The 230,686-nt window shown below is 60.4% G+C and carries 193 protein-coding genes and 7 tRNA genes (2 of these 200 running past the window's edge); 65 read left to right on the forward strand and 135 right to left on the reverse strand.

Annotation, left to right across the window (positions count from 1 at the left end; translation table 11 throughout):
* The 4 genes from alaS to aspS form a co-directional block, all read right to left on the reverse strand.
* Positions 1-2,481, reverse strand: the 5' portion of a protein-coding gene (gene alaS, locus CAQU_RS06805) for an alanine--tRNA ligase (protein WP_075726358.1). The gene continues 186 nt to the left of window position 1, outside the view; the window shows 2,481 of its 2,667 coding nt (coding positions 1-2,481); its start codon is at positions 2,479-2,481; its stop codon lies beyond the left edge, outside the window.
* Positions 2,482-2,682: 201 nt separating this feature from the next.
* A complete protein-coding gene (locus CAQU_RS06810) occupies positions 2,683-4,047 on the reverse strand; it encodes a replication-associated recombination protein A (protein ID WP_075728503.1) in 1,365 nt (454 codons plus the stop codon).
* A 126-nt stretch (positions 4,048-4,173) separates the two neighbouring features.
* On the reverse strand, positions 4,174-5,430 hold the full coding sequence (locus CAQU_RS06815) for an aminoglycoside phosphotransferase family protein (RefSeq protein ID WP_075726360.1): 1,257 nt from the start codon (positions 5,428-5,430) through the stop codon (positions 4,174-4,176).
* 377 nt (positions 5,431-5,807) lie between these two features.
* On the reverse strand, positions 5,808-7,607 hold the full coding sequence (aspS, locus tag CAQU_RS06820; RefSeq protein ID WP_075726362.1) for an aspartate--tRNA ligase: 1,800 nt from the start codon (positions 7,605-7,607) through the stop codon (positions 5,808-5,810).
* Positions 7,608-7,951: 344 nt separating this feature from the next.
* Between aspS and ypfJ the strand changes: the two genes are divergently transcribed.
* The gene (gene ypfJ / locus CAQU_RS06825) at positions 7,952-8,836 is read left to right on the forward strand and encodes a KPN_02809 family neutral zinc metallopeptidase (protein ID WP_075728505.1); all 885 of its coding nucleotides are present in this window, start codon (positions 7,952-7,954) and stop codon (positions 8,834-8,836) included.
* A 107-nt stretch (positions 8,837-8,943) separates the two neighbouring features.
* Here the strand turns inward: ypfJ and CAQU_RS06830 are convergent, their stop codons facing one another.
* Positions 8,944-9,885 carry a hypothetical protein gene (locus CAQU_RS06830; RefSeq protein ID WP_075726364.1) on the reverse strand — a complete coding sequence of 314 codons (942 nt, stop codon included), beginning with the start codon at positions 9,883-9,885 and terminating at the stop codon, positions 8,944-8,946.
* Positions 9,882-12,626: an SNF2-related protein gene (locus CAQU_RS06835; protein ID WP_075726366.1), complete on the reverse strand. Its 2,745-nt coding sequence runs from the start codon at positions 12,624-12,626 to the stop codon at positions 9,882-9,884. Before CAQU_RS06835 ends, CAQU_RS06830 begins: the two co-directional genes overlap by 4 nt.
* Before the next feature lie 268 nt (positions 12,627-12,894).
* On the opposite strand from CAQU_RS06835, the gene CAQU_RS06840 reads away from it, so the two are divergent.
* The gene (locus CAQU_RS06840; RefSeq protein WP_075726368.1) at positions 12,895-13,479 is read left to right on the forward strand and encodes a TetR/AcrR family transcriptional regulator; all 585 of its coding nucleotides are present in this window, start codon (positions 12,895-12,897) and stop codon (positions 13,477-13,479) included.
* A gap of 94 nt (positions 13,480-13,573) precedes the next feature.
* Here the strand turns inward: CAQU_RS06840 and CAQU_RS06845 are convergent, their stop codons facing one another.
* The 3 genes from CAQU_RS06845 to CAQU_RS06855 form a co-directional block, all read right to left on the reverse strand.
* Complete coding sequence (locus CAQU_RS06845; RefSeq protein ID WP_075726370.1) at positions 13,574-14,206, reverse strand: hypothetical protein; 633 nt, start codon at positions 14,204-14,206, stop codon at positions 13,574-13,576.
* Positions 14,207-14,237: 31 nt separating this feature from the next.
* Positions 14,238-15,524 carry a histidine--tRNA ligase gene (gene hisS, locus CAQU_RS06850; RefSeq protein WP_075728507.1) on the reverse strand — a complete coding sequence of 429 codons (1,287 nt, stop codon included), beginning with the start codon at positions 15,522-15,524 and terminating at the stop codon, positions 14,238-14,240.
* A gap of 186 nt (positions 15,525-15,710) precedes the next feature.
* Positions 15,711-16,361: an MBL fold metallo-hydrolase gene (locus CAQU_RS06855; RefSeq protein ID WP_075726372.1), complete on the reverse strand. Its 651-nt coding sequence runs from the start codon at positions 16,359-16,361 to the stop codon at positions 15,711-15,713.
* 309 nt (positions 16,362-16,670) lie between these two features.
* Here CAQU_RS06855 and CAQU_RS06860 point away from each other — a divergent pair, with 309 nt between their 5' ends.
* The gene (locus CAQU_RS06860) at positions 16,671-17,513 is read left to right on the forward strand and encodes a peptidylprolyl isomerase (protein ID WP_075726374.1); all 843 of its coding nucleotides are present in this window, start codon (positions 16,671-16,673) and stop codon (positions 17,511-17,513) included.
* Positions 17,514-18,111: 598 nt separating this feature from the next.
* A complete protein-coding gene (locus tag CAQU_RS06865) occupies positions 18,112-18,507 on the forward strand; it encodes a hypothetical protein (protein WP_157108938.1) in 396 nt (131 codons plus the stop codon).
* Positions 18,508-18,721: 214 nt separating this feature from the next.
* On the opposite strand, the gene CAQU_RS06870 is transcribed toward CAQU_RS06865, so the two are convergent.
* From CAQU_RS06870 to CAQU_RS06980, 23 genes are all read right to left on the reverse strand, one after another.
* Complete coding sequence (locus tag CAQU_RS06870) at positions 18,722-20,956, reverse strand: RelA/SpoT family protein (protein ID WP_157108939.1); 2,235 nt, start codon at positions 20,954-20,956, stop codon at positions 18,722-18,724.
* A 213-nt stretch (positions 20,957-21,169) separates the two neighbouring features.
* The gene (locus CAQU_RS06875; RefSeq protein WP_075726380.1) at positions 21,170-21,760 is read right to left on the reverse strand and encodes an adenine phosphoribosyltransferase; all 591 of its coding nucleotides are present in this window, start codon (positions 21,758-21,760) and stop codon (positions 21,170-21,172) included.
* On the reverse strand, positions 21,757-23,352 hold the full coding sequence (locus CAQU_RS06880; RefSeq protein ID WP_075726382.1) for an ABC transporter substrate-binding protein: 1,596 nt from the start codon (positions 23,350-23,352) through the stop codon (positions 21,757-21,759). The genes CAQU_RS06875 and CAQU_RS06880 overlap by 4 nt, the downstream gene beginning before the upstream one ends.
* A 376-nt stretch (positions 23,353-23,728) precedes the next feature.
* The gene (secF, locus tag CAQU_RS06885; protein ID WP_075726384.1) at positions 23,729-24,853 is read right to left on the reverse strand and encodes a protein translocase subunit SecF; all 1,125 of its coding nucleotides are present in this window, start codon (positions 24,851-24,853) and stop codon (positions 23,729-23,731) included.
* A 2-nt stretch (positions 24,854-24,855) separates the two neighbouring features.
* A complete protein-coding gene (gene secD / locus CAQU_RS06890; RefSeq protein WP_075726386.1) occupies positions 24,856-26,724 on the reverse strand; it encodes a protein translocase subunit SecD in 1,869 nt (622 codons plus the stop codon).
* Positions 26,725-27,244: 520 nt separating this feature from the next.
* Positions 27,245-27,553, reverse strand: a complete 309-nt coding sequence (yajC, locus tag CAQU_RS06895; RefSeq protein WP_075726388.1) for a preprotein translocase subunit YajC — start codon at positions 27,551-27,553, stop codon at positions 27,245-27,247.
* Between the two features lie 72 nt (positions 27,554-27,625).
* A complete protein-coding gene (gene ruvB / locus CAQU_RS06900; protein WP_075726390.1) occupies positions 27,626-28,708 on the reverse strand; it encodes a Holliday junction branch migration DNA helicase RuvB in 1,083 nt (360 codons plus the stop codon).
* A gap of 119 nt (positions 28,709-28,827) precedes the next feature.
* Positions 28,828-29,430 (reverse strand): Holliday junction branch migration protein RuvA, encoded by a 603-nt coding sequence (gene ruvA, locus CAQU_RS06905; protein WP_075726392.1) that lies wholly within the window; start codon positions 29,428-29,430, stop codon positions 28,828-28,830.
* Positions 29,427-30,068, reverse strand: a complete 642-nt coding sequence (gene ruvC, locus CAQU_RS06910) for a crossover junction endodeoxyribonuclease RuvC (RefSeq protein WP_157108940.1) — start codon at positions 30,066-30,068, stop codon at positions 29,427-29,429. Before ruvC ends, ruvA begins: the two co-directional genes overlap by 4 nt.
* A 213-nt stretch (positions 30,069-30,281) precedes the next feature.
* The gene (locus CAQU_RS06915) at positions 30,282-31,034 is read right to left on the reverse strand and encodes a YebC/PmpR family DNA-binding transcriptional regulator (RefSeq protein ID WP_075726394.1); all 753 of its coding nucleotides are present in this window, start codon (positions 31,032-31,034) and stop codon (positions 30,282-30,284) included.
* 259 nt (positions 31,035-31,293) lie between these two features.
* Positions 31,294-31,923 carry a pyridoxal 5'-phosphate synthase glutaminase subunit PdxT gene (pdxT, locus tag CAQU_RS06920; protein ID WP_281247941.1) on the reverse strand — a complete coding sequence of 210 codons (630 nt, stop codon included), beginning with the start codon at positions 31,921-31,923 and terminating at the stop codon, positions 31,294-31,296.
* Between the two features lie 140 nt (positions 31,924-32,063).
* On the reverse strand, positions 32,064-32,954 hold the full coding sequence (locus CAQU_RS06925; RefSeq protein WP_075726398.1) for an acyl-CoA thioesterase: 891 nt from the start codon (positions 32,952-32,954) through the stop codon (positions 32,064-32,066).
* Positions 32,955-33,151: 197 nt separating this feature from the next.
* Positions 33,152-34,120 (reverse strand): pyridoxal 5'-phosphate synthase lyase subunit PdxS, encoded by a 969-nt coding sequence (gene pdxS, locus CAQU_RS06930; protein WP_084562874.1) that lies wholly within the window; start codon positions 34,118-34,120, stop codon positions 33,152-33,154.
* A gap of 110 nt (positions 34,121-34,230) precedes the next feature.
* Entirely contained in the window at positions 34,231-34,713 is a 483-nt protein-coding gene (locus tag CAQU_RS06935; protein ID WP_075726400.1) for a hypothetical protein, read from the reverse strand.
* Positions 34,710-35,882 carry a glycosyltransferase family 4 protein gene (locus tag CAQU_RS06940; protein WP_075726402.1) on the reverse strand — a complete coding sequence of 391 codons (1,173 nt, stop codon included), beginning with the start codon at positions 35,880-35,882 and terminating at the stop codon, positions 34,710-34,712. The genes CAQU_RS06935 and CAQU_RS06940 overlap by 4 nt, the downstream gene beginning before the upstream one ends.
* A 3-nt stretch (positions 35,883-35,885) precedes the next feature.
* Positions 35,886-36,854, reverse strand: a complete 969-nt coding sequence (locus CAQU_RS06945; RefSeq protein WP_075726404.1) for a phosphatidylinositol mannoside acyltransferase — start codon at positions 36,852-36,854, stop codon at positions 35,886-35,888.
* Entirely contained in the window at positions 36,854-37,504 is a 651-nt protein-coding gene (gene pgsA, locus CAQU_RS06950) for a phosphatidylinositol phosphate synthase (RefSeq protein ID WP_075726406.1), read from the reverse strand. Before pgsA (CAQU_RS06950) ends, CAQU_RS06945 begins: the two co-directional genes overlap by 1 nt.
* Positions 37,497-38,081 (reverse strand): HIT family protein, encoded by a 585-nt coding sequence (locus tag CAQU_RS06955; RefSeq protein WP_075726408.1) that lies wholly within the window; start codon positions 38,079-38,081, stop codon positions 37,497-37,499. Before CAQU_RS06955 ends, pgsA (CAQU_RS06950) begins: the two co-directional genes overlap by 8 nt.
* 237 nt (positions 38,082-38,318) lie before the next feature.
* On the reverse strand, positions 38,319-40,298 hold the full coding sequence (thrS, locus tag CAQU_RS06960; RefSeq protein WP_084563205.1) for a threonine--tRNA ligase: 1,980 nt from the start codon (positions 40,296-40,298) through the stop codon (positions 38,319-38,321).
* 297 nt (positions 40,299-40,595) lie between these two features.
* Positions 40,596-41,855 (reverse strand): Dyp-type peroxidase, encoded by a 1,260-nt coding sequence (locus CAQU_RS06965; RefSeq protein ID WP_075726412.1) that lies wholly within the window; start codon positions 41,853-41,855, stop codon positions 40,596-40,598.
* A 209-nt stretch (positions 41,856-42,064) separates the two neighbouring features.
* Positions 42,065-42,706, reverse strand: coding sequence for a copper chaperone PCu(A)C (locus tag CAQU_RS06970; protein WP_075726414.1), 642 nt, complete (start codon positions 42,704-42,706; stop codon positions 42,065-42,067).
* 5 nt (positions 42,707-42,711) lie between these two features.
* Positions 42,712-43,290 (reverse strand): copper resistance CopC family protein, encoded by a 579-nt coding sequence (locus CAQU_RS06975; RefSeq protein WP_075726416.1) that lies wholly within the window; start codon positions 43,288-43,290, stop codon positions 42,712-42,714.
* A 429-nt stretch (positions 43,291-43,719) separates the two neighbouring features.
* Positions 43,720-43,794 (reverse strand) — tRNA-Val (locus CAQU_RS06980).
* A 751-nt stretch (positions 43,795-44,545) separates the two neighbouring features.
* On the opposite strand from CAQU_RS06980, the gene CAQU_RS06985 reads away from it, so the two are divergent.
* The 8 genes from CAQU_RS06985 to msrB all read left to right on the forward strand — a co-directional run bounded on the left by CAQU_RS06985 (position 44,546) and on the right by msrB (position 47,067).
* A tRNA-Gly gene (locus CAQU_RS06985) sits at positions 44,546-44,621 on the forward strand.
* 31 nt (positions 44,622-44,652) lie between these two features.
* Positions 44,653-44,723 (forward strand) — tRNA-Cys (locus tag CAQU_RS06990).
* Between the two features lie 12 nt (positions 44,724-44,735).
* Positions 44,736-44,810: transfer RNA gene (locus CAQU_RS06995), tRNA-Val, on the forward strand.
* Positions 44,811-44,846: 36 nt separating this feature from the next.
* Positions 44,847-44,922: transfer RNA gene (locus CAQU_RS07000), tRNA-Gly, on the forward strand.
* A 23-nt stretch (positions 44,923-44,945) separates the two neighbouring features.
* Positions 44,946-45,020, forward strand: a tRNA-Val gene (locus tag CAQU_RS07005).
* 36 nt (positions 45,021-45,056) lie between these two features.
* A tRNA-Gly gene (locus CAQU_RS07010) sits at positions 45,057-45,129 on the forward strand.
* A gap of 106 nt (positions 45,130-45,235) precedes the next feature.
* Complete coding sequence (locus CAQU_RS07015) at positions 45,236-46,501, forward strand: glycosyltransferase family 87 protein (RefSeq protein ID WP_245797223.1); 1,266 nt, start codon at positions 45,236-45,238, stop codon at positions 46,499-46,501.
* Positions 46,502-46,632: 131 nt separating this feature from the next.
* The gene (msrB, locus tag CAQU_RS07020; protein WP_075726418.1) at positions 46,633-47,067 is read left to right on the forward strand and encodes a peptide-methionine (R)-S-oxide reductase MsrB; all 435 of its coding nucleotides are present in this window, start codon (positions 46,633-46,635) and stop codon (positions 47,065-47,067) included.
* A gap of 71 nt (positions 47,068-47,138) precedes the next feature.
* On the opposite strand, the gene hemQ is transcribed toward msrB, so the two are convergent.
* Positions 47,139-47,885, reverse strand: a complete 747-nt coding sequence (gene hemQ / locus CAQU_RS07025; protein WP_075726420.1) for a hydrogen peroxide-dependent heme synthase — start codon at positions 47,883-47,885, stop codon at positions 47,139-47,141.
* Between the two features lie 304 nt (positions 47,886-48,189).
* On the opposite strand from hemQ, the gene CAQU_RS07030 reads away from it, so the two are divergent.
* The gene (locus CAQU_RS07030) at positions 48,190-48,813 is read left to right on the forward strand and encodes a DUF3000 domain-containing protein (RefSeq protein ID WP_245797224.1); all 624 of its coding nucleotides are present in this window, start codon (positions 48,190-48,192) and stop codon (positions 48,811-48,813) included.
* 56 nt (positions 48,814-48,869) lie between these two features.
* Entirely contained in the window at positions 48,870-50,090 is a 1,221-nt protein-coding gene (locus CAQU_RS07035; RefSeq protein WP_075726422.1) for a ribonuclease D, read from the forward strand.
* A gap of 63 nt (positions 50,091-50,153) precedes the next feature.
* Here the strand turns inward: CAQU_RS07035 and dxs are convergent, their stop codons facing one another.
* From dxs to dut, 4 genes are all read right to left on the reverse strand, one after another.
* Positions 50,154-52,106: a 1-deoxy-D-xylulose-5-phosphate synthase gene (gene dxs, locus CAQU_RS07040; protein ID WP_075726424.1), complete on the reverse strand. Its 1,953-nt coding sequence runs from the start codon at positions 52,104-52,106 to the stop codon at positions 50,154-50,156.
* A gap of 295 nt (positions 52,107-52,401) precedes the next feature.
* Positions 52,402-53,655, reverse strand: coding sequence for a class I SAM-dependent RNA methyltransferase (locus CAQU_RS07045; RefSeq protein WP_075726426.1), 1,254 nt, complete (start codon positions 53,653-53,655; stop codon positions 52,402-52,404).
* Positions 53,652-54,509, reverse strand: a complete 858-nt coding sequence (locus tag CAQU_RS07050) for a DUF3710 domain-containing protein (RefSeq protein ID WP_075726428.1) — start codon at positions 54,507-54,509, stop codon at positions 53,652-53,654. The genes CAQU_RS07045 and CAQU_RS07050 overlap by 4 nt, the downstream gene beginning before the upstream one ends.
* A gap of 92 nt (positions 54,510-54,601) precedes the next feature.
* Positions 54,602-55,096, reverse strand: coding sequence for a dUTP diphosphatase (dut, locus tag CAQU_RS07055; protein ID WP_075726430.1), 495 nt, complete (start codon positions 55,094-55,096; stop codon positions 54,602-54,604).
* A gap of 74 nt (positions 55,097-55,170) precedes the next feature.
* Between dut and CAQU_RS07060 the strand changes: the two genes are divergently transcribed.
* Positions 55,171-55,689 (forward strand): DUF3093 domain-containing protein, encoded by a 519-nt coding sequence (locus CAQU_RS07060; RefSeq protein ID WP_075728515.1) that lies wholly within the window; start codon positions 55,171-55,173, stop codon positions 55,687-55,689.
* A gap of 116 nt (positions 55,690-55,805) precedes the next feature.
* On the opposite strand, the gene CAQU_RS07065 is transcribed toward CAQU_RS07060, so the two are convergent.
* Positions 55,806-56,099, reverse strand: a complete 294-nt coding sequence (locus tag CAQU_RS07065) for a DUF4193 domain-containing protein (RefSeq protein ID WP_075726432.1) — start codon at positions 56,097-56,099, stop codon at positions 55,806-55,808.
* Positions 56,100-56,292: 193 nt separating this feature from the next.
* The gene (locus tag CAQU_RS07070) at positions 56,293-57,357 is read right to left on the reverse strand and encodes an inositol monophosphatase family protein (protein WP_157108941.1); all 1,065 of its coding nucleotides are present in this window, start codon (positions 57,355-57,357) and stop codon (positions 56,293-56,295) included.
* A 100-nt stretch (positions 57,358-57,457) separates the two neighbouring features.
* Between CAQU_RS07070 and ppgK the strand changes: the two genes are divergently transcribed.
* Both ppgK and CAQU_RS07080 read left to right on the forward strand, forming a co-directional pair.
* Positions 57,458-58,207 carry a polyphosphate--glucose phosphotransferase gene (ppgK, locus tag CAQU_RS07075; protein ID WP_075728519.1) on the forward strand — a complete coding sequence of 250 codons (750 nt, stop codon included), beginning with the start codon at positions 57,458-57,460 and terminating at the stop codon, positions 58,205-58,207.
* 538 nt (positions 58,208-58,745) lie between these two features.
* Positions 58,746-60,425 carry an RNA polymerase sigma factor gene (locus CAQU_RS07080; RefSeq protein WP_075726434.1) on the forward strand — a complete coding sequence of 560 codons (1,680 nt, stop codon included), beginning with the start codon at positions 58,746-58,748 and terminating at the stop codon, positions 60,423-60,425.
* Positions 60,426-60,498: 73 nt separating this feature from the next.
* On the opposite strand, the gene CAQU_RS07085 is transcribed toward CAQU_RS07080, so the two are convergent.
* From CAQU_RS07085 to CAQU_RS07100, 4 genes are all read right to left on the reverse strand, one after another.
* Positions 60,499-61,821, reverse strand: coding sequence for a DUF418 domain-containing protein (locus tag CAQU_RS07085; protein ID WP_075726436.1), 1,323 nt, complete (start codon positions 61,819-61,821; stop codon positions 60,499-60,501).
* A gap of 109 nt (positions 61,822-61,930) precedes the next feature.
* Positions 61,931-62,422, reverse strand: coding sequence for a hypothetical protein (locus CAQU_RS07090; protein WP_075726438.1), 492 nt, complete (start codon positions 62,420-62,422; stop codon positions 61,931-61,933).
* Positions 62,423-62,631: 209 nt separating this feature from the next.
* A complete protein-coding gene (locus CAQU_RS07095; RefSeq protein ID WP_075726440.1) occupies positions 62,632-64,344 on the reverse strand; it encodes a DEAD/DEAH box helicase in 1,713 nt (570 codons plus the stop codon).
* The gene (locus tag CAQU_RS07100) at positions 64,344-64,580 is read right to left on the reverse strand and encodes a DUF3039 domain-containing protein (RefSeq protein ID WP_211276110.1); all 237 of its coding nucleotides are present in this window, start codon (positions 64,578-64,580) and stop codon (positions 64,344-64,346) included. The genes CAQU_RS07095 and CAQU_RS07100 overlap by 1 nt, the downstream gene beginning before the upstream one ends.
* A gap of 240 nt (positions 64,581-64,820) precedes the next feature.
* On the opposite strand from CAQU_RS07100, the gene CAQU_RS07105 reads away from it, so the two are divergent.
* From CAQU_RS07105 to CAQU_RS07125, 5 genes are all read left to right on the forward strand, one after another.
* On the forward strand, positions 64,821-65,342 hold the full coding sequence (locus CAQU_RS07105; RefSeq protein ID WP_075726444.1) for a DUF3099 domain-containing protein: 522 nt from the start codon (positions 64,821-64,823) through the stop codon (positions 65,340-65,342).
* 176 nt (positions 65,343-65,518) lie between these two features.
* Positions 65,519-67,045, forward strand: a complete 1,527-nt coding sequence (locus CAQU_RS07110) for a DUF7782 domain-containing protein (RefSeq protein WP_084562882.1) — start codon at positions 65,519-65,521, stop codon at positions 67,043-67,045.
* A 117-nt stretch (positions 67,046-67,162) separates the two neighbouring features.
* Positions 67,163-67,597 carry a D-aminoacyl-tRNA deacylase gene (gene dtd, locus CAQU_RS07115; protein WP_075726448.1) on the forward strand — a complete coding sequence of 145 codons (435 nt, stop codon included), beginning with the start codon at positions 67,163-67,165 and terminating at the stop codon, positions 67,595-67,597.
* A gap of 242 nt (positions 67,598-67,839) precedes the next feature.
* A complete protein-coding gene (locus tag CAQU_RS07120) occupies positions 67,840-68,826 on the forward strand; it encodes a sigma-70 family RNA polymerase sigma factor (protein WP_075726450.1) in 987 nt (328 codons plus the stop codon).
* A 360-nt stretch (positions 68,827-69,186) separates the two neighbouring features.
* The gene (locus tag CAQU_RS07125; RefSeq protein ID WP_075726452.1) at positions 69,187-69,867 is read left to right on the forward strand and encodes a metal-dependent transcriptional regulator; all 681 of its coding nucleotides are present in this window, start codon (positions 69,187-69,189) and stop codon (positions 69,865-69,867) included.
* A 77-nt stretch (positions 69,868-69,944) separates the two neighbouring features.
* Here the strand turns inward: CAQU_RS07125 and CAQU_RS07130 are convergent, their stop codons facing one another.
* On the reverse strand, positions 69,945-71,066 hold the full coding sequence (locus CAQU_RS07130; RefSeq protein ID WP_075726454.1) for a DUF4192 domain-containing protein: 1,122 nt from the start codon (positions 71,064-71,066) through the stop codon (positions 69,945-69,947).
* 117 nt (positions 71,067-71,183) lie between these two features.
* Between CAQU_RS07130 and CAQU_RS12645 the strand changes: the two genes are divergently transcribed.
* The 3 genes from CAQU_RS12645 (at position 71,184) to CAQU_RS07140 (ending at position 75,020) form a co-directional block, all read left to right on the forward strand.
* Positions 71,184-71,369, forward strand: coding sequence for a hypothetical protein (locus CAQU_RS12645; RefSeq protein WP_157108942.1), 186 nt, complete (start codon positions 71,184-71,186; stop codon positions 71,367-71,369).
* A gap of 21 nt (positions 71,370-71,390) precedes the next feature.
* Entirely contained in the window at positions 71,391-72,359 is a 969-nt protein-coding gene (locus CAQU_RS07135) for a PAC2 family protein (RefSeq protein WP_075726456.1), read from the forward strand.
* A gap of 99 nt (positions 72,360-72,458) precedes the next feature.
* On the forward strand, positions 72,459-75,020 hold the full coding sequence (locus tag CAQU_RS07140; protein WP_075726458.1) for a DEAD/DEAH box helicase: 2,562 nt from the start codon (positions 72,459-72,461) through the stop codon (positions 75,018-75,020).
* A gap of 93 nt (positions 75,021-75,113) precedes the next feature.
* Here the strand turns inward: CAQU_RS07140 and CAQU_RS07145 are convergent, their stop codons facing one another.
* Positions 75,114-76,346 carry a PTS transporter subunit EIIC gene (locus CAQU_RS07145; RefSeq protein ID WP_075726460.1) on the reverse strand — a complete coding sequence of 411 codons (1,233 nt, stop codon included), beginning with the start codon at positions 76,344-76,346 and terminating at the stop codon, positions 75,114-75,116.
* Positions 76,347-76,637: 291 nt separating this feature from the next.
* Between CAQU_RS07145 and CAQU_RS12650 the strand changes: the two genes are divergently transcribed.
* From CAQU_RS12650 to CAQU_RS07155, 3 genes are all read left to right on the forward strand, one after another.
* Positions 76,638-76,793 carry a hypothetical protein gene (locus CAQU_RS12650; RefSeq protein ID WP_157108943.1) on the forward strand — a complete coding sequence of 52 codons (156 nt, stop codon included), beginning with the start codon at positions 76,638-76,640 and terminating at the stop codon, positions 76,791-76,793.
* A gap of 209 nt (positions 76,794-77,002) precedes the next feature.
* Positions 77,003-77,242: a PTS sugar transporter subunit IIB gene (locus CAQU_RS07150; protein ID WP_075726462.1), complete on the forward strand. Its 240-nt coding sequence runs from the start codon at positions 77,003-77,005 to the stop codon at positions 77,240-77,242.
* A 16-nt stretch (positions 77,243-77,258) separates the two neighbouring features.
* Complete coding sequence (locus CAQU_RS07155; RefSeq protein ID WP_245797331.1) at positions 77,259-77,702, forward strand: PTS sugar transporter subunit IIA; 444 nt, start codon at positions 77,259-77,261, stop codon at positions 77,700-77,702.
* A 281-nt stretch (positions 77,703-77,983) separates the two neighbouring features.
* Here CAQU_RS07155 and ahpD read toward each other — a convergent pair whose 3' ends face one another.
* Both ahpD and CAQU_RS07165 read right to left on the reverse strand, forming a co-directional pair.
* The gene (gene ahpD / locus CAQU_RS07160) at positions 77,984-78,508 is read right to left on the reverse strand and encodes an alkylhydroperoxidase, AhpD family (protein WP_075726466.1); all 525 of its coding nucleotides are present in this window, start codon (positions 78,506-78,508) and stop codon (positions 77,984-77,986) included.
* A 4-nt stretch (positions 78,509-78,512) separates the two neighbouring features.
* A complete protein-coding gene (locus CAQU_RS07165) occupies positions 78,513-79,109 on the reverse strand; it encodes a peroxiredoxin (RefSeq protein ID WP_075726468.1) in 597 nt (198 codons plus the stop codon).
* A gap of 367 nt (positions 79,110-79,476) precedes the next feature.
* On the opposite strand from CAQU_RS07165, the gene CAQU_RS07170 reads away from it, so the two are divergent.
* On the forward strand, positions 79,477-80,406 hold the full coding sequence (locus tag CAQU_RS07170) for a hydrogen peroxide-inducible genes activator (RefSeq protein ID WP_075726470.1): 930 nt from the start codon (positions 79,477-79,479) through the stop codon (positions 80,404-80,406).
* Positions 80,407-80,602: 196 nt separating this feature from the next.
* On the opposite strand, the gene CAQU_RS07175 is transcribed toward CAQU_RS07170, so the two are convergent.
* Positions 80,603-81,598: a hypothetical protein gene (locus CAQU_RS07175; protein WP_075726472.1), complete on the reverse strand. Its 996-nt coding sequence runs from the start codon at positions 81,596-81,598 to the stop codon at positions 80,603-80,605.
* Positions 81,599-81,869: 271 nt separating this feature from the next.
* Between CAQU_RS07175 and hrpA the strand changes: the two genes are divergently transcribed.
* Positions 81,870-85,895: an ATP-dependent RNA helicase HrpA gene (gene hrpA / locus CAQU_RS07180; RefSeq protein WP_084562884.1), complete on the forward strand. Its 4,026-nt coding sequence runs from the start codon at positions 81,870-81,872 to the stop codon at positions 85,893-85,895.
* 49 nt (positions 85,896-85,944) lie between these two features.
* Here the strand turns inward: hrpA and nrdR are convergent, their stop codons facing one another.
* Positions 85,945-86,406 carry a transcriptional regulator NrdR gene (nrdR, locus tag CAQU_RS07185; protein ID WP_075726474.1) on the reverse strand — a complete coding sequence of 154 codons (462 nt, stop codon included), beginning with the start codon at positions 86,404-86,406 and terminating at the stop codon, positions 85,945-85,947.
* Between the two features lie 246 nt (positions 86,407-86,652).
* On the reverse strand, positions 86,653-86,946 hold the full coding sequence (locus CAQU_RS07190; RefSeq protein WP_075726476.1) for a hypothetical protein: 294 nt from the start codon (positions 86,944-86,946) through the stop codon (positions 86,653-86,655).
* Between the two features lie 512 nt (positions 86,947-87,458).
* Here CAQU_RS07190 and lexA point away from each other — a divergent pair.
* The gene (gene lexA / locus CAQU_RS07195; RefSeq protein ID WP_084562886.1) at positions 87,459-88,139 is read left to right on the forward strand and encodes a transcriptional repressor LexA; all 681 of its coding nucleotides are present in this window, start codon (positions 87,459-87,461) and stop codon (positions 88,137-88,139) included.
* Positions 88,140-88,551: 412 nt separating this feature from the next.
* Positions 88,552-89,340 (forward strand): DeoR/GlpR family DNA-binding transcription regulator, encoded by a 789-nt coding sequence (locus CAQU_RS07200; RefSeq protein WP_075726480.1) that lies wholly within the window; start codon positions 88,552-88,554, stop codon positions 89,338-89,340.
* A gap of 121 nt (positions 89,341-89,461) precedes the next feature.
* Here CAQU_RS07200 and ptsP read toward each other — a convergent pair whose 3' ends face one another.
* The gene (gene ptsP / locus CAQU_RS07205; protein ID WP_075726482.1) at positions 89,462-91,153 is read right to left on the reverse strand and encodes a phosphoenolpyruvate--protein phosphotransferase; all 1,692 of its coding nucleotides are present in this window, start codon (positions 91,151-91,153) and stop codon (positions 89,462-89,464) included.
* Between the two features lie 230 nt (positions 91,154-91,383).
* Here ptsP and CAQU_RS07210 point away from each other — a divergent pair, with 230 nt between their 5' ends.
* The 4 genes from CAQU_RS07210 to CAQU_RS07225 all read left to right on the forward strand — a co-directional run bounded on the left by CAQU_RS07210 (position 91,384) and on the right by CAQU_RS07225 (position 95,984).
* On the forward strand, positions 91,384-92,163 hold the full coding sequence (locus CAQU_RS07210) for a DeoR/GlpR family DNA-binding transcription regulator (protein ID WP_084562888.1): 780 nt from the start codon (positions 91,384-91,386) through the stop codon (positions 92,161-92,163).
* On the forward strand, positions 92,160-93,125 hold the full coding sequence (locus CAQU_RS07215) for a 1-phosphofructokinase family hexose kinase (RefSeq protein WP_075726484.1): 966 nt from the start codon (positions 92,160-92,162) through the stop codon (positions 93,123-93,125). Before CAQU_RS07210 ends, CAQU_RS07215 begins: the two co-directional genes overlap by 4 nt.
* Before the next feature lie 114 nt (positions 93,126-93,239).
* Complete coding sequence (locus tag CAQU_RS07220) at positions 93,240-95,273, forward strand: PTS fructose transporter subunit IIABC (protein WP_075726486.1); 2,034 nt, start codon at positions 93,240-93,242, stop codon at positions 95,271-95,273.
* Between the two features lie 441 nt (positions 95,274-95,714).
* A complete protein-coding gene (locus tag CAQU_RS07225) occupies positions 95,715-95,984 on the forward strand; it encodes an HPr family phosphocarrier protein (protein WP_075726488.1) in 270 nt (89 codons plus the stop codon).
* Between the two features lie 77 nt (positions 95,985-96,061).
* Here CAQU_RS07225 and CAQU_RS07230 read toward each other — a convergent pair whose 3' ends face one another.
* Positions 96,062-97,345: a uracil-xanthine permease family protein gene (locus CAQU_RS07230; RefSeq protein WP_075726490.1), complete on the reverse strand. Its 1,284-nt coding sequence runs from the start codon at positions 97,343-97,345 to the stop codon at positions 96,062-96,064.
* Positions 97,346-97,451: 106 nt separating this feature from the next.
* Positions 97,452-98,996: a GTPase HflX gene (gene hflX / locus CAQU_RS07235; RefSeq protein ID WP_075726491.1), complete on the reverse strand. Its 1,545-nt coding sequence runs from the start codon at positions 98,994-98,996 to the stop codon at positions 97,452-97,454.
* Between the two features lie 136 nt (positions 98,997-99,132).
* On the opposite strand from hflX, the gene CAQU_RS07240 reads away from it, so the two are divergent.
* Both CAQU_RS07240 and CAQU_RS07245 read left to right on the forward strand, forming a co-directional pair.
* On the forward strand, positions 99,133-99,894 hold the full coding sequence (locus CAQU_RS07240; protein ID WP_075726493.1) for a hypothetical protein: 762 nt from the start codon (positions 99,133-99,135) through the stop codon (positions 99,892-99,894).
* Positions 99,895-99,979: 85 nt separating this feature from the next.
* Positions 99,980-100,561 (forward strand): hypothetical protein, encoded by a 582-nt coding sequence (locus tag CAQU_RS07245; RefSeq protein ID WP_075726495.1) that lies wholly within the window; start codon positions 99,980-99,982, stop codon positions 100,559-100,561.
* 381 nt (positions 100,562-100,942) lie between these two features.
* Here the strand turns inward: CAQU_RS07245 and dapF are convergent, their stop codons facing one another.
* Entirely contained in the window at positions 100,943-101,830 is an 888-nt protein-coding gene (dapF, locus tag CAQU_RS07250) for a diaminopimelate epimerase (RefSeq protein WP_075726497.1), read from the reverse strand.
* 55 nt (positions 101,831-101,885) lie between these two features.
* Positions 101,886-102,845, reverse strand: coding sequence for a tRNA (adenosine(37)-N6)-dimethylallyltransferase MiaA (miaA, locus tag CAQU_RS07255; RefSeq protein WP_425429705.1), 960 nt, complete (start codon positions 102,843-102,845; stop codon positions 101,886-101,888).
* A 380-nt stretch (positions 102,846-103,225) separates the two neighbouring features.
* Between miaA and CAQU_RS07260 the strand changes: the two genes are divergently transcribed.
* On the forward strand, positions 103,226-104,539 hold the full coding sequence (locus CAQU_RS07260) for a DUF349 domain-containing protein (protein ID WP_075726499.1): 1,314 nt from the start codon (positions 103,226-103,228) through the stop codon (positions 104,537-104,539).
* Positions 104,540-104,761: 222 nt separating this feature from the next.
* Here the strand turns inward: CAQU_RS07260 and CAQU_RS07265 are convergent, their stop codons facing one another.
* On the reverse strand, positions 104,762-105,469 hold the full coding sequence (locus CAQU_RS07265) for an Rv2732c family membrane protein (protein WP_075726501.1): 708 nt from the start codon (positions 105,467-105,469) through the stop codon (positions 104,762-104,764).
* Positions 105,470-105,641: 172 nt separating this feature from the next.
* Positions 105,642-107,156: a tRNA (N6-isopentenyl adenosine(37)-C2)-methylthiotransferase MiaB gene (gene miaB / locus CAQU_RS07270; RefSeq protein WP_281247942.1), complete on the reverse strand. Its 1,515-nt coding sequence runs from the start codon at positions 107,154-107,156 to the stop codon at positions 105,642-105,644.
* Positions 107,157-107,317: 161 nt separating this feature from the next.
* Here miaB and gluA point away from each other — a divergent pair, with 161 nt between their 5' ends.
* The 4 genes from gluA (at position 107,318) to CAQU_RS07290 (ending at position 110,699) form a co-directional block, all read left to right on the forward strand.
* Entirely contained in the window at positions 107,318-108,046 is a 729-nt protein-coding gene (gluA, locus tag CAQU_RS07275) for a glutamate ABC transporter ATP-binding protein GluA (protein ID WP_084563209.1), read from the forward strand.
* 101 nt (positions 108,047-108,147) lie between these two features.
* Positions 108,148-109,041: a glutamate ABC transporter substrate-binding protein gene (locus CAQU_RS07280; RefSeq protein ID WP_075726507.1), complete on the forward strand. Its 894-nt coding sequence runs from the start codon at positions 108,148-108,150 to the stop codon at positions 109,039-109,041.
* Positions 109,042-109,077: 36 nt separating this feature from the next.
* Positions 109,078-109,761, forward strand: a complete 684-nt coding sequence (locus CAQU_RS07285) for an amino acid ABC transporter permease (RefSeq protein WP_075726509.1) — start codon at positions 109,078-109,080, stop codon at positions 109,759-109,761.
* Positions 109,761-110,699, forward strand: a complete 939-nt coding sequence (locus tag CAQU_RS07290) for an amino acid ABC transporter permease (RefSeq protein ID WP_075726511.1) — start codon at positions 109,761-109,763, stop codon at positions 110,697-110,699. Before CAQU_RS07285 ends, CAQU_RS07290 begins: the two co-directional genes overlap by 1 nt.
* 98 nt (positions 110,700-110,797) lie before the next feature.
* On the opposite strand, the gene recX is transcribed toward CAQU_RS07290, so the two are convergent.
* The 3 genes from recX to CAQU_RS07305 all read right to left on the reverse strand — a co-directional run bounded on the left by recX (position 110,798) and on the right by CAQU_RS07305 (position 113,253).
* A complete protein-coding gene (gene recX / locus CAQU_RS07295) occupies positions 110,798-111,424 on the reverse strand; it encodes a recombination regulator RecX (protein WP_075726513.1) in 627 nt (208 codons plus the stop codon).
* A gap of 82 nt (positions 111,425-111,506) precedes the next feature.
* Positions 111,507-112,616 carry a recombinase RecA gene (gene recA, locus CAQU_RS07300; protein ID WP_075726515.1) on the reverse strand — a complete coding sequence of 370 codons (1,110 nt, stop codon included), beginning with the start codon at positions 112,614-112,616 and terminating at the stop codon, positions 111,507-111,509.
* A gap of 430 nt (positions 112,617-113,046) precedes the next feature.
* Entirely contained in the window at positions 113,047-113,253 is a 207-nt protein-coding gene (locus tag CAQU_RS07305) for a DUF3046 domain-containing protein (RefSeq protein WP_075726517.1), read from the reverse strand.
* 108 nt (positions 113,254-113,361) lie between these two features.
* Between CAQU_RS07305 and CAQU_RS07310 the strand changes: the two genes are divergently transcribed.
* Genes CAQU_RS07310 through CAQU_RS07320 form a run of 3 tightly spaced genes read left to right on the forward strand, consistent with a single transcriptional unit; the run spans position 113,362 to position 115,254 of the window.
* Positions 113,362-113,934 (forward strand): biotin transporter BioY, encoded by a 573-nt coding sequence (locus CAQU_RS07310; RefSeq protein WP_075726519.1) that lies wholly within the window; start codon positions 113,362-113,364, stop codon positions 113,932-113,934.
* Positions 113,927-114,619, forward strand: a complete 693-nt coding sequence (locus CAQU_RS07315; protein ID WP_075726521.1) for an energy-coupling factor ABC transporter ATP-binding protein — start codon at positions 113,927-113,929, stop codon at positions 114,617-114,619. The genes CAQU_RS07310 and CAQU_RS07315 overlap by 8 nt, the downstream gene beginning before the upstream one ends.
* 2 nt (positions 114,620-114,621) lie before the next feature.
* Positions 114,622-115,254: an energy-coupling factor transporter transmembrane component T family protein gene (locus tag CAQU_RS07320; protein ID WP_245797226.1), complete on the forward strand. Its 633-nt coding sequence runs from the start codon at positions 114,622-114,624 to the stop codon at positions 115,252-115,254.
* 106 nt (positions 115,255-115,360) lie between these two features.
* Here CAQU_RS07320 and CAQU_RS07325 read toward each other — a convergent pair whose 3' ends face one another.
* The 4 genes from CAQU_RS07325 to pgsA (CAQU_RS07340) all read right to left on the reverse strand — a co-directional run bounded on the left by CAQU_RS07325 (position 115,361) and on the right by pgsA (CAQU_RS07340) (position 118,031).
* Entirely contained in the window at positions 115,361-116,191 is an 831-nt protein-coding gene (locus CAQU_RS07325) for a PspA/IM30 family protein (protein WP_075726523.1), read from the reverse strand.
* Positions 116,192-116,502: 311 nt separating this feature from the next.
* Positions 116,503-116,817 (reverse strand): helix-turn-helix domain-containing protein, encoded by a 315-nt coding sequence (locus CAQU_RS07330; RefSeq protein WP_075726525.1) that lies wholly within the window; start codon positions 116,815-116,817, stop codon positions 116,503-116,505.
* Positions 116,818-116,861: 44 nt separating this feature from the next.
* Complete coding sequence (locus CAQU_RS07335; protein ID WP_245797227.1) at positions 116,862-117,413, reverse strand: CinA family protein; 552 nt, start codon at positions 117,411-117,413, stop codon at positions 116,862-116,864.
* 39 nt (positions 117,414-117,452) lie between these two features.
* The gene (gene pgsA, locus CAQU_RS07340) at positions 117,453-118,031 is read right to left on the reverse strand and encodes a CDP-diacylglycerol--glycerol-3-phosphate 3-phosphatidyltransferase (protein WP_075726529.1); all 579 of its coding nucleotides are present in this window, start codon (positions 118,029-118,031) and stop codon (positions 117,453-117,455) included.
* 34 nt (positions 118,032-118,065) lie between these two features.
* Between pgsA (CAQU_RS07340) and CAQU_RS07345 the strand changes: the two genes are divergently transcribed.
* Positions 118,066-118,374: a YciI family protein gene (locus CAQU_RS07345; RefSeq protein ID WP_075726531.1), complete on the forward strand. Its 309-nt coding sequence runs from the start codon at positions 118,066-118,068 to the stop codon at positions 118,372-118,374.
* Positions 118,375-118,470: 96 nt separating this feature from the next.
* Here the strand turns inward: CAQU_RS07345 and CAQU_RS07350 are convergent, their stop codons facing one another.
* The 10 genes from CAQU_RS07350 to CAQU_RS07400 all read right to left on the reverse strand — a co-directional run bounded on the left by CAQU_RS07350 (position 118,471) and on the right by CAQU_RS07400 (position 132,955).
* The gene (locus CAQU_RS07350) at positions 118,471-119,511 is read right to left on the reverse strand and encodes a TerC family protein (RefSeq protein WP_075726533.1); all 1,041 of its coding nucleotides are present in this window, start codon (positions 119,509-119,511) and stop codon (positions 118,471-118,473) included.
* A gap of 369 nt (positions 119,512-119,880) precedes the next feature.
* On the reverse strand, positions 119,881-122,925 hold the full coding sequence (locus CAQU_RS12425) for a DNA translocase FtsK (protein WP_425429690.1): 3,045 nt from the start codon (positions 122,923-122,925) through the stop codon (positions 119,881-119,883).
* Between the two features lie 311 nt (positions 122,926-123,236).
* The gene (locus CAQU_RS07360) at positions 123,237-123,863 is read right to left on the reverse strand and encodes a TIGR03085 family metal-binding protein (protein WP_245797228.1); all 627 of its coding nucleotides are present in this window, start codon (positions 123,861-123,863) and stop codon (positions 123,237-123,239) included.
* A gap of 161 nt (positions 123,864-124,024) precedes the next feature.
* Positions 124,025-126,097 (reverse strand): ribonuclease J, encoded by a 2,073-nt coding sequence (locus CAQU_RS07365; RefSeq protein ID WP_075726535.1) that lies wholly within the window; start codon positions 126,095-126,097, stop codon positions 124,025-124,027.
* On the reverse strand, positions 126,094-127,011 hold the full coding sequence (dapA, locus tag CAQU_RS07370; RefSeq protein ID WP_075726537.1) for a 4-hydroxy-tetrahydrodipicolinate synthase: 918 nt from the start codon (positions 127,009-127,011) through the stop codon (positions 126,094-126,096). Before dapA ends, CAQU_RS07365 begins: the two co-directional genes overlap by 4 nt.
* Positions 127,012-127,163: 152 nt before the next feature.
* Positions 127,164-127,916 carry an FAD-dependent thymidylate synthase gene (gene thyX / locus CAQU_RS07375; RefSeq protein ID WP_075726539.1) on the reverse strand — a complete coding sequence of 251 codons (753 nt, stop codon included), beginning with the start codon at positions 127,914-127,916 and terminating at the stop codon, positions 127,164-127,166.
* 2 nt (positions 127,917-127,918) lie between these two features.
* Positions 127,919-128,668, reverse strand: coding sequence for a 4-hydroxy-tetrahydrodipicolinate reductase (gene dapB, locus CAQU_RS07380; RefSeq protein ID WP_075728531.1), 750 nt, complete (start codon positions 128,666-128,668; stop codon positions 127,919-127,921).
* Positions 128,669-128,956: 288 nt separating this feature from the next.
* Complete coding sequence (locus CAQU_RS07385; RefSeq protein WP_075726541.1) at positions 128,957-131,221, reverse strand: polyribonucleotide nucleotidyltransferase; 2,265 nt, start codon at positions 131,219-131,221, stop codon at positions 128,957-128,959.
* Positions 131,222-131,516: 295 nt separating this feature from the next.
* On the reverse strand, positions 131,517-131,786 hold the full coding sequence (gene rpsO / locus CAQU_RS07395) for a 30S ribosomal protein S15 (protein ID WP_075726544.1): 270 nt from the start codon (positions 131,784-131,786) through the stop codon (positions 131,517-131,519).
* A 167-nt stretch (positions 131,787-131,953) separates the two neighbouring features.
* Positions 131,954-132,955, reverse strand: a complete 1,002-nt coding sequence (locus tag CAQU_RS07400; RefSeq protein ID WP_084562894.1) for a bifunctional riboflavin kinase/FAD synthetase — start codon at positions 132,953-132,955, stop codon at positions 131,954-131,956.
* Between CAQU_RS07400 and truB the strand changes: the two genes are divergently transcribed.
* Entirely contained in the window at positions 132,954-133,940 is a 987-nt protein-coding gene (gene truB / locus CAQU_RS07405) for a tRNA pseudouridine(55) synthase TruB (protein ID WP_075726546.1), read from the forward strand. The genes CAQU_RS07400 and truB overlap by 2 nt on opposite strands.
* Positions 133,941-133,988: 48 nt before the next feature.
* On the opposite strand, the gene CAQU_RS07410 is transcribed toward truB, so the two are convergent.
* Together CAQU_RS07410 and CAQU_RS07415 are read right to left on the reverse strand one after the other, a co-directional pair.
* Complete coding sequence (locus CAQU_RS07410; RefSeq protein WP_075726548.1) at positions 133,989-134,645, reverse strand: 4'-phosphopantetheinyl transferase family protein; 657 nt, start codon at positions 134,643-134,645, stop codon at positions 133,989-133,991.
* On the reverse strand, positions 134,645-135,448 hold the full coding sequence (locus tag CAQU_RS07415) for a metallophosphoesterase family protein (RefSeq protein ID WP_075726551.1): 804 nt from the start codon (positions 135,446-135,448) through the stop codon (positions 134,645-134,647). Before CAQU_RS07415 ends, CAQU_RS07410 begins: the two co-directional genes overlap by 1 nt.
* Before the next feature lie 152 nt (positions 135,449-135,600).
* Here CAQU_RS07415 and CAQU_RS07420 point away from each other — a divergent pair, with 152 nt between their 5' ends.
* Entirely contained in the window at positions 135,601-136,869 is a 1,269-nt protein-coding gene (locus CAQU_RS07420) for an MFS transporter (RefSeq protein ID WP_084562896.1), read from the forward strand.
* A 21-nt stretch (positions 136,870-136,890) separates the two neighbouring features.
* On the opposite strand, the gene CAQU_RS07425 is transcribed toward CAQU_RS07420, so the two are convergent.
* From CAQU_RS07425 to rimP, 7 genes are all read right to left on the reverse strand, one after another.
* Entirely contained in the window at positions 136,891-138,216 is a 1,326-nt protein-coding gene (locus CAQU_RS07425; RefSeq protein WP_075726552.1) for an MATE family efflux transporter, read from the reverse strand.
* Between the two features lie 115 nt (positions 138,217-138,331).
* Positions 138,332-139,267, reverse strand: coding sequence for a DHH family phosphoesterase (locus CAQU_RS07430; protein ID WP_075726554.1), 936 nt, complete (start codon positions 139,265-139,267; stop codon positions 138,332-138,334).
* A 4-nt stretch (positions 139,268-139,271) separates the two neighbouring features.
* On the reverse strand, positions 139,272-139,703 hold the full coding sequence (gene rbfA / locus CAQU_RS07435) for a 30S ribosome-binding factor RbfA (protein WP_075726557.1): 432 nt from the start codon (positions 139,701-139,703) through the stop codon (positions 139,272-139,274).
* 321 nt (positions 139,704-140,024) lie between these two features.
* The gene (infB, locus tag CAQU_RS07440) at positions 140,025-142,859 is read right to left on the reverse strand and encodes a translation initiation factor IF-2 (protein ID WP_075726559.1); all 2,835 of its coding nucleotides are present in this window, start codon (positions 142,857-142,859) and stop codon (positions 140,025-140,027) included.
* Between the two features lie 142 nt (positions 142,860-143,001).
* Positions 143,002-143,319 carry a YlxR family protein gene (locus CAQU_RS07445; RefSeq protein WP_075726562.1) on the reverse strand — a complete coding sequence of 106 codons (318 nt, stop codon included), beginning with the start codon at positions 143,317-143,319 and terminating at the stop codon, positions 143,002-143,004.
* 458 nt (positions 143,320-143,777) lie between these two features.
* Positions 143,778-144,770 carry a transcription termination factor NusA gene (gene nusA / locus CAQU_RS07450; protein WP_075726563.1) on the reverse strand — a complete coding sequence of 331 codons (993 nt, stop codon included), beginning with the start codon at positions 144,768-144,770 and terminating at the stop codon, positions 143,778-143,780.
* Positions 144,771-145,325 carry a ribosome maturation factor RimP gene (gene rimP / locus CAQU_RS07455; RefSeq protein ID WP_075726566.1) on the reverse strand — a complete coding sequence of 185 codons (555 nt, stop codon included), beginning with the start codon at positions 145,323-145,325 and terminating at the stop codon, positions 144,771-144,773.
* Between the two features lie 164 nt (positions 145,326-145,489).
* Here rimP and CAQU_RS07460 point away from each other — a divergent pair, with 164 nt between their 5' ends.
* Positions 145,490-146,509 (forward strand): hypothetical protein, encoded by a 1,020-nt coding sequence (locus CAQU_RS07460; protein WP_157108944.1) that lies wholly within the window; start codon positions 145,490-145,492, stop codon positions 146,507-146,509.
* Positions 146,510-146,644: 135 nt separating this feature from the next.
* Here the strand turns inward: CAQU_RS07460 and nagB are convergent, their stop codons facing one another.
* The 8 genes from nagB to CAQU_RS07500 form a co-directional block, all read right to left on the reverse strand.
* Entirely contained in the window at positions 146,645-147,433 is a 789-nt protein-coding gene (gene nagB, locus CAQU_RS07465; protein WP_075726569.1) for a glucosamine-6-phosphate deaminase, read from the reverse strand.
* A 45-nt stretch (positions 147,434-147,478) separates the two neighbouring features.
* Positions 147,479-148,177, reverse strand: a complete 699-nt coding sequence (locus tag CAQU_RS07470) for an N-acetylmannosamine-6-phosphate 2-epimerase (protein ID WP_075726571.1) — start codon at positions 148,175-148,177, stop codon at positions 147,479-147,481.
* Positions 148,178-148,444: 267 nt separating this feature from the next.
* A complete protein-coding gene (locus CAQU_RS07475; RefSeq protein WP_075726573.1) occupies positions 148,445-149,410 on the reverse strand; it encodes an ROK family protein in 966 nt (321 codons plus the stop codon).
* A gap of 125 nt (positions 149,411-149,535) precedes the next feature.
* Complete coding sequence (locus CAQU_RS07480) at positions 149,536-150,471, reverse strand: dihydrodipicolinate synthase family protein (protein ID WP_075726575.1); 936 nt, start codon at positions 150,469-150,471, stop codon at positions 149,536-149,538.
* Between the two features lie 417 nt (positions 150,472-150,888).
* Complete coding sequence (locus tag CAQU_RS07485; RefSeq protein ID WP_084562898.1) at positions 150,889-151,980, reverse strand: oligopeptide/dipeptide ABC transporter ATP-binding protein; 1,092 nt, start codon at positions 151,978-151,980, stop codon at positions 150,889-150,891.
* A 3-nt stretch (positions 151,981-151,983) separates the two neighbouring features.
* Complete coding sequence (locus CAQU_RS07490; RefSeq protein ID WP_075726577.1) at positions 151,984-153,939, reverse strand: dipeptide/oligopeptide/nickel ABC transporter permease/ATP-binding protein; 1,956 nt, start codon at positions 153,937-153,939, stop codon at positions 151,984-151,986.
* Complete coding sequence (locus CAQU_RS07495; RefSeq protein ID WP_075726579.1) at positions 153,939-154,895, reverse strand: ABC transporter permease; 957 nt, start codon at positions 154,893-154,895, stop codon at positions 153,939-153,941. Before CAQU_RS07495 ends, CAQU_RS07490 begins: the two co-directional genes overlap by 1 nt.
* A 7-nt stretch (positions 154,896-154,902) precedes the next feature.
* Positions 154,903-156,528 (reverse strand): ABC transporter substrate-binding protein, encoded by a 1,626-nt coding sequence (locus tag CAQU_RS07500; RefSeq protein WP_075726582.1) that lies wholly within the window; start codon positions 156,526-156,528, stop codon positions 154,903-154,905.
* Between the two features lie 358 nt (positions 156,529-156,886).
* Here CAQU_RS07500 and CAQU_RS07505 point away from each other — a divergent pair, with 358 nt between their 5' ends.
* Positions 156,887-157,609, forward strand: a complete 723-nt coding sequence (locus tag CAQU_RS07505) for a FadR/GntR family transcriptional regulator (RefSeq protein WP_075726583.1) — start codon at positions 156,887-156,889, stop codon at positions 157,607-157,609.
* Positions 157,610-157,661: 52 nt separating this feature from the next.
* Here the strand turns inward: CAQU_RS07505 and CAQU_RS07510 are convergent, their stop codons facing one another.
* The 5 genes from CAQU_RS07510 to CAQU_RS07530 all read right to left on the reverse strand — a co-directional run bounded on the left by CAQU_RS07510 (position 157,662) and on the right by CAQU_RS07530 (position 167,462).
* Entirely contained in the window at positions 157,662-158,606 is a 945-nt protein-coding gene (locus CAQU_RS07510; RefSeq protein WP_211276111.1) for a DUF4862 family protein, read from the reverse strand.
* A 125-nt stretch (positions 158,607-158,731) separates the two neighbouring features.
* Positions 158,732-160,216, reverse strand: a complete 1,485-nt coding sequence (locus tag CAQU_RS07515; protein WP_245797229.1) for an MFS transporter — start codon at positions 160,214-160,216, stop codon at positions 158,732-158,734.
* 49 nt (positions 160,217-160,265) lie between these two features.
* A complete protein-coding gene (locus CAQU_RS07520) occupies positions 160,266-162,662 on the reverse strand; it encodes an exo-alpha-sialidase (protein WP_084562900.1) in 2,397 nt (798 codons plus the stop codon).
* 14 nt (positions 162,663-162,676) lie between these two features.
* On the reverse strand, positions 162,677-164,992 hold the full coding sequence (locus CAQU_RS07525) for a sialidase family protein (protein WP_075726587.1): 2,316 nt from the start codon (positions 164,990-164,992) through the stop codon (positions 162,677-162,679).
* A gap of 715 nt (positions 164,993-165,707) precedes the next feature.
* Positions 165,708-167,462: a proline--tRNA ligase gene (locus CAQU_RS07530; protein WP_075726589.1), complete on the reverse strand. Its 1,755-nt coding sequence runs from the start codon at positions 167,460-167,462 to the stop codon at positions 165,708-165,710.
* Between the two features lie 78 nt (positions 167,463-167,540).
* Here CAQU_RS07530 and yaaA point away from each other — a divergent pair, with 78 nt between their 5' ends.
* Positions 167,541-168,305, forward strand: coding sequence for a peroxide stress protein YaaA (gene yaaA / locus CAQU_RS07535; RefSeq protein WP_075726591.1), 765 nt, complete (start codon positions 167,541-167,543; stop codon positions 168,303-168,305).
* Positions 168,306-168,390: 85 nt separating this feature from the next.
* Here the strand turns inward: yaaA and CAQU_RS07540 are convergent, their stop codons facing one another.
* Both CAQU_RS07540 and cobA read right to left on the reverse strand, forming a co-directional pair.
* Complete coding sequence (locus tag CAQU_RS07540) at positions 168,391-169,854, reverse strand: MFS transporter (RefSeq protein ID WP_075726593.1); 1,464 nt, start codon at positions 169,852-169,854, stop codon at positions 168,391-168,393.
* Complete coding sequence (cobA, locus tag CAQU_RS07545; RefSeq protein WP_075726595.1) at positions 169,851-170,624, reverse strand: uroporphyrinogen-III C-methyltransferase; 774 nt, start codon at positions 170,622-170,624, stop codon at positions 169,851-169,853. The genes CAQU_RS07540 and cobA overlap by 4 nt, the downstream gene beginning before the upstream one ends.
* Before the next feature lie 859 nt (positions 170,625-171,483).
* On the opposite strand from cobA, the gene CAQU_RS07550 reads away from it, so the two are divergent.
* Complete coding sequence (locus CAQU_RS07550) at positions 171,484-172,476, forward strand: FtsX-like permease family protein (RefSeq protein ID WP_075726597.1); 993 nt, start codon at positions 171,484-171,486, stop codon at positions 172,474-172,476.
* The gene (locus tag CAQU_RS07555; protein ID WP_075726599.1) at positions 172,473-173,228 is read left to right on the forward strand and encodes an ABC transporter ATP-binding protein; all 756 of its coding nucleotides are present in this window, start codon (positions 172,473-172,475) and stop codon (positions 173,226-173,228) included. The genes CAQU_RS07550 and CAQU_RS07555 overlap by 4 nt, the downstream gene beginning before the upstream one ends.
* Positions 173,229-173,339: 111 nt before the next feature.
* Here the strand turns inward: CAQU_RS07555 and CAQU_RS07560 are convergent, their stop codons facing one another.
* The 6 genes from CAQU_RS07560 to mqo all read right to left on the reverse strand — a co-directional run bounded on the left by CAQU_RS07560 (position 173,340) and on the right by mqo (position 180,011).
* A complete protein-coding gene (locus tag CAQU_RS07560; protein ID WP_075728543.1) occupies positions 173,340-174,800 on the reverse strand; it encodes a cobyrinic acid a,c-diamide synthase CobB in 1,461 nt (486 codons plus the stop codon).
* Positions 174,797-175,417: a cob(I)yrinic acid a,c-diamide adenosyltransferase gene (cobO, locus tag CAQU_RS07565; RefSeq protein ID WP_075726601.1), complete on the reverse strand. Its 621-nt coding sequence runs from the start codon at positions 175,415-175,417 to the stop codon at positions 174,797-174,799. The genes CAQU_RS07560 and cobO overlap by 4 nt, the downstream gene beginning before the upstream one ends.
* A gap of 112 nt (positions 175,418-175,529) precedes the next feature.
* Positions 175,530-176,405 (reverse strand): DedA family protein, encoded by an 876-nt coding sequence (locus CAQU_RS07570; protein ID WP_084562902.1) that lies wholly within the window; start codon positions 176,403-176,405, stop codon positions 175,530-175,532.
* A gap of 73 nt (positions 176,406-176,478) precedes the next feature.
* Positions 176,479-177,243 (reverse strand): vWA domain-containing protein, encoded by a 765-nt coding sequence (locus CAQU_RS07575; RefSeq protein WP_075728547.1) that lies wholly within the window; start codon positions 177,241-177,243, stop codon positions 176,479-176,481.
* Position 177,244: 1 nt separating this feature from the next.
* Positions 177,245-178,321: a magnesium chelatase ATPase subunit I gene (locus CAQU_RS07580; RefSeq protein ID WP_075726603.1), complete on the reverse strand. Its 1,077-nt coding sequence runs from the start codon at positions 178,319-178,321 to the stop codon at positions 177,245-177,247.
* Between the two features lie 178 nt (positions 178,322-178,499).
* Complete coding sequence (mqo, locus tag CAQU_RS07585; RefSeq protein ID WP_075726605.1) at positions 178,500-180,011, reverse strand: malate dehydrogenase (quinone); 1,512 nt, start codon at positions 180,009-180,011, stop codon at positions 178,500-178,502.
* Positions 180,012-180,625: 614 nt separating this feature from the next.
* On the opposite strand from mqo, the gene CAQU_RS07590 reads away from it, so the two are divergent.
* The 3 genes from CAQU_RS07590 to CAQU_RS07600 all read left to right on the forward strand — a co-directional run bounded on the left by CAQU_RS07590 (position 180,626) and on the right by CAQU_RS07600 (position 184,832).
* Positions 180,626-181,750, forward strand: coding sequence for an alpha/beta hydrolase (locus tag CAQU_RS07590; protein ID WP_084562908.1), 1,125 nt, complete (start codon positions 180,626-180,628; stop codon positions 181,748-181,750).
* A 173-nt stretch (positions 181,751-181,923) separates the two neighbouring features.
* Positions 181,924-183,309 (forward strand): mycothione reductase, encoded by a 1,386-nt coding sequence (gene mtr, locus CAQU_RS07595; RefSeq protein ID WP_075726607.1) that lies wholly within the window; start codon positions 181,924-181,926, stop codon positions 183,307-183,309.
* 191 nt (positions 183,310-183,500) lie between these two features.
* Positions 183,501-184,832 carry an MFS transporter gene (locus CAQU_RS07600; RefSeq protein WP_075726609.1) on the forward strand — a complete coding sequence of 444 codons (1,332 nt, stop codon included), beginning with the start codon at positions 183,501-183,503 and terminating at the stop codon, positions 184,830-184,832.
* Positions 184,833-184,853: 21 nt separating this feature from the next.
* On the opposite strand, the gene CAQU_RS07605 is transcribed toward CAQU_RS07600, so the two are convergent.
* The 7 genes from CAQU_RS07605 to dxr all read right to left on the reverse strand — a co-directional run bounded on the left by CAQU_RS07605 (position 184,854) and on the right by dxr (position 194,281).
* Entirely contained in the window at positions 184,854-185,681 is an 828-nt protein-coding gene (locus tag CAQU_RS07605; protein WP_075726611.1) for an HAD hydrolase family protein, read from the reverse strand.
* Positions 185,678-187,177, reverse strand: a complete 1,500-nt coding sequence (locus tag CAQU_RS07610; RefSeq protein WP_075726613.1) for a cobyric acid synthase — start codon at positions 187,175-187,177, stop codon at positions 185,678-185,680. Before CAQU_RS07610 ends, CAQU_RS07605 begins: the two co-directional genes overlap by 4 nt.
* A 106-nt stretch (positions 187,178-187,283) precedes the next feature.
* A complete protein-coding gene (map, locus tag CAQU_RS07615) occupies positions 187,284-188,153 on the reverse strand; it encodes a type I methionyl aminopeptidase (RefSeq protein ID WP_075726615.1) in 870 nt (289 codons plus the stop codon).
* A 65-nt stretch (positions 188,154-188,218) separates the two neighbouring features.
* Positions 188,219-190,045 (reverse strand): penicillin-binding transpeptidase domain-containing protein, encoded by a 1,827-nt coding sequence (locus CAQU_RS07620; protein ID WP_075726617.1) that lies wholly within the window; start codon positions 190,043-190,045, stop codon positions 188,219-188,221.
* A 205-nt stretch (positions 190,046-190,250) separates the two neighbouring features.
* Positions 190,251-191,384, reverse strand: a complete 1,134-nt coding sequence (gene ispG, locus CAQU_RS07625) for a flavodoxin-dependent (E)-4-hydroxy-3-methylbut-2-enyl-diphosphate synthase (RefSeq protein WP_075728551.1) — start codon at positions 191,382-191,384, stop codon at positions 190,251-190,253.
* A 274-nt stretch (positions 191,385-191,658) separates the two neighbouring features.
* Complete coding sequence (locus CAQU_RS07630) at positions 191,659-192,867, reverse strand: M50 family metallopeptidase (protein WP_075728553.1); 1,209 nt, start codon at positions 192,865-192,867, stop codon at positions 191,659-191,661.
* Between the two features lie 202 nt (positions 192,868-193,069).
* Positions 193,070-194,281, reverse strand: a complete 1,212-nt coding sequence (dxr, locus tag CAQU_RS07635; protein ID WP_075726618.1) for a 1-deoxy-D-xylulose-5-phosphate reductoisomerase — start codon at positions 194,279-194,281, stop codon at positions 193,070-193,072.
* A 244-nt stretch (positions 194,282-194,525) separates the two neighbouring features.
* Here dxr and CAQU_RS07640 point away from each other — a divergent pair, with 244 nt between their 5' ends.
* On the forward strand, positions 194,526-194,948 hold the full coding sequence (locus CAQU_RS07640) for a DUF2631 domain-containing protein (protein ID WP_425429706.1): 423 nt from the start codon (positions 194,526-194,528) through the stop codon (positions 194,946-194,948).
* Between the two features lie 162 nt (positions 194,949-195,110).
* Here the strand turns inward: CAQU_RS07640 and rlmN are convergent, their stop codons facing one another.
* Positions 195,111-196,220 carry a dual-specificity RNA methyltransferase RlmN gene (gene rlmN / locus CAQU_RS07645; protein ID WP_075726622.1) on the reverse strand — a complete coding sequence of 370 codons (1,110 nt, stop codon included), beginning with the start codon at positions 196,218-196,220 and terminating at the stop codon, positions 195,111-195,113.
* A gap of 151 nt (positions 196,221-196,371) precedes the next feature.
* On the opposite strand from rlmN, the gene CAQU_RS07650 reads away from it, so the two are divergent.
* On the forward strand, positions 196,372-196,785 hold the full coding sequence (locus CAQU_RS07650) for a LapA family protein (RefSeq protein ID WP_075726624.1): 414 nt from the start codon (positions 196,372-196,374) through the stop codon (positions 196,783-196,785).
* Positions 196,786-196,871: 86 nt separating this feature from the next.
* Here the strand turns inward: CAQU_RS07650 and CAQU_RS07655 are convergent, their stop codons facing one another.
* The 5 genes from CAQU_RS07655 to rpsB all read right to left on the reverse strand — a co-directional run bounded on the left by CAQU_RS07655 (position 196,872) and on the right by rpsB (position 201,402).
* On the reverse strand, positions 196,872-197,753 hold the full coding sequence (locus tag CAQU_RS07655) for a phosphatidate cytidylyltransferase (RefSeq protein ID WP_075726626.1): 882 nt from the start codon (positions 197,751-197,753) through the stop codon (positions 196,872-196,874).
* Between the two features lie 187 nt (positions 197,754-197,940).
* Positions 197,941-198,498, reverse strand: coding sequence for a ribosome recycling factor (frr, locus tag CAQU_RS07660; protein WP_075726628.1), 558 nt, complete (start codon positions 198,496-198,498; stop codon positions 197,941-197,943).
* Positions 198,499-198,556: 58 nt separating this feature from the next.
* The gene (gene pyrH / locus CAQU_RS07665) at positions 198,557-199,243 is read right to left on the reverse strand and encodes a UMP kinase (protein ID WP_245797334.1); all 687 of its coding nucleotides are present in this window, start codon (positions 199,241-199,243) and stop codon (positions 198,557-198,559) included.
* 274 nt (positions 199,244-199,517) lie between these two features.
* Positions 199,518-200,348, reverse strand: coding sequence for a translation elongation factor Ts (gene tsf / locus CAQU_RS07670; RefSeq protein ID WP_075726632.1), 831 nt, complete (start codon positions 200,346-200,348; stop codon positions 199,518-199,520).
* 238 nt (positions 200,349-200,586) lie between these two features.
* Complete coding sequence (rpsB, locus tag CAQU_RS07675) at positions 200,587-201,402, reverse strand: 30S ribosomal protein S2 (protein WP_075726634.1); 816 nt, start codon at positions 201,400-201,402, stop codon at positions 200,587-200,589.
* A gap of 766 nt (positions 201,403-202,168) precedes the next feature.
* On the opposite strand from rpsB, the gene CAQU_RS07680 reads away from it, so the two are divergent.
* Positions 202,169-202,543, forward strand: coding sequence for a M23 family metallopeptidase (locus CAQU_RS07680; RefSeq protein ID WP_075726636.1), 375 nt, complete (start codon positions 202,169-202,171; stop codon positions 202,541-202,543).
* Between the two features lie 13 nt (positions 202,544-202,556).
* On the opposite strand, the gene CAQU_RS07685 is transcribed toward CAQU_RS07680, so the two are convergent.
* The 6 genes from CAQU_RS07685 to lepB form a co-directional block, all read right to left on the reverse strand.
* Complete coding sequence (locus tag CAQU_RS07685) at positions 202,557-203,522, reverse strand: tyrosine recombinase XerC (protein WP_075726638.1); 966 nt, start codon at positions 203,520-203,522, stop codon at positions 202,557-202,559.
* Positions 203,523-204,031: 509 nt separating this feature from the next.
* Complete coding sequence (gene dprA, locus CAQU_RS07690) at positions 204,032-205,027, reverse strand: DNA-processing protein DprA (protein ID WP_157108945.1); 996 nt, start codon at positions 205,025-205,027, stop codon at positions 204,032-204,034.
* Positions 205,024-205,677, reverse strand: a complete 654-nt coding sequence (locus tag CAQU_RS07695) for a YraN family protein (protein ID WP_075726648.1) — start codon at positions 205,675-205,677, stop codon at positions 205,024-205,026. The genes dprA and CAQU_RS07695 overlap by 4 nt, the downstream gene beginning before the upstream one ends.
* Positions 205,678-206,061: 384 nt before the next feature.
* The gene (locus CAQU_RS07700; RefSeq protein ID WP_075726649.1) at positions 206,062-206,367 is read right to left on the reverse strand and encodes a DUF2469 domain-containing protein; all 306 of its coding nucleotides are present in this window, start codon (positions 206,365-206,367) and stop codon (positions 206,062-206,064) included.
* 37 nt (positions 206,368-206,404) lie between these two features.
* A complete protein-coding gene (locus CAQU_RS07705) occupies positions 206,405-207,070 on the reverse strand; it encodes a ribonuclease HII (protein WP_075726651.1) in 666 nt (221 codons plus the stop codon).
* Positions 207,071-207,232: 162 nt separating this feature from the next.
* The gene (lepB, locus tag CAQU_RS07710; RefSeq protein WP_425429691.1) at positions 207,233-208,024 is read right to left on the reverse strand and encodes a signal peptidase I; all 792 of its coding nucleotides are present in this window, start codon (positions 208,022-208,024) and stop codon (positions 207,233-207,235) included.
* 573 nt (positions 208,025-208,597) lie between these two features.
* Between lepB and CAQU_RS07715 the strand changes: the two genes are divergently transcribed.
* The 5 genes from CAQU_RS07715 to CAQU_RS07735 all read left to right on the forward strand — a co-directional run bounded on the left by CAQU_RS07715 (position 208,598) and on the right by CAQU_RS07735 (position 217,212).
* Positions 208,598-209,581, forward strand: a complete 984-nt coding sequence (locus CAQU_RS07715; RefSeq protein ID WP_075726653.1) for an ABC transporter permease — start codon at positions 208,598-208,600, stop codon at positions 209,579-209,581.
* Between the two features lie 39 nt (positions 209,582-209,620).
* On the forward strand, positions 209,621-210,625 hold the full coding sequence (locus tag CAQU_RS07720) for an ABC transporter permease (RefSeq protein WP_075728557.1): 1,005 nt from the start codon (positions 209,621-209,623) through the stop codon (positions 210,623-210,625).
* Positions 210,622-212,667, forward strand: a complete 2,046-nt coding sequence (locus CAQU_RS07725; protein WP_075726655.1) for a dipeptide ABC transporter ATP-binding protein — start codon at positions 210,622-210,624, stop codon at positions 212,665-212,667. Before CAQU_RS07720 ends, CAQU_RS07725 begins: the two co-directional genes overlap by 4 nt.
* Before the next feature lie 618 nt (positions 212,668-213,285).
* Complete coding sequence (locus tag CAQU_RS07730; RefSeq protein WP_075726656.1) at positions 213,286-214,995, forward strand: ABC transporter family substrate-binding protein; 1,710 nt, start codon at positions 213,286-213,288, stop codon at positions 214,993-214,995.
* Between the two features lie 528 nt (positions 214,996-215,523).
* Positions 215,524-217,212, forward strand: a complete 1,689-nt coding sequence (locus tag CAQU_RS07735; protein WP_075726658.1) for an ABC transporter family substrate-binding protein — start codon at positions 215,524-215,526, stop codon at positions 217,210-217,212.
* A 180-nt stretch (positions 217,213-217,392) separates the two neighbouring features.
* Here the strand turns inward: CAQU_RS07735 and rplS are convergent, their stop codons facing one another.
* The 12 genes from rplS to ffh form a co-directional block, all read right to left on the reverse strand.
* Entirely contained in the window at positions 217,393-217,734 is a 342-nt protein-coding gene (rplS, locus tag CAQU_RS07740) for a 50S ribosomal protein L19 (RefSeq protein WP_075726660.1), read from the reverse strand.
* 262 nt (positions 217,735-217,996) lie between these two features.
* On the reverse strand, positions 217,997-220,366 hold the full coding sequence (locus CAQU_RS07745; protein ID WP_075726662.1) for a Tex family protein: 2,370 nt from the start codon (positions 220,364-220,366) through the stop codon (positions 217,997-217,999).
* A gap of 112 nt (positions 220,367-220,478) precedes the next feature.
* The gene (locus tag CAQU_RS07750) at positions 220,479-220,856 is read right to left on the reverse strand and encodes a hypothetical protein (protein WP_075726664.1); all 378 of its coding nucleotides are present in this window, start codon (positions 220,854-220,856) and stop codon (positions 220,479-220,481) included.
* A gap of 103 nt (positions 220,857-220,959) precedes the next feature.
* Positions 220,960-222,036 (reverse strand): tRNA (guanosine(37)-N1)-methyltransferase TrmD, encoded by a 1,077-nt coding sequence (trmD, locus tag CAQU_RS07755; RefSeq protein ID WP_084562916.1) that lies wholly within the window; start codon positions 222,034-222,036, stop codon positions 220,960-220,962.
* 31 nt (positions 222,037-222,067) lie between these two features.
* A complete protein-coding gene (gene rimM, locus CAQU_RS07760; RefSeq protein WP_075726666.1) occupies positions 222,068-222,583 on the reverse strand; it encodes a ribosome maturation factor RimM in 516 nt (171 codons plus the stop codon).
* 134 nt (positions 222,584-222,717) lie between these two features.
* Entirely contained in the window at positions 222,718-223,338 is a 621-nt protein-coding gene (locus tag CAQU_RS07765; protein WP_075726668.1) for an MBL fold metallo-hydrolase, read from the reverse strand.
* A 6-nt stretch (positions 223,339-223,344) separates the two neighbouring features.
* A complete protein-coding gene (locus tag CAQU_RS07770) occupies positions 223,345-224,442 on the reverse strand; it encodes an S-(hydroxymethyl)mycothiol dehydrogenase (RefSeq protein WP_075726670.1) in 1,098 nt (365 codons plus the stop codon).
* A gap of 125 nt (positions 224,443-224,567) precedes the next feature.
* A complete protein-coding gene (locus tag CAQU_RS07775; RefSeq protein ID WP_075726672.1) occupies positions 224,568-224,975 on the reverse strand; it encodes a cupin domain-containing protein in 408 nt (135 codons plus the stop codon).
* A 24-nt stretch (positions 224,976-224,999) separates the two neighbouring features.
* The gene (locus CAQU_RS07780; RefSeq protein ID WP_075726674.1) at positions 225,000-225,785 is read right to left on the reverse strand and encodes a class I SAM-dependent methyltransferase; all 786 of its coding nucleotides are present in this window, start codon (positions 225,783-225,785) and stop codon (positions 225,000-225,002) included.
* Positions 225,786-225,966: 181 nt separating this feature from the next.
* Positions 225,967-226,476, reverse strand: a complete 510-nt coding sequence (gene rpsP, locus CAQU_RS07785; RefSeq protein WP_075726676.1) for a 30S ribosomal protein S16 — start codon at positions 226,474-226,476, stop codon at positions 225,967-225,969.
* Between the two features lie 187 nt (positions 226,477-226,663).
* Positions 226,664-230,149: a hypothetical protein gene (locus tag CAQU_RS07790; protein WP_075726678.1), complete on the reverse strand. Its 3,486-nt coding sequence runs from the start codon at positions 230,147-230,149 to the stop codon at positions 226,664-226,666.
* Positions 230,150-230,475: 326 nt separating this feature from the next.
* A protein-coding gene (ffh, locus tag CAQU_RS07795; RefSeq protein WP_075726680.1) for a signal recognition particle protein crosses the window boundary here: on the reverse strand, positions 230,476-230,686 show its end. It continues 1,439 nt past the right edge of the window; the window shows 211 of its 1,650 coding nt (coding positions 1,440-1,650); its start codon lies off the right edge, out of view; its stop codon occupies positions 230,476-230,478.

The raw sequence follows: 230,686 nt of genomic DNA on the forward strand, positions 1-230,686 counted from the left end.
GAACGGTACCTTGTTGCCGGCGGGGGCAGCCAGCACAATGACGGCGGCCTTATCGGCCATCCGGTTTTTCAGATCGGTCGCAACAGTACGCAGGTCGCCTGCTTGGGTGCCTTCCGGCAAGGTGGTAGCCAGCAGGCTGAACTTTCCGGCGTCGCGGGCTTGCTCCACCAGTTGCCCAGTCTTGGCGGCCAGCTGCTGGCGGTTGAGGTTCGCGATTTCCTTTTCGGCCGCCTTGAGCTTTTCGGTCAGCTGCGCGATGCGGTCCGGAAGCTCCTCGGTGGGGGTCTTCAGCGAGGACGCAAGACCAGCGGCCAGGGCGCGTTCCTTGGCGAGGTAGTTAAAGGAATCCAGGCCGGAGAACGCCTCAATTCGGCGCACGCCCGATGCCACGGAGGACTCGCCCAGCACGGCCACGGGGCCGATCTGGGAGGAGTGCGCCACGTGGGAGCCACCGCACAGTTCCATGCTGAATGGGCCACCGATTTCAACGACGCGAACGATGTCGCCGTAGTTTTCGCCGAACAGCGCCATCGCGCCCATCGCCTTTGCCTCTTCGAGGCTGGTTTCGATGGTGTTGACCTGGTAGTCGGCGTCAACGGCCTGGTTGGTGATGGCCTGGATCTGTTCCATCTGCTCCGGGGTGAGCGCCTCGGCGTAGTTGAAGTCGAAGCGCAGGTATCCGGGCTTGTTCATGGAACCTGCCTGCACGGCGGTGGGGCCAAGCACCTCACGCAGGGCGGCGTGGATGAGGTGGGTTCCGGAGTGGGCCTGGCGGGCGGCGTGGCGCCACGCGGGGTCGACTTCAGCGGTGACGGCGTTTCCGATTTCGATGTGGCCGTTTTCGACCACACCTTTGTGGATCCACAGCTTCTTGCCGATTTTCTGGACATCGTTGATGCGGATGAGGCCGTCGCCAGTGCGGATGACACCGCGGTCGCCGAGCTGTCCGCCGGCTTCCGCATACAGTGCGGTTTCGTCAAGGATGACCTCAACGGGGGTGCCTTCGGTTGCTTCGTTGAGTTTGGTGCCGTTGGAAACCAGTCCGAGAACCTTGGCTTCGTTGCTCAGGGTGTCAAAGCCGACGAAGCGGGTGGGGTTGTTGTCAACCCACTCGCGGTACAGGCTGAGGTCGGTGTGTCCGTGCTTCTTCGCGCGGGAGTCGGCCTTAGCGCGGGCGACCTGTTCGGCCATGAGGGATTCGAATCCTTCACGGTCGACGTTGAGTCCTGCTTCGGCGGCCATTTCCAGGGTGAGGTCGATCGGGAAGCCGTAGGTGTCGTGCAGGGTGAAGGCTTTGTCGCCACCGACAACACCTTTACCCTCGTTTTTGGCTTCTGCGGCGACCTGTTCGAATAGTTTGGTGCCGGACTCCAGGGTGCGCAGGAAGGCTTTTTCTTCGTTCACGGCGACCTGGAGGATGCGCTCACGGCTACCCGCGATTTCCGGGTAGGACGGGGTCATGGTGTCCATGATGGTGGTGATGAACTGTTCCATGGTCGCTCCGGTGGCGCCCAGCAGGCGTGCGGAGCGGATGATGCGGCGCAGCAGGCGGCGCAGGATGTAGCCACGGCCCTCGTTGCCGGGTACGACACCGTCAAGGATGAGCATCATGGCGGTGCGGGAGTGGTCGGCGATGACGCGGAAGCGAATGTCGTCTTCGTGCTTGGCGCCGTAGGTGGAGCCGGTGAGTTTTTCGGCTTCGTCGATCACTGGGCGCAGCAGGTCGGTTTCGTAGACGTTGTCGACGTTTTGCAGGATGCAGGCGACTCGTTCGACGCCGAGGCCGGTGTCGATGTTTTTCTTCGGCAGGGGGCCGAGGATTTCGAAGTTGTCTTTGCCGATACCAGCGCCGCGTTCGTTTTGCATGAAGACCAGGTTCCAGATCTCCATGTAGCGGTTGTCGTCGGCGATGGGGCCGCCTTCTTTGCCGTATTCCGGACCGCGGTCGTAGTAGATTTCGGAGCAGGGGCCACAGGGGCCGGGGATGCCCATGGACCAGTAGTTATCGGCCATGCCGAGTCGTTGGATGCGGTCGGCGGGCAGGCCGATTTTCTTTTCCCAGATTTCGGCAGCTTCGTCATCGTCGAGATAGACGGTGACCCATAGGCGATCCGGATCCAGACCGAAACCGCCTTCTTCGAGGCTGCCGGTCAGCAATCCCCACGCGTGGGTGATGGCGCCTTCTTTGAAGTATTGCCCGAAGGAGAAGTTGCCTGCCATCTGGAAGAAGGTGTTGTGGCGGGTGGTGATGCCGACTTCTTCGATGTCGAGGGTACGGACGCACTTTTGGATGCTGGTGGCGGTGCCGTTGGGAAACGGCGGGGTTTGTTGGCCGAGGAAGTACGGCTTGAACGGCACCATTCCCGCATTGACGAACAGTAGGTTCGGGTCGTCGAGGATAAGGGAAGCACTGGGCACCTCTTGGTGGCCAGCATTCACGAAGTGCGCGATGAAACGCTCTCGAATTTCGTGTGTTTGCACGACGAAGTCAACCTCACTTGGTTTTGTGATCTGTGTTTATCAATTCGGGACAACAGTTTCCTGTGTGCCACCGCAGTCGGTTGTGGCCGGGGATGCAGGTGGCGGTATTCCTCCGCGCCACTTTAGTCGACGGCGGGGATTTTAGTCTCTTTGGCACCGTATTTTTTGGGTTGGGGTTGTTTGGCGGTGGTGGGTTGGGGCTTAATTTTTTGCGCGGATGAGGCGGCGCAGTCTGCCGAGCCAGTCTCCGCGGCCTTTTTCTTGGCCGTGTTCGCTGGGTTGGTAGTAGACGGCATCGTCTAGCCCTTCGGGGATGTAGCGTTGGGCGAGTACTCCGCGCGGGTCGTCGTGGGGGTAGCGGTAGCCGACTGCGTGGCCGAGTTTTTCGGCTCCTGAGTAGTGCCCGTCGCGCAAGTGTGGGGGCACGGGTGGGGTGTGTCCGTGGCGGACGTCTGCCATTGCGGCATCGATGGCTGCGATGACGGCGTTGGATTTTGGTGCGAGTGCGATGTGGATGGTTGCTTGCGCTAGCGCTAGGCGTGCTTCTGGTAGCCCGATGAGGGCTACTGCTTCAGCGGCGGCCACCGCGGTCTGTAGCGCGGTGGGGTCGGCCATTCCGACGTCTTCGGATGCGTGGATGACGAGGCGACGGGCGATGAAGCGGGGATCTTCGCCGGCTTCGAGCATGCGGGCCAGGTAGTGCAGGGCGGCATCGACGTCGGAACCGCGCATTGATTTGATAAACGCGCTGGTGACGTCGTAGTGCTGGTCGCCGTCGCGATCGTAGCGGACGGTGGCTTTATCGATGCGGGTGGTGATGTCCTCGCAGGTGATTTCGGTTCCGGGGGCGAGTCCCTCTGCAATGGCATCGAGGTAGGTGAGTGCGCGGCGGGCATCGCCGCCAGCTAGTCGGATGAGAAGGTCTTGGGCTTGTGTGCCCATGGTGATGGCGCCGTTGAGCCCGCGTTCTTCGGTGAGGGCGCGGGTGATTACGGTGCGGATGTCTTCGTCGCCAAGGGAGCGCAGGGTGATGATGAGGCTGCGGGAGAGCAGGGGGGCGACGACGGAAAACGAGGGGTTTTCAGTAGTGGCGGCGACGAGGAGGACGTCTCGGTTTTCTACTGCGGCCAGCAGTGCGTCTTGTTGGGTTTTGGAAAACCGGTGCACCTCGTCGATGAATAGGACGGTGGATTCGTTGCGGTGTCTGGCGGTGCGGGCTTGTGCGATGACTTCACGTACTTCTTTCACACCGCTTGATAGGGCCGATAGGGCCACGAAATGGTCGCCGGTGGCTGAGGAGATCAGGGAGGCGAGGGTGGTTTTTCCGGTGCCGGGTGGCCCGTAGAGGATGACTGAGGCGGCACCGTTGCCTTCGACGAGGCGGCGCAGTGGTGTGCCAGGCCCGAGGATGTGTTCTTGGCCTACGACTTCGTCGAGGGTGCGGGGACGCATGCGGGTAGCCAGTGGCGCGTGTGATCCCGGGTGGAAGTAGTCTTGCGCCAGTGCCGTGGTGTCTTCTGTGGCTGGGTGGCGGCCGGGCAGATCGAATAGTCCGTCGCTGTTGATAGCTGCACTCCGTTCGGGCGTGGTGTTGCGTCTGCTTCCAGTATGGTCGCTTGAATGCTGCAACCCCAATGGAACACTGATTTGAGTGTTGCATTGGGGTTGTGGCCAGTCACATTCGTTTGTGTTTTAGGGCTCGACGACGGCGAGGGCTTCCAGTCGTTCGCAGACGGTGTGGGCGAATTGTTCGATGTCGGCGAATCGTTCGTCCCCACCGCGGGCTGCCATTCTTTGCATCGCTTGGAAGGTTTCAAGCAGGTCGCGGCGCGCTACTCCCCCATTGCGCAGTACGGATCCTAGGGAGCCGCCGGCGAGGATGTCGTAGTCGTCGTCGTGGATGTCGCAGCGGAAAGCTTCGTGTTCAGCCGAGGGGGTGTGGTCGGCTTCGACGTGGTCGGCGGCGAGTTGGGTGGCGAGCTGATTCATCGAGCCGTAGTAGATATAGGTCAGGCTCGACAGTGCCCATCCGATCATGGCGGTCAGGATGCGGGCACGCAGGCGTTCGCCGTTGCTGACGTTGGGCCAAATCCCATCGACTTCGTGCACCCAGGCAGCCACGAAAGCGTCTGCTTCTTCGTCGCTGATGGGGTGGGCGAGCGGGAACTGGGGAAAACCGGCGATGACGCAGGCAACATCGAATGTGGCGTCGCGGAATCCTGCCCACTCGTAGTCCAGGAAGCTCACGCCGTTGGCGTAGAGGACGTTGTCGGGTGAAAGGTCGAAGGGGCTAAAGGCGCGATGTTGGCCCCTTAAGAGTCGCCGCTTGGCGTCTGCTGCGAAGTCCGACACCGTGGCGGGCAGTTCAACTCCGGACTTGTGGAGTAGTTCGATGCCGGTGTCAATGGCGACCAGTAGTGCTTCGTCCCTGGACGCGTGGACTTCGGAGGTTTCCGGGTGCTTGGTCAGCATCCGCTTGAGCAGCACATCGAAACCTTCTTCACGTTCCGCGGTGCCGGCGTGCATGCGCCCGATGGCGTGCCCGAGGGTGCGCAGAATCTGCAGCCGGGCGGGGGCGTCCGCGTAGGACAGCAGATCCTCGAGGGTGTCTCCTTCCCCAGCGTCCGAGATGACCAGCAGCCGGTGTTCAATGTCGTAGCCAAGCAGTACCGGGCCGGGGCGGACGTCTTCCGGCAAGGAGTTGGTGAATTGGTAGGCGACGACTTCCCGAATGAAGTAGGCATCTTCGTATTCGTCGACGCTGGCTGGGGAGTATTTCAGCACGACGGAACGTTGCTGGAGGAAAGGCTGGGCCGCGACGCGGGCGCGGATGACTTTCGAGGATCCGGAACCTTGGAGTTCAACGGGGTCGCTGAGGACCTGCTCACCCCCGAAGCGCTCGGAGAGCATCCGCTCTCCGAGGCTGATGATGTCTTGGGTTGAAAGCACTTGGGTACTCCTGGTGTGGGGTCGTGTGCGGCGGTGTGGGGATGTGAGATGAACAATGTTGCCCGTCGTGGCAACGCTGCGGACGCCGGCACTAGGTGTATGCGGACTTGCAGTGGCCACTGTCGGCCAGTTGGGCAAAGCCGCCGGTGCGAGTTGTTCGCTTTTGATGTGATTGTTGGCCCACGAGGCGAAAGGTTTGCCGAATCATTTTTGCTTCCCGGCTTGTTTGTGGGGAAGGTTTTGCACGGCGGGGGTTAATGCGTGTGGGCGCTAATGTGCCTAAAGTGCACGAAACTATTACAAGTGTGCCATGAAAAAGCCCCGGGTTGTGCTCGGCACGCCCCGGGGCTTTGGAAAACAATCACCTGAAGTGCTGATTATTTCTTGTCAGCCTCAACCGGCTTCTTCTTCGGCTTGGCGTCGATGCCGGATTCCTTGCGCTGTTCCGGGGTGATCTCAGCCGGCGCGTCGGTCAGCGGGTCAACACCGCCACCGGACTTAGGGAAGGCGATGACGTCGCGAATGGAGTCAAAGCCGCCCAGCAGGCTGACGATGCGGTCCCAGCCGAAGGCAATGCCGCCGTGCGGCGGTGCGCCGAAGGCGAAAGCGTCCAGCAGGAAGCCGAACTTCTCCTGGGCTTCCTCTTCGCCGATGCCCATGACGTTGAAGACACGTTCTTGGACGTCGCGGCGGTGGATACGGATGGAGCCACCACCGATTTCGTTGCCGTTGCACACGATGTCATAGGCGTAGGCCAATGCCTCGCCGGGGTTCTCGTCGAAGGTGTCGAGGCATTCCGGCTTCGGGGAGGTGAAGGCGTGGTGCACTGCGGTCCACTTGGAGTGGCCCAGGGCAACGTCACCGGAGGCGGTGGCGTCGGCGGAGGGCTCAAACATCGGGGCGTCAACAACCCAGGTGAAAGCCCAATCGCCGTCCTTGATCAGGTCGAGCTTGCGGGCAATTTCGCCGCGGGCAGCGCCGAGCAAGGCGCGGGAGGATTTGGTGTCGCCGGCGGCGAAGAAGATGCAGTCGCCCGGCTGTGCGCCGACGTGAGCGGCGATGCCGGCGCGTTCCGCGTCGGTGATGTTCTTCGCGACCGGGCCGGCCAGCTCGCCGTCTTCCCCGACCAGGATGTACGCCAGCCCCTTGGCGCCACGCTGCTTAGCCCATTCCTGCCACGCGTCCAGCTGGCGGCGGGGCTGGCTGGCGCCGCCTTCCATCACCACGGCGCCGACGTATTCGTTTTGGAACACACGGAACGTGGTGTCCTTGAAGAACTCGGTACATTCGACAATCTTGATATCGAAGCGCAGATCCGGCTTGTCGGAGCCGTACAGGCGCATCGCATCGGCGTAGGTCATGCGCGGGATCGGGGTGGGAATGTCGTAGCCGATGAGCTTCCACAGCTCGGTGACGATTTCTTCGGCCAGCGCAATGACGTCGTCCTGATCGACGAAGCTCATCTCGATGTCCAGCTGGGTGAACTCCGGCTGGCGGTCAGCGCGGAAATCCTCATCGCGGTAGCAGCGCGCGATCTGGTAGTAGCGCTCCATGCCGGCCACCATCAGCAGCTGCTTGAACAGCTGTGGAGACTGCGGCAGCGCGTAGAACGTGCCCGGCTTCAGACGTGCGGGAACCAGGAAGTCGCGGGCACCCTCGGGGGTCGAACGGGTCAGCGTCGGGGTCTCAATTTCGGTGAACTCGTGAGCGTCGAGAACCTTACGGGCGGCCTTGTTGGCTGCGGAACGCAAACGCAACGCCTCCCCCTGGGCGGGACGACGCAGGTCGAGGTAGCGGTACTTCAGGCGAGCTTCCTCACCAACTTCACCAGAGTGGCCGTCTTCGATCTGGAAAGGCAGCGGGGCGGACTCGTTGAGAACCTCCAACTCGCTGACGTTGACCTCAACGTCACCAGAGGGCAGGTTCGGGTTTTCAGAACCTTCCGGACGAAGTTCCACCACGCCGGTCACCTGCACGCAGAACTCGCTGCGCAGGTGGTGGGCGCGCTCAGCGACGTCGGAATTGCGGAAAACCACCTGGGCGATGCCGGAGCGGTCGCGCAGATCGATGAAGATCACGCCACCGTGGTCGCGGCGGCGGGAAACCCAACCGGTCAACGTCACAGTTTGGCCAGCGGTTTCTTTCCTCAAGTCACCCGCAAGATGAGTGCGCAGCACGTAAATCGTGTCCTTTCACGCCTAAATCGAAAACTCTAAATCCAACCGCAATGGTGCGGCTGTACACCCGGTGAGGACAACTCTGCCATGCTGCCGCTTCGACGCTGTCGCAGCGGCACAGTGCCACGAGCTGCCCTTCGTGGGTCAGACAATAGGACAAGTGTACCCGCAGGCACCTTCCTCGCAGCGACTGGGGCGCAAAGTTCTTTAATCCCCCAGCCGTTTGTCTCCTGCTGCACTACCGGAGCACGCCGACTGGGGCACAGGTGCACGCGCCAAAGCCATGGGGGTCAGGTGGGGCGTTGTTATTCCTGGCTGTAGCACTGATGTGGCATGATCACACCATGACTTTTCGCGACGACGTAAAACTAAACAGCAACCGGGCCCGGCGTTCCAGCGGTGGCGGCGGACGCGTTGCCGTGGGCGGTGGTATCGGCACCTTGTTGATGGTGGGGTTGTTCCTGCTTTTGGGCGGCAATCCCGGCGATTTGGGGGGATTGCTGGGTGAAGACCAGCAACAGTTACCTGCCGGCCAGGGGCAAAGCCAGTCGCAGTCTTTGGAGCACTGCCAGACCGGCAAGGACGCCAATGAGCATGTCGATTGTCGCTTGTCGGCAACCGCGGAAAGTATTGACGCGGTGTGGTCGAAAGTGTTGCCGCAGCAGGCGGGCATTAAGTACACCGAGCCGGGGTTGGTGATTTTTAGCTCCGCCACCCAGACGGCTTGTGGTGCTGCCAGCTCGCAGACCGGCCCGTTTTACTGTCCGATGGATCAGACCGCTTATTTCGACACGTCGTTTTTCGACATGCTGAATTCTTTGGGAGCCAAGAATGCCCCCTTCGCGCAAGAGTATGTGGTGGCCCACGAATTTGGTCACCACATCCAGCAGCTGGAGGGCACCTTGGGAATGAGCAATTACAACGAGCCTGGTCAGGATTCCAATGCGGTGCGCATTGAATTGCAGGCGGACTGCTATGCCGGAGTGTGGGCCCACTATGCCAGCGAGGGCAAGTTCTTGGAGCCGTTGACCGATGCGCAGGTGCGCGACGCGGTGCAGGCTGCCCGCGCTGTCGGTGACGACAACATTCAATCGCGTCAGGGCGGGCGGGTGCGCCCCGACATGTTTACCCATGGTTCTTCCGAGCAGCGCCAGAAGGCGTTTTTGGCGGGTTATTCCTCCGGCCAGATGAGCGCCTGCGACACCCTGGAGCGCGGCGTCTACCGCTAAAGCCCCCTCCTAGCCAGTCGGCACAGCCCCCTTTCCCCCTTCTTTGCCCTTTTTGCTGCGAGCAGCGTGGGTAGAGATGGGGGTTTTGTATGTGATCTGGCCTTTTTTTAAAACAGGGCTTGCGTCATGGTGGCGCGCCGTTGGGCCTCGTCGCGATGGCAGCACCAATCGCAGTTGTCGGCGCCGGTGGTGTACCAGTGGCAGCAGCTGGTGCGGTAGTAGGCCAGTTTGGCACCCGGTGGGGTGGGGTTGTGCGCGGGTTGTCGGGTGTCGGTGTGGACGGTGTGGTCACTGGTGAGGGTTTCGAACCAGCCGGCGCGGAGGTATTGGGGGTGTGCGTGTTGGAGGCCTTGGGCGGTTGTGAGGGCTGTGTGGGGGTCGAGGAGATTTTTACGGACCAAGTTGCGTAAAAGCCCGCCCGCGGCGGTGAACGTGTTGGCGTTGAGGTTGGGTTGTCCCACGCCGGTGGCGGTGTGGAAGGCTGCGCGTAGTCGGCTGGTGGCGTTGATGAGGTTGTGGCCCAGCTCAATGGCGTTGTCGGCGGTGGTGGCGCGACCGATGGTGATGGGGCTGGTCGGTGGGCTGCTGGGCTGTGGGTGGGTGGCAAGTGCGGTGGTGGTGTCGTGGATCCGGCTTGTCACAATTTCGGGGTTGGGGGCTTCGTCGCGGAAGGGGCCGAGAAGCGCGCTAGTGGCGCCGGAGGTGATCAGCAGGTGGGTGGGGGTGGTTTTCAAGTTTCCCCCCATCACCCAGGTGCCGACGATGAGTCCGACGATGCGGTGGGCTGCGCGTTGGTATGCCAGGGATCCTGCGTGGCGGAGGCTAGTGCTGTAGGTGGTGGCGAATTGCTGTGCGATGGCGTGGGCGCCGGCGGGGGTTTCAGCGAGGCCGAGGGGAACAGCGATGGGGTTTTTCCTCCCGAGCGCTGGGATCAGGGCGTGCGGGTCGGCGTAGGTGGCGATTGCTTCGTGTGGGGGCGCGTCGTTTGGGGTGAGGTTTTTGTATTGGAAGGACGCGGCGCGCAGGGTGGCGAGGATGGTGGTGGTCATTGGGTGGGCTCGTCGCTATCGGATAGGGCTTGGATGCCTTGGGGTGCGGGGGTGTCGGTGGTCTGTGTTGGGGCGGTGGGGTCGAATCCGAGGCGTTGGCGTTCGGCGGCGATGATGGTGGCTGCGAGTTGGGCTTCGGTGATGTCGACGGCGTCGGGAACACTGGCGGTGATGTCGCTGTGGCGGGCGTAGGCGTCGAAGGCTTGGCGTTTGGGGGCGAGAATGTCGAGCATGCGTTCGTCGACGGTGTCGGCGCCGATGAGGCGGTGGACGTGGACTTTGCGGGTTTGTCCCATGCGGAAGGCGCGGGCTATTGCTTGGTCTTCGATGCTGGGTTTGATTTGGGGTTCGGCGAGGATGACGACGCTGGCGGCTTGGATGTTTAACCCGGTGCCGCCGGCGGTGATTTGGGCGATGAGGACGCTGCCGGCAGCGGCGGTGGATAGTTGGTCGACGTAGTTTTGGCGGGTGGCGGCGGGGACTTGCCCGGTGATGGTGCCGATGACCCGGTCGCCGAGGTGGTGTTCGAGGGCGTCGATGACGTCGAGGAAGTAGGTGAAGATGATGACTTTGCGGTCGGCGTTTTCGGCGTCGTTGACGATGTCGAGGATGCGTTCGATTTTGGCGGGGGTGGTGTGTTGGTTGAGGAATGCTGCCCGTCGCATGGTCATCCATCCGCCGTTTTCGACGGCGGTGGCGTAGATGGCGTGGTCGTCGTCGTTGAGTTCGATAATGTCGTCTTCTTCGAGTTTTTCAGGGAGTTCGTCGAGGACATCTGTTTGGTTGCGGCGCAGGTATGCGGGGGCGATGTGGCGGGCGAAGTCGCCGGCGTTGAGGCTGCCCATGCCTTTGGTGATCAGCTCGGGTTGGACGTAGTTGATGAGGGTGACGAATTCGCTGACCCGGTTTTCCAGTGGCGTGCCGGTGAGCAGCATGGCGTAGGGGGCGTTGGCGATGAGGGTGCTGGCGGCTTTGCTGCGCCCGGAGCGGGGGTTTTTGATCATGTGGGCCTCGTCGACGATGACGGTGTCGGCGTCGGTGAGGTTGAGGGTTTTGGCGCCTTCGTAGGTGACGACGAGGAATCCGCCGTCGTTTTTCCAGGAGTTGAGGGCGGTGTGTTTGTTCTCGCCGTGGCCCATGTGGGCGGGCAGGGTGCTGAATTTTTTCAGTTCGCGCATCCAGTTCAAAACGACGGAGGCTGGGCAGATGACGAGGATGTGTTGTGCTTCGGGGTCGGTGGCGGCGAGGTGGGCGGCCCAGGCGATGGCTTGGATGGTTTTGCCGAGGCCCATTTCGTCGCCGAGGACGGTTTTCTTGCGGATGGTGGCGAATTTGGCGCCGAAGGATTGGTAGCCGCGGAGGAAGGTGCCTTCGGTGAGGTGTTCGGTGTTGAGGGTGAGGTTGCGGATTGCTGCGATGGTGTCGGCGTCGGTGAAGCCGGTGTTGTCGGCGTCGATGCGTAGCAGGTCTGCCAAAAGTGCTTGGTAGCGGGCGGGTTGTTGGAGGTAGTCTTCCCACACGTCGGCGCCGGGGTCGACGATGGTGGCGGTGCCGAATAGGTCGGGGCTGACGCTGAGCCAGCGGATGTCGTCGCGGAGTTGTTCGATGGTGGTGTTCTGGTTGGCGAGGGCGAGCCAGTTGTCCGCGTGGGTGGCGTGGGCCAGTGGGTTTGTGGGGAGTGCTTGGCCGAGGGCGCTGAGCCGGTCGATGCGGGCGCGGGCTTGTTCGTCGTCGAGGGCGATTTGGCCGTAGATGTTGAGGATGCGGACGAGCGCGATGGCGGTGTCGGTGGGGTCGGTGCCGATGCGGGTGGAGTGGGTGCTTCTGGCTTCGTTGCTTAAGGCTTGGGCGGCGGCTTTGAGGCGACGTGCGGTGGCTTCACCGATGCCGTTGATGGCGGTCAGGGTGCTGTGTGGGGTGCTAATGACGTCGGCGACGGTGGTGATGCCGGCGGTGTCGAGTCCGGTGGTGCGCAGCCGCTGGTTGGTGGCGGCTTTGAGTGCCTCGACGGGCATTTGTTCGAGGAGCACGGTGACGCGTTGTTCGGTCAGGGTGCGCAGGGTTGTTTCGGCTTGGTTGCGCAGGTTGAGGGTGCTGTGGGGGTCGCGTTTCCAGGCGGTGACGGCGTCGCGGGCGAGGGCGAGTTCGGCGGCTGCGATGGGTTGGATGATGGCGTCGGGGTTTCCGATGCTGTCGCGGATGAGTTGTTGGGTTTGGGTGACGAACTCTGGGGGGATCGCGGGGTTGGTGGTGTCGAGGTGGACGCCGGTGGTGTCTTGGAGGTTAACGGCTGCGGTGAACAGGGCGCGGGCGTTGAGGTAGCGGTCGTAGGTGCCGGTGATGCGCAGCGCAATGAGGTCGTCGTGGAGGCGTTGGGCTTCGGCTTCGGCGGCGGGGTCGGTGCCGTTGAGTAGGCGGGTGAGAAAGCGTGGTGCGGCGGCTTGGGCGCGTTGTCGGCGTTGGGGTAGTCCGTTGACGGCGTGGGCGAAGTCGCTGATGGCTTGGCGGTTTTCGGTGTCGGCGGCTAAGAGCATGCCGGCGTAGAGGTCGCGGGGCCAGGTGATGTCGGCGGGATCGATGAGGGTGATGGTGTCGTCGCTGGTGGGGATGGTGGCGTGCATCCCGAGGTGGGGTGGGGTGTGGGTGTGGGTGACGGCGGCGAGCATGCGGGCGGCGGTGGAGACCTCCGGCATGAAAAAGTCTGCCTGGTCGAGGATGTTGAGCACGACGTTGCGATCCATAGTGTGCAATTGTGCCAGTAGGGGTTATGGGGCCGGTGGTGGGTGGGCGTTTGTGGCTGTGGTGGGCGGGGTTTGGGAGTAATGTGTATGGCGTTTGCGCGATGTGTGCGTGCTGTTGGTGGCGGGTGTGCTGCTGCCGGTGGTGGTGTGTGTCGCGGCGCGGTGGTGGGGTGTTGGTGGGCTTGTTGTGGGGTTTGGGTTCTTGCCCCACCACCCACTAAAGTGGAAATGAATCTATCATTTTGTTTGGACGAAGGATTGATCCAAGGTGCGCTCTGATGCCTTAGCGCGTCGTGAACGAATCATCACGGCCGCCTGCGAGTTGTTTTCTACCCATGCCAACAATGTCAGTTTGGATACTGTTGCTGAAAAGGCTGGGGTGGGCATCGCGACCCTGTATCGCAATTTTCCGGATCGGACGTCTCTTTTGGTGGCGTGCGGGGGCCGGTTTTTCGCGGAGGCGCAGCAGCTGCAGGAAGACGTGATGAAGTACTTCCACACCAATCCGGAGCACTGGTGGTACACCTATGTTGATGGGTTGGTGAATATGGGGGTGTCGATTCTGGTGTCTTCCTTTGCCCCGGATGATTTGTCGACGTTGCCGGAGGAGGTGGCGTCGTTGCGGGCGGATACGGAAAAGCGCGGCGAGCAGATCATTGATTTGGCGAAGCAGGCTGGTTTGGTGCATCCGGATGTGCACCACAACACTTTTATTGTGGGCTTGATTACGGTGACCCGCCCGCCGGTTCCGGGCATTGTGGCGCTGGAGCCGAATATCACCCATAACTTGGTGGACGTGTTTTTGTCCGGGTTGAAGCATGGCAGCATGCGGGGTTTGCGCTACCCGGATTAGGGGTGTTGTAGCCTGACTAAAAGAACAAGGCCGTCTGTTCCTCTCGTGCGAGAAGGACAGACGGCCTTGTGCGTGTCTGGTTGGTGGCCGGCGGCTACCACATGAGAACGGAGTTTCCTTCGTCGTCAACGCAGGTCAGCACGATGTTTCCTTGTTCGGTGCAGTTGAAGGTGCGGCCGGCTGCGCGAACGGGTTTGGGCTGGCTGAAATGCACGTTGTCCTCGGGGCTTTCGTCCTTGAGGGCGGCTTGGGAGACTTCGTTGCCGGCGTCGCAGCCCAGCGTGGGTGAGGCGCCGATGTAGTGGATGCCGTAGAAGCCACCGGTGGCGCAGATTTCGACGTTTGTGCCGAGGATGTCGACCTGGGTGCCGACGTCGAGGCGTTCGTGGGGTAGTTTCGCGGCGGTGGCGGGGTCGTAGTCATCGCCGCCCCAGTATTTGCCTTCGTTGGAGGTCTGCGGGCTGAGGCTGGCGGTGATTTCTGGGGCCGGCGCGGCGGGTGCGAGCGGTGCTGCTTCCGCTTGGCTAGTCGGGGTTTGTGCGCTGGTGGTGGGTTCTGGGGTGTCGGCGGCGGTGGTTGATGGGGTGGCGGAGCGTGAGACCGTGGGGCTCATGCCGGCGGTGACGCTGGTGTCGGCGGGTGGTTGTTCTGCGCTGCCGCAGGCCGCGAGGGCGCACGCGCTGACGGCGGTGACTAGGGCTGCTAGCCGGCGGGTTCGGTGTGCCATCCTCATCACTTCCTGGGGTTAGTTCCTGGGGTTAGTTGTTGTCGGCGAGGGCGCGCTTGATGAAGGCGGGCGCGTCGGCGCGGGCGATGTCGTGTTGTTCGCGGGTGGCGAGGTTTTTCACGACGACCGTGCCGTTGGCGAGTTCGCTGTCACCGAGGACGAGTGCGAGGCGCGCCCCGGAGCGGTCGGCGCCCTTCATGGCGCCTTTTAGACCGCGGTCGCCGAAGGACATGTCGGCGCTCATGCCTGCCGCGCGGAGTTCGTGGATGAGTAGGCTCATCGCGGATTTCGCCTCAGCGCCCATGGGCACGCCGAACACGTCGACGCGGGGGCGACCTTCGATGTCGATGCCTTCGGCCTGCATGGCCAGCAGGACGCGGTCGATTCCGAGCCCGAATCCGATACCGGACAGTTCCTGTCCGCCGAGTTGTGCCATCAGGCCGTCGTAGCGTCCGCCGCCACCGATGCCGGATTGGGCGCCGAGGCCGTCGTGGACGAATTCGAAGCAGGTCTTGGTGTAGTAGTCCAGTCCGCGGACCAGACGCGGGTTGATGACGTAGTCGACCCCCATGTCGTCGAGCAGGCCGGTGACGGTGTCGAAGTGTGCGCGGCATTCGTCGCTGAGGTGGTCGAGCATCAAAGGCGCATCGGCGGTCATCTTTTTGACTTCTTCGCGCTTGTCATCGAGCACGCGCAGCGGGTTGATTTCGGCGCGTTTGCGGGTTTCCTCATCCAGCGGCAGTTTGAACAGGAATTCTTGCAGCTTGGCGCGGTATTCGGGCCGGCAGGTGCTATCGCCCAGGCTGGTCAGCTCCAGGCGGTAGCCGCTGAGCCCGGCTTTGCGGTAGCAGGCATCGGCCAGGGCGATGACTTCCGCGTCAAGCGCCGGATCGTCCACGCCGATGGCTTCCACGCCGACCTGTTGCAGCTGGCGGTAGCGGCCGGCTTGGGGGCGCTCGTAGCGGAAGAAGGGGCCGGCGTAGACCAGTTTGACGGGCAGCTGGCCCCGATCCAGGTTGTGCTCGATGACGGCGCGCATCACCCCGGCGGTGCCTTCCGGGCGCAGGGTGACGCTGCGGCCGCCACGATCGGCGAAGGTGTACATCTCCTTGCTGACCACGTCCGTGGATTCGCCGACGCCGCGGGCGAACAGGCCGGTTTCCTCAAACACGGGAAGCTCGATGTGCTGGAAACCGAAGGTGCGCGCGGTTTCGGTGAACATGTCGCGCACGTGCTGGAAGGTCGCGGAGGTCGGCGGGACGTAGTCCGGCACGCCCTTCGGTGCGGCAAACGGGGAAATCTTGGCTTGGTCGGTCATGGTTAGCAAGTGTAACGCGCGGGGCATGCCGGTGTTCTCCCCCACCCCGCACTCTCAGGTTAAAAGCCGCAACCGGGGCGGACCCACGGGCGGCGCACCCCCATTGCGCGGCCCCGTGGAATGCCCCCGACGTGGATACCCGCCTGTTAGGTGGTGGAGTTGAGCTGCGCGGGAATATGCCTTGGGTTAGCCGATGGCGTCGAGGTTGTTCAGGAAGGGGTTGCTGCGGCGTTCCGCCCGCATGGAGGTATGCGGGCCGTGCCCCGGCAACAGGGTGAGACTGTCATCGAGGTTGAGCACCTCCGTGCGCAGGGACTGGCGCATCTTAGCCGGATCACTTCCGGGCAGGTCGGTGCGCCCAATCGATCCCTTAAACACCACATCGCCGGCAAAAACCACCTCATCGCCGACCAGCAGCACGCTGCCCGGGGAATGGCCCGGGCAGTGCCGGATAGCGAAGGACAATCCCAACAGATCGATGGTGTCGCCGTGGGTAAGGGATTCGCACTGCGTTAGGGGTTCCATGGTGGCGGCCTCATACAGCAGGGCGGTATCCCCGCTGACCCCACCGCCTGGCTGGGAGACCATGAACAGATCGTCATCGTGGATGAAAATTGGCGCCCCATGGGCCTTGGCTAGCTGTCCGGCATCGCGGGTGTGGTCGATGTGGCCGTGGGTGAGCACGATCTTTTCCAGCTTCGCGCCCTTTTCGTTTAAGACCTGCTCCACCCAGGCGGCGGCCCCCTTGCCGGGGTCCACGACCACCGCACGGTTTTCGTGGGTCAACACATAACAATTGGTCTGAAAAGGTCCCTGGGGTGAAAACACTAGCTCCATAAGCGGCAATCCTAGGACAAACGGCTAAGATGTTGGCTTAATGTGTCGCGCGGGCCTACCCCCGCCGGGTTTGCGACTGCCGGTTTACACCGTCGCAGTCACCGACGACGGAATAATTCGCGCGACCCGTGACCTTCAAGGCCGACGCTTGCGACTGCGCACCTGCCGCCGAACCGGCGGACTGGAGTCCTTCGCAACCCCACGCCCCCATCAAAGATTCGCCACCGCACCCCGCCAGGGCTGCCCCCCCCCGGGCAGCCTGCACGGTCAAGCAGGTGCGCGAAGAGAACTACGAAAAAGCGAAAGACTGTGTCGAATAACAGCCAGCGCCTCGACGAGGCAATGAAGAAGCTCGATAGTGAACTCAAGCGCCGCGATCGCGCAGAAAAAGCCAAGCCGCTGTCCGTAGCCTTGGCCGCTTTGGCCGTCATCGTGGTCATCGCCGGCGGAATCTGGTTTGCCGCCACCCGCGGCGGCGACGATGCTTCCACGGAAGCCGCCGCCAGCAGCACGGAGAACACCCCCACCTACACCCCGCTGAAGACCAGCCTGGATACCCCCCTGCCGGAAACTGTCAGCTGTGAGTACCCCGACTCTGGCCAGGCGGCCCGCCCCGTCAGCAAGCCGAAGACGGAAAACGTCCCCACCACCGGCGACGTCACCGTCACGCTGAACACCAACGACGGCCCGATCCCGATGAAGCTGGACCGCTCCGTATCTCCGTGTACGGTCAACGCCATTGAGCACCTGGCCAAGGAAAAGTACTACGACAACACCCAGTGCCACCGCATCACCACCTCCGGCATCCACGTGCTGCAGTGCGGCGATCCCAGCGCACAGGGCACCGGCGGCCCGGGCTTCAGCTTCAAGGATGAATTCCCGGTCAACGACCCGAAGCAGAACAACGGCCAGCCGATCGAATACCCGCGTGGCTCCATCGCCATGGCGAACTCCGGCCCGGACACCAACGGCTCCCAGTTCTTCCTGAACTACGCCGAGTCCCCCCTGCCGGCCTCCTACACCTACTTCGGTCAGGTCACCGATGAAGGCCTGAAGACCCTGGACACCATCGCCTCCCGCGGTGCCGCAGAGGGTGCATCCGACGGCAAGCCCGCCCAGGACGTCATCATCGCCACCGCCACCGTCTCCTAAGACCACTAAAACAGCGGACACACAAGCCGCTATCCCCCACGGCCCCATCGATCCCACACGCGGGAAACGATGGGGCCTTCGGCGTTCTCATCCCCTCCCCTGGCCCACAACCCCAAAAAACCACCCCGATATTCAATAAGAATTCGAAAAACACTTTCCCCACACCTGCCCCACCAGCACCAAATGAGATACACACTTTCGCTTCCAAAAAAGCTGCAAGTCACAGCGCTGGCCCCCACACGCAGCCGCCATCATTGCCCCATACAGCCCCCAACAAACCCCCAATTTCAGTGATGTCCATCACTAAATAACAACGGTGGAAGCCCAGTTTTCACCACCCCAATACTTCTTTGCTAACTCTTAGTTTTCTTTAAGCTATTGCGCCCCGCGCACCCATCAACAACATCTCCCCAGGTCACCCGGCACAGCACAACGGCAGTAACCTCAGGCGCACAGCCAACGATAAGAAAACTGGAAGGCACAACCGCTTCCACACACAGCGCACTGTGCGCACTGACACACCTTGCGTTTACGCAAAAAGAGGTTAGTCTTGAACGCACTGACCTTGATCAAACATCGTGAAAAGGATTTCACCCTTATGAAGCTGACCGCTCGCAAGTCCCTCATCGCAGCCCTGACCGCTGCATCCCTGACCGCCGGTGTCGTCACCGCCGCTCCCGCCATGGCCGACGAGTCCGGCTCCTTCGACTCCTTCTCCTCTTCCTCCAGCAAGACTGACAAGGAGCCGGAAACCGAGATCAAGAAGGTTCCGAAGAGGGACGAAAACGGCAAGATCATCATCGGTGAAAACGGCGAGCCTGAGTACGAGTACAAGGAAGTTCCGGTCGACTCCGACAAGAACAAGGCCGAGAACCTCACCGAGAAGCTCAAGGACTGGGTCACCCTCCTGGCTACCATCGCTTCCCTGTTCGGTGCGATCATCTCCATCACCAAGTCTGCCGACAACCTGGCTAAGGCTTTCGGCCCCAAGTAAGCCCTAGCGCTTCACCCGGGCCGACGACGACGCGGACACTATTGTCCGCGCCTCGTCCCTGAACCACCGCCACCCCACATCGGGTGCCGGTGGTTTTTTCATGCCCACCCCAACACACTGCCCCGCCAACAGCAAAAAGCCTGCCAGATGAGTGCACCCAACACTCACCGGCAGGCTATGCCTTCCCCCAGGGTCACCTCAGGTGGGACCTCGTCTAGTTCGGATTTACGCGGTAGACGTCAAAAACACCTTCAATGTTGCGCAGCTGCGTCATCAAAGCTCCCAACTGCTTAGTATCGGAAACCTGGAACGTAAACTGCGATACGGCCACCCGATCATCGGCCGACTGCGAACTCATCGCCGTTACTGCGACCTTCTGTTCGTTCATCACTCGAGTCAGCTCAAACAACAGGCCCTGCCGATCCAGCGCCTCCAACTGGAGGGTCGCACTGAACACCTTTCCGGCGCCCTCCCGCGCCCAGGACACATCAATGAGCCGCTCCGGCTCCTGCTTCAACCGGGCACTATTGGTGCAATCGCTTCGGTGCACACTTACCCCACCGCCGCGAGTGACGAAACCAAAGATCTCGTCGCCCGGCACCGGCTGGCAACACCGCGCCATCTTCGCCAACACATCCGGGCTGCCCTCCACGAGCACACCCACCGCGCTGGGATCGGGTCGCGCATTAGAGGCACTCACCAACTCTTCTAGCGGGGTACGCGACGCCAACGTCTCCTGATCGTCGGTATCCCCAAACATCGTCTCCAGGCGGTGGGCAACATTACCCGCCGTCACCGACCCCTCACCGATAGCGGTGTACAAGGCATCGACGTCCTGGTAGTTCAGCTCAGCAGCAACCTGCTTCATCGACTGGGCAGTAAACAAACGGTGCAGCGGCAAGCCACCGCGCTGCACTTCCTGCGCCAGCGCATCGCGGCCCAGCTCCAGCGACTCCTCGCGGCGCTCCTTCGCGAACCACTGGCGAATCTTCGCCTTCGCCCGCGGAGACACCACAAACTTTTGCCAATCGCGGCTCGGCCCCGCATTAGTGTCCTTGGAGGTGAAAATCTCCACCCGGTCACCGGACTTCAGCTTGGACTCCAACGCCACCAGCTTGCCGTTAACCTTCGCACCAATACAGCGGTGCCCGACCTCCGTGTGGACGGCATAAGCAAAATCCACCGGAGTCGACCCGGTCGGCAAATTCACCACATCACCCTTCGGGGTGAAAGCAAAAATCTGCTGACTGGTCAGGTCATAGCGCAAAGAATCCAAAAACTCGTTCGGATCCGCGGCCTCTTTTTGCCAATCCAACAGCTGACGCATCCACGCCATCTGATCGACCTCAGCCTTATCCCCCGAATGCGAGCCCTTGGTCTCCTTATAGCGCCAGTGGGCGGCAATACCGAACTCGGCATTGTAGTGCATCTCGTGGGTGCGGACCTGCACCTCAAGTGGCTTGCCACCAGGGCCCATCACGGTGGTGTGCAGGGACTGATACACCCCGAACCGCGGCGCAGAAATATAGTCCTTAAACCGCCCCGGCATCGCCGGATACAAAGAGTGCACCGCACCGATGGCCGCATAACAATCGTTGACATTGTCGACGAGCACGCGAATGCCGACCAGGTCGAAGATCTCCTCAAAATCCCGGCCGCGCACAATCATCTTCTGATAAATCGACCAATAGTGCTTCGGGCGCCCCATCACCTCCGCCTGGATGTGATTGTCCTTCATCGTCTGCGACACACTGCCGAGAATCTCCTGCAGATAACGGTCACGCGAGGGAGCACGATCCGCAACCAACCGCACGATCTCGTCGTACTTCTTCGGATACAAGATCGCAAAGGAAAGATCCTCAAGCTCCCACTTGATGGTCGCCATACCCAGCCGGTGCGCCAGCGGGGCGATCACTTCCAGCGTTTGCCGGGCCTTCTTAGCCTGCTTCTCCGGGGGCAGAAACCGCATCGTGCGCATATTGTGCAAACGGTCAGCCACCTTAATGACCAACACGCGCGGATCCTGACTCATCGCCACAATCATCTTGCGAATCGTCTCAGCCTCCGCCGCCGCCCCCAACGCGACCTTATCCAGCTTGGTGACGCCGTCAACCAAACGCGCGACCTCAGCCCCGAAGTCCTGCGTCAAATCATCCAGCGAATAATCAGTGTCCTCCACCGTGTCGTGCAACAACGCCGCCACCAGCGTGGTGGTGTCCATGCCGATCTCTGCCGCAATAGTCGCCACCGCCAAAGGGTGAGTGATGTAAGGATCCCCCGACTTACGAAACACCCCCTCGTGCAGTTTTTCCGCAGTGTGATACGCCTTCTGCAGAATCTCCACATCCGCTTTGGGATGAATCTTTTTATGGATGCTCACCAAGGGATCCAACACGGGATCCACCTTGACGCGCGAACCCGTCAAACTTCGTGCCAATCGAGCAGACATGCTCAACACTGTTGCCTGGTTACGATCTTGGGTGCGTTTGCTATTCACGCTGTACTCCTGGGGCTGATGTGGGCACGTAGTGAAAACTCATGAGTCTTAAAACACCAACTTTACCTGCGTGCACAACAACGTCATGCACCCGGTATGCGCCAAAGAAAAAACCCCGCTCACAGCCTCACAAGAGCATTGAGAGTAACTATGGCGGGGCGGGCGTTAAGTGGCCGCGGGAAAATCGACCGTGACAGAGTCAACACCGTGGGCGACAACCACCAGCGGCACATCGGACAACTTCTCCCGGCCCCCGAGGCTTTCCACCTCCAGCACCACAGCATGCCCGCTGACAATGCCACCACAGGACTCAATGAGCTTGCGGGCGGCCACCAAGGTGCCACCAGTAGCCAACACATCATCGATCAGCACAATCTTGGTGCCCTCAATATCGATCGCGTCCTGCGGAATCTCCAGGGCGGCGGTGCCATACTCCAGCTGGTAGGTTTGCGTCACCACCGGCGGCGGCAACTTGCCAGCCTTACGGATCGCCAGCACCCCGACACCTAAGCGGTAAGCCACCGCGGAGCCCAACAGGAAACCCCGGGCATCCAAACCGCCAATCATCTCGGCGCCCATCGCCTTGGCGGCCTCGGCGAGCTCATCAATGATCAGCGTGTACGCCTCAGCATCAGCCAACACCGGGGTCAGATCCTCGAAAAGAATCCCTGGGGCAGGAAAATCAGGCACCAACCGCACATGGGTTCGCAGCGCCTCACGGGCGTCAAAAGGCTGTGTCTCAGACGACGATGTCATTGCTTGTTCTCCTGCCAGCGATCCATATTCCAGCCCAAACCAGCCGGATTGGTGTTGGGTACCACGTTACCGACGCTGCGGTCGATAACAAACGTGCGGGGCTGCGCGCACAGCGGAATCGTCGGAACTTCCTCCCACAGCTTCGTCTCCGCTGCCCGCAAACCCTCCACATCGGTGGTATCCACATCAGCATCCGGGTATTGCAGCGACGGATCCATACCAACCAACACCGCATCAAGCGCACCCGGCAGCACCTGGGTAGTACCCCACGCACCTTCCACCTGACGATGCACTTGCGACAAATCGCCACCCACCTCGTGGGCGTCAATAATCTCAATGCCGGCCGGCTCACAGGACACCCGCATTGCCTCCACCATGGCGGCCTTGCGGGGATCCGGACCCATATAACCAATGTGAATCTGCTGACCAGACAGAGTCTGCGCCAAAGCGATATCCACCCCCATGTGAGCATCGGAAATATCAGTCATCTGCGCGTTCAAAGGATCGCCATAAGACAACAAACGCGTTGCAAGCGGCGGAGTCTCCACCCCAGCCAACTGCGTGGAAGCCTGCGCCACAGCCGGCTGATCAATACACGCCGCCAACGCCTGGCGCGCCTGATCCGAACCAAGCACACCATCGTTGCTCAGCACCAACTGCTCAATCAAAATGCCAGCCTCATGGGAGACATCAAACCGGTTGAGAGGGTCATCACGGTTAACCCAATCAACCGTGGGTACCCCCACCAAATCCGCGATCTCCATGCTCTTAGTGGCATTCTTCGCAGCCAGATCCGTGTGCTTCGGCCACACCACCACCTCGGCAATCTCCGCCGGATCACCCGACCAGGATTCGTTGCGGTTCAAGACCACGCCGCCATCTTCCCGCACGGCAGAAATCTTGTACGGCCCGTAAGCAACCTGGAGGGCAGGATTAAAAGCCTTCAAATCAAAGCCCGTATTCCACGCCTCCGCGACCGCCTGCAAGCTTTCCTCATCAGCCTGCTCCAACGCCTGCGTAAACTGCTCAGGGCTCACACCGGCAGCCTGCACAATCGCATGGCTCGGCAACACGGTGCCAGCAGAAAACAACTGACGCCACCGGTTCCCCAAGCCCTCCTTGAACACCACAGAGAAATCCTTCGCCCCAGGCGCACACTCCACAGAGGCCACCTGCTCAGCCAAAGGAATATGAGAAGCAAAAATATCTTGACGCTGCCCCGCCGTCACAGTGAGCTGAAAATCCTGACACGTTACCGGCACCCCGTCGCTATAGGTGGCCTTGTCACTGATGTGATAGTTGATCCGCTTCTGGGGACCAGGTACGGCCTGCGCATCCACAAAATCGGTGTTCGGAATCAACTGTCCCTTAGGACCCGCCACAAACGCGGGTGGGTACACGCGCGAGACCACATAATCAGCATGGTCACTGACACCGGTCACCGAACCCGCGTTACTGGTCAACAGATCACTGCCGACCGCATAACCAAAATGATCCGGCGGCGGCTCAGGAGCGGGCACCTCCGGTTCACTACAGCCTGCAAGTACCAGACCTGTGGCCGCAACAGTGGCCAGTACATGACGAAACTTCAAGGTTTCTTGCCTTCTTTGTTCACACCCGCGCAACGCACGAGACAGAGAGAACCACGTGCCCGAAGACGGCGGGAACCCCCAACTCAAACTCGCTCACTTCCCTCACCCCGGCAGCAACCCAGCAGCAACGACATACATCGTCACGCGGCAACCAACCGACGCCCAGAAAGGCAAGCTTTTACTATCCACCCATTATAGGGCTAGCGCCCCCGGAACCGAATTACGATTACCCCGCCACACAGGCTCGTGACATTCATCCCAACCGGCATACACCGCAGTGCGAAAACGCCATACAAAAACCGCCCACACCCAAAGGTGTGAGCGGCTTCGGTGAAAACCAGCACTCAGTGCCCGTTAACGCATCAGGACAACAACATTATTGCCCCGGACGCCACGTAGTACCAGTGGTATGCGCGGACTGCGGCTGATCAACGTGCACAGTACGACGAGCAGGGCCGGCCTGAGAATCCACGGCCACAGCCGCATCCGATTCGGCAACAGCCTCCTCAGCGGCGCCCTCACGCTCGCGCATAACCTTCTCGGTGTGCTCGCGAACCTTCTTACTGCGGTTTTTCAGCGACACCAGAATCGGGGTAGCCAAGAACACGGAGGAGAACGTGCCCTCAATAACACCGATCATCTGCACCAGCGCCAAATCCTTCAAGGTGCCAACACCCATCAGCCACACAGCAACAACCATCAGCGAAGCAATCGGCAGCGCCGAAATCACGGTCGTCGCGATAGAACGCATCACCGTCTGGTTCACCGCCAGGTTCGCCTGCTCCGCATAGGTGCGGTTCGTAAACTCCCAGCCGGCAGTATTTTCCTTGACCTTGTCGAACACCACCACGGTGTCATACAGGGAGAACGCCAGCACAGTCAGCAAACCAATAACGGTTGCGGGGGTGACCTCAAAACCGATGAAGGCGTAAATACCAGCCACCACGATGCCGTCAACCGCCAGGCCAGCAATAGCAGCGATCGCCATGTCGCGTTCGAAACGCAACGTGATGTAGCCGAAGATCAACACCAGGAAGATACCCAGCGACATCAGCATGCGGTTGGTAATGGTCGAACCCCAAGACTCAGACACCGTGGAATCACCGATGCTATCCGGGGTGGGCTTACCGTTGGATCCCTCCGGCTGGAACTTCTCAAACAAAGCCTCACGGGCCTTGTCAATCTGATCCTGGTCCAGGCGCTGGGAGTTGATCTCCATCAAGCGCGAATCACCCGAACCAACCACCTGAGTCAACGACGGCTCAACACCAGTCGCCTGCTCGAACACCTGAGACACCTGAGCGGGCTCGAGGTTACCGGCCGGCATGTTCATCTTGGTGCCGCCCTCAAAATCAATACCGAGGGAGAATCCCTTCAGCGCGATACCAAGAATGCAGGCAACCAAAATAGCGGCCGTGATGGAGTACCAAGTACGGCGACGGCCGACAAAATCAATGCCACCCTCACCGGTCAGCACTCGACGTGCAAGATTAGAAGCCATTTCTACTTCTCCTCCTTGTCGGTGGAAGCGACCTCGTGGTCGTGGTCGCCGGCCAAGTACTCGCCGCGCTCGCGACGCTCCTCAGCCACGCGCATGACCTTGCCCAAACCATTCAAACCAGGCTTAGCAAAGACCGGCTTACGGGAAGCAAGGATCACCAGCGGAGCGGTCACCAAGAAGGTGATCACCAGGTCGAAGATGGTGGTCAGGCCCAGCGTGAACGCGAAGCCCTTCACATCACCAACCGCCAGCACATACAGCACAACTGCTGCAATAAGGCTGACCATGTTACCGGAGATAATGGTGTGCTTCGCACGATCCCACGCGCGCGGAACGGCAGAACGGAACGTCCTACCCTCACGCACTTCATCCTTAATGCGCTCGTAGAACACCACAAAGGAGTCGGCGGTGGTACCAATACCAATGATCAAACCAGCGACACCGGCCAGATCCAGGGAGTAACCAATCCAGCGGCCCAACAGCACCAAGGCACCGTAAATCAAAGAGCCAGACATGAACAGCGAAGCCACAGCCAAAATGCCGAACACGCGGTAGTACACCAGCGCGAACAAGCTCACCAGGATCAAACCGATAACGCCTGCAATCAAACCAGCCTTCAGCGAGGCAAAGCCCAAAGTAGCCGGAATGGTGGTGGCGGTACCGCCACGCTCGCCGTTTTCACCAGCAAAGCTCAAAGGCAACGCACCATAGCGCAGGTTGTTGGCAAGCTCAGTTGCCTCCTGCTGAGTGAACTGGCCAGTAATCGAGGTGCCAGAACCAGTCGGCGTCGGCGACTGAATCACCGGAGCCGAAATCACCTCAGAGTCCAGGGTGATCGCAACCTGCTTGTGCAGGTACTCGCTAGTCACCTGGTACCAAGTGGCACCGCCCTCATCACCATTACCGGACTTGAAGGAGAAGTTGATCTCCATCTGACCGGTCTGGGGGTTAAGACCACCCGAGATCGGACGATTGGTATCAATCTCGTTACCCGTCAGACGCTTACCGGTGACCGGATCAGTCTGACCAACCAGCAGGGGAACCGGGTCGAGAATGTACTTGCCAGCGCCGGTAGCGTCACATGCCACCAACGGCTTGGCCGGATCATCGGTACCAGCGATCGGATCCGGGCCGTCACCACACTGCAGCAACGAAGCGGCAGCAAGCTGGACGGTAGGATCTTCAGACTGACGATCCTTGCGGAGAATCTCAGTAATATTCTGACGACGCTCCTGCGCCTCAATGGAGTTATCCGGCTCCGCAGGAGCCTGCGCAGTCACGGTCGGAGCAGCAACTGCGGGCTTTTCGTCTTTCTTCTGCTCATCCTTCGCGCCTTCCTCACCGGCAGGAGTTGCCTCCACGCCAGCAACAGAAGTCGCCAAATCCTTCAGGGCAGCGTTAGCAACCTCAGGGGTGATAATGCCCGCGCCAACCCAACGGTTAGCCATCTCATCGGCGGTCGACACCAACTTACTGGGGTCCGGAGCACCAGGCTCAGCGACCGGGCGGAACAACAGCTGAGAGGTACGACCCAGCGCACGGGCCTGAGAAGTATCCTCACCAGGAACCGTAATCACCAAGGTGTCGCCATCAGTTTTCACCTCAGCTCCGGACACGCCCATACCGTTAACACGGTTTTCCAGAATCTCGCGGGCCTTCGCCAACTGATCCTGGGTCGGCTTTTCACCCTGGGGAACCAGGGTCACACGGGTACCACCCTGCAGGTCAATACCCAACTTGGGGGAAGCGGAGTGATTGCCCGTAAAGAACACGAGCGAATACACCACCGCCAAAATCAGCACGAACAGCGCGAGCGCACGCTGCGGCCACTTGGCCGCACCCACTCGGGCGCGTGATGGTTTGGATGCCACTGAAAACTTTTCTCCTCACTTGACCGCCGCGAACCACGCAAAACATGGCCACACACAGTCGACGGCTACAGCCACTCAACACCACACGGTGGAACAGACAACAGCGCATCGGCGACGGGTCGACGCAAAACACTTGGCAGCCACCCCACACAGCGCACAGCTTCGTCATCACGAAATATCCCAAGCAACACCGGGTCTAACGAAAAGACCACGGCAAAGCAGCGGCACAGAAAATGGTGTACGTACACCCATCATCTAATGCTGCCCGCTCAAACAATCGCACAGCGACTAAAACCTGAGAACCCCATGAGAACCAAAGGGCCTACGCAGCGTAAGTGGCGTTATACCAAAGCTTCATCGTAGAACACTTTGCCCATAATCTCCGCACCCGCCCCCACAAAGTGTGGCGTACCTAATGAAACCTGCCCCCTTTTCACCAACCCCAGCACCCCACAACAAAAAAGGCCCGCACCCACAGCGCGGACCTATAAAAGCCACAACATTAGCTACACGACATGAATTACGCCTCATGTTCCGGAGCTGACGCCCCAGCATCTCCCCCAGGCACAACCGGGGCCGGCTGACGGCTCACGATCGCCGCCCGATCCCAATTCGTCGACACGCCTTCGGAAATCTCCAGGGTGACAACACCATCGGCAAGGGCAACCACAACACCGTGCAATCCCGCAGCAGTCACCACTCGGTCCCCCACCCCCAGGGAAGCCTGCAGTTGCTGCATCTCATTCAAACGAGCCTTCTGGCGACGCACCTGAAGAATCGTCGGAACCAAAAAGATCACCAGCAACAAAATCAACAAAGACAAGTTCATGGCGAACAGTATGCCACGACACAAAAAGACCCGAATAGTTCACACTATTCGGGCCCACCACAGCAGCACTACCTACACAGCATGCTGACCAGGAGCATCAGGCGGCGGCGTCAAGCCCAAATGCTGCCACGCCAACGCCGTAGCAACACGACCGCGCCCCGTGCGCGCCACCATGCCAGCACGCACCAAATACGGCTCACACACCTCTTCAACCGTCGAAGGCTCCTCCCCCACAGCAATGGCCAACGTCGACACACCCACCGGGCCACCCCCATGCCCATGAATCAACGCCGACAGCACAGCACGGTCCAAACGATCCAAACCCATCTCGTCGACATCGAAAACCACGAGAGCCGCCTGCGCAGCCGCCAAAGTCACATGCCCATCGCCATGGACTTCCGCATAGTCACGCACACGCCGCAACAAGCGGTTGGCAATACGAGGAGTGCCCCGAGAACGCGAAGCAATCTCCGCCGCCGCATCATCATCAATGCCTACACCCAAAATCCGCGCCGCACGCACCACCACCCGGGTCAAATCAGCCGTGTCATAAAACTCCATCTGGGCTGTAAAACCAAAACGATCCCGCAACGGTCCAGTCAACATACCGGAACGAGTCGTCGCGCCCACCAAAGTAAACGGCGCAATCTCGAGAGGGATCGACGTCGCGCCAGGCCCCTTGCCCACGATCACGTCAATGCGGAAATCCTCCATCGCCATGTACAGCATTTCCTCTGCCGGACGAGCAATACGGTGAATCTCATCAATGAAGAGCACATCACCCTCCATCAAGTTCGACAACATCGCCGCCAAATCACCCGCACGCTCCAGCGCCGGACCACTAGTCATCCGCAAGCTCGAACCCATTTCCTGGGCAATAATCATCGCCATCGTGGTCTTGCCCAAACCGGGAGGACCAGACAACAACACATGATCAGGCGTCACATTGCGCTTACGAGCACCGCTCAACACCAAATCAAGCTGATTACGCACCTTCGGCTGGCCGATGAACTCATCTAGCGACTTCGGGCGAAGATTGACCTCCATGTCCCGATCAGCGACTTGCTGCGTTGCATCAACACTGCTTTCGGGACCACGGCCGCCTGCAGGAATTCCCTCAGGCAGCCGAAACTCGGTCTTTTCCATATCGCTCACGAGCGCTCCTTACACACAATCCAACGGCCAACAGCCGCGGAAAAACACTGCCCCCATCATCCCATCCTCCACCCCACAAAAGAGCGCACGACGGGACACGATGTGGATAAACTTCGCCGCTACTTCTTTTTCCCCAAATCAGCCAAAGCCAAACGCAAAGCCGTCGAGGTGGTCGCATCAGGCTGGGCCGACAGCACCCGGGCCACCGCCGCTTCGGCCTGCACCGCAGTAAAGCCCAAACCAACCAAGGCCTCAGCTACCTGCTCGGCAACAGCGCCATTAATCAAATCCACGCCCTGCACGGGCGCCTCCGGGGCACCATAATCCGCGACCTTGTCTTTGAGATCCACAATCATGCGCTCAGCCATGCGCTTGCCGACGCCCGGAATCTTCTGCAAAGTCTTAGCATCCCCACCGGAAATCGCGCGACAAATATCTTGCGGGCTAAACACGCTCAACGCGGCCATCGCCAAACGCGGCCCCAAACCGCTGACGGTTTGCAGCTGCGAAAAAATATCGCGGCTATCAGCGTTATCGAATCCATAAAGGGTCATCGCGTCTTCGCGCACAACCATGGTGGTCAACAGCAAGGCTTCCTCGCCGCGGGTCAGCGTTCCCAAGGTCGCAGGCGTGGCCTGCACTAGGTACCCCACCCCCGCGCACTCAATGACCGCACTGGTCAAATTAATGGCAATCACTGTGCCTCGTACGCTTGCGATCACTTGGAACTCCTTCTATTTGATTGACTAATCTGCGGAACCTGGGCTGTCCGAGAACGGCGCTGTTGGTTAAATCCAGACAACTGCTTTGACTGTGGATGCCGTGCGGCCTGCTCCCCCATCATCGTCGCTGCTTGTTGCTGGCGCACCAGCAGCGGGGCACGCCAACAGTGACACACAGCCAAAGCCAAAGCGTCTGCAGCATCCGCCGGCTGCGGTGGCTGACTCAAACCAAGAATGCGGGTAATCATCGTGGTCATCTGCTTCTTATCGGCACGACCATTACCCGAAATGGCCTTCTTCACCTCACTCGGGGTGTACATGTGTACCGGCAAGTTCCGCTCAGCGGCGGCCAACACCAACACGCCAACAGCGTGCGCAGTATGCATCACCGTGGACACGTTTCCACGCTCAAAGATGCGCTCGATGGCGACCACGTCGGGCTGGTATTCATCCATCCACTCGTTGACCGCACGAGACAAACGAAGCAAACGCTCAGACAATTCGGCTGCAGCGGGGGTTCTCACCACTCCCACAGCCACCGGATACACCGCACGCCCGGTGCCTGCTTGCACGACGGACAAACCACAACGAGTCAATCCAGGGTCAATTCCCATGACCCGTAGACCTTGCAGGTTCACCAGCTGCACCTCAAAGAAAAATCAAAACTTCCGCAGGCTCACGACGGCGTCGTAAACAACAGCAACTACTGTAACACCTGTAGAACACATAAGCGATAAGACTACACCCTGCATGAAAGGAAAACCCGCCCCAGGCTGGAAAAACCATCCTGGGACGGGGAAACGATTCACCGAGTCTCGGTGGATACGTTCGAAAAGGATTCAGCGCACCAACTAGGCGTCGAGGGCAGCAACAACCTCGTCGGACAGATCCATGTTGGTGTAGACGTTCTGCACATCGTCAGAGTCTTCCAAGGCGTCAATCAGCTTGATGATCTTCTTGGCTCCATCGACGTCGAGCGGCACCTCCACAGAGGCACGGAAATCAGAATCAGCTTCGTCGACCTCAATGTCGGCCTCAACGAGGGCTTCCTTCACGGCCACCATGTCACCAGCGGCGCACAGAACCTCGTACTTTTCGCCGAGGTCGTTGACCTCTTCTGCACCAGCGTCAAGCACAGCCATGAGGACATCGTCCTCAGTGAGCTCGCCCTTGTTCACGGTGACAACACCCTTGCGGGTGAACAGGTAGGACACAGCACCAGACTCCGCGAGGCTGCCCCCATTTTTGGTCATGGCGGTGCGCACCTCGGTGGCAGCGCGGTTGCGGTTATCGGTCAAACACTCAACCAGCATGGCCACACCGTTGGGACCGTAGCCTTCGTACATGATGGTTTGCCAGTCAGCGCCACCGGCTTCTTCACCGGAACCACGCTTACGCGCACGCTCAATGTTGTCGTTGGGAACACTGGCCTTTTTGGCCTTGCGAATCATGTCGTCCAACGTCGGGTTTGCTGAGGGGTCACCGCCACCGGTACGAGCAGCAACCTCGATGTTCTTAATCAGCTTGGCGAACTCTTTGCCACGCTTAGCGTCGTTCGCAGCCTTCTTGTGCTTCGTAGTGGCCCATTTTGAGTGTCCGGACACTTTGCCTCCCAGCGTGCGCGAAAACACGTCCAGAAACCGCTGGTTTCGCAATCCCTGTATGAAACCCACCGCGCATGCGATGGGTTGTTTTCGCTGTGTTGAAAATCTACGTCGGTGAAATTTTTCACGTGATGTTTCGTCGCCGCGAGACCTCTCAGGCCTCGCATTCGACACGTCTGTCCACTATAGCGGGCAGACCTTAGGCCAGTGCATTTCGCCCCGGCTAAACCCAAAGAAAAACAGTCGCAGTGTTTGGCACCTAGACCGGGGTAACCGTGCCATTGGCGTGAGCGCTCAAACCCACAGCCTGAGCGTCACGCACAAACATTTCATGGATCCGCTTCTCGCCGGTGCATTCGGGGTGGAATGCGGTAGCAAGAGCATTTCCTTGCTTGACGGCTACGATCATGCCCTGCGCCGGGCCAGTCGGGACGGTGGCGAGGATTCGCACGTCCTGACCGGCTTTTTCAACCCACGGGGCGCGAATAAAGATCGCCTCCATGGGACCGTCAATCCCATCGACATCGAGATCCACTTCGAAAGAATCCACCTGACGCCCAAACGCATTACGGCGCACAGTCATATCAATGGCCGAGAACTTTTTAGCATCCGGGCGGGTGTCCAGAATGTCGGTGGCCAGCAGGATCATGCCCGCGCAGGTACCAAAGACAGGCAAGCCCTGGTCAAGGGCTTTTCGCAGGGGTTCATACACCTCGTTGAGCTCCAACAGCTTCGACATGGTGGTCGATTCACCGCCGGGAAGAATCATCGCGTTGATTCCTTCGAGGTGCTCTGGTCGTCGGACGCGCCGGTGCTCTACTCCCAGCTCGTCGAGGATTTGTTCGTGTTCCTCAATGCCACCCTGCATTGCGAGTACGCCTACGAGCACAGATGTCTCCTTGGTTGAATAAAAGTTTTAAGAAAACTCACGTGGCGCGTGAGGGAATCTTTTGATTTGACGAAACCACAATACTCCCCCGCCTGTGTGAGACACGCACCCGGTTCGCGGTGCGAGCGAGGGTGCGAAGACTAGCGGCTGGGGGTATGCGCGCCGGCGTCTTTGGTGAAGGGAAGGGATTGCACCCCGGGTTTCAGGTTGCGGGTCAAGCCTTCCTGGGTGACCACCGCAACGAGGTTTCCGGCCCGGTCAAAAATTCGACCGTGGGTGAGGGCACGCCCGTTGGCGGCAGAAGGAGAAACCTGGTCGTACAGGAGCCACTCGTCGGCGCGGAAAGGGCGCAGGAACCACATAGCGTGGTCGAGGCTGGCCTCCTGCACCGTTACTCCTTCATGGGGCACCATCGCGGAGTGCAGCAGAGTCATGTCCGACATGTAGGCGAGGGTGCACACATGAAAAGTGTCATCGTCAGGCAAGGCCGCTTTGGAACGGAACCACACCACCTGCTGACTGGGCGTGTAGGGGTTGTGTTCGAATTTGTCGTTGGGAACCACTCGGATATCCCAGTCGCTCCACTCCTCAAGCAGGATTTGGGTGTTGTGGCGCATGCTGGAGTAGTCCATGACGATGTCCTCGGGGTTAGGCACATCGCGCATGCGGTCGGAGTGTTCGATCCCCTCATCCCCTGTGCGGTGGAAGCTTGCCTGCATGATGAAGATGGCTCGGCCGTCTTGGACGGCCTTGACCTGGCGGGAGCAAAAGCTCTTGCCGTCGCGTACCCGGTCAACCATGAACACGGTGGGCTCGGTGGAGCGGCCAGGGGCGACGAAGTATCCGTGGAGCGAGTGAACTTTGTAGGCGGGGTCGACGGTGCGGGTTGCCGCGACCAGGGTTTGGGCGGCGACTTGTCCACCGAAGGTGCGTTGGAGCAGCGATTTCACCACGGGACCGCGGAAGATGTCTCGGTCGATTTGCTCAACGTCGAGTACTTCAAAAATGGTGTTCTTCTGGGGTTTTTCCATTGGTTCGGGGCCTGACTTGAAGTGGTGATGGATAGTGGTGTGTGGGGTTCTGGTTGTAGATTAGTCGCCTTGGTATTGCGGGGTGAACGTTTGCCCCCCTTGCTTGCTTGGTGGACGTTGGAAACGACTTCAGCCCGCTGCCCCCTGTGGCGGGGGCAGCGGGCTGAAAGAATAAGCAGCTTTGCTACTGGGTGTTTTTACCAGCCGCGTTCTGCGAGGCGGTGCGGCTGCGGGATCTCGTCGACGTTGATACCGACCATGGCTTCGCCGAGTCCGGAGGAAACCTTGGCGATCACTTCGGGGTCGAAAGCGTTGTTGGCTGCCAGCACGATGGCCTTGGCGCGCTTGACGGGGTCGCCGGACTTGAAGATGCCGGAGCCGACGAACACACCTTCGGCGCCGAGCTGCACCATCATGGCTGCGTCGGCGGGGGTAGCGATGCCGCCTGCGGTGAACAGCGGGACGGGGAGCTTGCCCTCGTGCGCGACGTAGGCGACGAGCTCGTAGGGGGCACCGAGTTCCTTGGCTGCGACGTAAAGCTCGTCTTCAGCCATGGAGCGCAGGCGGTTGATTTCGCCACGGATGGTGCGCATGTGGGTGACAGCGTTGGAGACATCACCGGTGCCGGCCTCGCCCTTGGAGCGGATCATGGCTGCGCCCTCATTGATGCGGCGCAGGGCTTCGCCCAGGTTGGTGGCGCCACACACGAAGGGGACGGTGAATTCGCGCTTGTCGATGTGGTTGGCGTAGTCGGCCGGGGTCAGCACCTCGGACTCGTCGACGAAGTCGACGCCGAGGGATTGCAGGACCTGGGCCTCGACGAAGTGGCCGATGCGGGCTTTTGCCATCACCGGGATGGAGACAGCTTCCTTGATGCCGAGGATCATCTCGGGATCGGACATGCGGCTAACGCCACCCTCTGCGCGGATATCTGCGGGGACGCGTTCGAGCGCCATGACGGCGCAGGCGCCTGCATCTTCGGCGATGCGGGCTTGCTCCGGGGTGACGACGTCCATGATGACGCCGTTTTTGATTTGGTTGGCGAAGGTGCGCTTGACGCGGACGGTGCCTTTGGCGACGGTGGTTTCGTCGGTCTTGGAGGTCTCGGTCGGGTTAGCCACGGTGTGGGTGTACTCCTCGGTGTAGCGATTGTGAACTTCAACCATGATAGACCAATCTGTTCAGATGGTTGTTTTTCAGGGGTAAAACCCGCGCTAGTCCCCCACGTCTTCCCGTCGATTCGCTAGCTGTTGAGGGTGTGTAAACCTCGAATTTCTTAGCACTGTTCGCTTGAGCTGGCGTGGAGTTGTTCAAAGAATTCGGGCACTTCCGCGGTGCCTCCGAGGAGGAAGAAGCGGACGGCGGGCCGCAGTCTAACGGCGCGCGTGTCTCGCACGGCCTCGTTATAGAAGCGGACCGCGAGTTCGACGCGGGTGTTTGCCGCTACCAGGTGCGGGTTGGTGTCATTAGCGTTTCGACGGCAGGTGGCACTCAATTCCCTTTCGGCGAGCCCCCGATTCAACACACTCGTCTTTGTCAAGTCAATGGACTGTACTTCTCGCGCAAGTTCGGCGTGGTCGGGTTCGAGAGCTTCGATGAGTTGAGCGCGCTGATTCAGTGCTGCTTCCAGGGCTGCGAGGCGGGCATCGGTGCGAATGTTGAGTCGGTTGAGGCGCTGGGCCGTCAGTATCGCCCAGGTGCCGAGCATCACCAGTGCGGCAACGAGGACGACGAGCAGGATCAGGGGCACGGTTGTCATCGTTTCTTTCCCGCCCTGTGGCCAGTGGTTGACTGGGGGCTGCGCTGCCCGGCTAGTGCGCGATAGCCGGGCAGTCCGGTATAGGTCACGGGCTGGGTGCCGGCGACGGTGTCGTACACCTCGAAGATTTCTTCGGCGACGTGCGACCAGTCATACCTTTTGGCGCGCCTTCTGCCGGTATCAGCCAGTGCGGTCCGCGCGGTGGAATCTTCGATGAGTTCGATGAGCGCGCGGGCTAGCTCAAGGTGATCTCCGGTGCGGAAGAGTTTCGCCGCGGGATGTGGGCTGTGCCCATCGGCCACGTCAACAAAGGCTTCAAGATCGCTGGCTACGACGGCGCAGCCGGCAGCCATGGCTTCGATGAGGACGATGCCGAAGCTTTCGCCGCCCAGGTTGGGGGCGATGTAGATGGCGGAGGATCCGAGGATGCGGGCCTTTTCTTCATCGCTGACTTTGCCCACGAAGTGCACCCCGTCGATGGCGCGCGGGCTGCCTGCGCCGATGACGGTGAGGGTGGCATCGGGGTGATTGCGGCGCACAATCTCGAAGGCGGGCAGCAGCACGGAAAGCCCTTTGCGTTTTTCGTCGATTCTGCCGAGGAAAACGAGTGTTTTTCCGCGCTGGTTGCCGGTATCTGCACGGTTGAATGCTTTGGTGTCGACCCCGTTGGGGATGAGGACGGGGTCGGTTCCGAGTTGTTCAACCTGCCAGCGGCGCGCCATTTCAGACACGGCGATTCCGCCGTGCACTTTTTCCAGCAGCGGCTTTAAGGCGGGTTGTGCGACCTTAAGCAGGACTGACTTGCTACTGGAGGCGTGGTAGGTGGCCACGATGGGCCCTTCGCACAGCGCGAGGGTCGCCATGGAATAAGAGGGGGAATTGGGTTCGTGGACGTGGACGACGTCGAAGTGGGATTCGGTGACGAAGCTTTTGATGCGGTGCCGGACCTGGGGGCCGAAGCTGAGTCGGGCGATGGATCCGTTGTAGGGAATGGGGATACTGGGGCCACCTTTGATGACGAAGTCATCGATGGGGGTTGCCTCGGAACAGGGGCCGAGCACCTTCACGTCGTGGCCGTGGGCGAGGTAGTACCGGGCGAGGTCCAGGATGTGCGCTTGCACCCCGCCGGGCTCATCAAAAGAGTAGGGGCAGACCATGCCGATGCGCATGCGCTACTCCCCTGTCCCCGTCGCGTCGTTGGTGGCGCGGTATCGGCGGTGTGGGTCGAGGTCTGCGTCGAAGACGGGTTGAAGCATGTGCCAGTCAACGGGGTGGGCGGTGATGGTTTCGCTGAGGGCATCAGCGATGGCTTGGGTGGTGTTTTCGATTGTGGTGGTGGTCAGGGCGGGGTGGATGGTCATCCCCCAGCCGCGTGTGCCGTTGTGGGCTTGCCAGCCGTGGGTGAAGTAGCAGTCTGCGATGAGGATGGGGGCACCGGTTGTTTGGGATAGGCGGGCGGCGCCGGTTGGTAGGTGGGCGGGCTGCCCGAGGAGGTCGACGATGATCCCGCGGTGGCTTAAGTCTCGTTCGCCGAGGAGGCACACGATTTTTCCGTCGCGGAGTCGCTGTTCCAGGGTGGGCATGGGAGAACCGCTGTCGCTGGTGTGGGGTAGGACTTCGAAGCCGAGTTTGGTGCGGTAATCGACGAAGGCTTCGTAGAGGGCGTAGGGTTTGAGTTTTTCGGCGACGGTGGTGAAGGTTCCGGCGTGGTGGACCAGCCATACTCCGGCCATGTCCCAGTTTCCGGAGTGGCTGAGGACGATGATTGCTCCTCGTCCGTTGTCGAGTGCTTGGTCGAGGTGTTCGACGCCCTGGATGCTGGCGTCGAGTTCGGCCAGTAGTTGGGGGTCCGAGGCCATGCTGGGCAGGCGGAAGGCTTCTACCCAGTAGCGGGCGTAGGAGCGCATTGCTTGGCGGACGAGTGCGGGGCTGACGGGGGCGGGGTGTAGTGCGCGTTGGAGGTTTTTGGCTAGTTGCTCTGTTCCCCGCTGGCCCCGCCATGCAAGGTCGGCGCCTAGTTCCCCGATTCGGTAGGCCAGCTCTTGGGGTAGTGCGCGAAAGAGTTTCCAGCCGAGGATGTAGCCGGCCGCGGCGAAGTCTTTGTGCTTCAGGCAGGTCACGAGCCTTGCGAGATCACGCATTAGGCCCGGTACTCCTTGGCCCCCTTGGGTGCGGCAATGGGGCGCATAGCTCCTGGTGAGTTCGCGGCTTGCCCGAAGCGTTGGTAGATGGTGAAGATGCTGCCGAGGGCGAGGACCCAGATGGCCACGTCGATGGCGTAGGGGACGCCGAGGCCGGTGAGGCCGATGCCGACGAGTCCGAGCACGAGCCTTTCGGCCCTTTCGATGAGTCCACCGCCCATGGTGAGGCCGCCGGCCTCGCCGCGGGCTTTGACGTAAGAAATGACTTGTGAGCTGACCAGCACGACAAGGGCTGCCACGATGGTGGCGCGGGGTGGCTGGTAGGTGTAGACCATCCACCACACAATGGCGCCGAACAGGGCGCCGTCTGCGATGCGGTCGCAGGATGCGTCGAGGGTTGCCCCATAGGCGGTGCCGCCGCCTCGCATGCGGGCCATGGTGCCGTCGAGGAGGTCGAAGGCGGCGAAGATGCCCATCAGGATGGCGGCTGCTACCACATGCCCGGTGGGGATGAGCACGACTGCGGCGGCCACGGCGATGGCGGTGCCGGTGACGGTGACTTGGTTGGGGGTGATGCCGGCTTTGACGAGGCGGGAGGCGATGGGGTCGACGACGATGGAGATGGGGCCGCGTCCGGTGGAACTAAACACTGCTGACTCCTGGTCCGTCGGTCTGTTGCCATGCCTGGGCCAGCAGGGTGCGGGTTTGTCCCAGCATTTGGGGCAGGACTTTTACGCCGTCGATGACGGTGATGAAGCTGGAGTCGCCGGCCCAACGGGGTACGACGTGCATGTGGAGGTGTTCGCGCACCGAGCCTCCCGAGGATTGGCCGAGGTTGAAGCCGACGTTGATGCCTTGGGGGTTCGATACCGCTTTGAGGGCGCGGATGGCGTGTTGTCCGAAGGCGAAAAGTTCTGCGGATTCTTCCGGGGTGAGATCTTCGAGTTGGGCGACTTCGCGGTAGGGCACCACGAGCATGTGGCCACTGTTGTAGGGGTAGAGGTTCATCAGGCAGTACACCAGTTCGCCGCGGGCGACGATGAGGCCTTCTTCATCGCTGAGTTTTGGTACCTCGACGAAGGGGTTGGCGCGTTTCTTACCGGTGGTGGACGGTCCGCTGGTGATGTAGTGCATGCGGTAGGGCGTCCACAGGCGTTCCAGTCGGTCTTCGACGCCTGCGCCTTGGTAGCTGATGCTGCCAGGCGAGTTGTCTTCCTGGTTCGTCACGGCTTTTCACACCTTTCCTACCCCACCGTGTGGCGGGTTTTTCCTGACCGCTTGAGGCCGATTGTTGATCTGTTCTAACCTACCGCACGCGCGGGGCCTAGGCACGCAGGTTTGGGTGGTGCGCATCGCCACTGGCGGTGGTGGGCGGATTCAAGCAAAAACCCCGCAGCGCACACCACCGGTTGATGGGTTGGTGTGTCGGTGCGGGGTTGTGTAGCGCTGCGCCGTGGTGCGGGTTTAGCCGCGCAGGTTGGCTTCGGTGGGCTGTTCGTTGCGGCGGGCGGTGATCCAGGCGCTGATCAGTTCCACGGCTTCATCGACGGGGACGCCGTTGACTTGGGTGCCGTCGAGGAAGCGGAAGGACACGGCCTCGGCTTCGACGTCGCGGGCGCCGGCCAGCAACATGAAGGGCACCTTCGCGGTGGTGTGGTTGCGGATCTTTTTCTGCATGCGGTCGTCGCTGGTGTCGACGGTGGCGCGGATGCCCTTGTCGCGCAGTCGGGCGGTGATTTCTTCCAGGTGGGGGGAGAATGCTTCCGCGACGGGGATGCCGACGACCTGCTGGGGTGCCAGCCAGGCGGGGAATGCGCCGGCGTAGTGCTCGAGCAGCACGCCGAAGAAACGCTCGATGGAGCCGAACAGGGCGCGGTGAATCATGATCGGGCGCTTCTTGGAGCCGTCGGAGTCGGTGTATTCCAGGTTGAAGCGTTCCGGCAGGTTGAAGTCCAGCTGCACGGTCGACATTTGCCAGGTGCGGCCGATGGCGTCGCGGGCCTGCACGGAGATCTTCGGGCCGTAGAAGGCTGCGCCGCCCGGATCCGGCACGAGGTCCAACCCGGAGGTGTCTGCCACGCGCTGGAGGATGGCGGTGGATTTCTCCCAGATTTCGTCGGAGCCGACGAATTTACCTTCGTCCTTGGTGGACAGCTCGAGGTAGAAGTCGTCGAGGCCGTAGTCCCGCAACAGGGAGATGATGAAGTCCAGCACGCTGGTCAGCTCTGCTTCGAGCTGGTCTTCGGTGCAGTAGATGTGGGCGTCGTCCTGGGTGAAGCCGCGGGCACGGGTCAGGCCGTGGATCACGCCGGATTTTTCGTAGCGGTAGACGGTGCCGAATTCGAACAGGCGCAGCGGGAGCTCACGGTAGGAACGGCCGCGTGATGCGAAGATGAGGTTGTGCATCGGGCAGTTCATCGGCTTGGCGTAGTAGTCCTGCGGCTGCTTGGTGCAGTTGCCGTTTTCGTCGTACTCGCCGTCGAGCTGCATCGGGGGGAACATGCCGTCGGCGTAGAAGTCGAGGTGTCCGGATTTGCTGAACAGGTCCCCCTTGGTGAGGTGGGGGGTGTTGACGAAGCTGTAGCCGGAGGCGATGTGGCGGCGGCGGGAGTGTTCTTCCATTTCCAGGCGGATGATGCCGCCATTGGGGTGGAAGACGGGGAAACCGGAGCCGATTTCGTCGGGGAAGCTGAACAGGTCGAGTTCGGTGCCAAGGCGGCGGTGGTCGCGCTTTTCGGCTTCTTCCAGCATGTGCTGGTATTCCTCGAGGGCCTCGGTGGATTCCCAGGCGGTGCCGTAAATGCGCTGCAGGCCGGCGTTGGACTGGTCGCCGCGCCAGTAGGCTGCGGAGGATCGCGTCAGGGCGAAGGCCGGGATGTATTTGGTGGTGGGCACGTGGGGGCCGCGGCACAGGTCGTACCACTCGACATCCCCGGTGCGGGGGTTGAGATTGTAGTAGCCGGTGAGTTCGCCGGAGCCGACTTCGGTGGCTTCGTCGGAGTTGGGGTCGACGTTGCCCTTGTCTTCGATCAGTTCCAGCTTGTAGGGCTCATTGGCCAGGGCTTCGCGGGCTTCGGCCTGGTCGGCGTAGACGCGGCGTTCGAATTTTTGGCCCTGTTTGATGATCTTCTTCATGCGCTTTTCGATGCGCTTGAGGTCTTCTGGGGTGAAGGGCTCGGCGGCGTCGAAGTCGTAGTAGAAGCCGTTTTCGATGGCGGGGCCGATGCCGAGTTTGGTGCCGGGGAATTCGGCTTGGACGGCTTGTGCCAACACGTGCGTGCAGGAGTGGCGGATAACCGAGCGGCCTTCTTCGGTGTTGGCGGGCACCGGGGTGAATTCGGCGGTGGTGTCCGGCACGAAGGAGAGGTCTTTGAGCTGGCCGTCTGCGTCTTTGACGCAGACGATGGCTTCGGGGCCCTTGTTGGGCAGTTCTAGTTCGCGCATTGCTGCTCCTACCGGGGTGCCGGCGGGAACGTTGAAGGGCGCGAACTCGCGCTCTGGCTGATCAGAGATACACACGGGCTGGGGTGCTCCTTACTTGAGCTTCGGGGAGGGAAACGACATACCTGGCCGCCCCCTGGAAAAAAGACGTCGTGTTGGCACAGGCTAGCCCGCTGGGTGCGGGCGGTTTTTGTGCGATTGTCGATAATACTCTGTGCAGCCTAAAAGGGCAGATTCCGCCCGCCCGGGTGACCACCGGCAGCGCTGGTGCTGTTGCTTGGCGCGGTCAGGGTGTGGGGTTTAGTTCTCCAGCAGGCTTTGTCCCCAGTAGGTGTCTTGGTGGGGTTGCTCGCCGACGCCGCCGGGGATGAGGAAGACGGCGGATCCAATGTGGGTGATCCACTGGTTGATGCGGTCTGCTTCGTCGAGGCGCTGTTGGATGGGGGTGAATTGTTCTTCGGGGTTGCGCTGGAAACAGATGAAGACGAGTCCGGCGTTGCTGGTTGATTCGCTGCCGGGCACGGGGGGTTGGTCGTAGTTGTAGGCGCGGCGCAGGATGCGTTGGCCGGGTTTGTCGGCGGGGTTGGTGGACCTGGCCATGTGGCTCATGGGGTCGATGACGGGCAGGCCGTATTCGTCGGTGGCTTCGTAGTCGGGGGCTTGGAATTCTTCTTGACCGGTTAGGGGTGCTCCGGTGTCGAGTTTTCGACCGAAGGCGGTTTCCCGGGAGGCGCGGTCGAGGATTTCCCAGGTATCGAGGTTCATGGCGATGCGGCGCACGACCATGCAGCTGCCGCCGTTGAGCCAGGTGTCGGGAGAGTCAATCCACACGACCTGGTCGAGGTCACGTTCTTCGCGAGGGTTGACGGTGCCGTCTTTGAGCCCGAAGAGGTTGCGGGGGGTTTCTTCCGGGTTGTGTCCGGGCGGGGTGAGAAAGCCTTGCTGCATCCAGCGGGTGCTGACGTAGTCGATGCCGGAGCGGATCATGTGCCGGGTGGCGTGCGCGAGCGTCAAGGCGTCGTCGCAGCACAGTTGCAGGACGATGTCGGCTTCGCCGTAGGCGTCGTCGAGCTGGTCGCGGCTGAACTCGGGGATGGGGTGCAGCCACTGCGGGCGCTGTTGTTGCCGGCCGATGATGTCGAAGAGGCGCGGGCCGAATCCGCAGGTGATGGTGAGGTTTGCGGGGCTGGTGACCATTTCAGGCTCGAGGTCGCCCAAGGGTGCTTGCCCCTGGGTCAGCCGGCTGGCGTCCTGGGTCCATAGTCGCATCAAGCGGGCTACGCCTTGCCGGTCGATGCCTGCCCGCACGGTGAAGGCGACGAGGTTCATGTGGGCTTGCGCGGGCGTTGCGATTCCGGCCTGGTGCGGGCCACTAAAGGCGATGGTGTGGGTTCCGTGCCGTGGCTGTTCGGCCTGTGCTGTGGCGGTGGCATTATCGGGTTGGGCGCAGGCTGCGGTGGCCGCTCCTGCCGCGCCGAGGGAAAGGCCGGTGAGGAAGGTTCGTCGGCTCACCCCGGCGGTGCTGGGACGCGGTTTTTTGTCGGCTGGTACAAAGCCCATGGGGATCGAACCTTTTGACCTTTCTTGCGAAAAGTTGGGGTGAGGGGTGGGTTATCTGGCGTGATGCCAAGCTTGTAGCGGGAGCGCTTGGGGTGTGTGGACCTTCAAGGGCCACTGTTAGGTTAAAACACTGCGGGGCGGGTCGTGGATATCCGCTTGCGTAGAAGGGAACACCGACCCGCCCCGATCAGGGTGCCACTGGGATGGGCTTAGTGGTTTTTGTGGTCGTGATCAGCCTTGGGGGCTTCGGACATGCCGGAGTGGCCTTCTACGCCACCGTGGGAGCCGTAGTCCTCCTGGCCGGCGGCGATGGTGCGCACCGGAACGTCCTTGATGGTTTCGGTGGTGCCGTCCTCGAATTTGAGGGTCAGGGTCACTGCGTCGCCAGCCTCGATCGGCTGGGAGTAGCCCATGATCATGAAGTGATCAGCACCCGGCTTCAGGGTGTAGGTGCCGTTTGCCGGCACGGTGACACCGTCAGTCTTTTCCTGCATCTGGCCGTCGACGACCTCGTGGATTTCGTAGGAGGCCTCCCCCAGGGAGGTGGTGAATCCAACGATGTGCTTCGGGGTGTCGGTGGTGTTGACCAGTTCACCGAAGATGGCCGTCATGGACTTGTCGGCCGGCTTGGCCTTGACGAAGCCATCCTTGAAGGTCACTGCGGCATCGGTTGCCTCAGTGGCGGCGGAGGAGGTTGCGGCAGCCGTGGAGGTGACGCTGGGGGCTGCAACGCCGGTGGCGGTGTCAACCTTCTTGTCAGAGTCGGTCTCGGAGTTGGAGCAGCCAGCCAGTGCCAGAGCGGCAACGGAGACAGCAATCACGCCGCGGCGTGCGGAAAAACGGGAAGTCAAGGTGTTTAGCCCTTTCGATTCTTGGTCAACGACAGCGCAGCTGTGGCCACAAGAGCACACGCAACCGCCACCCCAGCCCACAGCCAGGTTGACTTGTTCGAGTCAGCTGCCTGCGGGGCAGCTTCAGTTTCAGCTGCCGTGGGGGACGTGGTGGGGGTTGCGGGAGCTGAACTTGCCCCAGCAGCCGCCTGTTCACTCGGTTGCGGAGCAACCGTGAAGGTGGTCTTGCCACGGGTGGCGTGCCCGTCGGAAGACGTAATTTGGAAGCCCACGACGTAGGAACCCGGCCCAGGGTTGATGTCCTCGGGAACATTCAACGTGACGTTTTGCTTGTCGAGCTCTGGTTGCCCGCTATACAAAACGGTGCCGGAATCAGCGTCGCTGACAGCCAGCGTGTTGAAGTTTCCTTGCGGAATGCCGGAGAACTCAAGCGTGATGGAATGCGGGAACTGGGAAACCGTTTCGCCATTTGCGGGATTTCCGCCGACGACGACGTCGTGGGCGTAGACCTGCGGGGCCAGTGCGCACACCAAACCAACTGCACAAACAGGGGTGACGATGGCGCGGGCGAGGCGGTGGTTCATGGAGAAAACGTTCCCTTTCGGGTGTCCTTAGTCAATGGGGTCGTGTCACACTCTAGCCCCGAAGATCTCCAAGTGGATGTTTTCGAAGGCTTTTGCCAGCCAACAGTGAAGCAATCCACCAGGTGGCGTCGAAGCCGCTTCGGCTTGGCTCGGGAAGATGGTGACAACGCATGACTAGTCGGCTCGAAGTGGTTTGTGGTTCCCCACGAATTTTTCCAGCCCGCAAAACTACCCCCGCCAGCGAAAATCCGACACGCTTTTGCGCGCAATAGCTTGCCCTTTTGGCACCCACCCCACACCCCCGCCGTGGCCTGTTGGGACCTACAGGATAAAAAGTGTGTCTGCACAGATCCGGTCGACCGCTTGATGCAAAGTGGCGACATGGCAAAAGGTGGGGCTCGCAGTTTCTTGCGAACCCCACCTTCGTTGTGGTGGTCCTAGCTGGGATCGAACCAGCGACCTTTCCGGTGTGAACGGAACGCTCTTCCACTGAGCCATAGGACCTTAGGTGTTATGCACTTTTCCGCTCCGCTTGCGCGCTGCGGCTCGTCAAAACGTTAGCATTATCCAACGTGTCGTGACCAATTCGCAGGTCACCCATAGTGTGAAGGGTCAACTTCCCGCATATTCCCGCCACCGGACCGACACCAGCTCGCCACCAGATTGGGTCGGGCTACCCGCAGCCGATCCAATATCACCACCTGCCCACACCTGGAGACTCCTTTCGCACCCTGCGGCCACCACCCCATCTGACACAAGCAGCCGGCCAGCATGGGACATCGGCCATCCCCGACATCACCGTCGCGACCGTCGCGCCGCGAGGGTGGGTGAAGGCCAAGGAGCACAATCAACAAGCACCCCATCCCACTGCACCTTCCCTCACCCACCCCTGTTAGCGGCTCGAATGATGCTGGCATCTCCCCAACAACGCCGTTCACTGTGACTTTGGGAAGGTTGGACCCTGCCAGACCCCGTCGCACCTTCACCGGCATACTCGCCACCAGCCGCACCCATGAATCAACAGCAGACATGGCACAGGCGGAAGGACAGATGGAAAGCCTGTGACTACTACCGACCCAGCACCCCCCTAGCTCATCGGCAGGTGCACTCTGGATGCGGCCACAACATTTTCAAATCCCAACGATGTCATTGCACCCCTAGTGACCTGCACATTAGGGCATAAATTTGTGTTCACGCAATGGTTCGGGCTAATGTTCTTAGCGCACCACGCCGGGCAGTTGTTCGGGATGTGTATGCGGATGTAGCGCAGTTGGTAGCGCATCACCTTGCCAAGGTGAGGGTCGCGAGTTCGAGTCTCGTCATCCGCTCCAGGTTGAAATACCTTTGGCGAGTAGTCGCCACGGTGGAATGGCCGAGTGGTGAGGCAACGGTCTGCAAAACCGTGCACACGGGTTCGATTCCCGTTTCCACCTCGCAGTTTGCAAGCGCGTTTAGCTCAGCGGGAGAGCGCTTCCCTGACACGGAAGAGGTCACTGGTTCAATCCCAGTATCGCGCACCAGAGTTTGGCACCAAGCTCTTAAAACACCCGGTCCATGCGGATGTAGCGCAGTTGGTAGCGCATCACCTTGCCAAGGTGAGGGTCGCGAGTTCGAGTCTCGTCATCCGCTCCAAGAACCTTAGGGTTCTTTGCCCCGCGCGTTTAGCTCAGCGGGAGAGCGCTTCCCTGACACGGAAGAGGTCACTGGTTCGATCCCAGTATCGCGCACCAGAGTTTGGCACCAAGCTCTTTAAACACCCGGTCCATGCGGATGTAGCGCAGTTGGTAGCGCATCACCTTGCCAAGGTGAGGGTCGCGAGTTCGAGTCTCGTCATCCGCTCAGCTTCCCCCAGATTCTTTCCAACAACGGAATCTGGGGGATTTTTTATGTGCTTATCCGGTGGTGGCAGAGCGGTTTTCTGCCCCCGGTTGGTTATGGTTAGCGGGTGACTAGTCGACGAGAATTTATCACCTCCTTGTGGAACGCGCCGGCCCGGCCGAAAGACGCTGATCCCCTACGGGCGCACAGCGCCCGTTTCGCTTCCATCGGCAACGTGGTGGCGTGGCCCTTGGCGCTCATCCTGGTGATACATCGGGTGGCGGTGTTGGCGATGAATGGTTCCATCACTGACGACTTCTCGACGGTGTACTACGCCCTGCGACGCTTCATCGAGGGGGTGCCGGTCTACAACGAAAACTACGCCTATGTTGACCCGCACTACCTCTACTCCCCTGGCGCGACGCTATTTCTCAGCCCTTTGGGATACCTGACTGATTTCGATGCGGCCCGCACGGCTTTCGTCATCGTTAATGCTGCGGCGATCATTGTTGCGCTAGGAATCTTGACCCGCCTGTTTGGCTGGAAGCTGTCTTCTCCCGTGTGGCCGGTCAGTATTGCGCTGGCCTTCCTCACCGAGGCGGTGCGCAACACCTTGGTATTTTCCAACATCAATGGGTTGTTGCTACTGGCCCTGGTGGGCTTTTTGTGGCTGATGATGCACAACAAGCTCATTGCCGCCGGGGTGGTGCTAGGGTTTGCCGGGCTGGTGAAGCCCATCTTTTTGCCGCTTTTGTTCCTGCCGTTTGTCAAAATGCAATGGCGCACCGTGGCGACCGGCGTGGCCGTGCCTATCGTGATGAACATTGTTGCCTGGCCGCTGGTTCCCGGCGCCGGTGACTACGTCACCCGGCTGATGCCTTATCTCAAGCAGACCCGCGACTACGCCAATAGTTCCCTGTCCGGGCAGGCCGTCTTCTACCAAATGCCTGGCTGGCAAGAAAAGTTCTGGCAGGTATTTTTCGCAGCCGTTGTCGCCGCCGGGGTCATTTTCTTGCTGCGTTACCGCAACACCGACCCGCTGCTGTGGATGGCCACCACCTCCGGATTGTTGCTGTGTGGGGTGTTCTTCCTGTCCTCTTTGGGGCAGATGTACTACTCCATGCTGCTGTTCCCGCTGCTGTTTACCGTGCTGCGTGCCCGCAGCGTGATGCACACCCCCGTGGCTTGGGTCGCGGCCTACCTGTTCCTCACCCCCGAACACTGGGTGATCAACGACTATGAGCGTGTCTCCGTGTTGGCGGATTACGCCAAGCCCACCTTTGGCTGGGCACTGCTGCTGGTGGTTATCTCGACCACCGCGGTCACGTGGTGGTTGAGCGACCGTCGCCCACCTGCCGCAACACAACCGGCCCCGCTAGCGCCAGCACACTAGTCCTCCCCCGCTTCCACCCCACACCTGCTTGCCCGGACAGGCTGTGGGGTGGAAGCTTTTTCTTTACTTTTCTTGGTGTTCCCACGCCGGGGTTTCGCCCCTTCAAGCCGCCCGCATTACAGTGGACGGTTATGAAAACTCCTGACAATGCCGACAGCATCAACTACCGCGATCTGAGCGAGGAGCAATGGCGCGCCATGCTCAACCCGGAGGAATATGCCGTTTTGCGTCAGGCCGGCACCGAGGCCCCCGGCACCGGCGAATATGTCAATACCACCACCACGGGCGTGTACCGCTGCCGCGCTTGTGATGCGGAGCTGTTCCGCTCCCAGGAGAAGTTTCAGGCCCACTGTGGCTGGCCCGCATTCTTTTCTCCTCTTGCCGCCGACTCCGTCATCACCCGCGAAGACCGCTCCCTCAGCCGGGTGCGCACCGAGGTGCTGTGTGCAAACTGCCACTCCCACCTAGGCCACGTCTTCGAGGGCGAAGGCTACGACACCCCCACGGACCTGCGCTACTGCATCAACTCCATCTGCCTCACCCTCGAACCCACCACTGATAACTAGGCCAAACCAGCAAAACCCACCGTCGTGCGATAGCTCGCCACGGTGGGTTCTGGTGTGTTCGATGCCGCTTTTTAGGGCAGGATCTCGATGATGTCCTTAATATCTTCGACCCTGCGGCCGGAATAGAACGGGATTTCCTCGCGCACATGCAGCCGAGCTTCGGTGTAGCGCATGGTGTGCATCAAATCGACGTTGCGGTGCAGCTCCGGGGCCTCAAATGCCAGGATCCACTCGTAATCGCCCAAAGCAAAGGCGGGCACAGTGTTGGCGCGCACATCCGGGTAGTTTCGACCGGACATGCCATGCTCGGCGAGGATGCGGCGGCGATCCTTTTCATCCATCAAGTACCAGTCATAGGAACGGACGAAAGGATAGACCGTAATCCAGGCCCCCGGATCCTCACCCATGATGAACGAGGGCAGGTGAGACTTGTTGAACTCGGCGGGCCGGTGCAATGCGGTGGCGACCCACACTTCCTCAGATGCCTGCGCCAGCACCGTGGTGCGCCGGAACTCGTTGAAGGCGGCCTGAATGTCCGCGATCTCCTCCGCATGCCACCAAATCATGTAATCGGCGCCCTCCCGAATACCAGAGCAGTCGTAGATACCGCGCACGGTGACCACGCCCCGGGACTCGAGGTTGCGGAAAAACTCCTGGGCATTAGCGATGATCTCGGCCCGCTCCGAACCGAGCGCGCCCGGAATAATGCGGAACACAGCCCACTGGGTATAGCGCTGCACCTTATTCAACGCAGCGTAGTCGGGACGCTGCGCGTGGGCGCGCCCCTGGGACTGTTCGGAACCGTGGGAGTGGGTCATAAGGACACCTTTCAACAGGGTGGGTGACTGCAAAATCGACGAGCGCAACAACCCGAACACCACGCATCCAACCGCGCGGCACAACAATAATTGCGCCCGTATCTAACCACCATATGATACGCACTTCATCCTTTCGATGGATACCGGCACCCCAAACATATGGTCACTGTCACATACATGCCGGCTGGCCTCCCCCGTACTCCCCCACCCGCCACACCTCAAGACCCCAACACCGCACACTGGCGCAACACGCCCACGGCGCGCCTCCACCGTCGTTTGCATCACGAAATGTAGCTTTGACGACGTGACTAAATCCGATGCCACCTCAGGCCCCGCCACCGCTGCTGCCGCGACCACCAAGGACGCCACCCCGCAGCTGTTCAAGGAGGCGGTTGAATCGATGTACATCTCCGACCTCCGGTCGGACATGTCCCTGGGCACCATCCGGCCCCCACAAAAACTCGCCACCCACTCCCACGCCATCGGCCTGGAAGTCACCCGCGAGATCCCCGAGGACAACATCCCCACCGACGCCAGCGGTGACGCCTTCGGGCGCCTGATCGTGCTCTACGAGCCCGCCGGCGAAGAAGCCTGGGACGGCGACATGCGGCTAGTCGCCTATATCCAAGCAGACATGGACGACGCCGTCGCCGGCGACCCCCTGCTGCCCGACGTGGCCTGGGACTGGCTCCAAGAAGGCCTCGGCACCACCGGCGCCGACTTCACCAACCTCGGCGGAACCGTCACCTCCACCGCCTCCGTCCGATTCGGCGACATCGGCGGCCCACCACGGGCCTTCCAACTCGAACTCCGCGCATCCTGGACCGCAAACGGCAACGACCTTGCCGCCCACGTGCGCGCCTTCGCCGACGTCCTCGCACACGTCGCCGGACTACCACCCGAAGGCGTCACCAGCCTCCACGGCTAACACCACAAACCCCACAGGCGCCAACAAGTACTCCAGCCAAGGTAGGCTGTCTACACGTGACAACAACCCACGTTAGCCGACCCCAAGGTGGCACACCGCCCGTCTACGCCACCGCCACCCAATTTAGGCAAGCAGCCCAACTGCTCGCCGCCGGAAAAGGCCCCATCGCCCTCGACGCCGAACGCGCCTCCAGCTTCCGCTACGGCGAACGAGCCTTCCTCATCCAAGCCCACCGCGCAGGCACCGGCACCATCCTCATCGCCCCCGAAGCCGACCGCGCCGCCTGCTCCGCAGCACTCGCCCCAGTGCTCAACGGCCACACCTGGGTCCTCCACTCCGCACACAACGACCTGCCCTGCCTCAAAATGCTCGGGCTGGAACCCGGCGACCTCATCGACACCGAAATCGCCGCCCTCATGCTCCACGAACCCCGCACCGGACTAGGAGCACTCGTCGAAGCCAACCTCAACATCGTGCTGGAAAAAGCCCACAGCAACGAAGACTGGTCCCGCACCCCGCTGCCCCGCGACTGGTTGGACTACGCCGCCCTCGACGTCGAATACCTCCTGCCGCTAGCCGAAATCTTCTGCACCGACCTCAAAGAAGAAGGCAAACTCGAATACTTCCAGCAGGAATGCGCCTTCATCGTCGCCGAAGCCGCACACGCCCCCACTGAAGAAAAAGCCTGGAACCAGCTCAAAGGCGCCCACGCGCTGACCACCGCCACCTCCCAACGCGTCGCCGCAGCCCTGGACGCCTTCCGCCACAGCGAAGGCGCAGCCACCGACACCAGCGTGCAAAAAATCCTGCCCAACAAAGCCCTCATCGCCGCAGCCCTTCGCCCCCCGAGCTCCATCCGACAACTACGGCAACTCCCCCTCGGGCGGCGCATCCCCGGCACCTACCTGCCACGCCTGCTCGACACCATCGCCGCGGCCAAAGCCGCAACAGGACGACCCCCACGCGTCGAAAAAAACCACCGCGCACACGACACCCACCACGCCCTGTCCTCCAACCGCTGGCGCGACGACGACACCCTCATCGACACCTGGGATAAGGTTCGAGACACCGTCGAAACCATCGCCGAGGAAATGACCATCGACCGGCGCTGCCTCCCCAACAACGCCACCCTCAAGGCCGTCACCATGACAATCGTGGACGCCCCCGCAGACACCGCCAACATGGAAAACCTCATCCGAGACAGCCTGCAGCAACAGCAGGCCCGCCCCTGGCAAATCGACGCACTCGCCGAACCACTAGCAGCACTAGCCAAATAAAACACCAAAGGTCGTTGCCCTCCTACCAAAAGGTGGGGGCAACGACCTTGTGCGTAAACGGCTCTATTTCTCTTGCGCCAGCTGATCTTCGGCGTCGAGCCACTCATCAACCCAGTGGGTGACCTGATCAACGACGCCATCAACATCCATGCCCAAATCCGCCAGCAAAGCATCACGGCTAGCGTGCTCCAGGAACTGCTGCGGAACCGCAATACGGCGCACCGGAACATCGATCTCAGCGGCAGACAACGCCTCAGCGATCAGCGAACCCACGCCACCGTGAATCATGCCGTCCTCGACCGTCACCACCATGTCATGGTCGGCAGCCAAAGCCACCACCGAGGGCGCCACCGGGATCACCCAACGCGGATCGATAACCGTGACATTGATCCCCACCGCATTGAGCTCAGCAGCCGCAGCCAAACAGGTATGAGCCATCGCGCCAACGGAAACAATCAACACATCGACCGGACGCCCCTCGTCGTCATCTACCTCGGCGGTAGCCGCCACATGCACCTCGCCATAAGCAAGCACATCAACGCCGTCGTCAAAGGTTTCGATCGCCTCAATGGGGGCCGGCAAGTTACCCTTCGGGAAACGCACCACCGTCGGGCCATCATCAACCGCAACAGCCTCGTCGAGTAGCTCACTGAGCAACACCCCATCACGGGGAGCAGCCACCCGCACTCCGGGGACGATGCCACACATGGACATATCCCACACACCATTGTGGCTAGCCCCATCAGAGCCGGTAATGCCAGCACGGTCAAGGACGAACGTCACCGGCAGCTTCATCAGCGCCACATCCATCAACAACTGATCGAAAGCGCGGTTCAGGAAGGTCGAATAGATAGCGACCACGGGGTGCATCCCGCCCAGCGCGAGTCCCGCCGCTGAAGCGGCAGCATGCTGCTCGGCGATACCCACGTCGAAAAAGCGCTCCGGGAACTTCTCCCCGAACTTTGCCAACCCGGTAGGCCCAGCCATTGCGGCGGTGATCGCAACGATGTCTTCACGCTCTTCACCGAGCTCCACCAGGCGCTGAGCAAAAGCTTTCGTCCAGCCCGGCTTCGACTCCGCCACCGGAACACCGGTCGCCGGATTAATCACCCCGGTCGAGTGCATCAAGTCGGCAACATTGTTTTCCGCCGGGGCATAACCACGCCCCTTCTCAGTGACCACGTGCACGATGATCGGACCGTCATAGTCGCGGGCATAACGCAAAGCATGCTCGAGCTGGTTAAAACGGTGCCCATCCACCGGGCCGACGTACTTCATCCCCAGCTCGGGGAACATGGTGCTCGGCAGCACCGTGTGCTTCACGCCCTCCTTGAAGGCGTGCATCGCCTCAAAAGTTCGTTTGCCGACCCATCCCATAGAGTTCAGGGTGGTTTTGCCCTTCTCCATCACCTTGTCGTAGAAGGGCTGCATCCGCAGATCCGCAAGGTTATCGGCCAAACCGCCGATTGTCGGTGAGTAGGAACGACCATTGTCGTTGACCACGATGACAACGTTGCGATCCTTATCTGCCGCAATATTGTTCAACGCCTCCCAGCACATTCCGCCAGTCAGCGCACCATCTCCCACCACTGCGACTACACAGCGGTCGGATTGGCCACCAATGCGAAACGCCTTAGACAGACCGTCTGCATAGGACAGGGATGCTGAAGCGTGGGAAGATTCCGTCCAATCGTGATCCGATTCGGCCGGGCTGGTGTAACCGGACAATCCCCCACGTTGACGCAAAGTATCGAACTGGTCGCGACGCCCGGTCAAAATCTTGTGGACATACGACTGGTGGGAGGTATCAAAAATGATCGGATCGTTCGGAGAATCGAACACCCGGTGAAGCGCCAATGTCAGTTCCACCACGCCAAGATTGGGACCCAAGTGGCCGCCGGTGGCAGAAACCTTCTCGACGAGGAAGTTGCGGATTTCCTGAGCCAGAAGATCCATCTGGTCGTCGTCGAGCGCCGTGAGATCAGCAGGCGATGTCAATGATTCAAGGATGCTCATGGGCGAACGCTAAAAATCCTTCTCGTCAAAATCCCGTTACTTTTCTCAAGGGCTTGCGCCTGGCTTTTTAGGGGCTGCTAAAAAGCCATACCCTTCACACGTGCGAACACGCTCAACATCCAAGGGCGCTACGAGCAACTCGGGGTTTTAGTCACTCGAACGTGGCACACCAGACGACGGCAACAGCGCAGGGCTATATGGTTTCCGTCGTCCAGCGACCACAGCTGAACTCGATACCCCACAGCGTAGCTAGTGGATGCATTCGCGCTCAGGCTTGGGTGGTTATCCGACTAGTCTACGTCGCAGGAACCAACAGTGCGAAAGTCTCACTATGGTGCGTTGCCGGGAACGCATCGAAGACGACAAGTTCAGCGAGACGATATCCACCGTCAGCCCAGGTCGCAATATCCCGGGCGAAGGTCGCGGGGTCACAACCAACATGTATGACCGCGCCCGGTTTCCGCTCACAGACACCACGGATGACCGACTCGCCCGCCCCTTGGCGAGGCGGATCGCACACCACGATATCGGGGTGCGGCAGATTCGGGATGACCTTCGCACAGTCGCCACCGTGGAAAACCACGGCGTCGCTATCGCCGCGTCCCGGTTCGGAATCAACCACATGGGCGACAAGCGCAAACTGGGCCTGCTGGGCTGCCCGCACAATGGTGTGGGCAAAGACGCCAACCCCACCAAACAAATCCCACGCAATCAATTCGCGGGCAGACGACTGCTCGCTGTCGTCTGCGCCCAGAACCACGCGAACCCAATCAGCAATCACGGCGTCATAGGCCTGCGGGGCTTGACTGTGGGCTTGCCAGAACCCTTCCACGGGAACCGTGAAAGTGTGGCCGGCAACGTCCTGGTTCAACAGGCGAGGCCCCGCCACCGCGGTAGTCACCGTGCGGGCCCGACGCCCTCGAGAGGGGGCGCGAACTTCCACGATGCCTACGGCTCCCGCTGAGTCGATTCCCGCCACCACTTCGCTGCCGGGGGTGTAAGGCCCACAGTTGTGAATCTGCGCCCACAACGTGGGCTCGACCTGACTGCAGGTATGCCCGGCAACCACTTCGCGGGACTGCGCCCTGCGCTGTCCCGCGTGCCCTTGAGCATCGACACCGAGGCGCACGCGGGTGCGCCATCCGGTTGTCGGCTCCAAGGATCGCAATTGTGGGGTGATACCGAGTTCTGTGGTGTCGATTTGGCCGATTCGCCTAAGGCAGTCTTGCAGCACCTCGACTTTAAGTTGACCTGCCACATCCGGGGCGATGTGATGGTAATCGCAGCAGCCAGCCCCCTGAGAGGCAGCAGCACACGCGCCAGCAACCCGCTGCGCGGAAGGCTCAACAACCTCTATCAGGCGCGCGCGAGCGAAGTTTTTCTTCACCTGAGTCAGACGGGCGCGCACCTTTTCGCCGGGGATCACCCCGGAGATGAAAACCACCCGGTTGTCGAGGGTGGCAATAAATTCGCCACCGGCGGCGGGGCGCAGAACGTCGAGGACGACGACGTCGCCCACCGCCGGGGATGCGGCTAGGTCATCACTCACTTGTCGTCGGCCTTCATCTGGTCGAGCGCGCTCGCCTGGGCGGTGTCGGGTTGCGGCTCAGCTGCAGCTTCTTGTGCGGCAGCTGCCTCAGCCTGACGCTGCGCTTCCATCTCCGCGACCTGAGGCGCCCACTGATCTTTGTTTTCCATGGCGTTGCGCACCTGGTTGGCCAGCGCCTCGGGAAGTTCGATCGGCAAAGAGTTGCCGGGCGGGAAGGGCTCGTCGCCACGCTTGACGAAGGTGCGGGCAATGACTTCACGGCCAAGCAGCGCCATGTCGTCGGCACGGTCGGCGGGGCCTGCCAAGGTCATGCGCAGCAGCCAACGGGGGCCGTCCACACCGATCATGCGGATCACGGCTTCCCCGGCGCGCCCGACGACTTCGCGGCCCCAGGGGCCGCGTTCGACGGTGACGTCGAGTCCGTCGGCGCGCATGCCTTCTGCGATGTCGCGGCAGGCTTCACGCCATTGGCCGGCGGTGCGGGGGGCGGCGAAGGCGACGGGGGTGATGCGGCCGTGTTCGGTGACGATGTGGAGCAGGCGGGGGCCTTCGGGGCCCATTTCGACCTGGACTTCGGAGCGCAGTGGCAGGGGGATTTGCATGGATCCTAGGTCGAGGATGCCGGCGGAGAAGTCGGAGAAGTCGAATTCGTCGAGGGAGACGGAGTTGGCGTCGAAGGGGCCTTTTTCGCCTTCGACTGCGTCGTGGAGGGGGTCCGGGGTGTCGAAGTCTGCGTTGAGCCCGGTGACGGTGTTGTCTTCGTCGGGGAGGTCGGTGGGGGTGTCGTGTTCGGTGGTGGGGGTGTGGTTGGGGTCTTCGTCGTCTTTTTTCTTAGCGAAGGGCCATAGAGCCATGGGGGTTCGTTCCTTTTGTTGGTTTTTGTCTGTGCGCCCGAGTTTACGTGGTGCTGTGGTGGTGTTGGGGTGGGGGTTGGGTGGTGTGGCGTTTAGTGGGGGTGGTTGTCGGTGATGCCGGTGGAGCCGTAGCCGCCGGTTCCGCGGTCGGTGGTGTCGAGTTCTTCGACTTCGGTGAAGTCGACGAGTTCGACTTTTTGGATGAGTAGTTGGGCGATGCGGTCGCCGCGGGTGATGTGGATGGGTTCTGCGGTGTCGTGGTTGATGAGGCAGACTTTGATTTCGCCTCGGTAGTCGGCGTCGATGGTGCCGGGGGTGTTGACGACGCTGAGGCCGTGTTTGAGGGCTAGTCCGCTGCGGGGGTGGATGAGGCCTACGTATCCGAGGGGCATGGCTAGGGCGATGCCGGTGGGGATGAGTTGTCGTTGTCCGGGTTGGAGGGTGGCGTCGGTTGTGGCGTAGAGGTCGACGCCGGCGTCGCCTCGGTGGGCGCGGCGTGGGAGGGGGAGGTTTTTGTCGAGTCGTTTGATGAGGAACTGTGGGGTGCTCTGTGGGGTGCTGGTGTGGGTGGGGTGTTGTTGGGTCATGGTGTAAAGCCTAGCTAGGGGTGGGTGGCTTGGTTTCGCGGGGTGGTTTGGTGGTTGGGCTAGACTCTTTGTCTGTGTCCGCTGCTGATTTGAGTTCTTCGCCCTCTGTTCCCCGTGTGATTTATCAGGAACGCCAATGGGTTCCCTGGTCTTGGTGGATTTTTGGTGCGTTTATTGTTGCTTTGACGACTGCGCAGTTGGCCCATAATCGTTCGGTTGTGTGGTTGGTTGTGCCGGCTGTGGTGTTGTCGGCTGTGGCTGTGTGGTCGTTGTTGTCGTTGTCGTCGACCCGGGTGGTGGTGGAGGTTGATGCTGATGGTTGTCGGTGGTTGAAGACGGGTGGGGCGGAGCTTCCGTGTGATGTGGTGTCGCGGACGTTGGCTGTTCCGGCGACGGCTAAGCGTAATGCGATGGGGCATCAGTTGGATCCGGCGGCGTTTGTGGTTTCTCATGGGTGGGTTAATGAGATGGCGATGTTTGTTTTGGATGATCCGGAGGATCCGACGCCGTATTGGTTGATTGGTTCGAGGGATCCGCAGGCGTTGATTGCGGCGTTTGTGGGGCCGGATGAGGCTGGGTCTTCGGCTGGGTAGTTGGTGTTGGGTTGTGTGGCCTGCCCCCGTTTTTTGGGGGTGGGCTTTTTTGGTGGGTTGGGTGTGGGCATGAAAAAAAGGGCACCGGTGGGGTGCCCTGGGGATGTGGGTTGGGGTTAGGCGCAGTCCATGCAGATGATGGTGCCGTCGTCTTCGGTGTGGTCGATGCGGTTGCGTCGTTGGACGATGAAGCAGGAGCCGCAGGTGAATTCGTCGGCGCGTCGGGGGACGACGGTGACGTTGATGTCTTCGCCGGACAGGTCGAGGGTTGGCAAGTCGTAGGATTCGACGACTTCGCCGTCGTCGTCCACGTCGAGGCTGGCGTTCTCGGCGGCTTTGAGGCCTTCGAGGGAGTCGGTCTCTAGGTCGTCGTCGACGCGGCGACGTGGTGCATCGTAGTCAGTTGCCATGGTGGTTTCCCGTCTTGGTTGGCGTGTTGGTCCGGGGGGCATCGGGTGAGTGCTGGATGCCTGGGCCGCAGCGAGGTTTTTCGCTGCCGTGTAAGCGGTTTACGGGGGCATATTAAGCCACAATCTGGCTGTTGTCACCTCCATGACACGCCGTTGAGAAAAGGGGCTGGTCACGGGGCGTAAAAGGGGGACCTTAGTTGGGGTTTTGGTGGGTGTGGTCGGTGGTGTCGGGTAGTGGGTTCCATGCGCCGTGGGTGTGGAGGAGTTGGGCGAAGTCTGTGGCGGTGGTGGGGGTGGCGGCGAAGACGGGGATGCCGTCGCTGGCGCGGGTTTTAAAGGTGGGGATGATGACGTGTGCGCCGGATTCGGCGGCGATGAGGGCGCCGGCGGCGAAGTCCCAGGGGTTGAGGGCGTGTTCGAAGTAGAGGTCGACTTGGCCGGCGGCGACTTGGCAGAGGTCGAGGGCTGCGCTGCCCATGCGGCGGATGTCGCGGATGGTGCCGAGGAGTTGGGTGATGAGTGCGCCTTGTTGTTGGCGGCGGTGGCTGTTGTAGGAGAATCCGGTGGCTAGCAGGCTGGTGGGGAGGTTGTCGGGTTGGTTGCAGTGCAGTGGGTAGCGTTCGCCGGCTGCGTCGGTGAGGGTGGCGCCGCCGCCGATGGTGGCTTCGTAGAGTTCTTCGGTGGCGGTGTTGATGACGGCGCCGGCGATGATGTGTCCGTTCCAGGCACAGGCGACGGAGATGGCGGACATGGGGATGTTGTAGAGGAAGTTGACGGTGCCGTCGATGGGGTCGATGATCCATTGGAAGGCGCTAGTGCCGGTGATGTTGCTGCCTTCTTCGCCGAGGATGGAGTCGTCGGGGCGGTGTTGTGTGAGGTAGGTGACGGCGAAGTTTTCGACTGCCATGTCGCAGGCAGTGACGGGGTCGCAGGCGGCTGATTTGGTGTGGTCGACGGTGTGGGCTGTGGCGTCGCTGTTGAGGGTTTGGTCGATGGTGGCCAGGCCGCCGATCGCGATGGCGCGGGCGTGGGCGGCGAGTTCTTCAAGGTCGATGCCGTGGGTTTGGAGGGTGTGGCGTAGTTCGGCGGGGTCGTGGCCGATAGTGGGCGGTGGGGTGGGGTTGGTGGTGTCGTTGCTGTGGGGGGTTCGGCGGTTGTGGGGGTTGTGGTGGTAGTCGTAGGTGCGGATGCCGGGCTGGGCGAGCCAGGCGGTGGGGTCGGTGGCAGTGAAGGCGATGGGTTGGGGGTTGTGGTTCATGGTTTCTATGGTGACGCAGTGTCGCCGGTTGGCGCTACAGGGGTGGTGGTGCCCCCTGTGCGTGGCGGGATGGGTGGGTGCAGGCAGTAATGTACAAGTCATGAGCAATCTTGGATTTGGCATTGATATTGGCGGTTCGGGCATTAAGGGCGCCGTGGTTGATTTGGATAGCGGCGATTTTGTGTCCGAGCGGATCAAGATTTTGACTCCGAAGCCTGCGACTCCCCAGGCGGTTGCTGCGGTGGTTGCTGAGATTGTGTCGCAGGCGCAGTGGGAGGGCCCGGTGGGGATTACGGTGCCGTCTGTGGTTATTGATCAGATTGCGTTGACGGCCGCCAATATTGATTCCAGTTGGGTGGGGGTTGATTGCGCGGAGTTGTTTGGCCGGGTGCTTGGCCGTGAGGTCTATGTGCTCAACGATGCGGATGCGGCGGGTATCGCGGAGGTTGCTTATGGGGATGAGCAGGCGCGTAGTGGTGCCACGATTTTGTTGACCTTTGGCACGGGTATTGGTTCGGCGTTGATGGTTAATGGTGTGTTGTACCCGAATTCTGAATTGGGGCACATGATCATTGACGGCCAGGAGGCGGAGGCGTTTGCTTCGTCGGCGGCCAAGGATCGGGAGGAGCTGCGGTATAAGGAGTGGGCCAAGCGGGTCGATAAGGTGCTGCACGAGTTGGAGCGGCTGTTGAATCCGCAGGCTTTTATTGTTGGCGGTGGCATTTCCCGGAAGGCGGAGAAGTGGGTTCCGCGGTTGACGGTGAAGGCCCCGGTGTATCCGGCGCGTTTGCGCAATCGGGCGGGCATTGTGGGAGCAGCGTGGGCCGCTGCCCATGGGGTGCGTCCTTAAGGGACCCAGCCGGCTTGGTACGCCTTGGCCGCGAGTGCTTTCTGGTTTGCTGCTGCGACGGTTTTGGGTTGCTGTATCTGGCGCGTCGATGACACGTGCAAAAGTTTTGCGCTATGCTGGTGCGTTGACCGTGGACAACAGTTGACCGTTAGCAGTGATTCACCCATCTTGATTCACCTTGCATGCACGACGCTTCGCCTTTTGGCCTGACAGTGTCGATTTTTGTGGGTTTTGAAATCGCGCCACGCCCAACTTGTCACCGCTGCACGCAGCCAGTCCCGACCACCTTTGCGTTCGCATCTTTTGTGGGTGCGTTCGTTGCACTGTGAAGTCCCCGACCTTTTCGGTGGGCTTTGTGCTTTTTTGGTGCGCGGTTGACTGTTTGAGCGCCCGCGATCACATCACGGTCGGTTCACTTTCCTCCCGCTAGGGGGTGGGCGACCTGACGATTTTTACCGATCCGTGCGCATTCGATTCGACACTTTTGTCCCCTGCGATGCACATTTGCGACTTTTGATAGACCAGCGAAAGGGTTTACGTGGCAGCCACTGAAGGTTCTGACACCGCACAGACCGCGAGCGAGACCGCTACTCCTGCGGCCAAGAAAACCGCCGCCAAGAAGGTAGCGAAGAAAGCTGCCCGCAAGGCGGCTCCTCGCGCAGCCCGTACAGCCACCACCGCCGAGGCCGCTGAGGCGACCCCTGCGAAGAAGGTAGCGAAGAAGACGGCCCGCAAGGCAGCTCCGAAGGCTGCTGATGCCGGGGCAGTCGACGCGACCACCGCCGAGGTTGATGGCGCAGCCCCGAAGAAGGCTGCAAAGAAAACCGCGAAAAAGACCGCCAAGAAAACGGTGAAGAAGGCCGCCCGCAAGGCCGCTCCGAAGGCCACGGCGGTCGCCGAGGACGTCACCGAGGACGACGCACCCGTCGCCAAGGCTGCGAAGAAAACCGCCAAAAAGGCTGCGAAGAAAGCGGCTAAGAAGACTGCGAAGAAGGCAGCTAAAAAGACCGCCAAGAAGGCCTCCACTAAGGCTGCGGTTGCCGAAGACACCTCCCCCGTCGAGGAAGACACGGTCGTTGACACCGAGGACGAGCTCGTTGCCGACGACGATTTCGCAGATGATGATGAGGACGACGACTTCATCGACCTGCCCGCCGACGACGACAGCGAAGACGCCGACGAGGACGAGGACGACGACGAAGAAGACGAAGGCGCCAACGTCTGGGACGAGGACGAATCCGCTGCACTGCGCCAGGCACGCAAAGACGCCGAGCTGACCGCCTCGGCCGACTCCGTCCGCGCCTACCTGAAACAAATCGGCAAAGTCGCCCTGCTCAACGCCGAGCAGGAAGTCTCCCTCGCCAAGCGCATCGAGGCCGGCCTCTACGCCGACTACGTCATGGAGCAAATGGAAGAAGCCGTCGCCGCCGGCGACAAGGACGCCAAGCTCACCCCCGCCCGCAAACGCGATCTGCGCCTGATTTCCCGCGACGGCCGCAAAGCCAAAAACCACCTCCTGGAAGCCAACCTCCGCCTCGTGGTGTCGCTAGCCAAGCGCTACACCGGCCGCGGCATGGCCTTCTTGGACCTCATCCAAGAAGGCAACCTTGGCCTGATCCGCGCCGTCGAAAAATTCGACTACACCAAGGGCTACAAGTTCTCCACCTACGCCACCTGGTGGATCCGCCAAGCCATCACCCGCGCCATGGCCGACCAAGCCCGCACCATCCGCATCCCGGTGCACATGGTCGAAGTCATCAACAAGCTCGGCCGCATCCAACGCGAGCTGCTGCAAGACCTCGGCCGCGAGCCCACCCCCGCGGAACTGGCCAAAGAGATGGACATCTCCGAGGACAAAGTCCTCGAAATTCAGCAGTACGCCCGCGAACCGATCTCCCTGGACCAAACCATCGGCGATGAAGGCGACAGCCAACTCGGCGACTTCATCGAAGACTCCGAAGCAGTCGTCGCCGTCGACGCCGTCTCCTTCACCCTGCTGCAAGACCAACTCAAAGACGTCCTGCACACCCTCTCCGAGCGCGAAGCAGGCGTGGTCAAACTCCGCTTCGGTCTCACCGACGGAATGCCGCGCACTTTAGACGAAATCGGCCAGGTCTACGGCGTCACCCGCGAACGCATCCGCCAGATCGAATCCAAAACCATGTCGAAGCTGCGCCACCCCTCCCGCTCCCAGGTGCTGCGCGACTACCTCGACTAAACCAAACCCTCAAGCTAAAAGCGCTTGGGGCCACACACCACGTGTGGCCCCAAGCGCTTTTATCGTCCCGCGGCTACTTCTCCCCCACCCGCCACATCCCAGCGTCCCCCACACCGCCAACAGCAGGCCCACCAGCCGGCGCAAACCCAACGCCCGCACGCAGCCGATAATCAGACGCCAACCCCCGCTTGCCGTAGGCCAACCGCCGGTGCAAAGCCTCAAATGGGCCAGGCTTACCCGCCTTCTCCAACGCATACGCGCCCACCAAGGTCAGCAACCACACGCACACCCCCACCACAGACATTTCGAAAGCACCATCACCATCGGCCAGATGCAACCCATAGTGCGCCACCAGGAAGCTAAATAGGAAAGACTGCGCCACATAGCCACTCATCGACCGCTTACCTAAAGCCGCCAGCATCACCACCACACCAGGTACCGGCGACACCTCACCGTCCGGCTGGCGTTCCAGCCGGGCCTGCACCGGAATCATCGCCAGCGCAATCATCGCGACAATGGCCGGACCGGTAAACAACCCAACAATCTGGTTCAGTCCGAAAGCAATCAAGGGATTCAGCGGGATCCACCCCAGCGAAGATGCCGCCATCACAGACCCCATCGCCACCATCACCGCCAACCCCGCGCCGGCAAGCACAACCAGCAAGCGTCGGTGCTGCTGCGGGTGGGCAAGTACACCCCGGCGCGCCATCAACAGCCCGACGATCATCAACGGGAAAAGCATCAATAGCTCAACGATAAAAGTGAGCGGTGTCAGCGCCACAATCAATAGTCCGCCTTTGACCTGGTCCAGGTAGGTTTCCGGAGTGGAAAACAGCTGTCCGGCGCCGGGAGTGTTGGTGGCCGTGGCATCGGGTTGAAGCAGTAGTAGTTGGAGCACCCCGATAACAAGGTAGATGGCGAACATGCCGGAGGCGATGGCGATGAGGATTTTGGTGCTCAGGCGGCACAGCGCTGCCAGCAGCATGCCTGCTAGCCCGTAGAACAGCATGATGTCGCCCCAGAAGATCAACACGCAGTGGATGAGCCCGAAGATGGCTAGCAGTCCGTAACGCCACAGCAGTACTTTCAGCGCCGCTGCGTGGCTGTAGTGGCGCCTGTCGAGGGATTGCAGCAGCATGCCCACTCCGAAGCCGAGCATCGTGGAGAACATGGCGACACCGCGCACATGAACGAAGATTGCGCCGAGGAAGATGGCGATGATATCGAGTGTGCTGCCGTCCACCACGCCGCCGTAGAGTTCGCCGGGAACCTTGTTCGGGGTGGTCCAGAAGGTGGTGACGTTGGCGACGGCGATGCCTAAAAGGGTCAGTCCCCGGGCCACATCTGGGGTGATCAGGCGGGTGGCGGACGGTGGTGTGCTGTTGCCAGGTGTCATGGATGCAGTCCTTTTAGGTGGTACGCAAAACCCCTGTCCGCGAGCGAAAGCTCGTCGTGCGAACAGGGGCGTGAGTCTTCATCAGGCGCGTGGCCTGTTGCTTGCGGGCTTATCCGAAGCGGTTTTGTGCGTGCTGCTCGACGCAGCTTTGGTAGGCCTGCATCTCCGGGGAGCCCTGCTCGGCTGCCGGGGGCTGACCGCAGGCTTCGACGGCGTCGCTGGCGATCCACAGGCCGAAGGCGTAGAAGGCGGTGAAGGCGAGGCCGGCCAGCAGGCCCAGGATGGACAGCACCAGGCCGCCGATTGCCATGCCCTTGCGCTGGAAGGGGCCGACGATGGTCTTGGCCTTCTTAAGTCCCTTGATGCCGAGGATCAGGCCGATGATGCCGAGGATCACGGCGATGACGGCGGTCACTCCGAGAACCAGGGAGGCAATACCCAAAACGAGGGCCCACACGGCGACGGTGTTTTTCTGCGGCTCGCCGAAGGGCTCGGTGCCGTAACCGGTGCCGGGGTAGCCGGCTGCCGGGTAGGCGGTGCCGTAAGAGTTGTCGGCGGGCTGTGCGTTTTCCGCGGGGTCGTTGGTGTAGGGATTAGTCATAAGTTTTTTCTGCTCCTGTGGCGCCGGTTGTAAAGCGCGAACATTCGTCGATGTTTCGGGTCACTAACTCTAGCGTGTCGGGCGCAAGCGTGCCCCACGGGTGGGGTGTGCGCCTTGAGATTAGGCTAGCCGTTGAATCACCATACCGTTATTTTCGTTTCGGCGCAGTGACTATTGATTCCGATAGGTGCCTCGGGGGTGCGGGGGTGTTACCAGCGGCGCAGGTAGTTGATTCTTTCGCGCAGTTGGTCCGCGGTGCATAGCGCGGTTGGGGGGCCACCGCAGGCGTTGCGGGCTTCGGTGTGGATGGCGCCATGGGGCCGTCCGGTTCGAGAGGATGTGATGGAAACTAGGGCGTTGAGCTCTTTGCGCAGGGCGGGGATTTCATCGCTGGCTACTCGCTCGGCGGCTGCTTTGTTGCCTGCGGAGTTCCGCGCGTTTTCTTCTACCTCTTTGCGCTTTTTGTCTTCTTGGGCGCGTGCTTCGACTTGTTCTGCTTGGCGTTGTTTGAGCAGTTGGCGCATTTGTTCCGCATCCAGTAGCCCCGGCAGTCCTAGGTAGTCGGCTTCTTCTTCGCTGCCGGCTAGGGTGGCGGTGCCGTAGGTGGATCCGTCGTAGATGAGCGAATCGAGTTCTGCGTCCGCGCCGATGGATTCGTACGGTTTGAGCAGGGCGTCCGGTTCGCTCTTTTTCTTGTTGGCTTCCGTAAGTAGTTCGTCGTCCCAGCCTTCTTTGACCCGGTCGGGTTTGCCCAGCACGTGGTCGCGTTGGGTTTCCATGCGGGAGGCTAGGTCGAGCAGGACGGGCACGCTGGGGAGGAAGACGCTGGCGGTTTCGCCGGGCATGCGGGATCGCACGAAGCGGCCAATGGCCTGGGCGAAAAATAGTGGGGTTGATGCGGAGGTGGCGTAAACGCCGACGGCGAGTCGTGGCACGTCCACGCCTTCGGAGACCATGCGCACCGCCACCATCCATTCGTCGGTGTTGCCGTCGAATTCCTTGATGCGGTCGGAGGCGCCTTCTTCGTCGGAAAGAATCACCGACACCGGGGTGGATGAGAGGGATTCTAGGATGCGGGCATAGGCGCGGGCGGTGGTTTTGTCGGTAGCGATGACCAGGCCGCCGGCGTCTGGCATGTTTTGGCGCAGCTGCATCAGGCGTGTGTGCGCTGCTTGGAGGACTGCCGGGATCCAGTCGCCGCGGGGGTCGAGGGCGGTTTTCCAGGCGCGGGCGGTTTGTTCGGCGTTGAGCGGCTCGCCGAGTCGGGCGGCGAATTCTTCGCCGGCGCTGTCGCGCCACCGGGCCTCCCCGGAGTACGCCAGAAACACCACGGGGCGGACCACACCGTCGGCGAGGGCGTCGGAGTAGCCGTAGGTGTGGTCGGCTTTGGACTTCAAGTAGCCCTCGCCGTCGTCTTCGTAGCGGACGAAGGGGATCGCCGAGTCATCGGAGCGGAAGGGGGTACCGGTGAGCGCCAGGCGGCGTTCCGCGTCGCAGTACGCCGTGCGCATACCGTCGCCCCAGCTTTTCGCGTCGCCACCGTGGTGGATCTCGTCCATGATGACGAGGGTGCGTTTGGCGGTGGACAGTTGGTAGTGCTTGTAGGGGTGCATCGCCACCTGTGCATAGGTGACGACGACGCCCTGGAATTCCGGGTTGATGACTCCCGCGTTGGAAAAGTGCGGGTCGAGGCTGATCCCCACCCGGGCAGCAGACGCCGCCCACTGCACCTTGAGGTGTTCAGTGGGGACGACGACGATGATGCGGTCGACGGTGCGGTTGCCGAGCAGCTCGGTTGCCACACGCAGCGCAAAGGTGGTTTTACCGGCGCCCGGGGTTGCTACCGCGAGGAAGTCTTTGGGCTTTTCAGCGAGGTATTTGGTCAGCGCTTTGCGCTGCCACGCGCGAAGGTTGCCGGCCACTATTTCCGCAGGCTCCGGTACACGCGCTCACAGTCGGGGCAGACGGGGGATCCGGGACGGGCCTGCTTGGTGACGGGGAAGGTTTCTCCGCACAGCGCGACGACTACGCGACCGTTGACTGCCGAGTCAATGATCTGGTCTTTCTTCACGTAGTGGAAGAACTTCGGGGTGTCGTCAGTCGTTGAGGTCTCGTCGCGGACATCTGGGCGTTCGATGGTCGTTGTTGAGGTACTCACTCGACCTATCATGCCCCAAACTTCGCGCGCGGTGGGATTTGCGCTCTACTGCGGGGTAATCCTGGCCGGTAAACCACCTACTGTCTTTAGGGCATCAACCGGTTGGCAACCAGCGGTGTGGGGTGGGTTCGTGTGGGTGGGGCTTACCCCGCCGTAGTGGGATCTGCCCGCACTTCGGCCTATGGTGGTGTGGTACGCGAAAGATATCGGCAAGGTGCTGGAAGGATGTGGTGACGGGTCGTGTTCGGTTTCCGACGAAACGTTGAGCTCATTACTGACGCGCGCCAGTCTGCGGTGGAAAACTACGAGTACCGCAAGAAGGTCTACAACATCTTGCAGGGGTTGCGTGTGCCGGTGTTGTTGGCCGCCTCGGCGACCTATTTGTGGGCCCACAACGTCATCATTGCGGGCATTTTGATGGTTATTTGTGTTCCCCTGCCGTGGGTGGCGGTGGTTATTGGTAACGGGGTGGGTGAACCGCATGATGCCCGGGTCAAGCAGGTGTATAAGCCGCAGGCAACACGCGACGCGGCGCGCTTGGCGGCGATGCAACTGGACGCGGCTTCCGCGACCGGGCAGTTATCGTCCGGTTCGGATAGCCATGCGCAGGTCGAGGTTTATGACGGCACTCCCTTTGACCCGCGAGAGCCCTTCCATGGGGTGGTCATCGATCACGATGACGTGTCTGAGCCTCCGTCTTCGCAGCAGCAGCCCGCGGACAAGCCTGCTGAGTACAAGCGCTCGGGCGGGATTTTCACCTAAAGCTTTTAGCCCGCAAGCTCATGTCCTTTTAGAAGTTGCACGTCGAGTACCGGTGCACGTTTGTCGGGAGTGTGGGGCGCCGGTGGGTGGTGTGGCCTGTGGGTGAGGCATGATGGTTACCTGCCACGGTTGACATCGCGGCAGGTAACCCCGAAATGTTTTTGCGAGGATTTTTCATGCACCCCACTTTTGTGTCTTTGGCCCCGCGTCTTGTTAGCGCATTGCGCCGGAATAATTTTTCTCTAGACGGACTGGAGATCACGTTGGGCGACGCTGGGGTGGCTGCCATGGATCGTCACGATCCGACGGGGGTGTGCTGGGCTGCTTCGGGCGCGGATATGGCTGCCACGGTTGCTCGCGCGTTTATTGCTCACCAGCCGCAGCAGCGGGTGTTTTTTGAGGACCTTTTCGGCACGGATGTTGTCGATGCTTTGCTGTCCATCCACGCATTGGTAGCCGATCCTCGCACTCCGGAGGTTTTCCACGTTGCTTTCGATGCGCGACCGCGCGAAATCGCCGGAAACGACATCATCGTGTTCTCCGACGTCGACGGGTCCATGGCCCACCCGGTAGGTCCTGCGGTGGAGCGGGTGCTGGGGGTAGGCTCCGCGTCGCTCAGTTTGCTTGCTTCTACCCCACTGACGCCAACCGCTCGGGTGTTGGATCTGGGAACCGGCTGCGGAGTGCAAGCTCTCGCCCAAGCCACCTGCGCGCGCAGTGTCACCGCCACGGATGTGCTGGATCGGGCCGTGTTTTTCGCTCAAGCAACTATCGCCGGTGCCGGCTTGGACGACGTCATCGAATGCCGTCAAGGCAGCTGGTTTGAGCCGGTCGCAGGTCAGCAGTTCGACCGCATCGTGGCTAATCCCCCCTTCGTTGTTGGACTACCGGAGGTGGGACACGTGTACCGCGACAGTGGCATGAATCTCGATGGGGCGACGGAGTACGTGGTGAAAAACTGCCCCGATTTTCTCGCCCCATCCGGCACCGCCCACTTGTTGGGTGCGTGGATCCACACCGCAGACCAACCGTGGCAGCAAAGAGTCTCCCAGTGGATTCCCACCCATGGGGTGTTGGCACTGTTCCTCCAGCGAGACGTCGCTGATCCTTCGCTGTACGTCGACACCTGGTTGCGCGACGAAGGGTTGGATCTCCGCGACCCGGATACGGCTGCACGCGCCCAAGGTTGGTTGGATCATTTCTCCCGCCACCACGTCGAAGGGGTGGGTTTTGGCTTCATCGCGCTGAAAAAGATCAGCGATGAGCTTCCCTCTGTGGTCCGTTATGAAGATTTCACCGCGCAGTACGGCGCACACCTCGGTGAGGAAGTGGAAGCCTTTTTTGGCCGCCTCGAGTGGCTTTTGCGCCAGGACGAAGACAGTCTGTTGGATGCTCGATTCGCGCTTCACCCCGAGGTTGCGGTGGAAGATATTTCGACAGTTGACCGGGAGCAAGGGATGGGTTTCCGGCGGGCAACGCTACGCATCAGCCGCATGGATGGTCCGCGCTATCAGCATGAAATTGATGAGGACGTACTAGCACTACTTGCTGGTTTGAACCCGCAGGGGCTGAGTTTGCGAGACATCATCGGGTTGCTATCCGCCACCCGGGGTGTGGACGAGGAAGAACTTGCCCCGCAGGTGGCCTCCATCGCGCGAGATCTCATCGACCACGGGTTCATGATCCCCGCCGAATTGCTCTGACACCAGCCACGCTTTGCCCACGGGAAAGCGGCCCCCACGGGCCTTTTTCTGGGCGCCTTGCCAGCGGTTAAGCTTAAGGCTTGGTTAACGTTCGCCTCGATGCAAGGAGCCCCACCGTTGAAAGCTGTTTTGACCCGCGTGAAAAAGGCCTCGGTTGAAGTTGATGGCACCATCGTGGGCAGCATTGACGCCCCGGAGACCTGCGGAATTCTTGCGCTCGTCGGGGTTGAGCGTTCCGATGCCGATGATGCGTGGCAAACGATGGTGCGCAAAATCGCTAGCCTGCGGATCCTCCCAGACGAAAAGTCTGCGTCGGACGTCAATGCGCCCATCTTGGTGGTCAGTCAATTCACCTTGGCCGGCAAAACCGCCAAGGGGCGTCGCCCGTCCTGGTCCGAGGCAGCCAGTGGCAGTGAGGCAGAACCCGTCATCAATAAAATTGTCGAAGGTCTACGGGCAGAGGGTTTGCACGTGGAGACCGGACAGTTCGGCGCCATGATGGAGGTTTCCTCCATCAACTCCGGCCCATTCACCGTCCTCGTCGAGTGCTGAGTTGGACTGAGCGCACACCACACAATCCACACCCAGCACACTGCCCATTCCACCGGTCCGAGCCAGCGGAACAGCACCGTTAGGACCCCTCGGGTGTAGGGGAAGAAAAGCGACAAACCTTGACTTTCGGTTATCGGGGGTAATTTTCGCTTTCGTTTCGGACATCCGGGGAACTTATCCCCCACACCACGCGTTGGTGAGGGTAAGACAGGCGATGTTCTATGAGGCCTAGGAGGCACAGTATGACCGCACCGTCCGTAAACGACACCGATCACGAGGAAGTCGACCGCGGCAGCCGCCGAGGGCATACCAACGACAATCCTTCCGCCGATCTGGTTCGCGTTTACCTCAACGGTATTGGCAAGACGGCTCTGCTGTCCGCCGAAGACGAGGTTGAGCTCGCCCAAACCATCGAGATTGGTTTGTACGCCCAGCACCTGTTGGAAACTTCCAGCAATCTCACCCGCGCCAAAAAGCGCGACCTGAAGATCCTGGTTCGTCAGGGACAACACGCCCGCACTCACCTGCTTGAAGCGAACCTTCGCCTGGTGGTGTCGCTGGCCAAGCGTTACACCGGTCGCGGCATGCCGCTGTTGGATCTCATCCAGGAAGGCAACCTGGGCCTGATCCGCGCCATGGAGAAATTCGATTACACCAAGGGCTTCAAGTTCTCCACCTACGCCACCTGGTGGATCCGTCAAGCCATCACCCGCGGCATGGCCGACCAATCTCGTACCATTCGCCTCCCCGTCCACCTGGTCGAGCAGGTCAATAAGCTTTCCCGCATCAAGCGAGAGATGTATCAGACCCTGGGTCGCGAAGCGACCAATCAGGAACTCGCCGAAGAATCCGGAATTCCGGAAGACAAGATCGAAATGCTGCTGCGCCAGTCCCGCGATCCGGTGAGCCTGGATATGCCGGTCGGCGCCGATGAGGAAGCCCCGCTGGGTGACTTCATTGAGGACTCTGACGCCACCGACGCAGAGGCTGCGGTCGTTGCTTCCTTGCGGCACTCTGACATTCGCGACGTTATCGATTCCCTGGAACAGCGGGAGCAGGACGTCATTCGGATGCGCTACGGTCTCGATGATGGGGTGCCGCGCACCCTGGATCAGATTGGGCGCCGCTACGGATTGTCTCGCGAGCGCGTCCGCCAGATCGAGCGGGAAGTGATGAGCAAACTCCGCGATGGCGACCGTGCGGACCGCTTGCGCGAGTACGCCGAATAGAAGCTTGAGCCCCTCGCATCGGAATAACACCTTCCGATGCGAGGGGTTAACTGTTAGTTCACCTGCACCGAAAAGCTTTTGATACAAGAATTTATAGTTGCGACCATAACTAATAGTCCCCCACAACAGGTTTTTTTAGTACAGTGTTCTCATACCACTGAACCGTGGTGTCGTTGTCGAAAAGACCACAATCCGAGCAATGCAATGGTGAGTTGACCACCAGAATTTCGCTTTCGGAAGCTCGCACTTTTCACTCCACCACGGAACACGCAGTTTCAGCCTTCCACCATGAGGGCATGTTGAGCGGGTTTTCAGCATAGTTTTTAAAGAATTTTCGACTCAAGAAGGGCCAACAACACCGTGAAGGATCTGGTCGATACCACCGAGATGTACCTCCGCACGATTTACGAGCTGGAGGAAGAGGGTGTTACTCCCCTGCGTGCTCGCATCGCAGAGCGTCTCGAGCAGTCCGGCCCGACCGTGAGCCAGACCGTCGCACGCATGGAGCGCGATGGCTTGGTCGTTGTTGCGTCGGACCGCAGCCTGCAGATGACCGCCGAAGGCCGAGCCCTGGCAACCGCGGTGATGCGTAAACACCGCCTGGCTGAACGGCTTCTTACCGACATCATCGGCCTCGACATCCACAAGGTGCACTCCGAGGCGTGTCGCTGGGAACACGTGATGAGTGACGAAGTGGAGCGTCGCCTCGTTGAGGTTCTCGACGTCTATGACCGCTCCCCCTTCGGAAACCCCATTCCGGGCCTGAAGGAAATCGGTGTCGCCAATGCACCCGAGGCTCACTTCGGCACCCGACTCATCGACCTGCCCTCCGGTGAGCAGTTCACCGTCCGCATTGTGCAGCTCAATGAAATCCTGCAGGTGGACGCTGAGCAGTACCGCGAACTGACTAGCGCCGGCATCGGTATCGGTTCCGTCGTCGACGTGGTCTGTTCCCAAGGCCAGGTCAAGATGACCCACGATGGCAAGGTCGTGGAATTGGCGGACGATTTGTCCCACGCCATCCGAGTCGACGTGGTCTAAAACTTTTCCACACAACAAGCAAGGTCTTCCCCCACGTGTGGGGGAAGACCTTGTTGCCGTTTAGCGGTGGCCTGCGGCTAGTCCTCTAACGGCGGCTCGCAATAAAACGCCACAATGTCCTTGGAAGCTTGTGCGCAGGCATCTAGCAGTTCTTCAAATAGTCCCCGCTGCGCGCACTCCAGCGCCAAAGCCGCCAAACGGTGATGGGGGTCTTCTTCGCGGGCCACATTCAACGCCGGCATCATCGTCGACCGACATGGTGATGCGCACATGTACAGCGCAGCTAGGCTCAAGGCGTTGATTCGGGCTTGCCCAGAAAAGACCTGGGCACCGGCGAGCGCTAGACGCTGCCCCGGCGCAGACAAATGCTGCGTAACCGTGACCAGGCAAGCATCCCGAAACGTGGGATGCGAGGTCGCCTGGGCGAAAAGCTCCAGCAGCTCTCGATCCTCCCGGATCTCGGCCACGTCAAGGTCTTTTTCCACGATGCTTTCCAACGCCGCACGATAGCGGTGCACGAACTCCACCAAGTCATTTTCGGTGCTTGGGTGCCGCTCAAGATGTGCCATGGTTTCTCTCGTAAAATCACGCGCCGCATCCATGAGGGAATCGATGGTGTCCTGCCCGAGCTTACTGGGGCAGGGTTGGAACATCTCGTAGGCTTCTTCCCGGCTAATCGCCGGCAAAAACCCGCTATCGAGCAAAGGCTTCATGCTTGGGGAAGCCAGAATGCTGCTAATCCTCCCAGAGTCCCACCCCGGAACAGTTTCAGACAGATCCACCTCGTCTTCGCTGCGGTGCACCCTGCAGTAACGCTGTTGGCTGAGAATGTCTTGGGTCAGCCAACAACCAAGCACTTTGATGCGGTGAGTGTGCAGTCTGTCCGCGATGTGTTCCACGGCCTGGGCATATTGTTGCGGCATTTTGCGGGGGTGTTTGGGAACCTCGGCATGTTCATCGACGATGAGCAGCAAGACAAAATCAGCCGTGATGTAATCGAGGAGTTCTTCGAGTTGATCACGAGTGGTGACGTCTTCAGCGACATCAAGGTCGACCCGAAGGATCGGCCCCATCGTAAACCGGTGCTCCCCGATCCTTTCCAGGGTTAACAGCACGAGAGACTCTTTGGGATAGAACCCGAGAATTCCAGGTACGGCAGCAAAAAGCTCACCTGGGTTAGTGGTGGTGTGTGTTCTCATGGCTGCCACTGTGCCCGCTGGTGTCGCACGTACCTGAGCTGGTTGCCGGGCGGTTGTGGAAAACCCGCATGATCGTCGCGCGGGGTTGTGGGAAGCTTTGGACACAGATCAGGCCGCGTGTTTGGTTCAGCCTTTTCGGGTATCGTGGGTTGGCTACTGAGGTTTTATCTGCCCATTGCGCCGTATGGACTGTTTTCTTTCGAGGTGGTGTTGGGTTTTGTGGGCGAGCGGTGGAAATTTTTTGCCCGCCTCAACCGTTATTCCTTCACCGGGCCGTTGAAAGTAGGCCATGATGGATTTTGACTTTAATGGAGGTTTTCAACCATGAGTGATTCTTCGCGGCGTATGTACGAGTTAGCTTTTCCCCGTCCCGCGGTCGACGATCAAGGCGAGGGGCCGGTATTAGTGGTGGCTTTGCAAGGGTATGCCGATGCCGGTAATTCCATCCGCATTAGCAATAGCCATTTGCTGCAGGCTTTAGAAAACGCGACGATTGCTTCCTTCACAATGGACGAGCTGATCGATTATCGCGCCCGCCGTCCAGCGACCACGTTAAAAGATAACCAAGTGGTGGATGTGGAGTCTCTAGAGTTGACTTTGCGCGTGGTGAAAGACCTCTCTAATAGGCCTTTTTTGCTACTTAGTGGCGTAGAGCCAGATTTTCGCTGGGATGCTTTTACCGATGCGGTGAGCGGCTTCGTCGACAATTACGGGGTGTCCTCCGTGCTATTTTTGTACGGCGCGGCGATGAATGTGCCGCACACGCGACCATTGGTGGTTTCGGCGCACGGCAATGCCCCGGAGTTGTGGGCCAATGCGATTTCTTTGGATGCGCAAATGACTATTCCGGGTTCGGCTCAGCTGACACTGGAGCACGCTTTGATGCAGCAGGGCACCCCGGTGTGTGGCTTTACCGCCCATGTCCCCCACTATTTGGGTGCTGGGGATTACCCGGCGGCCGCTTTGGGTTTGCTGACTGCGGTGAGCGAATCGGGAGATTTGGATCTGCCGCTGAAGGTGTTGCAGCAGGACGCTTCGCGCGCCCAGGAGCAGATTAATCGTGAGCTCGGAGATCATGTGGAGCTCACTCCGATTATTTCCCAGCTTGAGCAGGCCTTCGATGATGAGGTGTCGCGCCGGAAGAATCAGGCAGAAATCGCTCGGGCCGAGGAAAACATTCCCACTGCCGATGAGTTGGGAGACTTGGCGGAGTCGTTTTTGGCGTCCGTTGACATTGACGATGTTTCGTTTCCTCCTCCGCCGGAGGATTCGGATGAGGATACCCGTGAGTAACGTGGCCGCTTTGTAGTGGTGGTTGTGAGGTGACCCCGGTGAGGTTTTGCTGTTTGGCGACTTCCCCGGGGTTGCCGTTTTCCCGCTAGTGTAGGTCGGGTGACGTTAACGAGCCTGATCCCTGATTTGCAAGAAGTTCCTTCCTCCTTGGTTGAGGAGGCAATCTTCGATTCTTTCGTGTCTTATACCCAGCAGTCTGGGTTGTCGCTTTATCCGGCCCAGGAGGAGGCGGCGATGGCATTGATGGGGGGCGATAACGTTATTTTGGCAACGCCGACGGGGTCGGGTAAGTCGATGGTGGCGTTGGCCGCCCATTTCTATGCGTTGGCCAAGGGGCAGCGTTCTTTTTATACGGCCCCGATTAAGGCTTTGGTAAGCGAGAAGTTTTTCAGCCTGTGTGAGGTTTTTGGCCCGGAGAACGTGGGCATGATGACTGGTGATGCCACGGTGAATGGGCAGGCGCCGATTGTGTGTGCGACGGCGGAGATCGTGGCGAATATTGCGCTGCGTCAGGGCGCGGATGCTGATATCGATCAGGTAGTGATGGATGAGTTCCACTATTATTCGGATCCGCAGCGCGGGTGGGCTTGGCAGGTCCCGTTGTTGGAGTTGTCGGGCGCCCAGTTTTTGTTGATGTCGGCGACTTTGGGTGACACGGAAGCGCTGAGCGCTGACTTGTCGGAACGAACGGGCCGTCCGACGACGTTGGTGGCGGGTGCGCAGCGCCCGGTGCCGTTGGAGTTTTCCTACGTGTACACCCCGGTGCACGAGACGGTGGAGGAGCTTCTTGCAGCGGATAAGGCTCCGATTTATGTGGTGCACTTTTCGCAAAGGGAGGCCAGCGAGCGCGCTCAGGCTTTGACGAGCGTGCAGATGGTGTCTAAGGAAGAGAAGGAAAAGATTGCGACGGAAATCGGCGATTTCCGTTTTTCGACGACTTTTGGCAAGGATTTGTCGAAGTTATTGCGGCGGGGTATCGGGGTGCACCATGCGGGCATGTTGCCGAAGTATCGGCGTTTGGTGGAGCGTTTGGCGCAGACCGGTTTGTTGAAGGTGATTTGTGGCACCGATACCTTAGGGGTGGGGATTAATGTGCCGATTCGTACCGTGTTGATGACGGGTTTGGCGAAGTTTGATGGAACCAAGGAACGTATTGTTTCTTCCCGCGAGTTTCATCAGATTGCGGGGCGTGCGGGCCGCGCTGGTTTCGATACGGTCGGCTATGTCGTCATTGAGGCTCCGGAGCACGAGATTGAGAACGTGCGTTTGCGTAAGCGTGCGGGCGGGGATGAGAAGAAGCTGAAGAAGTTGAAGAAGAAGTCTGCGCCTGCGGGTAGGGTGTCGTGGACTGATTCGACCTATGAGCGTTTGACGGTGGCGGAGCCGGAGCAGTTGGTCAGCCAGTTTCGGGTGTCGAATTCGATGGTGTTGAATTTGTTGGCGCGTGGTGGTGACACTGGGCAGGTTTTCGGCAATTTGTTGCGGGGCAGCCACAATACGAGGGCGAAGCAGAATCAGGATATTCGCACCACGATTGAGTTGGTGCGGGGTTTGTTGTCTTCTGGTGTGGCGCAGCGGGTGGAGCATCCTGGCCAGGATCCTGCGGTGACGTATGAGCTGTGTGAGGATATTCAGCGTGATTTTGCGTTGAATCAGCCTTTGGCGCCGTTGGCTGTGGCGATGTTGGAGGTGCTGGATCCGGACTCTGAGACGTACGCCCTTGATGTGGTCAGTGTGTTTGAGGCGGTGTTGGATGATCCGCGTCCGGTGTTGGTGGCGCAGGAGAAGGCGGCGCGTGGGGAAGAGTTGGCTGCGTTGAAGGCTGAGGGGGTGGAGTACACGGAGCGGATGGCGTTGTTGGAGGAGGTGACGTATCCGCAGCCTTTGGCGGAGCTGATTGAGCAGTCGTATCAGACGTATTGTGAGGGGCATCCGTGGGCGCGGGAGTTTTCGCCGTCGCCGAAGTCTGTGGTTCGCGACATGGTGGAGCACGGGATGACGTTCTCCGACATGGTGGCGACTTATAAGATTTCGCGGGCTGAGGGGGTGTTGCTGCGCTATTTGACGGATGCGTGGCGCACGCTGTCGCATTCTGTTCCTGCGGAGCGAATGAGTCAGGAACTTGATGACATCATCGTGTGGTTGGGCGAGTTGATTCGCCAGGTCGATTCCTCTTTGGTGGATGAGTGGGCGTTGATGGCGGATCCTGATGCGCCGATTTCCAAGCAGCAGTTGGAGCAGGAGCGCGGTTTTGGGGTGACGGATCCGCAGTCGTTGTCGGCGAATAAGCGGGCGTTGACGATCATGGTGCGTAACTACATGTTCCGCTTGGTGGAGTTGTTTGCCTTCGAGAAGGAAGCCGAGTTGGAGTCCGTGTTGGATTATCTGTCTGATTCGGCGGAGGGCATTCCGGATTTCGGTGCTGCTTTGGATGATTATTTTGAGGAGTATGCGGATCTGGATGTGTCTCCTGCGGCGAGGGGGCCGGAGTATTTCCGTCTGGATACTGGCGCCCCGTCGAGCAGGGTGTGGCAGGTGCGCCAAATCATTAAGGATCCGGCCGACGATAAGGCTTTTGCTTTTGTGGCTGAGGTGGATTTGGATGCCTCTGATGCTGCGGGCGAGGTTCGTTTGGGCAGTTTGCGCATCGATTACGCCTAAGGTGGCAATACCGCTGTGAGTTGGCGGTACTGATGGGAAAAGCCCACTGACTGCTGGTCAGTGGGCTTTTGGTGGTTTGTGGCCGGGTTGTGGTTAGGCCTTGGTGAGTTCTTCCATCATCTTCTGGTCTTCTTCCGGGTTGCGGCCGGGGGTCTTCAGATCGAGTTTGGTGATCATGAAGTAGAAGACGAAGTAGTAGATGACGAAGTATGCGGCGCCGACCACGAGGAGCAGGAGGGGCTTGGTTGCGATGCCGAAGTTGAGTAGGTAGTCAAGGGCACCTGCGGAGAACAGGAAGCCGTCGTGGATTCCGAGGGCGTTGCAGACAGCCAGGGAGGTGCCGGTGAGGATGGCGTGGACGACGTAGAGCGGCCATGCGACGAACATGAAGGCGAATTCGATGGGTTCGGTGATGCCGGTGAGGAAGGCGGTCAGGGCCAGGGAGACCATGCCGCCACCGACGTATTTGCGCATTTCGGGGCGGGCGGCGCGGGTAATGGCCAGGGCAGCGGCCGGCAGGCCGAACATCATGATGGGGAAGAATCCGGTCATGAAGGTACCGGCGGTGGGGTCTTGGGCGAGGAAGCGGCTGATGTCGCCGGTGACGGTTTCGCCGTTTTCGCCGGTGAATTCACCGAGCATGAACCACGGGGTGAAGTTGAGCAGGTGGTGCAGGCCGACGGGGATGAGTAGTCGGTTGATGACGCCGAAGAGGAAGCCACCGGCCTCGGAGTAGCGCACCATCCATTCGGACAGGGCGTTGAGGGCGGAGTTGAAGGCCGGGTAGATGACGAGCATCGGGATGGAGACCAGCACCATGGTGAAGCCGGTGATGATGGGCACGAAGCGGCGTCCGTTGAAGAAGCCGAGCCAATCGGGAAGGCGAGTGCGGTGGTAGCGCTGCCAGAGCATGGCTGCGATGAGACCGGCTACCAGGCCGGCGAGGACGCCGTAGTTGATGGTTTTTTCGCTGTCTTCGCCGAGGACGAAGGGGCTCATGCCTTTGAAGATGTTGGACAGCACCACGTATCCGACAACACCGGCCAGGGCGGTGGAACCGTCTGCTTTTTTAGCCCATCCGATGGCCACGCCGACGGCGAACAGCAGGGGCAAGTTTTCAAACAGGGCGCCGCCTGCGGAGGAGAAGATGGTCGATACCCATGCCATGAAGGTGTTGGAGTCGGCCCAGCGGCCGAGCATGTCGTCTTGGCCGAGGCGGAGAAGCAGGCCGGCGACGGGCAGGGAGGCGATGGGAAGCATCAGGGAGCGGCCGAGCCGCTGGGAGTAGATCAGCACGCGGTTGCGTGAGGTGTCTTGAGCAGACATTGTGGCTCCTTCGACGATCAAGCATGTGGTTTTCTGTGCTGCGATCGTGGCGCCGAAGAAAACGCTGATGCTTGGTGGTGGTGGTTTTTCACGATGGTGGTTGCCGCTGTGGGCCTCTGGGTGTCCGCGAAGCGTCAGTTTCGTCCATGTTGTTTTTAAAAGGCGGCCGCATATTTTTTCTGCTGGGTTCCACCCTTTAAGAGGTAGCTGGATATAACCATTGATTGTGAAACTAGCCTTAACGTAGCACGGTGCCGTTATCCCCGAAACCGTTTTCGGAAAAATGGTCGGATGTTTACTCCCCCATTTGGGGGCAAAGCGCAGATTTCCATCACCGCCATGCGCCTTATTGGAAGATTTTTCACCGGTGTTTTCGGGCGCCTTCCTGCGATTATCTTTGTTTTGCCCGAAAACTCACCTATCGGCAATGAACACCAGTCGACATAAAAGCGCCCGCGCCCGCACATCACCTACTATGCTGCTGGTTAGAACCAGGGTCGTCTTTCGCACCGACTACTCCCCTTGTTGTGTCATAGCCTCGACGGGGATTATCGGAAAAGTTTTATACAGACCCCCGGTTAAACTCTCATCACTTTCCCTCCCCTAGGTCATCTAGCGATAGACCACCTTTTGGGTCGCGAGCAAAGGAGCACCCCATGGCCAACTTCAATCCCGAAAACCTACTTGCCGCACTCGGTGGCGCCGAGAACATCGACGAGATCGAAGGCTGCATCACCCGTTTGCGGACCGTGGTCAATGACTCATCGAAGGTCGACGAGCCGGCGTTGATGGCCGAAGGCGCTAAGGGTGTCATGATTTCCGGGGATGTCGTCCAGGTGATTGTTGGCCCGCAGGCCGAGATGATCGCTGACGACATCAACGACCTGATGGACTAGCACCATGGTCGCCGTGATGAGTCCCTGCGCGGGACAATTGACCGCTCTTTCCGAGGTGAATGACCCGGTCTTTAACAGCTACACGGTCGGCGATGGCATCGCCGTAACCCCCGCCAACGCCGGCGAGGTCACCGTGTGCGCACCGTGCTCCGGGAAAGCGATCCGAGTCATGCCGCACGCTTTCGTGATTTTGACGGAGGAAAAGACCGGCATCCTGGTGCACGTTGGTATCGATACCGTCCAGCTCAAGGGCGAGGGCTTCGATGTTCTCGTGGAGCAAGGGTGCCACGTGGACATGGGGCAGGCGATGGTGCGCTATACCCCCCAAGAGGTAGCGGATAAGGGGCTCGATCCGGTAGTTCTCATCGTCGCGATGGATTCCGCCCGAGGGGATGCTCAACTCACGAAGCTCAGCCCCGGCGATAAGGTCGAAACCGGCGCACCACTGTTCCACCTTTAACCCCCCACCCGACACACCAAAAAACACCACAGCACCTCTGGCCCCTTACCGGGCGGAAAGCTAGAGGCGCTGTGGTGTTTTCTCAGTGGTGGTTTTCTCAGTGGCGTTTTTTAGGTTCCGCTCCACCCCGCAAGATGTTGGGCTACTAGAACGCTTGATGGGCTTGGCCCCCTTTTTTTGGCGGGGCTTGAAAAACCCCGCCCAACAGGACAGGTGTTTCTCTGTCTTGCCGGCGGGGTGATGCAGTAGGCCGGGGTTTTCTTTCCGGCGCTGCGAAGTTTTTAGCGTGCGGCCTCGATGGCCACAGCCTGGGCGACGCCCTGCATGGTGGCGGCAATCTTGACTGCCTCGAAGACCTGCTCCTTGGTCAGGCCCTCGCCACGAACGGTGTTGTCGTGGGCGGAGGTGCAAGCCTCACAGCCGTTGATGGTGGACACAGCCAGGGACCACAGCTCGAAGTCCGCGCGGTCAACACCGGAGTTAGCGATGATGTTCATGCGCAGACCCATCTTGACCTGTGCGTAGTCGCCACCGAGGAATTCCTTGGCGCGGTAAGCAACGTTGTTCATAGCCATGATGGTGGCGGCGCCGAGGGCTGCCTCGAAAGCCTCGTCGGACAGGTGGCCCTTAGCCTCGTCAGCGATCTCGGAGAAGACTGCCTCGTTGCGGGTAGCGGCGGCGGTGGCAAGGAAGGTGCCCCACAGCTGCTGCTCGTTGAGCTCGGTGCCACGGGCGAGGGTGCCCAGGTTCAGCTTGAGGTCCTTGGCGTACTCCGGCAGGGAGCCCTTCAGGTTATCGATCGACATATTTTTACTTCAGACCTTCCTGGAGCTGCTCCATCTTGTTGATGTTCTTGGTGGGGTCGTTCTTCTGCCAGTTGCAGGCGCAGACCTCTTCAGACTGCAGAGCGTCGAGAACGCGCAGCACCTCGTCGACGTTACGGCCGACGGCATCCGGGGTGACGGACACGAACTGGATGATGCCGTCGGGATCGATGATGAAGGTTGCGCGGTCGGCGACACCCTCAGCGTTTTCCACGCCGAGAGCCTTGATCAGGTCGTGCTTGATGTCGGAGAACATCGGGAACGGAACGGTCTTCAGCTCCGGGTGGGTTGCACGCCAGTTGAAGTGGGAGAACTCGTTGTCGATGGAGCCACCCAGGATCTGGGTGTCGCGATCCTGGAATTCCTCATCGAGCTTGCCGAAGGCAGCGATCTCGGTGGGGCAGACGAAGGTGAAGTCCTTCGGGTAGAAGAACACGACCTTCCACTTGCCCGGGTAGGAATCGCTGGACACGGTCTCGAAGTAATCCTCGGGGGAGGAAGCGTCGACGCTGTGCAGGTCGCCACCCTTGAGGGCGGTCAGGCTGAACTCGGGGAACTTGTCGCCAATGGTCAAAAGAGCCACGGGGTCTCCTAAAAAATGTTGCGGGTATGTTGTCCGCGTCACCCCTTGTCGGAATGTACGCGGTCTGGTTCAGTCTGCCCTCGATCTCGTGACCGAGGTGGATGAAGCAGGTAATTGTGATGAAACTCGCAGGTAATCAATATCTGGTGTTGAGCAACACTTTTCGCATGGCATCAACATTCCACGCTGCAGTGCGCCCACCCCGCCTAATGTGGCGGATTTCGGCGCTAGCAGGGGCATTGCCCGGGCGTGATGGAATTAATGCGAGAAATGCAGTCGATATCACTGCGGTTCGCAGACAAGTATGCCGGGCAGAACAACCTTTGTCAAAAGGTGTTAGCTTGCACTGTCGTGTAGAGTTATAAGCATGAGCAATAAAGCGTATCGTCCGACGCTCGCACAACTGCGATCGTTCGTCACCATCGCCGAGGTCCGACACTTCGGCAGCGCAGCCAATAAGCTGGGCATTTCCCAGCCTTCGCTGTCCCAGGCCTTGGTGAGCCTCGAATCCGGTTTGAACGTTCAACTTATTGAACGCTCCACCCGGCGCGTCATCGTGACCCCCGCAGGACGAGAGCTTCTCCCCTACGCCACCGCCACCTTGGAGGCCGCGGATCGCTTCCTGGCGCAGGCGCACGGCGTGGGCGGCGGCCTGGTGGGTCCGGTCACGTTGGGCATCATTCCCACCATCGCCCCGTATCTGCTTCCCTCCTTTTTCGACATCGTCTCCGACGAGTTGCCGGGGGTGCATTTGCGCATCATCGAGGAGCAGACCGCCAATCTGTTGACCGGTCTGCGTGAGGGCAGCATCGATGTGGCGATTTTGGCACTGCCGATCGACAACAGTGGCCTGGAGACCACTCACCTGTACGCAGAAGACTTCGCCGTCGTGTGCCCAATCAACCACCCCTTGGCGGGCCGAACTGATTTGTCGGTCTCCGATTTGGAGGGCGAGAAGCTGCTGCTGCTCGACGATGGTCACTGTTTGCGTGACCAGGTGGTGGAGTTGTGCCGTTCCGCTGATTTGCAGGCGCGCAATTCGGTCTCCGATACCCGCCTGGCTAGTTTGGCGACGGTGATGCAGTGTGTGGCCGGCGGGATGGGCGTGACCCTGATTCCGTCCAGCGCTGTAGAGGCGGAGGCTAAAAGGCCGGGTTTGGCGATCGCCCGGTTCTCGTCTTCGGTCACCGCGTCCCGCACGGTGGGGTTGTGCTACCGGCGTTCCTCCGGCCGCGCCGATGAGTTCGAGCGCATCGGCAACATTGCCCGCCGCGCCTTCGACAACAGCATCAAATAGCTTTCACGCCGTTCTCGCTTAAGTGCAGGTACACCTCGGTAGACACCACGGTGTAAAGGTCTGAAAAGGTCTGTAAAGGTCTTGGTGGGGGTGCCCCCTGGTGGGGTTTGATGGATATAAAAATGCCCGGGGCTATCTTCACGGTAGCCCCGGGCATGTGCGTCTGTTTCGCAGCGCCTGTGGGTGGCTGCAGCTCCTAGTCGATGAGTTGTTTCGGCAGGGTGGCGTATTCGTGGCCGGTGATACGGCGGGCGGCGTGCATGGAGGCCACCGAGCCTGCGATGCTGCCGACGAAGGCGGTGACCTGGAATGCTTGTCCGCTGAATTGGGCGAGCAGCTGGGTGAAGAAGGTCAGTCCGAGCAGGCCACCGTAATTCTGCTTGCCCAGCTTGATGGAGCGACCCAGCGCATCAATCAGGCTGATGTCTTCCAGCAGGGGCAGCACGGGCCACAGCGCGAAAAACGGCGACAGCAGGAAGATCACGAGCGCCATGAGCACGATGAATGCGAATAGCCCAAGGAAGATTTGAATCAGCGGCCAGGGGTTATCGAGCTCCCCGTAGCCGGACAGGTGACTCATGAACTCTTCCCGGAAGGCTTGCTTGCCCAATAGGTTGAGGGCGCCGATACCGATGAGGAAAACGGGAAGCGAGTACAGAAATACCGCCAAGGCGCTATTGAGCCATCCTCGCGCAGGGATGAGATCTTTGATTTCGGCGCGTACCCCGCTGGTCATTTTCAGGCTGACATTGAACACCATGGGGGTCACAATCGCCGAGATGATCAGGCCAACAAGGATCAGACCACCCAGGGCGAGCAGCATGCTGCCGAACTCCCCGCTACCGGGGTCGGCGTCAGTTCCGCTGTCGAAGATGCTGGCGAAGGCGTAGATCAGGGCGAACACCAGCAAACCTCCCAGCGCGAGGCTGGCGAAGAATCCCGCAATTGCCACCACTACCCAGGGCATGGGGTTGCGCACCAGCTGGGTCATGCCCATGGTGAGGCTTTCTTTGATGCTCATCCGCCCGTCGCCGCGCAGCACGGTCAGCGAGGCCTCCCATTGTCCGGGCAGGGCACCATTGGCTGCCCCCGGAGTGGCGCCGGAGGCTTGCCCATAGGGGGTTTGTGGCTGCTGGGGGTAGCCGTCGTCGCCATCCCCTGGGGTTGAGGGATATTGGGGTGGCTGTGTCATAGCGTCGTCCTCTTTCTCGGTCGATGGAGCTGGTGCAAGCTCACTGTCAGCAACGGATCTCTTCCCAGCCCACCCGCCCCACCCGGGATAGCTGCACCCGGGACAAACGCCCCAGATGCACACCCAGCTGTGGCGCCTGTGGGCGCCGGGCAGATGGCGCTGAATGTGACATTCGTTGCTTCTAGTTGTTCTTAGGCTATCGTGGGTAAGCACTTTTTGCAGGGACTGCCTACAAACTGCGTGCCGCCACCCAGTAATATGGCGCCTTGATATGGCTAGCGAACACACGTCCACCAACACCTCCCGTACCCCTGTACCCCAGCGCACCTCCCGTGGCGCAGGTGGACGATCCGGCGCACGTTCCGGGCAGCGCCCCCGCCAAACATCTGCCCCGTTGAGCCCCGAGGTCGCCAGCAAGAAAAAAGAACTCTACAACCTGCTAGATTCGGTCTCCCTGGCCGGGGCGCACCGCTTCCGCCGCCGCCTCAAAAAAGCTGCCAGCCTGCACGCACTGTCGGCCATTGCGGCCGACATGGACGCCGAAAGCAATATCTTGAATCGGCGCCGGGATGCCCTTCCGGAGATCACCTACCCCCAGCAACTACCGGTGTCGACCTTCCACGATGAGATCGTGGAAGCCATCTCCAACCACCAGGTGGTAATCATCGCCGGCGAAACCGGCTCCGGTAAAACCACCCAGATTCCCAAAATGTGCCTCGAGCTCGGGCGCGGCATCCGCGGCCGCATCGGGCACACCCAGCCCCGCCGACTCGCCGCCCGCACGGTGGCCGAACGCATCGCCGAAGAACTCGGCCAAAACATCGGCGAATCCGTCGGCTACGCCATCCGCTTCGACGACCACGTCAGCGCCACCACCGCCGTCAAACTCATGACCGACGGCATTTTGCTCGCCGAAATGCAGCGCGACCGCTACCTGAATGCCTACGACACCATCATCATCGACGAGGCCCACGAACGCAGCCTCAACATCGACTTCCTCCTGGGCTACCTCAAGCAGCTGCTGCCGAAACGTCCCGATCTCAAAGTCATCATCACCTCCGCAACCATCGACCCGGAACGCTTCGCCGAACACTTCGCAGACGCCACTGGCCAACCCGCGCCCATTATCTCCGTGTCGGGGCGCACCTACCCGGTAGAAATCCGCTACCGGCCCCTCCAACAAGAAACAGACAACGGAATCATCGACATCGACCCGCTTGACGGAGTATGCGACGCCATCGCCGAACTCATGCGGGTCGGCGACGGCGACATTCTCTGCTTCTTCCCCGGCGAACGCGACATCCGCGACGCCATGGAAGCCATCGAAGCGCGCAAATTCCGCGGCGTAGAAATCACCCCCCTATTCGGTCGGCTCTCCAACGCCGAACAACACCGAGTGTTCAGCCCCCACTCCGGCCGCCGCATCGTACTGGCCACCAACATCGCCGAAACCTCCCTCACCGTCCCCGGCATCCGCTACGTCGTCGACACCGGCACCGCCAGAATCTCCCGCTACTCCTCCCGCACCAAAGTCCAACGCCTCCCCGTCGAAGCGATTTCCCAAGCCAGCGCCAACCAACGCTCCGGACGCTGTGGCCGCGTCGCCGAAGGCGTCGCCATCCGCCTCTACTCCGAGCAAGACTTCCTCAGCAGGCCAGAATTCACCGACCCAGAAATCCTGCGCACCAACCTCGCCAGCGTCATCCTGCAAATGGCCGCCCTCAAACTCGGCGACATCGAAGACTTCCCCTTCGTCCAAGCACCCGACCACAAAGCCATCCGCGACGGTCTACTCCTGCTCCACGAACTCGGGGCGCTAGCCGAAGGCGAAGACCACGGCGCACCCCGACTCACCGACATCGGACGCCAACTATCCCGCATCCCCGTCGACCCCCGCCTGGCCCGCATGCTCGTCGAAGCACACCACAGCGGATGCGTCGCCGACGTCCTCGTCATCGTCGCCGCCCTATCCATCCAAGACGTGCGCGAACGGCCCATGGACATGACCGCCCAAGCCGATCAAGCCCACGCCCGCTTCAACGACAAAACCTCCGACTTCGCCAGCTACCTGAAACTGTGGGACTACCTCACCCACACCCAACAAGAACTCAGCGGCAACAAATTCCGCACCCGCATGAAAAAAGAGTTCCTCCACTACCTCCGCATCCGCGAATGGCGCGACCTGGTCCGCCAACTCACCGGCGTCATCGACGACCTCGGCTGGAGCTACGGCGCCTACGAACCAGAACACCACAACATGGACCTGGTCCACCAAGCACTGCTATCCGGCCTACTCAGCCACATCGGCGTTCGGGCAGGTGACAGTCGCGAATACGCCGGCGCCCGCGGCACCCGCTTCGTGATCTTCCCCGGCAGCGGACTAAGCAAAAAACCACCCCAGGTCGTCATGGCCGGACAACTCGTCGAAACCTCCCGCCTGTTCGCCCGCGACGTCGCAGCCATCGCCCCCGAATGGGCCGAACAGCTCGGCAAAGACCTCCTGCGCCACCAATACTCCGAACCCCACTGGTCGACCAAACGCGCAGCCGCCATGGTCTACCAAAAATCCACCCTCTACGGCGTCACCCTCGTCGCCGACCGACTCACCAGCCTGCACACCGTAGACCCCGAGGCCGCCCGCAGCCTGTTCATCCGCCACGCCCTGATCGACGGCGACTGGAACACCCACCACAGCTTCTTCCACGACAACGCCAAAAAGCTCGAGGAAGCAGCAGAACTCGAAAACAAGGCCCGCCGACGCGACATCGTCGTCGACGACGACACCCTCTACGACTTCTACGACAGCAAACTTCCCCCCTCGATCACCACCGGCCAGCGCTTCGACCGCTGGTGGAAGAAGAAGCAACGCACCCAGCCAACACTGCTCGACTTCAACCCGGACAACCTCATCCGCGACGACGCCGAAGGAGTCGAGGAAGACGCATTCCCCGACAAATGGGAAAGCGACGACATCATCTTCGACGTCGACTACAACTTCCTACCCGGATCCCCCGATGACGGCGTGACAATCCGCATCCCCGTACCACTGCTCGGAAGCGTCGACGCCCAAACCTTCGAATGGCTCGTCCCAGGCCTACGCGAAGAACTCATCACCGAACTCATCCGCACCCTCCCCAAGGCGCTGCGGCGCACCGTCGTACCCGCCCCCGCCTACGCTGCCCGCGTCCTGCCCATGCTCGTCGCCTACCACGGCAGCGTCACCAAACAACTCGCAGAAGCCCTCCACCGCATCGGCGGGCGCGGAATCGCCGCCACCGACTTCAACCCCGACCAACTACCCGACCACCTGCGCCCCTCCTACGCAGCCATCGACAAACGCGGCAAAATCATCGACCGCGACCGCAACCTAAAAGCCCTCAAAGAACGCAACGCCAAACACATTTCCTCCTCCGTCAAGAAAGTCGGCGCAGCCGCATATCACGACGAAGCCCCGGAATGGACCGCCCAAACTCTCGGCACCATCCCCGAAGAAATCACCAGCACCGTCGACGGCCAAGCCGTCACCACCTACCCGGCACTCGTCGCCACCCCAGGCGGCGTAGCAGTGGAAGCAAAACCCACCAAAGCAGCGGCCGATGCCAGCCACCTCACCGCCACGATCACGCTGCTTCTGCGTTCCATCACGGTCAACACCCAACGCATGGTCAATGGCCTCCCCTTGACACAACGGGTTGCGGTGGAAAACTACCCCCACGGTGGCGCCCAGGGACTCGTCGACGATGCACGCGTCGCCGCGATTCGCGACAGCCTCATCGCGCATGGCGGACCAGTCCGCTCCCCGGAAGAATTCGCCACCCTACAGCAAGCAGTCAGCAAAGATGTCCCCTCCAGGGTTCGCCAAATGGTCGTCGCACTAGCCCCCGCGCTGGTCACCTACGCGCACGTCGCCGACGAACTTTCAGCCTGGAGCGGGCCCGCCATCGACGACATGACCAAACAACTGTCCGTGCTGCTCCCCCCGCACGCGCTCTCACTTCACGGAGCAGCGCGCCTCCGGCATCTCCCCCGCTATCTCGAAGCGATGAAGATTCGTCTCGAAGACATGGATCGCGATCCCGACCGCGACGAAGATCTGTCCATGACCATCGAAAATGTGCAACAGCTCCTAGAACAAAAACTGGCACAGCTCGGACCGGGCGCTGAAAAAACAGCAGCAGTCAAAGACATCATCTTCATGATCGAAGAATTGCGCGTGAGCCTGTTTGCACAACGACTCGGCACCGCAGGAACCGTCAGCGCCCGCCGCATCGAAAAAGCAATCGCAAAATTGGGATAACAGACAAAAACAAGGTGCCCGCCGACAAATCGGCCGGGCACCTTGATTCTTACTTCAGCGAAGACTTCGCATGCCGTCGCATCATGCGAATTTCCTTTTCGAAGTCTTCTGCACTATCAAAACTGCGGTAGACAGACGCAAATCGCAGATAAGCCACCTCATCAAGCTCCCGCAGCGGATCCAAAATAGCCAAACCGATATCGTTGGCGTTGACCTGCGAGGTGCCCTTCAAACGCACAGTTTCCTCCACCTCTTGAGCAAGCCGTTTCAAAGCGTCATCGCTGACGTTTCGCCCCTGGCACGCCCGCCGCACACCCAAAATAACCTTGTCGCGCGAAAAAGGTTCCGTCACGCCATTTCGTTTCACCACCAACAACATCGCCTTTTCCACCGTGGTGAATCGACCGCCACATTCGGGGCACTCCCGGCGTCGCCGAATAGCAGACCCACTGTCCACCACACGGGAGTCGATCACACTGGAGCTGTGATTGGCACAAAAAGGGCAATACATGAGGATCAATCCTTGTTCAGGTCGAGCAAGCTCTACTGGTGGGCGATGCGCCTCTAAACCTTAGTCGCTTCACTTGTTGTCCCTAAAGGGAGCAGGCACACACAAAAAATGCCCGCAAAAACCAGCTACGCCGTGGCTTTCTGAGACCTTCCACTCGTGCGGTAAAAGTGCACGGAGATAGGCCACACAAAGCCACGACGCGGTGCATCTCTGCGGGATGTATATGACAGCGCCCAGCCAGAACCCTTACTTGGCAATACTGGTCAGGGAAGTCTCATGCCCCATAGGCATCATTTGTGGGGAATCGTCGGGCGCCGGCCCCAGGATGAGGAAAGCAAGCCCCATCACCATTCCGAAGGTTCCGCCGAGCAAGATGCTCGAGAATCGACGAGAATCTGCGCCGTTATCCCGCGCTGGCTCGCGGTAGTGCACAGTCACGGTGCGAACACCAGATGAAACCCTGGCGGAAGGCAACCGACCCGGTTCGAACACAGCAGTGCTAGTGGAGGGCATAGCGTTGTTGATGGTGCGAGCAGTCATGATGGCAGTCCTTTTCTTCCGGCAAACACGCCAGAGGGTATGTCTGTTTCGGGGTGTCGTTTTTAGTGATGTGAAGCTTAAACCCGGGCTCGAAGCCTTGCAGATAAATTTAGCACCTGTGTTCGAGTTCCGCTTACATGTTCGATTTTTACCATAGCTCATCCGTTCGAACAAGTCTGAACAAAAACGACCATTCCACTAGCCACTCCCCCGCACAATCAGCTATGCTTACTGCAATAACGCGAAGCATTCGCGGTCGCCACATACAGCCATGTTCGAACGATTAGTAAAAACTCGCATCTTTTCGAACACGTTCGAACCCTAAGGTTCTTTTCGGCCCACCATTTTTGGATGCCACGCCCGATCGAGCCGAATTGCTTCCAGGGATATGCCCCTTAGAACAACCCCCCGGTTTTTCGGCACGCCCTCCAGATGCCACCCGAAACCTTAGCTATGATGGCTCACGACACCCTTAGTACGAATATTCGAATATTCAAGCAACCTGGACTCAGATGAATAACAAAACCCCCGACAAGTCCTCCCTGTCCGATCGCCAACGGCGCATCCTTGAGGTCATCCACGATGCCGTACTGCTGCGCGGATATCCGCCCAGCATTCGCGAGATCGGCGACGCGACAGGCCTGCAATCCACTTCTTCCGTCGCCTATCAGCTACGCGAGTTGGAAAAGAAGGGCTTCCTCAAGCGCGACGCCAATAAGCCAAGGGCCGTTAACGTGAAGAACCTTCCGGCGGAGAAGCAAAAGCCGGGACGTAAAACGGTTAAGGCGCCGGAGGTTTCCGAGGGGGAGGCTGCCAGCCAGCCTGCCTACATTCCGGTGGTTGGTCGTATTGCTGCAGGCAATCCGATTCTTGCCGAACAGCATGTGGAGGAATACTTCCCCATGCCCGTCGAGATTGTTGGCGATGGTGAGCTTTACATGCTGCAGGTCGTCGGCGAATCAATGCAGGATGCCGGCATCCTTGACGGTGACTGGGTGATCGTCAAGTCGCAAAAGGTTGCCCAACAGGGCGATTTTGTGGCGGCGATGATCGACGGAGAGGCTACCGTCAAGGAGTTCCACAAAGATTCGACTGGGGTGTGGCTACTCCCCCACAACACGCAATTCGATCCGATTCCGGCCAACGAGGCCGAGATCCTGGGGCGCGTTGTATCTGTGATGCGCAAGCTTTAGGGTGGCGTTTAGCATTCTTCTACCCCTTCCGACCTGGGTTTCGGAAGGGGTTTTTCGTGTGGCATCTCTTGGGAGCGCCATGTGGTTTTTAAAGACCGCACCAAACAAAAAATACACCCCCACATAGGGGTAGTTCTGCTGGTCTAGCTTATTTGAATCATCGCGGACGAAAGACACAGAATCAGAAACAATACAAGGGTTTATCAGCAGTTATAGGTGGACATCCCTCCTGTTTCATTCCGTATCTGTTGGATTATGTGGCGATAATCCCAGTCAGATCACACCCGACTGGCCCCAAAAAATCGGGCATTCATGACAAACTAGAGAGTGGATTCGGGCACATGCACAGATTCTCAGGTGCACCGATGTTTTGATTTTTTGTCCTCATGTTTATTTCACCGCTAGGAGCACCATGTACGCAGAGGAACGCCGTCGCCAGATCGCTTCCCTGACCGCTGTTGAAGGGCGCGTCAATGTCACGGAGCTCGCCGCCCGGTTTAATGTCACGGCTGAAACGATTCGTCGCGATTTGGCGATTTTGGATCAAGAGGGCACGGTGCACCGAGTGCATGGCGGTGCAGTAGCGAGCCAGAATTTCCAGACGACTGAGTTCACTGTGGATGCTCGTAGTAAGTCGGCATCGACAGCGAAAAATGCGATCGCCCACGCCGCGCTACGTTATTTGCCGCAGGCCCATGGCGGCCTGTTCCTTGATGCGGGCACCACGTTGTCGACTTTTGCAGACTTGTTATCTCAAAATTCTCAGGCCCGCCATTGGTCGATTGTGACCAACTGCCTTCCCATCGCATTGAACTTGGCTTCTGCTGGCCTCGATGAGGTCCAGTTGCTGGGTGGCAGTGTTCGTGCCATTACTCAAGCCGTGGTTGGTGATACCGCTTTGCGCACGCTGGCGTTGATGCGGGCTGATGTGGCTTTTATTGGCACCAATGCCTTGACTCTGGATCACGGCCTGTCTACTGCGGATTCGCAGGAAGCCGCAGTGAAGCGGGCAATGATTATCAACGCCCGTAAAGTTGTCGTGTTGTGCGATGCGTCCAAGATGGGCTGCGATTACTTGGTGAGCTTTGCCACGTTGGACGATATCGATGTTGTGATCACTGACAAGGGTGCCCCGTCGACGTTCGTTGATGCGTTGCGTGAGCGGGGCATTGAGGTTGTGATCGCTGAGCCTGGCGAGTAGTTTTCATCGCCTTCGGCGGGGTGTTGCTTTCGCGGTATGAGAGCAACACCCCTTTGTTATGGCGATAGCGGTGTGGCCCCTCGAAACTTATCGAGGGGCCACACCGCTATTTTGTCGGGGGTTAGCCCTTGATGACTGCGCGCACAGCTTCGCGTGCGGCGATAGCACCCTCGGCGTCCAGGGCTGCCTCAGCGGCCTTCTGGCAGGTCTCCAGGGTGACGTCTGCCAGCTGTGCACCTACGCCGGCAATGGCGGTGGAGGCGGCGGACAGGGAGTTCACACCCAGGCCGGTGAGAACGCAAGCCAACAGCGGGTCAGCGGCGGCTTCGCCACACACGCCGACGGCGGTGTCAAAGCGCTTGCCTTCGTCGCAGGTGTGCTTGATCAGTCGCAGCACGGCGGGCTGCCACGGGTCGGTCAGGTAAGCCAGCTGCGGGGACATGCGGTCGGCTGCCATGGTGTACTGGGTGAGATCGTTGGTACCGATGGAGACGAACTCCAGGTACGGCATGATCTTGTCTGCCATCAGTGCGGCAGCGGGAACCTCGATCATCGCACCCGGGGTCAGGCCACGCTCCTTGCACAGTTCAGAGAACCAGCGTGCTTCGCGGGTGGTGGCAACCATGGGGGCCATCACCCAGGTGGGAGCATTGTCGTCGCGACCGAGTTCCTGGGCAGCCTGTGCGATAGCGTCAAGCTGTCGGGTCAGCAGCGGCTCGTTGGCGCGTGCAACGCGCAGACCGCGCACGCCCAAAGCGGGGTTCATCTCGTCAGCCATGGTGGCGAAGGCGACGGGCTTGTCGGATCCGGCATCCAGGGAGCGAACGACAACCTTGGACTCGGGGAAACGCTCCAGCACCTTCTTGTATACGTTTGCCTGCTCATCGACCGAGGGTTCGGTGGTGGCGGACAGGAAGCACATTTCGGTGCGGAACAGACCGATGCCTTCCGCCTGGGTGGCGGCTGCAACGCGGGCGGCATTGCCGTCTTGCACGTTCGCGAGGAGTTGGACGCGGTGGCCGTCCTTGGTTTGTGCGGGGCCACGCCACTGGGCGACGCGCTCTGCGAACTCCTTGTATTCGGCAACCATGGCCTCAGCCTGGGCGGGGTCTGCGCCGGTGGTGATGGTTCCCAGGGAGCCATCGACGAGAACCTTTTCGCCGGCGGAGATGTTCTTCAGCTTCTCCCCAACCGCAACGATGCAAGGCACGTTGAGTTGACGGGCGATGATCGCGGTGTGCGAAGTCGGGCCACCAAGTTCAGTGACCAGGGCAACGAAGAGGCTGGTGTCTAGGGCAGCGGTATCTGCCGGGGAAAGATCGTCTGCGAACAGGACGACCGGACCGTCCACCTGGGGCAAGCCTGGTTCTTCTTCGCCACGCAGCTCTGCGATGGTGCGGTCGCGAATATCGCGCAGGTCAGTGACGCGCTCGGCCATCACACCACCCGCAGCCTCAAACATGGAGATGAATTTGGTGGTCGCGGCGACTACCGCGTAGTCAGCGGGGTGGCCGGAGGTGATGTTCTTCTTGACAGCCTTGCGCCATCCGCGGTCGCGGACCATGCCGGCTGTTGCCGACAGAACTTCCTTGGCAGCACCTTCGGCCTTGCTGGAGCGCTCGTCGAGACGAGCGGCAACAGCATCGGCGGCTGCAAGGAAGCGGTTGTGTTCTTCTTCGCGCTGATCCTCGGCAACAACTGGGCCTGCGGAGGGGAGCTCAGGGCGGGGGCGGATCCAAACAGCGTCGGCAAAGGCAATGCCGGGCACAACTGCAGTGCCCTTGATGACGGTATCGGAGGTCACATCGTTCATGGGTGCGTTCCTGTCCTCACTTTGTGGGTTTCTTCCAACATACCACCTTTCAGACAGGGCCGATCGGCAACAACCGGACACTAAATGTTGGATTTCCCACAGGTTTTTGTGGGATTTCGCTACATTTTTCACACATTCTGTGCTTAAATGTGGCTAAACCCTCTCATGCGACCGGGTTTAGCCACATGGCAAACATGTGGCGCTAGCACACCACAGACATGGAGGTGACAATGCTCACAGTAAGGGAGCGGCGGTCCACAATCGCTGATCACATTCAAAAGGTCGGCCACGGCAGCGTGGCCCACCTCGCTGAGCGATACCAAGTAACCCCCGAAACAATCCGCAGAGACCTAAGCTACCTGGAAAAACAGGGCCTAGTCTCCCGGGTTCACGGCGGCGCAGTTTCCCACACCGCCAACGCGGAACAGGAAACCTCCTACTGGCACAACGAGCACTCACACTCCGACGAGAAACTCGCCATCGCCCAAGCAGCTGTCACTCTGCTCCCCGCAGACAATGCATCAATCCTTATCGATGCAGGAACCACCACCGCAGCTTTCGCCGAAGCACTTCTCGCCGCGCACAACTCCCAACGCTGGACTGTGGTCACCAACTCCCTGCCCGCCGGCGCCACCCTTGCCAGCGGCGGCATGTCGGGAGTCAACCTCATCGGCGGCACCATCAAGGCCTACACCCAAGCCGTCGTCGGGGAACAAGCCTCCGAGGCAATCAGCAACCTACGGGCCGACTACTGCTTCATCGGCACCAACGGCATTTCCTCCGGGCACGGACTATCCACCCCAGACCCCGCCGAAGCCAGCGTTAAACGCGCCATGGTGCGTAACTCCAACACCTGCGTTCTTTTGTGCGATTCCTCCAAATTCGACGAGGACTACCTCGTTACTTTCGCCCAACTCGACGACATTGATGTCATCGTCACCGACGCGGGCTTAAGCGAGGAACACATCCAACTTTTGCAGGCCCACAACATCAAGGTCCTCATTCCATGATCCTGACACTGACCCCCAATCCCTCCACCGACCAAACACTGGTGCTCAGCGAAGCCCTCCGCCCCGGAACGGTGCAACGGCTCGCCCAAACCACCGGCACCGCCGGCGGTAAAGGCATCAACGTCTCCCACGCCTGCGCCCTGGCCGGCGTGGACACCCTCGCTGTGTTCCCGTCCTCCGGCACCGACCCCTTCCTGCAGCTCGTCGCCGACGACAAGATCCCCTATCAGGCGGTGTTCTTCGACGGGCGCGTTCGCACCAACATCACCATCACCGAACCCGACGGGACCACCAGCAAGCTCAACGGCCCCGGCCCCCACCTGGATGCCGCCACCGTCGCCAAGCTCGAAGGACTCATCGTCGGGGCTGCCACGGCAGCCGAATGGGTCGTCATGGCTGGTTCCCTTCCTCCCGGAACCCCCGTTGACTGGTATGCCCAACTGACCGCCGAACTTCGCAGCCATCTCCCCCACGTGCACATCGCCGTGGATACCTCCGATACCCCGTTGATGGCACTCGCAACAGCACTCGGTGGCGACAACTGCCCCGACTTGATGAAGCCCAACGCCATCGAGCTTGGACAAATCGCCGGCGTTGACGGCGAACAGCTCGAAGCAGACGCCATGGAAGGCAACTTCCAACCCGTCGTCGACGCGGCACAAAATCTTGTCGCCCGGGGCGTGAAAGAGGTCCTCGTCACCCTCGGGCCGGCCGGCGCAGTACTGGTCACCGCCAACGGTGCCTGGCACGCCCAACCGCCAAAAATCACCGTGGTCTCCACCGTCGGTGCCGGCGACTCTTCACTAGCCGGCTACGTCCTCGCCCGCCGCCGCGGCGCCGACGAGTCCGAAGCCATCGCACAAGCCGTCGCCTATGGGTCCGCGGCCGCCAGCATGCCCGGCACCACGATCCCAGCCCCCAGCGACGTTCATGCACATGACGTCCGCGTCACCCGACTGTGACAGCACTCTACTTTTCAATAAACACCTGTACAGCGGCCAGCGCCAGCGCCCATTCCCACTAGAGGAACCCTTCCCGCCGGCCAACGGCCACCACCACACCTGAGGAGTGTCCCCGTGACACAGATCATCACCACAGACCTCGTTGCACTCGACGTCGATTTCGGTGCGCGACCCCAAGAAGTCATCCCACACCTCGCGGACCTCGTCGCCGCCAGCGGACGCGCGACCGACGCGCAACTTCTCGCCACCGACGCTTTAGCCCGCGAAGCCAAATCCGACACCGGCGTCCCCGGTGGCGTAGCAATCCCCCACTGCCGCAGCGAAGCAGTCACCAAACCCACCCTGGCTTTCGCACGCCTGGCACAGCCCGCCGCTTTCGGCGGCCCCGACGGCGACGCCGACATCATCTTCCTCATCGCGGCACCTGCCGGCGGCGGCAAAGCCCACCTGAAAATCCTCTCGAAACTCGCCCGGGCTCTCGTACGAAAGACCTTCGTCCAATCCCTGCGCGAAGCAACCACCGCCGAGGAGATTGTCGCCCTGGTCACCGACGTGGTCCATCCCCCCGCGAAGGACGCCACCACCGCCACCCCGGCTGCCAGCACCCCGGCAGGCGCCGGCGTCACCAAGATCGTCGCCATTACCGCCTGCCCCACCGGCATCGCACACACCTACATGGCCGCTGACTCTCTCACCCAAACCGCAGCCGAGATGGACGCGGTGGAACTCGTCGTAGAAACCCAAGGTTCCTCCGCAGTCACCCCCGTCGACCCGGCCATCATCGCAGCAGCGGACGCCGTTATCTTCGCAACCGACGTCGGAGTCAAAGACAAGGCCCGCTTCGCCGGTAAACCCGTCATCGAATCAGGCGTTAAACGCGCCATCAACGAGCCGGCAGTGATGATCAAGGAAGCCATCGCGGCCGCAACCGACCCCAACGCCACCAAAGTCTCCGCCGCGACCACGGAAGCCTCCTCCAGCGAAGACGCATCCAGCGCAGCTGGTTCCTCCCTCGGCTGGGGCAAACGCATCCAGCAAGCCGTCATGACCGGCGTGTCCTACATGATCCCCTTCGTCGCAGCCGGCGGCTTGCTGCTCGCATTGGGCTTCCTGTTCGGCGGATACGACATGGCCAACGGGTGGCAAACCATCGCCACCGAATACTCCCTGTCGAACCTGCCCACCCACGACGTCATGGTCGACGGTTCACTGATGACCTTCGACCACTCCGGCTTAAGCCTCTACATCGGCGCAGTCCTGTTCGCCATCGGCCAAGCCGCCATGGGCTTCATCGTGGCCGCCCTATCCGGCTACATCGCCTACGCCCTGGCCGGCCGCCCAGGCATCGCCCCCGGCTTCGTCGGCGGCGCCATCTCCGTCACCCTCGGCGCCGGCTTCATCGGCGGCCTGGTCACCGGCATCTTGGCCGGCGTCATCGCACTGTGGATCGGTTCCCGCAAAGTTCCCCGCATCGTCGGTTCCCTCATGCCCGTCGTCATCATCCCGCTGCTGACCTCACTGCTAGTCGGCGCACTGATGTTCCTCCTCCTGGGACGCCCCCTGGCCAACATCATGACCGGCCTGGGTGACTGGCTGAACTCCATGTCCGGATCCTCCGCAGTGCTCTTGGGCATCATCCTCGGCCTGATGATGTGCTTCGACCTGGGTGGCCCCGTCAACAAAGCCGCCTACCTGTTCGCCACCGCCGGCCTGTCCACCGGTGACGAAGCCAGCATGAAGATCATGGCCGCAGTGATGGCCGCCGGCATGGTGCCCCCCATCGCCCTGTCCGTCGCCACCTTCGTCCGCAAAAACCTCTTCACCCCCGCAGAGCAAGAAAACGGCAAATCCGCATGGCTGCTCGGGCTGTCCTTCATCTCCGAAGGCGCCATCCCCTTCGCCGCCGCCGATCCTTTCCGCGTCATTCCCGCCATGATGGCCGGCGGTGCCGTAACCGGCGCACTGTCCATGGCCCTCGGCGTCGGCTCCCGCGCACCCCACGGTGGCCTATTCGTCCTATTCGCCATCAGCCCCTGGTGGGGATTCATCGTTGCCATCGCCGCCGGCACACTCGTCTCGGCAGCAGCCGTGATCATCTTGAAGCAGCTCGGCAACAAAAAAGCAGCCACCCCCACCCCGGCAACATAAACGCCACACCTGCCCAGCCGGGCCAGGGTCCTAACGCCCTGGCCCGGCGCACAAAGCGAAAAAGCTTGCGTCTTTTCGGACACACTCGGGCACAAAAACCAAGGGTCAAAACCGCCCGGACCACCGGCACCAGGTGAAGAAAAACTGCCCGCAGCAAAGCGTAAAAGACGTCGTCATAGACTACTTTTCCAGGAAAGTCCCTGTTGAAAAGAAACACAAATACCGTCCAGATCCCCTGTCCGGACGGTCATACGATCCTTGCCCGCATGTTTGAACGTGGCAGCAAAACCACAATCGGACTAGGCTGGATCACACACCGTGCTTGAAGCGCGACGATGTCACATTCTGGTCGCTACAAGCAACGATTACACACGGTGCGCCCTGCGACATTTACACAACAACTGCACCGCACCACCTAAACATTTCAGAAAGGTTTGCCACATGGCTTCCAAGACCGTTACCGTCGGCTCCTCCGTCGGCCTGCACGCACGCCCCGCCTCCATCATCGCCGAGGCTGCCAGCGAGTACGACGAGGACATCTTCCTCGCACTCGTCGGTGAAGAAGACGATGAGGATCCCACCGAGGCTGCCTCCTCCCTGATGATCATGGCCCTCGGCGCAGAGCAGGGCGACCAGGTCGTCGTCACCTCCGACAACGCTGAAGCTGTTGAGAAGATCGCCGCTCTGATCGAGCAGGACCTCGACGCCTAAGACGCACACGAACCAAAAAGCAGCCTCGCACCATCGGTGCGAGGCTGCTTTAATCTATCGGGCCAAAACCACGACGCCTAGTAGCGAGCGCCCTGCCCCTCCCCCAAACGCTCATACAACAGCTTCAGCAGCGGGTAGACCACGATAATACCGGCGGAACCCCAAGCAATACCTTCCAACTCGACCCCAAAAACCGTCAGAGTCAGGTTGCCGATACCAGCAATCAAAGCAACTGCGGCTGCTGTGAGGTTGACCGGATTGTTGAAGTTGACGTTATTGTCCTGCCAAATGCGCACACCCAGCATGCCAATCAAGCCATAAAGAACCAGGGTGGCCCCGCCCAGCACTCCCACCGGGATGGTGAAGATCAACGCGCCGAATTTCGGAATGAAAGCCAAAGCCACAGCCGTCAGGGCAGCAACCCAATATGCGGCCGTGGAATACACCTTGGTCGCCGCCATCACACCGATGTTCTCGGCATAGGTGGTGGTACCGGAACCACCGAAACCACCGGCAAGCGTCGTCGCCAAACCATCAGCGATCAAAGCATCACCAGCCAAATCGTCCATGTCCCGACCAGTCATAGCGGACACCGCCTTAACGTGGCCAACATTCTCCGCGATCAGCACAATCACCACCGGCAAAGTCACCAGAATCGCCGAGATTTCAAAATGAGGCGAATGGAAGGTCGGCAAACCCACCCACGGGGCAGCATCAATGGTGTCGGCAGTACCCTCCGGCAGCGCGCCAATCAGCGCGGCAAAAGCCCAACCGACCACCACACCAATCAGGATGCCCAAACGCGCAACCATCCCGCGCCCAGCGACAGTGGCCAAAAGAATCGTCGCCAACGTCACCACCGCAACCAGCGGCTGCTCCGCAAAATTACTGGCGGCAACCGGAGCCAGGTTCAAACCAATGAGCGCCACAATCGCACCGGTGACCGCCGGAGGCATCACAGCATCCAAGACGCGTTTACCAGCAACCTTGACGACGACACCAATTCCAATCAACACCAAGCCAGCGACAATGATGCCGCCGAGTTGCGTCGCGATACCGTCGCCTTGGGTGGCCATCAGCGGCGCGATGAACGCAAAAGAGCTTCCCAAGTAGGAAGGCAACCGATTGCGGGTGATGAGCAGGAACAGCATGGTTCCGATACCACTGAACAGCAGCGTGGTGTTGACTGGGAATCCAGTCAGTGTCGGCACCAGCAGCGTCGCGCCGAACATGGCGATCACATGCTGCATGCCAATTCCGATGGTGCGCGACCATCCGAGACGTTCCTCAGGCGCGACAACCGCGCCAGGCTTAATCGTTTTGCCGTCGCCGTGGACGGTCCAACCCCAGGATTTTTTCACGAGGACTGATTATTCCTGCCACTAGAGCCGATAATCAAACCCTCAAACCCAAATACGGGCCCGCCCAGTCGCGAAAAGACTGTGCGGACCCGTGGTGGAAAAACTCTTAGTGTTCAGGCTCGACGGTAAATTCCTGAAGTTCCTGGGCGACGCTTCTCGGCAGGCGAACCTCCATCAGAGTGCCGTCTTCCTGGTAGGTCTCGTTGATGACGGTGCCCTGCTCGTGCAGGCGAGCCACGAGATCGCCACGGGTAAACGGAACCAGAAGGTGCACGTGGGCGTCGAGAGAGTTGAGGAACAACTCGACGCGGGCCTCCAACTCAGGAATGCCCTCCTTTGTATGCGCCGAGACGAAGACGACATCGTCAAGGGCGTGGCGCAACTCAGCCAGCACCAGCGGATCGGCCGCATCAATCTTGTTCACGACGATGATTTCTGGGGGTGCGGGAACATCCATTTCGCGCACGATTTCGGCGATCACTTCGCGGACCGCATCAATCTGCTTCAGCGGGAAAGCATCGGACCCGTCCACCACGTGCAGCACCAAGTCAGCGTCAACTACTTCTTCCAAGGTAGAGCGGAAGGATTCCACCAGGCTGGTCGGCAAGTGCCGGACGAAACCGACGGTGTCGGTGAACACCACCGCACGCCCATCGGCCAATTCCGCCCGACGCGTGGTGGGGTCCAGCGTTGCGAACAGGGCGTTTTCCACGAGGACGCCGGCACCGGTCATCGCGTTGATGAGGGAGGATTTTCCGGCGTTGGTGTAGCCGGCGATGGCGATTTGGGCGATGGTGGAGCTGCGGCGTTTGGAACGTTTGATATCGCGGGCTGTTTTCATGCCGGCGAGTTCTTTGCGCAGGCGTGCCATGTCTTGGCGCAGTCGGCGGCGGTCGGCTTCGATTTTGGTTTCACCAGGGCCGCGGAGGCCGACGCCGCCGTTAGAGCCGGCGCGGCCGCCGGCCTGGCGGGAAAGTGCTCCACCCCAGCCGCGCACGCGTGTGATGAGGTATTCCATTTGGGCGAGCGCCACCTGGGCTTTGCCTTCTTTGGATTTTGCGTGTTGGGCGAAGATGTCAAGAATCAGCATGGTGCGGTCGATGACTTTGACATCGAGTGCTTTTTCGAGGGCGATCATCTGGCCGGGGGACAGTTCGCCGTCGCAGACTACGGTGTCGGAGCCTGTTGATTGCACGATTTCTTTGAGTTCTTTGACTTTGCCGGAGCCAATGTAGGTTCCGGCGTCGGGTTTATCGCGCTTTTGGTACAGCATTTCCGTCACTTCGGAGCCTGCGGTTTCGGCCAAAGCTTTGAGTTCGGCCATGTTGGCGTCGATTTCGGCAAGTGTGCCGGTCGTCCAGACTCCGACGAGCACGACTTTTTCGAGGCGAAGTTTTCGGTACTCGACGTCGTAACCGTCGGTTTGTTCGGTGTCGTGAATGTTGGCGCCACGGGTTAGCCGTCGCAGGCTGGAACGAGCCTCGAGGTCGAGGTCACCGGTGGTGGGTTCGTCGAGAAGGCTGTCGAGGCTTGCCGTGTCGTTGTCGGCGCGTTGGGTGCTCGCCGTATCTACGTTGTCGGCGAGGGCTTGTGCGAGTAGGTCTTCTAGGTGGCCGTGTTCGCTTTTTGCATTGTGATTATCTGCACTCATTAGGGGCTATTGTTCCATGTCAGCGCCTGTTGGTGCCAATGGTTGGGGTTTTGTGGGGGTTTTGTGGTGTTGTGTGGCCTGGTTTGGGCGTTGCCTGGTGAGGATTGGGCTGTGTGTTTGCGTTTAAGATGGGTGCATGACTAACGGACTGGCGAGTATTGGCATGAACTTCGACACGTGGCAGAAGGCCGTGGAGGCTGCGATTGCTTCGGGGCGGTTGCAGGTTACCGGTGAGGTGCGGGGTGGCCAGCTGGTGCAGTTTTCTGATCCTTCTGGCGCCCAGATGAACATTTTGGCGGTAGAGCCTTTTGCTACGTATGTGGGTTTTGAGTCCACGACTGCGGCGAATGCTCATGTGACGATGGTCAATGATGTGTTGGCTTTGGCGGACTTGGTGACGGATAACGGCACACCTATTTCGACAGTGGCTTGTAATTTGGCGCAGGGTCCGTTGTTGGTGGATGAGCCGACTTTGCAGTGGGAGCAGTTGGCGTTGAGTGCTGTGGGGGTGAGTGTGTCAGTGTTTGATTCGGCGGATGATTTCCGTGCTGCTGGGGGCCAGGCTATTGGTTTGGTGGTCAGTCATGGTGCTGCGACGGTGGCTGCGGGTTCTGGGGCGCAGGTTCCTGATGCCTCTGCTGAGATTGCGGTGGAGGTGTTGAGTGCAAGTTATCGTTTTAATACTTTGACTGATCAGCGTTTTATTCACGCTGAGGTGGTGGCACCGTTCCCGATGGATGTGTGTTTGCCGGATGCGCCTGAGTTGCCGGCAGCGGGCGCGATTATTGCGGGCAAGGTGATGTTGGTGGGGAGCATTAAGCCGCCTGCCGGCTGTGGCGATGGGGGTTGTGGTTCTGATGGGTGTGGTTGTGGTTCTGGGGGTTGTGGCACTCATTAGTGCTTAGGATTGTCGGTAGTGGCCGTGGGTGTGCGGTTGTTTTTAAGGCCGCGCACTTGTTGTTGACAGCGCAGAGGAGGGCGTGATGATGCAGGCGCCTCGTGGTCGGGATCAGTGGTTGTTGTTCTTTGCCGTGTCGATCCTGTTTATTGCGCTTTCGGCGGGGTTGCGGATGTATGCGTTGCCGCTTTTTGCGTTGTTGGCGGCGGGGGTGGTGTGGTGGCTGTTGCGGGGGCCAACTCCGGAGCAGACGCAGTCGATGGAGCGTTCGTTGTATCTGGCATCGACGGAGCTGCAGGAGGTGGTGGGGGCCTATGAGAGTTTTTGTGATTCTCCGGCCCCGGAGATGTTGGCGGATCGCACGTTGTATCGGCCGGCCTTGATGGATCCTGGGGTGGATTCGGAGCCGATTCAGCGGTTCTTTTTTGAGTATCAGGCTGCGCGACGCTTTTTGCATCGTTTGCCGGCTCGGATGTCGTCGTGTTCGAGTTTGGATCAGCTTGAACACTTGTTGACGATTACGGATGAGCGGACTGCGTCATTGCAGGTAGCATGGCGTGAGGCCTATATTGCGGCGGCTCGCCTTGGTACGGATTACCGGGTTGACCCCCATCGTGGCCGGGAGCTTCCGGGTGGGGATGATCCTGGGGATGAGGACGCGGGGTAGTTTTTAGTGGCGGGAGTTTGAGGGGGTTCTCCTATGACAATTGCATGTTCTGGGGCGGCTTTTGAGCGACATCGGTGATGATTATCGACAGGTAGGGAGTTTTACCACGCGGTGCTCTTCACTGCCACAGCACCAGCTTCATCCATCCGCGCGATGAACGCAATCGTCACATGCTTGGGCAGCACATCGCCAAGATCTTCTTAGGTACCAGGTTCCTATTGGCTTCGCGAGTACGTCTGTACTGCCGGTGGCATAACCCCTTCGATCATTGATCGATTGGGGCTAAGAGCCATGCCGGAACCCAGCGACGAGCCCGGATCGAGCCACACTCGACACTAGGTTGACAGGCGCGTTTACTGAACTGCCAATAACGCTCATGGGTTAGTGGTTGAGGGTTTCTAGTTCGACGGAGCCGGTGGCGACGATAACGGAGGGCCCGGTGAGGGTGCTGGTGCCGTTGTCGATGGTGACGGTGACGGTGCCTCCGGGGACGTGCACGGTGACAGTTCCGGTGGTTTCTCCGGCGTGGGCGAGGGCTGCGGTGGCGGCTGCGACGGTGCCGGTTCCGCAGGAGCGGGTTTCGCCGGCGCCGCGTTCGTGGACGCGCATGTGGGTGCTGTGGTTGCCGTTGGCGTCGGTGTCCAGCGGGGTGAGGACTTCGATGTTGACGCCTTCGGGGAAGAATTCTGGGTCGAAGGTGAATTCTTTTTCGATGGGAAGATCCGCGAGGGTTTTGGGGGTGAGGTTTTCTTCGACGCAGGCGAGGTGGGGGTTGCCCATGTCGACGCCGAGGCCTGAGAAGGTGTGGTTGGTGACGGTGCAGCTGGTGGTGCCGAGGATGTGGGGGTTGCCCATGCCGACGGTGACTGTGGCGTGTTGTGCGGTGCAGTCGCTGACGGTCACGGGGCGGGCGCCGGCGCGAGTTCCTACAACGAAAGTGTCGGTGGTGACTAGCCCGCGGGAGCGTACCCAGTGGGCGAAGACGCGGACGCCGTTGCCGCACATTTCTGCGATGCTGCCGTCCGCGTTGCGGTAGTCCATGAACCAGTCCGCGCCGGATACGCCGTCGGGGAGGCTGTCGATGACGTGGGCGTCGAGGAGTGCTTGGGCGGTGGCGACGCGTAGGACGCCGTCGCCACCGATGCCGGCGCGTCGGTCGCAGAGGGCGCGGACGGTGTTTTCGGTGAGGTCGAGGTGTACTGCCGCGTCGGGCAGGATCACGAAGTCGTTTTCGGTGCCATGTCCGATGGCGAAAGGAACTGCAGTCATGCGGTCATTATCGCATGGGTGGTGTGGGCGGGTGGCGCTGGTGTTGGTGTGGGGTTTAGCTGGTGGGATTGATGCCGAGGGCAGTCAGCGCTTGGGGGGTGGTGGGGTTGGAGGCGTCGAGCCAGAGGGTGCGGGGGTCGCGTTTGAACCAGGAGCGTTGCCGTCTGACGTAGCGGCGGGTGCCGAAGATGGTGGCTTCGATGGCTTCGTCGAGGGTGAGTTCGCCGGCTAGATGTTGCAGGGCTTGGAGGTAGCCGATGGCGCGGCCGGCGGTGGAGTTTTCCACGAGTCCTGCGGTGACCAGGTGGCGGGTTTCTTCAATCAGCCCGGTGTCGAACATGGTGCGGGTGCGGGTGTCGATGCGCGGGTTGAGCCATTCCGGGGTGGTGGCCAGTCCGAGGATCACGGTATTCCAGCGGGCGGGTTGGTTGATGGGGGGTTGGCTGGCGGCGAAGGGTTTGCCGGTTAGTTCGATGACTTCGAGTGCCCGGACGGTGCGCCGCGGGTCGGCTTCTTCGATGATGGAGGCGGCGTGGGGGTCTTTGTCGCGGAGCAGGGCGCGGAGTGCGGGCAGGCCGTGGTCGGCGAGCATGGTTTCGTAGCGGGCCCGCACGGTGTGGTCGGTGGGTGGGAATTGCCAGTCGTCGACGAGGGATTGCACGTAGAGCATGGAGCCGCCAACGATGATGGGAGTTTTGTGGCGGCGGCGGATGTCGTCGACGGTGGCGACGGCCTGTTGTTGGTAGCGGGCGACCGAGGCGGTTTCTGTCACCTCGAGGACGTCGAAGAGGTGGTGGGGGATGCCGCGGCGCTGGTGGTGGGGCACTTTGGCGGTTCCGATGTCCATGCCCCGGTAGAGCTGCATGGAGTCGACGTTGACGATTTCGCCGTTGAGGTGTTCGGCCAGATCGAGGGAGAGGTCGGATTTTCCGCTGGCGGTAGGACCGACGATGGCGATGGGTCGCGGCAGGCCGTCGAGGTTGGTTGGTGAGTGCGCCCAGGTGGTTGTGGGGATTGTGGTGTCCACCGTGGTGTGGCTCCCTTTTGTCGTGGTGTGCTGTGATGCTGCGCCGTGGCTGTGCTGTGTTGGCGTTTAGCTTATCCGGTGTGGTGGCTGGGTTGGTGGCGGGTTTGGGGTGGAGTGTCGGGGTTGTGTGCGTCGGTGGTGTTGTGAGCGAGTGCACTCCATGATGGTGCGGTTCAGGCTAAACTGGTCGTGTTATCTTCGCACCGGTGTTTCCCGGCCTGATCGTCCCTGCGTAGGGCGGTGTGTGGTGGGGGTTGCCGGTGGCGAAGAGTTCATGCGTTGCCCTGCGTTGTTGCTGATTTGTGATGGCGTGGGGGTTTCGGCTGTCGCTGCGCGCGGCGCGATTTTCACTGGAAGGCACTTTTGCGATGACCTCTCACCCCACCCCTAAGCCCGGTCCCCGTCCTGGCCCCCGCCCGGGCGCCCAGGCGAAGCCGGTTGCCACTCCTGCCCCTGTCGTGGGTGCCCGGCCGGAGAAGTTTGGCCGCGTGGACGATGACGGCCAGGTGTTTTTGTTCGTCGATGGTGGCGAACGCAAGATTGGCGAGTGGAAGGCCGGTACTCCTGCGCAGGGTCTGGAGCACTATGCGACCCGCTATGCGGATTTGATGACCGAGGTGAATTTGCTGGCTACCCGCCTGCTGTCGCACCCGGCGGAGGCGCAGCAGTTGCGTGCGACCGCTGAAGGGTTGTTGCAGACCTTGCCGGAGGCCGCGGTCATTGGTGATGTGGCGGCGTTGGAGACGAAGCTGAACAAGATCATCGATGCCTCTGGTGATGCTGAGGCCGCCGCGAAGGCCGCTAAGGCGCAGCGCCGTGAGCAGGCCATTGCCCGTAAAGAGGCGTTGGCTGCTGAGGCGGAGGATTTGGCGGCGAATTCCACCGAGTGGAAGAAGGCTGGCGATCGTTTCCGGGAGATCCTGGAGGAGTGGAAGACGATTCGCGGAATTGAGCGCGCCACCGATGATGCTTTGTGGAAGCGGTATTCCAAGGCGCGTGATTCCTTCAATCACCGGCGCGGATCCCACTTCGCGGAGTTGGATCGCACTCGCTCGGCTGCCCGCAAGATCAAGGAGGATCTGGTCGCGCAGGCGCAGCAGTTGCAGGATTCCACGGATTGGGCAACGACTGCGAAGGCGTTTAAGCAGTTGATGGATCAGTGGCGGGCGGCCGGCCGTGCGCCGCGCGATATCGATCAGAAGCTGTGGGAGGCTTTCAAGACCGCCCAGGATCATTTCTTTGCGGCCCGTAATAAGGTCACAGAGGAAAAGGACAAGGAGTTCGCTGCGAACGCCGACGCCAAGCAGGCTCTGATTGACGAGTACGATTCCAAGATCGATCCGGAGTCTGACATTGAGCACGCCCGCCAGGTGCTCCGCGAGTTGCAGGAGAAGTGGGAGGCGATTGGTTTTGTTCCGCGCGCCCGGGTGCGCGAATTTGAGGACAAGATCGGCGCGCTGGAAAAGCGCGTTGCGGAGGCTGCGGACGCGCAGTGGCGGCGGACGGATCCCGCAGCCCAGGCCCGTGCCGCCCAGTTCGTGGAGAAGGTGCAAGAGCTCACCGCCCAGGCCGATGCTGCGGAGGCTCAGGGGAAGTCCGCTAAGGCCGCCCAGCTGCGGGAGCAGGCCCAGCAGTGGCAGGAGTGGGCCGATGCTGCCGCCGCCGCGGTGGACAACCTCTAAACACTTCTTAGGCGTGCCGCCAGTCGCACACCATTGCGGCGGCTGGTGCTGGTAGACACACACTGCTGTGGCGCCTACGCAGTTGATTGCGTAGGCGCCACAGCAGTGTTTTTTTCATGTTTTCTTCGGTGCGCTTCTCCCCCACCCGGGGTTTCAGGGCAGGCCCACCTTTGGACAGAGCAAGCAGCACTGACCCGGTTGAGTGCCGGTGTGGTGCAGGGCCTAGTTTTTGTCGCCGCGGGCGCGGCGCCTGGCGGCGGCCCGGGCGCGCCGGTCATCAACGATGGCTGCTGCCTGCTGGTGGCGTTGTTTTTCTTCCGCCAGGATTTCGTTTTGGAGGTTGGCGACCGGGTCCGGGGCCTTGCCGCTGCTGCGCAGCTCCGCGATGGAGCGCTGCAGTTTGCTGCGACGGAACACCAAGGTGGACAGGGTGACCGCGACGAGGGTCACCGATAGTGCGCCGAGCACCAGCCCGAAGGAGGGGCCCACCCCGGGTTCTGTCGGCGGGCGAGATTGGCGCATCCAAATCGCAAACAGGGAGTAAAACATCGCGCACCCGGAGCTAAACCAGGCGGCCAAAGCGATGCCCATGTTGCGGGTGATGATCGTCGCCATGGTCAGCATGAACGGCCCGATGATGGCCAGCCACACATAGATGCGTTCCGGCACGGTGGTCACAAAGGCGCGGGCAGTGTCGGAGAAAAACAACACGTCCAAGCCGATCACCTTGCCGGAGTGCGGCAGGAACAGGGACACGAACACCCCCATCATGCCGATCACCAGCGGCAGGACAGCGTTGCCCAAATCGATGGTGCGGGCGGCTGCGCGTTCCGCAGCTTTCACATCGCCATCGTGGGCGGCAAGGTGCTTGGCGACTGGATGGTGCGTGGTGGCGGGCTCGACGGGCGACGAGTTCGGCTTTTCGGTCATTGCTTCATCCTAACCCTTCAGGCCAGGCCGGCTGCGCAGGTGGTGGCGATTCACATCAAACCCACACCCACGCACACAATGTCGACGTCCCCGCCCAGCGCAACGCACCCCAGCTGGGTGAGGATGTAGTCCTTAGCTAGCTGGGGTGCGCGGAAAGAAGCTGCGGTGGGTTTTATCCGCAGCTGCCACATCCGGTGGCAGCCGTGGTGGTGGGGGCAGCCCCGATGGTCGGCATGCCCAACCCAACCCCGATGGGGGCGGTGGTGGGCACCTGGCCGGCAGCGTGCATATCGCCGGCGGTGGTGCGCCGGTGGGTGCGCACCGGCTCATCGGCGATGAGGTAGTGGGCGGCAGCGCCGGTGACGACGGTGGTGACCACGTCACCGGGGCGGATCTCCCCCTCGACCGCGCCTTCCGGTTTGAAGTGCACCAAACGCCCATCCCGGGCGCGTCCGGTCATGCGGTGGGTCTGGTTGTTTTTACGGCCACCACCGGCCTGGACCAACAGTTCCACCTCGGAGCCGATGAGCTTCTCGTTTTCCTCGAAAGAAATCCGCTCCTGCAACGCCATGAGACGCTCGAAGCGCTCCTGCACCACCGCCTTGGGGATCTGCTCCTCATACTCGGCGGCCGGGGTGCCCGGGCGGGGCGAATACTGGAAGGTGTAGGCGGAGGTAAAACGAGCCTTTTCCACCACGGACAGGGTGTCCTGGAAATCCTCCTCGGTCTCCCCGGGGAAACCCACGATGATGTCGGTGGTGATTGCCGCGTGCGGCAGCTTGGCGCGCACTTCCTCCAAAATGCTCAAAAACTTCTTGCTGCGGTAGCTGCGGCGCATCTCCTTGAGCACCTTGTCCGAACCGGACTGCAACGGCATGTGCAGCTGGGGGCAAATGTTCGGGGTTTCCGCCATCGCATCAATGACGTCACTGGTGAACTCAGCCGGGTGCGGGCTGGTAAAACGCACGCGCTCCAAACCCTCGATCGAACCGCAGGCCCGCAGCAGCTTGGAAAAAGCCGTGCGGTCGCGGGGCTGCTCCGGGTCGGCAAAGTTCACGCCATAGGCGTTGACGTTTTGCCCCAACAAGGTGACCTCAGAAACTCCCTGATCCACCAGGGCTTTCACCTCGGCCAAAATATCGCCCGGGCGGCGATCCACTTCCTTACCACGCAAGCTCGGCACAATGCAGAACGTGCAGGTATTGTTACAGCCGACGGAAATGCTCACCCACCCGGCGTAAGAAGATTCCCGCTTGGCGGGCAACACGGAGGGGAACTGCTCCAGCGCATCCACGATCTCCACCTGGGCGGCATCGTTGTGGGCGGCCCGATCCAGCAACGCCGGCAAAGAACCGATGTTGTGGGTACCAAAGACCACATCCACCCACGGGGCCTTCTTCACCACCGTGTCGCGGTCTTTCTGCGCCAAACAGCCGCCGACAGCGATCTGCATCCCCGGGTGGGCGTCCTTGACGGCACGCAACTGACCCAAGGTTCCATACAGGCGATTGTCGGCGTTCTCACGCACCGCGCAGGTATTGAACACCACCAGATCAGGGGTGGCGTCGGGATCGGCAGCCCGATAGCCGGCACTCTCGAGCAAACCCGATAGGCGCTCGGAGTCGTGCACGTTCATCTGGCAGCCGAAAGTTCGGACCTCGTATGTTTTCGTCGCGGTGGTAGACACGGGCGGTAAGTGTAGAACAACAGTGCCACACGGTGCCATTCCACCACCCAGCCCACCACCACAGCGGCCAGCTAACGCCACCACACCCCCATCACCCCAGCTTGCAGCTATGACACAGGTTACATTAAGTTGTGGGAATGACCGATGAGACCACCACGCCCATGATCCAGATGCGCGACGTCAACAAATACTTTGACGACTACCACGCGCTACGCGACATCAACCTCGACATCCCCAAAGGCCAAGTCGTTGTCGTGCTCGGCCCCTCCGGCTCCGGCAAATCCACCCTGTGCCGCACCATCAACCGGCTCGAAACCATCGACTCCGGCAACATCCACATCGACGGCGAGCTGCTCCCCGAAGAAGGCAAAGACCTCGCCAAGCTGCGCGCAGAAGTCGGCATGTGCTTCCAGTCCTTTAACCTGTTTCCCCACCTGACGATCCGGGACAACGTCACCCTGGCCCCCATCAAGGTGCGCAAACTCAGCAAGGCCGACGCCACCAAAAAAGCCATGGAGCTGCTCGACCGCGTCGGCATCGCCAACCAGGCAGACAAATACCCCGCCCAACTGTCCGGCGGGCAGCAACAGCGCGTCGCCATCGCCCGCGCACTAGCCATGGACCCCAAAGTGATGCTCTTCGACGAGCCGACCTCCGCACTAGATCCCGAAATGGTCAACGAGGTCCTCGACGTGATGACCGACCTGGCCGACGAAGGCATGACCATGGTCGTCGTCACCCACGAGATGGGCTTCGCCCGCAAAGCCGCCCACCGCATCCTGTTCATGGCCGAAGGCAGCGTCATCGAAGACACCGACCCCAACACCTTCTTCGACCACCCCGAATCCGACCGCGCCAAAGACTTCCTCGGCAAAATCCTCGGACACTAGGCCCGGCACCCACCCCGCACCTAGTCCCCCACCCCCCCTTTTCCCTCGCACGGCACCCGGCCCATCGCCCACCCCGCGCGAAACACCACAAGGAGCACCCCATGAAGCCTGCTGCTAAAACACTGGGCGGCGTCCGCGCCGCCGTGGTAGCACTGGCCACCGCGGTCGTCGCCACCACCCTCACCGCCTGCGGATCCACCGAACCCCGCAGCCTCGTCGAATCCATCGACGAAGGACACGTCATCATCGGCACCAAATACGACCAACCCGGTCTCGGACTGAGGGAACCGGACAAAACCATGACCGGCCTCGACGTCGACGTCGCCACCTACGTCGTCAACTACATCGCCGACCAACGGGGCACCGCGCACCCCAAAATCACCTGGCGCGAAACCCCCTCCGCGCAGCGCGAAACCCTGATCAAAAACGGTGAGGTCGACATGATCACCGCCACCTACTCCATCAACGCCGGCCGCGCCAAAACAGTCGACTTCGGCGGCCCCTACCTGCTGACCCACCAGGCCCTGCTCGTCCGCGAAGACGACGACCGCATCACCAGCCTCAAAGACCTCAACAACGGGCTCAAACTCTGCTCCGTCACCGGCAGCTCCCCAGCACAAAAAGTCAAAAAATCGCTGCCCGGCGTACAGCTGCAGGAATACGACTCCTACTCCTCCTGCGTCGAAGCACTCCACCAGAAAAAAGTGGACGCCATGACCACTGACGCCACCATCCTCTACGGCTTCTCCGCCCAATACCCCGGCGAATTTCGGGTGGTGAAGATGACCAAGGACGATGGCCAGCCTTTCACCAACGAGTACTACGGCATCGGACACGCCAAAGGCACCGTCGACAGCAACGACGCCATCAACGAGGCCCTCACCGAAATGTACGCCGACGGCTCCTTCGAGAAATTCCTCAAAAACAACCTCGGCGACAACACCCAAGACGTGCAGCCGGGCATCCCCGGCGACCTCAGCTTCCTCGACCAATAACCCACACGAACACACAACTCCTAAGGAGCGTGAACCATGGACCAACTCTGGTCTGATTTAAGCGGCAGCCTGCTGTCCGCTTTCTGGATCACCATCAAACTCACGGTGTTCTCCGCTGTGGGCTCCATGATCCTCGGCACCGTGCTCACCGCAATGCGTGTCTCCCCCGTCTCCATCATGCGCACCCTGGCGACCTTCTACATCAACACCGTGCGCAACACCCCGCTGACCCTGATCGTTTTGTTCTGCTCGATCGGCCTGTACCAAAACCTCGGCCTTTCCCTCGCACCGGAAAACGACCACTTCATCAAGAACAACAACTTCTGGCTCGCCGTCCTCGGCTTCGTGCTCTACACCAGCGCCTTCGTGGCCGAATCCTTGCGATCCGGCATCAACACCGTGCACTTTGGCCAAGCCGAAGCCGCCCGCTCGCTGGGGCTGAGCTTCCCGCAGATCTTCGGCAACATCATCTTCCCCCAAGCGCTCCGCGCCGCCGTCGTGCCTTTGGGAAACACGTTGATCGCATTAACCAAAAACACCACCATCGCCTCCACCATCGGCGTGGCTGAAGCATCCCTGCTGATGAAGTCCACCATCGAAAACCACGCTGACCACCTGTTCCTCGTCTTCGGCATTTTCGCCCTGGGATTCATCATCCTGACCCTGCCCATGGGCCTGGCCGTCAGCCGAGCCTCGACCCGATTGGCGGTGAAGAAATAATGTCCGTCCGCGCGACAGTTCTCTACGACGCCCCCGGCCCCAACGGCCGTCGCCTCAACCGCATTCTCACCTACATCACCATCGCAGTAGCCATCCTGACGGTGGTGTGGGTCGGGCGAGTGCTGCACGCCAACGGCCAGCTCGAGGCCGACAAGTGGCAACCATTCACCTACGGCACCACCTGGACCACCTACATCCTCCCCGGCCTGTGGGGCACCCTAAAGGCCGCAGTCTTTTCCGTGATCCTGGCACTATTGACCGGCACCGCCCTCGGTTTGGGGCGGCTATCGCCCAATAAGGCCCTCCGTATCGTCTGCGGCATCATCGTGGAATTCTTCCGGGCCATTCCCGTGCTGATCCTGATGATCTTCGCGTACCAGCTCTTCGCCAAGTACGCCCTATTCCCCTCCACCCAGCTGGCTTTCGCGGCAGTGGTCTTCGGTTTGACGATGTACAACGGCTCCGTGATCGCAGAGATTCTGCGCTCCGGCATCCGGGGTTTGCCCCGCGGCCAAGTAGAGGCCGCCATGGCGCTGGGATTGAGCCACCGCCAAACCACCTTCTCCATCCTTTTGCCCCAGGCCGTCGCGGCCATGCTTCCAGCGCTGATCGCACAGATGGTCATCGCGCTGAAGGACTCGGCACTCGGCTACCAAATCGGCTACATCGAAGTGGTTCGCTCCGGCATTCAGTCCGCGTCCTACTACCGCAACTTCCTTGCCGCGCTGGTGGTTGTTGCGATCATCATGATCATCATCAACTACACCTTGACGCTGCTGGCGGAACGCATCGAAAAGCAACTGCGTGCCGGCCGCGCCCGCCGCAATATTTTCGGCAAGGTCCCCGAGCACAAGGACCAGGGTGTGGAAACCAAAGACCGCGCCACGGTTGACTGGCACGATCCAAACCACAAGGATCTACGCAACCAGGCCGAATAAGTTCTTTCAGGCTCTCTTAAAATGCACTGCGACGCCCCGCCAAACAAAGGCGGGGCGTCGCAGTACTCTTGTGCGCTAGATTCCTTTAGAACGTGGTGCTAACTGTGCTCGTAGTTTCCCGGGGTGGCGCCGAGTTCCTCAATACGCTGATCCAAACAGGTGCGCGCAACCGACAGGGCCAGGGACTGGCTGTAGCCGCGCCGCGCCAGCACACCGACGATGCGCCGAAGATACTTGGTGTACTCCTGATAATCTTCCGGCGGCTTTTTCACGCCGGCTGCCTTCTTTTGGGCCAGCCTGGTGGCCACCGCGGACTCGTCCTCATCATCGATGAGCGACAATGCCTGTTCCGCCGCATCGGCGGGCACTTTTTTCTCCCGCAGCTCCTGCCTGAGCACCGCCCGCGACTTACCTTTGGCCATATGGCGCTGACGCACCCACTGCCGTGCGAATTCCTCATCATCGAGCAACCCCACCCGCCGTAAATCAGCGATCACTTCATCGACCAAGGCGGCAGGAAAATCAAGATCGCGAAGCCGATCACTAAGCTCCCCCACGGAGCGCGGACGATGGTCAAGAATTTTCAAGGCACGCGAACGAACCTTTGCTTTTTCTTCCTCCCACTGCGCATCGAAAAAAGTCGACTGCTCTTGCTGGGCGAAGTTTTCAATCGCCTCTTTAAGGGCTGCAATCCTTTGTTGTTGTGGCTCCACTGCCGTCGCCACCTCCCTGTTGTGTGCGGTATACCCTCAGCCAAATGCCCCACCACGACATCATGATGGGGCATTGCGGCTCAGGCACTTTGCTCTACTCGTCGTCCTCATCGTCGAAGTCGACGTTGGGCACAACATCAATCGGATCGTCCGAGAGCTCATCTCCTGCGTGAGCAAATTCGCCCACGCCGAGCTTTTCGAAGATCTTGCGCTCGATTTCGTCAGCGATTTCCGGGTTCGCCTTCAAATGCAGACGCGCCTTTTCCTTACCCTGACCAAGCTGGTCGCCCTCGTAGGTAAACCAGGCACCGGACTTCTTCACAAACCCGTTTTCCACACCGAGGTCAATGATGGAGGACTCCCGGGAAATGCCCTCACCGTAGATAATGTCGAATTCGGCGATCTTGAACGGCGGGGACACCTTGTTCTTCACGACTTTTAGCTTGGTGCGGTTACCGATGGCATCCGCACCATCCTTCAAAGTCTGAATGCGTCGCACATCGCAGCGAACAGAAGCATAGAACTTCAGCGCCTTACCACCAGTGGTGGTTTCCGGGGAACCGAACATCACGCCGATCTTCTCGCGGAGCTGGTTGATGAAGATTGCGGTGGTACCCGAGTTCGACAGAGCGCCGGTCATCTTACGCAGCGCCTGGCTCATCAGGCGGGCCTGCAAACCAACGTGGCTATCGCCCATCTCGCCTTCGATTTCGGCTTTGGGGGTCAATGCAGCCACCGAGTCAATGACGATGATGTCAATCGCACCGGAACGCACCAGCATGTCAGCAATTTCTAGCGCCTGCTCACCAGTATCTGGCTGCGAGACCAGCAGATCATCGGTGTTGACCCCCAGCTTGCGGGCGTATTCAGGATCCAGCGCGTGCTCGGCATCGATGAACGCGGCAATTCCGCCAGCCTTTTGGGCTTGTGCCACCGCGTGCAGTGCAACGGTGGTCTTACCCGAAGACTCCGGGCCATAGATCTCGACCACACGACCGCGGGGAAAACCACCAATGCCCAACGCAATATCGATAGCGGTGTTACCCGAAGAAATAGCCTTGATCGGCGGACGGGAATCATCACCCAGGCGCATCACAGCGCCCTTGCCGTAATCCTTTTCGATCTTTTCAAGTGCTGTCGCTAGCGCCTTTTGACGATCATCGCCAGCAGCCTGGGCAGTCTTGGTGGCTTTCTTAGCAGCCATAGTGTTTTTCAAACCCTTCGTTAAAGATTGTGGTGTGTTTTTCGCTTTCCCCACCGGGGACTGCGACGGGTTACACGGTAGTCAACGGCCCGCCAATGCCCGAAACTATACACGCTCATGTGTTCGATTAACAAGCGAACACGCGGTTAAGGTTAAGCCGATTGAACTGCATGGATAGTTTTAACAGTGCAAAGTGTTCGAACACCTTTATCGCCTTGTTCGAACACGTCCAGCAGGTGGTGAAACATTGCTCTCCACCATAGTCAGCACCCAGGCCCATAACGCGCTGCACGCGCTATATCCACAGCAAAACACCGAGCGATTGAGTCCTCAGCTGCACAGTTCCACACCGTCACGGGCTACGCCTTGCCGAAAACTAAGCTAAGCCCTTACCTGCCATCCTGGAATACCGGTCGCTACAACGCGACTTTTACTCGTCTGGACCCAGCCACCGCTCTTTTGGAACATCGAAATCCTTGCACAACTCGATCCAGATCTCCCGCGGATCAACCCCCTTGTCTAAAAGGTTGGCCGGAGTATCGCCTAAGGAAGCAAGCACGTGGCTAGTGACGATGAAGCCGCCGTGCGCGCCACCAAATTCTGCGGCGATGAGATCGTGAAATTTCTGCAAGCGCATGCTGGCATTATATTAGCCCGCCATGACTACCCCCATTTGTCCAAGCACCCCACCCCTGAACGCCGTTCATTTTCGCGTTCTAGCAGGCCTACATGCCAGAATGAGGACATGAACAAATCCACCCAACGCACCATCGCAACGGTCGCTGTTTTCGCCGCGCTCATCATCGCCTCAGGTCTGGTATCCATCCCCTCCCCCGTCGGCGGTGTCCCCATCGTCCTCCAAAACGCTTTTTGCGTTCTCGCCGGGCTCATCCTCGGCCCCAAGCGAGGCTTCTACGCCGTACTGGCCTTTTTCACCCTCGGCCTCATCGGCATTCCCGTTCTCCCCGGTGGCCGGAGCATCCTCGCCGCCCTACCCGGCCCCAGCGGTGGCTACCTGATCGGATACCTCGTATCCCCGCTGATTGCCGGCGCCGTGTCAGCCCCGTTCCTCGCCCGTCGCTCCAAAGGCGCACTAGCAGCCGGCGCAGCCATCGCCTCCATCGCAGCGATTTTGGCCCAATACGTCTTCGGCGTCATCGGTCTTGTCTGGCGAGTTGGCCAAACCCTCGGCGCAGCCATCACCGCACAGGCAGCCTTCCTGCCCGGCATGGCCATCAAGGTGGTGCTGCTCACCCTAGTCACCGTCGCAGTCCTGCGCGCCCTCCCGGACACCCGCACCGCCGCCGCCCGTGGTTAACGTCAGCTTCAACGGCGTCAACTACCAACCCCCCAACGTTGACCACCCACTCCTTGAGGACATCACCACCACCATCACCGAGAAAAGGGTGGCAATTATCGGCGCAAACGGGGGAGGAAAATCCACCTTCGCCCGCATGATCAACGGGCTCTACTCCCCCACCAGCGGGCTCGTCACCGTCAACGGATTAGACGCCACCACAGACGGCAAAAAAGTGCGCCAAAAAGTCGGCTTCGTCTTCTCCGACGCCGACAATCAAATCATCATGCCGACAGTGCTTGAAGACGTCGAGTTTTCCCTCCGCAAGAAAATCAAAAACAAAGCCGAGAGAAAAGCCCGCGCCCTAGAAGAACTCCACCGCTTCGGCCTGGAGACACGTGCCGAACAATCACCCCACACCTTATCGGGCGGACAAAAACAACTCCTCGCCCTGACCTCCGTGTGCGTCATGCGCCCCGAACTGGTCATCGCCGACGAACCCACCACCCTGCTCGACCTCAAAAACCGACTCATCCTCAAAGACGTCTTCGAAACACTCGAACAATCCATGTACGTCGTCACCCACGATCTCGACTTCATCAAAGATTTCGAACGAGCCCTCCTCATCGATCAGGGGCGCATCATCGCCGACGACACCGTCGCCTCGGTCACCGACTTCTACATCCGAAAAATGACCGGAGCATAGCGATGATCCGACACACCCTGGTCGACAACGCCATGCTCGGCACCTACATACCAGGCAGCAGCCCACTGCACCGCATGCCACCAGGGGCAAAAATGCTAGGGCTCATCGCCTTCATCATCGCAACCACCCTCATAGCGAAAACCCCACCAGTAGCCCTCGGCTGCTGCGTTATAGCCCTAGCAGGGTACGCAATGGCGAAAATCCCCGCCCGCACCGCCATTGCCCAACTACTCCCACCCCTGCCAGTTCTGGCCGTACTGTCCCTCGTCACCGGCATCTTCGACTCCTGGGCCAAAGCAATCGCCATCTTCTTCAGCGTTTACGCCTCCATTATCGCGGCGACCCTAGTCACCCTCACCACCACCATCGCCAACATGCTCGACGCACTCGAACGAGCACTAAGCCCCCTGTCAAAACTCGGATTACCCGTCGAAGCCATCACCCTGGTTCTCGTCCTGACCATCCGCATGATCCCCGTCCAGCTCCAGGCAATCGCAGAAGCAATCGACGCAGCCAAAGCACGCGGCGCAGGCCTATCACTAACCGCCGTCATCGTCCCCGTCATCATCCGCAGCATTCGGTGCTCCGCCATGCTCGGCGACGCACTCACCGCCCGCGGAATCGGCGACGACTAGCCCAAAGCGCAAGCCCCTGTGCCCACCACAACGGTGGACACAGGGGCTTTGACGCACTCACACAGCGCACGCGCCACAAGGCACGGCACTGGGATGAAACAGGTGCTTAGTTCTCGCCACGCAGTTCGCGCATACGCTGTGCAACCGCATCCTGATTAGCCGCCGGAGTATCAGTGTTGCCCGTCGGCAAGCTCGACTGCTTCGGCGCAGCATTGAGCTCACCAGACATCTCAGCACGAATCTGCTCCAAACGAGAGTGGCCAGCCATCTGGATACCAGCCTGCTGCACCTCAGCCATGCGGCCCTGAACGGAGTTCTCAGCCAACTCAGCCTGGCCCAAGGCGTTAGCGTAACGGCGCTCAATCTTGTCACGCACCTGGTCCAGGTTCGGCGAAGAACCAGCAGCCACAGCATTCATCGAGGTGATGGACTCAGCCACCTTCTCCTGCATCTTGGCCTGCTCAAGCTGGCTGAGAAGCTTAGTCTTCTCCGCGACCTTCTGCTGCAACGCCATCGAGTTACGCTCCACCGCCTTCTTCGCGGCAGTTGCCTGCTGCAAAGCCTGATCGTGCAGCTGCTTGGTGTCCTCCACGGACTGCTCCGCAGTCACCAGCTGAGCAGCGAAAGCCTCGGCAGCGTTTTCGTACTCCACAGCCTTCGTCTCGTCACCCGCAGCGCGAGCCTTATCGGCCAGCTGCAAAGCCTGACGAACCTCGCCCTGGAGCTTCTCAATCTCCCCAAGACGACGATTCAGCTGCATCTCCAACTGACGCTGATTGCCGATCACAGCAGCAGCCTGCTGGGACAGAGCCTGGTGCTGGCGCTGAGCCTCATCGATGGCCTGCTGGATCTGAATCTTCGGATCCGCGTTCTCTTCGATCTTCGAATCGAACAGAGCCATGAGGTACTTCCATGCCTTGCTAAAAGGGTTAGCCATGATGGGTGCTGAAATCCTTCCGGATAGATAATTGAGAAAACTCAAAGACACTGGGCCAATAAGACAAAACACGCCACAACAAACAGCGATGACCCAACGGCCACCAACCACGTGTGGTTTCTACCGCCCAGCGATAAAAGTTGCCTAAACCAGTGTAGTAGCAAATCAACAGGCCGTGCAGAAAAAGCCAAAGGAATCGCTCACACTAGGCAAAAGAAAACCGCCAGCCACACACTAGGGGCCGGCGGAAATCTTCAACTCGCATCTGCACCACAGACGCGAGGACGCATCACACAGCGAAAATACGCGGGCTACACCGCTGCAAGAGTCGGCTCAGAAGCAGCAACAGCCATCGTTCCCGCAGCCTCAATCACAACGTCAGCAACACTGACGCCAAGAGCATGACACACCGAAGCTAAAAGCTCGGAAGACACCTCTTTACGCCCCCGCTCCAATTCGGACAAATAACCGGGGGACACACGGGAAATTTCTGCAAGTTCACGCAAAGTGATGTTGCGCTCTGAGCGAAACGCGCGCAAAGCAGCACCGAGTGCCTCGCGCAGCAGCGGCTCGGTGACCGGACGAGTAACGACCGGTGAATCTAGGAGGGCAGAGTATTTAACCATCACACTCACAAACGATAGGGGGCCGCCTTTTGTTCCCGACGAGCCTACCCGACGGCCTGGAGCAACCGCGAATAAGCCACGATCACTGACTGCAACCGGATCTCAGCCCGGCTGCCACTAAGACCCACTGTATCCTCTGAACCGATTTTTATCTGGGAAAACGAACCACCCACAGACCCCAAAACCTCCACTATCTCCCCCATCGAAGCCGGCTTTGCCACGCAGCCCCGCGGCCCGGAAACAGCAACAAACACCTCCCCCACAGGATGCCCATCCTGCGGCTCAGGCCCCGCCACCCCAGTCAAAGACACCCCAAAAGTCGACCCAAAAGCCTCACGCACACCACCAGCCATCGCCTCCGCCGTAGAGGCGGCAACCGGCCCCTCAGTCGCCAAAACATCCGCCGGAACCCCCGCCACAGACGCCTTAGACTCCGTCGCATACGTCACGAAACCCCCTTTCAAAACCCGACTAGCCCCCGGAATATCTGCCAACGTTGCCGATGCCAACCCAGCAGTCAAAGACTCACAAAAAGCAACCGTCTCCGAACGCTCGCCGAGCACATCAACCACTCGAGCCGCCAGCAATCGAGCCACCCCCGCAAGATCTACTCCCTCAACCGACACCATCAGCGTCTACCGCACACGAGGCTTAGCTGCACGCGGCGAACCCTTGAACGAATCCACCAAATACTGCACGCCAGTAATCACCGTGACCAGCACAGCCGCGTACATCACCAACATGACAACCCAATGCCACGACGCTGCGTGCGGCATCAACAACAAAGCAACAGCCAAAGCCTGCAAGGTGGTCTTAATCTTTCCGCCCTTGGAAGCCGGAACCACCGTTCCCTTGCGCAGCAACACCATTCGCCACAACGTAATGCCCAATTCCCGCACCACAATGACGACCGTGATCCACCACGGAAGAAGTCCCGTCAGATTCAGCGTCACCAACGCCGAAATCATCAACGCCTTGTCAGCAATGGGATCCGCGATCTTGCCGAAATTCGTCACAATCCCCCGGGAACGAGCAATATCGCCATCAAGCTTGTCGGTAATCATCAACAGCACAAAGACGATCAGCGCCCACCAGCGCCACCCATTGTTCTGCCCACCCGCACTCAACACGAGCCAAACAAACAGCGGAATGACAAGAATACGAATACTCGTCAAGACGTTTGGCAAGTTGAGATTGGATGTTCGAGAACTCATAGCTCCAAATCCTACCTGGGTTTACACTTGGAACATGGCTTATGTATCCGTGTTGTACACCTATGACCCAACCAACGAACTTATCGGCAGCAGCCGCCCCGACCACCGTGCCTTCATCGGCACTTTGCACGAACGAGGACTCATCCTCGGCTCAGGCCCATTCACCGGCCCCCAGGGCGGAGCATTGATCGTGCTCAGCCTTCCGGAAGGTCAAGGAATTACCGAAGCCACCGCGCTGATGGACAAAGATCCTTTCTACGTCAACGGCGCAATCGACGGCCGTGAATTCCAGGAGTGGAACCCCGTGATCAATTCGTTCGGCTACGTTCCACCCGCCAGCTAACAGCAATCCTCAACGCTAAGAGCCTTCGCCAAGACTTATGTCTCAGCGAAGGCTCTCAGCGTTTAACTAGCTGATTTATCGAAGCGCTCAGCCAACCTACCCCTGGTAGGAATCCTCGGGGCGGGGCATCGGACGGACCGCACCCATATTCTCGTCGCGCTTCGTCTTCACCAAGGAAGCCACCGTCGTCACAGCCAACACCCCAACAATCACCAAGAGGCTCATCGCGGTCGACACCTCCGGGACATGAACATGTTCACCGGAGTTGATAAACGGCAAGGTGTTTTCGTGCAGAGCATGAAGCAGCAGTTTGACACCAATGAACGCCAAAATGACGCCCAAACCATAGGAAAGGAACACCAAACGGTCCAGGAGACCATCAAGCAAGAAGTACATCTGCCGCAAGCCCATCAGCGCGAAAGCGTTCGCGGTGAACACGATGTAAGGCTCCTTGGTCAGGCCGAAAATCGCGGGAATGGAGTCAAAGGCGAACATCAAGTCAATGAAGCCAATGGACACCAAAACGATCATCAACGGGGTCACCACCCGGCGGCCGTTTTCCTTAGTAAACAGCCGGTCGCTGTCGAAGTCTTTAGACACCGGGATGACCCGGTTGACCATTTTGACGACCGCCATATCCGTCACTGGTTTTTCTTCTTCATCCTTGATCTCGTCAATAACGAGCTTGATCGCCGTGTACAGCAGGAAGACACCGAAGATGTAGAAAACCCAGCTCGCTGCAGAGATAGCGGCAGCACCGATACCAATGAAGATGCCGCGGAAGATCAACGCCAAAGCAATGCCGATGAGCAGCACCTTTTGCTGATACGCGCGAGGCACCTTGAAGGAGCCAATGATCAGCGCGAAGATAAACAGATTGTCGACCGACAGGGAAAGCTCAGTGATGTAGCCGGCAAAGAACTCAATGGCGTGGTCGTGGTTGCCATCAGGACCACCCCACGTCAACCACAGGAATCCGCCGAAGATGCACGCCAAGACGACGTAAAAAATCATCCACCCCGCAGCTTCCTTCATCGTTGGCTCGTGCGGGGAGCGAACGTGGGATACAAAATCAAAAATGATGAAACCGAGCAAAACCACTGCGGTAATGACCCAGGTCAATGCATTAACTTCCATGGATAAACCACAAACCTTCCGGTGGTGAGGACGTCAAAAGATCACAAAGAACACCAACCGGAGGTCTCCCCCAACCGCACCTGCGGCAAAAGCCTCATGCGCGGCCGACTAACCGGGGCACCTGCACAACCGAAAAGGTCTGCGGTGCAACCGTGTTGACGATTAGCCGAAAACGTGGGTGGGGTACTCCCCTCCATGGTTGCCAGACTACCTTACATGGCGAAGTACTTTTTCTTCCTATGCGCCCCACAACAGTTGGGATAAATTGAGGTAGGCCACGACGGTGTACAGCAAACAAGGCTATGGGCAAAAGAACAAGCGCCGCCCTTCCACACTTGTGGGGGCGACGCTTGTCTGCTTTGCAGCTACTTAGAACACATTGTTTGTCGGGTTGGCGTCCACGATATTGGCATCTGAACCGCCCTGGCCCATGTCCTCAAGGTCTTCGACGTGCTTGCCTTCCTTGATGAGCCACAAAACGCTGTCGAGGTCTTCTGGCTTGACCAGCACCTGACGGGCCTTGGTGCCTTCAGATGGGCCAACGACGCCGCGAGACTCCATCAAGTCCATCAGGCGGCCGGCCTTTGCGAAGCCCACGCGCAGCTTGCGCTGCAGCATGGAGACACTGCCAAGTTGTCCCACCACGACCTGTTCCACGGCCAGCAGGAGGTCTTCCATGTCGTCGCCGATGTCGTCGTCGATGTCCTTCTTCAAGGCTTCGGACTGATCTTCAGTCACGCCCTCAATGTAGGACACCTCGGACTGGGCCTTCGCCGCCTCGACCACGGCCTGCACTTCCTCGTCGGAAACATAGGCGCCTTGAATACGCATCGGGGATGCGCCCTGAGGAATGAACAAGCCGTCGCCCATGCCGATGAGTTTTTCCGCACCAACCTGGTCCAGGATGACGCGGGAGTCGGTGGCGGAACTGGTTGCGAACGCCAAGCGTGAAGGAACGTTGGTCTTGATCAGACCAGTGACCACGTCAACCGATGGGCGCTGCGTTGCCAACACCAGGTGGATGCCGGCTGCGCGGGCCTTTTGGGTGATGCGAACGATGCAGTCCTCAATTTCTTTCGGAGCAGTCATCATCAAGTCAGCCAGCTCGTCGACCACACACACGATGAACGGGTATGGCTCGTAGACACGCTGGGATCCGGGCGGTGCGGTGATTTCCCCGGAGCGCACCTTGGCGTTGAAGTCCATGATGTGACGCACCCGCGAGCGCGACATGTCCTGGTAACGCTGCTCCATTTCCTCCACCAGCCAGGCCAGGGCAGCCGCGGCTTTCTTCGGCTGGGTGATGATGGGGGTGATCAGGTGCGGGATGCCCTCGTAAGGGGTCAGTTCCACCATCTTCGGGTCGACCAAGATCAGGCGAACTTCTTCCGGGGTGGCACGCGTCAGCAAAGACACCAGCAGGGAGTTGACGAAGGCTGACTTACCGGAACCAGTGGCACCAGCGACCAGCAAGTGCGGCATCTTTTGAATCGAGTGCGAGATAAAAGCGCCTTCGATGTCCTTACCCAAACCGATCTTCATGGGGTCTGGGTCAGCCAGCGTTGCTGGAGCGTTGAGCACGTCTGCCAGGTGCACCATTTCACGATCCGTATTGGGCACCTCAATACCTACGGCGGATTTACCGGGAATTGGGGCGAGCATACGCACGTTCGCGGTGGCCACCGCGTAAGCCAGGTTGGACTGCAGGCCGGTGATTTTTGAAACCTTCACACCGGGCCCGAGTTCCACCTCGTATCGAGTAACCGTCGGGCCACGGGTATATCCGGTCACAGCAGCATCAACGTTGAATTCCCTGAAGACATCCATGATCGCTTCGATCATGCGGTCATTGGTTTCGCTGTGGTTTTTAGCGGGTGCTCCGGGAACGAGAAGGTCGGTAGAGGGAAGCTCGTAGGATTCTTCTTCCCGGTCGTCTACCAGTTCCGCATCGACAACCGGTCCTTGTTCCTGAACAGGTGCCGGTGCCACCGGCTGCGCGGGCGCGACCGGCGCCGGGCGCGGGGCCGGCGCAGGTGCGGGTTCCTGCGGTGCGGGGCGCTGGGGGGCCTGTGCCTTTGCTTTGTGATGTTGGGCTGCAGTTTCCGTCAGGCTTGCCGTGGCCGTGGAGATGGGGTCAGCGTTCTGGGCAGCTGCGCGCGCCGCGGCGATAGCTTCGGCCGCGGTCATTCCGGCCTGCGCCGCTGCCTGCGCAGTGTTGGCTCCTTCTGCTGCGGCGGCAGTGCCGGCAGCTGCGGCTGCACCAGCCGCCGCCCCAGCAGCAGTGCCCGCGACGCGGGCTGCCCGGCCGGGTGTGTGGCTGCGCGGCTGCGGCTGAGCTTCATCATCGACAGCGCCGATGACTGCGGTGTCATCCCACCCGGTGCTGGTGCGCACCGCCGGCTTGGGCGCGGTGGGAATAACGGTTGTGGCGGTGTCGTCGGCCTCGTTGAGCGGGTACGCCTCGGTGGGCGTGCGCGGCCGACGCGGGGGCTGGGCTGGGGTGTCCTCGGCTTCAGCGCGGAAGGACAAACCCTCATGTTCTACCGGGTAGCGCCCATCGTCGAGTTCGGAATCACGACGCGGCGTACGGCGGCGGCTCTGGCGTGCGGGACGAGACGGTTCGGCGAAGCGCACCTCGGAAGCATCGAAGGAATCGTGTTCCTCCTCGCCATACTCCTCGAGTTCATCATCGACGTCTGAATAGCGATCGTCGTCGAACTCATCGTCGTCGATGTATTCTCCTTGACCCCGATCAGAGGTGAGCATTTCCCTGAGCTGGTCAACGAATTGGCGAACTGTGATGTCGGTGATCTTCAAGGCACCGTAGATGATGACCAAAATGAGGATCGGAATCGCAAGGTACGGGGTGAAACCCGTCGCCAGCGGGCCACCAGCAGCCAATCCCAAGGCACCCCCGGCATCCATACGCTCCGGCCAGGTGCCCGGGCGTCCAGCAAAAATGTGCACCAAGCCCAGGGTGGGGATGCTGATCAAGGCCAGTCCCAACCCAACACGGGTGCGCTCAACCGCGCGCGGGGCGTAGCCCAACATCAACGACACGGCAATACCTGCCAGCAAAATTGGCAGCACATACGCGCCGGCGCCGATTGCTCGGCGCACACCATCAGCAAACATCTGCCCCACTGGGCCACCGACGTCAAACCAGACAGAGCCCACCAAAATGACAGCTAGCCCCAGCAGGGTGAGACCGAAACCATCAGCATGGCCATCAACAAAACGCTCCCGATCCTCAGGGTCGCGATCGTCGACTGAACCCGCAACGCCACGTGTGTTCTCGAGGTCGTCGCTGTCCGCATGTGCGCGGTCGCGGCGTAGCACGCCGGCTGCGCTGCGGGTCGCACCGCCGACGGCATGTGCAGTCATGCTTAAGGCTTTGGAAATTCCAGATCCCACCGCACGAAACGCGCTGCCGGTCCTCTCATGTGAGGTTTCGGCAGCGCGACGTGAAGAACTGGTTGCGACGACGACGGGCGCTTGGGAGCGGCCGCTACGTCGCGCAGGCCCAGTTTTGTTTTTCGCCGTGGAAGCCTTGTGCTTTGTGCTGGTACTTGGCATGGCGCCAATCCTAACGCCCAAACCACATCAGTCACAGACGGCACACGCGATATCCGCCGAAAAAAATGTGGTCAAGTCCTATGGCTAGACCTTTGCCCTTTGCGGATAGGCAACATGAGCAACCCACCGACAGAGAAAACACCCTAGTTTTAGATGGAAGATCGGCGAATAACGCCGTACTCATCACTGACCTTTACGGTGGCCACATCCCGCCCATAAGCCCACAGCACGATCTCCCCCACCGGGCCAGCAACATGGGCGACGTTCGCCCCGTTTGTGCTCACACCTGCCTTATCAGCTGCGACCACTCGGGACAGCCCATCAGGAACCACCACCACGGGAGCCTGGGATGTCGACAACAGCCGCGGAATGATCATTTTGGCGGCAGCCCACAGTTGACGTTGTTGGGCCACAGTTAATGGCAGGGGTTGAGCTTTCATACCTGGCTGCGCACGTCGCACATCTTCGTGGTGCACAAAGTGCTCCACGGTATTCAGTGCCTTATCGAGGACTTGAAAAAGCCCAGACGGACCTGCTGCCCAGCGATCGACCACCGCATCGTAATCTTGGGCTGCCAGGCGGGCACTGACTTTGTCCAGATGACCAGACAGTAAAGGAACAAACATCCCTACCGCCGCATCCGGGCGAGTTTCACGTAGCACTAGATGCACAGCGAGATCCCTGGTGGTCCACCCTTCGCACAACGTTTGCGCATCCGGCCCCAAATCGTGAAGAAGCCGGGCGAGTGAAGCACGCTGATCAGATGCAAAAGTCATGCCTTTAACCCTACCCATCACCGCGAGATGCAGCCTGGAAGTGCTCACAAACTGTTGCTTTCGTGTCGCCCCAACTTTTTGGCGCAGCCACCAACGCGAAAGGCCCGCCCAACAACCTTATTCGTTGTGGGCGGGCCAAAACTCGCTAGGAGCCAGATCGCTTACAGGGACTGACGGGCGGAGTTAATATCCTCGTCGGTCACGGTCACTTCACCAGTCATCGGAACAATGGTGGGCACAACCATGGGCTTACGGCGCCACTTCTGCTCCACGTAACGGGCCACAGTGCGACGCAGCTTCTGCGCCATACGGTAGACCTCGTTTTCGCCTTCGGCTGCAAGATCCATCATGGTGTTGTACACCAGCTCGCGAACCTCGGGCATCATTGCCTTCGCGTCCTCGGAGAAGCCACGAGCCTGAACGGCAGGCACTTCCAGCACACGGCCGGTGCGGTTATCGATGACGGCGGTGACCGAAATCAGGCCGCCTTCACCCATGGAAGTACGGTCAGCAAGAACCTCAGCGTCGATGTCACCCATGGTGACACCGTCGACGTAGAGGTTACCGACGCTGATCTGGCCAACTACCTGTGCGCGACCGTTATCGAGGTCGACGACAACACCGTTTTGTGCCAGCACGACGCGGTCGCGCTCAACACCGGTGGAGATCGCCAGTTCCTTATTGGCGCGCAGGTGGCGCCATTCGCCGTGCACCGGCATGGCGTTGCGGGGACGAGCGGCGTTGTAGAGGAACAGCAGCTCGCCGGCATAGCCGTGGCCAGAGGTGTGCACCTTAGCATCGCGCCCGGTGACGACAGTGGCACCAATCTGGGCCAGCATGTTAATGACGCCAAAGACCGCTTCCTCATTGCCGGGAACCAGCGAGGAGGACAAAATGATCAGGTCGCCGTCGCGAACCGTAATCTGGCGGTGCTCGCGGCGGGCCATGCGCGACAGTGCTGCCATGGGCTCGCCCTGGGTGCCGGTGGTGACCAGCAGCACCTTGTGGGGAGCCAGCTTCGCAGCCTCGTCCATGGAAATAATGGTGCCGCGGGGCGCCTTGAGGTAGCCCATCTTCTCCGCGATTTCCATGTTGCGGATCATGGAGCGACCATTGAATGCGACCTTACGGCCGGCAGCAACGGCGGCATCCACCGCGGACTGGACACGGTAAACGTTCGATGCGAACGACGCCAGGATCACACGCTGCTTAGCGTTAGTCACCAGACGCTTCAAGGTGGGGCCGATCTCCGATTCGGAACCGGAAACACCCGGGGTTGTGGCATTGGTGGAGTCACACAAGAACAGGTCGATGCCCTCGTCGCCGAAGCGGGACAGCGCCGGAAGATCCGTGGGGCGACCATCGGTCGGGGTCTGATCCAGCTTGATGTCGCCGGTGTGTACCACCAGGCCAGCACCGGTCTTGATAGCAATGCCCAAGCAGTCCGGAATGGAGTGGTTGACGGCAAAGAATCGGATATCGAACGGGCCACGCTTTTCATGGCTCTGCTCGTTGACCTCAATCAGCTTCGGACGCTGACGGTGCTCCTGGCACTTCGCGGCGATCAAGGCGCAAGTAAAGCGGGAAGCAATGATCGGAATATCCGGACGCAGCTTCAGCAGCCACGGGATAGCACCGATGTGATCCTCGTGACCGTGGGTCACCACCAGGGCTTCCACCTTGTCGAGGCGATCTTCGATGTAGGAGAAATCCGGCAGGATCAGGTCAACACCCGGCTCACCGGAGGAGGGGAACAGGACGCCACAGTCAACCAGCAGCATCTTGTTGTGGTACTCGAACACGGTCATGTTGCGACCGATTTCGGAAATGCCACCCAGGGCGACAATGCGCAAGCCATCGCGGGGAGCCTTCGGCGGCTCCGGGAGGCGCTGCGTCAGATCCGCACCCTGCATGGACTTGATGCGACGGCCACGGCCCCGGCCGTGGTTGTCCTTGTTGTTTCCGGACTTGCCGGAGTTGTTGTTTCCACCGCTGTTGGAGGAACCGTTTCCGCCACGACCGCGGCCACGACCGCGATTGCGGTTGCCGGAGTTGTCGCTGTTGCGGGAAGAGTTGGACCCACCGCGGCCGCGATTTTGCGTGCCGCGGGAATCGTTCCCAGAATCTTCACGCTGACCGGACTCAGCGACAGGCTGGGGAGCCTGAAACTCGACCGGCTGCGGTGCGCCCGCTTCGCGGGTTGATTTACGGGAACGTGAACGGGGTTCTGTCATAGGTTAAGGACTCCAGCCTTTTCTAAATCGTTTTTCAGCGCTTGGCTTTGCGCTTCGTCAGCCGCGATCTGCGGCAGACGTGGCTGCCCCACGTTAATGCCCTGGAGGGCAAGACCGGCCTTAGCCATGCTTACTCCGCCGAGGCGCGCCTGTGCGGCAAACAAGGGGGCCAATTGAGCGTTAATTTCTCGAGCTCGTTGAAGATCTCCGGCCTGGCAGGCATCCACGAGGCTGCGCAGCTGCGCGGGAGCCACGTGTCCGACCACGGAGATCACACCTTTGGCTCCCACGGCCAACCACGGCACGTTGAGCGGGTCGTCTCCGGAGTACCAGTTCAATCCGGTTTCCTGAATCAACACAGCTGCCTCACCAAGGTCGCCTCGAGCGTCCTTGACGGCAGTGATGTTTTCGTGCTTCGCGAGACGGCGGAGGGTTTCCGCAGCCACGGGAACGCCGGTACGGCCAGGAATGTCATACACGCACACTTCAAGATCGGTCGCGTCAGCAACCTCCATGTAGTGCCGGTAAATACCTTCCTGGGGCGGCTTCGAGTAGTAGGGGCACACAACGAGCAAACCATCAGCGCCTGCATCCGCGGATGCTTTAGCAAGCTCAACAGCTGCCCGAGTGTCGTATGAGCCCGCGCCGGCGATGATGGCGGCACGATCCCCCACCTCGTCCTTCACGGCCTCGAGGAGTGCAACCTTTTCCGCGGTCGACGTAGTCGGCGACTCACCGGTGGTGCCAGCCAACAACACGCTATCAACGCCGTTGTCGACCAAATGCTTCGCCAGCCGACGGCCGGCGACAACATCTAACGCGCCGGTGGAATCGAACGGCGTGACCATGGCGACCGAGACGGTGCCAAAAGTCAGACCGGTACGGTCCTGGGTGCGGGAAGGTGTCTCACTCATGCTTAGAAACACTACCTGTTCAACCCGCTAGGTGTGGAAACGACCTCCCGAATAGCCCGAAAACTACCTCCACCCCACCCCACAGATTGACCCCACGATTAACCCCCATGGTGAAAGCTTGTCACCATGGGGGCACGAGGTTGGTCTAAAACTTAAAAATCCAACACATAAGGGCTAGATGCCATTTCGCTGCCGTCGGATAGTCGAGCGATATCGAAATCTCCGAACACCGCAGGGGCTTGTTTTTGCAGCAGCTTCAAACACTCCACCGCGACGGTGCGGATCTCCACGTCGGCATGCTCGGTGGCGCGCATGCCGATAAAGTGCCTCCAAGCCCTAAAATTGCCGGTCACAACGATGCGGGACTCGGTCGCGTTGGGCAAAATGGCGCGTGCAGCTTGCCGCGCTTGCTTGCGTCGAAGCAGTGCATTCGGCTCATCCTCGCCCTTGGCCTCCAACGCATCCAACAATTCTTGGTAGGCGAAACGTGTGTCATCGACCGCCTGTTGAAACAGCCGCAGCAAGGTCTCGTCCTCCCGAATCGCCGGAGGAATCACCACCTGGGTGTCATCGTTGTGCACAAAACGCTGCGACAGCTGCGAGAAACTGAAGTGGCGATGCCTGACGAGTTCCTGGGTTGCGGCGCGAGAAATGCCCGTCAAATAGATGGTGGCGCTCGCATGTTCGAGGAGAGCCAGATGGCCGACTTCCATGATGTGATGGATGTACGCGGCGTTTTCAGCCGTTCGAGGGTTGGGCTTGTGGAACGTTTCGTAGCACGCCCGACCAGAAAACTCGATCAAAGCCTGTCCCCCCGTGGCATCGGTCTCGAAGGACACCGACGCCGGCGGGTGGAATTCCGTCGCCGCGATCAGCTGGGCGCACAGATCAACGTGATGGGACACGATTACAGATCCAGGTAGTTTTCCAGCCCCACGGTCAAACCGGGGTGCTGGGCGATATTGCGCACACCCACCAACACACCCGGGACGAAGCTGGTGCGATCGTAGGAGTCCTGGCAGATCGTCAGGGACTGGCCCTGTGCACCGAAAATCACCTTTTCGTGGGCGACCATGCCGGTCATGCGAACCGCGTGCACCGGAATGCCATCCACATCGGCGCCACGAGAACCGGGAAGGGACTGCTCGGTCGCATCGGGCTGCTCACCCATGCCAGCTTCCTGGCGTGCCTTGGCGATTCCACGCGCGGTGTGAATTGCGGTACCGGAAGGCGCGTCCAACTTGTTGGGGTGGTGCAGCTCGATGACTTCCGCAGAATCAAAGAAACGGGCGGCCTGCTCGGCGAAGACCATGGTCAACACCGCCGAGATCGCGAAATTGGGGGCGATCAACGCGCCCACGGGTGCGTTGTCTGCGCACCACTTTTCAACCTGAGCCAAACGCTCATCGTCGAAGCCCGTGGTTCCGACAACACAGTGGATGCCGTTGTTCAGGCAGAACTTCAGGTTGTCCATCACGGAAGACGGCTGGGTGAAGTCCACAATGACTTCAGCGCCCGCCTCAACGAGCTTGTCCAAGCTATCGTCGCGGTCGATGGCTGCCACCAGTTCCAGGTCATCGGCAGCGTTGACGCCCTCACACACTGCGGTGCCAACGCGACCATTTGCACCCAATACGCCTACTTTGATGTTTCCCATGTTTTCGCTTCCGTTTTTGTGCTTCGAATTTGTACTTAAGGTGCCGGTCTTGGCCACGAAGCAGGCCATGTCCAGCAGCACCACCACTGCGAACCGGGTGGAGCTCTCCCTAAACCCTAGCGCTTGTGCCCACCGACGCGGTGGAGACTGTCCGTACTGCGACGGCGATCGCTTCCGTACTCACTTCGCACAAAAGCCACCCTCGTCAAGGACGGGGTGGCTTTCGCGCTGGCGTTTGTTACACCGAAGATGGTGCTTCATCCGCGCTGGTGTCGAACAAAACTACTGTTAGTTTTCTTCGACGGGGACCAGGGAAATCTTGCCGCGGTTATCGATCTCCGCGATCTCCACGTGCAGCTTGTCACCAACGTTGACGACGTCTTCAACCTTGGCGATGCGCTTGCCGTTGCCGAGCTTGGAGATGTGCACCAGACCATCACGGCCGGGCAGCAGGGAGACGAACGCGCCGAAAGCGGTGGTCTTCACGACGGTACCCAGGTAGCTTTCGCCCACCTGCGGCATCTGCGGATTCGCGATGGCATTGATGCGCTCGATGGCTTCCTTGACGGCAACACCGTTGGTGGACGCCACAGAAACGACACCATCATCAGCGATGGAAATCTTCGCGCCGGTCTCATCCTGAATGGAGTTGATGTTCTTGCCCTTCGGGCCGATGACCTCACCGATCTTGGACACCGGGATGGTGACGGTGGTGATCTTCGGGGCGAAGGGGCTTTGCTCCTGCGGCTCGCAGTTCTCAGCCATGTAATCCAGGATGTGGTGGCGGGCGGCACGAGCCTGCTTCAGTGCTGCGGCGAGCACGTCGGAAGGAATACCGTCCAGCTTGGTGTCGAGCTGGAGTGCGGTGACGATGTCGCGGGTACCGGCAACCTTGAAGTCCATGTCGCCGAAGGCATCCTCGGCGCCGAGGATATCGGTCAGGCACACGTAGCGGGTTTCGCCATCAACGTCCTGGGACACTAGGCCCATTGCAATACCTGCGACCGGTGCCTTCAGCGGCACACCGGCATCGTAAAGGGACAGGGTGGAGGCACACACCGAACCCATGGAGGTGGAACCGTTGGAGCCGAGAGCTTCGGACACCTGACGGATGGTGTAGGGGAACTCTTCCTTGGAGGGAAGGACCGGCACCAAAGCACGCTCTGCCAGGGCACCGTGACCAATTTCGCGACGCTTCGGGGAGCCAACACGGCCGGTCTCACCGGTGGAGTACGGCGGGAAGTTGTAGTGGTGGATGTAGCGCTTGTGATCGACCGGGGACAGCGAATCGATCTGCTGCTCCATGTCGGGCATATCCAGGGTGGTCACGCCCAGGATCTGGGTCTCGCCACGCTCGAACAGTGCGGAGCCGTGGGCGCGAGGCAGCAGGTGGACGGCAACATCCAGGCGACGGATCTCGTCGACCTTACGGCCGTCGATGCGGAAACCATCGGTGACGATTCGCTGACGAACCACAGCCTTGGACACGGCGTTGTAGGCGGCACGAATCTGCGGCAATGCTTCTTCGTCGTCGTGGTACTCGGCGCCCTCTTCGGTCAGCAGAGCCTCAATCTCAGCCTGGTGAGCAGCGATAGCTTCGTCGCGCTCCTGCTTGTCAGCGATGGTCATCAGCTTGCCGATCTTCTCGGCAGCTTCCTCTTCCACTGCCTGGAAGATTTCCTCGGAGTAAGCGGGGAAGGTCGGGAACTGCTGAGTCTCCTTGCCGGCTTCCTGCTTCAGCAGGTTCTGGGCCTTGCACAGCGCAGCGATGACGGGCTTGGCAGCCTCCAAGCCTTCGGCCACGATTTCCTCGGTGGGGGCAGGCGCGCCATCGGCGACGCGGTCAACCACGGTGTCGGTAGCACCGGCTTCAACCATCATGATGGCGACGTCTTCGGACTTCTTACGGCCCTTGGTGGTCTCAACCAGGCGACCGGCGACCACGATCTCGAACAGTGCATCCTTGTGCTGGGCGTGCGTCGGGAACGCAACCCACTGGCCCTTGGGGTGAGCTTCATCGACGACCAGTGCCATGCGCACGCCACCGACAGCACCGGAAACCGGCAGGCCGGACAGCTGTGTTGCAGCGGAGGCCGCGTTGATGGCGACCACGTCGTAGTAGTCCTCGGGGTTCATGGACATGACGGTGATGACGACCTGCACCTCGTTGCGCAGACCCTTCACGAAGGTCGGACGCAAGGGGCGGTCGATCAGGCGGCAGGCCAGAATTGCCTCCGTGGAGGGGCGGCCCTCACGACGGAAGAAAGAGCCGGGGATGCGGCCGGCAGCGTACATGCGCTCTTCCACATCAACGGTCAGCGGGAAGAAGTCAAAGCCTTCGCGCGGCTTGCTGGATGCGGTCGTCGTTGCCAGCATCATGGTTTCTTCATCGAGTGCCGCGGTGACAGAACCGTCGGCCTGCTTGGCCAGGAGACCAGTCTCGAAAGTGATGGTCCGCTTGCCGAAATCACCGTTATCGATGACGGCGGTGGCCAGAGTGGTCTCGAAGTCCTCGTCGTACTCGACAGCTACGGTGTGTTTAACGTCGCTCATTCGCGCGTTTCTCCTTTAAGTTTTTTCTTGCTGCGCTTGACGATCATCGGTGTCGTCGGGGCGCCTTCAGCGCGCAGCATGCTTGCCCACACTACCAGCAAAAAGCCCCACCTAGCGCAGCACCAACGTTCATCGCACCCAAATATCCCCCACCAGCCCCACATTATCGCCCTGACCACGACAGACAAGTTTTTCGTGGCACTGCCCACAACCTCAGATTTTAGGCACAAAAACACCCCACTGCACACCAAGCAGTGGGGTGAAAGGTTCGTCTCAAAAAGCGACTAAGTGGCTCTTAGCGACGCAGGCCCAGGCGAGCGATGAGGTTACGGTAACGCTCAACGTCGTTCTCGGCGAGGTACTTCAGCAGACCCTTGCGGCGACCAACCAGCAGCAGCAGGCCACGACGGGAGTGGTGGTCGTGCTTGTGGAACTTCAGGTGCTCGGTGAGCTCGCGAATACGAGTGGTCAGCAGTGCAACCTGGGCCTCCGGGGAACCGGTGTCGGTCTCGTGGAGACCGTACTCGGCGAGGATTTGCTTCTTCTGCTCAGTAGAAAGAGCCATGTGAGTTCTCCTTAAAAGAACGTATTTCAGTCCACATGATGTTGATTGTCCGCCCGCCACCCGCTACGGCGTCCGGACGAAGTGCGCACTGCTGTGGACCGCAGTGACAACCGCTCAATAGTGCCAGAAGATGTGCGGTTGAGTCAACACACGAGCCCAAGGGTGGACTACACCCCGAGGATTTCCCGCGTGCGGGCCACATCGCGCTCCATCGCGTCCAACAAATCTTGCACCCCGTTGAACTTCTCCATACCGCGGAGGCGCTCAACAAACTCCACGGTTACAGCGCGGTCATACAGATCGGCTTCCCGATCCAACACGAACGCCTCAACACTGCGTCGCTCGTCTCCGAACGTCGGGTTGGTACCCACCGAAATCGCCGTGGGGTATCGCACCCCGGGCACCATGTCCCCTGTTGGGGGTTCATCGTCAATGGTGAACCAGCCGCAGTAGACCCCGTCGGCAGGAATCGCCACGTTATCGGGGAAATAGAGGTTGGCAGTGGGGTAGCCCAACTCCCGCCCGCCGCGGCCTGCACCCCGCGCGACATGGGAGTGCACGCTAAAAGGCCGACCCAAAACGTGAGCTGCCGCAGCAACATCTCCCTCTTTGAGGTATTGCCGGGTGACCGAGGAGGATAACACCGTGCCATCCTCGGCAAGCAGCTCCACCACATCAACATCGAACCCCAGCTGTTGGCCGAGCTCGCGCAAGGTATCGGTGGTTCCGGCTGCTTTGTGCCCGAAGGTGAAGTTCTCCCCCACCGCAACCGCTTTAGCGTGCAGAGCATCGTGCAGCACAACGCGAGCAAACTCGGCCGGACTCATCGCTGCAAATTCACGGTCGAAGGTCAGCGCCAAAATGTGGTCAACGCCCAAGGCCTCTGCCCGGTCCGCCCGATCTGCGAAGGTACTGATCATTGGCGGCACCTTGTCGGGACGCACCACGGAAAGCGGATGTGGCTCGAAAGTGACCATGACGACTGGCAGGTCGAGCGCCTGCGCGCGCTCGATGGCGGTTGTGATTAACCGCTGGTGTCCCCGGTGGATGCCGTCGAACATGCCGATGGTGACAACGCTCGCTGTCAGCTCGGGGGCGTTGTCTTGGATGTCTTGCAGTGTGCGCCAAATCTCCACTGCGCTTACTTTACCGCCTAGGCTGTAGATCATGTCTTTTACCCCAGTTGGTTCTGATCCTTTGTCTTCGTCCGGTTTGGTGGTTGTCGATAAGCCTGCCGGCATGACCTCCCATGACGTGGTAGCTCGCGTGCGCCGTGCTTTTTCAACTCGCAAAGTTGGGCATGCCGGCACGTTGGATCCAATGGCTACTGGGGTTTTGGTCGTCGGCGTCGAACGCGGCACTCGTTTTCTTGCCCACGTCGTTGCTGAGGAAAAGACCTATGAGACAGTGATTCGCTTGGGCGCTTCCACGGTGACTGATGATGCGGAAGGCGCTCGTCTTAGCGTCACTGACGCCGCTTTTGTTAGCGACGACATGATTGCCGCTGAGGTGGCCAAGCTCACCGGAAGGATCATGCAGCGCCCGAGTAGCGTCAGCGCCATCAAGATCAATGGCCGGCGGGCACATGAACTCGTTCGCGCGGGCGAAAACGTTGAGATCCCAGCCCGTGAGGTCACCGTGTTCGATTTCGACGTGTTGGACATTTCCCGCTCATCGGTGCCGGTCAATGAGATTGCCTGCCCGCCTGACGCTGAAAATGTAGAAGACGGAGCCAACGCTGATGAGATCATTGGTGTGGTTGATGTGACTGCACGAGTGCGATGTTCTTCGGGCACCTACATCCGGTCTCTTGCCCGCGATATGGGTGAGGCATTAGGTGTGGGAGGCCACTTGATTGCATTGCGACGCACGGCGGTAGGTCCGTTTTCGTTGGATCACGCGGTGACAGTTGCGCAGTTGGCGGAGGATCCGCGCTTGAGTTTGCCGTTGGATGATGCGTTGACGACGTGTTTTCCGACCTTGAAGGTATCAGCGGATGAGGGTGCTGCGCTGGCGATGGGTAAATGGCTTGAGCCGCGGGGTTTGAAGGGGGTGCACGCGGCGGTGACGCCGGATGGGCATGCGGTGGCTTTGGTCAAAGAGTCCGGAAAGCGCCTAAAAACAACGTTTGTGGCTCGTCCGTCAACGCTTTAGTGCCGACCAAAAGTGCAAGCCTCCACCTGTGCGGTGGGGGCTTGGTTTCTAGGTAATCGCGGTGGCGGCGATGATGTAGCCGTCGCGAATGGCCCACTTGCCGGTGATGAAAGGCACGGGGGTGGGGCGCACGAGAAGGTAGGAGATGAAGGTTCCGTCGGGGCGGAGATCTACTTCGGCTTGTTCGAAGCCGAGCCACCTGTGTGTGAGGGGGAACCAGGCTTTGTATGTGGCTTCCTTAGCGCAAAACAGCAGCTTATCTGCACAGGGGATTCCCCGTTCGGCGAATTCTTCGAGTTGAGCCATTTCGCTGTCTCGAGCAATCGATGAGATCACGCCACGTGGGAGTGGTTGCGCCGGTTCCGCGTCGAGTCCCATGCTGCGCACGAGCAGTCGCGGTGCGACGACTGCGGCTCTGAAACCGTCGGTGTGGGTCAGGGATCCAGACACACTTGATGGCCACAGGGGCATGCCTCTTTCGCCTCTCAAAATCGGGGCGCCGTTATCGCGTCCGAGTTCCTTGAGGGCTTGGTGTGCACACCAGCGGGCATCGCCGAATTCCGATTTGCGAATGTCGACGGCATGAGCGACGAGTGCTTGTTCGAGGGGGTGCAGGTTGAGGAAGTGGGTGAGGTCGAGAGGCCCAGGTTGGCGGTGGATAAAGCACCAGCGGGCACTGTTGGGAAACAGGGAGGCGTCGAGCATTATGCGGTAGCCTCCTGCCCCAGGATTGCGACGGGCCAAGCTATATCTTTGGCGTTTTCCCATTCGCGGGGATACCCGAGGGAAACTTCCCGGTGCGGGATGCCGTCGATAGTCATGTCGCCGCGGATGTGGAGGTGTCCGTAGACGACCTGTTGGGCGTTGTAGCGGGTGGGCCAGTCGCGGGTATGTCGGGTTCCACACCACAGGGACAGCTCACGGAACCGCATCCTAAGCACGGGCTCAATGGCAAGTGGCCAGTGGTTGACCAGGATGGTGGGGCCTTGCACTTTGGACAGTCGTTTGATGCTGTATGCGAGGCGATCCCAGCACCAGGCGCGAATGTCGACGAAGGGGGCAATGGCGAATTGGTCCGTCATCACGACTTGTTGGTCGTGAGCGGCTTGGACGGCTTGTTCGACGGTGAATCCGGGGCGCCGGAAGGAATAGTCATACAAGGTGAACAGCGGCACGATGGTGACGCCGTCGAAGACGGGATATGGGTCTTCGGGGGTGAGGATTCCAAGGTTACGGCATCCGCGGACGAGTTCGTCGTATTTTGCACGCCCGGTGTAGCGGTCGGAACTGCGGCAGAAAAGCTCGTGGTTTCCTGGTACCCAGATGACTTTCGCGAAACGGTCGTTGAGGTTTTCGAGAACTTCGAGGACTTTTTCGGTGCGCTCGGCAACATCCCCGGCGACGATGAGCCAGTCTCCGGGGTCGTGGGGCGTGATCGAGTCGATCAGGCCCTCGTTTTTTGCTACCGCCGCGTGGAGGTCCGCGACGGCCCACAGTGTGCGAGCCATAGGTGACATTATGCCTGATTCTGGTGGGTTCTGGTCCTTGCCACACCTGGGGTCGTGCGCTTGTTGGGTGGGGCTTTGGGTGGTGGTTTAGACTGTGTCGTCTTCGGGTGCTGCCTGGAGGTATTTTTTGGTTTTTGTTTGTGAGGTATGTGGTGGCGGATTTCGTTTCGGCTTCAGGCTCTTATCGGGTGTGGCCTGCGAATGCGGGTTTGTTTATTGCTTCTGGCGGGTTGTCGATGTTTGGCAATGCGATTGCCAATGTGGTGTGGGTGTGGCTGGTGCTTGATCGCACCGGGGATCCAGCGGCTGCCGGGGTGGTGGCGATGTTTATTTCGATTCCGGCGATTGTGTTTAGTTTTTTCGGTGGCCGTTTGATTGATTCGGTGGGGCGGAAGCCGATGAGTGTGGTTTCCGATGTGATTTCGGCGTCGAGTGTGGCGTTGTTGATTGTGGTTGATTCGCTCACCGACCTGACGGTGGGGTGGTTTATCGTGCTGGGGATTATCGGGGCTGTGGGTGATGTTCCGGGTATGGCTGCGCGGCAGGCGTTAACGGGTGATGTCGCGCGGTGCAGTGGGTGGAGTGTGGATCGTTTGGCTGGGCTGTCGCAGTCGGTTGCGGGGATGTCGTTTTTGGTTGGCCCGGCGTTGGGTGGGGTGTTGTTGTCGATGCTGCCGACGACAAGCGTGTTGTGGATTACGGTGGCGTGTTCGGCGGCTGCGGCGGTGGTGACTTTTGTGCTGCGCATCTCCCCTGCTGCGGTGCAGGTGGATGAGGAACAACCGCAGAGCGTGCGCGGTGTGGTTGCGCGGGCGCGGTCTGAGGTGACTGCGTGGCGGGCGATTGTGGCGCATCCGCAGGTCACGATGTTGGCGGTGTTGTCGTTTGCGGGGGCGTTGTTGGTGATGCCGTATTTGATTGTGTTGACGCCTGCGCATTTTCATCGGGTGGATAATCCGTCGATGTATGGGGTGACGATGAGTTCTTATGCGGTGGGCATGATGGCTGGTGGGGTGTTTGTGGCGAAGGTGGGTACTGCGCGGAGGCGCCGGATGTGGATGATTGCGTTGGTTTTTGAAACTGTGTGTTTTGCGCTGATGGCGTGGCTTGCTGGTGGTTGGGTGTTAGCTTTTGCGTTCGCCTTGGCTGGTGTGTCTGGAGGTATTTTGAATCCGCTGCAGACGGTGATGATCACTGAGAAGGTGGACGATAGGGTGCGTGGGCGCGCGTTTTCGTTGTTCCAGATGATTAATTTGGTGGGCCAGCCGGTGGGGTTGGCGGTGGTGACGATGGCGGTGAATTACGCCAGCATCTATACGGTGGCGGTGTGGTTGTGTCTGGCCTGGGTTCCGGTGGCGGTGTATTCGTTTTGGAGTGCGCGCCGACATGTGGAGGTGTTGGCGCCGTCGGCGGTGGCGTGATTGCCTGCCGTATGAAGGGGGTTAGACGCTGGTGCCTTCGCGCATCCAGTTCCCGGAGCGGAAGCGCCAGAGGCAGGCGATGAGTCGGATGAGCATCATGGCCATCAGTCCGCACCACACGCCGATGAGCCCGCTGTCGGTGATGAGGGCGAGCCAGACTCCGGGGAGGAATCCGAGGATGACGCTGGCGATGGTGGCGGTGCGGAGGAAGGCGACGTCGCTGGCGCCGAGGAGGACTCCGTCGAGCGCGAAGACGACGCCACCAACAATCACCATGGCGACCAGTAGTGGCCACACGGTACTCATGATGCCGAGCACGGAGGTGTCGTCGGTAAAGATGCGGGGGATTACGTGGTAGCCGGCGGCGAGGATGGCCGCCATGGCCAGGGAGAACAGGGAGGAGTAGCGGGTGATTTTCCAGCCGGTGGCTTTGGCGGCCGCTGCCGAGGCGCCGCCGAGGGCCGCGCCGGTGAGGGCTTGTGCGGCGATGGCGAGGGAGTCGAGGGTGAGGGTGAGGAAGTTCCACAACTGGAGGAGCACTTGGTGGGCGCCGAGGCTGGCGGCGCCGAAACGTCCGGCGACTGCTGCGGCGGAGAGGAAAGCTACTTGGAAAGACAGGGAGCGCAGGATGAGGTCGCGGCCGAGGATGAGTTGTTGGCCCATGACTTTCAGGCGGGGTTGCCAGCTGCCGGTGTGTCGACGGGCGAGGTAGGTGATGAAGCAGGTGGCGGTGATGGCAACACCGATGAGGTTGGCCCAGGCGGATCCGACGACCCCGAGGTGGGACACCAGGATGGGCACGAGGATAGCGGAGGGGATGACCCCGGCGAGGGTGAAGTAGAGCGGCAGCCGGGTGTTTTGGATGCCGCGCAGCCATCCGTTGCCGGCCATGACGCACAGCATGAGCGGGATGCCGAGGCTGGCGATTCGCAGCCAGTGGGTTGCGACTGCTGCGACGTCTGTGTCGTCGGCGAGCCAGAGGGTGAAGGTGGGGGCGCCGATGGCGATGATGGCGGCAAGGGTGATGCCGACGGCGATGGCGACGAAGGTGGCTTGAACGCCTTCGGCAATGGCACCTTGGGTGTCGCCGGAGCCGTATTTGCGGGCGGAGCGTGCTGTGGTGCCGTAGGACAGGAAGGTTAGTTGGGTGGTGACCACCGACTGGATGGTGGTGCCGGCCGCGAGCCCAGCTAAGGCTTGTGCCCCGAGCCTGCCGACCACGGCGGTATCGAGCAGCAGGTACAGCGGGGTTGCTGCCAGCACGCCCAGTGCGGGTAGTGCCAACGCCAGAATGTCTTTGGCGGTGGGGTTGAGGGCTTCGGTGGTGCTCGGCTCGGAGTTCGTCATAGCAAGGGGAAAGTCTAGCTGCTGGGGAACTGGCGCTGAAAAGCACAACCCCCGCGTGGTCGAGGGTGCTTCGTCTTCGACCACGCGGGGGCGTGAGTGCCCGTGAGTGGGTTAGCTAGTCGTCGAGGTGTTGAGCGAGGAATTCGCGCAGGTCGGCCATGGTCCAGCCGTGCACGGTGAAACCGGCGGCGTTGCGGTGCCCGCCGCCCCCGCCGGCTGCGGCTATGCGGCTGACGTCGAGGTGCTGGGAGCGTAGGGACACCGCGGCGGTGTCCTGGTCGAGTCTTTTGAGCACGGCGATGAGGTCCGCGTCGTCGATGCCGCGGGTGAAGTCGACGATGCGTTCGAGAGTGGGGATGTCCATATCGCACGCTTCGATAGTGACGACCCGCTTCTGCCCCATCTGGTGGATGCTCAGCCCGGCGAGTGCGGCACCGATGCGTTGGAGGTTTTCTGCACTGATCGCGTCGATGAGGGTGTGTACCAGTGCGCCTTCATCGGCACCGTGTTTGACCAGGTCTGCGGCGATGTCGCGGGCTGCCGGCCGCCCGTAGCGGAATTGGGCGGTGTCGGTGAGCAGACCGCCCATCATGGCGTTGGCTGCTGGGGCAGTGATCTCGGTATTGGTCTCCTGGTACCACTGCCAGATCAGCGAGCAGGTGGATTCGATCTCTGGGCAGACCACGTTGACTTGTGCTTCGCAGGCGTTAGAGGCGTGGTGGTCGATGATGAGGGTGCGGTCGGCGTGGGCGCGGATGTGATCTTCGAACAGGCCGGTGCGCGCCAGTGATCCGCAGTCCACGACGACAATCAGGTCGACGTCGGGCAGGGTGTCGGTGCAGTGGAACTGCTTCCCCAGCGGCAGGGTGCGCAGCGGTGCCGGCATCTCGTCGTATTGGCCGACGTAACCTGCCGCGTCGATGCCGTGGGCGGCGAGCAGCATGATGGTGGCGCTGGCGGAGCCAATAGCGTCGCCGTCGGGCCTGATGTGGGTCACCACTGCTGCGGTGCGTTTGCCTGCCAGAAACCCGGTCGCCTGTTCGAAGAGCATGGTGTTACTCGGAGTCCTTGTAGGGGTTGGGGTCGCCGGCCGGTTGTGCTGCTGCTGCCAGGCGGGCGAGTTCTTCGTCGCGGGCGCGGGCTTTGGCGAGCAGTTCCTCCATGTGGGTGGCGGATTCCGGCATGGTGTCGTGGGTGAAAGCCAGGGTTGGGGTGTAGCGCACGCCGAGCTGATCGCCGACGATCTTGCGCAGCTGTCCGCGGGCGCGTTTCAGGGCTTCCGCACCGGCTTCGATGTCGGGTTCTTCGTTGAGGGTGCGGCCGCGCACCGTGTAGAAGATGGTCGCGTCGTGTAGGTCGCCGGTGACTTTGCAGTCGGTGATGGTGACGAACTCGAGGCGGGGGTCTTTGATTTCGCGTTCGATGGCGGTGGCCACGATCGTTTGGATGCGTTTCGCCAATCGGGCGGCGCGTGCGTGGTCAACCATGAGGATTCTCCTTCGCGAACAAGTTTGTAGTGCGTTGCTGCCACTGTACGTGGCGGATGAGTTTGTGTGCTGCCCACCTGCCCTATAAAGCGGCCAGTGCCTCACACCGGCTTACTGCGACACAGTGGTTGGGGTGCGTGTGGTCTTTGGGCGCCTGGCGGGTGCTGGTGGGGTGGGTGGGCTGTGTGTGCAGTGCCCATGATAGTTGGTGGGCACAGACGAACCCGCCCCCGAGACGTTTTCCTGTAATCCACCTGGGTGGGGGAAGTCGTCTTGGGGGCGGAGGGTGCCGGTGGCTACCGGCGGTGGTTGCCGGCGGTGTTAGTCGCGCGGAACCTCAACCATTTCGTAGGCCTCGATGATGTCGCCGACCTGGATGTCCGGGTAGGACAGAACCATACCGCATTCGTAGCCTGCGGAGACCTCGGTGGCATCGTCCTTTTCGCGGCGCAGCGAGTCGATGTTGGCTTTTTCGACCACCACGTTGCCGTCGCGCACCAGGCGGACGGAAGCGTTGCGGCGAACCTTGCCGGATTCGACCATGCAACCTGCGATGAGGCCGACTGCGGAAGCCTTGAACAGGGCGCGGATTTCGGCGCGGCCGATTTCCTTTTCCTCGTAGATGGGCTTGAGCATGCCCTTGAGGGCTGCTTCCATGTCCTCGATGACGCGGTAGATGACGCTGTAGTAGCGGATCTCCACACCTTCGGCGTTGGCTTCCTCGGTGGCTTTGCCTTCGGCGCGAACGTTGAAGCCAATGATGACTGCGTCGGACGCGGCGGCCAGGGACACGTTGGTTTGGGTGACGGCACCAACACCACGGTCGATGATGTTGAGCTGCACCTCGTCGTCGACCTCGATCTTCATCAGGGCCTCTTCCAAGGCCTCGACGGAGCCGGCGTTGTCGCCCTTGAGGATCAGGTTCAGGGTGGAAGTTTCCTTCAGCACCGAATCCAGGTCTTCCAGGGAGACACGCTTGCGGGTCTTGGCCTGCAGCGCGTTGCGCTTGCGGGCGTTGCGACGATCGGCGATCTGGCGGGCAACACGGTCGTCTTCGACAACCAGCAGGTTGTCGCCGGCGCCGGGCACGGAGTTCAGGCCCTGCACCTGGACGGGGCGGGACGGGCCTGCCTCGTCGACGTCGTTGCCGTATTCGTCAACCATGCGGCGCACGCGGCCGTAGGCGTCACCGGCGACAATGGAGTCGCCGACGCGCAGGGTACCGCGCTGGACGATGACGGTGGCCACGGGGCCGCGGCCACGGTCGAGGTGGGCCTCAATGGCGACACCTTGGGCGTCCATGTCGGGGTTGGCGCGCAGATCCAGAGAGGCGTCAGCGGTCAGCAGGACTGCTTCCAGCAGGCCGTCGATGTTGATGCCCTGCTTCGCGGAGATGTCCACGAACATGGTTTCGCCGCCGTACTCTTCCGGAATCAGACCGTATTCGGTCAGCTGACCACGGATCTTGTCCGGGGAGGCGCCTTCCTTATCGATCTTGTTCACGGCGACGACGATCGGGACGTCGGCTGCGGTGGCGTGGTTGATGGCCTCAACGGTCTGGGGCATCACGCCGTCGTCAGCGGCGACGACCAGGATGGCGATGTCGGTGGACTTGGCGCCACGGGCACGCATCGCGGTAAACGCTTCGTGACCCGGGGTATCCAGGAAGGTGACCAGGCGTTCGCCGTCTTCGAAGTCGACGGGAACCTGGTAGGCACCGATGCCCTGGGTGATGCCGCCGGCCTCGCCGGAGCCGACGTTGGACTTACGGATGGTGTCCAGCAGTCGGGTCTTACCGTGGTCGACGTGACCCATGACGGTGACCACCGGGGGACGCTTGGCGAGATCTTCTTCGTCGCCTTCGTCCTCACCGAACTGCAGGTCGAAGCTCTCCAGCAGCTCACGGTCTTCGTCCTCGGGGGAGACGACCTGAACCTTGAAGTTCATCTCTTCACCGAGCAGCATCAAGGTCTCATCGGACACGGATGCGGTTGCGGTGACCATTTCACCCAGGTTGAACAGGGCCTGGACCAGTGCGGAGGAATCGGCACCGATCTTGTCAGCGAAGTCAGACAGGGAAGCGCCGCGGGCTAGACGCAGGGTCTTGCCACCGCCGTCGGGCAGACGAACGCCGCCGATGACGTTGGGGGCTTGCAGTGCCTCGTACTCGTTCCGCTTTTGACGCTTCGACTTACGTCCGCGACGCGGTGCGCCACCGGGACGACCGAATGCGCCTGCTGCGCCGCCGCGACGTCCACCGCCACCGCGGGGGCCACCGCCACCGCGGCCGAAACCGCCACCGGGGCCGGAGTTGCCTCCACGGCCGCCGGAGCGTCCACCAGCAGCAGACTTCGAGGGCATTGCACCCGGGCTCGGGTGGTTCGGCATCATCGCCGGGCTCGGACGACGTCCGCCGCCCTGGCTGGCACTGCCGGCCGGTTGCGGGCGTGCGCCACCCTGGCCGGGCTTGCCGCCACCCTGCGGGCGGGGGCCACCGGGGCGCGGGGCGTTGTTGCCGCCGCGTCCGCCACCCTGGCCGGGCTTGCCGCCGCCTTCAGCGCCCGGGCGGGGGCGGGAAGCGGGACGGGGAGCCGGGCGGGTGCCGGTGCTGAAGGGGTTGTTAGCGACGCGAGGGGTGCGACCGCCGGGCTTCGGGCCGGGCTTTGCCATGGGGCGCGGTGCCACCGGCTTGCTATCGGCCTCGGCGGGCTTCTTTTCAGCCTTGGGCTCAGCTGCAGGCTTTGCGGCTGCGGCAGGAGTCGGTGCCGCGGGTTTCGCGGCAGGCTTAGCGGGCGCGGACTGCTGTGCAGCCTTCGGCTTGTCAGCCTCTGCAGCCTTTTCGGGCTCCGCCTTGGCGGCCTTAGCTTCAGGCTTCGCGGCCGGCTTCGGGCCGGGGGTAGCGGCCTTCTTTTCGGTGGTGGCTGCCGGCTTAGCAGCAGCCTTCTTGGCGGGAGCCTTCTGTTCCTTCGCCTCATCAGCAGGCTTATCTGCCTGCATCTTGGCGTAGTGGGCTTCCATCTTCTTGACCACGGGGGATTCCACCGTGGAAGACGCCGTCTTGACGAACTCTCCCTGAGCCTTCAGCTCAGCGAGTAGTTCTTTGCTGGTAATCCCAAGCTTCTTTGCGAGCTCATGGACACGTAGCTTTCCGGGCACTTTTCTCCTAGTTCCTAGAAGTCACCAGACCCGGAAAGGCCTGCGTGACTCCTATTGTCGTGTGATGACGTTCATCGCTGATGTTTCATCGTGTGCTCATCAGTGTTTTAAGTCTTTCCTTGAATCAAGGTCGGCACTCTCGTCATTTCTGACTATCGACGAGTTGCTCAATGTACTGACGTACACGACCTGCATCCGCTGGCGCGGACACCTTCAATGCACGCTCAAACGCGCGGCGTTTCAGCGCTCCCTTAACCGCCTCGACGGTCGGCTCGATCCAACAACCACGCCCCGGCAAGCGGCGGCGCGGATCAGGGACGAGCTGTCCGGATTCGGTGTCGACGACCACCCGCAGCAATTGGCTGGCGGGATAGCGCCGACGACGAGCAATACAGGTACGAATGGGTTCACCTGGGGCAGATGCCGCTGGGGCACTGGTTTCCGGGTGGCGAACCGACATTCATCTCCTTCACACACGTGATGCGCTTGTTGTCTCGAAGCAGGTGACAGGTGGCCGGTGAAAGCCTTCGCATCACAAGATGCGGGGTATTCACTGCCCTCTAGTCACGGCCGCTAGCTTTCGTGCAATCACGGCCAACGGCATGGTGGGAATACAAAGTAGCTGACACCAGGCCAGAAAAGGCCTTTGGTCCTCGCCGCGTGGATCGCAGAAAAACTGCGCTTGCGCACGTTGCGATCGCGCACAAACGTCTGCTGTGCACGAGCCAACGTCCAACTCTACGCTTTATGTGGGAAAAAAGATAGTTACACCACTGTTGCTTTCCTGCTCGCTTTAAGCCAGTCGAGCTAGGAGCACCGCACCATTTGGCCTAGCCCACAAACGCCACTACCCCACTTCCGGGCACACAGCGTGCGAATGGAAGCGGGGTAGGTTGAAGAAAAAATTGCTTAGGCTTTTTACTCGGCGTCGGAGTGGATGTCGATCTTCCAGCCGGTCAGGCGGGCTGCCAGGCGGGCGTTTTGGCCCTCGCGACCTATCGCCAGGGACAGCTGGTAGTCGGGAACCACCACGCGGGCTTGTTGCTTTTCGGCATCCAGTACCTCGACGCTGACCACCTTGGAGGGGGCCAGGGCGTTTCCGACGAACACGCCGGGATCCTCATCGAAGTCGATGATGTCGATTTTCTCGCCACCCAGCTCGTTCATGATGTTGGTGACGCGCTGACCGCGCGGCCCGATGCAGGCGCCCTTGGCGTTGAGGCCTTTGATGGTGGCGCGCACCGCAACCTTGGAACGGTGCCCGGCTTCGCGGGCGATGGAAACGATTTCGACCGCGCCTTGGGCAACCTCGGGAACTTCGAGCTCGAACAGGTGGCGCACCAGTTCGGGGTGGGTGCGCGAGAGGTTGATCTGGATGCTGCGCGGGGCACGGTTGACACCAACGACGTAGCACTTGACGCGCTGGCCGTGCACTAGTCGTTCGCCGGGGATCTGTTCTGCGGGCAGCAGGATGCCGTCGCGTCCGTCTGCTTCGGTGCCCAGGTGGACTACGGCGATGCCGCGCTCGTTGGCGTGTACGTCGCGCTGCACGACACCGGACATGACGGTGCCTTCGAACTCGGTGTACTCGTCGTAGGCTTTTTCCGCGTCTTTTTCGCGCAGGCGGGCGATGATCGCATCGCGCACAGCCTTGGAGCTGAAGCGGGTGAAGTTGATGGGGGTGTCGTCGTATTCGGAGACCACGTTGCCATCTTCGTCACGCTCAATGGCGATGACGGTGGCGGTGCCCATATCAGTGTCGATATCGATGCGGGCCTCTTCAGCAGCCTGGTCTTCCTTGGCTTCGCGGTATGCCTCCAGGAGTGCTTTAGCAATGGTCTCCAGGAGATCCCGGTCGGACATTCCAGTTTCGGAGGAAATCCGGCGCAGGGCCTCTACATCGATGTTCACTTATTGGTCCTTCCGCTGCGCTACGCAGTCGTCAAACGTCATACCCGCATAGGTGAGTTCCTCTGCGGGCGGTTGGCTGAATTCAATTTCTACCACTGCTTGAGCTACAGAGGAAAACTCGACAACCTCAATGCTGAGGGTTTTACCTTCGCGCAGGATGAGGGCAACGGCGGTGTTGTCCGGGTTCATCGGCCCAATGCGCCCGGACAACTCCCCTGCTTGCTCGCGGGTGATTTTGACCAGTCTTCCCTGGTTGCGGCGCCAGTGGCGGGGCGCGGTCAGGGGGTGGGACACGCCCGGGGTGGTGACTTCCAGGGTGTATCCTGCGCCGAAATTGAGTTCGCCGGAGGCTTCCGCGGCGTCGAAGGCTTGACCAATCTCACTGGAGACAACCTCTAGGGCATCCAGGTCGGGGTGCGCATCGGAGTCGACGGCGATGACCACCGCCGATTTGGCGCCGGCGCGGTGCGCGGTGATTTTTTCGACGTCGAGCCCGTGAGAGGATGCGATGGGTTCAACGTAGGTGTGAAGCTGTTCTGGGGTGGGAAATGCCATAGTGTTTGCCCATGTTACTTGGCTTGGTCGTGCTTGAACACTCGGCAATCACTGTGGCGGGTGTGCTGCCATAGCTTTTTGGTTTGGTGGCTGTGGCAGGGCTTGGTCTGTCGCGGTCTGTCGCGGGTGTGGTGTGTTCACGCTGTGCCGTAGACTTCCTGTCTGTGATGACGTCGTTAACCAGTAGCAGTTCTTTAAGCCCCAGTAAGCAATCCCTCCGGGGTGCTTCGCGTTGTGCCCGGAGTGGCGTGGTGGTGCTGGCGGCATCTGCTGTTGTGTTGTCGGCGTGTGACATTGCGCCGGAGCGCGCCCCGGATCCCACTTTGGCGATTCTGGGAACGTATGCGCTGGCTGATGCGGAGGCGTTGCAGGCCAAACGCCCGGATTTAGCAGCGATTGCGCAGCGTCAGGCCGATGCTTTCTTTGGCGAGGCCGAGCGTTTGTGCGGTACGGATTCCTCCGGCACCGTTATTGCTTCTTGTGCTCCGGTGCGCCCCAGCCAGGAGGAGATTTCTCAGTTGGGGAAGAACATCTCGGGTGAGCCTGAGGCGATCATGGCGAATGCGGCCACACGCATCGTGGATAATTCTGCTGCCTTGGAGAAGTCTTCGATGCCGCTGGTGGTGCGCCTGTATGCCGAGGATGTGATGCTCGGCGGGCAGCAGCCGGTGTTGGATTCTTCCTTTGAGCTTTCTGACCAGGCTGATGTGTTGTCCGCGAAGGATGCGCTGTCGTATGTGTATTCCGTGTTGTATGGGTTGACGGTGGCGGAGGCCTATGCGGAGCCGGGGTTGAAGGAGCAGATTGCGGCTTCGATTGGTGAGCACCGTGAGGTGGCGGCCGATATGACTGAGGTGTTGCAGAAGGCTCCGGGGTTGTCGGCGGTGGATATTCCGGTGGAGGCTGCAGGCTATGAGTTCACGGAGTTTCCGACCCCGGTGGATTCTGGTACGGCGTTGTCTGCCACGGAGCTGGCACACACGAACGAGGTTTTGATGTGGTTTACGCAGGCTGCTGAGGCTGATTCGCCGGCGTGGCGTCGTTATGCGCTGCAGCAGTCGGGCCGGGCGACGTTGGCGTCGGTGCCTTATGTTGATGCCCGTGGCACCCGCCCTTGGGAGGCGTCGTTTGTGCAGTACGAGATTCCGGCAGCCACAGCTGCTGCAGAGCCTGCCGCCGAGTAAGAGGTGTTGTTCACCGGTGTGCTTCAACGCACCCCGGTCAGTTCAAAGCGCCGCAGCCCCTATCGTTGTGTTGGGGGTTGCGGCGCTTTGCCGTGTGCGACGGCGTGGGTGACTTGTGGGTTGTGGTTTATGGAGTCAGGCTTTTTGGATCTGCTGCCATTCGGGCTTGTTGTCGTAGGCGTAGCGGTAGTAGCGGGCCAGTTTGAGTTTGGAGGCCGCGGCTTCGTCGACGATGACGGTGGCGTGGGGGTGCAGCTGCAGGATGCTGGCGGGGCATACGGCGGCTACTGGGCCTTCGACGGTGTCGGCGATGGCTTGGGCTTTGCCTTCCCCGGTGGCGAGCAGCAGCAGGTGGCGGGCTTCGCTGATGGTGCCCAGCCCCTGGGTCAACACGTGGATGGGCACGTCTTCGGGGGAGCCGAAAAAGCGCGCGTTGTCCTTGATGGTTTGGGGGTGCAGGGTCTTCAAGCGGGTGCGCGACACCAGGGAGGAGCCGGGCTCGTTGAATCCGATGTGGCCGTCGGTGCCGATGCCCAGCAGCTGCAGGTCAATTCCACCGGCTTCTTTGATCGCGTCGTCGTAGGCGCGACCAGCCTCAGAGGGGTTTTCGCTCATACCGTTGGGGGAATGCACCCGGTTGTCATCGATGTCGATGTGGGAGGTCAGTTCGCGTCGGATGGTGCGGTAGTAGGACTGCTCGTGATCGCGGTCGAGCCCCACGTATTCATCCAACAGGAAGGCCTGGTGGTTTTTGAAGGACAACTCCCCCGCCTCGTAGCGGCGGATGAGTTCCTTGTAGGTGGCGACCGGGGTGGACCCGGTGGCTAGCCCAAGGGTGCAGGTATCGCGCGTGATGTAGGTGGCGAAAAGGTCGGCAGCGGTGCGCGCGACAGCCTCGGCGTCGGGGCAGATAATGACTTCCACGAAAAACTCTCCTTGACGTGTAGTTGTCGGTGTCGAATGGTGGTGCTATTTCGCGGCTTCGACTGCGGTGGCGAACTGCTTGGTGACGAAGGATACGTCGGTGATTGCGGTTCCGATGATGCAGGTGTCGGCGCCGAGGCGCATGGCTTCCGCGGCCAGTTCCGGGGTGTGGTAGCGGCCTTCTGCCGATAGCAGGGGTTGGGCACCGATGGCTTTGCGGATCTCGATGACCAATTCCAGGTCGGGCCCTGGGGTCTTGGGGCGGTCCTCGGTGTAGCCAGCCAGGGTGGTGGAGATGATGTCTGCCCCATCGCGGTGAGCGGCCACGGCTTCCTCCAGGGTGGCGATGTCGGCCATGATCAGCTTGCCTTCCTCGTGGACGGCGGTCACCATGTCGGCGAAACTGGAGCCGTCGGGCCGGGGGCGCAACGTGGCGTCGACGGCAACCACGTCGGCGCCGGCCTGGGCAACAGCGCGGGCGGAAGCAACGGTGGGCGTGATGTAGACGCCGGTGTCGCCTTCCTTGGTCAAACCGATGACGGGAACCTTCACCGCTTGGGCAACGGCCTTGATGTCGTCGAGACCGCCGTAGCCGCCGCAGCGGATGGCGCTCGCGCCGCCGGCTTCGGCTGCGGCTGCCAGGTGGGCGATGGTGTTGGTGTCGCGCAAGGGGTGCCCGTCGGGTGCCTGGGCGGACACAATCAGTGTGCCCTGGACTTGGGAACGGAACTGAGCGAGGTTCATGGTGGGATTCTCTTTTCGTTTAAGGGGCCGTCGGTGCGCACTGCCCCGATGGCAGGTGGTGGGGTGCCGTGCGGGATCGCACCGGCCCGCGCGCGAGCTGGTCGCGCAGACAAAAGCTGTTATGCACTTGTGGGCGATGACGGGATTTTTTGGGCGTTTTCCTCACCGCCACCGCGAAACATCAGATGTTTACTACTGTAGTCCTTTTTGCCCGGGCTGCGACGCAGAAACCTTTCCACCCGCATTCACCGCCGCGCGCCAACATGACTATCCGTTGTCGCGCACTGCCTGGGCAGCCAGCACCGCAGCACCCACCAGCGGGGCATCGGTGCGCAAATTGGCCACCACGAGGGGAATATCGGCCAATGCCGGCAGCAAGTTTTCGGATAAGCCTCGCCGCAAAGGTTCCTCAATGACAGTCCCCAGGGTGCCTACTCCCCCACCCAGGATGACCGCGTCGGCATCAAGGGCTGCAAGCAGACCCGCAAGCCCCCGGCCCACGCAGTACATGCGCTCGGTAATCACCTCGACCGCGAGCCGGTCGCCTGCGTGATAGCGCTCCATCACCGCCGGCAACGCCAACGCCTCAGGCGAAAGCCCCTGGGCGCGACAATACGCGACCGAAAGCTTCGGCCCGGCACCAACCTCTTCCAAGGTGGAGTACCGGCCTTGAGGATCCGGGCAGGGCGCGTAGGCAATTTCACCGCGACTGTGGTGCGGGGAATCCTGCAGGAGACCATCACGAATGATGGCTCCGCCGATGCCAGTACCAATGCTGACAAACAACACCTCGGTGAAATTGCGACCAGCACCGAAAGTCGCCTCCCCCAGGCCCATCACTCGCACATCGTTCTGGATGGCTACTGGCAGCCCGGTCGCTTCCCTGATGGTGGCCGACAAATCAGTGCCCGCCCAGCCAGGCATGGTGGGTCCTGCGTAAACAATGCGGCCGGCCTTTGGGTCAACCACACCTGGTGCGCCGATACCAATAGCGATCGGGTCCAAGCCTTTGGCCCGGGCCGATGCGATCGCATCCTTTACCGCGACAAGCACTTCAGACAAGACGATGTCTGCCCCTTCTTTGGCGCGGGTCGGCCGGGTTTGGCGAAAAAGAATCGAGGTGGGTTCCACGGCAGCAACCACGCCGGAGGCGATCTTGGTGCCTCCAATATCAACAGCGATAAAGCAAGCTGATTCCCTAAAGTGGTCGAACAAGCCTGAGCGTTTGGTCATTGCCAGATCTCCTCAAAAATCGCAAAGGTGGGGAAAGCAAAAGGACGAGTTTCGCCAACACATATTCCAATGGTTGTGATTGACACTGAGCGAAACTCGTCTCTTCACGGAGTAGGACTCACAAATCAGCGATCAATCTTTGCTTCATCAACGATCGCGTGAATTTGTGCCAGCTCATCGTTGTTCAACGGGGTGTGCGGCGGGGCCATACGGCCATCGGCGAAGACACCGAGGTGCACCAGGGCAGCCTTGAAAGCGCCCAAACCGGCCGAGGATCCACCCATACGGGCGCCGTCACCGACGAAGACGATGCGGAAAAGCTTGTTGAGGCGTTCCTGCTCTGCACGAGCTGCGAGGAAATCACCAGCGGCAGCAGCTCGCGCCAAGCGGACGTAACCTGCCGGGTCAACGTTGCCCAAACCGGGGACGACGCCATCGGCGCCGAAGAAGTAGTTCAGATCAACAGTGGTTTCCGAACCGGTCAAAACCTTGAAATCGGTCAGGCCGCGCGCGTTGCGGGCCTCAATCAACGAACGGGCAGCGCCGTCGATACCACTGGAATCCTTCACGCCACTGATCACGCCCTCCTCAGCCAGCTGCAATAGCAGCCCTTCAGACAGGGTGACATGCACACTCACCGGAATCTGGTAGGCGTACAGCGGAAGCTGCGGAGCCATGTCATGAATCATGCGGAAGTGGGTCAGGATCTCATTGGGGTGAGTGCGCACATAAAACGGTGCGGTTGCCACCAAACCGGACGCCCCCAACTCGACGGCATCGGCAACGTGCTCAGCAACGCGCGGGGTGGTGGTGTCGATGACACCAGCGATCACCGGGACGCGGCCGCGAGCAGCCTTGACCACAGTGTCGATCACCACGCGACGCTGCGCGCGAGTAAGGAAAACAACTTCAGCGGAGGAGCCGAGAACAAATAGCCCGTCGACGCCAGCCTCAATCATGCGCTCTGCCTGCTTAGCAAGCGTCGCCTCATCCACGGTGTAGTCGGCGGTGAAGGGCGTGAGAACGGGGGGAATAACGCCGGTAAATGCGGGAGCAGCCATTTCTAGCAGCGTCCTTTCTTTTTTAAACCACTTGCCCCTTCGGCCACCCTCAAAGACAAACGGGCCAAACTGGGGAAATGGTAAATGATGGAAATCGCACTTGGTGCGAACTGAACTGTCCAACATTCAAGCCACAAAGAACTCGAATTCAACAGAGTTGGAAACATCAGACATCTGATGTTTCTTTATGATTTGAGAATACAAGAAACCGGCCCCACCCCCACAGGCCCAGGGGCCCAAAAAGCACATCACCCGACCGATAGCGCAAAGCCGTGAAGAAAACTGGCTGGCAGTGGCGAAAAAACTTTAATTATGTTTTGTGTCACATCCGCCGCGGCGTTGTGACCAAACATTCAATGTTTATTAATTTTCGCTTACCGCACACCAATAGTCCACACGGCTATGCACTCTGAGCTATTACCCCAAATGTGCTTCTTCCACATCGACCGGCGCCCGCGCCGCCAAAGCACGAACCTCCGTATCGGTCATGTTGGGAGCCAAGGGGTGGTGGCACGCCACCAAGTGGGCGTGAGTACCATCGGGCACACTCGCCAAATCCGGCATCGACTGTGCACAATCGTCCGAGGCAGACCAGCAGCGAGTACGGAAAGGACAACCGCTGGGAGGATTCACCGCACTGGGCACACGTCCCTGCAGCGGAATCGGATCCGCGTCACGAATCAGCGATGGAGCCGCGGAGAACAATGCGCGGGTGTACGGATTCCGTCCGCCCTCAGGCAGCGTGGAGGCTGGAGTGCGTTCCAGGATGCGACCGAGATACATCGTGGCAATGTTGTCCGAAATACGCTTCACGGTGGAGATATCGTGGGAGATAAACACCATCGTCAGATCCATTTCCTCCTTCAATTCCAGCAGGAGGTTGAGAATCTGGGCGCGCACCGACACATCCAGCGCGGACGTTGGTTCATCCGCGATCAAAATGTCAGGACGCACCGCCAAAGCACGGGCAATAGCCACACGCTGGCGCTGACCACCAGACAACTGCGCCGGCAAAGCGCTGGCGGTACTGCGGGGCAGACCCACCTTTTCCAGCAGATCCAGGGCGCGTTCTTGACGCTCCTTGGAGCTACCGACCTTGTGCACATCCAAAGGGTCACGCACGATGTCGAGCACCGGCATGCGACGGTTCAACGCGGTGGAAGGATCCTGGAAAATCATCGACACGCGCGAGCCCAAGAAATTGCGCTTCTTTCGGCCGCGCAACTTGGTCACGTCGACACCGTCGATAAAGACGGAACCATTGGTGGCGTCTTGCAGACCGACGAGCACCTTGCCGAGGGTGGACTTACCGCAACCAGATTCGCCCACCACACCAAGGGTCTCGCCCTTAGCGATGGATAGGTTCACATCCCGGTTGGCGAATAGTTGCGAGGCGGCAAAGCCTTTGCCCTGCACCTTGTGGATGACGTCCATGTGTTCCACACGGACGAGTTCTTCGCCGCGGGCGACCTGTGCGGTTTCGTTGATGATGTTTTTTGCACTGCTCATCGCTTACACCTGCTTTGCTTCCGCGACCTGCGTCGCAGGCTCCGGGTAGTGGCACGCAACCTGGTGGTTGTCCGCTCCAGTGATGGCGGGGAACTCTGCCGCGCACTTCGTGGTGGCCAGGGGGCAGCGGCCAGCGAAACGACAGCCAGCCGGGAACTCCGACGGCGGGGGAACCGTGCCAGGGATCTGGCTCAGCACATCAGCGTGGTGCTCCACCGACAGCACGGAAGCCAACAGGCCACGGCTGTAGTGGTGGCGCGGGTTGCCAATCACTTCTGCGGTATCGCCGGTTTCGCAAATGCGACCGCCGTACAGCACAGCCACCCGGTCGGCGGTATCCGCCACCAAAGCCAGGTCGTGGGACACCAGAATCAGCGCGAAGCCGAGCTTCTTTTGCAGATCAACCAGCAGCTCAATCACCTGTGCCTGAACCGTCACGTCCAGGGCGGTGGTCGGCTCGTCGGCGATGATCAGCGAGGGGTCACGGCTCAGCGCCATAGCGATCACGACACGCTGACGCTGACCACCGGACAACTCGTGCGGGTAGGAGTTCAAAATGCGCTCCGGAGGCAAGCCCACCAGCTGCATGAGCTCTTCTTTTCCGCGGGTGCCACCACGCTTGATCAACTGGTCAAGCTGAGCACTAATCTTCATCGAGGGGTTCAGTGCGCCCAAGGCATCCTGGTAAATCATCGCGATCTCGCGACCCAAAATATTTTGGCGCTGCTTCAACGTCAGGTCTGTGATGTCTCGACCGTTGAACACGACCTTGCCCGTGACCTTCGCGGTGGAAGCCTGCAGACCCATGATCGTCAAGGTGGTCAAAGACTTACCGGAACCCGATTCGCCGACCAGGCCGAAGATCTCGCCGCGGCGAACGGAGAAGCTCACGTCGTGAACCACATTGGTATCGCCGTAGCGTGCGGGGAAACCGATGGAAAGATTTTGTACATCGATCACGGTGTCCGAATCGGGAACAACGCGGGCGTTGGCGGCGATGCGCTTGCCGGCCAGATCCACGCCGGGAACCTCAAAGGTGGTTCCTTCCGGCTTTTCGGTCAGCTCACGTACCTTGGTGTCGGCCACCGATGCGCTGCCGGCCTTCGAAGCGCCGGCCGAAGCCCACGCGTCGGAAATACCCTCAGCGACAATGTTCAGGGCCAGCACCGTAGCCAGGATCAGCATGCCAGGCCAGAAGGTAGCCCACCAGGCACCGGCGGCAACCAGTTCCTTACCGTCGTTAATGACAGAACCCCAGGATGGGTTCGGGGGCTGAATGCCCGCGCCCAGGAAGGACAGCGATGCCTCGAAAACGATGGCATCTGCCACCATGACGGTGGCGAACACCAGCACCGGGGCGGCAATGTTGCGGGCGACGTGCTTAATAAGAATGTGGGGTTTGGTGGCGCCGAGAACCCGTTCAGCGGCCACATAGTCTTCCGAGTATTGCGCCATCACGTTGGCACGAACCACACGCGCAACGGAAGGGGTGTACAGGAAGGCGATGGTAACGACGATGACGCCAATCGAGTTACCGAAGACGGTCACCAAGACGGCTGCCAGCGCAATACCGGGGAACGCCATAATGACGTCCAAGGTGCGCATGACGAACTCGTCGACGTATTTGTGGCTGGTGCCGGCGATGGAGCCCAGAATGGATCCTGCAATCAGCGCCAGGCCAGTAGCACCGAAACCAATGATCAGCGACCAGCGGGTGCCGACAAGGAGTCGGGAGAAAACGTCTCGGCCGAGGGAGTCGCCGCCCATGAGCATTTCGGAGTTCGGCGGGTTACCGGGGGCGCCGACAAACTCGAGGGGGCCGAAGGGCGCCAGTTGGCGACCGAAGAATCCAACGAACACAACGATGGCCACGAAGGTGAACGCAATGATGGTGGGAACGTTGGGACGTTTGAAGCTGACCTTTTTGCTAGACAGCCTATTGGCAAGGTTCTTTCGCATTAGTGACCACTCCTCATGCGGGGGTTCACGACCGCGTACAGGATGTCAACGATGAGGTTGACGACCATGAACACGAGGGCGATGGTGAGCACGGCGCCTTGCACCAGGTTGGTGTCGCCGGTGGTGACGGCACGCAGGATCACAGATCCCATGCCGGGGATGGTGAAGATGGCTTCGACCACCACGGTGCCACCGATGAGCATGCCGATACGCAGGCCCAGCACGGTCAGGGGGTTAATGAGCGCATTGCGCATCACATTTTTTGCGACAACCACCGGGTAGGGCACGCCCGACCCGACCGCAGTGCGCACATAATCGCGGTCGAGTTCTTCCACCACGGAGGTACGCACGATACGGGTCAGGGAGGCGGCGACCACCACCGCGACCGACACGGCCGGCATGATGATGGACTTTGCCCATGCCTCGGGGTTGACGCTCAGTGGCACGAAGCCACCGGAGGGCAGCCAGCCCAGTCCGACGGAGAACTGCTGGATCATGAGGATCGCAAGCCAGAAAGTCGGAAGGCTGACGCCCAGAAGGCTCACCAGGCGGATGACTTGATCCACCCAGCGATCCCGGTAGAGGGCAGCGATGGTGCCGAGGATCACGGACGTGATAACTGCAATAAGCAGACCCACACCGGCAATTTGTGCGGTGATGGGCAACGCGCCCTTAATAACCTCGCCAACATCCTTTTGCGGCGGCAATGTGTGCCCAAAATCCAAGTGAGTCAGATTTTTCAACATGGTCACATAGCGCACCGCGACCGGGTCATTAAGACCGTTAGCTTCGCGGAAAGCGTCGAGTTGTGCTTCCGAAGCCGCATCGCCCAAGGCGGAGCGGGCCGGATCGACGGGAGAAAACTCCATCACGACGAATACGAGCAATGTGACGCCCAAAAACATGGGCACCATGAGGGCGATTCGCCGCAGGATGAGTTTGATCATCGCTGCCATGGCGGGACTAGACCTTCTTTACGTTGAGGAAGACGAGAGCGTTAGACGGGGACGGCTTGAAGCCTTCGATCTGCTTCTCGTTCCATGCGGTGATGTTCTTGACGTGGAACAGCGGGTACAGCGGCACCTGCTGTGCAACAGCGTCGAACACTTCCTTGTACAGTGCTTCGCGCTTGGAGTCGTCCTGCTCCTGGGAAGCCTCGTCCAGCTTGCCCTTGATGATGTTGAACTCCGGGTCCTGAGCGAAGCGAGCACGGTCGCCCATCCAGGTGTCGGAAGCGTAGTACCAACGCAGCAGCAGGTCGGCGGAGGAACCGTAGATGGACGGGTCACCGGAGGCCAGCAGGGCGCGGAACTTATCGCTAGGCACCTCGTTCTGGTACACCGCGGCGGAAGCCAGGGTGTTCAGGGTGACGTTGACGCCGATTTCCTTCCAGTTGGACTGGATGATCGGGCCGGCAGCCTTGACGAAAGCGACGTCGGTGGTGACCAGCTCGAAGTCGAGGCTGTCCACACCAGCTTCCTTCAGCAGGGACTTTGCCTTGTCCGGATCGTGGGAGTAAACCGTGGAGGCCTTCTGGTAGGACGGGTTTGCGTCATCCAGGTAGCAGGTGGCCGGGGTGGCGAAGCCGTTGGCTGCGACCTTGACGATCTGCTCCATGTCCAGTGCGTAGAACAGAGCCTGACGGACGCGCACGTCGTCGAAGGGCTTTGCGGAGCAGTTGAACATCAGGAAGGCCAGGTTGAAGCCCTGCTCGTCAGCCACGGTAGCGGTGGACTTGACGGTGTCAACGTTGAGGAACGGAACGTTTTGAATGGCGTCAGCGGAGCCGGACTGCAGCGCGGACACGCGGGCAGAACCCTCGGTGGAGCAGTTCCAGGTCAGCTTGTCGGCGTATGCCTTCTGGGAGCCGTTGTAGCCGTCGAACTTCTCCATGACGACCAGTGCGGACTCGGCAGAAACCAGCTTGTAGGGGCCGGAACCGATCGGCTTTGCCTTGAACTCCTCAAGCTTGTCGGCAGTGTCGGTCAGTGCCTTCGGCACCACCTTGACGACGGTGATCAGCTCGAGGAAGTCTGCGTAGGGGTAGTGCAGAGTAAAGCGAACCTTCTTGTCGTCGACTGCTTCGACCTCCTTAAGGAAGGCCAGGAACGGAGCCAGCAGGGACTTGGTTTCCGGATCCAAGACACGCTTGAACGACCACACGACGTCCTCGGTGGTCACCGGGTTGCCGTCCTGGAAGACAGCGCCGTCGCGCAGCTCTGCTTCCCAGGTGGTGTCGTCAACCTGCTTGGGCATTTCCTTTGCCAGCGCAGCATAAGGCTTGCGGTCGGCAGCAGACAGGTCGGTGATGCCTTCCATGATGTGCCAGATGGCAGGCACGCCAACGGCGGAAGAAGCCTGTGCCGGGTCAAAGGAGCCGGAAAGGGAGAACGCGTAGAAAGCGGGGATCTCGCCGCCTTCCTTGCCTTCGCCGCCGGCGGCGGGCTTCGAATCAGAGTCGGACGAGCCGCCGCCACAGGCGGCGAGCAGGCTGGAGCCTGCGCCGACTACACCAACCGCGCCCAGGGCCTTCAAAAAGCTGCGGCGAGCAAGCGGGTTGGTGGGGATGAACTTCTCGGTGTTCGACATGTTGTCGACCTCCTTGTGTGAGGGACTTTGGGGGTTTTCACGCCGATACAAGTCGCACACAGTACACGCGCCGAAACATTTAGCGACCCTGCAAACGGTTTAGCAATCGGGTGAAAACGTGCGGTTCAGAAACAAACCGCCTCCGCGACCAAATATCAATTAGACATCTGATGTCGGTCATTTCCAGTCTTGCACAACAAAGGGCGTAATTCACACTCGTTGACGAAAGTGTTACCAAGCACAATCTACGGCCGAATGTAAAACATCAGACTTTTCCCGAGGAAAGCTATAAGATAGCCAATGGTGGCACCTTACCCACCCTTGCGGCACGGAACGACCATCCTGGAAGGAATCGATCATGAAAAATCAAGGACGCATCCCCAGGAAAACACTCGCAGAACAAATCAGGGACGAAATCACCGAATACATCATCCAAGAGGGCCTGGACGCAGGGGACCCCATCCCCACTGAAGCGCAGTTAGTTGAAATTACCGGCGCATCCAGGTCAAGTGTGCGCGAGGCCTTAAAGGTCATGGAAACCATGGGTATCGTCACCATTAAGCGAGGACATGGCACTTTCGTGGCCGACACCTCCCTGGATGCGTTGACTGCCCAGCTAAGCTTCGGCGCCCAACGCGGACTCCAGGACGGATGTACCGTGCTATTCGAAACCGTGCAACTACGCGAAATCCTTGAGCAGGGGCTCGCACGGCAACTCTGCATTATCCCCAACATTGACCTCACACCAGCCCGGATCGCTCTGCTCTCTATGCAACGAGACGCCGATGAACACGGAGACATTTCACCGGAACATGACCGAAGCTTCCACACCGGTCTCTACCAGTCCCTAGGCAACAGCCTGGTTACTCCCCTACTCGGCAGTTTCTTCGATGTCTATCAGACAGTCGACCTCGGCCCCGCCGGCACGGCACCCGCTTCAGAGTCGGTGCGCCGCCATGCTGACATCGTCAATGCCATCGAGGCCCGAGACGCTGACGCAGCTGCTTTCGCGGTAACTCGCCATTTCGACATCATTCGTCGACGCTTGTCGGAACACGTCTCATCAGCCACTAACAAGTAAAAACGGTGTGTGAGGTACTCAAGAGCACCTCACACACCGTTTCAGGTTCTAGCTACCGTCCAAAGCCCGTAACAGCAGCATCATAAATGTTATGGAGCATCAAAAGACGCTGGCTCAAATCAGCATCCTTCGGAACACAACACTTTGCTCCCAAGTAGGCAGCGCCATGAGCCAAAGACGCCCCCTCGATCACCTGCTGTGGAGTCATAAGGCTCGCAGACTCATCGGTAGACAGCGGTAGGTGACCATCGATCCACACCGGACCGTAAATCGTCTCCTCTGGGCTAGCACCACTAAACAGCACGCCAGCCAAGACACCCGAATCAGCAACATAGCGAATGTGCTCGTTGGGGGCTACATCACCCCTGCTGCCGACCGCAGAACGTCCCCAGTTCAGGGATACTTTCAGCCCCAGCTTTTTCGCGATCGCTACCTCATCCTCCAGGAAAAGGAAACCTTTCTCAGGTTGGTGATCGCGACCATTCGGATCACCATCAAGCACCTTTTCATCACAGTGCTCAATTACGATGTGGGCCTCATTCCAGTTCCAACTCTGGATTTCACGCAAAGACTCCTCGAAAAACTCCGGCTCACACAAATTGGTCGGAGCCGAATGAAGAGCAACGGCATCAAACAAGTGCCCAAACTTTCCTTCCATGTCCAAGACAGCGGCATTTAACTCACGAACGAAATCCATCGCTTTTTCGCGCCCCGTCTGGTCGGGGCTCGCCAATCCGAAGGTCGGATCATCCCAGACGTTAACCATGGTTCCTGGAATCGCCGTTACGACGCTGTGCACAAACCGATCTTGCATAAGTGATCCGAGGAAATCCCTCGAGGCAGAATCTCTCATTTGCCCGGGGAAGGGAACCTCCAAACCCGCGACCCATCCGCTTTGCGCCAGGAGGTCGTAGTACTGCCTTTGTCCATCGTCGTCCTGAGGCTGCGATGCATACGCACCCACTACAAACGGAACGTTCAAACCTTTTTCGGTCATTTCTTATCCTTTCTGGACAGATTTAGGTGTTGAAAAGACGGAATCCCCTTGCCATCGCTTTGACACTTCCGCGACATTCAAGGGGATCCTCACATCTAATGCAATCTGTTTTGAGCCGCTAGGGCCTACTCAACAGCATTGATAATTTCGTCGTTTCCATCTTCGGGTCGAACTGCAGATGGATCAACCATGTGCTGCAACTTCTTCGGAAGGTTCAGGCCGATGGAAGCAATCACGATGCCTGCGAAGCCCACCGAAAGAACTGCAAGCGCACCACCAAGGGACCAGTGGCCCGCAATTGCCGCACCCAAGACAGGGCCAACGGCGCCACCGAGCGCACCGACGTTGTAGCAGAATCCAAGACCCGCAGCACGACGCTCAACCGGGAAGTAGGAAGAAACCCACTTGGGAAGCAGGCCGGACACACCCTGCCCAAACATCTGGTTAAAGAACAGCAACGCTGCAACCAATGCGACCCACTTACCGTTTTGCATGAACAGCGGGAATACCAGAATCTGGGAGATGATCAAGGACAATGCGTACCAACGTCGCATACCGAACTTGTCGCCCATGAAGCCTGCGGTGATGTAGCCAAGGGCGTTACCCAGGCCAGCAAAAGTAATCACACTAGAGACAGTTCCCGGATCCATTCCGACGTCCTTCAGGTAGGTCGGAAGAAGACCCTGAATAGGCCAGGTGTACATGAAGGAAGCAAAGATCGTGACCATAATCGCCACGCCGACAACCCAGCGCTTCGGATCGAACTGGTAGATGAAGGCGATAAAGATCGCAGCGCAAATCACACCGAATGCAGCAATAAGGTAACCGGGCACCGCAAGCTCGGAGAAGATTACGAGCAAAAGAATTGCAGCAACAACGACTCCGGCGATGTTCAGGGCCTTACGAGGGCCACCGAACAGGATATTGAGCATGTCATTGTTCTCGGTCTGGACCTCATTCTTCTTCTGCTCCCAGTCCGTTGCCTCAGGCAAGCTCTTTCGCATGTAAATAGCGACCACGATCGGGATGATGCCAGTCAGGAAGAGAGCGCGCCATCCCCAACCCGGGTGCCAAGCCTCGACAGCGGCAGTCAAGTGCTGGTTGACCTGAGCCGCCAGAATCACGCCGAACGCGAAACCAGACAGCAGGAAGCCGGATGCCTTGTTACGCATGTGCTTGGGCCAAGACTCAATAACGTAGGTTGCCGAGGAAGAGTATTCTCCGGCCATTGCAAAACCGATAACCAGGCGGCAAACGAAAAGCACGAAGAACCCTGGAGCGAAAGCCATCACGATTGAGCCAGCAGCGAACATGAAGATCGAGATGACCATCGCTGGTTTACGACCAATCTTGTCCGCCAGTGCTCCGAGGATTAGGCCACCCATCCAGCGCGAAACGAATGCAGCAGAAACGAGGGATGCTGCCTGCACCAGAGTCAGTCCGAAAGCATCGCGAATGGCAGGAAGCGCGAATGAGATGAGGACAAAGTCATAACCGTCAAGCAGGACGCCGAGCCATGCTGCGAAAAATGCCTTCCACTTTTCTCGTGACAGCTGCTTGTACCAGGGGAGGCTCATATCCACTTCGTGTGGATCATTTTTTGTTTTCAAGAGTTCAAAACTTTCTGTGAATGATTTTTGGGGTGTGCTTCAGAATTCACTAGGCCATGCAGCCTCGCTCTACCCAATCAATTGGAACCTGGGCGTAGTAGATTCCGTCCCATTCCATTTCCCACAGGATTCCAACCTGGTTATCGTCGAGCTTTGCCATTGAGGAGTACACATAAGTGTCAGGGCGGAATACTCGGTTCTTCTCCCAGGTTTCGCCGCCGTCACGCGACAAGCGGAGAACTCCCCTGCCTCGCTCATTCCTTCTTCCAGAATCCCCCGGGAATCTGCGGCTGGCATTGGAGAACAAAATTTCTCTCCCACCCAGAGAAATGCAATTCGGCTGCGAGAAAATATCCGGAATAGAGGAGATTTGGACTGGTTTGGTCCAGGTGTCACCATCGTCGTCGCTGATCGAGTGGAGAACCTTTGGTCCCAGATTTCGCATGAACATGTGAACCTTGCCGTCAGAAGTCTGACAGATCGTAGCTTCATGCGCCGCGCGGTTGCGGTCATTCATGCTCGAAAGGTCCAGATCACCATTCGGGGATCCGCCAAAGCTCCAACTATCTCCGCCATCGTCCGACACTAGGACACCTGCGCTGTAGACATTTGCGCTGGAACGGGTGTTGTTGAAGTAGACGGGCACAAGGATTCGCCCAGATTCGAGCTGAATTGCGGAACCAGGACCTGTTCCAAGAAACTTCATCCACTCTTTTTTGACCTCGAAAGTCACATCCCGTGGCTCCGACCAGGTGGCGCCATCATCGGCGCTTTGGACAATCGTCATATATGACGTTCGAAGCTCCTTGAGAGGACCATCGCCAAGGTAAATGTTTCCGACTTTTCGACCAGACTGAAGTAACGTCCCATCTGACTCGACTTCAAAGTCTGTGCCTTCGACCTTGCCGTCACGGCCAACGGTGTATTTTTCACCGTTTTTGCCGAAAACTAACTTCCGACCTTTTTCGTCATGACCTGTACCAGCCGAGGCATTCGCTTGTCCCCCGCCACCGGGAAAGCGATCAACCATGATCGTGATTTTTCCGGTTTTCCGGTCTTGCACCATCGCGGTATCGATAACCGACGCGCCCTGGCGGCCCTGACCTGGCTGAGAAATGACTACTTCACAATCTGACCAAGTTTTACCACCGTCAAGGCTCCGACGCATCGCCGTTTGAATATGGTTGGGGCTGTCGTAGGGATTGCTCGTCCGTTGGTCAGCACAGGCGATAAGGACGCCACTTTGTGTCTGCAAAAGCGACGGAATTCGGTAGCTAGCCGAACCTGCATAGCCACGATCGAAAAGGGCCACAGAAGAAATGATGGGTTCGTTCGATAGCTGCGCTACCTGTTGCCAGGTGAAAGGCTGGTTGTAAATAGCTGCACGGTGGATGATGCCATCGAGCTTCCATTCTTCACCATGCACGTCCTTGTTGCCGCCCAGCCACAGACCGTTGGCTTGACCAAGTGAGGCTACGAAGTCGGGATTGGAATGACGCTCAACTTCACTTCCATCTGCATAAACGACCGATCCATATCGTGAGGTCGTCAGACATACGGAGTGTTTGGCACCATCTGCCCATTGGCCCGCCACTGTGAACTTCATCGAATTCTTGTTGGAGACCCGATGCTCCACGACCAAGGCGCCTTTATTCAAGGCCAAAGTAAGGTCTGTCGCGTCGGCTTTTTCGTCTCCGATGCTGATTAACGAAACAACGTTTTGGTCGGTCGTTGAGAATTCAACAAAAACCGTTCCTTCAACAAGCTGCGCTACGTCACCTAGGTCCGCGATCCTGTTTTCGAGTTTTACATCGGGAGAGCATTTCGTAGCCTCATTCCACTCCGCCAAAGCCTCAGGCAAAGTGCTCAGCTTCGAAATCTCCTGATCTGTTAGAGAACGGGAGAATGTCTGAATGTCTGAAATCGTGCCTGCAAAATCTCCGCCGCCAGCAACAAGTTCATCTGCCACCATGCGATCTTCGAATAACCGCGTCGTAGCGTGGGCAAATTGTCCATCTAGGAAAATTTCTGTGCCCTGTTCGCTCGTACGCAAGGCAACACAGTGCGTCCCCCGATCAAGGTGGGCGCGACGGTCACTCGCTACCGGGTACCTAAACGCATCGTCAGCGCTGGCTTTGAGATGCCCATCAAGTAATTCAACGCCGAATACCACCTCACCACCCTTGCGCGCGGTGACTAGAGACCCATTTGCTTCCGAATCCGGTTGATAGCGGAATGCAAGGGTTGCTTCCTTTTCGCTGCTTAACGCACTCAGGAATTCTGCCAGGGATTTTTGCTCGCCTTTAGCAATGCGAAACTCACCCGATGCAATTGCGCCTAGAGCAGGCTTCTCATCGGCAGATGCTGGCAGCCAGCGGGACGGCAGCGCCATGGCTGCGGTAGCACCAGCAAAACCTTTGAGGATCGTTCTACGACTAATCTTCATTGTTCAACCAATCTCTAGGAAATCGTGGAACGAGACTCAGTGAGCCATGCGATGGGAAGACGTGTGAGGAACAATCCCTGGGTTTCACGTTCCCACAGCAAAGCGATGTCACCGTCGGGCAGTTGTGCCATGCACTGGTAGACGTAGTGGCGAGGATTGAAGACCTTATTGTGTGGCCAGGTCTTTCCATCGTCGAAACTCAGACGGAGGACTCCACAACCGCGAAACGGCAACATGCGACTGGCGTTCGCAAAAACAATCGCAGAATCAACGCCCCGCTTCTGAGCTGTGACGGGATCTAGAGTGATACGAATGCAGTTCGGCTGGGAAAAAATCTCGGTGAGCTGCTCGACATAGTCGACTGGGCCCCAGGTTTCTCCATGATCTTGGCTGACAGAGTGCGCCACCCTGCCGGACGGGTGCTGGTTGCGCATATACACATGCACCGACCCGTCGGAACCTTCAACCAACGCAGATTCGTGGAGGCTTCCACGGTCGTCGGTGAGATTGCGGGAGTGGATCTTCTCGCCAAACAACTCACGATTGTCGTTCGGGGATTCTCCCAGGTGCCAGGTTTTTCCACCATCGTCGGTGTAGATCACCGCACATGAGAAAGTGATGCCTTCCTCATGGTTGTAATAAACCGGGATGAGAATTCGGCCATTTGCCAACTGAATACCGTTTCCCGGGGATGTTCCGAAAAAGCGCATCCAATCGGCTTTCACCTGTGATGTGATGTCGATTGGATCGGACCAAGTCGCGCCATCGTCATCGCTGTAGATCATCTGGAGGTAGGAAGTTCGGGCAGTGAACAGCGATTCGTTCTTGTCGACCCCATATGCCAGGTAAATGTTGCCTCGAGGCTTGCCATTTTCCGTGACATTGCCTTCTTGATCGACTTCGAAGTCCGTGGATTCTCCATCCTGGGTTTCCACGCGCCCGTCTGCCTGGCGAACATAATGGTTCCCTGCACGATCGTGAAGTTCCTGTAGACCATCAACGGTGTAACCGGTACCAACTGCACAGTTAGGCTGTCCAATTCCACCGGGGAAATGATCGATGAGAACCAGAACTCGTCCGGTCTGCTTGTCTTGTACGAGAACGGAGTCGATGACGGATGCACCGAGTCGACCTTCTCCGGGGTAGGTGATCAGTGTTTGAACGTCCTCGAAGGTCTTTCCACCATCAAGGCTCCGCCGTAGAACAAAGTTAATATCATTCGGCGAATCATTTGCAATGGAAACGCGTTGATCCGCACCGGCAAGAACTACCCCAGATTCCAACGTCAACAGGCTAGGAATTCGATATGAGGCGCTTCCCTTGAGGCCAGTGTCAAAAAGAGTTTGGGTTTCCAATGGAGCAACACCGGCGAGACGCTTGACTTGGTGGTCGCTAAGTACGGTGCTGTAGATTGCCGCCGTTTGTGCCTCACCAAAAAGCCGCGATCCCTCAAGATTCATGCCGACGGTAACGCGACTGATGTCCCCGATCTGATCAAAAAATGCAGCACCCGGGGCCTGGCCGATCTGGTAGCCGTCAACGTAGAGGACGAGGGCACCCCTTCCGGAGGTCAGGATCACATCGTGCCAGCCACCGTCATCAAAATGTCCTGCACCGAAGACGCTTGCAATCGGCTTTTCCTGGCTAACACCCTCGAAGACTGTGTACTGAATTCCGCCGGCGGTGAGTTCGAGTTCAAGACGGCCGTTGGAACCTTGGGCAGCAATAATGGTTCCGCCTTGGCCAACACCGCGGGCACGAATGCGTGCTCGTAGTGCACCACGAGTCAAGCCGCCACAGCGACGAGCATCACGCTGTGAGAGTTCTGCTGCAGCGAACTCAACGAATGGCTCTGGAGCTACTGCTTCTGCTACTTGGGCGTGGGAAGTCAGTGGCGAATTGTAGATAGTGAATTTACGAATATCGAAGATTCCGGCTGGGTCGATGGAGATATCTTCGACCTCAAGCTGTTCGGTCCACACGTCGAGGCTTGTAGTGAAGGCTTCGTACCCGTCAACAAAAACGTGCGTGCCGAAGTCGTCGACAGTGATCCCAAGCGTGTGAAGTGTTCCGTCGTCCAAGCCGAGAGTGTCTTCAGCGTCAATATGACGCACTTGGTCTTTCGTTTTGGTGAATCCGTCAAGTCGCCCACCGGAGATCTCGAGCGAAAATAGCCCCTCATCACCGGTCATTGTTAGCAGTTCGCCGTCGACAGTTGCAGCGAAAGTCAAGATCAAGGATCCCCGTGCAGTTCGTGCACCAGCTTCCAATTTGATGCTGGTGGGCACTGGAGATGACGCAGTGACTATCGCGTCGATTTTTTCTGACATGTCTACCTCTCTAGGTTTCCGAGTTTCTCGGCGCAGTCCTTCAGTGCCGGAGCCAAAAAGCTAAAGGACTGATGTCTGATGTCTTGAAGCCAACTTAACCCTTCTACATATGCTGCGCAACACAACACAAAGCCACAAGAGTTTCAGGTCACAGTAGCAAACATTTGCAATAAAAGTTTCCCCATAGCACCAGGTCAAAGCAGTTTTTCAAAAGGTGCCCAACTCGAAAAAGTCCCAAGCATCCCAAAAGCTACCCCCACCACTACCCCCCAAAACGACCCCAAAGCGTCAAAAAACATCTGAATTGAAGCATATTGCCCACATACGGAATCAGACGACCGGGCGTCAGCCTGAAAAATTTTTCACCACGAATCAAAAACAAACAGGCATATTTCAAAACAAAAACAGGTATATGCAGGTTCAATTGAGCTGGAAGACAACCAGATTCAGGCTTACACTGCTGCGTTATCTAGCAAAATAAATCAACATGCCACGCGATCCGATGCAATCCTCCCCCGCTCGAACTCAGCAGGTTAATTGCCCCCATTGCTCTGATTAATCACCAACTCGCAGGCCAGGCCCCCTCGAAAATCTGCCCGATTCAACCTATAGAGTCGCTCACACACGACTCCACAGCCCCAGGTAGGCCCTGACACGACTAACGCCCCGGCAATCACACAGATCAACCGGGGCGTAAAGCCTTCACAGGGTGTTTCTACACAGCCAGGCGGGACACGATTGCCTCAACTGCGGAAGCAGCCTCGATTTCTTCAGTCTCAGCGCCGCGAACACGCAGCTCCATCTTTCCGTCAGCGAAGCTACGGCCCAAGATTGCAACCAAGGGCATGCCCAGCAGTTCAGCGTCCTTAAACTTCACGCCGGGGCTGACCTTCGGGCGATCGTCGAGCAGCACCTCAACGCCACGGGCGTCGAGCTGTTCAGCCAACTTTTCAGCGGCGTCAATGGCGGCCTGATCCTTGTTCGCGCACACCACATGGACCTGGTACGGGGCCACCGCAACGGGCCAGTTCAGTCCCTTTTCGTCGAGACGCTGCTCGGCGAGAACGGCCACCAGTCGAGAAACACCAATGCCGTAGGAGCCCATGGTCGGAACGGAGCGCTTGCCGTTTTCGTCCAGGAACTGCACGTCGAAAGCTTCGGTGTATTTGCGACCGAGCTGGAAGATGTGGCCGATTTCGATGCCTCGCTCCAGGGTCAGGGTGCCCTGCCCTTCCGGTGCGGGATCTCCCTCGCGAACCTCAGCGGCTTCGATGAATCCGTCCGGGGTGAAATCGCGACCGCACACCAGGTTCACCACGTGGGTTTCCGGGGCGTCGCCACCAGCAATCCAGCTGGTTCCCTTGACAATGCGGGGGTCGGCGTACACCTTGACCTCGTTGGCGGCCAGTGCGCGCGGGCCAACGTATCCCTTGGTCAAAAAGTCGCTGGTGGCGAAGTCCTTGTCGGAGGCCATCTCCACGGCGGCGGGCTCCAGCGAGGCCTCCAGGCGCTTGAAATCAACCTCACGGTCACCCGGAACGAGAATGCCGGCGAGTTCCGGTTCCTGGCCGGGCTCGGTAATTTTGACCACCACGCACTTCAAGGTGTCGGCTGCCGTCACCTCGTGCCCATCCATGGTGATACCGGTGGCATTGGCCCAATCCACCAGCGCCGCAATGGTTTCAGCGTTCGGCGAGTGGTGCTCTTCAGCTGCGGGCAGACCATCGATCTCGCGTTCCACACCGGGCTGGGTGACCACGGCTTCCACGTTGGCCGCGTAGTCGCCACCGGTGGCGGACACGAAGGTGTCTTCACCGTTGGGGCTGATCGCCAGGAATTCCTCCGACGCGGAGCCACCCATAGCGCCCGAGGTGGCGGCACAGATGGCGTACTTGACTCCCAGGCGATCGAAGACGTTCTGGTACGCCTGGCGGTGCAAGGCATAGGCCTCATCCAGACCGGCGTCGTCCATGTTGAAGGAGTAGGAGTCCTTCATCACGAATTCACGGCCACGCAGGATACCTGCACGGGGGCGTTCCTCATCGCGGTATTTCGTCTGGATCTGGTACAGGATGGCCGGCAGATCCTTGTAGGAGGAGTACATGTCCTTGACCAGGGTGGTGAACATTTCCTCGTGGGTGGGGCCGAGCAGGTAGTCGGCGTCCTTGCGGTCTTTCAGACGGAACAAGGCGTCGCCATACTCGGTCCATCGGCCGGTGACCTCGTAGGGTTCTTTCGGCAGCAGCGCGGGCAGGGAAATCTCCTGGCCACCGATGGCGTTCATTTCCTCACGAACAATGTCCTCAATCTTTCGCAGCACCCGCAGGCCGAGCGGCAGCCAGGAGTACACGCCGGGCGCGACGCGGCGGATGTAGCCGGCACGGACGAGGAGTTTGTGGCTAGGAACTTCGGCATCGGCGGGGTCTTCGCGCAGGGTGCGCAGGAAGAGTGTGGACATGCGTGTAATCATGGGGGTTGATTCTACCTGTCGGGGCGCCGGTGGTGTGTACTGCTCCCCCGGTTGTGGCGGTGTTCTATGGTGGGGTGCATGTTGATTGTGCTTGCTCCGTCTGAAACAAAGGCTGCTGGTGGTTCCGGCGCGCCGGTGGTTTTTGATGATCGTTGTGTGTTGTCTTTTCCTGAATTAAACGAGCGCCGCCATGCGATCGCTAAGGATTTGGTGGCTTTGTGCGCCGGGGACGTGGAAGCGGCGGCGCAGGCGTTGAAGGTGGGGCCGGCGAAATTCGGGGATGTGGAGGCAACCGCAGAGCTGCTGTCGGCACCGACGATGCCGGCGATTGAGCGCTACACGGGTGTGCAATACGACGCGTTGGACGCGGGAAGTTTGACTCAGGATCAACGCCAGTGTTTGGCGGTTGGTTCAGCGCTATTTGGCCTGGTGCGCGCCAATGATCCGATTCCCTTTTATCGCCTCTCCGGGGGTTCCAAGGTGCCAAGCGCCGACGGTTCGGTGCCGACGATGAAGGCACGGTGGGGTACCGCCATCACGGATGTTTTGTCGGCGGTCGCAGCCGATGAGCTTCTGGTCGACCTGCGCAGTGGCACCTACCAGCAGTTGGGAAAGGTCAAAGACGCAGTCACGGTGCGGGTGGAGTCGGAGTTTCCCGACGGCACCCGGAAAGTAGTCTCGCACTTCAACAAGCACTACAAGGGTCTGTTGGCGCGCGAGTTGGCACTATCCGGGGTGCAGTGTGCCTCGATGGATGAGGTGGCAGAGGTAGCTGCTGCAGCGGGGATGCGAGTGGAAGTGTCCTCGGGCAGCGAGTTGACGCTGGTGGTCCCGGCGTCATAGCTGTCAGTTTTTTCGGGAGTTCTTTTAGCGTGCAAAACCACGGGCCCCGAAGCTTCGCTTTAGGAGCCTGTGGTTTTGGTGGGTTTTATCCGCGTTGAGCGGCAGCTTCCGCACGCTTTCCTTCGGCGATGTCGACGGGGGTGAAAGTGATACGCCACAGGGCGATCATCACGATGGCCAGCGCGAGAGCAGCGCAGAGCAACAGGCTGGTGGTGTAGCCCTGCCCCAATGCCGCCTGCTGGGCTACGGTCAGGTGCTCACGGTCGAGCAAGGCAGTGGAGGTGCCAAGGATATTGCTAGTAGTGGCTTCCGCGACGGCGGTCACCGCAGCAAGCCCTAAGGGCCCACCGAGGGTTTGGCAAACCAAGGAGGTGGCGGTCAATGGGCCGACATCGGCCGGCTTAACACCAGCAACCACAGAAAGTGTCAGGGGAATAAGGACGATGCCAACACCAATGCCAATGACAAGAATGGGCAAAAGAAGATCCGGCCAATAGGTGGTGTGTTCGGTAAGAGTGGAACCGAACACGAAACCGCCGGCGAGAATAACTCCACCAATCGCAACGATGTAGCGGGGGCTGAGAATCTCCGCAGCTTTGCTGGCAATCGCACTTCCGGTGCCAAGGGCGAAAGCAAAAGGAATGAAAGCGAGGCCAGCTTTCAGCGGGCCATAGCCGAGAACCTCTTGTACAAATAAAGCGACTTGGACGGTCATAGCCATCAGCAGCGCCCCGGCGAGAAGCAGACAGATAAAAACCGCGGCGCGGGAACGGCTGGAGAACATACCAAGCGGCAGCACCGGGTTGGTAGCCCTTTTCTGCGAGGTAAAGAACATCACCAACAACACCACGCCCGCAATAAGCGAAGCAATCACCGCAAGCGTGAGCCCGCCGCCACCTTCGGCAAGACCAAAAACCAAAAGCGTGGAGGCGCCGGTGGCAAGCACCGCACCACGCACATCCAGCGCCATTTTTTCAGTCTCTTCAGCAGCCTGAAGTACACGTGCTCCAACGAGGACAATCAGTGCACCAATCGGAACGTTGATAAGAAAAATCCACCGCCAGCTAGCTTCAGTCAATGCACCACCGATCACAAGCCCGAGCACGCTGCCCAGTCCAGTCATCATGGCGAAAACGCTAAAAGCCTGGTTGCGAGGCTTACCGGGAGCGAAAGTCACCACAATTAAAGCCATGGCAGTGGGACTAGCGATAGCCGCCCCAATGCCCTGAACGACACGGGCTGCCAGCAGCACCGCCGGGGTGGTAGCTAAACCACACGCCAAAGAGGCGAAAGTAAACAGCGCAACCCCAGTGAGAAAGACTTTCTTACGGCCAAACACATCACCAATGCGCCCGCCCAACAACAACAGACCACCGTAGGCCAGCGCATAGGCCGTAACCACCCAGCTACGCAACCCATCGCTCAACCCCAATTCGACCTGGATGCGAGCCAGAGCAAGATTGACGACAGTGCCATCCAACACCACCATCAATTGGAGCGCCGACAACACCGCCAAAGGCCAGCCAAGTGCGCTGCGTGGTGAACTCATAGGCCAGCAACCTCACCGATAACGATCACAGCAGGCGGGGCAATGCTCTCCCGCACCAAAGTCTCCCCAAGAGTTCCCAGGGTGCACCTCACCGCCTTCTCAGCGGCAGTAGAACCCTCCTGCACCACAGCCGCCGGGGTATCAGCAGCTTTACCGGCATCCAGCAAAGCCTCTGCAATAGCAGGACCATTTTTCACCCCCATGATGATGGAGATCGTGCCACCAGTACGCGCGAGCGCATCAAAATCCGTCAGCGACTTCGGATGCCCCGGAGGCACGTGCCCACTGACCACAGTAAAGCTATGCACCACTCCCCTTTGGGTAATCGGCACCCCAGCCAACGCCGGCACCGAAATAGCGCTAGTCACCCCAGGCACCACCTCACAATCAATGCCTGCCTCCGCGCACGCCCTCAACTCCTCAAAACCCCGGCCAAACACATACGGGTCGCCACCTTTAAGCCGAGCAACCTTCTTCCCGGCGCGCGCAAAATCGATGAGATACTGATTGATTTTTTCCTGCGCCACCTGCTTGCCATAAGGCAACTTCGACGCGTCAATAACCTCCACCCCACGCAGATCAACCAGCTTGTCGAGCTCCGCGGTGGGGCCCAGGTGGTCAGCCACGATGACATCTGCTGCCTGCAGCCGCATCAATCCGCGCACCGTGATCAGATCCCACGCGCCGGGGCCGCCACCAATGAGGCTGACTGGGGGGTTTTCATCCGGCCAGCGGGCGGGGGCTGCGGTACTGATCAGTGGCTTACTCATAACGCCAAAGTCTAGTCCGCCGGGCGGGAACCTTCCGAATGTGGTTTTTGGGTTTTGGTTGGTCGCTGTGGTCTGAGCAGGGCGGTCGAAGATACCGCTAGCGTTGCTGGTCAATAGCGACGGTGGCGATGGGGATGGTGGCGGTGGCAACCAAAGTTGGATTAGACCCCGGGGGTTTCGACCGGCAGAAAACCAGGACTTGCTTGGGTGCTTGTCTACTCAGAAATCTCCTCACGCTGGACGGTATTTATGCTGCTCTTAGGGCGGTTCGTTGGCGGCGCGTGGGTTTTCGTCAAGAGGTCTGCGCAACTTTTCCCGGTCCGGTTTTTCTGCCCCGCGGTGGCTATTCGGTGGCCGGGTTGGGTGGGGTGGTGGGAGGGTTTTAGCCACTTGTCTGGTGTGGCCTCCACCGAGTGTCGCGCGAAACTTATCGAAAGTGGGAGGGAATCCCGCAAGCGAAGATGTGGGTTTTTTATGTCCGCTCGGGCGATGTCGGACATGGAGTTTTCGACAAGACTGTTGTTAGCGTCCTAGCACACCGCTATCGCACCCATCGCACCACGGCTTCCACAGCGTGCAGCCCAGCAATCTAAACCGTGCCGAGCAATCCCGACGCGGCGAGCCCGGCGCGACCCGAGCGTTGAGCCAAACGGAAGTGATGGTTCTGTCGAATTTGTGGCGCAGCCTGTGGTACTTGTGCCAGCTACGCTGCCTTTTGCTTGCGCGGGTCTCGGATCTTTGATGCCCCGGCGGGCGCCGGTTCGTTGTTTAAGACGATAATGGTTGGCAGTACTAAAAAATTCGCCGGTTTTTCTTCCCTTGTCGGCGTTGTTGTTTTTATCAGGAGCTTTACACCTCAATGTTTCTCGCGCTTCGCGACCTTAAGGCCGCCAAAGGGCGTTTCGCGCTCATCACTGTCACCGTTGGCATGATGGCGCTTCTCGTCAGTTTCCTTTCTGGCCTCACTGGAGGTCTGGTTCACCAAAATATTTCTTCCATTCAGACTGTGGGCGGCAAGATCGCCTATGTTGGCGACGATGATTTGGATCGTTCTACTTTGACCGTGCCGTCGCGTTTGCTGGATTCTCAGCCGGCGACTGCTGTGGCGATTTCTCGTGGCAAGGTTGCTGGCGATGCTTTTGCCATTTTGGCTACTAAGGCCGGTAAGCAGGGGCCTGCGGCGGGTGATACTCCCCTGCCTGCTGAGGGGCATGCTGTGGTGAGTGAGGCTGCCGCTAAGACTCTCAATGTTTCTCCTGGCGATGAGATCACTATTAACAATAAGCAGCAGTTGAAGGTGGATGCTGTTTCCGGCGATGACTGGTATGCCCACCAGCAGGTGATCTGGACTAATTTGCCGCCGGAGACTCCTGCCAGCTTCGTTGTTGCTGACGGCCCGGAGCTTGAGATTCAGGGTTTGACTGCCATGAAGGTTGGCAAGCTGCCGAGCACTATTGCTTCGTATAAGGCGGAGTCGACGTCGCTGAACATGATCAATGTGATGCTGTTGGTGATTACGGCGTTGGTTACTGGCGCGTTCTTCACGGTGTGGACGATTCAGCGTAAGCCCGACATTGCCACGTTGAAGGCGCTGGGTGCGACCACTCCTTCTTTGGTGATTGATGCTTTGGGTCAGGCTGCCATTATTTTGGCGTTTGGCATTGGCGCTGGCTTGGCTATCACTCTGGCGGCTGCGGCCGGTATCGGTGATGCTATGCCGTTCGTCGTGTCCCCGTCCACCACTATTGTCCCCGCTGCTGGCATGTTTGCCTTGGGGCTTTTGGGTGCAGGTTTGTCGTTGACGTTCCTGCGTACCGCTTCCGCTCTGTCTGCCCTGGGAGGTAACCGATGAGCACCACGCCCGCATTCGACCGCACTGCTCCCCACGACACCGCGCTTTCTCTGCGGGATGTGGTGTTGAGTTTTCCCGACGGTGACGATCGTGTTGTTGCTGTTGATCACGTCAGCTTTGATTTGTCGAAAGGCGAATTGGTTGCCATTACTGGCCCGTCCGGTTCTGGTAAGTCTTCTTTGTTGGCTGTCGCCTCCACCCTGATTCAGCCGGATTCTGGCTCCGTGATGCTGGGGTCGACGGAGTTGGCTCATTTGAACGCTAAGCAGTCCGCTGAGGTGCGTCGAAACCGCATCGGTATCGTGTTCCAGCAGTCCAATCTGTTGGGTTCGCTCAGCGCCATTGATCAGTTGTTGATGACCGACCACCTGGTTGCCCCGTGGTCGAAGCACCGTGCTAAGGACAAGGCGGCTTCCCGTAAGCGTGCCGAGGCGTTGTTGGAGCGACTTGATTTGGGTAACTCCATGAATCGCTCCACCGGTGCGCTGTCTGGTGGCCAGCGTCAGCGCGTTAATATTGCCCGCGCCTTGATGCATAACCCCGAGTTGCTGGTTGTCGATGAGCCGACCTCTGCGCTGGATTCTCAGCGTTCTCAGGCAGTGATGGATCTGTTGTTGGAGCTCGTGCGTGAGGAGGGTGTGGGTACGCTGCTGGTAACTCATGACCGTGACGCCGCTGCGCGAGCTGATCGCGAATTGGTCATGGTCGATGGGGTGCTTTCACCGCGGGATGAAAATACTCCCTCCTATTAGGGGTGGCGGCGTGAAAACGCCGAGAGGACCCTTTTAACAGCACTTAAGGGGCCTGTCTGTCACCGTTGATTTGGTGGGAGGCAGGCCCCTTTGGGGTTTTGTGGCCGGTGTTTAGTGTTGTGCGACCGTGGTGTGGGTGGTGGCGAATTCGCGGGCGGCTGCCACGAATCGGCCTACTGCTTGCGGGGTGCTGGCGGGGTGCACGTGCAGATAGGATGCGTGCACGGTGGGGCTGACGAAGCCTTCTGCTGCGGGGCTGTTGTCCCAGGCCCGCCAACCCCATGCTGCTGAGAACCCGGGGGCCTGTTGGCAGGTCAAGGCGGTGTGGTGGAATTCGTGGCCGGTGACGCGTTGTCCGGCGGAGTACAACACGCTGTCGCTGAGTGCGACGGCCTCCCGGTAGCCCAGGGTTAGCCGGCGGCCCATCGCTGCGTGGGTGTCGATAACTCCCAGCATGGGGTGTGCGTCCAGTGTTGCGGTCAGCCATAGCAAGCCGGCGCATTCCCCGTGCACGGGGGCACCGGCGGCCACTAGCGCGCGGATCTGCTCGCTTAGATCGGTACGCGCTGCCAGTGCTTCCACGTGTTCTTCGGGGAAGCCTCCCGGGATGATGAGCCCATCGCAGGGCGGCAATGCGTCTAGCAGCGGGTCGAAACGCACCACGTGCGCCCCGGCTGCCGCCAAGAGTTCTTCGTGTTCGGTGTAGGCGAAGGTAAAAGCGGGGCCACCTGCAAGCGCGATGCGGGGCCGATGCGCCTGGGGGTTTTCCATGGCACTGCTGGTTGTTCCCGCACCGATTGGGCAGCATTGTTCGGCGGCGTACTCCCCCAGTGCCGTGGCTGGGTCCCAGGCGGGGCCTTGGTATCCGCAGGATGCCAATTGCATGATGGCGTCCACATCGATGTGTTCTTCTACCAGGTCGGCCATGGTTTCGACCGCGTTGATGGCCTCCGAGCCGTGCTCTGCGGCGGTGACCAATCCTAGGTGTCGGCTGGGGACTTCCACCCCGGTCATGCGTGGCACAGCCCCCAGCACGGGTACTCCCACCGCTTCCACGGCAGCCCGCGCCACCGCCGCGTGCCTTTCGGTACCGACCTTGTTCAAAATGACGCCCGCTACCCGCACGTTGGTGTTGCTGGTCGCAAATCCCCGCACCAAGGCGCCAGCGGATTGGCTCATGCCCCGCACGTCCACCACCAGTACGACCGGGACCTGCAAAATTTCGGCGATCTCGGCGGTGGAGCCGGGGGCGCAGGTGGGGTCGGTGTCCTGTGTGATTCTTCCGTCAAACAGCCCCATGACGCCCTCGATAACTGCGATGTTTGCCCCACGGGAGCCGTGGGCGTAGAGGGGGCCGATGAGTTGTCGTCCGCACATCACGGAGTCGAGGTTTCGGCCCGGGCGCTTGGCGGCGAGGGTGTGGTAGCCGGGGTCGATGTAGTCGGGGCCGACTTTGAAGGGGGCTACGGTGGTGCGGCGCGCGATCGCTGCGATCAGGCCGGTCGCGATCGTGGTTTTGCCGGTGCCGGATGCTGGGGCGGCGATACAGATCGCCGGGGTGGCTGTGGTCACCACTCGATCCCCTTTTGTCCTTTGCGTCCCTGATCCATGGGGTGCTTAATCTTGGTCATCTCTGTTACCAGGTCGGCAACGTCGATGAGCTGCTCCGGGGCGTTACGGCCCGTCATCACCACGTGTTGGGTGCCGGTGCGGTTGGCGAGGGTGGAACACACGTCGTCGATGTCGATCCAGCCCCAGGTCAACGGGTAGGTGAATTCGTCGAGCACGTAGAAGTCGTGGGTGTGGTTTTCGAGGCGTTTTTTCACCTCGAGCCATCCTTCGTGGGCGTCGCGGGCGTGGTCTTCCTCGGAGCCTGCCTTTTTCGCCCAGGACCAGCCCTCACCCATTTTGTGCCATTCCACCGGTCCTCCTTGGCCGGTGGTGTCGTGTAATTCCCCGAGGGTGCGGAAAACGGTTTCTTCGCCGACTTTCCACTTCGGTGATTTCACGAACTGGAAAACCCCAATCTTCATGCCTTGGTTCCAGGCGCGCATGGCCATGCCGAAGGCGGCGGTGGATTTCCCTTTGCCGGGGCCGGTGTGGACTGCGGTGATGGGCAGCATGCGGCGTTGGCGGGTCGTCAGGCCGTCGTCGGGGATGGATGCGGGGTCGAGTTTTCCTTTGGGCATGGGTTAAGGATAAACGAGGTGGGGGTTTTCGCTGCTGTTGTGGTGGCTTTTGGGGCCTAGGCGATGCGAAAAGCGATCATCCCCACCCTGGTGTGGATGGGGATGATGGGTCTTAGGTGGCCTGTTTCTTGTTGCGCATCATGGCCGCTGCGATGATGAAGACCACCAGGCCGATGGCCACATAGTTGGCGATCTTCGCATAGCCCTCAAGCACTGCGACGGCGGGTTCGCCGACGGAGTATCCGAAGTACATGTATCCCGCCAGCCACACGGTAGCGGCGAGGTAGTCGATGAGGAGGAATTTTTTCAGGTTCATGCCTTGCGCGCCGGCCAGCACGAAGACGACGAGTCGGATGGGCAGGGGGATGGGCACGTAGGCGACGAAGATGCCGATCCAGCCCATTTTGTGGGCCCATTTTTCGGCGCGGGCGTAGTTGCGGGCGGCGCGTGGTGATTGGGCGGCGGACATTTCGATCATGCCGCGGCCCCATAGGGCGCCTGCCCACCAGTAGATCCAGTCGAACTTGATGCGGGTCAGTCCGCCGAGCAGCAGGGGCCACAATAGGGGCACTTCGGTACCGACTTTGTGTAGTGCCCCAAGTCCGGCGCCGCCGGTGCTGGAGCCTAGAAGTGCGACCGCCCACGGGAGGCGGGATTCGTCGCCGAGCAGGTAGGCGCGCAGTGGGAGTAGCGCCATGGAGATAAAACCGACGGCGATAAAGGCACCAAAGCACCACAGGTCGGCTTTGGTGGGTTGTTTATTCCAGGGCATCCCGGGCTGGTCCCACCAGGGTTTGTCCTCTTCGCTGGGGGTATCTTCGCTGTTTTTTGTTTCAGCGACTGCGTCAATGTCCTCGGCGCTGGGTGCGATCCCGGAGGTCAGAAGTTCGGAATCGGCCTCGTTGTCGGCCGAGGTGGGTGCGTGGTCACCGTGCAGATTTTCTGGGGTGTCCCGCGGATCTTCTGGGTTACCGGGAGTTGTTGTCATGCCGATAAGGGTACCCGACCGCAACGATGCGGCCGGGTAGTGCCGGGTAGTTCAAGGTGGTGTGTTTTTGGTGTTAGACGGCGTCGATGATGCCGGAGATGGATTCGGCGTTGAGTTCGTCGACTTTGACGTAGGCGCCCACCAGTCCGCGGGCGAGTTCCTTGGCCAACCCCAGGGTGACGCGCCCTGCACGTTCGCAGTCGATGACGAGGCTTCCGGCCAGCCCGCGGCGGGAGATCGTGCTGGCTGCGGTGCGGACCCCGGCGACTCCCGCGTGGGAGGTGTCGCGCCCATCGCTGAGGATGACGAGCATGGCCCGACGCGCGGGCTCCTTGCGGTGTTCCCGCTCGATGAGTTGTTGGGCCATCACCAGGCCTTGCGCCAGTGGGGTGCGCCCACCGGTGTCGGCGTGCGCCATTCTGCGCACCGCAACCTCAATGCTTGAGGTGGGTGGCAAAAGCAGTTCGGGGGCGGCACCGCGTACGGAGATCACGGCCACTTTGTCGCGGCGTTGGTAGGCGTCGCGCAGCATGGAGACCACTGCCCCGGTGACCGCGGATAGGCGGTCCCTGGCGGCCATCGAGCCGGAGGCATCAACGAGGAAAACGATGAGGTTGGATTCGTGCCCACGCCTAAGGCTTCCGCGCAGGTCGCTGGGGCGAAAATCGATCATTTCCCCACTGATGCTGGCGCCACGATCCGCGGCGGCCAGCACGCTGCCGACCACGTTGAGGCCGTGGCCGCCCCGCACGGCGCGCACGGTAGCTCCTTGGGCGGAATAGGCTTTGGAGCGCCGACCCGGTAGTCCTTCCTCGCCGACTCCTGCCCGTCGCAGCAGCCTAGGGGCGAAAGGGGGCGCCGATATCGGCGCGACCTGCCTTCCCGTCCTGGGTGGGCTGCTCATCGGGGGTGTCCTGCGGGGGCTGCAAGTCAGCGTCAGACTGTTCTGGTTGTGGCGGTTGCTGCTCCGCACCGCCGTCGTCTTCGGTGTTTTCGGGCTGCTCGGGGAACTGTTCCTTGGCCTCATCGAGAGCCTGGTCGAGCTGATCCTCGTCAAGTCCGGTGTCATCGAAAGGATCGCGGCGCTTGCGGTGCGGCAAGGCCAACTTGGCGGCTACAGCGATGTCTTCCTCCCCCACGCGCTGCGCGCCACGCCACGCCGCATGCGCGCACGCGGTGCGCGCGATCACCAGGTCGGCGCGCATTCCATCGACATCAAAAGTGGCGCACACGTGGGCAATGCGGGCCAACATCGCGTCGGGGAGTTCCACATCAGGCAACAAGGTGCGGGCCTGTTCCAGCTGTTCGGACAAGGCGCGTTCCTGGTCGGCGTAGTGGGCCGCAAAGGTTTGCGGAGCGGCGTCGAAAGCCAGGCGGCGGCGCATGATCTCGCAGCGCACCTCAACGTCGCGGGATGCCGCTACCTCCACAGCAAGACCAAAGCGGTCCAGCAACTGGGGACGCAACTCCCCTTCCTCGGGGTTCATCGATCCGACGAGCACGAAACGGGCGGGGCTGGTGTGGGAGATGCCATCGCGTTCGATGGTGACCTGGCCGGTGGCGGCCGCATCCAGCAACGCGTCCACCAGGTGGTCAGGCAGGAGATTAACTTCGTCGACGTAGAGGATGCCGCCGTCGGCCTGCGCCAGCAGACCCGGCTTGTATTCGGCGCGGCCGGTGGTGAGCACCGTTTCTACATCCAGGGAACCCACCACGCGGTCTTCAGTAGCGCCGATGGGAAGGTTGACCAGAGGACCGTTCATCAGCGTCGCGAAACCACGGATGGTGGTAGTTTTCGCGGTGCCTTTTTCACCCCGCACTACGACACCACCGATGGTGGGCGAGATCGAATTCAAAATCAGCGCAAGCCTTAAGTCGTCGTGCCCGACGATGGCTGCGAAGGGATAACCGGTCATGGGTTTCGTTTGTGAGGTCACGGTGTCCTAGTGTAGCGATACCTCAGCTAATTGAAACCTTCGCAGGGACAATGCGGGGATTGTTGGGCGCAACAGCACCGCACCCCAGGACACGAGCGCGTCCTGGGGTGCGGTAAGTGTTGATTATGTGATGCCCAATCAACGAAGGCGGGGATGACTAGCCCTCGAGCTTGAGCACCTTTTGGGTGTGTGCCCACACTTCGTCGAACATCTCGCGGTTCGCGGACAGCTGCACACCGTAGGAGGGAACCATTTCCTTGATCTTCGGGCCCCACTCGACCATCTTCTGGCCGAAGCAGCGCTCAAGAACCTCCAGCAGGGCGGCCGGAGCGATGGAAGCGCCCGGGGAAGCACCCAGCAGACCAGCGATGGTGCCTTCGGAGTTGTTGATCAGTGCGGTACCGAACTCCAGGGAACCGAAGCGCGGGCCGACAATCGGCTTGATGACCTGGACGCGCTGGCCGGCGGTGACCAGCTCCCAGTCCTCCGCCTTGGCGGACGGCATGTACTCGCGCAGGGCTTCGACGCGGGCTTCCTCGTCTTTAAGCAGCTCGGTGATGAGGTACTTGGTCAGGCCCATCTCCTGCACACCCACGGCGGCCATGGACATCAGGTTGGTCGGACGCAGGGACTTGGGCAGGTCGAACCAGGAGCCCTGCTTCAAGAACTTCGGGGTCCAGCCGGCGTAGGGGCCGAACAGCAAGCCCTTCTTGCCATCGATCACACGGGTATCCAGGTGCGGCACGCTCATCGGGGGTGCGCCCACGGAAGCCTTGCCGTAAACCTTGGCGCGGTGCTGCTCAACGAGCTCCTCGTTTGTGCAGCGCAGCCACTCACCAGAAACCGGGAAACCACCGTAACCACGGATCTCGGGGATGCCGGCCTTCTGCAGCAGCGGCAGAGCCATGCCGCCGGCGCCCACGAAGACGAAGTTGGCACGAACCACGGACTCATCACCGGTGTGGACGTTGCGGACAACGACCTTCCACTTGGCGCCATCACGCTTGATGTCCTTGACCTCGTGGCCGTAACGAACGGTGGTGCCGCGCTCCTGGCAGCCCTTAATGAACTGCTTGGTCAGTGCACCGTAGTTAATGTCGGTGCCGGCTTCAGTCCAGGAAATCGACACGGGGGTGGTGTCGAAATCGCGGCCCTTGGCCATCAGCGGCAAGAACTCCGCGAACTTCGCGGGATCATCGCTGTACTGCATGTCCGGGAACAGCGGGTGCGGTGCCAGTGCATCGTAGCGGCGCTTGAGGTAGTCCATCTGGTCGCGACCCTGCGCGAAGGACACGTGAGGCACCTGGTTGATGAAGTCGCGGGCATCCGTCAACACGCCCTGCTCCAGCTGGTGTGCCCAGAACTGGCGGGACACCTGGAACTTCTCGTTCACGCCAATAGCCTTGGCGGTCTGAATCTTGCCGTTAACATCCGGGGTGTAGTTCAGCTCGCACAGCGCAGAGTGGCCGGTGCCGGCGTTGTTCCACGGGGAGGAAGACTCCTCTGCCGGGCCATCCAGGCGCTCGAAAATGACCTGGGACCAGTTCGGCTCCAGCTCACCGAGCATTGCGCCCAGGGTTGCGGACATGATGCCCGCACCGATCAGAACGACATCGGCTTCATCAGTCACAGGGTTTTTGGTCGTGGATCCAGTGGTGGAATCAGACACAGTTGTTACTTCCTTACGGATTGCTTTCGCTTCGTCGTGACAGACTTCAGGCTCGCGCCGCCGCCCACCAACAGAAGGCTGCGCGACACGGACTTAAGGAGTCAGTGAACTTCGAGACACCACCCGCCCAACAGCAGCCGGGCACACGGGATAGCTTTGTCCACACGAAGACGCCGCAAGAGCTTCAGGTTTCTTGCGGCAGCCGCAGTCATGCGGAGCGAGTCCCCCATACGGGCAGAGTCTCCTTTGCCCTACCACCCTACTCCCATTCGCCCGGGGGTAGCACCATTTTTGTTGTTTTCACCCAAAATTCCCCCCATCTGCTTTCGCCGCATAGGGCGCTGACGGGCTGTAATCCCCAGTACCGGGTGCGGAACTATCGCCAAACCCCGCCAAATATGCGACGGTCGACACAGCAAGAAAATTACCCCCGCAACTGTGGCAGGGTACACCGAATCATCGGGCGCCAGGATTTTCGACTGCACCACAGCTACCGCCGGGTGGTTTCGGCCTAGACATCTCCCCGGATACCCCGGCGACTGAACCAGACATCCTCAGCAAGATTCGTCCCTGACTCCCAGACAAAACACAGCCATACCCGATAGGTTTGACCCATGAGCGATCTCCACCACATCTCCGCCCAAGATCCCACCGCACTCCCGCCTGCAGCAGGCTCGTCTGTCGCCTGGCCTGCAGGTTTTAGTCTCGATCAGCTGCACTGGGAGGCTGACGAACTCGGTGAGCGTTTCCGCAAAGCCACCATTGACCTCGGCCCCGACCCTGACGGCGAAGGAGAGGTCGTTGCCACCCTCGTCAAATACCTGCCACAGCAAAAGCTCGCCGAGGATGCGCCAACAGCCCTGTGGATCCACGGCATGACCGATTATTTCTTCCACACCCACGTGGCGGAACACCTCGCTTCCCGTGGCATTAACACCATGGCCGTCGATTTGCGTAAATGTGGGCGTTCGCACCGCGCAGGCCAACGCTGGCACCACACCCTCGACCTGTCGAGCTACGACCCGGAACTCAATGTTGCTTTGGCTGCTGCGGGACAACACGGCCCCGTCATCGTGATGGCGCACTCCACCGGCGGGCTGATTGCACCGCTGTGGCTAGATCGCCTACGCCTGCAGTCGGAAGACGATCCAGCGGCCACTTCACTGCTCAATCCGCTTGCTGGCGTCGTGTTGAACTCCCCTTGGCTGGGCATGATGATTCCGAACTGGGCTGAGCGGATGCTGCGCCCCGCGGTACGCACCCTGGGTAAAGCCCGACCCAACATGTTGATGCCCTCGGGCAGTGGAGACCTCACGGCCTACGGAAAATCCCTCCACAAAAACCACAACGGCGAGTGGGATTTCAACCTGGAATACAAACCAGTCAACGGCCAAGAAAAGACTTTTGGCTGGTTACGCGCTGTCATCCTGGGCCAGGACACAATTCATTCCGGCGTTGTGGAATGTCCGGCCCCCACAATGGTGTTGTGTTCTACGAGCTCGTGGTTGAACAAGCCTTATTCGGCCGCCACGGACTGCGCAGATGCGGTTCTGGATGTCGAAGACATCCTCGCCTGGGCGCCCTCCCTCGTGGCCGACGGAAGCAAGGTGGAAATCCACCAGGTTCCCGGCGCGCGCCACGATGTGTTTTTGTCTCAGCAGATCGCGCGAGCTACTGCTTTTAGCAGGCTCGATGACTTCTTAGACGACCTCGAGCTCACGAGTACTTCACGGCACTGAGGTGGTTTTGGCTGGTTTAGGTTTCGCCGTGCGGCGTCTTTCTTAAGCGCTGCAGGGCTAGGCTTCACTGGCCGGGCTGCTTGTGTTGTGTCTTTGGCTCCTAGAATTGGTGCCCATGAGGGTGTCTTTTTCTCACCCGCCGTCAATAACTTCCATCAAAGGATTTTTTCTTCATGACCACTGATACCCAGCATTTCGACATCGTCATCATTGGAACCGGGTCGGGTAACTCGATTCCTGGCCCAGAGTTTGAGGACAAGTCGATTGCCATCATCGAAAAGGGTGTTTTCGGTGGCACGTGCCTCAATGTCGGTTGTATTCCCACGAAGATGTACGTGTACGCCGCGGATGTTGCGCGGGAGATTCAGGAAGCAGCCCGCTACAACTTGCAGGCCACCTATGAGGGCTGTGAGTGGTCCAAGATTGTCGATCGGGTCTTTACTGAGCGCATTGACAAGATTGCGGCTGGTGGTGAGCAGTATCGCCGTGGTAATGAGACTCCGAATATCACGGTGTTTGATGGTCATGCGCGTTTCACTGGCCCGAAGACTGTGAGCACCAAGGATGGCGATAAGGAGGTGTTGGTCTCTGGCGACACGATCATTATTGCCACGGGTGCGCGCCCGACGGTGTTGCCCGTCATTGAGCAGTCGGGGGTGACGTACTACACGAACGAAAATATTTTGCGTTTGCCGCAGTTGCCGTCGTCGATGGTGGTGCTGGGCGGCGGGTTCATTGCCGCTGAGTTCGCGCATGTCTTTTCGTCCCTGGGTGTGGACGTGACGGTGATTAACCGTTCGCCGCGTTTGCTCAAGCACTTGGATGTTGAGGTTTCGGATCGTTTCACCGAGCTTGCTCAGCAGCAGTACACCTGCAAGTTGGGTCGCACCATTGATCAGGCCCGCGATGTTGATGGTGGGGTGGAGTTGGTGCTGGACAATGGGGAGAAGGTTCAGGCTGAGGTGTTGTTGGTCGCCACTGGCCGCACCCCGAATGGTGATCAGATGGATCTGGATAAGGCCGGCATTGAGATGGATGGCCCCCGAATCGTGGTTGATGACTTTGGCCGCACCACGGCCGATGGGGTGTGGGCTTTGGGTGATGTGTCGTCGCCGTATCAGCTCAAGCACGTCGCGAATGCTGAGATGCGTGCGGTCAAGCACAACCTGTTGCATCCTGAGGCGATGAAGAAGATGCCGCATGATCTGGTTCCTGCCGCGATCTTCACGCACCCGCAGATCGCGACTGTCGGTTTGACTGAGCAGGAAGCTCGAGATGCTGGCATTAATGTCACGGTGAAGGTGCAAAATTATGGTGATGTGGCTTTTGGTTGGGCTATGGAGGACACCACTGGTTTTGCGAAGTTGATCGCTGATCGTGACAGTGGTCGTTTGGTGGGTGCGCACATTATTGGCCCGCAGGCGTCGACGCTGATTCAGCAGCTGATCACTGTGATGGCTTTCGATTTGGATGTTCGCAAGGTTGCCTCTGAGCAGTACTGGATCCACCCGGCGTTGCCGGAGTTGATCGAGAACGCCTTGTTGGGTTTGGAGTTCTAGCCCGCACTCCCCTTTTTCGCTTGTGTGCCACGCTGGTTTGTGTTGTGGCACGGTGATTGTTTTTGCAGCTGCGCAGCCCCCGTGAACCTTTGTGTTCGCGGGGGCTGTGTGCTGGGATGGTGGGGGGCGGCGGTGGTTTTGTGTGGGTGTGTGGTCGTCTGTTGTGCCTGTGATGGATACAATGGCGCCTCATGACCTCTACCAGTATCTATCGCGGAAAGCTTGCCCCGACCACTGCAGGCGTTTTGATCGCTGTCATTGCGTGTGCTTTTGACCAGACTGCGGTGACTGCGGTGATGCCGGCTATCACGGATGCTTTGGGGGGCACCAGCGCTTATTCTTTGTCGTTTGTGCTTCCTTTGGCCACGGGTGTGGTGGGGATGGTTTCAGCGGGGCTGCTTACGGATCGTTTCGGGGCGCGTACGTCCATGATGGCTGGCTGTTATACCTTCCTCGTGGGGTTGGTGCTTGCGATGGTCTCCCCTACTATGGCGATTTTTGTGCTCTCGCGGGCTATTCAGGGGCTTGGGGCTGGTGCTGTCATTGTGGCGATCTATTCGGTGATCGGTTTGGCGTATCCGGCGCGGCTTCGCCCGAAGGTGTTTGCGGCGTTTGCTGGGGCGTATGTGTTGCCGAGTTTGGTGGGGCCGGCGTTGGCGGGGGCGATTGCGGAGTTGACCAGCTGGCATGGGGTTTTTGGGCTGGTGATTGTCACCTTGGTGGTGGCGATGCTGTTGTTGTCGAGGGTGCTGCGGACCTTACCGCGGGGTGGTGATAGCGCGCCGCGGAGTAAGCGCCAGGCGGTGGTTGCAGCGGTGTTGGTCGCGTTGTGTGTGGCGGCGATGAATTTTTCTTCTCAGCTGTCGTCTTTGTTGTTTGCTGTCGCTTTGCTGCTGGCGGGTTTGGTGGGCACTTTGTTGGCGGTGCGCCCTTTGGTTCCGGGTCGCAATAGGTTGATGGTGACCCGCGCGTTGATTGACATGTTTTTTGCCGCTGAGATTTATCTGCCGTTGTTGTTGTCGCAGAATTATCATTTGGGGCCGACCTTGACGGGCATGGGGTTGACTGTTGCTGGGGTGACGTGGTTTGGCGCGTCGTGGGCGCAGTCGCGGTTTGGCGGTGCTTTTGCGTTGCAGTCGGTGATGTTGTCGAGTTTCGCGGTGATGGGGGCTGGTACGGCGCTGATGACGGTGTCGGCGGCGTTGGAAACCCATTGGGGTGTAAGTGTTGCGGGGTGGGGTATCGCTGCGGCGGGTATGGGTTTTGTGTATCCGCGGTTGTCGAGTGAGACCCTGGAGCGCGCGGGTGCTTCGAATACTGGTTTCCATGGTTCTGCGCTGCAGGTGATGGGCACGGTGGGTATGACGTCGATGATTTCGATCGCCGGGTTGTTGCAGACCTCGGGTGCGCGTTTCTTTCCCGATTACAAGTTCACTGCCCTGTTTTTGGCGATTACTGCGGTCACGGTGCCGCTGGTGGCGTTGTGGTCGCCGAAAAGTCCCTGGGGGCCGGGCCGGGGTTGATGCCGGCAGGGTTGGCTGGGGTTAGGCGCCGAGCAGCGGGGTGACGTAGTCGGCGACGCTGTCGACGACGACGTCGGTGTGTTTTTTCACGTCCTCGGGTGAGTGCGTGAGGCTGGCGCTGTGGTCGGCCCACTGGTGCATGGGGATGTCGTTGTAGTTGTCGCCGATGGTGCGGGTCAGTGTGGGTGGGGTGGGCAGTGTTTCGATGACGCGGTCAAGGCCTTTGGCTTTGGTGCAGCCGGGTGGGGCGATGTCGAGGAAGTCGAGGTTTTTGTGGACGTCGATGGCGTCGCCGTAGCGCTGGTTGAGTGCCGCGTGGAGATCGTCGATGCCGTAGCCTTCGGCGCTGGGGTGTTGTTCGTTGCTGGGCAGCCATAGGGGCAGCCCGGTGATGATGTTTTCGCCGATGCGTCCGGTTCCTTCGGCGGCGTAAAGGTCGAACAGTTCTGTGCTATGCCCGGGCCCGACGTTGGAAAAGAGGATGGAGTCGCGGGTGTCGAGGAAGGTTCCGCAGGCGGCAACTTGGGGCCATTGGCGGATGAAGTTGAGGATGTCTTGGGCGATGTCGGTGTCGAGGGGTTGGGTGTAGATCGGGGTGTAGTGGGCGTCGGTGACGACGGCGCCGCTGCACATGACGAGGTAGTCGACGTCGAGGTGTTGTTGGTGGAGCAGGTCGCGGGTGAGGTTGAGGGAGCGGCCGGTGGCGATCGCCAGTGTTGCGCCGCGCTGGCGCCAGCTGTTCAGGGCGGTTTTGTCGGCGCTGTTGATGTGGTGGTGGAACACGAGGGTGCCGTCGAGGTCGCTGGCTAGCAGTTGACCGGCGATGTCGGTGGGGGCTTGGGTGGTCATGGCGTGGGGGTGCGTCCTGTGGTGGTCTGGGTGCGGGTGCGGTAGGTGCGGATATTGTCAAGAAGGGCGTCGATGTCGACGTGTTGTTCCCAGGCGTCGGCGATGGCGTCGAGTTGTGCCATGCGGGCGTCGTTGAAGCTGGTGTTGGGGCTGACGATGAAGGTGTCGCCTTTACCACAGTGGGTGGCGATGTCGCGGAGGAAGGCGCGGCGGAAGGCGTCGTTTTCCAATTGTCCGTGGCGGTGGGTGCCGTAGAGTGCGCCGCGGCGGTTTCCTTCCTCACCGATCCAGGGTTTTTCGGTGGTGCGGCTGACTTGTCCGTGGTGGACTTCGTAGGCGCCGTCGTCGTGCCGGATGAGGGTTTTGGTGGGGTGGAAGACGATGTCGGTGTCGAAGATGCCGAGCGCGGGCACGGGGGTGTGCGGGGTGTCGCTGAGGTGCTCAACGTCGTCGGTGATGGTGGCGCACATCATTTGGTAGCCGCCGCAGATGCCGAGGACGGGGCGGCCGGTGGCGGCCCGGTCGGTGATGACCTCGGCTAGTCCGGTGTCTATCAACCATTGCAGGTCGCTGATGGTGGATTTGGAGCCGGGGATGATGACGAGGTCGGCGGTGGCGACGTGGTCGGGGTCGGTGGCCCAGCTGACGGTGACGCCGGGTTCGCAGGCGAGCGCTTCGATGTCGGTGGCGTTGGAGACGCGGGGTAGTCGGATGGCTGCCACGGTCAGCCGGCTTGTGCCGAGGGCGGTGGTGGGTGGGCCCAGGGGTGCGCCGACGATGGATTGGAGGGAGTCTTCGGCGTCGATCCACAGCCCCGGGATAAAGGGGAATACGCCGATGGTGGGTACTCCGGTGCGTTGGCGCAGCTCGTCGAGTCCGGGGGTGAGGATGCTTTCGTCCCCGCGGAATTTGTTGATGATGAAGCCTTGGATTCTGGCGGCGTCTGTGGGGTCGACGATGTGGTAGGTGCCGTAGAGGTGGGCGAGTACTCCCCCACGGTCGATATCGCCGATGATGTAGACGGGGAGGTTGGCGGCTTCGGCGAGTCCGAAGTTGGCGACATCGGTGTCGCGCAGGTTGGTTTCGGCGGGGGATCCGGCGCCTTCGACGACGACGAGGTCGTAGTCTTGTTCGAGTTGTTTTAAGGCCTGGGCGGCCGTGTTGCGCAGGTGGGTGCGGTGTTCGACGTAGCTGCGGGCGCTGACGTTTCCTTGGGCTTGGCCGAGGACGACGAGTTGGCTGGTGCGGTCGGATCCGGGTTTGAGCAGGATGGGGTTGAATTCGACGCGGGGTTGCAGTCCGCAGGCGGCCGCTTGGAGGGCTTGGGCGCGCCCGATTTCGCCGCCGCTGGGGCACACGGCGGAATTGTTGGACATGTTTTGGGCTTTGAAGGGGGCCACGGATAGTCCCCTGCGGGTCAGGGCGCGGCATAGTCCGGCGGCGAGGATGGATTTTCCGGCGTCGCTGGTGGTTCCGGCGAGAAGCACTGCGGTCACAGGGGGTCCTTGGGTGCAGGTGGGGTGTGGGGTGGGTGGGAAAAACTCCCGCGGGTGCGTTGTGGGGTGCGGGGCGGGAGTTGTGGGGGTTGTGAAGGGTTGGCGCCTAGTCGATGGTGGGCAGGGTGAGGATTTCGTTGCCGTCGTCGGTGATGACGATGGTGTGCTCGAATTGGGCGGTGAATTTTTTATCGCGGTTGACGACGGTCCAGCCGTCGTCCCAGATGTCGTAGTCGAGACCGCCGAGGTTGATCATCGGTTCGATGGTCAGGGTCATGCCCGGTTCGAGGATGTCGGTGTAGGCGTCGGAGTCGTAGTGCAGGACGACGAGGCCGTTGTGAAAGGTGGGGCCGACGCCGTGGCCGGTGAAGTCGGTGACGACGTTGTAGCCAAAGCGTTTGGCGTAGACCTCGATGACGCGGCCGATGACGTTGATTTCGCGGCCGGGTTTGGCGGCGCGGATGCCACGCATGGTGGCTTCTTTGGTGCGTTCGACCAGCAGGCGGTGTTCTTCGCTGACGTTGCCGGCGAGGAAGGTGGCGTTGGTGTCGCCGTGGACGCCGTGGATATAGGCGGTGACGTCGATGTTGACGATGTCGCCGTCTTCGATGACGGTGCTGTCGGGGATGCCGTGGCAGACGACTTCGTTGAGGCTGGTGCAGCAGGATTTGCTAAAGCCGCGGTAGCCGAGGGTGGAGGGGTAGGCGCCGTGGTCGCACAGGTAGGTGTGGACGATGTCGTCGAGGTGGTCGGTGGTGACACCGGGGGCTACTTCTTTGCCGGCCAGCTGCAGCGCGTTGGCGGCGATTTCGCTGGCGACGCGCATTTTTTCGATGGTTTCGGGGGTTTGGATGTAGGGCTCCCCCATGGCTTCCTGGACGGTGTCTTTCCAGGCGTATTCGGGCCGTTCGATGTGTGCGGGGACTTCGCGGATGGGGGTGGGGGTGCCGGGGGTCAGGGGGGCGCGTGTAGTCATAACGCCCCATCATAATCCTGTTGTGGCGAAGGCTTTTGGTGGGCGGGTTATAGCGGGGTGGTGGCTTATTCGACCGGGGTGGTGTTTTCGTCGAGGGTGCGCAGGAAGTGGTCGGTGATGGCGACGGCGGATTCGGAGCCCCCGCCGAGCACGATGAGGGTGGCGAAGGCCATGTCGCCGCGGTAGCCGACGAACCAGGCGTGGGAGCCACCGGAGATTTCGGCTTCGCCGGTTTTGCCGAAGATTTCGCCTTGGGCTTGCATGCCGCGGGCGGTGCCGCTGGTGACGACTGCCCGCATCATGGCGCGGAGTTCTTCGATGGCGTGTGCGCTGGGCGGGTCGACTTTTTCGCTGACGGTGGTGGTGTGCCCGCTGATGAGGGTCGGTGTGGGGGTGTGCCCGGCGGCGGCGGTGGCGGCGGCGAGCGCCATGCCGAAGGGGCTGGCGAGGTCTTTGCCTTGGCCGAAGCCGGCCTCGGTGCGGTCGACGAGTTCCTCGCCTTGGGGCACGGATCCGGTCATGCTGTTGATGCCGGGGATGTCGTAGTCCAGGCCGACGCCGAATTGTTTGGCGGTGGCTTGGAGTTGGCCGGGTTCGAGTTTGGAGGAGATGTCGGCGAAGGTGGTGTTGCAGGAGGCGGCGAAGGCGGATTGGAGGGGCACGTTGCCTTTGGAAAAGCCGTTGTAGTTGGTGACGATGCGGTGGCCGATGTCCATGGTGCCGGGGCAGGGCACGATGGATTGGTTGCTGAGGTCTTGGTGTTCAACGCCGGCGGTGGCGGTGATCATTTTGAAGGTGGAGCCCGGCGGGTATTGGCCGGACATGGCGACATCACCGTCGCCGTCGGCGGCGGGAGTTTGCGCGACTGCCATGATGTCGCCGGTGGAGGGTTTGATGACGACCATCATGGCTTTCATTTCGCGCCGCAAATCGACGGCTTTTTGGGCGGCGTCTTGGACGTTTTTGTCTAGGGATACCCGGATGGCGGGGGCGGGTTGGGGGTCGTGGCGGGTGAGCACTTCGAGCTGGGCCCCATTGTTGTTGGCGGCGATCACCTGCCAGCCTTTGGCGCCCTCCACTTCGTCGTGGACGATGTTTTCCACCCGGCTCATGATCTCCGGGGCGAAAGACGGGTCGGTGTTGATCATGCCGGCCTCCGGGTTAACGCGAATGCCGGGAAAATCCTGCAGCTGCTCTTTGATGGGCAGATATTGCGCTTCGGTGAGCATGGCAACGGAGATCGGATAGGAGGCCCCGTTTGCTTGATCCATCAGTTTCTTCGCGTCGACCAGGCCGACCCGGTCGTCGGCGGCGTGCACCTGCTGAATCGCAGTGGCGATGCGGGCAGCGGCGGCGCGCACCGCAGCACTGTTGGTGGCGGCGGGGTCGATGAGGATGCGGTAGTAGGTGCCGGGGGCGAGGATTTCTGCCCCGTCGGCGCTGAGCACCCCGGCTTTCGGCGGGGTGATGGCGCGCAGCTCCATGTGCTGATTCGCACCCAACCCCGGGTAGAGCACGCTGGGCTGCCAGCGGATGACCCAGCCTTTCGGGGTGCGGGACAGCATCATGGAGTTGTCGTAATCCCACACGCGCTGCCGCGGAAAGCTCCACTTCATGGAGTATTCGGCGGTGGCGTTGTCACCGCTGATGGTGGCTTTGTCGACTTCCCCGCTGAAACCATCGGCCTGCAGCCCCTCATAGGAGGCGGTCAAGTCGGCCAGCGCCGCGGAGCGGGAATCGGTCAGTTCTGCTGCGGCCTGAAAATCCTTCGCCGCCACCGCGTCCAAAAATTCCTGCACCACCGGCTGCGGCAGGTCGGGCTTGGGGGTGCACGCCACCAGGCCTAGGCCCGCGAGGGCGGCGACGCTGAGCACACTGACCACGGTTTTCATGCGCACAACTGTAACAGTGCCCAGGGATGGTTTTGTTAAGGCGCACCGGCTGCCCACCACCAACCAACCCGGCCGGAATGCCCGCGAAAAGCCAAACCCACCCGCAAGCTTCGCAACAGCGAAAACAAACGGGTGGGTGGTTCAGCGAAAAATCGCGAAAAAGGCTTAAAACCTTAAAGGCTTAAGGGCTTAAAGGCTTTGTAGCCTACTTGGTGATAGACACCGTCGGAGCGCCGGTCGTGCCCTCATCCATGGTCTCAGCGATCTTCATCGCTTCCTCAATCAGGGTCTCAACGATCTGGGACTCCGGCACCGTCTTAATGACCTCACCCTTAACGAAGATCTGGCCCTTACCGTTACCGGAAGCCACACCCAGGTCAGCATCGCGCGCCTCACCCGGGCCGTTGACCACACAGCCCATCACCGCCACGCGCAGCGGCACATCCATGCCCTCCAGGCCGGCGGTCACTTCCTCAGCCAGGGTGTACACGTCCACCTGGGCGCGACCACACGACGGGCAGGACACAATCTCCAGCTTGCGGGGACGCAAATTCAACGACTGCAGAATCTGGTCGCCAACCTTGATTTCCTCAACCGGATCAGCGGACAGCGACACGCGAATCGTGTCGCCAATGCCCTCCGAAAGCAGCGCGCCAAACGCCACCGACGACTTAATCGTGCCCTGGAACGCCGGGCCCGCCTCCGTCACACCGAGGTGCAGAGGATAATCGCACTGGGCGGCCAACTGGCGGTAGGCCTCCACCATGATCACCGGATCATTGTGCTTGACCGAAATGGCAATATCACCGAAGCCGTACTCCTCAAACAGGCCGGCCTCCCACAACGCGGACTCCACCAGAGCCTCCGGGGTGGCCTTGCCGTACTTCTCCATCAAACGCTTGTCCAAAGAACCCGCGTTGACACCAATACGGATCGGGATACCCGCATCACCGGCAGCCTTGGCTACCTCCTTGACGCGACCATCAAACTCCTTAATATTGCCCGGATTCACACGCACCGCAGCACAGCCAGCATCAATGGCGGCAAAAATGTACTTCGGCTGGAAGTGAATATCCGCAATCACCGGAATCGGCGACTTCTTCGCGATGATCGGAAGCGCCTCCGCATCCACCGTCTTCGGGCACGCCACACGAATGATGTCGCAACCAGAAGCAGTCAGCTGGGCGATCTGCTGCAGCGTGGCATTGATGTCGTGGGTCTTCGTCGTCGTCATCGACTGAACCGAGATCGGATGATCCGAACCAACGCCAACCTTGCCCACCATCAGCTGGCGAGTTTTCCGCCTTGGAGCCAGGGTGGGCAGCGGAGCTTCGGGCATTCCTAGGCCAATGGAGGTGGGGTTAGACACGGTGCGAAAACGCTCCTTTAAAAAGACCAAAACGGTGAGAATGAAAAACACAGAGCAAACACCACACGCGCACGCTGCCCAAAAAAGGGGCTGGAGGCAGCACACGCAAGCGCTCACCACTGTCAATGTCCGCGGCAATCAACGCGCGGACCTATGGGGCAGATTCTATCACTGCCCACCCACCGCAGGCCGCCACCGACAAAGCCCGCCACACACCGCCGCACAACCCCACCCCAACACACAGCTAGAACAAACGAATCGGATTGACGATATCTGCCGCAATCGTGACCACACCAACCAGCAGCAACGCGGCAGTCACCGCATAGGTCAACGGCATCAGCTTCAAATAATCCGCAGGGCCCGCCGGCGCCAAACCCCGCATCCGACGCCACGCATCCCGCAGCTTCTCATACACCACTACCGCAATATGCCCACCATCTAGCGGCGGGAACGGCAACAAATTAAACAACGCCAAAAAGAAATTCAACGACGCCAACAACATCACAAACGTCGGCCACTGCGACTGCTGCGCCAACTCCCCACCAATCCGGCTCGCCCCCACCACCGACATCGGGCTCTCCTCATCACGCGGCGCCCCCACCACAGAGGCCATCACCCCAGGAATCTTGCCCGGAAACGCCACCAAGCCCTTCACCGTGCCCTCAAACATCATCCCGTAAAAACGAGCCGCACCACCGACCGCACTCAACGGGTTGTACTCCACCATCGTGTTTGAAGGACGCGCCCCCACAATGCCAGCCGCCCCGACCGTGATCACCTCACCACTGGTACTGCGCCGCGTCACCGACTCCAACGGCACCGACAACGACAACGTCTCCGCCCCACGCTGCACCTCCAACTGCACCGTCTGGCCCGGCTTTTCCATCAACTTCTCACGCAACTGCATAAACGACTCCACCGGCTGCCCATCAACAGCGACCACCTTGTCACCAGCGCGCATACCAGCCGCAGCGGCCGGCCCCTCACCCGCACACGGCGCCAAAGAACCATCCTCATTTTGGGCCGGCGCAACACACCCCGTCGACTCCACCACAGCCGAAAAATCCGCATCACGATTCGGCAAACCCACCGACACCGCCACCGCATAAATCAACACAAACGCCAGCAGCAAATTCATCAAAATGCCACCAAGCAACACAAAAACTCGCTGCCAAGCAGGCTTATTCACCATCGCCTTATCAGCCGGCACCTCGCCCAACTCGTCATGAATGGTCATCCCGGCAATGTCACAAAAACCACCCAAGGGGATGGCCTTCAACCCATATTCGATGCCACCCCGGCGCACCTTAAACACAGTGGGGCCGAAACCGACATAAAAACGGCGCACCACCATCCCGCACGCCAAAGCCGAACGCATATGCCCAAACTCATGCAAAGCAATGGTCGCAGCAATACCCAAGGCAAAAACGACAACGCCGACAAAAAAGCTCACGGCAAGCCAACCAATCACACAAACAACGAAAACCAACCCGGCGACCGCGCACAGCCACGCCATGCACGCCGCCGGAAGCTACTGAAGACACCAACTCTAACCGAGCCAACCGGCAAGACAGGTACCAAAAAACTACAAAGCACCACACAATTGACTGGGGATTGCCCGCCACCGCGCCCGCCAGCCAGGCTCCCGACGGCAGCTAGGAGCCCATCGACGCCAACACCTCATGCGCCGCCCGACGCGCAGCCCGCTCCGTCGCCAACACGTCCTCCACACCACTGGGCATGCCCGCGAAACTATCCGCCCGCGACACCACCTGGGCCACACAATCCACAATCTGCGGAAAATGCAGCCGCCCAGCAAGGAAACGCTCAGCAGCCTCCTCGTTAGCGGCGTTATACACCGCCGGGAATGTCCCGCCCCGACCAACGACCTCAGCAGCCAACTCCACCGCCGGAAACGCCACATGATCAACAGGCTCAAAATCCCACGAAAACGCGGCCGAAAAATCCAACGCCTCCTGCGCCTTGGCCACCCGATGCGGATAATTCAGCGCGTGCGAAATCGGCAACTTCATGCTCGGCGGGGACGCCTGCGCAATCGTCGCACCATCATGGAAAGTCACCATCGAGTGAATAATCGACTGGGGGTGAACCACCACATCAATACGATCCGCCGGAATCCCAAACAACAAGCTGGCCTCAATAAACTCCAGCCCCTTATTAACCAAAGTGGCCGAATTCAACGTATTCATCTGCCCCATCGACCAGGTCGGGTGCGCCGCCGCCTGCTCAGGGGTCACATCCCACATCCGCTCACGCGTCCACCCCCGAAACGGGCCACCACTAGCCGTCAACACCAGCCGGGAGACCTCATCATTACTCCCCGAGCGCAAACACTGCGCCATCGCCGAATGCTCAGAATCAACCGGAACAATCTGACCCGGCCGCGCCATATCCATCACCAACGCGCCGCCGGCAACCAAAGACTCCTTATTCGCCAACGCCAGAATCGTGCCCTTAGCAATCGTGGCGATCGTCGCGCCTAGCCCCAAAGAGCCCACCAGCGCATTGAGCACCACATCAGCGTCAACGTCCTCAACGAGCTGCCGCGCCGAATCCTCACCACTACGCACCACCCCGCCGAGTGCCTGCCCCACCGTGGCAGCAGCCTCCGGGAGCGCCACCGCCACCCGCTCCGCCGGCAGACCCAAACTGTGAGCCTGCGCAATGATCGCATCCGGATTACGCCCCGCCGCAGCAATGCCAACAATCTCAAAATCTGTCGGATTGGCAAGCACCACCTCAATAGCCTGGGTGCCGATGGAACCCGTGCTGCCGAGCAACAAAACCCGACGCCTGGGGCTGGCTTGGGTGTCGGCGGATAAAGCAGAAGAAGCCAAGTTGTTCATACCGCAATTGTTGCACAATCACCTCCACCCCCCTTTAGGGGCAACCAGAGGTCGGGAAAGTTGTGAAAAAGACAGCAGCGGAGTGGCTTTGAGTGGTTTCCAAGCTATCAGTGTGCAAAAATAGGACGCATTGACATGGTTTGAACACCGTGCGCCCAGAAATGACCGCAAAAGGCCATGACACGGGGTGCGCGAGGCGCTTCGAATCCTCACCCTAAGACTTATCCTCGTTAGCAAGGAGATCATCGTGGCAGGTTCCCACGCCCCCGTCCCCGAGATTCACAACGGCGTCAGCACCCTCGACGAGCCGTCGGCAGCATGGGGCTGGCACGGCCTTTCTCGTAGCGCGGTCCAGAAGGCAGGCTGGGTTTCCGTCCTGTTCCTGCTGGCCTACAACTTCGGCAACCACCACGGTCACGTCGAAACCATCTGGCTGTTCGCCCTCGCCGCTCTCGTGGCCATCGGCCTGCTGCTCCAGCTGTTCCAGCCGAAGCTGAGCCAGGTTCGCACCGTCACCAGCCACAACAAGCCCTCCGGCCACCAGGAACCCGACTGGGCATACCTGCAGAAGTCTCTCCAGGGCCCCTACGCTGAGCTCAACGACGCCCAGCTGCGCTCCCTGAACATCGACCCCGCCACCGTCGAAGGTCGCAAAGCCATCCACTAAACACGGCTAGGCTTCTCCCCCGGCTCCTCACCACGAGGAACCGGGGTTTTTTCATCCCACCTCACACCACTAGCTCAGCGTAGGTAGAGACACTAAAGCCCGCAGTCCCCACCACACGCGGATGGGACTGCGGGCAAAAGGCACAGAGCCTACACAAGTGTCCTAGCGTTCCTCAGCCGCCAACTGCCCACAGGCTGCAGCAATATCTTGACCGCGAGTATCACGCACCGTGCAGGGCACCCCCTGGGCAATGACACGACGCACGAATTCGTCCTGACGATCCTTCGGGGACGCATCCCACTTCGAACCCGGCGTCGGATTCAAAGGAATCAAATTCACGTGCACCCGGGATCCTAAAGCCTTATGCAGCTTCTTGCCCAGCATGTCCGCACGCCAGCCGTGATCGTTGATATCCCGAATCAAGGCGTACTCAATCGACACACGCCGGCCCGTCTTATCCGCGTAATAGCGAGCAGCATCCAACACCTCTTGCACCGACCACCGGTTATTCACCGGAACCAGAGTGTCACGCAGCTCGTCGTCAGGAGTGTGCAAAGACACCGCCAACGTCACCGACAAGCCCTCGTCCGCGAGCTTGCGGATCGCCGGCGCCAAACCCACCGTCGACACCGTCACGTTGCGCTGCGAAATACCGAAACCATCGGGACTGGGGTTGGTGATCTGCTTAACCGCCGAGACCACCCGCTTGTAGTTCGCCAGCGGCTCACCCATGCCCATAAACACAATGTTCGACAGGCGGCCACCCTGCTGCTGCATCGTCGCGGCTGCCGCGCGCACCTGGTCGACGATTTCGCCAGTAGACAAATTGCGATCCAAACCGCCCTGGCCGGTGGCACAGAACGGACACGCCATACCGCAACCCGCTTGTGAAGAAATACACAGCGTTGCTCGATCCGGATAGCGCATCAACACACTCTCCAGGAGCGTGGAATCATGCAAACGCCACAACGTCTTCGTGGTTTCACCGTCATCGCACGAGATAGTGCGAACCGGGTGCATCAATTCCGGAAACAGCTTTTCTGCAACCTTCTCGCGCGCATCCGCCGGAAGATCGGTCATGGTGCGAGGATCAGCTTCCAAGCGGCCATAGTAGTGGCGAGCAAGCTGATTAGCGCGGAACTTCGGCAAACCGAGTTCCTTAAGCGCCTCAATGCGCTGCTCGTTATCGAGATCAGCGAAATGCTTCGGTGGCATCCCCTTTTTCGGGGCGGTGAAAACAAGCGGGATAGGTGCGGGCTGGGTGGTAGTCATAGCCCCACCATCTTGCCATGTTTGCCACGTTTACCCACTTTTAGACCTCAATGATGTTGCACCGAATCCCCCACTACTGTGCGCTAAACCACGGCCGCGCGACACCTAACTAGCGGCATGGAATTGCCTTTTATCCACCTCACCCAGGAAAATGGGAAACATGAACAACAACCCAGAGCACCCCGACTTCGGCGAACCCGAGGATCACTTGCCGGACACCCGTCCCGCCACCGACCATGGCCCCGTCGAACCGGTTGTGCCGGCCCCCACAGATGATGCCGCCCCTGCACCGCAGGATCAGAAAAAGCCCAAGGTTAAAGGCTCCGTTGCTGGTGGCACATGGGTCGCACTTATTCTGGGGCTCTTGCTGCTCATCGCACTGCTGGTCTTTATCCTGCAGAACCAAAACTCAGTTGAATTGACCATGTTCGCCTGGTCTTTCTCGGTGCCCGTTGGGGTCGGATTCCTGCTCGCCGCTATCGCTGGAGCTTTGATCATGGCTCTGGTTGGTGGCGTGCGCATGCTGGAGCTGCGTCGCCAGGTCAAACGCGCCAAGAAGCTCTAGTACCAGCTCAGGTAAAAGCCAAGCCAATGGCCCGGAAAACCTTTCATGTTTTCCGGGCCATTCGTTTTACTCGAGTAAGGGGCTTTTTAGGAACCAATGAGTGACAGAATCAACCAGGTCACCATGGCTGAAGGCAACAGCCCATCCATGCGATCCATCAGGCCACCATGCCCCGGCAATAGGTTCGACATATCTTTAATGCCGATCTCGCGCTTGAACTGAGACTCCACCAAATCACCCAGGGTGGCGCAGATGACCAAGCCGAATCCTAGGGATAAACCCAACCACCAGGCGTCGTCGAGCAGCAGAGTCACGCACAGGATGCCGGCAATTGAGCCCAACACCACCGATCCGGCGAAGCCTTCCAAGGACTTCTTCGGGCTGACAGCAGGCGCCATGGGGTGGGAACCAAACATCACGCCCGCAGCATAGCCGCCCACGTCGGAGGCGATCACGCACAGCATGAACGTGATGATAAACAGGCCAGGAGAGATCTTTTCGGTACTGACCAGAGACAACTGGGCGGCAAAGGAACCGAACAGGGGAATCCACACCAGAACGAAAATCCCGATGGCGGTATCACGAAGATAATTGGTGGGGGCGACGAATCGTCCATTGACGAAGAGTCGACTAAACATCAACACCAAAACACTGGTGACAAAAGCTGCGACGACGCCACTGGGACCAAACGGCCAACTCAACCACACCATGGCTTGTCCGCCCAGGATCAAAATGATGCCGGGGATGACATAGCCGTTTTCGCTGAGTCTGCTCCACACCTCCCAGGTAGCTACGGCAACAGCGAGGCTGACTAGGCCGTACCACCCCCAGGGGGCGAAGTAGATGGAGGCGAGAACGAGTGCTCCCAGTGCAACACCGACCGTGATCGCTGCTTTTAAGTCGCGCCCGGCCCCGTTTTTGGGTTTGGGAAGGCCTTCTTTGGCAAAGCCTTTGACGCTTTCGCTCACGGACTGTCTCCTTGGGATGTGTGTGCGCTGCTCCCCCACTGTGTCTTTCGCTGTCTGAATCAGAGTCACAGTGGTGGGTGCGGTGCGGGAAAAGGTATGGGTACGGAATAGGCCGGGCGACCGAATAAGTCGACCCGGCCCAAAAACCGTGGGTGTGAGGCGACCCTAGCGGCGTGTGCCGAGGGGCTTAAACCTCGAGGAGTTCCTTTTCCTTCTTGGCGACCAGATCGTCGACCTGTGCGACGTACTTGGCGGTCACCTTGTCGAGCTCCTTTTCAGCGGCGACGACCTCGTCCTCGCCTGCTTCGCCGTCCTTCTGGATACGCTTGAGCTCTTCCATGCCTTTACGGCGGATGTTACGGATGGCGATCTTGGCGTCCTCGCCCTTGGACTTGGCCAGCTTGACCATGTCGCGACGGCGTTCCTCAGTGAGCTGCGGGATGGTGACGCGCAGCACCTGACCGTCGTTGGTGGGGTTGACGCCGAGGTCAGAGTTGCGAATGGCGTTTTCGATCTCACCCATGACGGACATCTCGTAGGGCTTGATGAGCAGCATGCGCGGCTCGGGCACGGAAATCGTCGCCATCTGCGTAATGGGGGTCAGGGTGCCGTAGTACTCGGCCATGACGCCGTTGAACATGGCCGGGTTTGCGCGGCCGGTGCGGATGGTGGTGAGTTCCTCACGAGCGTGTTCCACGGAGTGGGTCATGCGGTCTTCGGACTCAAGCAGAGTGTCGTCAATCATGGGGTAGAAAGTTTCCTCACAAATAAGGGGGAATGAATGCTGTGTTTTGGTTATTTTATCAGGAGCTGACGAGCGTGCCGATACGCTCACCGTTGACGGCGCGAGCAATATTGCCGTCGGTGAGCAGATTGAACACCAGGATCGGCATGTTGTTGTCCATGCACAGGCTGAACGCAGTGGCGTCGGCGACCTTTAGCCCCTTGGCGATGCATTCTGCTGGGGTGATTTCGCTGTACAGCTTGGCGTCGGGGTTGGTGCGAGGATCGGAGTCGTAGACACCATCGACGGCTTTAGCCATGAGCAGAACATCGCAGTCGATTTCCAGGGCGCGCTGTGCGGCGGTGGTGTCGGTGGAGAAGTACGGCATACCCATGCCGGCGCCGAAGATGACGACGCGCCCCTTTTCAAGGTGACGCTTCGCGCGGAGCGGCAGGTAGGGTTCGGCGACCTGTGCCATGTTGATGGCGGTCTGGACGCGACAATCGATGCCCTGCTGCTCGAGGAAGTCCTGGAGGGCGAGGCAGTTCATCACGGTGCCGAGCATGCCCATGTAATCGGAGCGGTTACGGTCCATGCCGCGCTGTTGGAGTTGTGCGCCTCGGAAGAAGTTGCCACCACCAATCACGACACTGACTTCGGTTCCAGCTTTTGCGACCTCTGCAATCTGGCGGGCGACGTTTTCGACGACATCAGGGTCGATACCGACGTTGCCGCCGCCGAACATTTCGCCACCGAGCTTGAGCATTACTCGCTTGAAGCCTTCGCGTTGGGTGTCACTCACAGCGTATTCACTCCTCATCCGGCCCGTTAAAGGGCGCTTGGTTTTTACTCCCCGCTATCCTACCGCCGATAGGCTCAAACTGCGTCTTGGCATCTCGATGGGGCCTCCTACCCACGGTTGTGGCGGGAGTAAAGAAAAAAGACAAGCCACCGCGGTTGATACCGCGGTGGCTTGTCTTAGGTTCAGCGACTGCTCTACCTACCAGGTGGAGTGGAGCAGGCTTTTAAGCAGCGAGTGCTTAGTTGTGCTGACCAACCTCGAAGCGAACGAAGTCGGTGAGGGTAACGCCAGCTTCATCCATGACCTGCTTGACGGTCTTCTTGTTGTCGGTCACGGAAGCCTGCTCGTTGAGGCAGACGTCCTTGAAGAAGCCGTTGAGGCGACCTTCGACGATCTTCGGCAGAGCAGCTTCCGGCTTGCCCTCTTCGCGGGAGGTAGCCTCGGCGATGCCGCGCTCCTTCTCGACGACGTCGGCGGGGACGTCCTCACGGTTGAGGTAGGAAGCCTTCATAGCGGCAACCTGCATGGCAGCGGCGTGAGCAGCCTGCTCGGCAGCCTCGCCTTCACCGGTGTAAGCGACCAGGACGCCAACTGCCGGCGGCAGGTCGGCAGCGCGGTGGTGCAGGTAGACGGCAACCTTGTCGCCTTCGATGGTGGCGGCGCGGCGCAGCTCGAGCTTCTCGCCGATCTTGGCGGACAGCTCCTGGAGAGCCTCCTCAGCCTTCTTGCCGTCGACGTCAGCAGCCTTGAGCTCCTCGACGGAGTTAGCCTTCACAGCAGCGGCAGCTGCAGCGATCTTGGCGGCGAAGTCCTTGAACTCCTGGTTCTTGGCGACGAAGTCGGTCTCAGAGTTGACCTCGATCATGGTGTTGCCGTCGACGGCGATGAGGCCCTCGGCAGCGGTACGCTCGGCGCGCTTGCCGACGTCCTTTGCACCCTTGATGCGGAGCAGCTCGATGGCCTTATCGAAGTCGCCATCGGTCTCGGTGAGAGCCTTCTTGCAGTCCACCATGCCGGAGCCGGTGATCTCGCGAAGCTTCTTAACGTCTGCAGCGGTAAAGTTCGCCATGTGCGGCGATCCTCCTTGTTGTTGGGGTTTTTCCGCTTACCACTGTAAGCAATTTACGGTGTTCGTGCGCGCGGGGGCACACGATTGTGGCAAGGGGTCAGTCCAAGACTAGTTGTTGTGGCGCGCGCCTGGCATGCCTGGCGCGCAAAACGCCCCCAACATCACACCCTGCGCGACGCGTCGGCCGTGACTGTTGGTGTCATATTGGGGGCGGTAAAGCATGTGAGTTGCGAGTATTTTACTCGGACTCGGTTGCGACCTCGGCGGGAGCCTCAACCTTGGCTGCAACCTCAACCTTGGCTGCAACTTCTTCGTTCTTGTCGGCGTCGCCGGCAGCCTCAACAGCGGCAGCCTGCTCGCGCTCGGAACGAGCCTTCTTGCCCTCGATGACGGCCTCAGAGATGACCTTGGAGAGCAGGTAGGTGGAGCGGATGGCGTCGTCGTTGCCCGGGATCGGGTACTGAACAACGTCGGGGTCGCAGTTGGTGTCGAGGATAGCCACAACGGGGATGTTGAGCTTGTGAGCCTCGGCGACGGCGATGTGCTCCTTGTTGGTGTCAACGATCCACAGTGCGGAAGGAACCTTGTTCATGTCGGCGATGCCGCCCAGGACGCGCTCCAGCTTGGTGCGCTCGCGGGTGAGCATGAGGATTTCCTTCTTGGTGCGGCCCTTGTAGCCGTCCTCGGCGGAATCCATTGCCTGGAGTTCCTTCATGCGGTGCAGACGCTTGGAAACGGTCTGGAAGTTGGTCAGCATGCCGCCGAGCCAGCGGTGGTTGACGTACGGCATACCGCAGCGCTCAGCCTCGCCCTTGACGGCTTCCTGAGCCTGCTTCTTGGTGCCGACGAACAAAACGGTGCCACCGTGGGCAACGGTCTCCTTGACGAACTCGTAGGCCTGATCGATGTAGGTCAGGGTCTGCTGGAGATCGATGATGTAGATGCCGTTGCGGTCGGTGAAGATGAAGCGCTTCATCTTCGGGTTCCAACGGCGGGTCTGGTGACCGAAGTGGACACCAGCGTCGAGAAGCTCGCGCATGGTTACGACTGCCATGAGGTGCTTCCTTTCTATGTTTTGATGATTGGGTTTTGCGTGTGATCGCTTTTCGCGGTCACCCTGGCGAAGCGCCCGGCTCTCCGCCCTAGACTGTCGTGAAAACGAGTGTTTTCTACGGTGTGTTAGGGACCGTTGGAGTACTCGGGGTTGGTGCGTTCCGCGAAAGTGAGCAGCTGTTGCTGCTTGCTGTCGTTTCCGTCAGCCTTTGCATGGTGGAACGCGGTCTCCGCGCGAAGTCAGCCCACCAACAATGCCTTGACCTCCAAGGATGCAGGACTCGATCCCATCTGGTCTCGATTGGCACGGTTTGGCACACTGCTAGCGGGACAGCTTAGCGGATTGTAGGCCTGCACTACAAACTGCTTTTCCTGCTGTGCGCAGCACTTTTCACATCAGCCACTCCTGTGCCAGCCTCCACAGTCCACGGCGAGGTTTTTCTCCACCATCTGCCCGCTTGGGGTTGCATGGTCTCATGAGCTCCGCCGCGCTGAAAAGATTGCACTCCCGCCTAAAGCACCTGCCACGGTTCGGAGAGTCGACCAGGCGCAGGAAGTTGGTTCCGGTAATCACCCTGGTGGCTTTCATTATCGCGCTGTTCACCGTGCCGGCAGCAGGTTTACCGGGCGAACCTGGAAAACCACCTAGCCCTGGCCGGACGGTCGAGTCGGCAGCCCCCGCGGCGCAATCTCCCCGGCGCGCCCCGGGTGCTTCACGCCGGTTTGGCGGTTATGTTTCTCCGGTGTCGGGTACTACTGCTGTTCCGATGGTGTCTCGCCCTTTTGATAATCCCGAAAAGCCGTGGCTGCCGGGGCATCGTGGGGTGGATTTGGTGGCGGATGTTGGCCAGCCGGTGTTGGCGGCGCAGCAGGGGGTGGTGGCTTTTGCGGGGGTGGTGGTGGGTACGCCGACGGTGAGTATTGATCATCCAGATGGGTTGCGGACCACTTATCAGCCTGTGGAGGCGGTGGTGGTTAAGGGGCAGGTGGTGTCTGTGGGTGAGGTGATTGGCACGTTGGCTGCTCCGGTGGATCAGTGGCCGGGGTTGCAGTGGGGTGCGCGGCTTGATCGGGATACTTATGTTGATCCGATGCTGCTCCTTACTCCGCCGGTGATTCGTTTGAAGCCGGTTGTTTTGTGAGTTTTGGTGGGGGTTAGTTGTTTTCTTCGCGGGCCCGGGGGTGGGCTTGCATGAAGGCTTCGCGCAGTCTTTGGGTGGAGACGTGGGTGTAGATCTGGGTGGTGTTGAGGGATGCGTGGCCGAGGACTTCTTGCACTGTTGTGAGGTCGGCCCCGCCGTCGAGGAGGTGGGTGGCTGCGGTGTGGCGTAGCCCGTGGGGGGTAAGTCCTTGGGCGTCGATGTCGCGGGCGAGTTTTTCGACGATGCGGCGCACTTGGCGTTGGTCGATGCGTTTGCCGCGGACGCCGACGAATAGTGCTTTTTCCCCTGGTGTCGCGAGGTGTCCGCGCCCGTTGTGTAGCCAGTTTTCGACGGCTTGGGCTGCGGGGGTTCCGAAGGGCACGGTGCGCTGTTTGTTGCCTTTGCCGGTGACGGTGGCGCGGCAGGTGCGGGTGTCAATGTCGCCGATGTTGAGGCCGACGAGTTCTGCGACGCGCATTCCGGTGGCGTAGAGCAGTTCCATCATGGCTTGGTCGCGGAGTGCTTGTGCTGCGCGCTGGGGGGTGTGTGGTTCTGCGTGATTGCGGTGATCTTCGTCGTCGCGCGGGTGTTGTGGGGTGGGGTTGGCGGCGTCGATGAGTCCGGCGGCGGCTTGGTGGCCGAGGACGGTGGGGAGGGTTTTAGCTGGTTTGGGGGTGACCAGGCGGGCGGCTTCGTCGGCGGCGATGATGTTGTGGCGGGCGGCCCAGGTGCTAAAGGAGCGCACACTTGCGACGCGGCGGGCGAGGGTGGCGCGGCTGAGGTTTTCTTGGACGCCTTGGGCGAGCCAGCTGCGAAGGGTGGTGAGGGTGAAGTCGGCGGGGTCGGTGATGTGGGTTGCTAGGTCGCGAAGGTCGCGGGTGTAGGCGTTGATGGTGTTGGGGGATCGCCCTTCGACGGTGTCGAGGTAGGTGGCAAACCGGTGAATTGCGTCGTGGAATGGGGTGTCGTTCCTGCCCATGGTGTGCAGTGTACTTAAGGAGGGTGTATGGGTGGTTGGGGTTATACACGGGAAACGGCGCATCATCTACTTTTCGCCTGAGCGTGTGTAGATGATGCGCCGTTTTGACTCACCCAAATGCAAGAACCCGCTAGCGGTTTTTCTTTCGCGTTTTCCCTGTGGCTGTGATGGAAACCCAGGAAGGAAAGTTCATCACGAGCGTCGTTGGAAGGCAGCGCTTGCCACTGGGAGGTGGCGGAAGAAAATGTTGTCCGCTTGACGGTGTTGGAGGGTTCCAGCCCGAACCCCTCAACTCCGTACTTATTGAGGCTTGCCTGACCAACTTTAGTTTGAGACGCAAGCTTATGCAACCCTTATTTTTAATCCTCTATGAAGTTACCCCCGCAGCTTCCTCCCGTGGATAGTGTTTTTTCACCTTTACCGGCTGTTTTACTTTTCTCGGGGGCGTTTCTCCCCCGCTGCCGTCTACCCCCGGACAGCTTGTGGGCGACTTCCGGACACCTGTTCTTTTAGCGGTGTTGCCATAGTGGGAGTTGCTTTGCCTGGGACGCTGCGTGTTGTGTTAATGCCTTGATGACTTCTGCCCCACTGGATACTAAGCGGGCGCGTCTGCGGGCGATCAGGTGGTGGCAGCCGGCACTGGTGCTGGAGTCGGCGGGTCCGGGGACGGCAAACAGTGGCACGTTGAAGGCGCGCGCCCAGGAGGCGGTGTTGAGCGAGCCGGAACGCCAGGACGCTTCGACCACGATGACCGCAGACGCTAGGGCTGCGATGAGGCGATTGCGGGTGAGGAAGCGATGCCGGGCGGGTCGCACCTGGGGCGCGTACTCGCTGAGCATCATCCCTCCTCCCTTTTCGATGGCGTGACGTAGTTCGTGGACTGTGCGTGTGGTGTGGGTGCTCAGCCCGCTGGCCGCAACGGCAATTGTCGGCGCACCGCGCTCAAGTGCGGTGCGGTGGGCGACGGTATCGATCCCGACGGCGCCTCCCGAAATGATCACATAACCTGCGTCAGCGATGTCCGCGACGATTTTCTCGGTCATCTTTTTCCCGTAGGGGCTCATCGTGCGCGTGCCAACGATTGCGATCGCTGGTTGGGCGAGGAGGTGGCTGCGGCTGGGGCTGATCCACAGGCCGAGGGGGTGATGGGTCTGGTGGGGTCCGGTGCCGGTGGCGATGGCCCGGTCGAGGTGGTGGGGCCATGCCGGATCCGTGGGCACCAGCAGCTCAATATTGTCTTCCCGCGCCCCCTGGAGCACCTGGGCGGCGTCCGGGTGCTTCATGCGGGTTTGTGCTCGGTGCAGCAGCACCTGCCCCACCCACCGATCGCCCTGGGCGATGGCCGTTGCGATCTCGACCACGCTATGGCCTTGATGCATCAGGGCGGTGAGTTCGGGGTGGTAGTCCGGCAGGAGTGACTGCACAAAGGCCACCGCATGCCGATGCCTCTCCGCACTGGGAGCAACCGCGCGGCTGCCGGGGTGGCCGGACAGCGTGGGGCTCATGCCGCCCACCGGCTGTTGTTCCGAACTCTCGCGCGGCGGGTTGTGCTGCGCTGTGGACGGGTTCCACTGTCGAGTGGGACGAGGGCTTTGATGGTCGGCTGGGTTGCACCGGTGGGGCTTGGTGTCGGGCGCGGTGCAGCCACCTGCGGCAGCGGTACCGCGCAGGGTTCGACGATGACGTGGGCGGTGGTTCCTAAGACATAGATGTGGGCGGCGTCGATGCGCACCTGACAGGGGCGCGTGTGGTCGGAAGAGTCGCGATGGACGTGCCGGGCAGCCTGGGCGATTGCGATGAGGCGTTGTTTTTTGGCCGCACTGGTGTAGGGCTGGCGACCGAAGCTGATCCCGCGACGCACGCTGACATCAACGACAACCAGAGTGTCGGTTGCCGCATGGGTTCCCTGGTGCAGGCGCACAATGAGGTCGGCTTTGGCGCCGTGAATGCGTGGTTGGGTCTCCACGATGGTGCCGCCACGCTGGATATAAAACTGGGCCGCCAAATGCCGGCCGAGGGCGATCAACTCGCCGCCGTGGTCGGCTGTGGGGATTTGTTCGTAGCGGTCGCGCCATGCGGTGTGTTGGGTGCGGGTGGGGCCCTTAGGGGGCGGGTTGTCGCGACAAGGTTGCGGGGTGTTGTGCTGCCGGGTCATGGCGATTTGGGTCTTTCTATGCGCAGGTTGTCGCCAGCGCGCGTGCGCTGCCGGAGGGTACTAGTGCAGTTCGGCCCGTGTGGGGCGTTAGTGCCTCCAAGTGTGTAGGCCTAAAAACAACCTGCGGGTTGTCAGACCGGCAGGGGTGTGGATGTCCAGATGGCGTAGCGCCGTGTCTTTGACACTGTCCACAGCTGCCTGTTTTCGGGGTTGTGTGTTTTTGCCCCGGGATATGCCTGTGGTGCGGGATTGTGGAACGCGGGGGTGTGCCGGTAGTGCGGACCGGGGTGGGATCAACAGCAAAACCGCCCGCGCGTTGATTGCGCGGGCGGTTGTCGGCTGATGCCGGCCACTTGTGTGTTTGGGTGGCTGGGCGTGATGGGGTTATTGCGGGAAGGTGATTTCCGGCTTGTCGAGTTCTTCGATGTTGACGTCTTTGTAGGTGATGACGCGGACGTAGCGGACGAATCGGGCGGAGCGGTACATGTCCCACACCCAGGCGTCTGACATGCGCAACTCGTAGTAGACCTCGTTGCCTGCGGTGCGGGGGATCAGCTCGACCGCATTGGCGAGATAGAAACGTCGTTCGGTTTCGACGACGTAGGAGAATTGGCTGACGACGTCGCGGTATTCGCGGTATAGCGACAGTTCGACGTCTGCCTCGTAGTTTTCCAACTCCTCAGCGCTCATTGTGCTCCGGCTTCTGATCGATGTGTGGGTGGCCCCGTCAAGCGGTGGCCGGTGGGGTGTGCAGCTGGGCTTCACGCCAGTGGGCGTGGGCTGCTGCAATGTTGGCATAACTATAACGGTGAATGGGGCTTGCGCCGTGGCGGCGCACCGCAGCAACATGCTTGGCGGTGCCGTAGCCTTTGTGCCCGGCGAATCCATAGTGGGGATAGAGGGCATCCATGTCCATCATGAGGGTGTCGCGGCTATGCTTGGCGAGCACGCTGGCGGCGGCGATACAGCGGCTGGTGGCGTCGCCACCGATGATGGGCAGATGTGGCTGCCTCAACCCCGGCACTTTCATCGCGTCGGTGAGCACGTATCCGGGGGTGTGGGTCAGTGCTGCGATGGCGCGTCGCATGCCACCGATGTTGGCGGCTTGGAGTCCCCACCGGTCGATGGTGGCCGCGGGGATGACGATGATGGAGTAGCTCAGCGCGTGCTGTTGGATCAGGGGGAACAGCCGTGCGCGGTGGGCGGCGGTGAGCTTTTTAGAGTCGGTGAGCGTGTCCAGTGCGGGGATCACTCGGGTGGGCAGGATGCAGGCCGCAATCGTGATTGGGCCCGCGCAGGCACCGCGGCCAGCTTCGTCGACCCCAGCAACAGGACCCAGCCCTGCCTTGTCGGCATAGACTTCAAGCGTTCTGAGCTGTTTCAGTGTGCGCATGGGCGATCACCTTTGCACCTTGTCTCGCGGTGGGTATGTCCCCGAGGGGAAAAGAAACATCGAAAGCCTCCGCCGGGGTGGGGAGGCTTTCGTGGTCGCTGGAGGACATTGTTATGGGCTCTGTGTTACGGGCTCTGTGTTACGGGCTCTGTGTCGTACTGCTTAGGACTGTGCGTAGAGATCGCGTGACTTCACTAGTCCCATGCGGCTGGGCGGCAGCACGATGGCCTGGACTTTGCCGATGACGTAGTCGTCGGGAATGGTTCCCTGGAACTGATCTCCCATGTGGTAGCGGGAGTCAGCGGAGTTGGTGCGGTTGTCACCCATGACGAAGATGTTGCCCTGCGGCACGGTGAGCGGGCCGAAGTATTCTCCACCGCAGGCTTCGGATCCGGTGCGGGGATCCACGGGGTAGGCGGGCGGGTTGAGGATAAAGGAGGAATTGATAACTTTCCCATCCACGGTGACTCCCTTGTCACCTTCGAGGCATTGCACGGTCTGTCCCCCGGTGGCGATGACGCGTTTGACCAGATCGTTTTCGTCGGGGGCGACGAATCCGAGGAAGGCTCCGGCGTTTTGGATACCGCGGATTACCGGATTGGCGCTGCGCTGGGAGACATAGCGCTCATTCCAGGAGTCAGGCCCTTTGAACACCACCACATCACCGGGTTTCGGATCGGAGAAATCGTAGGTGATCTTGTCGACGAAGATTCGGTCGCCGGTGCATCCGCTGCAGCCGTGCAGGGTGGGCTCCATGGACTGGGAGGGGATGACATAGATCCTGCCCACGAAGGTCTGCATGACGAACACCAGGACCAGCGTCATGCCGATGATGATGGGGATTTCTATGTACCAAGGGCGCTGCTGGTTGTCTTTGCCCTTCTTTTGTGCTTTGCCACGCGGTGCGGCTTGGGGAGTCTGCGCGGCAGGCTGCGAATCAAAGTTGGAAGTCACGTGCGCAAACTTTACCAGCGCTGTGGCTAGTCCTTTCGCCAACCTTACGTAGATATTGATGGAAAATTGCTGCGATATGACTGTGGGGATGCGGTGCCTTTGGCTGGTGGGAGCTTGCTTCCAGCGCACCAATAGCGAGCAACACACCCGAACGGTGGAATTGCATGGCGGTCATTTCAGCGGCCCAAATCCGGGATCTTCTATGAAAAATGCTGCGAAAAAGCCAGCAAAAACAGTGGGATATGCCTCTAGTTTCAACGGCCTAGACAATATATCTATCACCAACGACAGCCTTGCCCTATAACAGGCCAGCGCTCGCCGAGGCCCAAAAAGGGCCGGGGACGTGCACCAGGGACGAAAAAGCAGGTACGACCTTTAAGTCAAAAACAAAGGTAAGCCTACTTTTAACTGCGGTGTTTGTGGATGCTGTGCTCGCTTCGACAGTTTTTTAAGTCACCTGTCGACCGGTATATTTTGTGAGCAGACGCACAGTCTTACAGTCTCGTCGGTAGACGCCCCACTGTCACCCCACCGTGGGCCCTGCCGCCGACCCGACCAAGTAAAGAACCAGCCATGATCAAGTATCTGCTCAAGAAGACGGCGAGCTGGATCGGCATGATTTTCATCGCCGTGAACATCACGTACTTCCTGGCCAACTCGTTCCTTGACCCTCGCTCCAATTACGCGGAGCGCCGGCCACCCGTACCGGAAGAACGAGTCGACGCCATCCTGACTCCCCTGAACCTCAACAACAAGGAGCCCCTGCTCGAACGCTGGTGGACCTGGTTGACCAATATTTTGTTGCACTGGGACTGGGGCCAGTCCCCCGTCGGCGACAGCGTCAATGAACAGATTTCCTACCGCGTGTGGGTTTCTGCCGAGCTGATGCTGCTGGCCACCATTTTGTCTGTGGTCATTGGTGTTTCCGTCGGCGTGTACACCGCATCCCGCCAGTACAAAGCCGGCGACCGCGTGTGGCAGTTCATCTCGATTATCACGATGAACATCCACATTGTCGTCGCCAGCCTGCTGGTGGTGTGGGCGGCCATCAAGATCAATAAGTCCGCCCACAAGACGGTCTTTTACGTCACCGGCAGCTCGTCGGTCGGCGTCCACGGCTTTTTCAACACGCTGGTCGACACCGCCCAGCACTTGATCCTGCCGACCGTCTCGCTGCTGATCATCTCTTACGCGAGCTACCACTTCCTGCAGCGTTCGATCCTGCTGGACAACATCGACGCCGATTTCGTCCGCACGGCCCGCGCCAAGGGCCTGACCCGCGCGCAGGCGGTGCGCCGCCACGCTTTGCGCACCTCCATCATCCCCGTGGCCACCACCGTCGCGTTCTCCATCCCCGGCATCTTCACCGGTGCCGTCATGACGGAGACCATCTTCGGCTGGCAGGGCATGGGCCAGTACTTCATTCAGACCATTAGTCGAAACGACATCCACGGCGTTGTCGCGGTCGCCGCCTTCGGTGCCGCCATGACCGCCGTCGGCGCTATCCTGTCCGACTTCCTGGTCGTCTTCCTCGATCCCCGCGTGAGGGTGAGCTAAATGTCCGACAAAACTAATCGCACGAACCACTCTGGCTCCATGGGCGAGGAATTCCAGCAGCACACCTCCCCCACCGCGGACATGACTGTGCAGTCGAACCCGACCAACCAAAACCAGTCGGCCTCCGCCACCAAGCACCAGGTCATCGATGACCAGCACCCGCAGGGCGATGAACCCACCGGCAAGGCGCCGATGAAGAAGTTCACCCTGTACACCCGCCGCTTCTTCCGCAACAAGATGGCAGTCTTCGGCCTGATCATCTTCCTCGGACTGGTGCTGGTCGCCGTGTTCGGCAAATACGTCTCCCAGTGGTCTTTCGACGACCCCGACTTCCTGGCCCTGTCCGAACCCCCCAGCGCGGAGCACTGGTTCGGCACCTCCAGCTCCGGCAATGACCTGTTCGCCATGGTCGTCCACGGCCTGGGCCGCTCCCTGATGATCGCGGTGCTGGTCTCCCTTGCCACCACGTTCATCGCCGCCTTCGTGGGCACCGCGGCAGCTCTTTTGGGCGGCCGCCCCGAAAGCATCATCCTGGGCATCATCCACTTCCTGCTCGTCATCCCCTCCTTCCTCATCATCGCCCTGATGGTGTCCGGTTCCGGTGGCGACTGGAAGCTGCTCATCGTCGTCCTGATCGCCTTCGGCTGGATCTACCAGTCCCGCGTGATCTGGTCGATGTCGATTTCGTTGCGCGAACGCGAATTCGTGCGCGCCGCCCGCTACATGGGCGTGGGCAACACCAAAATCCTCATCCGCCACATGATCCCCAACATTGGCTCCCTGCTGGTCATCAACCTGACCCTAGGCGTGGTCTCCGCCGTGATGAGCGAGACCGGCCTGTCCTTCCTGGGCTTGGGCGTGAAGATCCCCGACGTGTCCCTCGGTACGTTGCTGTCCACCGGCGCAGCCGCCCTCGAATCTTCCCCGTGGGAGTTCTACTTCCCCGCCGCCTTCCTCACCATGCTGACCGTGTCCATGGCCTTCATCGCCGACGGCCTGCGTGACGCACTCGATCCGAACTCTGCCGCTGGAGGTAAAGCATGACCCAGCAACCAGTCCTATCCGTCCGGGACCTCAACGTCTCCTTCCCCTCGGAAGCAGGCGTCGTCAACGCCGTCCGCGGCGTCAACTTCGACCTCTACCCCGGCAAAACCCTCGGCATCGTCGGCGAATCCGGCTCGGGTAAATCCGTGACCTCCATGGCGATCATGGGCCTGCTGCCCGGCTACGCCAACATCACCGGCAGCGTCGAGCTATCCGGTCGCCAAATTCTCGGCCTGTCCGACGAAAAGATGTCCGACATCCGCGGCAAAGAGATCGGCATGATCTTCCAGGATCCGCTCTCTGCGCTGACCCCCGTGTTTGATGTCGGCACCCAGATCGTCGAAGCCATCCAGTGCCACCGCAAGGTCAGCCGCAAGCAGGCCTGGAAGGAAGCCGTCGAACTGCTCGACCTCGTCGGCATCCCCGACCCGGTCAACCGCGCCAAGGCCTTCCCCCACGAGTTCTCCGGCGGTATGCGCCAGCGCGTGGTCATCGCGATCGCGATCGCTAACAACCCCAACGTGCTCATCGCCGACGAGCCGACCACCGCCCTCGACGTGACCATTCAGGCTCAGATCCTGGAACTCATCAAGGTTGCACAGCGCGAAACCAACGCGGCCACCATCATGATCACCCACGACATGGGTGTGGTCGCCGGCACCGCCGACGACGTCATGGTGATGTACGCGGGCCGCCCCGTCGAACACACCGACGTGCACACGCTGTTCAAAACCCCGAAGATGCCGTACACCGTCGGCCTGCTGGGCTCCATCCCCAGCATCGTCAAGAAGGAAAAGACCGCACTGACCACCATTGAGGGCAACCCCCCGATCGTGGTCGACCTGCCGGACGAATGCCCCTTCGCCCCCCGCTGCCCCATCGCCAAGCCCGAGTGCCGCAGCACCGAACCCGCCCAGGTCGAAATCACCCCGGGCCACCGAGTGGCCTGCGTGCGCGCCCAGGAAATCGTCGACCGCAAGATCGACGGCCAAGAGATCTTCCCCACCCCAGCGCTTCCCGAAAACGCCCTGGCGGAAGTCCCCCGCGAACAGCGCGAAACCGTGCTCGACGTCAAGGATCTGACCAAGACCTTCCCGCTGCTCAAGGGCGCCCTGCTCAAACGCCGGGTGGGTTCGGTCTACGCCGTTAACGGGCTGACCTTCGACATCCGCGAAGGGGAATGCTTCGCCATCGTCGGCGAATCCGGCTGCGGTAAAACCACCACCCTGCTGGAAATCATGGATCTCAAGCCGGAAGACGACACCAAAATCGTCCTCAACGGCACCGACGCCAGCACCCTCAACCGCACCCAGCGCCGCTTGGCTCGCAAAGACATCCAGATCGTGTTCCAGGACCCCATGGGAGCCCTGGATCCGCGTATGACGGTGGCGGACATTCTCCGCGAGCCACTGGACTCCCTCGGATACGAAGGCGATAAAACCGCCCGCATCCACGAAGTCATGGCACTGGTTGGGCTCGACCCGAAGCACATCGACCGCTTCCCCGGGCACTTCTCCGGTGGCCAGCGCCAGCGCATCTGCGTGGCCCGCGCCCTGGCCGCCAACCCCAAACTCATCGTCCTCGACGAGCCCGTGTCCGCCCTGGACGTATCCATCCAGGCCGGCATGCTCAACCTGCTCGATGAGCTCAAAGCCAAGCTCAACCTGAGCTACCTCATCGTCGCCCACGACCTGTCGGTCATCCGACACATCTCCGACCGGGCGGCCGTGATGTACCTCGGGCGCTTCGTGGAGCAAGGCGACACCGACGCCCTGTTCGACAACCCACAGCACCCCTACACCCAGGCCCTGCTGTCCGCCATCCCGGTGGCAGACCCCGACCTGGAGCGCACCCGCAAACGCATCGTGCTCAAGGACTCCCTGCCCTCCCCCACCGAAAAGGTTGTCGGCTGCGCCTTCCGCGGCCGCTGCCCGCTCTACCCGGAGCTCGACGCGGACGGCAAGAAGCTGTGCGAAACCGTCGCCCCGCCCCACCACGAATTCGACGGCGTAGACCACGAAGTAGTGTGCCACCACCGCTAGCGGCTCACACCACCTTCCACGCCAACCCCTGGGACGCGCCCGCAACGTGAATCTTTTCCTTCACCAAGCGGGTGCCACCCCAGGGGTTTGCGCATTCTCCACCACGGCAGAAGTCACCGACAAGCGCAGCACCGGTCAAAACAACTCACGCAAGCTGTGATTCCTATCGCAAGGTCGCGCGCTCACGCTACCTACCCTTTGAGGCGGTAGCGCATAAATAGCAAAGACACCTCACTCACACTCGATAAAATCGCTGCATAAATATTTTTGTCCAGGCATATAAAGGGCATATATCCGGAAGGGCTGCATATTTTGCACAATGTGGGTAATGGCACCGCACCCTAGGGCAGCAATTTCCGATTAGCTCAAAAACGCTCATAAACACTAAAATTTGAGCTCAGAATGAGCAGATTGTGCGCAAGATTTCAGTCAACTCCAATCATCCGCACAGACCCCGCCTCCATTCCCACCCACCAGCACCGCACCAACACGGACTGCGCGCACACCCCCGCAACCAGCCCGAGTTGCGCCACGCTTGCCCTAACCCAACAGAAGCAACAGCAGTGCTGGCACGAACCCTAAGTGCAACCCGATGGTCAGAAAGGACCTCCTGACCCCATGATGTCACGCACCGTGATGAAGCTCGCGGCACTCACCGCGCTCTCCTCCCTCTCCCTCGTCGCCTGCGCAAGCGGAGAAGACGCCACCACCTCCAACTCCGCGTCTTCCGACACCAGCAAAACCGCCGCCAAGGCCGGAGTCAACGACACCCCCGACGAGGACATCAACGCACACCCCCGCGATGACCTCAAAGACGGAGGCACCCTGACCTCTTCGCTCGGAGAATTCAGCGAGCAGCAAAACGTCTTCAACGTCGACGCCATGATTTACACCACCCAGGTGTGGAAGTGGTACAACCCGCAAATGGTGCTGTTTACCGCAGACGGCGAAGCCAAACCCAACGAGTCCTACATCACCGGCTGGTCCGCAGACGTAGAAAACGGCAACACCGTCGTCACTTACGACCTGAACGAAAAAGCCAAGTTCAACGACGACACCCCCATCGACTGGAAAGCCTTCGAGACCACCTGGATCATCAACCGGGGCGACTCCGAGGACTACGCACCAAACAACACTGACGGCTACGAGCAGATCAAATCCGTAGAGCCCGGCACCAGTGACAAGCAGGTTAAGGTCACCTTCGACGGCATCTACCCCTGGTGGGAAGGCCTGTTCATCTTCATCGCGCACCCGGCGCTGAAGGATCCTAATAACTACAACGACTACCTCAACAAGCTGCACCCCGAATGGGGCGCAGGCCCCTACACCGTCGAAGACGTCGACTACAAAAAGGGCGAGGTCGTCTTCAAGCGCAACGACAAATGGTGGGGCAACCCCGGCAAGCTCGACAAGCGCATCTTCCGCCAGCTCGAGGTCAAGGCCGCCATCAACGCCTACCGCAACGGCGAGCTCGACAACGTCAGCGCCGCAAGCCGCGAAGCATACTCCGCAGTCAAGGACGAGCCGAACACCCAGGTCCGCATCTCCCAGCGCTCCCGCAACTCCCTGCTCACCCTGAACTCCGCTGCCCCCGCGCTCAACGATGTCAAGGTTCGCAAGGCAATTGCCACCGCAATCGACCGCGAACTGATGTCTAAGATCCAAACCAAGGGCCTGCCCTTCGAAGAGCCCACCCCGCCCGGCTCCCTGGCTCTGTTCCGATTCCAGGAAGGCTACAACGACAACTTCGCCGAAGCCACCACCTTCAGTGTCGAAGAATCCAAGAAGATCCTCGACGAAGCCGGTTGGGTCGAAGGCGCCGACGGATACCGTGAAAAGGACGGCAAGCCCCTGGAGTTGCGCTACGTCTACTTCTCCGACTCCGAAGCCGCCAAGGCTGACGCCACTGCCATCCAGAAGCTGCTCAAAGACGTTGGAGTGAAACTGGATCTAGTCAACCGCCCGGGCAGCGACTTTTCCAGTGTCATCAAGAACGACGACTTCGACATCCTGCCGATCGCCTTCACCGCCGACAGCCCCTTCGGCATGGCCACCCTGGGCCAGCTCTACATGTCCACCTCCGACTTCAATGACTCCGGCACCGGAACCCCTGAAATCGACCAGATGATCCGCGACATGCAGAAGCTGCCGACCGCAGAAGAACAAATCGCCGCCGGCAACAAGGTTGAAGCCGCAGCCTTCAAGGAATTCGGTTACATCCCCATGTTCAACGGTGCCAACATCGAGGCAGTTCGCACGGATCTTGCCAACTTCGGCCCCAGCGCCTTCGGCGCTTACCCCATCGAGGACATCGGTTGGCTGAAATAACCCCGTCATAGCGCAAGCCACCAGGCCTTGCCCATGACAGCTGCCCCCACACGACATGTGTGGGGGCAGCTTTTTGTCATCCCACCCACATGGGACGGCACTCATAGACAACGCGGTTCTCCCGTACCCCCAAGCGCGCATTGTTGATCTGAGTCACAAAAACAAGCCCCTTTCACCCAAACGGGGTAAAAAAATTTCTACCCCACCCTAGCGCCACCGAAAACTACATTCGCACCACACAGCCTCACCCACTTGGCCAAAAGGCCTGCTCAATGTCAGTATTGCTCACCCGAGCGTCTCATGGCAGCTGAAAAAGAGTTCACAAAACCCTCACAACGGGCTTTTCTCACACATCACATTCACAGATAAATGTGCGCTAGGTGACAGTGTCTTGTAGACTCCCAAACATGCATCTTCCCCACTGATGCACCACACCAGTGGGACGCATGCGCGATGGCCGATACGCCCCGCCCCGCGGAACCCCCCTCGACCATCCCGCGACACACGTCGTAACAGGAGGAAAACCTTATGAAGACTAAAAAGTTTGCGCTTCAGATGACCAGCATGGTCGCTGCTACCGCACTGCTCATCACCGGCTGCGCATCCGACAGTGGCTCCGGCGGAGACTCAGACAAGGGCGACCGTCAGAAGGTCACCGACGCCAAGGCCTCGGACTACCTCAAGGCGGAACGCGACGAACTCAAGGATGGTGGCCAACTGGTTACCGCCCTCGGTGAAATCCCCGAGCAGCAAAACGTCTTCCACGCCGACATGGTTGCCTCTACCCGCGTCCTGTGGAACTGGTTCAACCCCCAGATGATCTACTTCACCCCGGAAGGCGAGCCGGTCAACAACCCGGACTACGTCACCGAGATGAAAGCAGACCAGAAAGACGGCAACACCGTCGTTCACTACAAGCTCAACGACAAAGCCACCTTCAACGATGGCACCCCCATCGACTACAAGGCTTTCGAAACCACCTGGAAGATCAACAACGGTAAAGACGATGCATTTGCGGTGAACTCCACCGACGGCTACGAGCGCATCACCAGCGTTGAACGTGGCGACAGCGACAAGGACGTCGTCGTCACCTTCGAAGGCCCCTACCTCTACTGGCCTGGCCTGTTCAACGTCATCGCACACCCCGCGATGGGCGACGCAGCTAACTTCAACGACTTCGTCAAGAAGCCGCACCCCGAATGGGGCGCAGGCCCGTTCAAGCTGGAGTCCATGGACTTCAACCGTGGCGAGGCAACCTTCGTCCGCAACGAAAACTGGTGGGGCGAGGAAGGCAAGCTGGAAAAGCGCATCTTCCGCAAGCTCGAGCCCAAGGCCCAGATCAACGCCTTCAAGAACGGCGAAATCGACGCCGTGACCGCCACCACCAAGGACAACTACGCCGCCGTTAAGGACATGACCGGCGTCAAGGTGTACTCCGCACTCGATACCCGAAGCGGCCTGCTCACCATGAACTCCAAGGCACCCAACCTCTCGGATGCCAAGGTTCGCGAGGCCATCGCCAAGACCATCGACCGCGACACCCTCACCAACATTGTCTTCAACGGCCTGCCCTACCACGGCGATCCGCTGAACTCCATGATCAACTTCCCCTACCAGAAGGGCTACAAGGACAACTTCGCCGAGGCCGTCAAGTACGACCCCGAGGAAGCAAAGAAGCTCCTTGACGAGGCTGGCTGGACCGAAGGTGGCGACGGCATCCGTCAGAAGGACGGCGCCCCGCTGACCGTCCGCTACGTCCTGTTCGGCGACAACGAAACCATCGCTGCGCTGGCTAAGGCCAACCAGAAGATGCTGCGCGACATCGGCATCGATCTCCAGATCGACAACCGCCCGGCATCCGAGTTCTCTAAGACCGTCAAGAACCGCGACTTCGACATCCTCCCGTCTGCCTGGGGTGCAACCGACCCGTACAGCGTTGCCTTCTTCGGCCAGATGTACAACTCCAACTCGACGCTCAACAAGTCCGGCACCGGCACCGAAGAGCTCGACAAGAAGATCGCAGAGATGGCCATGATGCAGGACGCCGACAAGCAGATGGATCGTGCTAACGAGCTCGAGAAGGAAGCCTTCCAGCTCTACGGCATCGTCCCGACCTACGCACCGGCAAGCATCGTCGCCCTCAAGGACGGCATCTCCAACTACGGCGCTACCGGCTTTGCCTCCTTCCCGGTTCAAAACATCGGTTGGAAGAAGTAACTTCCAAGGCATCCTAGCCACCAAAACATAAAGCGCGGGCCCAGTCGACACAGACTGGGCCCGCACTTTTGTGATGCACAAGCAACGAGAAAACCCCGCCTTTACAGGCGGGGTTTTCCAGGTTAAGCAGGCTGTAATAAAGCCATTTTCGGCCGCTGGACGCGACGAAAGCTAAAAGACTTAGCGCTTTTCCTTGATCTTGGCTGCCTTGCCACGCAGGTTGCGCAGGTAGTACAGCTTCGCACGACGGACATCACCGCGGGTGAGGACCTCGATGTGATCGATGTTCGGGGAGTGAACCGGGAAGGTACGCTCCACACCGATGCCGAAGGAGACCTTACGAACGGTGAAGGTCTCGCGGATGCCACCGTTCTGGCGGCGGATAACAACACCCTTGAAGACCTGGATACGGGACTTGTCGCCCTCGATAACCTTGACGTGGACGTTCAGGGTGTCACCGGGACGGAAGTCCGGGATGTCGTCGCGCAGCTGCGCGGCGTCGACCTTGTCGAGAATGTTCATGTTGAGCAATCCTTAAAAGATGCAATGGATAGAGGAACCTAGCGGCACTTCCCCTCCTGGGGCGCTCGGCCGGTTCGTATCCGAGACAGGTATCATGCAGCCCGCTGAAACCGCATGTGACGAGCACTTTTAGCCGCTCACGCGACCGGTAGATGCCCGCACACAAATGTGGTTCCAGCTAGACAACCAGACAATTATGGCACAAAGCCCCGTTGAGCAGCAACTTTGCACCACCAGTCACACTAGTGTCTGGACGATAGCTTTAGCGCAAACCAGCGTCACGCAAGGCTTGCGCCAAAGCTCCTCCCCCACCAGCAGCGTTGTTGCGCTCATCGCGGCGACCGGAACCACGTCCCTTCGATTGCGCCGCGCGCTGCTGTCCTTTACGCCCGGCACCTGCACCTCCCGCAGATCGCGGAGCCTTTTTCTCCCGTGATTTCGCGTCAGTCGAACCTTGGGCGTCATCGTCTAGACGCAAGCTAAGTCCGATGCGGTTGCGCTCGGCATCGACGTCGATCACTTTCACCTTCACAACATCACCACTTTTGACGATCTTGTGGGGATCATCAACGAACTGCTTGCTCATATTGGAAACGTGGACGAGACCGTCTTGGTGGACTCCCACATCGACGAAGGCGCCAAAAGCAGCGACGTTGGTGACGGTGCCTTCCAGCACCATGCCTGGTTGTAGGTCTTTTACCTCGTGAACGCCTTCAGCAAACGTGGCGGTTTTGAACTCCGGGCGCGGATCGCGTCCGGGCTTATCGAGCTCCGCGAGGATGTCGCTCACGGTGGGCACGCCGAAAGTCTCGTCGGCGAAGTCTTCTGGCTTCAGGCGGTGGAGTTCGCGGGTGTTGCCGATCAGCGACGCCACATCGAGACCGGTGGTGGACGAAATTTTTCGGACCACGGCATAGGCCTCCGGGTGAACCGCGGAGGCATCCAATGGATCCAAGCCCCCGCTGATGCGCAGGAAGCCGGCGGCCTGTTCGAAGGCCTTCGGCCCCAACCGGGGCACCTTCGTGAGTTCTTTGCGGCTCTTGAAAGCACCATGTTCGTCGCGATAGGCCACAATGTTGCTAGCCACACCGGCGGAGATACCCGCCACTCGGCTCAACAGCGGCACCGATGCGGTATTGACGTCCACACCGACGGCGTTGACTGCATCCTCGACGACTGCATCGAGGGTGCGGGCAAGCTGGGTCTGGTTCACATCATGTTGATACTGTCCGACACCGATGGACTTCGGGTCGATTTTGACCAGTTCTGCAAGCGGGTCTTGGAGACGACGTGCGATGGAGACCGCGCCACGCAAAGAGACGTCCATGTCGGGGAACTCATCAGCTGCGAGTTTGGATGCCGAGTACACACTGGCCCCGGACTCACTAACGGTGACGGGGGTCGGGCGAGCGCCACCAGCTTGGGCGATGAGGTCAGCGACTTCGCTGGCGAGCGTCGATGTCTCTCGGGAGGCGGTACCGTTGCCAACCGCCAGCAAATCAACACCGTGGGTTGCCACCAAAGTCGACAGCTCCTTGACCGCTTTGTCCCACTGCTTTTGGGGCTGGTGCGGGTACACGATGGTGGTGTCGAGAACTTTGCCGGTGGGATCTACGACAGCAACTTTGACACCGTTGCGGTATCCGGGATCCAAGCCCATTGTCGCCCGTTGCCCTGCCGGTGCTGCCAGCAGCACGTCTTTGAGGTTGGTGGCGAAAACTTTGAGTGCCCCGTCTTCTGCGAGTTCTTTCAGTCGCATGCGGGTGTCAAGGCCAGCGCTAACGGACAATTTGGTGCGCCATGCCCAGGTCACGCTGTCGGCGAGCCAGCTGGACTCTTCGACGGGGATGTCGGCCCGGTTGGCGATGAGGCCAGGAAAATCCATGCCTTCGTCTGCTGCGAAATTCAGCCGCAGCACCCCATCTTTTTCTCCACGCAGCAGCGCCAGGATGCGGTGCGAAGGCAGCTTGGTGAAGGGTTCGGAGTAGTCGAAATAGTCCTTGAATTTTTCGCCCTCTTTTTCCTGGCCTTCGATCACTGTGGCAGTGACGTGACCGTGGTGGAAGAAGGTGTCGCGGACTTCGCCCACGATGTCGGCGTCTGTTGCCAGTCGGTCGACCAGAATCTGGCGGGCGCCTTCCAGCACGGCGGGCGCATCGGGAAAGCCTTCGGCGGTGTATTTTTCCGCCAGGGCATTGAGGTCGCTGCTGGGGTTGTCCAAGATGGCATCCACCAGGGGCTCAATGCCGGCTTCCCGGGCGATATCAGCTTTGGTGCGACGGCGCTTTTTGTAAGGCAGGTAGAGGTCTTCCAAGCGTGCCTTGGTGGTGGTTTCCGCGATCAGTGCGCGCAGTTGGTCGGTGAGTTTTCCTTGTTCTTCGATGGCGGCCAGCACGGTTTGTTTGCGGGCATGCAGGTCGGCGAGGTACTCGGAGCGTTCCTCGATGAGTCGAAGCTGGCTGTCGTCGAGACCGCCTGTTTTTTCTTTGCGGTATCGAGCGATAAAGGGGACGGTGTTGCCTTCGGCCAGCAGGTCGAGTGCGGCGCGAACTGAGCTCAGCGGGATGCTGGTCTCTTCAGCAATCGCTCGTGCGACGTCAAAGGAATCGGTTGCCGGTGTACTAGCAGTCATTTGGCCTATCCTACCGACCTGCCCTGCGAGTCTGTTTGCACCGGCTGGTGTGTGCGAAAACGCCCACCTATAAGCACTGGGTCTGCGCTTAGGTGGGCGGTGGGTGGTGTTTTTAGTAGGAGATGTTGCAGGCGGCGTTTGCACCTGGGTCGATGTGGCCGTCTCCACTGGTGCCGTACCAGGGGGTGCCTGCTGGCAAGCAGTCCACGATTGCTTTGGTCAGATCCCGCTCGTTGAGTGCGGTGTGTGCGTTGACCACGATGCGGTGCAGGACTTCGGTGATTGGTGGTGCACCATGGGTTTGTTCGTATTCGGTGACGAGCATGTTGTCGGGCTCGCAAGAAAGGCTGATGGGTTCGACGTGGATGTCGGCGCCAGTGATTCCTGCGGTGGTGAGAGCACTTTGCCACGTCGGCAGTGAGGCTTCGAGTTCATGGGGTGGCAGTAGGGCTTGGATGTCGGTGTGGGTGTCACGACTGGGAGTGCTCATGGGAATCCTTTGTGGTGTGGGTGGGGCCTTGCAAAACCCCTTTTCGCCTGTTCCAACCCACTGGTGGTGCTTGTTATTTCCGCTTCGGCTTGGCCGTGGTCTTTTAGGTGATGGTGACGTTGCGGACACCTGCGGCGCGCAGTGCTGTTAGGAGTGCTTCGTCGTCGAGGGTGGTGCGGAGTTTTAGCTGGCAGATATCTGGGCGGTTGGTGGTGTCTGGCGCGGTGACGGTGCCGATGCCGGGGATGTTTTTGATTTTTCGGCGCAGTGCTTTGGCTGGCTTTCCGGTGGGCGGGATCCCTGCGACATCGATATGGGTGTCTTTGCCGTAGAGGTGCATGGTGTCGGCGTCGCTGAGCTCGACGTTGGCTAGCAGGTCGGGGCGGCGGCGGGCTGTGATGTCGAGTGCTTGGTGGCGGCGCCATTCGGCGATGGCTTGGTGGTTGCCGCTGGTGAGGACGTCTGGGACGGTGAGACCTCGCCAGGTCAATGGTTTGGTGTAGCTGGGGCCTTCGATTAGTCCGTCGGAGAAGCTGTCGTCTTCGTGGCTTTCGGTGTTTCCTAGCACGCCGGGGATGAGCCGGCAGATGGCTTCGGCGATGACCAGGGTGGCTACTTCCCCACCGATGAGGACGTAGTCGCCGATGCTGACTTCGCGAACTCGGTAGCGGTTGCGGGCGTCTTCGATGACTCGGGAGTCGATGCCTTCGTAGCGACCGCAGGCGAAGACGATGTGGTTTTCGCGCGACCAGGCGCGGGCGTGTTGTTGGGTGAAGGGAATACCTGCGGGGGTGGGCACGATGAGGAGCGGCAGGTTGGGGTCTTCGTCCGGGGTGCCTTGGGGGTCTGTGTCGGTGTATGCGGTGGCGGTTTTGCCGTGTTTTTCGTCGCGGGTGGCTTGGGTTTTGTGCGGTTGTGCGCTGGGGAGGTGGTTGTTGGCTGCGGGGCCGGTTGCGGCGGCGACGTCGTCGAGTGCGGGGCCCCAGACTTCGGGGAGCATGACCATTCCGGGCCCGCCGCCGTAGGGGGTGTCGTCGACGGCGCGGTGGACGCCGTGTGCCCATTGGCGGAGGTCGTGGACACCAACGCTGAGTAGCTGTTGTTCGATGGCTCGCCCGAGTAGTGCGTGCCGCAGGGGTTCGAGGTATTCGGGGAAGATGGTGACGACGTCGAGGCGCATGTGTTTTTGGGGTGTGGGGTTTGAGGTGGGTTTAGAGTTCCAGCAGACCGTCGGGCGGGGTGATGGTGAGTTGGCCTGCATCGAGGTCGACGTCGGGCACGATGGCGTGGACGAAGGGGATCATCGCTTCTTTGCCGCTGTTGAGGGTGACGGTGAGCAGGGTTCCTGCGGGGCCGTGGGTGATCTCTGTGACGGTGCCGATGTCAGCGCCGTTGTGGATGACGTGGAGGCCTTCGAGTTCGTGGTCGTAAAAGCCGTCGTCGTCTTCGTCGTCTTCGAGTGGGGGTGCGAAAAATTGGGTTCCGCGTAGGGATTCGGCGGCGTTGCGGTCGCTGATTTCCTTGAAGGTGATCAGGAGGCGACCTTGGTGGGCGCGGGCCTTGGCGATGGTGAGTTGGTGTTGTTTTCCGGCTTGTTTTCCGGTGAGCACTTCCCCAATCGCGAAGCGGATGTCTGGTTCGTCGGTGGTGATGTCTACCGCTACTTCGCCGCGGATGCCGTGGGCTTTGACGACTCGGCCAATGAGGAGTTCAACGTCGCTTGTCATGGTTGTGTACTCTACCGGCTTTGGGGGCAAGGCTGGGTATTGCTGGTGTTGGGCTGTTGTGGTGTGGGTGGTGGCATGAAAGCGGCCGGGCTGTGGGGGTTGGTGCCCGCTTAGCCCGGCCGGTGTGGCGGTGGTTAGTATCCGCGCTGGATGTATTCGTCGAGGCGTGCGGCTTCGGCGCCGACGGTGGTGTTGTCGCCGTGTCCGGGCAGCACGGTGGTATCGGCGTCGAGGGTGAACACGCGGGTGCGCAAGGATTCGATGATGGTGTCGAAGTCCGAGTATTTGCGTCCGGTGGCTCCAGGGCCGCCGTTGAAGAGGGTGTCTCCGGAGATGAGGGTGTTTTCGCTGGGGATGTGGAAGACGACGCAGCCGGGGCTGTGTCCGGGGGTGTGGATGGTGATGATGGGTTGCCCGTCGAGTTCGAAGTGGCGTCCGTCGTTGAGGGGCAGGTAGGTGGCGTCCCCGTTGGATTCTTTCCACAGCATGTCGTCGTCGGGGTGGAGGTAGGCGGGGGCGCCGTAGTGACCGACGATTTCGGGGACGAGGTCGCAGTGGTCGTTGTGGGCGTGGGTGAGCAGCACGGCGAGGACTTTGCGGTCGCCGACGGCGTCGATGATGGCTTGCTTGTCGTGGGCGGGGTCGACGATGTAGACGCCTTCTTTTCCGCTGAGGAGGTAGACGTTGTTGTCGACGTCCCATTCGCCGCCGTCGAGGCGGAATGTTCCGGATGTTTCGAGGTGTTCGATATTCATTGTGGTTTAGACCTCCACTACGCTGCGTAGAACTTTGCCGGTTTTCATGGTGTCGAAGGCTTGCTCGACTTCGGTTAGGTTGATGCGTTCGGTGACGAATTTACCGAGTGGGAAGCGTCCTTGGTTAGCCAGGTCGACGTACATGGGGAAGTCTCGTTCGGGCAGGCAATCGCCGTACCAGGAGGATTTGAGGGATCCGCCGCGGCCGAAGAAGTCGATGGCGGGGATGTCGAGGCGAGCGTCGGGGCCAGGAACTCCGACGAGGACCATGCGTCCGGCGAGGTCGCGGGAGTAGAAGGCTTGGCGGGTGGTGGCGGGGATTCCTACGGCGTCGATGGTGACGTCGGGGCCGTGGGTGTTGGTTAGTTCGCGAATGGCGGCGATGACGTCGTCGTCGCTGAGGTTGCGGGAGTTGATCGTGTGGGTGGCGCCGAATTCGGCTGTGGCGGTGTGGAGCTTGTCGTCGTCGATGTCGATGGCGATGATGGTGGATGCTCCTGCCAGGTGCGCCCCGGCGACCGCTGCCATGCCGACGCCTCCGCAGCCGAAAATGGCTACGGATTCGCCACGTTGGATTTCTGCGGTGTTGACGGCTGCACCGAGTCCGGCCATGATGCCGCAGCCTAAAAGGCCTGCGGCGGCGGGGTCGGCGTTGGGGTCAACTTTGGTGCATTGTCCTTCGTGGACGAGGGTTTTTTCGGCGAAGGCTCCGATTCCCAGGGCGGGGGTGAGTTCCGTGCCATCCTCCAGGGTCATCTTTTTGGAGGCGTTGTGGGTGTTGAAGCAGTATTTCGGGGTGCCTTTTTTACAGGCGCGGCATTGCCCACAAACGGCGCGCCAGTTCAGCACGACGAAGTCTCCTTCGGCGACGTGGGTGACGTTGCGGCCGATGGTTTCTACGATGCCGGCTGCTTCGTGGCCGAGCAGGAAGGGGTAGGCGTCTTCGATGTCGCCGTCGCGGTAGGCGAGGTCGGTGTGGCAGACTCCGCAGGCTTGGATGCGTACGATGACGTCGTTGGGGCCGGGGTCGGGGATGATGATGGGGACGTTTTCTACGGGTGCGCCCTTGGTGCGGGCGATGACTCCTGTGACTTTTTGGCTCATGGGGCACCAGCGTACCGACTTTTTCATTTCTTTTTCAGTAACGGAAAAAGGTGCAGATTGGCACCCGGTGGTCCGCACACATGCTTGGGTTCAGCCGGTACGGGCGGGTTGGGTGAGTCAGATTGCTAGTGCTCGCTATCGGGGGTGTGCATGATGAGCCACAGGATTGCGCCGGGCGCGTCGGCGGGAACTTCGACGCTGTGTGGAATGTAGGCGTCGAGATGCATCATGGCGCCGCCTTCGAGCAGCACCGGTTGCTGGCCTTCGACGGTGAAGATCAGCTGGCCTTTTGGGCAACTGACGGTGATGGGGTGTGCTGCTTGGTGGGTGGTGAGTTGTTGTCCGGGGGTAAAGGTAAACAGGATGTGGTTGGCACGGGGGCCGGTGTGGATGCGTGCGACCGCCGGGCGGGTTCCTTCGCGCGGTGGGGGCGCTTGGCTAATGAGGTCTGCTGTAAAAACCTGTGTTTCGGGGGTGGGGGCGCCGAAGGTGTCGGGGGTGTTGGTCGGCAGGGGGTTGCGGTGGGGGCTCATGGGTGTCCTGATGGTGTGCTGGGTTTATTTGACGTAGATGGCACCGATCGCGCCGAGATGTTCCCGGTGCCGACGAAATGCTGCGCGCATCGCTAGTACTTGGCTGCGGGCCGCTGGTTTGGTTACTAAGTTTTTGGCGATGGTGACTACCCCCAGCCCCTCGTCGGCAATCAGGCGTCGAGGCTCGAGCAGTGCCATGTCTGTTTGGTAGTGGTCACGCATGGTCAGCCCGGCGTCTGCCGCGAGGGTGGACCATTCGTGGACGGTCAAGGGGCGGGCGTTGACGTGTATAGCACGGGCAAGGTCGTGGCGGATGTGTGTTTTGTATTCTTCCGCCAGGGTGTTGGGGGTGAGCAGCAGTTCGTGGGACACGAGGATGCCGCCGGGGGTGAGGATGCGGGCCGCTTCGCGCAAAATGTCGCGTTTGAGCTTGTCGGTGTGCATGCTGAGCATGGCTTCGCCGACGACGATGTCGCAGCTGTCATCAGGTAGGCCGGTCGCGTCGGCGTGGCCGACGCGGACTTCTCCCCTGCCAGCTAGACGGGTGGCGGCGTGGGCTGCGGCGTCGGCATCGCGGTCAATACCGATGTAGCTTTTGGGGAGCCGGGAGAGGATGTCTTGGGCTGTCACGCCCAGGCCGGGGGCGAATTCGACGACGTTTTTGCCGGCGATGTCGGCGTGGTCAAGCAGCCAGGTGGTGGTTTCTTTGCCGCCGGGGCGCAAGACTTTTTTGCCTAGCTGGGCTAGCAGCCAGTGGCCTGGGGTGTGGGCGGGTGCGCGACCGGATCCGGGAAGTTGGTTCGGTGACATGTGGGGCGGCCTTTCACTGAGCGGTTGTTAGCACACACTAACCTAAAGATGACTTAAATATACCTCTTTTGTGGCGCCCGCAGATACCACCCACATAACAAAAGCATCCCCTCCACTGTTGACGTGGAGGGGATGCGGTACACGCGGCGCGCTTGATGGCGCAGCGGGTGAAAAGTGAGTTTTACTCAGACTCGGCCGGAGCCTCAGCCTCAGCCTCAGCGGACTCCTCGGAAGCAGCTTCCTCGGCAGCCTTAGCAGCCTCAGCCTCTGCCTCTTCAGCAGCCTTCTTCTCGGCCTCAGCCTTAGCCTTGCGCTTCTTCTCGGTGATAGCCTCGGCGGTCGGGCCGTTGTTAGCCTCGGCCAGAGCCTCGTTGAACAGCTCCAGCTTGGACTTCTTCGGCTCTGCAACCTTCAGGGTGCCCTCGGCGCCCGGCAGACCCTTGAACTTCTGCCAGTCACCGGTGACCTTCAGCAGGGCCAGAACCGGCTCGGTCGGCTGAGCACCGACGGACAGCCAGTACTGAGCGCGCTCGGAGTCGATCTGGATGATGGAGGGGTCGTTCTTCGGCTGGTAGATGCCGAGGTTCTCGATGACCTTGCCGGAACGGCGGGTGCGAGCGTCAGCGACGACGACGCGGTACTCGGGGGTGCGAATCTTACCGAGACGCTGCAGCTTGATCTTGACGGCCATGGTGTGGCTCCTTCTTGGTCACTGGGCAGTTCAGGCGCCCGGGGCGTATCCCCGGGCCGGTTCAGCCCTTGGTGTTTAACCTGCGGGTGACCACCGGCCGACCGTGGTCGGTGTCGGTGTTCCACAGGAATGCTTACGTGATGCCAGAAATGGCAACCCGAAGAACTTTAGCACAGGTGTGTTTGAGTTACCGCATCGGCAGACCGGGCAGGCCCATGGTGCCACCGAGGTGGAACAGCCCCAGCACCGCACCCAGCACGGCAAGCAGCACGCCGATCACGGCGAATCCACTGGATCCCATGCTGGAAGAATCCGAAGATCCCTGCTCATTGCGCTGCTGCTCGTGTTTCTTACTGTCCTCGGTGAGCTTGGCGATGGTCTTGTTCGCTTCGGCAAGCTGCTGTGCCAGCGCCGCTTTTTCGCCCTCGAGGGCTGCGAGGTTCTTTTCGGCTGCGGCTTGCTTCTCCTGTGCGTGGCGCACCTGTTCGCGGGCAGCGGCTGCTTCCTGGGAGTTGGTGCCAGCGCGCTTTTCGGCTGCCTGAGCCCGGCGGGTGGCCTCTGCGGTGGCGCGCTGTGCGTCTTCCTTGGCTCGCACAGCCTCTGCCAGGGCGACCTGGTGTGCCTTCTGCTGGTTTTTGACGGTGGTGGCGACCCTACGCTCGGCGTCGGACAGCGCCTTGCGTGCGGCTGCTGCCTGCTGGCTCGCTGCCTTGGCCTGCTCGCGAGCCTGGCGGGCAGCCGCGGAGTCCTTGCCGGATTGCGCTTCGGCTACCTCGGCGCGCTTGGTGGCGGCTGCTGCGGCCTTTTGAGCGGCCTCAGCGCGGGTCCGCGCATCCTGGGCGGCCTCGCGGGCGGCTGCGATTTCTTCAGCAGCCTCCGCTTTGACTCGGGCTACCGTTGCAGCGGCGGCAGCTGCGGCCTTGCGGTGGGCGTCTTCGGCACGCTTGAGCTGTTCGCGAGCTGCGACAGCCTGGGCATCGCTTGCGCCTCGAGCAGCCTCAACCTCAGCCACCCGCTTCTGCGCAGCAGCAAGGTCCTTGGCGGCTGCTGCGGCCTTGGCGTTGGCCTTCTCGGCGTCTGCCACTGCCTTCTTGCGGGCAGCCTCAGCAACATCAGCACGCTGATGAGCCGCCTCAGCAGCACGCTGAGCAGCCTCCGCACGCCCCTTCGCAGCACCCGCAGCCTGATTAGCCGCAGCCACCTGACGAGCAGCCTTTTCCTCCAACTGCTTCACCTTCGCAGCAGCCTCAGCCGCAGCCTCACGCTGCGCAGCCTGCGCCCGCTGCAACTGCTCACGCGCAGCAACCGCCTCAGCATCACTTACCCCACGAGCAGCCTCAACCTCAGCCACCCGCTTCTGCGCAGCAGCAAGATCCTTCGCCGCAGCCTCAGCCTGAGCATTAGCCTTCTCAGCAGCATCTTGCGCAGCATCCCGCTCCCGCTCAGCCTGCTCACGCGCAGCCTCAGCAACATCAGCACGCTGGTTAGCAGCCTCAGCAGCACGCTGAGCAGCCTCCGCACGCCCCTTCGCAGCACCCGCAGCCTGATTAGCCGCAGCCACCTGACGAGCAGTCTTTTCCTCCAACTGCTTCACCTTCGCAGCAGCCTCAGCCGCAGCCTCACGCTGCGCAGCCTGCGCCCGCTGCAACTGCTCACGCGCAGCAACCGCCTCAGCATCACTTACCCCACGAGCAGCCTCAACCTCAGCCACCCGCTTCTGCGCAGCAGCAAGATCCTTCGCCGCAGCCTCAGCCTGAGCATTAGCCTTCTCAGCAGCATCTTGCGCAGCATCCCGCTCCCGCTCAGCCTGCTCACGCGCAGCCTCAGCAACATCAGCACGCTGGTTAGCAGCCTCAGCAGCACGCTGGGCTTGCTCGAGTTGCTCCTTGGCTTCATCCAGGGTGGTGACGGTGTCACTCAGCTTTTCTTCTGCAGCGCTGGCTTTACGCTCAGCGGCCTCGGCTTTGCGATTCGCGGTTTCGGCTTCCTGCTGTGCGTCGGCGGCTTCCTGCTGCGCACGGGTCATCTCCTCGCGCGCGGTAGCGGCAGCCTGCTGCGCGCTCGCAGCGGTCTGCTCTGCTTCTTGCTGGGCAGCCTTGGCTGCCTCGGCCTGCTCGCGCGCCTGCTCAGCTTCCTTGCGCGCTTGGGCTGCGGCGCGCTCGGCTTGTTCACGGGCGGCGGTAGCAACACCAGTGTCGCGCTGTGCTTGTTCGGCTGCCTGCTGCGCCTCGGCGGCTTTGCGCTCGGCAGCGGCTGCTGCGTTTTGGGCATCCTCAGCTGCGCGCTGGGCGTCAGCAGCTTCCTGGCGTGCGGTCTCGGCGCGCTGTTCAGCTTCCTGCTGGGCGCGCTTGGCGACTTCGGCCTGCTCGCGCGCTTCGGCGGCTTCCTGACGCGCCTCGCCTGCGGCGCGGTTGGCCTCGTCGCGCTCGGCGCGTGCCTGCTCGGCCTCCTGCTGTGCTAGACGTGCCTGCTTATTACTTTCGGCGTTGACCTTGTCGGCTTCCCGCTGGGTTTGCTCGGCGGCTTCTCGTGCAGCCTGCAATTCTTCGGCGTGCTGACGCTTAGCTTCGTCCAATTGGGCATTGACGTCCTCAAGGCGGGTGGTGGCGTCGTCGAGCTTGCCTTCTACTTCACTGCGCGCCTGCTCAGCTTCGCTCGCCTTTTGTTCAGCGGCTGCAGCTTTACGCTCAGCAGCTTGGGCTTCCTGCTTGGCGGCTTCGGCCTCCTGCTTCGCGCGTGCGACGTCCTCCCGCGCGGCTGAAGCGTCCTGCTGCGCGTCCGCTGCGCGCTGCTCGGCGTCGCGCTGGGCTTGCTTGGCGGCATCGGCCTGCTCACGCGCCTGGGTGGCTTCCTGGCGTGCCTGGGCTGCGGCACGGTTGGCTTCATCGCGCTCGGCGCGCGCCTGCTCGGCCTCGCGCTGTGCGGCGGCGGCGGCGTTTTGTGCGGTGGCCAATTCTTCGGCGCGCTGTTGCTCGGCGGTGCGCTTTTCAACCATGTCGGCCACGCAGTTGGTGAAGGGCACGCTGCCGTAGGCTTCCTCCATGGCGCGGGCAGCTTCGATGAAGCCGTTGGTGCTTCCTGCCACATCAGCGGTGAACTCGTTGAGCGCCTCGGAGTAGTCATCGTTGCGGAAGGGCGCGTAGAAATCCGGCTCGATCATGTTCAGATCGTTGGCTTTTTCACCAGCCTGTGCCTCGGTGAAGCTACCGGAGGTGTTTTCCGGGCGCAGCACCGGCGCGATGGCCTGCTCTGCATGCTCGACGAGGGATTCCGGGTGGGTGACGACGGTGATGTCATCGATCAGGTAGCCCAGGGATTCATACAGGGGGAACAGCTCGAAGGCAGCTTCCTCGAGCGCTTCCTCGTCTTCGGGGGAGCGCTGGGGCTGGGCGTTGATGTAGTCGATCAGCGCTAGTGCTTCCGCGGCGTCCTCATCACGGCTGACCATCTGTCGCAGACCGCTGACGATGTTATCGGCTGCCTGCTTGACCGCTGCCCGGTAGGCGGCCAGCGCCTGGCGGTCAGCTGCAGTTTCCACCATGGTGCACATCGGAGCATCCGCACGGGAGGTGTCGATGGGGTGGGACAAGGCCTGGGCGGGGACGACCGCTTGGCTGGAGAGGGCAACAGCAAGCGGCAGGGCGAGCGCGATGTGACGCGAACGGGGTGTCATGTCCGATCCTTTGGGATTCGTGGCTAAGCAGCTGTGCAAAGCCTGGCAATTCTCACTAACGCCGCAATAATAAAGGGCTAAAAACTATTTTGAGAATTCGAAAAAAGGTTTTATTTTCACTTCGCTAAAATCCCACCCTAAACACAATGAAACCCTTTTCATAAGCCCCTCCCCCACCGCCATAACCTGCACATTTTAAGCTTTTTAGCAAAAGTGATACCCCAGGGGAAACCACTATCTTGATGACATAAAAAAGGTTTGCACACAATAAAACATCGCCCCCGCAGCACGCAGGGGCGATGTTTCAACCAAATGGCTCGATCAGCCTATTTTTTCGGGGCGCCGGGGCCACCGAAGGCACCGGGATCGAATCCCGGGGGCAACTTCGGCATGCCAGGAAGCTTGCCCAGCTTGCCCAACCCCGGCATTCCCCCACCGGATCCCATCTGTTCTTGCAGCTTGGCAATTTCCTCCATGCTGGGCATGCCGGCACCACCCATGCCGGGCATTCCCGGCATTCCCGGCATCCCCTGCGGC

The organism is Corynebacterium aquilae DSM 44791 (assembly GCF_001941445.1).
Taxonomy (GTDB): domain Bacteria; phylum Actinomycetota; class Actinomycetes; order Mycobacteriales; family Mycobacteriaceae; genus Corynebacterium; species Corynebacterium aquilae.

Bases quoted from the DNA above. Each gene is read 5' to 3' on its own strand.
- CAQU_RS07245 (WP_075726495.1), top strand. From the start codon at position 99,980: ATGATGCAGGCGCCTCGTGGTCGGGATCAGTGGTTGTTGTTCTTTGCC.
- CAQU_RS07135 (WP_075726456.1), top strand. From the start codon at position 71,391: ATGAGTGATTCTTCGCGGCGTATGTACGAGTTAGCTTTTCCCCGTCCC.
- CAQU_RS07265 (WP_075726501.1), bottom strand. From the start codon at position 105,469: ATGACCGAAAAGCCGAACTCGTCGCCCGTCGAGCCCGCCACCACGCAC.
- map (WP_075726615.1), bottom strand. From the start codon at position 188,153: ATGACTACACGCGCCCCCCTGACCCCCGGCACCCCCACCCCCATCCGC.
- cobA (WP_075726595.1), bottom strand. From the start codon at position 170,624: ATGAGTAAGCCACTGATCAGTACCGCAGCCCCCGCCCGCTGGCCGGAT.
- CAQU_RS07495 (WP_075726579.1), bottom strand. From the start codon at position 154,895: ATGGCAGCGATGATCAAACTCATCCTGCGGCGAATCGCCCTCATGGTG.
- pdxS (WP_084562874.1), bottom strand. From the start codon at position 34,120: ATGGTTGAAGTTCACAATCGCTACACCGAGGAGTACACCCACACCGTG.
- CAQU_RS07775 (WP_075726672.1), bottom strand. From the start codon at position 224,975: ATGAGCCCCCACCGCAACCCCCTGCCGACCAACACCCCCGACACCTTC.
- CAQU_RS07700 (WP_075726649.1), bottom strand. From the start codon at position 206,367: ATGAGCGCTGAGGAGTTGGAAAACTACGAGGCAGACGTCGAACTGTCG.
- CAQU_RS07650 (WP_075726624.1), top strand. From the start codon at position 196,372: ATGGGAAACATGAACAACAACCCAGAGCACCCCGACTTCGGCGAACCC.
- CAQU_RS07790 (WP_075726678.1), bottom strand. From the start codon at position 230,149: ATGACACCCCGTTCGCGTCACATCGCGCTCGCCCTGCCGCTTGCTGTT.
- CAQU_RS07570 (WP_084562902.1), bottom strand. From the start codon at position 176,405: ATGACAACAACTCCCGGTAACCCAGAAGATCCGCGGGACACCCCAGAA.
- CAQU_RS07425 (WP_075726552.1), bottom strand. From the start codon at position 138,216: ATGACGAACTCCGAGCCGAGCACCACCGAAGCCCTCAACCCCACCGCC.
- hflX (WP_075726491.1), bottom strand. From the start codon at position 98,996: ATGAGTGCAGATAATCACAATGCAAAAAGCGAACACGGCCACCTAGAA.
- dxs (WP_075726424.1), bottom strand. From the start codon at position 52,106: ATGAGCATCCTTGAATCATTGACATCGCCTGCTGATCTCACGGCGCTC.
- secF (WP_075726384.1), bottom strand. From the start codon at position 24,853: ATGGCTTCTAATCTTGCACGTCGAGTGCTGACCGGTGAGGGTGGCATT.
- CAQU_RS07725 (WP_075726655.1), top strand. From the start codon at position 210,622: ATGACCCAGCAACCAGTCCTATCCGTCCGGGACCTCAACGTCTCCTTC.
- CAQU_RS07215 (WP_075726484.1), top strand. From the start codon at position 92,160: ATGATCCTGACACTGACCCCCAATCCCTCCACCGACCAAACACTGGTG.
- CAQU_RS07345 (WP_075726531.1), top strand. From the start codon at position 118,066: ATGGCTTATGTATCCGTGTTGTACACCTATGACCCAACCAACGAACTT.
- CAQU_RS07430 (WP_075726554.1), bottom strand. From the start codon at position 139,267: ATGCTCTTCGAACAGGCGACCGGGTTTCTGGCAGGCAAACGCACCGCA.
- CAQU_RS07110 (WP_084562882.1), top strand. From the start codon at position 65,519: ATGCACCCCACTTTTGTGTCTTTGGCCCCGCGTCTTGTTAGCGCATTG.
- CAQU_RS07680 (WP_075726636.1), top strand. From the start codon at position 202,169: ATGGTGTCTCGCCCTTTTGATAATCCCGAAAAGCCGTGGCTGCCGGGG.
- frr (WP_075726628.1), bottom strand. From the start codon at position 198,498: ATGATTGACGACACTCTGCTTGAGTCCGAAGACCGCATGACCCACTCC.
- CAQU_RS07765 (WP_075726668.1), bottom strand. From the start codon at position 223,338: ATGAATATCGAACACCTCGAAACATCCGGAACATTCCGCCTCGACGGC.
- CAQU_RS07580 (WP_075726603.1), bottom strand. From the start codon at position 178,321: ATGACCGGTTATCCCTTCGCAGCCATCGTCGGGCACGACGACTTAAGG.
- CAQU_RS07310 (WP_075726519.1), top strand. From the start codon at position 113,362: ATGAACAAATCCACCCAACGCACCATCGCAACGGTCGCTGTTTTCGCC.
- thrS (WP_084563205.1), bottom strand. From the start codon at position 40,298: ATGCGCGAACTAGAACTGCCCAACAAGGGCCCCGAAGCCATCGTCTGC.
- recA (WP_075726515.1), bottom strand. From the start codon at position 112,616: ATGGCTGCTAAGAAAGCCACCAAGACTGCCCAGGCTGCTGGCGATGAT.
- CAQU_RS07590 (WP_084562908.1), top strand. From the start codon at position 180,626: ATGAGCGATCTCCACCACATCTCCGCCCAAGATCCCACCGCACTCCCG.
- CAQU_RS07400 (WP_084562894.1), bottom strand. From the start codon at position 132,955: ATGATCTACAGCCTAGGCGGTAAAGTAAGCGCAGTGGAGATTTGGCGC.
- CAQU_RS07070 (WP_157108941.1), bottom strand. From the start codon at position 57,357: ATGAACCACAACCCCCAACCCATCGCCTTCACTGCCACCGACCCCACC.
- CAQU_RS07280 (WP_075726507.1), top strand. From the start codon at position 108,148: ATGAAGCCTGCTGCTAAAACACTGGGCGGCGTCCGCGCCGCCGTGGTA.
- CAQU_RS07600 (WP_075726609.1), top strand. From the start codon at position 183,501: ATGACCTCTACCAGTATCTATCGCGGAAAGCTTGCCCCGACCACTGCA.
- rpsO (WP_075726544.1), bottom strand. From the start codon at position 131,786: ATGGCTCTTTCTACTGAGCAGAAGAAGCAAATCCTCGCCGAGTACGGT.
- hisS (WP_075728507.1), bottom strand. From the start codon at position 15,524: ATGACCGACCAAGCCAAGATTTCCCCGTTTGCCGCACCGAAGGGCGTG.
- CAQU_RS07360 (WP_245797228.1), bottom strand. From the start codon at position 123,863: ATGACTTTTGCATCTGATCAGCGTGCTTCACTCGCCCGGCTTCTTCAC.
- dut (WP_075726430.1), bottom strand. From the start codon at position 55,096: ATGACCCAACAACACCCCACCCACACCAGCACCCCACAGAGCACCCCA.
- CAQU_RS06965 (WP_075726412.1), bottom strand. From the start codon at position 41,855: ATGGGCTTTGTACCAGCCGACAAAAAACCGCGTCCCAGCACCGCCGGG.
- pyrH (WP_245797334.1), bottom strand. From the start codon at position 199,243: ATGCTCAAGCTCGGTGGCGAAATGTTCGGCGGCGGCAACGTCGGTATC.
- CAQU_RS06945 (WP_075726404.1), bottom strand. From the start codon at position 36,854: ATGCGTGATCTCGCAAGGCTCGTGACCTGCCTGAAGCACAAAGACTTC.
- CAQU_RS07290 (WP_075726511.1), top strand. From the start codon at position 109,761: ATGTCCGTCCGCGCGACAGTTCTCTACGACGCCCCCGGCCCCAACGGC.
- dapF (WP_075726497.1), bottom strand. From the start codon at position 101,830: ATGACTGCAGTTCCTTTCGCCATCGGACATGGCACCGAAAACGACTTC.
- CAQU_RS07155 (WP_245797331.1), top strand. From the start codon at position 77,259: ATGAGTCCCTGCGCGGGACAATTGACCGCTCTTTCCGAGGTGAATGAC.
- CAQU_RS07550 (WP_075726597.1), top strand. From the start codon at position 171,484: ATGTTTCTCGCGCTTCGCGACCTTAAGGCCGCCAAAGGGCGTTTCGCG.
- rbfA (WP_075726557.1), bottom strand. From the start codon at position 139,703: ATGGTTGACCACGCACGCGCCGCCCGATTGGCGAAACGCATCCAAACG.
- rpsB (WP_075726634.1), bottom strand. From the start codon at position 201,402: ATGGCAGTCGTAACCATGCGCGAGCTTCTCGACGCTGGTGTCCACTTC.
- lexA (WP_084562886.1), top strand. From the start codon at position 87,459: ATGAATAACAAAACCCCCGACAAGTCCTCCCTGTCCGATCGCCAACGG.
- CAQU_RS06875 (WP_075726380.1), bottom strand. From the start codon at position 21,760: ATGACATCGTCGTCTGAGACACAGCCTTTTGACGCCCGTGAGGCGCTG.
- CAQU_RS07620 (WP_075726617.1), bottom strand. From the start codon at position 190,045: ATGAAAACCGTGGTCAGTGTGCTCAGCGTCGCCGCCCTCGCGGGCCTA.
- CAQU_RS06855 (WP_075726372.1), bottom strand. From the start codon at position 16,361: ATGGAGCTAGTGTTTTCACCCCAGGGACCTTTTCAGACCAATTGTTAT.
- CAQU_RS07170 (WP_075726470.1), top strand. From the start codon at position 79,477: ATGAGCAATAAAGCGTATCGTCCGACGCTCGCACAACTGCGATCGTTC.
- mtr (WP_075726607.1), top strand. From the start codon at position 181,924: ATGACCACTGATACCCAGCATTTCGACATCGTCATCATTGGAACCGGG.
- CAQU_RS07475 (WP_075726573.1), bottom strand. From the start codon at position 149,410: ATGACCAAACGCTCAGGCTTGTTCGACCACTTTAGGGAATCAGCTTGC.
- yajC (WP_075726388.1), bottom strand. From the start codon at position 27,553: ATGAACTTGTCTTTGTTGATTTTGTTGCTGGTGATCTTTTTGGTTCCG.
- rpsP (WP_075726676.1), bottom strand. From the start codon at position 226,476: ATGGCCGTCAAGATCAAGCTGCAGCGTCTCGGTAAGATTCGCACCCCC.
- CAQU_RS07485 (WP_084562898.1), bottom strand. From the start codon at position 151,980: ATGAGCAGTGCAAAAAACATCATCAACGAAACCGCACAGGTCGCCCGC.
- CAQU_RS07150 (WP_075726462.1), top strand. From the start codon at position 77,003: ATGGCCAACTTCAATCCCGAAAACCTACTTGCCGCACTCGGTGGCGCC.
- CAQU_RS07445 (WP_075726562.1), bottom strand. From the start codon at position 143,319: ATGTCGGTTCGCCACCCGGAAACCAGTGCCCCAGCGGCATCTGCCCCA.
- CAQU_RS07410 (WP_075726548.1), bottom strand. From the start codon at position 134,645: ATGCTCGACGCCTCCCTGTTTCCCAACAGTGCCCGCTGGTGCTTTATC.
- ptsP (WP_075726482.1), bottom strand. From the start codon at position 91,153: ATGAACGATGTGACCTCCGATACCGTCATCAAGGGCACTGCAGTTGTG.
- CAQU_RS07525 (WP_075726587.1), bottom strand. From the start codon at position 164,992: ATGTCAGAAAAAATCGACGCGATAGTCACTGCGTCATCTCCAGTGCCC.
- CAQU_RS06830 (WP_075726364.1), bottom strand. From the start codon at position 9,885: ATGACCACCACCATCCTCGCCACCCTGCGCGCCGCGTCCTTCCAATAC.
- CAQU_RS06835 (WP_075726366.1), bottom strand. From the start codon at position 12,626: ATGGATCGCAACGTCGTGCTCAACATCCTCGACCAGGCAGACTTTTTC.
- CAQU_RS07325 (WP_075726523.1), bottom strand. From the start codon at position 116,191: ATGGCTAACCCTTTTAGCAAGGCATGGAAGTACCTCATGGCTCTGTTC.
- CAQU_RS07085 (WP_075726436.1), bottom strand. From the start codon at position 61,821: ATGACACCTGGCAACAGCACACCACCGTCCGCCACCCGCCTGATCACC.
- CAQU_RS07285 (WP_075726509.1), top strand. From the start codon at position 109,078: ATGGACCAACTCTGGTCTGATTTAAGCGGCAGCCTGCTGTCCGCTTTC.
- CAQU_RS07200 (WP_075726480.1), top strand. From the start codon at position 88,552: ATGTACGCAGAGGAACGCCGTCGCCAGATCGCTTCCCTGACCGCTGTT.
- dapA (WP_075726537.1), bottom strand. From the start codon at position 127,011: ATGAGTGAGACACCTTCCCGCACCCAGGACCGTACCGGTCTGACTTTT.
- CAQU_RS07770 (WP_075726670.1), bottom strand. From the start codon at position 224,442: ATGAGCCAAAAAGTCACAGGAGTCATCGCCCGCACCAAGGGCGCACCC.
- CAQU_RS07385 (WP_075726541.1), bottom strand. From the start codon at position 131,221: ATGAGCGACGTTAAACACACCGTAGCTGTCGAGTACGACGAGGACTTC.
- hrpA (WP_084562884.1), top strand. From the start codon at position 81,870: ATGGCTAGCGAACACACGTCCACCAACACCTCCCGTACCCCTGTACCC.
- rlmN (WP_075726622.1), bottom strand. From the start codon at position 196,220: ATGACTACCACCCAGCCCGCACCTATCCCGCTTGTTTTCACCGCCCCG.
- truB (WP_075726546.1), top strand. From the start codon at position 132,954: ATGTCTTTTACCCCAGTTGGTTCTGATCCTTTGTCTTCGTCCGGTTTG.
- pgsA (WP_075726529.1), bottom strand. From the start codon at position 118,031: ATGAGTTCTCGAACATCCAATCTCAACTTGCCAAACGTCTTGACGAGT.
- trmD (WP_084562916.1), bottom strand. From the start codon at position 222,036: ATGCGCCTCGACGTCGTCACCATCTTCCCCGAATACCTCGAACCCCTG.
- hemQ (WP_075726420.1), bottom strand. From the start codon at position 47,885: ATGACCCACTCCCACGGTTCCGAACAGTCCCAGGGGCGCGCCCACGCG.
- CAQU_RS07695 (WP_075726648.1), bottom strand. From the start codon at position 205,677: ATGACCCGGCAGCACAACACCCCGCAACCTTGTCGCGACAACCCGCCC.
- CAQU_RS07330 (WP_075726525.1), bottom strand. From the start codon at position 116,817: ATGGTTAAATACTCTGCCCTCCTAGATTCACCGGTCGTTACTCGTCCG.
- CAQU_RS07520 (WP_084562900.1), bottom strand. From the start codon at position 162,662: ATGAAGATTAGTCGTAGAACGATCCTCAAAGGTTTTGCTGGTGCTACC.
- dprA (WP_157108945.1), bottom strand. From the start codon at position 205,027: ATGAGCCCCACGCTGTCCGGCCACCCCGGCAGCCGCGCGGTTGCTCCC.
- CAQU_RS06870 (WP_157108939.1), bottom strand. From the start codon at position 20,956: ATGTCTGCTCGATTGGCACGAAGTTTGACGGGTTCGCGCGTCAAGGTG.
- CAQU_RS07415 (WP_075726551.1), bottom strand. From the start codon at position 135,448: ATGGCTCGCACACTGTGGGCCGTCGCGGACCTCCACGCGGCGGTAGCA.
- CAQU_RS07480 (WP_075726575.1), bottom strand. From the start codon at position 150,471: ATGGCTGCTCCCGCATTTACCGGCGTTATTCCCCCCGTTCTCACGCCC.
- CAQU_RS07750 (WP_075726664.1), bottom strand. From the start codon at position 220,856: ATGAGCACTCCCAGTCGTGACACCCACACCGACATCCAAGCCCTACTG.
- CAQU_RS07210 (WP_084562888.1), top strand. From the start codon at position 91,384: ATGCTCACAGTAAGGGAGCGGCGGTCCACAATCGCTGATCACATTCAA.
- CAQU_RS07505 (WP_075726583.1), top strand. From the start codon at position 156,887: ATGAAAAATCAAGGACGCATCCCCAGGAAAACACTCGCAGAACAAATC.
- gluA (WP_084563209.1), top strand. From the start codon at position 107,318: ATGATCCAGATGCGCGACGTCAACAAATACTTTGACGACTACCACGCG.
- CAQU_RS07730 (WP_075726656.1), top strand. From the start codon at position 213,286: ATGATGTCACGCACCGTGATGAAGCTCGCGGCACTCACCGCGCTCTCC.
- CAQU_RS12650 (WP_157108943.1), top strand. From the start codon at position 76,638: ATGTTTACTCCCCCATTTGGGGGCAAAGCGCAGATTTCCATCACCGCC.
- cobO (WP_075726601.1), bottom strand. From the start codon at position 175,417: ATGCCCAAAGGAAAACTCGACCCCGCATCCATCCCCGACGACGGCCTG.
- CAQU_RS07090 (WP_075726438.1), bottom strand. From the start codon at position 62,422: ATGACTAATCCCTACACCAACGACCCCGCGGAAAACGCACAGCCCGCC.
- CAQU_RS06845 (WP_075726370.1), bottom strand. From the start codon at position 14,206: ATGGCACACCGAACCCGCCGGCTAGCAGCCCTAGTCACCGCCGTCAGC.
- ypfJ (WP_075728505.1), top strand. From the start codon at position 7,952: ATGACTTTTCGCGACGACGTAAAACTAAACAGCAACCGGGCCCGGCGT.
- CAQU_RS07500 (WP_075726582.1), bottom strand. From the start codon at position 156,528: ATGTCGAACACCGAGAAGTTCATCCCCACCAACCCGCTTGCTCGCCGC.
- CAQU_RS06925 (WP_075726398.1), bottom strand. From the start codon at position 32,954: ATGGAAAAACCCCAGAAGAACACCATTTTTGAAGTACTCGACGTTGAG.
- CAQU_RS07145 (WP_075726460.1), bottom strand. From the start codon at position 76,346: ATGTCTGCTCAAGACACCTCACGCAACCGCGTGCTGATCTACTCCCAG.
- CAQU_RS06940 (WP_075726402.1), bottom strand. From the start codon at position 35,882: ATGCGCATCGGCATGGTCTGCCCCTACTCTTTTGATGAGCCCGGCGGG.
- CAQU_RS07350 (WP_075726533.1), bottom strand. From the start codon at position 119,511: ATGGAAGTTAATGCATTGACCTGGGTCATTACCGCAGTGGTTTTGCTC.
- CAQU_RS07735 (WP_075726658.1), top strand. From the start codon at position 215,524: ATGAAGACTAAAAAGTTTGCGCTTCAGATGACCAGCATGGTCGCTGCT.
- CAQU_RS07510 (WP_211276111.1), bottom strand. From the start codon at position 158,606: ATGACCGAAAAAGGTTTGAACGTTCCGTTTGTAGTGGGTGCGTATGCA.
- msrB (WP_075726418.1), top strand. From the start codon at position 46,633: ATGAAAACTCCTGACAATGCCGACAGCATCAACTACCGCGATCTGAGC.
- CAQU_RS07745 (WP_075726662.1), bottom strand. From the start codon at position 220,366: ATGACTGCTAGTACACCGGCAACCGATTCCTTTGACGTCGCACGAGCG.
- rplS (WP_075726660.1), bottom strand. From the start codon at position 217,734: ATGAACATTCTCGACAAGGTCGACGCCGCGCAGCTGCGCGACGACATC.
- CAQU_RS07190 (WP_075726476.1), bottom strand. From the start codon at position 86,946: ATGACTGCTCGCACCATCAACAACGCTATGCCCTCCACTAGCACTGCT.
- CAQU_RS06975 (WP_075726416.1), bottom strand. From the start codon at position 43,290: ATGAACCACCGCCTCGCCCGCGCCATCGTCACCCCTGTTTGTGCAGTT.
- nrdR (WP_075726474.1), bottom strand. From the start codon at position 86,406: ATGTATTGCCCTTTTTGTGCCAATCACAGCTCCAGTGTGATCGACTCC.
- CAQU_RS07130 (WP_075726454.1), bottom strand. From the start codon at position 71,066: ATGAGAACACACACCACCACTAACCCAGGTGAGCTTTTTGCTGCCGTA.
- CAQU_RS07605 (WP_075726611.1), bottom strand. From the start codon at position 185,681: ATGACCACCCAAGCCCCCACCGACATCGCCGGTCAACTGCTAGCCAGC.
- CAQU_RS07470 (WP_075726571.1), bottom strand. From the start codon at position 148,177: ATGAACCTCGCTCAGTTCCGTTCCCAAGTCCAGGGCACACTGATTGTG.
- yaaA (WP_075726591.1), top strand. From the start codon at position 167,541: ATGTTGATTGTGCTTGCTCCGTCTGAAACAAAGGCTGCTGGTGGTTCC.
- ispG (WP_075728551.1), bottom strand. From the start codon at position 191,384: ATGCCCGAAGCTCCGCTGCCCACCCTGGCTCCAAGGCGGAAAACTCGC.
- ahpD (WP_075726466.1), bottom strand. From the start codon at position 78,508: ATGTCGATCGATAACCTGAAGGGCTCCCTGCCGGAGTACGCCAAGGAC.
- CAQU_RS07530 (WP_075726589.1), bottom strand. From the start codon at position 167,462: ATGATTACACGCATGTCCACACTCTTCCTGCGCACCCTGCGCGAAGAC.
- ppgK (WP_075728519.1), top strand. From the start codon at position 57,458: ATGAGCAATCTTGGATTTGGCATTGATATTGGCGGTTCGGGCATTAAG.
- CAQU_RS07240 (WP_075726493.1), top strand. From the start codon at position 99,133: ATGACTAACGGACTGGCGAGTATTGGCATGAACTTCGACACGTGGCAG.
- CAQU_RS07305 (WP_075726517.1), bottom strand. From the start codon at position 113,253: ATGCGCTTGCAGAAATTTCACGATCTCATCGCCGCAGAATTTGGTGGC.
- dxr (WP_075726618.1), bottom strand. From the start codon at position 194,281: ATGAACAACTTGGCTTCTTCTGCTTTATCCGCCGACACCCAAGCCAGC.
- dapB (WP_075728531.1), bottom strand. From the start codon at position 128,668: ATGGGAAACATCAAAGTAGGCGTATTGGGTGCAAATGGTCGCGTTGGC.
- CAQU_RS06865 (WP_157108938.1), top strand. From the start codon at position 18,112: ATGAAGCTGACCGCTCGCAAGTCCCTCATCGCAGCCCTGACCGCTGCA.
- CAQU_RS07720 (WP_075728557.1), top strand. From the start codon at position 209,621: ATGGGCGAGGAATTCCAGCAGCACACCTCCCCCACCGCGGACATGACT.
- CAQU_RS06935 (WP_075726400.1), bottom strand. From the start codon at position 34,713: ATGACAACCGTGCCCCTGATCCTGCTCGTCGTCCTCGTTGCCGCACTG.
- CAQU_RS07065 (WP_075726432.1), bottom strand. From the start codon at position 56,099: ATGGCAACTGACTACGATGCACCACGTCGCCGCGTCGACGACGACCTA.
- CAQU_RS07120 (WP_075726450.1), top strand. From the start codon at position 67,840: ATGACCGCACCGTCCGTAAACGACACCGATCACGAGGAAGTCGACCGC.
- CAQU_RS07225 (WP_075726488.1), top strand. From the start codon at position 95,715: ATGGCTTCCAAGACCGTTACCGTCGGCTCCTCCGTCGGCCTGCACGCA.
- CAQU_RS07540 (WP_075726593.1), bottom strand. From the start codon at position 169,854: ATGAGTTCACCACGCAGCGCACTTGGCTGGCCTTTGGCGGTGTTGTCG.
- CAQU_RS07175 (WP_075726472.1), bottom strand. From the start codon at position 81,598: ATGACACAGCCACCCCAATATCCCTCAACCCCAGGGGATGGCGACGAC.
- CAQU_RS07780 (WP_075726674.1), bottom strand. From the start codon at position 225,785: ATGTCACCGAACCAACTTCCCGGATCCGGTCGCGCACCCGCCCACACC.
- tsf (WP_075726632.1), bottom strand. From the start codon at position 200,348: ATGGCGAACTTTACCGCTGCAGACGTTAAGAAGCTTCGCGAGATCACC.
- CAQU_RS07260 (WP_075726499.1), top strand. From the start codon at position 103,226: ATGACCTCTCACCCCACCCCTAAGCCCGGTCCCCGTCCTGGCCCCCGC.
- CAQU_RS07705 (WP_075726651.1), bottom strand. From the start codon at position 207,070: ATGCGCACACTGAAACAGCTCAGAACGCTTGAAGTCTATGCCGACAAG.
- CAQU_RS07050 (WP_075726428.1), bottom strand. From the start codon at position 54,509: ATGGCTCTATGGCCCTTCGCTAAGAAAAAAGACGACGAAGACCCCAAC.
- CAQU_RS07320 (WP_245797226.1), top strand. From the start codon at position 114,622: ATGATCCGACACACCCTGGTCGACAACGCCATGCTCGGCACCTACATA.
- CAQU_RS07365 (WP_075726535.1), bottom strand. From the start codon at position 126,097: ATGACAGAACCCCGTTCACGTTCCCGTAAATCAACCCGCGAAGCGGGC.
- rimM (WP_075726666.1), bottom strand. From the start codon at position 222,583: ATGACAAGCGACGTTGAACTCCTCATTGGCCGAGTCGTCAAAGCCCAC.
- CAQU_RS07490 (WP_075726577.1), bottom strand. From the start codon at position 153,939: ATGCGAAAGAACCTTGCCAATAGGCTGTCTAGCAAAAAGGTCAGCTTC.
- CAQU_RS07715 (WP_075726653.1), top strand. From the start codon at position 208,598: ATGATCAAGTATCTGCTCAAGAAGACGGCGAGCTGGATCGGCATGATT.
- CAQU_RS07555 (WP_075726599.1), top strand. From the start codon at position 172,473: ATGAGCACCACGCCCGCATTCGACCGCACTGCTCCCCACGACACCGCG.
- CAQU_RS07685 (WP_075726638.1), bottom strand. From the start codon at position 203,522: ATGGGCAGGAACGACACCCCATTCCACGACGCAATTCACCGGTTTGCC.
- rimP (WP_075726566.1), bottom strand. From the start codon at position 145,325: ATGGCATTTCCCACCCCAGAACAGCTTCACACCTACGTTGAACCCATC.